Origin of the sequence: Saccharothrix syringae (assembly GCF_009498035.1) — a bacterium.
GTDB classification, from domain to species: domain Bacteria; phylum Actinomycetota; class Actinomycetes; order Mycobacteriales; family Pseudonocardiaceae; genus Actinosynnema; species Actinosynnema syringae.
Window position 1 is genome coordinate 10542842 of the sequence record NZ_CP034550.1, and the last position, 223992, is coordinate 10766833.

Here is a 223992-nt window from a genome sequence, read left to right on the forward strand (position 1 = left end):
GTAGTCCGGCGCCGCCGTCGGCATCCGCCCGACCGTCACCGACGCCTCCACGCAACTGCGCCCGCGCTGCTCCAGCGCCGCCGTCACCACCGTGGCCGTGCGCCCGGCCTTGCGCACGTCCGTCCTGATCAGCACCGGCCCGACCTCCGGCGCGCGCAGGAACTGGGCGCTCACCGCCAGCGGCGCGGGCTCGTCGGGCACGGCCGCCCGCGCGCTGTCCACCGCCGCCCGCGTCAGCAGGGCCAGCAGGAACCCGCCGTGCGGCTTGGGACCGACGGTCCACTCGGCGGGCAGCGACGCGGTGTACGTGCCGTCGCCCAACGGGCGGACCGCACTGGCAACCGAGAAGGACACGGGGCTCCTCACGACCGGCTGAACAGGGAGCGGCGTTCCGCCAAGCGGCGCGCCAGGTGGTCGTACCACTGCCCGCCGAACGGGACGTGCACCCGCACCACGTGCCCCTCGGCCGCGAGGTGCCGCTGCGCGGCCGGCCGGACGCCGTACCGCACCTGGTACTCGAAGCCGTCGACGGGCCGGTCGTACCAGCGGGCGCGTTCGGCGACGATGTCGACCAGCCTCGGGTCGTGGGTGGCGAACACCGGGTGCCCGCCCCCCGCGAGCAGCGCGTTCGCGCAGCGGACGTAGTTGAGGTCGGCCTCGTGCGGGTCGGTGAGGGCGACGGACCGGGGTGCGTCGTGCGGACCTCCGCACAGCCGGACGCGGGTGCCGGCGAGCGCGCGGCAGTCGTCGAGGGTGCGGCGCAGGCCCGCCTGGAGGGCCACGCCCGTCTCGGGCCAGGCGCGCCGCAGCTCGGCGAGCACGTGCAGGGCCTGGTCGACGGTCGCGTGGTCCGCGCCCAGGGTGACCGTGGTCCCGGCCTGCTCGGCGGCGGCGCAGACGCGGGAGGCGTTGGTCAGGGCCACGTTCTCCGCCTGCCCGAGGGCGGGCAGCCGGACGGCGACGTCGACGTCCCCGGCCAGGCCGACGGCGTGCAGCTCGTCGAGCAGCCGCAGGTAGGTGAGCACGGTCCGCTCGGCCGCGGCCCGGCCCGGGGCGTCCCCGCCCAGGAGTTCCAGCGTGACCCGCAGGTCGTCGCGCACCAGGTGACCCGCGACGTCGATCGCGTCGGCGGTGGTCTCACCGGCCACGAACCGGCGCACCACGTCGCGGCTGACGGGTGCGGTGGCCACGATGCGGCGCACCGCCTCGTTGCCCGCGGCGGCCATGATCAGCGTCCGCAACGGAGTCACGATCAAGACCCTAACCGCTGGGTGGTGCGGGCGGAGGCGCGAGTTCAGCCACACGGTCGATGCGCGCTCGGCTCACCGAAGGCGCCCCCGGGGGTCTGAACGTAGAACTCAAGGGGTCCGAACGTTCGACACGAGGGGTCTGAAGGTTCGACTCGCGCGGGTTGGGCGCATGACTCGCGCGGGTTAGGAGAGGTGGCGGCGGGCGAAGGTCAGGGATTCGGTCAGGAGGGCGGTGCGGGCGGCGGCGGTGCGGGCGCGGCGGGTGTTGACCTCCAGGACCACCTGGCCGGTGAAGTCGGTGCGGGTCAGGTGGGTCAGCAGTTCGGCGCACGGCTGGGTGCCCCGCCCGGGTACCAGGTGCTCGTCCTTGGGCAGGCCGGAGCCGTCGGCCAGGTGGACGTGGGTCAGGCCGTCGCCCATGCGCTTGGCCAGCTCCATCGCGTCCATGTGCGCGGCGGAGGCGTGCGACAGGTCCAGGGTGTAGTTGCGGTGGCCCACGTCGGTCGGGTCGATGGACGGCCGGAACGCGGTGACCTGCACCGACCGGCCGCGGCCGAGCGCCCGGCGGACCGGGAACATGTTCTCCACCGCGATCGCCACGCCGCTGGCCTCCTCCAGCGAGTCCACCAGCTCGGGGAACGCCTCGGCGTAGCGCCGCTGCCACAGGAACGGCGGGTGCAGCACCACCGTGCGCGCACCCAGCTCCAGCGCCGCCTCGACGCTGCGGCGCAGCCGCTCCACCGGGTCGGGCGACCACACCCGCTGGCTGATGAGCAGGCACGGCGCGTGCACCGCCAGCACCGGCACCCCGGTCCGCTGCGACAGCCGCCGCAACGCGGCCACGTCCTGGCTGACCGGGTCGGCCCACACCATGACCTCGACCCCGTCGTAGCCCAGCTCGGCCGCCGCCTCGAACGCGGCGCCGGCGGGCTGCGGCCACACCGCGGCCGTGGACAGGCCGACCGGGATCAAGACTTCACCAGCAGCATCGCCGCCGGTGAGACCGTCACGATCAACCCGACGAGCACGGCGAGCACGGTGGTCTGGAGGTCGTCGGCCCGGCGGATCTTGCGGACCAGCATCACCAGGCCGACGGTCACCACCAGCGCCACGACCAGGGCCGCGGGCGCCAGGGTCCGCCACAGGAAGTTGAAGCCGAGCCACAGCGCGGCGCCGCCGACCACGCCCACGGCGAGCTGGCCGATCATGACCAGCCACTCCTTGCCGGCCGACCGGTCGCCCGCGTCCTCGCCGTCGACGTCCTCGTCGTCGAGGTCGGCGAGCCCGGCGGGTTCCTCGTCGTCGTCGAAGCGGCGGCCCCGGGACGGCGGCGGGTAGTCGTCCTCGTCCTCCTCGTCGAGGTCGACGTACGGGTGGAACTGGGTGCTCTCCTGCTCGACCGGCTCCGCCCGGCCACCGGGACCGCGCTCGTCCCCGGCCTCGTCGCCGAACCAGTCCTCGGCGCTCTGGTCGGGCAGCGGTTCGGGCAGCCTCGGCGGCGCGGGCGGCACGATCAGCACCGACTCGGTGGGCAGCGACTCCAGCGGCACGTTCGGCGTCAGCTCGTCCGGGACGCGCGGCAGCACCTCGGTCACCGGCTCGCGCACCGGCGGGGGCGGACCGCCCGGCACGGGGCGGACCAGGCTGGTCCGGGCCGCCTCCGGGACCACCGGCGGCTTCGGGCGGACGGGCTCGGGCGCGACCGGCGGGCTCAGCCGGGTGGCCTCGGGCGACACCGGCGGGCTCAGGCGCGTCGCCTCGGCGGACCCGGGCGGGTTCAGGCGGGCGGCGTCCGGCGGGCTCAGGCGCGACACCTCGGGCGGGCTCAGCCTGGACATCTCGGGCGCGGCCGGCCGGGGCGGCTCGACGGCGAAGTCGTCCACGATCGGCGGCACGACGCGCGTCTCCTCGGCCGGGTCGACCTCCGGCGCGCGCCTGCGGCCACCGGACTCCGGTTTCCCGGGCGGTCGCGCGGCGGGCGGGTCCAGCCGGGGCGGCGCGGCGGCCGGCGGCACCGGCGGCTGGTAGGCCGTCCGGTCCGGCTCGGCCTCGGCCTTGCGCCGCCCGCGCCGCGGCCGCTGCGGCAGGGCGGACGGCCCGGGAGGCCCAGGCGGGACGGGCGGAGCGGGTGCCGGTTCCGGCTCGTCCCGCACCGGCAGCAACCGCCCGCTGTCCGAGTTGACCCGCTCGATGATCGCCTGCGGAGCGGTGTCCGAGGCGTCCTCGGCCCGGCGGCGACGCCGACGCGGCGCCACCTCACCGGAGCCGCCGCCGTACTGGGCCAGCAACTCCGCGACGGTGCGCTGGGTCCGCTCCGACTCGCTCTCTCGACTCATCAACTCCACCGTGCCCCGTGGCGGCCAGTCCGTCCAGTGACACCCGTCCGGCGGGTGCTGCCCGGCGGGGGGTCCTGGTCCGACCCATTAGTGTGGTCCAGCCGACGCAGGATGACACCTTCTCGCAGCGCCCAGGGGCATATCTCCAGCTCACCCAGTGACAGCGCGCGCATGGCGGCCTCGGCCACCAGGGCGCCGGCCACGAGCTGGTGCGCCCGGCTCGGGCTCACCCCTTCGAGCTCGGCCAGGTCCGCCGCCGACATCCGCGAGATGAACGCGATCAGCTGCCGCAGCCCCGAGTCGGTCAGCACGCGCCGCGCGCGCGGCCCGGCGGACGACGGCGCGGCGCCGGTGAGCCGGGCCAGCGTGCGGAACGTCTTCGAGGTGGCGACCACCCGGTCCGGCTCGCCCACCCGGCGGATCTCCTTCGCCACCGGCGCGAGCTGCTCGGTGAGCCAGTCGGCGGTCTCGCGCACCTCGGCCCGCGTCGGCGGGTCGTGCGCGAAGCGGGTCCGGGTGAGCCGCCCCGCGCCCAGCGGCACCGAGAACGCCTCCTCGGGCGCCTCGTCCACGCCGATCGCCAGCTCCAGCGACCCGCCGCCGATGTCCAGGCACAGCAGCCTGCCCGCCGACCACCCGTACCAGCGGCGGACCGCGAGGAAGGTGTAGCGGGCCTCGTCCTCGCCGGACAGCACCCGCAGGTCGACGCCGGTCTCGGCGCGCACCCGCTCCAGCACCTCGGCCGAGTTGCCCGCCTCGCGCACCGCCGAGGTGGCGAACGCCATCAGGTCCTCGCAGCCCAGCCGCTCCGCCGCCGCCCGCGAGGCGGCGACGGCGCGCACGAGCCGGTCGGCGCCACCGCGCGAGAGCATGCCGGAGCCGTCCAGCTGCTCCGCGAGGCGCAGCACGGACTTCTCCGAGCTCATCGGCGTCGGGTGGGCACCCCGATGAGCGTCCACCACCAGGAGGTGGACCGTGTTGGAACCGACGTCAAGCACCCCGAGGCGCACGCGGTGCACCGTACCTGGTCGGGGTGGTCACGACTCGAACTTGTAGCCCAGTCCGCGCACGGTCACCAGGTGGCGGGGGGTCGACGGGTCGGGCTCGATCTTCGACCGCAGCCGCTTGACGTGCACGTCCAGGGTCTTGGTGTCGCCCACGTAGTCCGCGCCCCAGACCCGGTCGATGAGCTGGCCGCGGGTCAGCACCCGGCCGACGTTGCGCAGCAGGTACTCCAGGAGGTCGAACTCCTTGAGCGGCAGGCTCACCTCGGCGCCGTCGACGGTCACCACGTGCCGCTCGACGTCCATGCGCACCGGGCCCGCCTCCAGGACCTGCGGCAACAGCTCCTCGGACTCGCCGCCGCGGCGCAGCACCGCGCGGATGCGGGCGATCAGCTCGCGCGCCGAGTACGGCTTGGTGACGTAGTCGTCCGCGCCCAGCTCCAGGCCGACGACCTTGTCGATCTCGCTGTCCCGCGCCGTGACCATGATCACCGGCACGGCGGAGCGGGCGCGCAGCTGCTTGCACACGTCGGTGCCGCTCATGCCGGGCAGCATGAGGTCCAGCAGCACGATGTCGGCGCCGTTGCGGTCGAACTCCTCCAGCGCCTCCTGGCCGGTGGCCGCGAGCGCCGCGGTGAAGCCCTCCTTGCGCAGCAGGAAGGCGAGCGGGTCGGCGAAGGACTCCTCGTCCTCAACGATGAGCACCCTGGTCACAGCTCTCCTCCGTGGTTGCCTGCCGCGCCGGACGGCACGGTCGTGGCCAGTTCCTGCCCGGCCGGTCCCCTGGTGGACAGGTCCTTGGTCGGCTCGTCCCGCGGGTCGGGGTGGGCCGGGATGCGCAGGGTGAACGTGGAGCCGGTGCCCGGCACGCTCCACAGCTTCACCTCGCCGCCGTGGTTGTTGGCGACGTGCTTGACGATCGCCAGGCCGAGGCCGGTGCCGCCGGTGGCGCGCGAGCGAGCCTTGTCGACCCGGTAGAAGCGCTCGAACACCCTGGTCTGCTGGTCCTCGGCGATGCCGATGCCGCGGTCGGTGACGGCGATCTCCACGTACCCGTCGACGAGCTTGCGGCTGACCGAGACGGGGCTGCCCGGCGGCGAGTAGGCGACGGCGTTCTCCAGCAGGTTGCTCAGCGCCGTGACCAGCAGCGTCCGGTCGCCCTCGACGGTCAGGCCGCTGGGGTCGTCGGTGGTGACGTCGATGCTCGCGGACTCGGCGGCGAGCTTGGTGCGGCTCATCGCCTCGCTGACCACCACGTCGACGTCGACCTCGCTGAGCTCCGGCAGCTTCTCCGCGCCCTGGAGCCGCGACAGCGCGATCAGCTCGGTGACCAGGGTGCCCAGCCGGGTGGCCTCCTGCATGATCTTGGCGCTGAACCGGCGGACCTCCTCCCGGTCGTCGGCCGCGTCGAGCACCGCTTCGGCCAGCAGGGCCAGCGCGCCCACGGGCGTCTTCAGCTCGTGGCTGACGTTGGCCACGAAGTCGCGCCGGGTCGCCTCCAGCCGCACGGCCTCGGACTCGTCCGATGCCTCGACCACCACGAACCCCTCGGTCAGCACCTTCACCGCCGCGTGCACGGCCGCGGGCTGGCGGCCCTTGATGACCTCCAGCGACGACAGGTCGACCGAGACCACGCCGCCGTCCCGGCGGGCCAGTTCGGCGGCGCGGCGGGCCCGGTCGTCCACCCGGTTGTTGCGCACCACGCCCAGCTCCTCGGCGCGGGCGTTGTGCAGCACGACGTCGCCGAAGGCGTTGAGGACCGCGATGCCGTCGTGGGAGGAGCGGACCACCATGGCCATCAGGTCGGCGACGGTGAGGCCCCTGGGGCGGGCCTCGCGGGTGCCCGCGGTGAGCCTGCCCGCGAGAAAGGCCGTGCCGCCGATCAGCAGAGCGCCGATCGACAGGACGAGGTAACCCGTTGCGGTCACGATCGCATCGTAAGCAGGTCAGGGCGGGTGCGGCCTAGTGCGCGCGGGGAGTTCGTGACCCCCGCGACACGTCTGGGCCCGAAGTTCTCCCGACGGACGACCTGAGTTCACCCAATCGTGTCCAATTGAGCCAGGTCCTGTTCGGACAGGTGCAACTCCGCCGACGCCAGGTTCTCCTCCAGGTGACGGATCGAGGACGTGCCGGGGATGAGGAGCACGTTCGGCGACCGGTGCAGCAGCCACGCCAGCGCCACCTGCCGGTCGGTCGCGCCGTGCCGGCCGGCGACCTCGACCAGCACGTCGTGCTGGAAGGGCGTGAACCCGCCGAGCGGGAAGAACGGCACGTAGGCGATGCCGTCGCGGGCGGTGCGGTCGACCATCTTCTCGTCGCCGCGGTCGACGACGTTGAACATGTTCTGCACGCACGCCACGGGCGCGATGGCCAGCGCCTGGTCCAGGTGGTGCTCGTGCGCGTTGCTCAGCCCCAGCTCGCCGATCAGGCCCTGCTCGCGCAGCTCGGCGAGCACGGTGAACGGCTCCTCGACCGAGGCCGGGTCGTCCGCGCCGCCGACGCGCAGGTTGACCACGTCCAGCCGCTCCACGCCCAGGTTGCGCAGGTTGTCGTGCACGGCGTCGCGCAGCTCCCGGGGCGAGCGGGCGGGGACCCAGCTGGTGTCGGGGGTGCGGCGGTAGCCGACCTTGGTGACGATCACCAGGTCCTCGGGGTAGGGGTGCAGGGCGGCCCGGATCAGCTCGTTGACCACGTGGGGGCCGTAGAAGTCGCTGGTGTCGAGGTGGTCGACGCCCAGCTCGACGGCGCGGCGCAGCACCGCCTTGGCGTTCTCGGGGTCGGCGGGCGGGCCGTAGACGTGGGGGCCGGCCAGCTGCATGGCGCCGTAGCCGACGCGGTTGAGGTTCAGGTTCAGCACACGTCAACGATCGCCCGCGACGGCGCCGGCCGCACGGATTGGCAGCTTGCTGCCATGCTGGTGGGGTGGATCGGGTGGCGGTGGTGCGGGGCGAGGCGGAGCTGTTCGAGCGGGCCGCGCACCTGTTCGCGGGTACCACGCGGGAGTTCGCCTGCGCGGCGAACACGCTGCGCACGTGGATGGTCACGCGCGCCCGCGCGCGGATCGCCGAGCAGGTGCCCGCCCCGCGGGTGCGCAAGCTGTTCCGGCTGAGCACCCTGCTGGACCCGCGGTGGGCCGAGCACGCGCGGGAGGCGGCCGGGCGCGGCGCGCAGGTGCGGGTCACCGCGCAGGACGTGAACGAGACGATCGTGCTCGACGACCGGGTGGCGATCCTGGCGGGCGACGAGTCGCACGGCGCGCGCAGCTACAGCGTCGTCACCGCGCCCGAGCTGGTGCACGGCATCTCGTCGCTGTTCGAGGCGGCCTGGCGGGGCGGCACGGAGCTGGCCGTGCACGAGGCGCGGATGGCCGAGCTGCGGGTGGTCGCGCCCGGCGTGCTCGACGCGCTGAACCGGGGCTGGACGGACGAGGCGGCGGCACGCGCGCTGGGGGTGTCCCTGCGCACGTACCGCCGCCGCGTGGCCGAGCTGATGAGCGCGCTGGGCGCGTCGTCCCGGTTCCAGGCCGGGGCCCGCGCCCGCGAGCTGGGCCTGGTCTAGCGGCCCTGGTTGGCCACGGCCTTGATCGCGTCGGCCGCCGCGTCCGGGTCCAGGTAGGTGCCGCCCGCGGTGACCGGCTTCAGGTCCTCGTCGAGGTCGTAGCGCAGCGGGATGCCGGTCGGCACGTTCAGGCCCGCGATCGCCTCGTCGGAGATGCCGTCGAGGTGCTTGATCAGGGCGCGCAGCGAGTTGCCGTGCGCGGCGACCAGGACGGTGCGGCCGGCGCGCAGGTCGGGGACGATCTCGGACTCCCAGTACGGGACCATCCGCTTGACCACGTCGAGCAGGCACTCGGTGAGCGGCAGGTCCGGGCCGAGGTCCGCGTAGCGCGGGTCGGCGTCCTGGCTGAACTCGGTGCCGGGCTCGATGGGCGGCGGCGGGGTGTCGTAGGAGCGGCGCCAGAGCATGAACTGCTCCTCGCCGAACTCCTCCAGGGTCTGCTTCTTGTTCTTGCCCTGCAGCGCGCCGTAGTGGCGCTCGTTGAGGCGCCAGTCCCGGCGCACCGGGATCCAGTGCCGGTCGGCCGCGTCGAGGGCGATGTTCGCGGTGGAGATCGCGCGCCGCAGGAGGGACGTGTGCACGACCTCCGGCAGCAGGTTCGCCTCGCGCATCAGCGCGCCGCCGCGCTTCGCCTCGGCGACGCCCTTCTCCGACAGGGGGACGTCCACCCAGCCGGTGAACAGGTTCTCCGCGTTCCAGACGCTCTCGCCGTGGCGGAGCAGCACCAGGGTTCCGACAGCCATGGGCGTCAGCCTGCCAGATGCGCCGGGCCTGCTCACGCCGGTGGTCGCTGTGACCTTTATCGGTGCAGTGGGCCGGTCGCTCCAGCCGGCCCACCGCACCGCGTCCGCGCGGTGTCAGCCGCCCACGTTGCCCAGGCCGCCGCCGCCCAGGTTGCCCAGCCCGCCACCGCTCACACCGGTGCCCAGGGCGCCGAGGACCTGGTTCACGAGCGACAGGCCCGGCAGGAACTTCGAGTCCGGGGTGCGCGGCGAGTCGACCTTCTGGGAGATCTCGGTCGGGGCGTCGGCGGCGTTCGCCATCGGGGCCGCGAGCAGGACAGCGGCTGTCGCGCCGGCCGCGACGACCAGCCTTCCAAGGGTGCGCATGCGTGAATCTCCGTAATGAGTCATCGAGGGGCGTGCGAATCGCACCGGGCCATGCTTGTGGTCCGCTCCCCGGTTCGGCAGTCCGGACACGCGACAAAAACACCATCGAGCGAACGACCCGCCACGGTCGGGGGACATGTCACCCATCAGCCCGACCGGCACCCCACCCGTCGACACCGCAGGTCGCCGCGCCGCGCCCCGGCGGCCCCGAGCGCACGACCGCGAATCCGCCCCGGCCGGGAACAACGCGCGGCGCACCCGCGACAAAGCCCCCGGCGGCCGAAACCGCCGGGGGCCCGAATTGCTTTCCCGCCGGGCGGCGGGACCCGTTCACCGCACCGGGATCAGGCGTTCTCCCGCGCCCTGAGGTCCTTTCGCAGGATCTTGCCCGCCGCCGACTTCGGGATCGCCTCGATGAACTCGACCACCCGCACCTTCTTGTGCGGCGCGACCTGCGAGGCCACGAACTCCATCACGCCCGCCTCGTCGAGCGCGGACCGCGGCTGGCGCACCACGAACGCCTTGGGCACCTCCTCGCCCTCGGCGTCGCGCACGCCGACCACGGCCGCGTCCGCGATCTCCGGGTGCGTCAGCAGCACGGCCTCCAGCTCGGCCGGCGGCACCTGGTAGCCCTTGTACTTGATCAGCTCCTTGACCCGGTCGACGATGGTGACCAGGCCGCGCTCGTCGATCACCGCCACGTCGCCGGTGTGCAGCCAGCCGTCGGCGTCCAGGGTGGCGGCGGTGGCCTCGGGGTTGTTCAGGTAGCCCTTCATCACGTTCGGGCCGCGGCACCACAGCTCGCCGCGCTCGCCGGCGCCGACGTCCTCGCCCGTGGCCGGGTCGACGATCCTGTTCTCCATGCTCGGCAGGATCAGGCCGACCGTGCCGACCGGGATGTCGTCGCGCTCGTCGGGGATGGCGTGGCTCACCGGGCTCATCTCGGTCATGCCGTAGCCCTGCGACACGCGGCAGTTCAGGCGCTTGGCGACGATGTCGGCCAGCTCCTCGTCCAGCGGCGCCGCGCCGGAGAAGATGCCGTCCAGCGCCGACAGGTCGTACTGGTCGACGATCGGGTGCTTGGCCAGCGCCACCGCGATGGGCGGCGCGATGTAGACCCGGTTGGTGCGGTGGTCCTGGATGACCCGCAGGAACTCCGGCAGGTCGAACCTCGGCATGGTCACCACGGTCGCGCCGACCTGCAGGCCGTTGTTCATCAGCACCTGCATGCCGTAGATGTGGAAGAACGGCAGCACGGCCAGCACCCGGGTCGACCCGTCCACGTGGAACATGGCGTTGCACTGGACGATGTTGGCCACCAGGTTGCGGTGGGTCAGCATCACGCCCTTGGCGCGGCCGGTCGTGCCCGAGGAGTACGGCAGCACGGCCACGTCCTCGGCCGGGTCGATCTCCACGGACGGCACCGGGTGGTCGTTCGCCAGCAGCTCGGCCAGGCTCGGGTACCCCTCGGCGCCGTCGAGCAGGACCACGTCCGACACGCCCGCCTTCGCCGCGCCGGGGGCGGCGTTGGGCAGCAGCGCGGACACCGTGAACAGCATCTTCGCGCCCGCGTCCGCCAGCTGGTGGGCGACCTCGTCGGCGGTGTAGAGGGCGTTGATCGTGGTGGCCGTGGCGCCGGCGCGCAGGATGCCGTGGAACACCACGGCGTAGTACGGGGTGTTGGGGCTGAGCAGGCCGACCACGTCGCCCTTGCCGATGCCGCGCGCGGCCAGCGCGGCGGCCAGCCGGTCGACGGCGCCGGCGAGCTGGGCGTAGGTCAGCGACGCCCCGGAGGTGCCGTCGACCAGGGCGACCCGGTCGGCCCGCTCGCCGAGGTCGGCGAACAGCAACCCGTGGAGCGAGACGTCCGGGACCTCGACATCGGGGTACGGACTGCGGAAGACCATGCGGCTGCCTCATTCTTCCGAGGGGGCGGTGATCCCGCCATCGTGTGTTACGGCTCACCCCCGGTCAAGGACGCCGGCCCAGGACTGGTGGTCTCACGGACATGAGCCAGCGTTACTTAACTCCGCTAAGAACACTCGAACGGAGTAGCGCAGGCCCTTGTGGTGATCACCGACCATCTGACAGGTTGACAGGGCCTCGCGGGTCGGTCCCCACGCACTCCGACGACCCGCCCGGCACCCACCGCGGCTTGCAATCCCCCCGTCGAGCCGCGGCCCGCTTGGACCGCCGGGCTCCCCCCGCCCGGGTCCACCGCAGCGGGGAACGACGCGGGGCGGCTTGAGCTCGCGACTCCCCCTCTCTCCCAAGCCGCCCCGCGCTCCCGCGCGATGACACCCTCAGTAGGACAAGCCCCCGAACGGGTCAAGCCCCCGCGGACGGGCTCGGTGCGACGGCCTCGACGGCCTCGACGGCCTCCCCGCGCCGGCGCCGCGACCACCACAGGTAGGCCGCCGCGGGCACGCCGAGCACCACCGCGAACGGCAGCACGGCGCCCACCACGACCAGCACCCAGCCCACGGTCGTGGTCAGCGCCCGCCAGCCGCCCGCCAGCGCGCCCAGGAAGCCCTGGTCGCCGTCCTCCTCCGCCGCGGCCGGCGGCGCGGGCCGCGACCCGACCGTCACGGTCAGGGTCGACAGGGAGACCTGCCCCTTGAGCGCCTCGTACCGGCGCTCCAGCGACTCCAGCTCGGACAGCCGCTTGGTCAGCTCCGCCTCGATGCCCGTGATCTCCGAGGTGGTGCCGGCCCGGTCGAGCAGCCCGCGCACCCGCGCCACGCTCGCCCGCTGGTTGGCCAGCCGCGCCTCGACGTCCACGACCTGCTCGGTCACGTCCTCGGTGCGCACCTCGCGCCGGACCACCTCGGCGTCGTCCAGCTCCTGCAGCGACGCCAGCACGCCGTCCAGCCGCTCACCCGGCACCCGCAGGGTCACCGAGGCCCGCTCCGGCGTGGCGTCCTCGCGCTCCGAGTAGCCGCCCTGCCCGGTGACCAGGTCCCGGACCCGGGTCAGCGTCCCGGTGACGTCCACCGCGCGCAGCTCCACCGCCGCGGTGCGCACGAGCTGCCGCTCCTGCCGCGCCGACGTGCCGCCCGCCTGCTGCTGCCCACCGGGCTGGCCCTCCTTGGCCACGCCCGGCTGCTCCAGCGGCGCCTGCGCGGGCGCCGCCTGGTCCGCCGCCATCCCCGCGCTCGAATCCGAGCTGCCCGCGCTGCACCCGGCCAGCGCCAGCACCGCGCACGCGGCCAGCGCCGCTCCCATCCGCCTGCCCATCAGGCTCCTCCCCTCGTCGGGGGTGGGACGGAGCGGCCGGCGGCCCCGGTTGCCCCGGCCGGGTCACGATCCGGTCGAGCCCCGGTCCGCGACCAGGTGCTCGAACGCGCGCAGGTTCGCCAGGGACTCGCCGCGCGAGACGCGCCAGTCCCACTCGCGCCGGATGGCGCCCGCGAACCCGATCTCCAGCAGGGTGTTGAAGTCGCCGTCGGCGGCCTCCACGACCTGCCCGAGCACGCGGTCCAGCTCGTCCGGCGTCACCGCGTGCAGCGCCACCCGGCCCACCAGGTAGACGTCGCCGGCCGTGTCGATCGTGTAGTGCACGCCGTAGAGCCTGGCGTTGCGGCGGAGCAGGAACCGGTACACCTCCTCGTGCGCCTCGTCCGGCCTGCGGCACACGAACGCCTCCACGACCAGCGCGTGCCTGCCCACCACGAGCCAGCAGTTGGTCTGGAGCTTCTTGGTGCCGGGCAGGGTCACGAAGTACCTGCCCGGACCCTTGCGGTCGTAGCGCAGCTCGCGGTCGTCGAGGGTGGACCGGATCACCCGGTCCAGGCGCGGCGCGTCCGGGCCGGCCTCCTCGGCCGGGCTCGCACCGGCGGCACCCGGCTGCCCGGGGCCCGACTCCTCGGGGCCGAATTCCTGGGGGCCGAATTCCTGGGGGCTCAAGCGAAAACCTCCTCGCGGAAGACCTTCCCGGCCTCCTGGTAGGCGGCCAGCAGCGACTCGGTCGTGCGGTCCCAGGAGAACCGGCGGGCGTGGCCGACCGCGTTGGTCGCCAGCTCCTCGCGGTGCGCGGGCCGCAGCGCCACGTCCGCCAGCGCCCGCGCCCAGCGGGCCGCCTCGTGGCCGTCGACCAGCGCGCCGGACACCCCGTCGCGCACGGCCACCGGCAGCCCGCCGACCGCCGCCGCCACCACCGGCGTGCCGCACGCCTGCGCCTCCAGCGCGACCAGCCCGAACGACTCGTTGTGGCTGGGCACCGCGACCACGTCGGCGGCCCGGTAGACCCGCGCCAGCGCCGCGCCGCCCTGCGGCGGCAGGAACCGCACCACGTCGGAGATGCCCAGCTCGGCGGCCAGCCGCACCAGCTCGTCCGGGGTCTTCAGGCCGGTCCCGGACGGGCCGCCGACCACCAGCACCACCAGCCGCGCGCGCAGGCCGGGGTCGCGGGCGACCATCTCGGCGGCGGCGCGCAGCAGCACGTCCGGCGCCTTCAGCGGCTGGATGCGGCCCACGAAGGCCAGCACCACCGCGTCGGGCGGCAGGTCCAGCGCGGCGCGGGCGGCGGCGGTGTCGCCGGGCGTGAACCGCTCCAGGTCCACCCCGGGCGGCACGACCAGCACCTTGCGCGGCTCGGCGTCGTAGAGCTCGACCAGCTCGCGCGCCTCGACCTCGGTGTTGGCCACCAGCCGGTCGGCCTCGGCGACCACCTGCTCCTCGCCGATCACCCGCATCCGCGGCTCGGGGGTGTCGTGCACGGCCAGCGCCAGGTTCTTCACCTTCGCCAGCGTGTGCGCGGTGTGCACCAGCGGCACCGCCCAGCGCTCCCGGGCCAGCCAGCCGACCTGCCCGGACAGCCAGTAGTGCGAGTGCACCACGTCGTAGTAGCCCGGCTCGTGCCGCGCCTCGGCGCGCAGCACGCCCGCGGTGAACGCGCACAGCTGGCCGGGCAGCTCCTCCTTGCCCAGGCCCTCGAACGGCCCGGCGATCACGTGCCGCACCTTCACGCCGGGCGCCAGCTCGGCCACCGGCGGCAGCTCCGAGGACGTGGCGCGGGTGAAGATCTCCACCTCGACGCCGCGCCGGGCCATCCGGGTGGCGGTCTGCACGATGTAGACGTTCATGCCGCCCGCGTCGCCCGTGCCGGGCTGCTCCAGCGGCGAGGTGTGCACGGACAGCACCGCGACCCGCCTCACCGGCCGACCTCCGCGACGAAGCCCGCGAGGTCGGCGGCGAAGCGCTCGGGCCGTTCCAGGAACGGCGCGTGCCCTGTCCGGTCGTAACGGCGCAATTCGGCTCCGGGGATGGTCGCCGCCGCGTGCTCACCGGCGGTCGGGTCGACCACCCCGTCGGCGGTGCCGTGCACCACCAGTGTCGGCTTGTCGACGCCCTTGAGCACCACGGAGCCGTCCACATCACGTCGGAACAGCTCGCGGCGCACCCGCGGCGGCACGCGCAGGGCCGTGCCGAGCAGCCGCTGCACCACCTCGCCGGGCAGGTCGGGCGCCTGGTCGCGGCAGAACTCCGCGAGCGCGGGCACGGCCACCGCCGGGTCCTCGGACAGCGCGCCCGGCAGCGCCCGGCGCATCACCGGCCCGGTGGCGCCGCCCGGCCGGTCCGGGCCGATCTCGGTGATCGCGCCGACCAGCACCAGGCCGCTCACCCGCGCCGTGCCGCGCTCGCGCAGGTAGTCGGTGATCACCAGGCCGCCGTAGGACCAGCCGACCAGCACCGCGGGCCTGCCGACGTGGTCGAGCACGGCGTCGAGGTCGGCGGCCCAGCTCGCCGGGTCGCGGTAGCCGCCCGCGGGCACCTCGGAGTCGCCGTGGCCGCGCAGGTCGAGCGCGCAGGAGCGCAGCGACGGGTGCGGTGCCCACACCTCCCCGGACTGGGCCCAGCCGTGCACCAGCACCACCGCCGGCGCGTCGACCGGGCCGGACTCGCGGACCGAGAGCCGCACGCCCTCGGCGGTGACGAGAGATGTCTGCACGACCCTCGTCAACGCGCCGGTCGTCCCATCACTTCCCGTACCGGCGGGTTTCGGCCGTCCGCCCGGTCGCGCTGGGACGACCGGGCGGACGGTTCACCGCGACCGGCTCACAGGGCCGACATGCTCTGCCACTGGCCCCACGGGATCTGCCAGTCGTACCAGTCGTACTGCGCGGGCAGCGTGGTGATCGAGTTGGTCACCTCGACCGGGTCGCCGACCAGCGCGCTGTCGTAGTACGCCTTCGCGTCGGCCTCCAGCAGGTTCGCGCAGCCGTGCGAGGTGTTGTTCTTGCCGATGTTGCCCGCGTTGTCGTTGTTCTCGTGGATGAACTCGCCGTGGTTGGAGATCCGGACCGCCCACTTCTTCAGCACGTTGGTGTAGCCGTAGCGCGGGTTGTCGAAACTGAACTGCTCGAACTTCTGCATCACCACGAACGTGCCGTTGGGGGTGGTCAGCTCCGGGTCGTCGTCCCGCCCGAAGGACGCCGGGTAGGTCGCCACGGTCTGCCCGTCGCGCTGCACCACGAGCTGGTGCGTCGGGTTGTCGATCTTCACGACCTGGTTGCGGCCGATGGTGAAGTCGCTGGTCACGTCGGCCTTGCCGACCGCGCCGCCGCCGTAGGGCACGCCGTAGAGCTTGGCCTCGACGTGGACCTGGGTGTTCGCGGGCCAGTACTGCTCCGGCCGGTAGTGCACCTCGCGGGAGTTCAGCCACGCCCAGCCGCCCTGCACGCCGGCCGAGTTGGTCACGGTCAGCGCCTTCTCCACGGTGGCCCGGTCGGCGACGTCGGCCTCGAACCGCACCATGATCGGGATGGCGACGCCCACGGTCTCGTTGTCGCCCGGGAACAGCGTGGCGCGCACCTGGCTGGCCGGGGTGAGCGTGGTGAACGAGCCCTTGAGCTCGACCGGCTTGCCGTCGGTGCCGGTGGCGCGGCCCGTGTAGGTGTAGGTCTTGCCGAAGCCCAGGGGCTCGCTGCTCGACCAGGACTTCCGGTCGTCGGCGAGCTTGCCCGCGACCGCCTGGCCCTCGGGGTTGGTCAGCGCGACCTCGTCGATGGTGCCCTCGGTCACGGTGACCTGCACCGGCGCGGTCACCGACGCGTCGGTCGCGCCGTCGGCGGGCGTGGTGGTGAACTTCGCCACCGGCGGGTTGTCACCGCCGATCGGCTTGGGCGTGCCCTGCTCGACGTTCGCGCCACAGCCCGCCAGCAGGGCCAGCGCGGCCAGCAGGGCGACCAATCTCCTGTGCACAAGGACCTCCTGGTCGAAGGACGCCCGACGCGGCTTCAGGTGCTGGTGAGCTGCCTCACACACCTAGGATCGCCTGCGTGAACCGTCCTATCGCAGTCGTGACCGGAGCCAGCGCGGGCATCGGTGAGGCCACCGCCCGCCGGCTCGCCGCCGAAGGGTTCCACGTGGTGCTGGGTGCCCGGCGGCTTGACCTCCTCAACACTATCGCGGACGAGATCGGTGGCACGGCGCTGGAACTGGACGTGACCTCCGCCGCGTCCGTGGAGGCGTTCCTGGCCGAGGTGCCCGCGGCGCGCGTGCTGGTCAACAACGCGGGCGGCGCGCGCGGCCTGGCCACCGTGGCCGAGGCGGACGAGGCGCACTGGCGGTGGATGTGGGAGACCAACGTCCTGGGCACGCTGCGGATCACCAAGGGCCTGCTGCCCCGGCTGATCGAGTCCGGGGACGGCCACGTGGTCACCGTCACGTCGGTCGCGGCCTTCGAGGCGTACGACAACGGCTCCGGCTACACCTCGGCCAAGCACGCCCAGTCGGCGCTGCACCGGACGCTGCGCGGCGAGCTGCTCGGGCAGCCCGTGCGGGTCACCGAGGTGCTGCCCGGCATGGTGGAGACCGACTTCTCGGTCAACCGCTTCGACGGCGACACCGAGCGGGCGGCCTCGGTCTACCAGGGCCTGACCCCGCTGACCGCGGCCGACGTGGCGGACGTGATCGCGTTCGCGGTCACCCGGCCGTCCCACGTCAACCTGGACCAGATCGTGCTCAAGCCCCGCGCGCAGGCGTCGGCGTCCCGCGTGCACCGGGGGTGAGCAGGTCCACGTCGAGCTGGTCCAGCACCGGCGCGATGGGGTTGGCGAACCCGCGGCACCGGCTGCCGCCCAGGTAGAGGCCGACCACGCGGTTGGCGTCGTCGAGCAGGACGGCGCCGGAGTCGCCGTGGTCGGCGAACCGGGGCGTCTCGATGCGGATCTGGTCGTGCAGCGTGCGCACGCCCAGGCCGACGCCGAAGTCCAGCGTGATCGCCGCGTCCGTGGACGCCACCACGCCCTCGGTGACGGCCGTGGTGCGCCCGCGCTTGCGCACCCGCTGGCCGACCGCCGCCGCGGCGTGCCCGAGCACCGGGCCGAGCCCCACCACCTCGGCCCGGTGGCGCGGCGTGGTGAGCATGATCGCGGCGGCGTCCACCCGGGACGACAGCGCGGCCCGCGCGAGCGCGCCGACCCGGTCGTGCACGGGGTGGCCGCCGTCCACCCGGGACGGGTGGACCATCGGGTCGCCGACCGCCCACGCGTCGTCCACGCAGGCCACGTGGAAGGCGGTCAGGCCCATCACCAGGCGCCGGCGGCGGGGCGTGACCAGCGCGCCGAGCGTGCCCGCGACCACGTAGTCGTCGGCCTCGGCCACGTCCGGCGGCACGAACCGGATCGCCCGGCTCGGCCCGATCCCGATGCCGCCCCGCATCTGGTCGTGCCGCTCCGCGCCGCCCACGCCCTCCGGCGAGGCGATGGTGTGGTGGGGCGAGAACGAGTCCTCCACCACGTCCGTGGGCACGCCCAGCACGTCCGGCGGGATGGCGAACTGGGCGGCCGGGCCCTTGCGCCGCACGAACACCACGATCGCCAGCCGGCCCGTGCGGTGGCCACCGGTGGTCTTCTCACCGAGGTCGACGCCCACCACGCCGGGACGGCTCAGGAAGTCGTCCTCGACCAGCTTCTTGATGGGCCTGACAGCCGTGCGCTCGTCATCCGGGTGGGGCATGACGACCTCCAACGAGTACCCCTGACCTCCATGAAACGCGCGGAGTGAGTATTCGTCACACGCAGTCACCCGTTCGGCCGGTCAGCCGTTCGACGTGCGGGCGGGATCGGCGGTCACCGTCCCGGTGGACCGGGCGCCGCCACTGGGCCGAACCACCGCGCCGGGCCGCCCGGCTCCCGCCTCACCCCAGGTCGCAGCCCACCAGCACCGGTTCGGGCCGCAGCTCCACCCCGAACGCCGCCCGCACCCCGTCGCGCACCTCGCGCGCCAGCTCCAGCAGGTCCTCGGTCGACGCGCCGCCGCGGTTGGTCAGGGCCAGGGTGTGCTTGCCGGACAGCGCCACCCGGCCGCCCGGCCCCCGGTGGCCCCGGGTGAAGCCGGCGCGCTCGATCAGCCAGGCCGCGGACAGCTTCGCGTGCCCCTCGCCCGCCGGGTAGGTGGGCACCTCGACGTGGCGGCCCAGGCGCTCGGCGATGCGGATCAGCACACCGGCCAGGGTGGACTCGTCCAGCAGCGGGTTGGTGAAGAACGAGCCCGCGCTCCACGTGTCGTGGTCGGTCGGGTCCAGCACCATGCCCTTGCCGCGCCGCAGGTCCAGCACCGCCTTGCGGGCCGCGTCCGCGGGCACCCGCTCGCCCTGCGCCACGCCCAGCACGCGCGCCAGCTCGGCGTACCGGATCGGCGCGGACTGGCCGCCCGCGGTCAGCGCGAACCGCGCCCGCAGCACGACCGCGTGGTCGGTGCCCTTGAGCACGCTGGTCCGGTAGGCCAGGCCCAGCGCCTCGGCGGGCACCTGGTGCACCCGGCCGGTGCGGCGGTCCAGCAGGTCGACCGAGGTCAGCACCTGCGCGACCTCCACGCCGTAGGCGCCGACGTTCTGCACCGGGGTCGCGCCGACCAGGCCGGGGATGCCCGACAGGCACTCCAGCCCGCCCAGGCCCTGCGCCACGGCCTCGGCCACCACGGAGTCCCAGTCCTCGCCCGCCTCGACGGTGAGCTGCACCAGCCCGTCGCCCAGCGGGTCGAGCCGGCGGCCGGACGTGCCGACCTGCACCGCGGTGCCCTCGAACCCGGCGTCGCCGACGACCAGGTTGGACCCGCCGCCGAGCAGCAGCACCGGTTCGCCGGACGCGTCCAGGTCGCGCACGGCCTCGACGAGCTCCGCGGCGGTGGTGGCGCGCGTGAACCGCGCGGCCGGGCCGCCGAGGCGCAGCGTGGTGCACTCGGCGAGCCGCACCCGGGCAGTGGACGACGGGGGGGTCACGGCCGTCAACGGTAGCCTCCGCGACATGGCACGCCGCATCGAGCACCGAACCGCGTCCCGCCGGCCCGCGCGGGACGTGTACGCAGCGCTGGTCGACGAGGGCCACCTGCGCGACCGCCTGGCCGTCCTGGGCGGCAAGGACGCCGAGCTGGTGACCTTCACCACCACCGGGCAGAGCACCACCTACCAGCTCAGGCAGGGCGTGGAGGCGGAGCACCTGCCCTCGTTCGCGCGCGGGCTGCTCGGCGGCGACCTGGTGATCACGCGCACCGAGACGTGGACCGAGGCGGGCCTCACCGGGACCATCGAGGGCGTGCTGAGCGGTGTGCCGGGGCGCATCGAGGGCACCGTCACGCTGGCCGACACCGCGGGCGGCAGCGAGCTGCACCTGCTGGGCCAGGTCAAGGTCGGCATCCCGCTGGTCGGCGGCAAGGTCGAGGCGCTGGTCGGCGAGCAGGTCGCCAAGTTGCTCGACAAGGAAACCGAGTTCACCTCCGAATGGCTCGAACGCCGCGCCTAGCCGCGGGCCGGGCGCGCGCGCTCGGCCTGCCCACGAGGGGCACGACCAACCCGAACCGCCTGCGCCGGGTCGACCGGTGGGTGGCGCACGCGCACCGCGACCTGCTCGCCGCGGGCGAGCCGCTGGTGGTGGACCTCGGGTACGGGTCGTCCCCGGTCACCACCGTCGAGCTGGCCGCCCGGCTGCGCGCGGTCAACCCGCGCGTGCGCGTGCTCGGCCTGGAGCTCGACCCGGAGCGGGTCGAGGCGGGCAGGGCCGTCGCCGACCCGCCGGGGCTGGACTTCCGGCGCGGCGGGTTCGAGCTGGCGGGCGCCCGGCCCGTGCTGCTGCGCGCGTTCAACGTGCTGCGGCAGTACACCGAGGAGCAGGCCGCCGAGGCGTGGACCACCATGGTCGGCCGGCTGGCGCCCGGCGGCGTGCTGGTCGAGGGCACCTGCGACGAGGTCGGCCGCCGGTGCTGCTGGGTGTCGCTGACCGCCGAGGGGCCGCGGACGTTCACGCTGTCCTGCCTGCCCGCCGACCTGGACACCCCGGGCGACCTGGCCGAGCGGCTGCCCAAGGCGCTGATCCACCACAACGTGCCCGGCGAGAAGGTCCACGCGCTGCTGGCCGAGCTGGACGCGTGCTGGGCGACCGCCGCGCCCTACGCCCCGTACGGGCCGCGCGCCCGCTGGGTGGAGTCGGTGCGGCTGCTGGCCGGGCGCGGGTGGCCGGTGCTCGACGACCGGAAGCGGTGGCGGTTGGGCGAGATCACGGTGCCCTGGGAGGTCGTGGGTCCCTAGGGTGTGACGAGTGGAACACGCCGATTTCGTCACCCACTTCAGGACCCAGGTCGACGCCCTGCACGCCGCCGCGGCGGCCGCCGGCCCGGACGCGCCCGTGCCCACCTGTCCGGGGTGGACGGTCAAGGACCTGGTGGACCACGTGGGGCGCGTGCACTCGTGGGTGCTCAACGCCCTGGACACGCCCCCGGACGACGCCACGCCGCGCCCCGACGAGCGGCCCGGTGCCTGGGAGGACCTGCTGCCCTGGTGGCTGACCAGGGCGCGTGAGCTGGCCGACGCGCTGGCCGGCACCACGTCGAACACGCCCGCGTGGACGTTCTCGCCGACCGAGCGCACCTACGGCTTCTGGGCCCGCAGGCAGGCGCACGAGACGGCGATCCACCGGCTGGACGCCGAGCACGCGCTGCACGGCGACGAGGTGCCGTCGCTGCTGTTCGACACCGACCTCGCCGCCGACGGCGTGGACGAGTTCCTGACGCTGATGCTGCCGCGGCAGTTGAGCCGCCGGCCGGTCGCGCGCGAGGGCCGGCTGGTGTTCCACGCCGCCGACGCGGGCCGCGCCTGGGAGCTGCGGCTCACGCCGGGGCAGCCGGCGGGGGTCGGGCCGATCCAGGACGCGGCGACCGACGCGGACGCCACCGTCGCGGGCACCGCGGACGCGCTGTACCGGGCGGTGTGGGCCCGGCCGAGCGGCGCCATCACGTCGGGTGACAGGTCGCTGCTGGACGGGCTGCCGCGACCGTAGATACTTCCGGGCGTGCCCTTGCCTGAGCGACGCTACGTGATCACCTTCGGCTGCCCGGACCGCACCGGCATCGTGGCCGGGATCTCCTCGTTCCTGGCCGAGCACGGCGGCTGGATCGTGGAGGCGGCCTACCACACCGACCCGGCCACGAACTGGTTCTTCACCCGCCAGGAGGTGCGGGCGGACTCGCTGCCGTTCGACGCGGACGGGCTGCGGGCCCGGTTCGCGGAGGTGGCCCGCGAGCTGGGCGCGCTGCCCGGCTCGTGGCGGGTCACCGACACCGGCGAGCGGCGGCGCGTGGTGATCCTGGTGTCCAAGGAGGGGCACTGCCTCTACGACCTGCTGGGCCGGGTGGCCTCGCGGGAGCTGGACGTGGACGTGGCGGCCGTGGTCGGCAACCACGCCGACCTGGCCGGGATCACCCGGGCGCACGGCATCCCGTTCCACCACGTGCCGTTCCCGGCCAACGACCCGGAGGGCAAGCAGGCGGCGTTCGCCCAGCTCCGGCAGCTGGTGGACGCGCACCAGCCGCACGCGGTGGTGCTGGCGCGGTTCATGCAGATCCTGCCCGCCGAGCTGTGCGCGGACTGGGCGGGCCGGGCGCTGAACATCCACCACAGCTTCCTGCCGTCCTTCATCGGCGCCCGCCCCTACCACCAGGCCCACGGCCGGGGCGTCAAGCTGGTCGGCGCGACCTGCCACTACGTGACCGCCGACCTGGACCAGGGCCCGATCGTCGAGCAGGACGTGATCCGCGTGGACCACACCGACTCGATCCCCGACATGGTCCGCAAGGGCCGCGACATCGAGAAGGTCGTCCTGGCCCGCGGCCTCCGCTGGCACCTGGAGGACCGCGTCCTGGTCCACGGCAACCGCACCGTCATCTTCTGACCCCGCGCGAGTCCTCCACCCCGACACCGCGAGTCCTCCACCCCGACACCACGTGTCCTCCACCCCGACACCGCGAGTCGAACACCCGGGACCGTCGTGTCGAACCTCCGGCACCCCCGAACTCCACACCCGACCCCGGCGTGTCCTGCGCTCAGGCCGCGCGAGTCATGCGCCCGGCACCCCCGAGTTCCGCATTCGGGCCCTCCGCGCGCGACCGGCACGTAGGCTGCGCCGGTGCGCAAGGAGTTCACCGACCTGGACGAGGTCCGCGCCGCGTCCGACCTGAGCCACGCCGTCCTCGTCGGCCTCGACCTGACCGGTGAGGACCTGCGCGCACCCGTGGACGGCGCGCTGTTCCTCGGCTGCGCGCTCTCCCCGACCGGCCAACGCCGCGCCGCCGCGGCCGGCGCGCTGGTCTTCCCCGCCATCCCGGACCTGCCCTACGACGTCTACCGGTCGCGCCTCTACACCCCGGCCGAGCTGTTCGAGGGCTTCGACCCCGCCGACCCCGGGTCCTACGCCGACACCCCCGACGCGCGGATCTACCGGCACAGCCGCGCCCGGGGCCACAACCCCGACCCCCTGCACGCCCTGGCCGAGCGCCTGCACGACCACGCCATCACCGAGGCCCTGGCCGACGCCCTCACCGGCACCCCGGTCGCGGTCATGGGCGGTCACGCGCTGGGCCGCGGCACCCCCGGCTACCGGCGCGCGGTCGGGCTGGGCGCGGCCCTCGGCGAGGCCGGTTTCACCGTGCTCACCGGCGGCGGGCCGGGCGTGATGGAGGCGGTGCCGCTGGGCGTGCGGGTCGGCGTGGACGAGGCCGTGCTCAAGGACCTGGCCGCGGTGCCCGACTTCGGCCACGACGCCGAGTCGATCGGCCGCTGGATCGCCGCCTGCCCCACCGACCTGCCGTCGTCCGAACGGCCGCGCACCATCGGCATCCCCACCTGGTTCTACGGCCACGAGCCGCCGAACCCGGCCTGCGAGCTGCACGCCAAGTACTTCGCCAACTCCGTCCGCGAGGACGGCCTGCTCACCATCGCCACCGGCGGCATCATCTACACGCCGGGCAGCGCGGGCACCGTGCAGGAGGTCTTCCAGGACTACTGCCAGAACCACTACGGCTCGGTCGGCCCGGCCGCGCCCATGGTGTTCCTGGGCAAGGACTTCTGGGTCGACGAGGTACCCGCCGCGCCGCTGGTCCGCCGGCTGGCCCGCGGTCGCGAGGCCGAGCGCTGGATCCTGGTCACCGACGACGTCGACGAGGCCGTCGAGTTCATGCGGGGCTACGCGCCCTAGCGGGCCAGTCCCTCGACCACCTCGGCACCGGGCAGCTTCGCCAGCACCTCGCCGGGCACGAGCAGCTTGCCGCCCCGCACCCCGCTGCCGATGACCAGCTCCGGCGCGGCCGCGACCTCGGGCGAGAGCAGCACCGGCCAGTCCGCGGGCAGCCCGACGGGGGTGATGCCGCCGTAGGCCATGCCGCTGAGCGACACCGCGTCGTCCATCGGCGCGAACGACGCCTTGCGCGCGTCCAACCGCCGCCGCACGACCCCGTTCACGTCCGCCCGCGTGGTGGCGAGCACCACGCACGCCGCGTACCGCACGGCGTCACCGCGCCTGCCCGCCACGACCACGCAGTTCGCCGACGCCTCCAGCGGCGAGCCGTAGTGGGCGCAGAACTCGGCGGTGTCGGCCAGCTCCGGGTCGATCTCGACGACGGCGACCCGCCCGGCGTCGGGCAGCGACCGCAGCGCCGCGGCCACCGGTTCGGCGACCAGGTCCAGCCGGTCGAGGGCGGGCACGGGCTTCAGGCTCCCTGCGATGGTCCACACACCCCACATCCTGCCGGCCCGCGCTTGACCTTGACGCTGCGTCAACTCCTAACGTGGTCGGGGCAGGAGGGAGGACGGCCATGGCCTGGTCGATCGCGCAGGTGGCGCGGATGTCGAAGGTGACCTCGCGGACGTTGCGGCACTACGACGCGATCGGCCTGCTCGCACCGGCGCGGGTCGGCGACAACGGCTACCGCTACTACGAGCGCGAGCAGCTGCTCCGGCTCCAGCAGATCCTGCTGCTGCGCGACCTGGGGCTCGGCCTCGACGCGATCGCGGCGGTGCTGGACGGGCGGCACAGCCCGGTCCACGTGCTGCGCAACCACGCGCGGTGGCTGGAGCTGGAGCGGGCGCGGCTGGCCCGGCTGGCCAGGACGGTCTCCAAGACGATCGAGGAACTGGAAGGGGGTTGTCGCGTGAAGATGGAAGAGCTGTTCGACGGTTTCGACGCCGAGCGCCAGAGCCGCTACGAGGCGGAGCTGGTGGAGCGCTACGGCGGGGGCGCGCAGGAGCACGTCGACGAGGGCAAGCGGCGGATGAAGAGCTGGACGAAGGCCGACGCCGACGCGTTCACGGCGGAGTGGAAGGGCATCTCCGACGCCTACGCCGCCCTGTTCGACGAGGGCGTGCCCGCCGACGCGCCGCGGGCGCTGGACGTGACCGACCGGCACCACACCTGGCTGTGCCGCAGCTGGACGCCGGACCGGGAGTCCTACACCGGCCTGGGGCGGCTGTACGTCGACTCGCCCGAGTTCAAGGCGCGGTTCGACGCGCACGCCGAGGGGTTCGCCGAGTACGTCCGCGACGCCATCGCGGCGTACGCGCGGGCCCGGCTGTAGATCCGGGAACGGCCACGGGGAGCTGCAGCTCCCCGTGGCCGTCGCACCGGGGTCAGACCTCGTGCAGCCCGAACGCCTTCAGCGCCTCGCGGTTGAACGCGGGCAGGTCGTCGGGCTTGCGGCTGGTGACCAGGGTCCACCCGTTGGCGGTGCACACCCGGACCTCCTCGTCGGCCCAGTCGCCGCCGGCGTTGCGGATGTCGGTGGCCAGGCTCGGCCACGAGGTCAGCGCCTTGCCGCGGACCACGTCGGCCTCGACCAGCAGCCACGGCCCGTGGCAGATCGACGCGATCGGCTTGCCCGCGGCCACGTGCTGCTGGACGAACCGCACGGCGTCGCGGTCCATCCGCAGGAAGTCCGAGTTGGCGACCCCGCCGGGGATCACCACGGCGTCGTAGTCGTTGGGGTCGGCGTGCGCGAACGGCACGTCGACGTCGAACTCGTCGGCGGGCGTCAGGTGGTTGAACGCCCGCACCCGGCCCAGCTTCGGCGCGAGCAGCCTCGGCAGCGCACCGGCCTTCTCCACGTGCTGCCACGGGTCGGTGAGCTCGGCCTGCTCGATGCCCTCCGAGTCGACCAGGAATGCGATCTTCTTCTGTTCGGCCATGCACTTCGGCTACCCGTGCAGGAAGTCGACCAACCACCGGCGCACGTCACCCCGGTGGGTCAACCAGGTGGGCACCAGCTCCAGCCTGCCGCGGGGGAACGCGGCGGCCACCTGCTTGGCCACGTCCTCCGGGTGCAGCGGGTCCCGGGTCGCGCCGACCACCAGCACCGGGGCCGTGACCCGCGCCAACGCCGCGCGGTCGGGCACCGCGGCCTGGCCGGGCAGCGCGCGCAGCGCGTCGTCCAGCCGGGCGAACGCGGCCCGGCGCCGCGCCAGGTAGTCGGGCGGCCCGCCCACCGCGGTGATGATCTCCTCGGGGGTCAGCGCGGGCCGCGGCTCGTCCAGCACGGCGGGCAGCAGCAGGACCACGCGCTCGAACGCGTCGGGCTCCCGCGCCAGCAGCGACAGCAGGGCGCCGGAGGTCAGGGACACGCCGATGGCGCGGGTCGCGCGGGTCTCGCGGGCGAGTTCCCGCAGGTCGGCGGCTATCCGCCGGTAGTCCCAGTACCCGGCCGGGGCGTCCGGGGCGTCCCCGTGCGACGGGAGGGTGACCACGACCTTCGTGCCCTTGAGGCCGGACGTGGGCAGGCGCGCCTCACCGAGGGTGGCGCCGAGGCCGTGGCCGACGAGGGTGACCGGGTCGCCGGAGCCGAAGCTCCGGTGCGTCACCACCGCGGGCCGCGCTGGACCTCGATCAGCCGCGGGCGCACGTCCACGACGTAGACGGTGACCGCGACCAGGCCGGCGAGCCAGAACATGGCACCCGGGGAGAAGGGGTGGAACAGCAGCAGCGCGAACGCACCGCCGCCGGTGATGCCGAGCCAGGCGGGCTTGGTCATGCGCTCGGCCGCCGTGAACGCGTCGGCGCGCTGCGAGAGCGCGTGCCCGAACGCGAACACACCCATGACCAGCGCGGCGTAGTACGCCACGAGCATGACCCAAGCGTCCAGGTACAGCGGGCTGAAGGGCGGGGGTAGGGGCAGCACGCACCCCAGACTACGTGCGCCGCGCACCCGGGGTACAGCGGGAACGGGGCGCCCCTGGTGGGACGCCCCGTTCCCGGTGGCTCACTCGCCGCCGTCGGCCGGCTTCGCCTCGCCGCCGTCGGCCGGCTTCGCCTCGCCGCCGTCGGCCGGCTTCGCCGCCGCGGCACGGGTGGTGCCGGTCTTCGCGGTGGTCTTGCGCGGCGCGGTGCGGGCCGCCGCCTTGCGGGTGGTGGCGCGCACCTCGTGGGCGACCTCGCCGCCCGCCTCGACGACCGCCTCGGCCAGCTTCTGGGTGGCCTCCTCGACGTCGCCGGCGGCCTTCTCGCCGGCCGCGCGGGTGCGGCGGGTGACCTTGCCGAGCACGTCGTCGGCCACCACGCGGGCGTCGGCGGCCGCGGCCTCGGTGCGCTTCTGGGCGGTCTCCACGGCCTCCTCGACCTGGTGGAGGGCCTTCTGGAGCTGCGGCGCGGTCTTCAGCTTCTCCAGCGCCTCCTCGCCGTGCTGGGCGAGGAACTGGTACAGGTTCAGCGCCGACTGCGTGTAGGCGTCCACGACCTTGCGCAGCTCGGCCGGGTCGAACCTGTCCTTGAGACCCGTGAAGTCGGTCGACCCGGCGGCCTGCTTGGCCGACTCGGCCCGCTCGCGGGCCTTGTTCAGCGCCTCGACGACGGCCTTGGCGGCCAGGTCGCCCGCGCCGAGCGCGGCCAGCAGCGGGGTCCGGGCGGCGGCGACCGCCTGCTCGCCGGCCTTGCGCAGCTCCTCGGTGGTGGGCAGGTTCGGCATGCCGATCACTCCTCCGGCTCGGTCTTAGGTGGCGGGCCCGGTGGCGGGCCCGGCCTGGTGGTTGGCGGCGTTCTCGCGCCGGAACGACTCGTAGACGTCGAGCAGCACCTGCTTCTGCCGCTCGGTCAGGTCGGGCGCGGTGACGATGGCGTCCGCGAGCGCACCGCCCTCGCGCTGCTCCAGGATCCCGGCCTCGACGTAGAGCGCCTCGGCCGAGATCCGCAGTCCCTTCGCGATCTGCTGCAGGATCTCCGCGCTCGGCTTGCGCAGGCCCCGCTCGATCTGGCTCAGGTACGGGTTGGAGACGCCGGCGAGCCTGGCCAGCTGCCGCAGCGAGATCTTCGCGGTGCTGCGCTGCTGGCGGATGTACTCGCCGATGTCGCGGCCGAGGTCGGCCACCGCCTTGTCGATGGGCTTGTCCAACTTTGCGGCACCTCCTCGATCCGTATTCGACGGTACGCCGGAGTGCTAGCTCCTGCAAGCGGACTGCTAGCAACGGGGGCGTGGCCTCGCTCACCGGGTTACGGTGGGCGGGTGGACCCTGCGGCGAGGCTGCGCGACGCGATGGTCGATTCGCTCACGGCCGCGGGCGTGCTGCGCGACCCGCGCTGGGTCGAGGCGTTTCGCGAGGTCCCGAGGCACGCGTTCCTGCCGGGCTTCTTCGTGCAGCGGCCGGACGGCACCTGGGATGCGGTCACCCGCGACCACCCGGACCACCTGGCGCTGGTCTACCGGAACCAGGTGTGCGTGACCCAGTTGAACGGCGACGACCGCGCGTGGGAGCAAGCACTCGCCGGTGGTCCGGTGGTCGGCGTGCCCACCAGCTCGTCGAGCATGCCCGCGATCATGGCGATCATGCTGGAGGCGCTGGACGCCCCGGCGGGCTCGCGGGTGCTGGAGATCGGCACCGGCACCGGCTACAACGCCGCGCTGCTCACCCACGTCCTGGGCGCGGACCGCGTGACGTCGATCGACGTGGACCCCGGCGTGCTGGCGCGGGCGCGCGACCGCCTGACCGCCGCCGGCTACTCCCCCACGTGCGTCGCGGGCGACGGCGAGCAGGGCCACCCGCCGCGGGCGCCCTACGACCGCGTCCTGGGCACGTGCGCCGTCTCCCGCGTCCCGCCCGCGTGGCTCGCCCAGACCGCGCCCGGCGGGCTCGTCGTCACCACGTTCAACCGGCCCATCGGCGCCGGCCTGGTCCGGCTGACCGTCCGCGACGGCGTGGCCACCGGCCCGGTGATGGCCGAGGACGGCCGCTTCATGCCGCTGCGCGCCCACCACGCCGGGTGGGCCGACGAGGCCCTGGGGCACGCCCTGACCGCCGAACCGGGCAGCTCGCGCGGCACGCCCCTGTCGGCGGCCATGGTGCTCGACCCGGCGCGCGGCTTCGAGTTCTTCGCGGGCCTGGCCCTGCCCGACGTCGTCACCGCGGGCGACCCGCCGCGCCTGGCCCACCCCGACGGCTCCTGGGTGCGCCACCGCGGCGCCACCGTCGACCAGGGCGGCCCCCGCCGCCTGTGGGACCTCGCCGAGGCGGCCTACGACCAGTGGCGCTCACTGGGCAGGCCCCGACGGCACCACTTCACCTTCACCGCCACCCCCACCACCCAGTACTTCGCCCTGCCCGACACCCCCCACACCTGGCCCCTCTAGCCCCGCGAGTCCTCCACTCGGACACCGCGTGTCCTCCGCTCCGGCACCGCGTGTCCTCCACCCGGGCACCGCGAGTCCGTCAGTCGAACAGCTCCTCCAGGAAGCTGCGCCGGCGGCGGTGCCCGTAGTACGGGTCGTGGTAGCCGGGGTGCGCGGGCGGCGGGGGCGGCGTTCCGGGTGGCGCCTGGTACGCGGGTGGGGGCTGGTAGGGCGGCGGTTGGTAGGGCGGCGGCGGACCCGCGGCCGGCGGTGCCACCGGCTGCACCACCGGTTGCCCGGCGGGCGCCTGGTCGCCGTCCTGCTCCGGGGCCCGCTCGACCACGGCCGTCACCGGTGCGCCCTCCGGCCGGTAGGGCGGCGCGTAGTGCGCCCGCTCGGCGGCGATGATCTGCTCCAGCTCACCGCCGTCGAGGAAGACGCCGTGGCAGTTCTCGCACTGCTCGATGTGCACGGAACCGCGGGTGATGGTCTGCATGAGGTCCTGGCATTTCGGGCAGATCACACGATCGAGGGTACGCACGACACAATGGTGATCACCTCACCACCTTAAGTCACCCTTAAGCGCTCGGTGAGCCATGATGCCGTCGTGTCCAGATTCCGCCAGCGGGCCGTGCTGACCGGGTGCGTGCTGGCCGCCGTGCTCACGACGGCGGGCCTTTTCGTCACCGACTACGGCATCGACCCCGACGTGTGGCTGATCGGTTTGGCCGTGGCCTTCCTCGTGCTGCTCGCCGCGCTGGACCCGTGGCTGCACCGCAGGCGCGCCGCCGGCCTGGCCACCGACGACAACCTCGACGCCGCCGCGAGCGCGCTCGCCAGGGCCCTGCACACCCAGTGGAACGAGGAGTGCCGCGCCCGCGGCCTGGAGGACCACCTCCTCGACCTGCACTGGAGCGCGCTGGAGGGCGAACCCGGCCACAGCGACGGCGTGCTCGGCGCGTTCCGGCGCAGCGGCGGGCGCATGGTGTTCCTCGGCGACCCGGGCGCGGGCAAGAGCACCACGGCGATGCTGCTCACCATCGGCCTGCTCGACCGGCGCGCCGGCGAGCCGGTGCCGTTCCTGCTCCCGCTGTCCACCTGGGACCCGGGCGTGGAGGACGTGCGCACCTGGATGACCCGCCGCCTCTACGAGGACCACCCGGCGCTGCGCAACACCGAGCTGTACGGCAGCTACGCGGGCGAGCTGCTGGTGGAGCAGCGGCGGGTGTTCCCGGTGCTCGACGGCCTCGACCAGGTGCCCGCCGCGCAGCGGGCCGACGCGCTCGACCGCGTCAACCGGGCGTTCCCGAGGTCCCAGCCGCTGGTGCTGACCTGCCGCACCGAGGAGTTCGCCGACGCGCGCACCCCGGTCGCCGGCGCCCACGTCGTGCAGCTCCAGCCGCTGGACCACGAGGAGATCGCGGGCTACCTGCGGTCGACCGCCGACCCGGTGACCGCGGCCCGCTGGGAGCCGATCTTCCTGCACCTGCGCGACGAGCCGGACGGCCGCCTGGCCGAGGCGCTGTGCACGCCGCTGGCGGTGTGGCTCGCGGGCGTGGTGTACGCCTACGGCGAGCCGAGCGAGCTGCTGGACCGCGCCCGCTTCCCCGACCGCCGCGCGATCGAGGACCACCTGGTGGACGCGCTGGTCGCGGGCTCGTTCGGCGACCGGGGCGTGGCCCACCAGGTCCGGGCGAGCCAGGTGTGGCCGCGGGAGCGGGCCCGGCGCTGGCTGGCGTTCCTGGCCACCCAGATGTGCGACCGCGGCGTGCGCGAGCTGGCCTGGTGGGACCTGCGGCGCTCGGTCCGCGGCCCGTGGCTGGCGGCGCTCGGCGCCCTGTCGCTGGGCCTGATCGGCGGGTTCGGCGTGGCGTGGCTGATGGCGTACGCGAGCACGCCGGAGCTGGCCCCGGTCACGGGCCTGGGCGCCGGCCTGGTCGTCGCGGTGGCCGCCCTGCACGCCTCGCGGCTGCGCTCGCCCAAGCCGCGGCTCGGCGTGTGGCGCAGCCTGGTCGTGGTCAGCGGCGTGCTAGGCACGGCCGTCGGTCTGGTGTTCTGGGCGCTGTACGGGCTGTCCGCGGGCCTGGTGGTCGGCCTGGGCATCGCGGTGGCGGCGGCGCTGCGGTTCGCGCTGGCCGACAACGCCGAGCTGACCCACCCGTCGAGCCCGAGGTGGACCATGGCGCGCGACCGCGTCGCGGTGTGGACCGGCTCGCTGGTGCTGGCCGTGGTGTTCGGCGCGGCGGCCGGCCTGGTGTTCGGGCCGTACCAGACCGGCATGGTGGGCCTGGGCCTGGCGTGCGGCCTGCTGCTCGGCTTCACGCTGTCCGTGCTGCACCTGCGCTGGTGGTGGTTCACCGTGGCGCGGATCTGGCTGGCGGTGCGCGGCAGGCTGCCGTGGGAGCTGACGCTGTTCCTGGAGGACGCCCGCAAGCTCGGCGTGCTGCGCCAGGCGGGCGCCGCCTACCAGTTCCGGCACGCGCTGGTGCAGGACCGGCTGGCGGGCGCCCGCGCGCGGGTCCGCTCAGGCGCCTAGCTTGCGCAGCCGGGCGATCGCCTCGTCGAGCACCTCGTCGCGCTTGCAGAACGCGAAGCGCACCAGGTGCCGCCACCGGTCCGGGTGGTCGGTGAACACCTGCACGGGCACGCCCGCGACGCCGATCCGCCCGGGCAGCTCCCGGCACAGCTGCCCACCGTCGTCGAAGCCGAGCGGGCGGACGTCCGCGGTGATGAAGTAGGTGCCCTCGCTGGGCCGCACCGCGAACCCGGCCTCGGCCAGCCCGGCGGCCAGGCGCGACCGCTTGTCCTCCAGGGACGCCCGCAGGTCCGCCACCCACGCCTGCTCGTGGCGCAGCGCGTGGGCCACGGCGGGCTGGAACGGCGCGCCGCCCACGAAGGTCAGGAACTGCTTGGCCGCGCGCACCGCCGCGACCAGCTCGGGCCGCGCGCACACCCAGCCGATCTTCCAGCCCGTGCAGTTGAACGACTTGCCCGCGCCGGAGATCGTCACGGTGCGCTCGGCCATGCCCGGGAACGTGGCCAGCGGCACGTGCTCGCGGTCGTCGAACACCAGGTGCTCGTACACCTCGTCGGTGATGGCCACCACGTCGTGCTCGACGCACAGCCGCGCGATCGCGGCCAGCTCGTCGCGGTTGAGCACGGTGCCGGTGGGGTTGTGCGGCGTGTTGACCAGCACCGCCCTGGTCCGCGGCCCGAACGCCGCCGCCAGCGCCGCCACGTCCAGGCCGAGGCGACCGGTGCCGGGCTCCTCGACCAGGCCGACGGTGCGCCGCGTCGCGCCCGCCAGCGCCACCGACGCCGCGTACGAGTCGTAGTAGGGCTCGATCAGCACGACCTCGTCACCGGGCTCGACCAGCGCGAGCAGCGAGGCGGCGATGGCCTCGGTGGCGCCGACCGTGACCAGGACCTCGGTGTCGGGGTCGTAGTGGGTGCCGTAGCGGGCCCGGTGCTCCGCGATCGCCTGCCGCAGCTCCGGCGTGCCGGGGCCCGGGGGGTACTGGTTGACGCCGCCGTCGATGGCGTCCTTGGCGACCCGGAGCATCCCGGCCGGGCCGTCGGTGTCCGGGAAGCCCTGCCCGAGGTTCACCGCCCCGGTGCGGTTCGCCAACGCGGTCATCTCCGCGAAGATCGTCGAGGTGAACGGCCGCAACCTGGGGACTAGCGCTGGTACCCGCACGACTGCGCATCTTCACGGACAATGGCGGTGTGGAGCAACTGACCGCCGCTGACCAGCTCAAGCGCCGTGGCCTGCGCCGGATGAAGCTCGTGGCCACCGGGTTCTTCGCCGCCGCGACGGTGGTCTTCGTCGTCGCGCTGCTGTTCGAGGAGGGCGGACCGGCCTGGGTGGGGTACGTGCGCGCGGCCGCCGAGGCGGGCATGGTCGGCGCGCTCGCCGACTGGTTCGCCGTGACGGCGCTGTTCCGCAGGCCGCTGGGGCTGCCGATCCCGCACACGGCGATCATCCCGACCCGCAAGGACGCCTTCGGCGACGCGCTGGGGTCGTTCGTCGGGCAGAACTTCCTGTCCGAGGCGGTGGTGCGGGACAAGCTGCGGCGGGTCGAGGTGGCGCGGCGGCTGGGCGAGTGGCTGGTCCGGCCCGAGAACGCCGAGCGGGTGACGTCCGAGCTGGCCAACGTGGTGCGCGGCGCGGTGACCGTGCTGCGCGACGAGGACGTGCAGGCCGTGGTCGAGCACGCGATCGCGCGGCGGCTGGTGGACCGGCCGTGGGGGCCGCCGCTGGGCAGGCTGCTCGGGCAGGTGCTGGCCGACGGGGCGCACCACAAGCTGGTGGACCTGGTGTGCGACCGCGCCTACGACTGGGTGCGGGACAACTACGACAAGGTCATGAGCGTGGTCACCCAGCGCGCGCCCACGTGGTCGCCGAAGTTCGTGGACTCGCTGCTCGGCGACAAGGTCTACACCGAGCTGCTGAACTTCGCGTGGGCGGTGAAGACCGACGTCAACCACCCGATGCGGCTCGCGGTGGACCAGTTCCTGATCGAGTTCGCCGAGGACCTGCGCACCGACCCGGCCACCATGCAGCGGGCCGACCAGGTCAAGCAGCAGGTCGTCGGGCACCCCGACGTGCAGCGGCTCATCGGCTCGGCGTGGGGCACGGCGAAGAAGATGCTGCTCGACGCGGCCGAGGACCCGTCCTCCGAGCTGCGGCGGCGCGTGCGCGAGGGCCTGCTGTCGTTCGGGCGCAGGCTGGTCGGGGACGAGTCGATGCGCGCGAAGGTCGACGGGTGGGTCGAGGGCGCGGCGGCGTACGTGGTGACGCACTACCGCGACGAGATCACCACGCTGATCACCGACACCGTCGAGCGCTGGGACGCCGAGGAGACCTCGCGCAAGATCGAGCTGCAGGTCGGTCGCGACCTGCAGTTCATCCGCATCAACGGCACGGTCGTGGGCGCCCTGGCGGGCCTGCTCATCTACACCGTCGGCCAGCTGGTCGTCTGAGACCCGCCGGCACCGAACGCACGCGTGTCATGCCTCCAGCTCCGGCGTGTCATGCGCTCAGCCCCGGCGTGTCATGCGCTCAGACCCCGCGAGTCGAACGCTCACGACCCTCGTGTCGAACGTTCACGACCCCCGGGTTCAACGCCCACGACCCCGCGCCGGACGTGCGGACGGCGGTCAGGTCACGCTCAGGGCGCGGCGTTCGCGCCAGTTGCGCGCCTTCTCCCGGTTCCCGCACGTCTGCATCGAGCACCAGGTGCGCGAGCGGTTGCGCGAGCGGTCGAAGAACGCCCACCGGCAGTCGTCCGCCTGGCAGATCTTGAACCGCTCCCACGAGCCCAGCACCGCCAGCCGCGCCGCCGCGCCGAGCACCGCGCCCAGGGCGTCGGTGCCGGACATGGTCGGCACGCCGCGGCTGAGGTCGACGCGGACCAGGCCCGCGGCGGGGGTGGGATCGGGTCCGTCGTGCCGTTCGCCCAGCGAGGCCCGCAGCGAGTTCCGGGCGGCACGGACCTCGGGCAGTTCGCCCGGCCGGCCGAGGCCGCGTTCGGTGACCCACGCGCGCCAGGCGGCGGCACTGTCCAGGACGTCCGTGCCGAGCTCTAGGTCTCGGGTGTTCAGGAAAGCGAGCAGCAGCTCCACATCGTGTTCCGCATCGCCGGCTCGACCCTGCGGGAAAGCCGCGTGGTCCCAGCCGGCCGCCAGACCAGTCACCCCTCCACTGTAGGCGCCGGAAGGTCCCGATGTGGCGAAGTAACCGTCAAATGGTTTTAGCCGGTTAGCCCTTCTGCCCTTTCGGGTGACACTCTCCTTTCGCCCGATCGGGTTATGAACCCTGTGTATACATCGTGTGTATAGTCGGTCCCATGTCAATCGGACACACCCTGCTGGGCCTGCTGGAGAAGGGTCCGCGGCACGGGTACGACCTGAAGAGGGCCTACGACGAGCGCTTCGGCCAGGACCGGCCGCTGCACTACGGGCAGGTCTACACGACGCTGTCGCGCCTGCTCCGCAACGGTCTCGTCGAGGAGGCCGGGGTCGAGGCGGGCGACGGTCCGGAGCGCAAGCGGTACGCGATCACGGGCGCGGGTGTGACCGACGTGGAGCGCTGGCTCGGCACCCCGGAGAAGCCGGAGCCCTACCTCCAGAACACCCTCTACACCAAGGTCGTGCTGGCCCTGCTCTCCGGCCGCAGCGCCGACGAGGTGCTCGACGTCCAGCGCACCGCGCACCTGGCCGCGATGCGCGAGCTGACCAGGCGGAAGGCCGACGGCGACCTGGCCGACCAGCTGATCTGCGACCACGCCCTGTTCCACCTCGAAGCCGACCTGCGCTGGCTGGAGCTGACCGCCGCGCGCCTCGGCCAGCTGAAGACGGCGGTGACCCGGTGAACGCCCTGCTCGAAGCGGTCGACCTGCACAAGTCGTTCGGGCCGACCCCGGCGCTCGACGGCGCGGGCCTGCGCGTGCACGCCGGCGAGGTCGTCGCCGTGATGGGCCCCTCGGGCTCGGGCAAGTCGACCCTGCTGCACTGCCTGGCGGGCATCCTCCAGCCCGATCGGGGCACGGTGCGCTACCGGGACGTGGAGCTGAGCGCGCTGGGTGACGGCCCGCGCAGCGAGCTGCGGCGCACCGACTTCGGCTTCGTGTTCCAGTTCGGGCAGCTGGTGCCGGAGCTGAGCTGCCTGGAGAACGTGGCCCTGCCGCTGCGCCTGGGCTCGGTGAAGCGGCGGGAGGCCGAGTCGCGCGCCCGGGAGTGGCTGGAGCGGCTGGAGGTCGCCGACGTGGCGGACAAGCGCCCCGGCGAGACCTCCGGCGGCCAGGGGCAGCGGGTGGCGGTGGCGCGGGCCCTGGTGACCGGTCCGCGGGTGGTGTTCGCCGACGAGCCGACGGGCGCGCTCGACTCCCTCAACGGCGAGCGCGTGATGCAGCTGCTGGTCACCGCCGCCAAGGAGACCGACGCGGCCGTGGTGCTGGTGACGCACGAGCCGCGCGTGGCGGCGTACTCCGACCGCGAGGTCGTGGTGCGCGACGGCCGGTCGCGCGAGATGGAGCCGGTCCGGTGAGGCGGTGGTGGTCCGACCTGGCGCTCGGCGTCCGGCTCGCCCTCGGCGGCGGCCGCACGTCGTGGGTCCGGCTCGTGCTGACCGGGGCGGGCATCGGCATCGGCGTCGCCGTGCTGCTGGCCGCCTCGTCGATGACGACCGTGCTGGCCGAGCGGGACGCCCGGGCGGCCGCGACCCAGGCGGTGCACCCGGAGCCGGGCCGGGACCTCGACCGCGACCGCGCGCTGTTCCAGGTCTCCTGGTTCACCGAGTACCGCGGCGAGTCGATCGCCGGCCGGTTCGTGAAGGCGGGCGGGCCGGGCGCGCCGGTGCCGCCGGGCCTGCCGCGGCTCCCCGGCGACGGCGAGGTCTTCCTCTCGCCCGCCCTGGCGGAGCTGCTGGCCTCGCCCGAGGGCGCGGTGCTGCGCGAGCGGTTCCCGCAGCGGGTGCTCGGCACGATCGACCGGGCCGGCCTGAACGCGCCGAACGACCTGCTGTTCTACGCGGGCGATCCGACCGTGCTCGAAGAGGAGGACAACGCGATCGTCGGGTTCGGCGGTGCGCTGCGGGAGCGCAGCCTGGACCCGGTCCTGTCGCTGATGATCCTGGTGGGCGTGGTCGCCCTGCTGTTCCCCGTGCTGGTGTTCGTGGGCATCAGCACCCGGCTCGCGGGCGCGGAGCGCGACCGCAGGCTCTCGGCGCTGCGGCTGGTCGGCGCGGGCGCGCGGCGCGTGCGGCGGATCGCGGCGGGCGAGGCGCTGCTCGGGGCGTTCATCGGGCTGGCGGTGGGTGCCGCGCTGTTCCTCTTCGGACGCCGGTTCGTGGAGGACGTCCGGCTGCTCGGCATCAGCGTGTTCGTCGAGGACCTGACCCCGTCGCCGCCGCTCGCGGCGCTGATCGCCGTGCTGGTGCCCGTGCTGGCCGTGACCACGGCGATCATCGCGATGCGCCGCACGGTGGTCGAGCCGCTGGGCGTGGTGCGCCACGCGAAGCCGGTGCGGCGGGTGCTGTGGTGGCGGGTGCTGCCGATCTTCCTGGGCTCGGCCGCGCTGTTGTCGCAGTCCGACGCGATGGGCGGCGAGCGGGGCAGGGCGTCGGAACCGGTCCTGATCGCCGGCATCGTGCTGCTCCTGCTGTCCATCCCGCTGATGCTGCCGTGGCTGGTCGAACGGGTGGTCGGCCGGCTGCGCGGTGGCGCGCCGTCGTGGCAGCTCGCCGTGCGCAGGCTCCAGTTGGAGAGCGGCACGGCCGCCCGCGTGGTCGGCGGCGTGGCCGTGGTGCTGGCCGGCGGCATCGCCCTGCAGTCGGTGATGGCGAGCGCCGAGAGCCGGCTCGTCGACGAGCCGGTCCCGGAGGTCGACCTGAGCCGGGTCGAGGTCCACCTGTCCAACGCGGTCCCGGGGCTGGCCGAGCAGACCGTGGCGGCGCTGGAGCGGTCGGTCGGCGTGGAGCGGGTGCACCCGACGCGGAGCGTGACGCTGCGCCGCGGCGCGGAGGACTACCAGGCGGTGACCATCGGCACGTGCGAGGTGCTGCGCGCCTACGCGGAGGTGCCGTCCTGCCGGGACGGTGACGCGTTCTTCGTGGACGGCGACCACACGGTCAACGGCACCTCCCCGGCCCCGCGGCCGGGCGCGGTGTACACCGTCGTGCGCGACGACCCCGAGGAGTCGGGTCCTGAGTGGACGGTGCCGCGGTACGTCGAGGCCAAGCCGAACAACACCGTCATGAGCAACCGCACCGGCCTGATGGTGACGCCGTCGGTGGCCGCGGACCTGCCGCAGGCCGACGCCCACGCCAGCGTGCTGGTGCTGGTCGACCCGGCGCAGCCGGACGTCGCCGAGCGGGTCCGCAACGCCCTGGCACCGCTGACGTGGCGCACCTACGCGTCGTACTTCGGCGACACGGGCGTCCCCCAGCGGGTGGAGGAGTTCCGCAGCATCCGGCAGGCCCTGCTGGCGGGCTCGCTGATCACCCTGCTCATGGCCGGCGCCAGCCTCCTGGTCCTGGGCCTGGAACAGGTCCGCGAGCGCAGGCGCCCCCTGGCGGTGCTGGCCGCCGGCGGCGTGCCGAGGAGCACCCTGGCGCGCTCGCTGCTGTGGCAGAACGCCGTGCCGCTGCTGCTCGCCCTGGTTGCCGGCGTCGTGGTGGGCGGCGGTCTGGGCATCCTGCTCCTGCGGGTGATCACCCAGCCGATCGTCCTGGACTGGGCGGGGATCGCGGTGCTCAGCGGCACGGCGGCGCTGATGGTGCTGGTCGTGACGCTGCTGTCGCTGCCGTCCCTGCACCGGGCGACGGGTGCCCTCGGCCTGCGCGCCGAGTGACCTCGTCCGAGGTGACCGGTCGGGGGTGGTCGCCGGCCCTGGCGACCACCCCCGACCGGAGCCGGCCACGGCTCCGCGACACGGGGGCACGTCCGAACCGGCGAACGCCCCACCAGCTCGGCCGAGCACCGCACCACCCAACCGAGCACCGCGCCACCCACCGGTCCCCGGCACCGCCGAGGTCGACGCCCGCGCCACCGCCCGCCCAGCCCTGTCCCGCCCAGCCCCGTCCCGCGCGCGGGCAGGCATCGACCCCGCCCACGAACCAATCCCCGGCAACAACCCCGCCCGAGGCCACGCGGCCGCATCGTGAAGCGTCTTTACCAGTGTGACGACTCTCGAAGACATCCCACGAGCGGTCCACCGGAGCGGGCGGGGTGCATCCCGATGACGAGGTGGGTCGCCGACCTGGCCCTGGGCGTCCGGCTGGCCGTCGGGGGCAGCCGGACGTCCTGGGCGAGGTTGGCGCTCACCGCGACCGGCGTCGGTTTGGGCGTGACCGTGCTGCTGCTGGCCGCCTCGGTCGGCCCCGCCCGGGAGGCCAAGTCGGAGCGGGTGCGGGCCGCGGCCGTCACCGCCACCGGTGACGGGCCGGCCGTGCTCAAGGTCCGCCGGGTCACCGTCCCGTGGCAGGGCCGCGGGATCAACGGCGTCGAGCTGGCCGCCACCACGCCCGACGCGCCCGCCCCACCCGGGGTCGGCCGCATCCCGGGCCCGGGTGAGCTGGTGGTCTCGCCCGAACTGCTCGACCTCATGCGCGCGGACGACGCCGTCCGCGCCCTGTTCCCGGAGAGCGTCATCGGCGTGATCGCCGACGCCGGCCTGCCCAGGCCGAAGTCGCTGCTCTTCTACGCGGGCCTGTCGCAGGTCCACCTGGACGACGCCGCCGACGCCACCGGCTTCGGCGGTGACCTGCCGCGGTACACGCTGCTGCCCGCGTACCGCCTGCTGATGCTCGCCGCGATCAGCGCCCTGCTGGTGCCGCTCGGGATCTTCGTCGTGGTCGCCACCCGCCTCGGCGCCACCGGCCGCGCGCGGCGCCTCGCCGCGATCCGCCTGGTCGGCGCGTCGCACCGGCAGCTGCGCCGGTTCGCGGCGGGCGAGACGCTGGCCGGGGCGGTGCTCGGCCTGTTCGTCGGCGTGGCGCTGTTCTTCGCCGCCCGGCCGCTGGCCCGGTTCGTCGAGGTCGAGGGCGTCGGCTTCTTCCCGACGGACCTGCTGCCCGACCCGCTGCTGGGCGCCCTGGTCGGGCTGGGCGTGCCGGTGGTCGCGGTCGGGTCCGCGCTGCTCGCCCTGCGCACCGAGGAACTGGGCCCGCTGGGCCTGGTCCGCGAGGTCCGCCCACCCGCCCGGCGGGCGTGGTGGCGGTTCGCGCTGCTCGGCGCCGGCACCGCCGTGCTGGTGGTGATCACGGTGGTCGGCGACTTCTGGGAGGCGATGACCGACTCGCGCGTGGCCGTGGGCCTCGGCCTGGGCATCGCGCTGGTCCTGGCGGGCACGGGCGCGGTGCTGCCGTGGCTGGTCGGGCAGGTCGCCCGCCGCCTCCAGCCGGACGGTGTCGCGCCGCTGCTGGCCCTGCGCGCGCTCCGCTTCGACACCGGCACGCCCCGCGTGCTGTCCGGTGTGGTGGTGGTCCTGACCGGTTCGCTGACGCTGCAGGTGCTGCTCGGCGTGGCCGCGCAGGTCAGCGCCGCGCCGCCGGTGGACGAGCCCGACCGGTGGGTGCTCGACCTGTCCCGGCACACCCCGCTGCGGTCGCTGGAGGAGTCGATCGCGCTGGTCGGCGGCGTGGGGCGGGTCAGCGAGGTGCGCCGGTACCGCACGGCGGGCGCGTCGCTGCTCAGCACCGACTGCGCCGAGCTCGCCGAGCGCCTGCGGGTCGACGACTGCGCGCCCGGCTCGGCCTACCTGGTCGGTGACGGCCCGGCGCCGGGCACCGAGGTGGTCGTCGAGGGGCAGCGGTGGGTCGTGCCCCGGCACCGGCCGGTCGAGGGCGCCGCCGGGCCGCCGGGCCTGTTCGTCGCGGGTGGCGCGGACCCCGTGCTGTCGGCCCTCCCGCCGGTCGAACTGGTCGTGCGCGGCGCGCCGGACGAGTCGTTCGGCGACCGCCTGCTGGCCGCGACCGGGCGCGTGGACCGGGCGGTGACGCTGCGCCGGCCGTTCGAGGCGGGGCAGGTCGAGCTGTTCACGTCCCTGCGCGGCGGCGTGATCGGCGGTTCGGCGCTGCTCACCCTGCTCGCCGTGGTGGGGCTCGCGGCGGCGGCCGCCGACCAGGTCCTGGAACGCTCCCGGCCCACGGCCGTGCTCGCCGCGAACGGCGTGCCGCACCGGGTGCTCGCGGTGTCCGCGCTGTGGCAGTCGGCCGTGCCCGCGGCGCTCGGCACCGGCCTGGCCGTCCCGATCGGCCTGGGCACGGCGTGGCTGGTCGCGCCCAGCGGCCGGTTCCGGGTCGAGTGGACCGAGGTCGCCACCACGGTCGGCTCGGCGGTGGTCATCGTGCTCGCGGTGTCGCTGTGCACGCTGCCGGCGCTGCGCTCGGCGATCCTCCCGACCGGCCTGCGAACCGAGTAGCGACGCACCGCGACGATCTTCGGTTCCCAGCACCACACCATCGTGCGGCAGCTGTATCCCCAGGTCAGACGGCTCGCTCTCAAGGAACGTGCAAGATCGAACCAACGCCGAACTGCTCACCCTCGCCCACGGCGGCGACGAGACCGCGTGGCAGGAGGTCGTCCGCAGGCACGTGCGCCTGGTCTGGGCGGTGCCCCGCTCGCACCGGCTGGGCCCGGAGGACGCGGCCGACGTCTGCCAGACCACGTGGCTCGCGCTGGCCGAGAACCTGACCCGCATCCGGCACCCGGACCGCCTGGGCGCCTGGCTGGTCACCACGGCCCGGCACGAGTCGCTGGCCGTACTGCGGCTGCGCGGCCGCGAAGCCCCCACCGACCTGTGGCAACCACCCGACCGCGCGCCGACGGGCAACACCGCGCCGGCCTTCGGGAACACCGCGCCGACCCCCGAGGACGCCCTGCTGACCGGCGAGGCCGACGCGCGGCTCTGGCGCGCCTACGCGACCCTGGGCGACCGGTGCCGCGAGATCCTGCGGCTGGCCGCGTTCGCGCCGGAGCTGTCGTTCACGCAGGTCGCCGAGGCGGTCGGCATCCCGGTCAACAGCCTCGGCCCCACGCGCGGCCGGTGCCTGGCGGTGCTGCGCCGCCGCATCGGCGTGGAGGTGGCCCGGTGACCCCCGACCGCCTGCTGCTCGACGCCCTCGCCCACCTGGTCGACCACCTCGACCCCGCCCCCGACGACCTGGCCGCGCGGGCCGCCGACGCCCTGGCCGAACGGGTGGACGCGGTCCCGCTGCGCCTGCTCACCGACTCCGCCCTGGTCACGCCACCCGGTACGCGTGGTCGGTGCGCCACCCGGACCCTGCGGTTCGCCGGCCTGGACCTCCAACTCGACCACGCCGACGGCGGCCTGCACGCCACCGGCCTCGCCCCCCGCCCCTGCGCGCTGGCCACGGCGCGGTGGCCGGGCGGCGAGGTCCGGGCGGCGGTCGACCGCACGGGCTGGTTCCACCTGGACGGCGTGCCGTTCGGCCCGGTCAGGTTCGTGCTGGACGGTCCGGCCGGTCGCCGCGCCACCCCGTGGTTCGTCGCATGACCCCCGAACGCACGCGAGCCCTGGTCGACCGCGCGGAAGCGCTCCTCAGCACCGGACTGGTGCGGGAAGCGAACGCCGTGCTCAGGGCCGCCGTCACGACGCGCGTGCCGGAAGCCCTGCTGCTCGCGGCGCGCTGCGCGTTGCGCGACGACGACCCCGTCACGGCACGCGCGCTGGCCGCGGAGGCGGAGGCGTCGTTCCGCGCCGCGAACCGGTCGTTCTGGGTGCCGGTCGCGCAGGCGATCGCCCTGCGGGCAGGCGCATCCGGCTCGACGCCCGCACCCGTTCCGACAAGCACTCCCGGCCGGGCGGGCACACCACCCCCGGCCAGTCCACCAACGCCGGCCGGTCCACCGACCCCGGTGGGCGCCCCCGGCCCGACGAACGTGCTCGACCCGACGAACACCCCCGCCCCTTCGAACACCCCCAGCCCTTCGAACACCTCTGGCCTGACGAACACCCCCACCCCAGCAGACGTGATCGCGGCGGCGAGCGCGGTCGCGGCCGCGTGCGACGAGCACGGCCACCACGACGACGCGGCCGAACTGCGCCTCGCCCTCCTCCCCGCGGAAGCCGCCGCCCGCAGGCACCGCGGCACCACTCGGTCCAGGGCCGCCGGCTGGCTCGCCCGGGCCCGCCTGGCCACCACACGCCGGGACGCGGTCGCCGCGTGCCGCGCGGGACTCGCCCTGCACGACACCACCACCAGCGGAGAACTCGTGGACATCGCCCTCGACCACGCCCTCGACAGCACCGACGCCCGAGCGGTCCTGCACTGGGGCGAACGCCGCCGCGCCGCGGCGCCCGCGCCGACGCCCGAGGTGGGCGAGGTGCGCGCGGAGCTGCGGCTGGCGCGCGTGCGGGGCGACCAGGACCGGGTCGCGTACCTGGAGCGGGAGGTCCGCAGGCTCTCGTTCGCGGCGGGGCCGGCCCGCGAACCGGTCGTGCCGCTGTCGGACGTGCTGGGCGCGCTGGGCGACCGGGCCCTGCTGATGTTCATCAGCCACCGGGGTCGGCTGGTGGCGGTGTCGGTCGCGGCCGGGCGGGTCAGGTTGCACGACTGCGGGGACGCCCGAACCGCGGCTCGACACGTTCGAGCGATTTCGCTGGCCACCGCATCACCCGCGGTGACCGGTTTTCCGGCGACCGCACCGCACGCCGTGGCCGAGTTGGACCGCCTGCTGCGCCCCGCCGGCGATCGCGGGCTGGTGGTCGTGCCCAGCCCGGAGCTGGCGCGGCTGCCGTGGGCGGCGCTGCCGTCGGCGCGTGGCCGGGCGGTGTCCGTGGCGCCGTCGGCGGGCTGCTGGTTCCGGGCCCACTCGCGACCGTTGGCGCTGGGCAGGCGGTTGTGGGTGGCCGGGCCGGACCTCCGGCACGCGCAGCGGGAGGTGGAGTCGTTGCGGCGGGCGCACGGCGGCGAGTTCCGCTCCACCGTGGACGGCGCGTTGTCGGGAATGGCGCAAGCCGATGTCGTGCACATCGCCGCGCACGGCGTGCGTCAAGACGAGCTTTTCTCCTATTTGCAACTTGAAGATGGCCCTTTGCACGGACACGACTTGGACAGCCTCGCCAAAGTTCCCCCGATAGTGGTGTTGTCCGCGTGCGAGTCGGGTTTGGCGCGCGTGTTGCTGCGGCGCGGGGCGCGCGTGGTCGTGGAGAGCGTGCGGTCCGTGCCCGACGACCGGGTCGTCGACCTCATGATCGACCTGCACGCCGACCTGGCCCGACCTGCGCAAGCGCTTGCGGACGCGCAGGCCCGCCACGGTGAGCTGGGCTTCGTCTGCGTGGGAGCGGGATGACGGCGCCAGCGCGGGAAGACGTCGGATGGGCCGGTCAAGCCAGCCCATCTTCACCCCAACGGCTTAAGCACTTCGTCGGTGCCGCGCATCATCCCTTGGTCGCCCCGGACGAGGAGACGGGCCCGCGCCGGTCGAGTTCAGGCAGTGGAACGCGCCCATATTCGTCCACTGTGGACCAGATCTTCACCATCCACAGGGGACTTGAGGAATTTTCACCCGATGCGGTATCGACGACGGACCGTGTTCACTCAGGGGTGCGACAACCCGGACAGCCGCACCGCACCGCCCTTCCGAGTGGGTTCGGCCGGAGAAAGTTCGAAAATGCGGTGACCAGTGCTAGACATAGCAAAACGTAGACCTCGAACGGTCCGTCCCGTTCGCCGTACCCGGAACGGTGGTGATCTCCAGTGGCAGTCTCCGACGCGGTGCGCCGCACCGGATCGCTGCTGCTCCGGGCGCTCGCCGTCAGCGGTCTGACGGCGGCGGCCTGGCTGGTGTGCGCCGGCGCGGCGTCGGCGGAGGACGAGGTGCTCACCGCCTCCAAGGCGGTGCACCTCGCGCACCAGGAGGCGTACGAGGAGCAGCGGGCGGAGGCCGCCGACCTGGTCGCGGACGCGGTGCCGTCACCGGGATCGCCGGGGTCGCTGGATTCGCCGGGGTCGCTGGATTCGGTGGGCTCGCTGGGCTCGCTGAATTCGGGGGGCTCGCTGGGTCCGGCGGGGTCGCTGGGATCGGCGAGTTCGCTGGGATCGCCGGGGGTGCTGGGGGTCGTCGAGTTCCCCGACTTCACGTTCGCCCGCGAACCCGCCGCCGAGCCCGCGGCCACCGTCTTCACCGACGAGCCGTTCTTCGCCGGCACCACCGAGGACGACGACCTGGCGTACCCGGCCGTCGACGACCTCGGTTACAGCAGCCGCACGGGTTCGGTGACCAACACCGTGCCCACCCCGGTGTACGAGGCGAAGGTGGCCGCGAAGGCGGCGGCCAGGGCAGCAGCCCTCGCGGCCGCCGAGGCCCCACCGCCCGCGTCGGCGCAACCGGCCGCACCCCCGGCCGCGCCGAAGCACGAACCGACACCGGCCGGCCACGCGCTCCCCGCGTCGACCGCACCGGTCGCGCACCAGCCCCAGGCCGCCACGCCCACCGCACTGGTGAGCTGGGAAGCACCCGAACCGGGCTCGCCCTCACCGGCCCCGAAGCACGCGCCCGCGCCCAGCGCGCCGACCGCGTCCTCCGGCAGCGCCGACAACGGCGGCGGCCACCGCGGTGGCGGCGTCACCGCCTCCCTCACCGGCCAGTCCGACGTGGAACCGCCGACCGCCTGGTCGGTGGAACGCCGCGACGACGGCCGGTCACCGGGCAGCGTGCCAGGGCTGCCCAGCACGTCACCCGACTGAGTTACGCGGGACCCGTGTGCCCTGAGCACACCGCAACCGCAGTCCCCGGCACAGGACGCAGCCAAGCGACTGTCCCCGGCCCGCACCGCAGGCCCTGACCACAGCCGCCGCCCGCCGACGCAGCCGACTCCGGCGCCGAGGCACACCCGAGCACGCCCAACACCCGAGCACGCCCGATACCCGAGCACGCCCAGAGGCTCCCGTTCCTGCCGACCGCGCCCCGGCAGGAACGGGCAATGGTCCCGTCGTCGCGCTGCCCCCGCAGCGATGGGATCACACGGAAACCTGCGGTGGGGGACGCCAATCCCTGGAGCGTTCCCCACCGCAGGTTCGCGAGACCACCGCCGGGCCCCGGCTCATCGAGGGGCTGCGCCGGAGCCCGGCGGAGGAGTTCGATCACACGATGGGGTGATCAACTCCAGAACATGTACGAAAACGGGGGGTTCGCGCATCGGTTGAACATGAGGAAACCCCGAGCGACCACCCCTCCGCCCACCACGGACCAGCCCACCCCGTGCCACTGACCACGGACCGGCCGCCCCGCCGAGCAGCAGCCCCACCCCACCCGAACGCCGACCGCCCCCACCCGAGCCGACCGACTCCACCAGAGCCCCACACCAGCCAGCGCCCGCGCCCGCCAACGCGCGCCAGCCAGCCCAACAACCGCAGCCGACCCGGCCGCGGCCAGTCCCACCAGCAGCCACGACCGACCCCAGCCAGCCGGGCTCCGGCCACGACCGGCAGCCGGCGGGCAAGAGGTACCCAGGGGTAGGCCACCCCGCCAGCGGCCGACAGTGGCCGCCGCAACGCGGTTCGTCACCCACGACCCGTTGCCGCCGACCACTTGCCGCCGCCGACCACCCGCCGAGCCCGTCGCTGCCGGCCCTCGTCGTCGCAGCTCAGGCCACCGGAATGGCGACGTCTTCCTCGGTCGCCGCCCCCGTGCCCGTGACCGACGCGGCCACCAGCCCGAGCCGCTGAACGGCGTCCCGCAGGACCTCCGGCGACTGGACGTACGGCAGCCGGAGCCAGCGCTCGAAGCCGCCGTGGGCGCCGAAGCGGGAGCCGGGGGCCAGGCGGAGGCCGTGGTTCTGGGCCACTACCGCTATGCGGGTGCTGACCGGGGCGTCCAGCTCGCACCACACGCTCAAACCGCCGGTCGGGCGGGTGAAGCGCCAGCTCGGGCAGTGCTCGCGCAGGCCGTCCATGAGGACGTCGCGCTGGGACGCCAGGCGGACGCGGCGGTCGCGCAGGGCCGGGTCGGGGTCGGCGAGCAGTTCGGCCAGCACCAGCTGGTCGACCACCGCCGAACCCAGGTCCAGTGCCGTCCGGGTGGAGACCAGGCGGTGGACGACCTCGGGTGACGCCCGGATCCAGCCGATCCGCAGGCCGCCCCAGTGGGACTTGCTGGCCGACCCCAGGGTGATCACCAGGTCTTCGGCGAACGCGGCCATCGGGGGCGGGCCGGCCAGGGGGTCCCCGTCCAGATCGAGTTCGGCGACGGTCTCGTCGACCACCAGCGGGGTCCTGGCGCGGCGGGCGATGTCGGCCAGTTCGGCGCGGCCGGCGGCGTCCAGGCGGTGGGCGGTGGGGTTGTGGAAGTCCAGCACCAGGTACGCCATCCGGGGCGCGGCCTGGCGGAGGGCGGCGGCGATGCCGGGGAGGTCCCAGCCGGTGTCGGTCATGGCCACCGGGACCGGGATGGCGGAGACGGCCTTGATCGCGTCCAGGGCGTTGGGGTAGCTCGGCTGCTCGACCAGCACCCGGTCGCCCGGTCCGGTGAGCAGCCGGAGGGTCATGGCCAGGGCGTGCTGGGCGCCGCTGGTGATCACGATCTGGTCGGGTGACGTGGGCAGGCCGCGGGCCGCGTAGCGGTCGGCCACGCGTTGGCGCAGGTCGGGGTGCCCGTGCTCGTAGTAGCCGTGGTCGGCGAGGTGCTCGGGCAGGCGGCGGCGGACGGTGTCGAAGGCTTCCAGCACGCCCGGCAGGGCCGGGGGTGCCGCGCGAGCGAAGTCGATCATGCTGTGGCCGACCAGCGGGGTGTCCGGGGTGATCCCGAGCGTCCCGGTCGGCAGGCTGATCCACGACCCGGCGCCGCGGCGGCTGGCGACCAGACCCTCGGACCTCAGCTGGTCCAGCGCCGCGGTGATCATGGTGCGGCTGACCGGCAGGGCCTCGGCCAGTTCGCGCTCGGCGGGCAGGCGCGTGCCGGCGGGCAGGCGGCCGTCCAGCACGAGCAGGCGGATGGCGGCGGCCAGGTCCGCCGAGCCCTGGCGCGCACCGCGGCGGCGCCACTCGCCGAGCAGGTGGGCCAGTCTGAAACCGGATATCCGTCCCCCAGGCACCGTCATGTGGCCAATTATTGTGCATTGGCTCTGGAATACAAGGCCAATGGCCACGAAGGATGGCCACATGCTCGCCGCCCTCACCCAGGTCCCCGTCCGCGTGTCGCCGCTGCGCCGCCTCCCCCAGCTCCTCGCCGGGCTGTGGCTCTACGGCGCGAGCATGGCCCTGCAGATCCGCGCGGCCCTGGGCCTGGACCCGTGGGACGTGCTGCACGAGGGCCTGACCAGGATCACCGGCCTGTCCTTCGGCACGGTCACCGCCGCGGTCGGCCTGCTGGTCCTGCTCTGCTGGATCCCCCTCGGGCAGCGCCCCGGCGTCGGCACGGTCGCGAACGTCGTCGTCATCGGCGTCGCGGTGGACGTGACCCTCGCCCTGCTGCCGTCCCCGGCCGACCTGCTCCCGCGCGCCCTGTTCCTGACCGCGGGCATCGTGCTGAACGGCCTGGCCGCCGCCGTCTACATCGGCGCCCGGCTGGGCCCCGGCCCGCGCGACGGCCTGACGACCGGGTTCTGCGCGCGGACCGGGACCTCGTTGCGCCTGGTGCGCACGGTCGTGGAGCTGGCCGTGCTGCTCGCGGGCTGGTCGCTGGGCGGCACGATCGGCGTGGGCACCGTCCTGTACGCCGTCGCCATCGGCCCGCTGACCCAGGCGTTCCTCCCCCTGGTCACGTGGACCGGCTCGCGACCCGCCTCCTGAGCTCGGTGTAGCTCACGCCGCGCGCCTCCAGCACCTCGGCCACCAGCCCGCGCTGGGCCAGCAGCGCCAGCAGCACGTGCTCCTGGCGCAGCTGGTTGTCGCCGAGGTCGCGCGCCTCGACCAGGCTGCGCTCCAGCGTCTTCTTCGCCGCCGCGGTGAACGGCAGGTGGTTGCCGAAGAACCTGCGCCTGCGCCGGGGTGCCGCGGCCAGGGCGCCCTCGCCGTGCGCGCGTTCGACCGACGCCACGATCTGGTCGACGTCGATGCCGAGCCGGCGCAGCGCGTCGGCGTCGGCCTCGCTGAGCCCGCCCTTGCGGCGGGCGGCGGCGAACGCCTCGACCACCTCGTCGCGCGGCAGGTCGAACCCGGCCAGCACGGGCGCGTCGAGCAGCGCCAGCGCCAGGTGCTCCGGCCCGATCTCGGGCGCGTCCAGGCGCTCGGCCTCCGCGACGGCGTCGTGCACCGCCTGCCGGGCCTCCCTGGTGAACCGTTCCGCGATCATCGTCCTCCCCCGTGCTTCTTGTGGACGGCCTGCCGGGTGACCCCCAGCTCGGCCGCGATCTCCTGCCACGACCACCCGCGGGCGCGGGCGTTGCGCACCTGGACCGCTTCGAGCGTCTCCAGCAGCCGGCGCAACGCGCTGACCGCGCGGAGCCCGACCCTGGGGTCCTGGTCGCCCGCCGCCGAGGCGAGTTCGGTTGCCTCCGTCATGCCGTCAACTTTGGTTGACAACCCGACTCTTGTCAACCCAGGTTGACGGCAGGGTCGACGACCCCGTCGTGGGCGTCGGGGATCGCGAAGAAAGGCGGGCGGCATTCACCCGGCCGGGAAGTGATTCAAATCTCACGAGGCGCCGAAAAGTCGGCGACCGATCGCGGTCGCGCAAAGGCGGGAAAAGAAGAAAGCCCCTCGCGGTCTCGCGAGGGGCTTTCTTCGAGCTGTGGTGGCCAGGGGCGGGGTCGAACCGCCGACCTACCGCTTTTCAGGCGGTCGCTCGTACCAACTGAGCTACCTGGCCAGGTAGGGCCCGGCCGTGCAGCCGAACTACCTTGCGACCCAGACGGGACTTGAACCCGCGACCTTCGCCGTGACAGGGCGACGCGCTAACCAACTGCGCCACTGGGCCTTGCTGTACTGCGTTGTTGCTCATCCTACTGTACTACGTGCCCCCAACGGGATTCGAACCCGCGCTACCGCCTTGAAAGGGCGGGGTCCTAGGCCGCTAGACGATGGGGACCAGTTCCTCCAGCAGCCCTTGGGCCACCTTCTTCCCAGGCCCTCCACGCTGTCCGGTGGAAGCATCGTAAGCATAGGGCACAGGTGCCCACACCTCCAAAACGGGGGTGGCACTTCTGTGTTGACCTGCGCGATCAGTCCGCGCGCCGCCGGGAAAAGGGGGCGCTCGGCGGTCCGGTCGGCACCCGCGGGCACCGACCGGACCGGACCACTAGCGCTGAACGGGCGGCGGACCCCCGTCCTCACCCGGTGACAGCCCGAGCATGTCGAGCAGCAACCGGCAGTCCTCGGCGCTGGTGGCACCCCGCGCGACCGACAGCCGCGCCCGGTGCACCTGGTCGTCCGAGATCCGCGATGGTTCACCGGTCCGCTGGGCGGGCACCCCACCGCCGCCCGGCCTGGACATGATGTCGTCCTGGTTCCACAGGAACTGACGTACTTCTAGGGACCCGCTCATGACGCCTCCCCGACTTGAGGTTGGCGCGAGGCTAAGCGAGCCCGTCGAACCGCCGCAGCCCCCCGCAGAGTGATTCGGGGGCGACGCAGCGTCACTTTCCGTGTAGGCCACTTGGTGTCAAGCGCCGCGTGATGTGCTTGACGCGAACGAGGAGGGTGGATCCCATGACCGAACCGGTACCGGAGCGGGCGTCGGCGGACGCAGCAGCCGGAGCACCACCGACCGCAGGCCCGCACGCGGCGGGACAGCGGGCGGCCGAACAGCCCAGCGCGCCTCCCGAGCCGGGAAGCGACGACCGGGCCGACACCGAGCGCGACGACCGGGGCGGCGCCGGGGCCGGCACCGAACCGCCGCCGGGCACGACCGGCGCCGCCCAGGCCGCCCCCGTCGAACAGCCGCCGACCGGTGGACGGCCGACCGGGGAACGGCAAGCCGGGGAACGGCCGGCCGGCGAACAGCCCGGGGAGCAGCCGACCGGGGAGCAGCCCGGGTTCGACTTCGCGGCGTTCGCCCAGGCCGCCGCCGCGGGCAACCCCCGGGACGCGGTCGGCAGCCTCTCCCTGGCTGCCATCGAGGCGGACATCGACCGCCTGATGACCGAGAAGATGAGCGAGCTGGACGGCATGCTCGCGGGCCTGGAGGAGCTGGTCGAGCGCCTGGAGGGGGAGATCACGCAGCTGGAGCCCCCGACCGACGACAACCCTACCCCCTAGGGGTATCCTCCCGATTCCACCCCGAGAGGGGTGAGAGGCCCGTGTCGTTCACCAGCACCCACTCCGTCACCGGCATGACCTGCGGCCACCGCGCCGGCTCCGCGACCGGGGAGCTGTCCCGCCACGAGGTGGGTGCCGCCGTCACCGAGGCGGGCCACCGACCGGCGTGAGCGCGGCGGGCCGGGCCCCCGGCCCGCACCACTAACACGTTCGTGGTGGCCGGCAGCCCGCGCCCGCGCGGCGCGAAGGCATCGGTTGGCTGAAATTTCGCTCCAACCCACTCCCCAGGTCCGGGTGCGCGTGCAACAATCCGATTTGCTGACACACCCCCGGTCAGCGCCTGTGGAGATCCCCTCCGGCCCCCGCGTTCCTCCCCCTGGCGCGGGGGCCTCTCCATGCACACATCTGTGACCCACGCCACACTTTGTCGCGGTCCGCAATCCAACCGTTATCGTGGCCCGGTGCCTCTTGGATCGCTTGGACGCTCGAAGTTGGGCCGGCATCGCCCGCCGCAGCGTGAACAGGAAGAACTCCTGCCCGACGAGGAGCTGGAGTCCTACCTCGCGGCGCTCGCACCGGAAACCGCGGACCCCGAGACCACCGGGTCCGGCGGCAGCTTCGGCAACGCGCAGGTCTACCAGCTCCGCCTCCAGCTGATGGCGAACGAGCAGCTGAAGGAGCTGGCCGCCGAGCGGCAGACCTCCCCGCAGGCGCTGGCCACCGAGTGGGTCATGCAGCGGCTGGAGTGGGAAGCCCGCCAGCGCGGCTTCTAGGGCGTACCCCCGAACACCACGCGGGCCCCCGACCGGAAACCGGTCGGGGGCCCGCGCCACGTCCGCGCCTACTTCAGAGCTTGCGCACGTTCTGGGCCTGCGGACCCTTCGTGCCCTGGCCGATCTCGAACTCGACCCGCTGGTTCTCCTCCAGGGTCCGGAAGCCCTGGCCCTGGATCTCCGAGTAGTGGACGAAGACGTCCGGACCGCCGTTCTCCTGGGCGATGAAGCCGAAGCCCTTCTCGGAGTTGAACCACTTGACAGTGCCCAGTGCCATGTACCTGCCTCCATCGCAGGGAAGCTTGGGGCTGCACCGTGCAACCCCGGCCGTACCGGGGCGCTTCCCCCCGCTACCTCAAGCGGGGACGGCACGCCCGCGCCTCGTTCCGCGAGCGTGAGACACGAACACAGAAACCACGGCCTGCACGGGCGAGCGTATCGGGTGGCGGCACCCCAGCACTACCACCGCGTGGTCATCGCTCCACCCCCGGTCTACTCCTCGGTCACCTCGGGCGGCTCGGGCAGCTCCAGCTCAGACTGGCCGATGTTGCGCTCCAGCGCGGCGCGCCACTCGCCGGTGTCGACCATCTTCCGGATGGCGGCGTTGACCGCCGCCCGGCCCTCGGCGTCGTCCTTGGCCAGGCCGATGCCGTACCGCTCGGTGGTGAACGGCTCGCCGACGAGCTTGAGCAGCTCGGGGTTCTCGGCGACGTAGCCCGCGAGGATCACCTCGTCGGTGGTGACCGCGTCCACGTTGCCCGCCAGCAGCGCGATGACGCAGTCGGAGTACTGGCCGTACTCGACCAGGTGCACGCCCTGCGCGAACTCGTCCTTGACCCGCTGCGCGGAGGTCGAGCCGCTGACCGAGCACAGCCGCCGGCCGTTGAGGGTCTCCGGGCCGGTGATGTCGGTGTCGCTGAAGCGGGCCAGGATGCCCTGCCCCGTCTGGAAGTACGGGCCGGCGAAGGAGACCTGCTCCTTGCGCTTGTCGGTGATCGAGTAGGTGGCGACGACGAAGTCGACCTGGCCCTCGGCGATCAGCCGCTCCCGGTCGGCGGAGCGGGCCTCCTTCCAGGTGATGCCGGACTCCTCGACGCCGAGCTGGGCGGCGACGTACTTGGCGACGTCGACGTCGAAGCCGACGAACTTGCCGTCGAGCCGGCGCTGGGCCATCCCCGGCTGGTCGAACCGGATGCCGACGGTGAGCGAGCCGTCGTCGGCCTTGCCCTTCAGGGTGTCCTCGGCCGCACCCCCGCAGGCGGCGGTGAGGAGCAGGGCCACCGCCAGCGCGGACGCGGGCAGCAGTCGTCGGAAAGGCATGAGCTGCGAACCTCTCGGGTGCTCGGGAACGCTCGGGGCCCCGGCGCGGGTCGACGCGCGGGCCGTTATTCATGCTAAGCAAACCGATTGAGACGTCTTATGCGACGAAGGTCGCAGCCAAGGTGCCACCTGGTCCTTTGACACCGGGTGGATGTGTGATCCCTATGACGGCAGCAGCGCGCGGCGGGGCGTGGCGGCGCGGCCGAGGCGGCGGACGGCGTCGTTGACGTGGCCCTCGGGCACGCTCCAGCGCACCGGCGCCGGTACCAGCAGGGCGGCGGCGCGGACGGCGCGCAGCAACGCCGTGGCGGCCGGCGCGGGGTACGGGCGGTGGCCGTGCAGCGCGATCGCCCACGGCGGCAGCAGCGCGTACGCCAGCCGGCCCACCAGCGGTTCGTAGACGCCGAGGCCGTGGCGCAGCGGGCCGGTCAGCGGCGGGCGGAGCAGGAACCGGCGCACCACCTCGGAGTCCGCGGTGCGCCGCAGCCCGGGGAGCACGCCGGCGAAGTAGTCGGCCACCTCCCGGGCGCTGCCGGGCACCTCGTCCTCGCGCAGGCCGACGAGGGCGGCGGTGCGGCGCTGCTCGTCGTAGTAGCGGTCGACCTGGGCGTCGGTCAGGGCGTAGCCGGCCCGGCGCACGACCGTGACGAAGGAGTGCACCTCGGCGACGTGCACCCACAGCAGCAGTTCCGGGTCGTCGACGCGGAACGCGCGGCCGGCGGCGTCCCTGGCGCGTAACGAGCGGTGCAAACCGCGCACGCGGGCCGCGGCGGCGTGCACCCGGTCGGTCGGGCCGTAGCTGGTCACGCCGACGAAGCTCGCGGTGCGGCGCAGGCGGCCCAGCGGGTCGCGCCGGAAGTCCGAGTTCTGCACCACGCCGGCGACCGCGCGGGGGTGCAGCGCCTGGAGGTGGAGGCCGGAGATGCCCGCGACCCACATCGCCGGGTCGGCGTGGAGCTGCCAGGTCACCGTGCCGGGGCCCAGGAGTCCGACGTCCACGCGCCCGATCGTGGCACGGGCGCCGGCGCGGGTCCATGATGGGGACCGTGGACCTCGACGCAGCCCGCGAGTTCATCCGCCGCAACCCCCGCGCCGTGCTGTCGGCGCGCCGGTCGGACGGGTCACCGCAGATGTCGCCCGTGCTCGCCACCGTGGACGACGAGGGGCGCGTGGTGATCAGCACCCGGGAGACCGCGTACAAGGTGCGGCAGGTCCGCCGCGACCCGCGCGTGGCCCTGTGCTTCTTCACCGAGGGCTTCTTCGGCGACTGGCTGCAGGTGGAGGGCACGGCGACCGTGCTGTCGCTGCCCGAGGCGATGGAACCGCTGGTCGACCTGTACCGGCGGATCTCCGGCGAGCACCGGGACTGGGACGAGTACCGGGCCGCCATGGTGGCCGAGAAGCGGGTGGTCCTGCGGGTCGTCCTGGAGCGCGCGGGCCCGGACGTCAGCGGCTGACCGGCACTCACCCGAACGGGCTGCGGCGTAACGGTTTCCGGCGCCGGAGCGATTCCACGTGACACCGTGGAGCGTGGGGTCGGGTGCAGGGATGAGCAGTGGCAGGGGGACCGCCTTCGCCGGCGCCGCGCTCGCGCTGGCGACCTGCGCGGTCGTGGCCGTGGTGCTGGCGGTCGACGAACCGCGGCCGGTCGACGTCCGCCGGGTCGACCTCAGCCCGGTCGAGCCGGGCGTGCTCAGCGCCACCTACACCACGACCGTGGCGGTGCAGCGGTCCACCACGCCGCTGGAGGTCCTGGCACCGCCGCCCCTGCGGCCCGCGCCCGCGCCGCCGGTCACGACCACCACCGGCACCACCACCACCGAGCCGCCGCCACCGCCGCCCACGACCGGGGTGACGACCACGACGCCCACCACCACGGCCGCGCGCCACCCCTGGAGCTGCCACCCCTCGTACGAGGCCGACGGCGCCTGCGTGCCCCTGCGCTTCCCCCGCCACGTCCGGCGGCACTGCGAGTGGCTGCGCGCCCTCGGCGTGACCGGGATCCGCGTGGTCGGCCCGGACCACCACCACCTGGACGCCGACCACGACGGCCGCGCCTGCGAATCCCGTCAGTAGAGGAGCAGGCCGGACACGCGGGTGAGCGGGTTGCCCGCGTAGCTGATCACGGCGCCGTCCTCGACCGGCATGGCGCGGATGCTCATGCCCGCGAACCCGGCGTCGGTGAAGAACCAGCCCCACGTGGTCACCCACGGCCGGTCGTCGCCGGGCACCACGTCCGTCGTGGGCCGCACGCGTTCCTGCACCACGTAAGGCTGCCCGGCGACGTCGTCGAGCAGGTCGGCCCACTCCCGGTCGGTGAGCAGCCAGCCCGGGTGGATGCCGGTGCCCGCGAACTCGCCCGCCGCCTTGACGATCAGGTCCTCCCGCTTGGCCCGGACCTCGTCGCGCGGCACGTCCCGGAGGTACCGGGTCCACGGCAGCAGCTTGTCGACCAGGGCCCGCTCGGCGTCGGTCAGCTCCGCGCGGCGCTCCGACAGCAGGGCGAGCGTGGACTTGTTGCCGTAGTAGTAGGAAGACAGCGGCGTGTACAGCTCGGTCTTGTGGCCCTTGGTGAGCAGGTCGGCGTACTTGACGGCCTGCTTGGCGGAGAAGTAGCGGATCACCGCGTCCAGCCTGGTGCCGCCGAGGTGGAGGTGGCCGTTGCGCTCGGTCACCTCGTGCAGCTCGCCGAGCAGGACGTCCACGCCCTGGCGCGCGCATGCCTCCCGGAAGCTGGCGAACCCCCTGGCGAAGCGGGTGAGCATGCCGCCCTCCTCCAGGAAGGCGATGGTGCGGTCCCGGCCGACGGCGTCGAGCAGCTTCTCGATCGGGTTGACGTGGCGCAGCCCGTGCGCGTCCGCGAACGGCTCGAACTCCGGGGTCTCCCGGATGACCCGGGCCAGCTCGCCCAGGTCCGGGCCGCCGAGCTGCGAACCGGCGTTGACCTCCAGCAGCCGGAAGCGGTCGCCGTCGCGGTAGATGTCCGCGCGGCCGTGCAGGGGTGGCCGGTCGGCGCTCATCAGCGCCGCCTCCTCCGGCGGCAGGCCCAGCGCGGCGGCGAAGTCCTTGAAGCTGCCGTTGAAGAACCGCCGCGGCAGGGTGAGCAGCAGCTCGAAGAACGCGAGCAGGTCGGCCGCGATCTCGTGCGCGACGGCTTCTTCGAGGAAGAACGGGCGGTTGACCAGCCGGTGCCCGTAGGCGGCTTCGAGGCACGGCGGCAGGTCCAGCCGCCCCATCACGCCGTGCAGGCTCTCGTCGGACAGGTACGCCTGCGTCACGCGATCGGTCAAGGCAGCTCCTCCGGTGGTGGTCGGGCCACATGATGTCGGAGCGGTCGGTCGCCGAGAATCCCCCGAAGTGCCGTGCGGATCACCTGTTCCTGGTGGAGATCGGGCCGGAAGTCGGTTCGCGGCCCGTCGACCGCGGCCCCGGGGGCGGCGGTCGGGTCCGGGCGGCCGGGGGCGGTGACCAGCGGCGGCGACCGCCTGCCGGGCCCGCTCGACGTGCCCGCGCCGCTCCGGCCGGTGGGCGACCTCCGGAGGCGGGGCGGGGGTGGCGGCCCGCTCCCCGACCGGTTCGGTGACGAGCCCCGCCCACGGCCCGGTTGTCGTTGCGGCTCAACGGGGTCGGCGCCCGCCTCCCCCGGTCGCCCGCCTCTCCGGTTCAGCGCGGCACGCGCGCCGACTTCTCCCCGCGCCGCGCGGACGGCGGCGGCACCACCGGCCCGATGTCGCCGTCCGGCGCCTCGTCCAGGTCCACGAACACCGGCGCGTGGTCGCTGGGCCCGGCGGTCTTCGGTTCGGCGGCCTTCGACCCGGCGCTCTTGCGCGCCTGCCGGTCCACCCAGGCGGCCTCGACCCGCGCCGCCACCGGCCCGGAGGCCAGGACCAGGTCGATGCGCATGCCGAGGTCGCGCTGGAACATGGCGGCGCGGTAGTCCCAGTAGGTGAAGACCCGCTCGGCGGGCCACCGGTCCCGCACCACGTCCCGCAGCCCGAGCGCGTGGAACTCCGCCAGCGCCGCCCGCTCCGCGTCGGTGACGTGCGTGTGCCCGGCGAAGGCTGCCGGGTCGAACACGTCGGCGTCCGCGGGGGCGATGTTGACGTCCCCGCACACCAGCACGTCCTCCGGCCCGGCGGCCACGACGTCCCGGAGCGCCTTCAACCACTCCAGCTTGTACCGGTAGTGGTCGGACCCCACCTCGCGCCCGTTGGGCACGTAGACGGAGTGCACCCGCACCCCGCCGCAGGTGGCGGCCACCGCACGGGCCTCCTGGTCGGGGAAGCCCGGCCCGTCCACGAGCCCCTTCTCGACGTCCGCCAGCCCGACCCGGGAGAGGATCGCCACCCCGTTCCACTGGGCCTGCCCGTGCACCGCGGCCTCGTAGCCCCTGGCGGCCAACTCCGCACCGAGCAGGGCCTCGAACGCCTCGTCGGTCACCTTGAGCTCCTGCAGGCACACCACGTCGGGCCGCCGCTCGTCCAACCACGGCAACAACCGGGGCACCCGCTGCTTGACCGAGTTCACGTTCCAGGTAGCCACGCGCACCGAACCACCGTAGTGCGGCGGGCCCCGTCGTGCCGGTCACGGGCCGCTGCCGGCGCGGCTCCGCGGACGTTCCGCCCGAGGGTCGCGACGAGGCCGGTCCGACCGCGCGGCGGATCGCCGACATCCTCGGTCGCTCCCGGCCGTCGATGACGCGGGACGGCTGCACGGGGCGGCGCTCGCCGGGGTGGATGCGCTCACGGCCGTGATCAGCGAAACAGCGCCCAATTCCGGGAGTAAAACGGGGCTTTGATCTTGAAATACTGAACCCCCAGGCCGCTGACCTGGGGGTTTGGTGGGCCGCCAGGGGCTCGAACCCTGAACCCGCGGATTAAAAGTCCGCTGCTCTGCCAGTTGAGCTAGCGGCCCGCGGTCAAGGCTAGTGGACGGTGGCGGGTTCGATCGACGGTGGTTGCGGCGTGGCGCACGCCACACCGGCGTCAAGGCGGCGACAGGATCGCGGACCCGCGCGTCAGGTCCGCGTCCCCGGCGGGGTCGGTCCGGGATCGCGGGGGTTGTGCTGGCGGCATGACGTTGAGCGAGCTGTTGCCCTCCCTGGGGGCGTCGTTGCCGGCCACGCCCGACCCGCGGCTGTGGCCCGCCGCCCTGTCCGACGAGGTGCTGGTCCGGATCGCCGCGACCTTCGGCACTCCCACCTACGTGTTGAGCGAGGACGACGTCCGCGCCCAGTGCCGCAGGTTCCGCGCCGCGCTGCCGGGGGTCGAGGTCGCCTACGCGAGCAAGGCCCTGACCTGCCGCGCCGTGTTGCGGTGGGTCCGGGAGGAGGGGCTGTCGCTGGACGTGTGCTCGGCCGGGGAGCTGGCCGTCGCGCGGGCCGCGGGGTTCCCGGCCGAGCGCGTCCTGTTCCACGGCAACGCCAAGACGCCCGAGGACTTCAAGGCAATCCGCTCGTGCGGGGTGGGGCGCGTGGTGGTGGACTCGCCCGACGAGCTGGACCACCTGACCGACCAGCGCGTCCTGCTCCGGGTGACGCCGGACGTCGCGGCCGACACCCACCCGGCCCTGGCCACCGGGGTGAGCGGGCAGAAGTTCGGCATGGACGAGGCCGACCTGGCCTCGGCGGTGCGCCGGCTGGCCGGACGGCCCGACCTCGCCTTCGCGGGGCTGCACTGCCACATCGGCTCGCAGGTCCGCCACGTCGCCACGTTCGAGCGGGCGGCGCGCCGGATGGTCGAGGTCGTCGCCCGCTGCCCGCTGCCGGTCGCGGAACTGGACCTCGGTGGCGGGTTCGGGGTCCCGTACACGCCCGAGGAGCCCGACTTCGACCTCACCGGCTACGCCGACCGCATCACCCGCGCCCTGCACTACGAGTGCGCGCGGCACCGCGTGCGGCCGCCCCGGGTGGTGGTCGAGCCCGGTCGGGCCATCGTCGCGCGGGCCGGGGTGACGGTCTACCGGGTCACGAGCGTGAAGCACTCGTTCGTGGCGGTTGACGGCGGCATGAGCGACAACGCCCGCCCCGCGCTCTACCAGGCCCGCTACGCGCCGCGCCTGCTGCGCCGCGGCGGGCGCACGCGCCGGGTGACCGTGGTCGGCAGGCACTGCGAGGCGGGTGACGTGCTCGCCCGGGACGTCCCGCTGCCCGGGGACGTCCACCCCGGCGACCTGCTGGCCGTCCCCGTCACCGGCGCCTACCACCACTCGCTGGCCTCGAACTACAACCAGGTGGGGCGCCCGGCGCTGGTCGGCGTGCGGGACGGCGCGACGTCCCTGCTGGTGCGCGCCGAGGCCGAGGACGACCTGCTGCGCCGGGACGTCGGCTGAAGACCACCGGAACGTGTGACGTCGCTGGAATGTCACCGCACCGCCGGTTAAGCAGGTCGCATGCACCTCGCCCTGGCCCTCGCCCTCGCGGGCGCGCTGCTGCCCGCGTCGTCCGGTGAGCTGATCAGCTACGACCCGCGCGTGCCGCAGGGCGCCCGCGCCACCGTGCTCTCCTCGTCGACCGCGGTCGGCACCCACGTGCTGCTGCACGTGACCGGCCTGCTGCCCAACCGCGACTACGGCGCCCACGCCCACGTGAACCCGTGCGGGCCCGCGCCCGCCGACGCCGGGCCGCACTACCAGCACGTGCCGGGCGGGGCGACCGACCCGGCGTCGGCCAACCCGCGCAACGAGATCTGGCTCGACTTCACCACCGACGCGCGGGGCCGGGGCGTGGCGCGCACGCTGGTGGACTGGCGGTTCGACGAGCGGCGCCCCGGCTCCGTGGTGCTGCACGAGGAGCACACCCACACCGGCCCCGGCGAGGCGGGCACCGCCGGCGCCCGGCTCGGCTGCCTCACCGTGGCCTTCTGACCTGCGCAGACCCGGAATTGTCGTACCCCGCCGGCATGGTGTCCCCATGATCGCGACCACCCGCACCGAGCCGTGGGCCGAGGGGGACCTCGAACTGCTGCGGCGGCTCAACGCACCGGAGATGACCGCGCACCTCGGCGGCCCCGAGACCGAGGACCGGCTCGTCGACCGGCACCGGCGCTACCTCGCGCCCGGCGCCGGCCGGATGTTCCGCGTGGAGGTCGACGGCGTGCCCGCGGGCAGCGTCGGGTACTGGGCGCGGTCGTGGCGGGGCGAGCCGGTGTGGGAGGTCGGGTGGGGCGTCCTGCCGGAGTTCCAGGGTCGCGGGGTGGCCACCGCGGCGGCGCGGGCGGCGGTGGGGTTCGCGCGGGCGGCGGGGGAGCGCCGGTGGGCGCGGGCGTTCCCGTCGGTCGACCACCCGGCGTCCAACGCGGTGTGCCGGCGGGCGGGGTTCACCTTCCTCGGCGAGGTGGACTTCGAGTACCCGCCCGGCTGCCCGATCCGGTGCAACGACTGGGGGGTGGAGCTGTGACCGCATGCTGAGCGGGCGGGGCCCGCGGTCCTGCGCGCCGTGGACGGGGCGGGGATCTTTGCGCTGTGGGTGAAGCAAGGGTCTCCGCGCCGTGGGCGGGGTGGGGGTCTTCACGTCGTGGGTGGGGCGGAGATCTTTGCGCCGTGGGTGAAGCGTGGTCGGCCGGCCGCGCGGCCGGTGCGACGATCGGCCGGTGGCGCGCTTCGTGACGGACGTCGAGGTCGTGCGCGGTGACATCACCGCGTCGCGGATGGACGCGGTGGTGACCGCCGCCAACGAGTCGCTGCTGGGCGGTGGCGGGGTGGACGGGGCGATCCACCGCGCGGCCGGGCCCCGGCCGGCGGAGGCCGGTGCGGCGATCGCGCCGTGCCTGCCCGGGGACGCCAAGGCGACGCCCGCGTTCGACCTGGCCCCGGTCCGGCACGTGATCCACGCGGTCGGCCCGGTCCGGGAGGGCGGCGGGTACGGCGAGGCCGAGGTCCTGGCCTCCTGCTACCGCCGGTGCCTGGAGGTGGCGGACGAGGTGGGTGCGCGCAGCGTCGCCTTCCCCGCGATCGCCACGGGCGTCTACGGCTTCCCGGCGGACCGGGCTGCTCGGATCGCGGTGGCGACGCTGCGGTCCACGCCGACGTCGGTGGAGCGGGTGGAGCTGGTGGCCTTCGACGAGGAGACCGCCACGCTGCTCGACCGCGCGCTGGCCGACCACGCGGCGAGTTGAGGCGGCTGGCCCGCGACCGCCGGCGGACTGGGCGGCTGGCGCGACCACTGCGGATCGGACGGTTGGCCCGCGACCACCGCGGACTGGGCGGCTGGCCGCGCGCACGGTTGGGCCCACGTGCCGGCGCTGTGGGCCGACGAGGGGGCCACCGGGCGTTCCTGCGCGACCGGCACAACGCGGTGGCGACGTCCGGCGCCGGCCGTGGGCGCCCGCGATGGCCGCATCAGGCACGTCAGGCGTGTTGGCCGCGTCAGGCGTGTTGGGTGTGGCTTCACGCGCCTGGCCGGCGCCGAAGCCGGCTTCACCGGCCTGACCGGGCACGTCCTGCCGCCGGAGCCCTCGCGGTGGGTGGCCGGAATCGGCTGATGTGGCACCCACCACTCCCGGCCCTGGGCGACAATGGAGGGCGATGTCCACCGCCCTGCACGCCACCAAGCCCCTGAAGATCGGCCGCCACCTGGTCGACCCCGCCGTCGTGCTCGCGCCGATGGCGGGCATCACCAACGTCGCGTTCCGGCAGCTGTGCCGGGAGTTCGGCAGCCCCACCTCGCTCTACGTGTGCGAGATGATCACCGCGCGGGCCGTTGTCGAGCGCGACTCCAAGACCATGCAGATGATCACCTTCGGCGAGCACGAGCGGCCGCGGTCGATGCAGCTCTACGGGGTCGACCCGACGTCGATGACCGAGGCCGTCAAGATCATCGTCGGTGAGGACCGCGCGGACCACGTCGACATGAACTTCGGCTGCCCGGTGCCGAAGGTCACGCGCAAGGGCGGTGGGGCGGCCCTGCCGTACAAGCGGCAGCTGTTCCGGCGGATCGTGCGCGCCGCGGTGCGGGCCGCCGAGCCCGCGGGGGTGCCGGTGACGGTCAAGTTCCGCATCGGCATCGACACCGACCACCTGACCTACCTGGACGCCGGCCGCATCGCCGAGGACGAGGGCGCGCGCGCCGTCGCCCTGCACGCGCGCACCGCGGCCCAGCGCTACTCCGGCCAGGCCGACTGGTCGGCCATCGCGCGGCTCAAGGAGGCCGTCACCAGCATCCCGGTGCTCGGCAACGGTGACATCTTCAGCGCGCGGGACGCCCTGCGCATGGTCGCCGAGACCGGCTGCGACGGCGTGGTCGTCGGGCGCGGCTGCCTGGGGCGGCCCTGGCTGTTCGGGGAGCTGCAGGCGGCGTTCCGGGGCGAGCCGCTGCCGCCGGGGCCGCGGCTGGGCGAGGTCGGCGCGGTGCTGCGCAGGCACGGCCGCCTGCTGGCGGACTTCCTCGGCGAGGACAAGGGCGTGCGCGACCTGCGCAAGCACGTGGCCTGGTACCTGAAGGGCTTCCCGGTGGGCGCGGAGCTGCGGCGGTCGCTCGCCATGGTGTCCACCCTCGCCGAGCTGGACGACCTGGTCGGCAGGCTCGACCCCGACCTGGAGTTCCCCGACAGCGCCGACGAGCCGCGCGGCCGCCAGGGCTCGCCCGCGAAGGTCGTGCTGCCCGAGGGCTGGCTCGACGACCCGGAGGACGCCACTGTGCCCGCCGGCGCGGACGAACTGCACTCGGGTGGCTGACGTGGTCGCGCGCGGCGCGGCGCTCGCGGCGTGCCTGCTCGCGCTGACCGGGTGCGGGTCGCGGGTCGCGGGCACGCCGCGACCCCTCCAGGTCACCGAGCTGGAGCGCGAGCTGGTCGCGGGCTACTTCACCGACCTCAACGACGCGGGCGCGCAGGGCGACGCCGAGCAGCGCGACCTGCTGCGCGACACCCAGCACCCGGACTTCGTCGACGAGGGGTGCGAGCTGCCGTCGGGCACCATCCGGGTGCAGCCGACGATGTCCACGCTGCGCCTGGACCCGACGTGGACGCCGCCCGGCGAGGACGAGCACCCGCGCGGCGTCGTGCTGGTGGTGGCGGTGACGCTGACCGTGCTCCAGGACGGGGCCGAGGTGGGCAGCCAGATCGGCTCGCAGCACGTCGTGCTGCTCAACGGCAAGGCATACGGCTTCGCGCCCTGCGTTAACTGAACCGGGCCCGCACAGGCCGGTGAACACGCTGAGCGAGCGATTCGCCGGTCAAATCACGCAATGTCACCGCTTCGGAGCAGTGCACGGTCAACCAGTAGAGGGAAATCCTTCTGTGACGCGTCCCGCCGGCTCAAGCGCCGCGTCGTATCAGACGACACCTTGGCAAGTAGGGAGGTGAGCACGATGACCGCACTGCGACCCGAAGTCGCCGAATTCGACCGCGACGGTCGCCCCGCGCCGGAAGCCGTCGCGACCGACGGCGAGGGGCCCGGCCTGGTGCAGCTGCACGAGTCCATCGCCACGCTGCTCGCCTCCCGCGGCCAGTGGCGGCAGGCGTACCAGCACCTGCGCTCCGCGTTCGACCTGGTCTACGCCGACCAGGACGACCAGCCCCAGGTCCCCGAGCAGCTGCGCCGGGAGGTCGACCGGCTGCGCCGGGAGCACGCCGAGGCGCGCGAGCAGAGCCTGCGCGACAGCCTCACCGACAGCTACAACCGCCGCTACCTCGACGAGCGCCTAGTGGACATCGTCGCCGAGCGCGGTTCCATGGCGGCCGGGCTCGCCATCGCGCTGATCGACCTCGACTGGTTCAAGCAGGTCAACGACAACTTCGGGCACCTGCTGGGCGACCGGGTCCTGCAACGCGTGGTCGAGCTGCTGCAGGAGGACCTGCCCGAGGGCGGCTTCTGCGCCCGCTACGGCGGCGAGGAGTTCGTCCTCGTGCTGCCGGACGTCACGGCCGCCGCGGCGGTGGAGGTCACCGAAGCCGCGCGCCTGCGTGTCGAGCGTCACGCCTGGGCTTCGCTGGCGCCGGGATTGCGCGTGACCGTCAGCATCGGGTTGGCTTACGAGCCGCCCGCCGGGGACTCGTCGACGCGTCCCCCGGTCGCCCCCGAGCAGCAGCTGCTGCGCGCGGACAGCCTGCTCTACACGGCCAAGCAGTCCGGACGCAACGCGGTCGCCTACCGGGAGAACGGCCGGGTCCGGCTGGCGGGAGCCGCTTCCGGGCGACGCGGGATAGCCGAACCACGGGTCGCCGGTTACTGACACCGAACGGTTACTCACCCTTTCGGGCGTAGTCTGCTGCGCGTAACCGAGTAGGTCCGACCCCTGTATCACGGGCAGTGGTCGTCAGGACTGGCGGTCATCCGTAGTATCGCCAAGGCAAGTGACACGCCGTTGGTGCAACCACTGTGTCCTTGCTGTCGTCAACTCGTGATGACGACCCGCTAATGACCGACGCTGAAGGGAGACCGGGTGCCCGACGAGCCCCGCCGCGGTGGCACCGGACCCGGAGGTGACCAGGCCCCCCAGGACGACCAGCCGACCGGCCGCCGACGCAGGTCGCTGGACGGTGGTGGGCTGAGCGTGTCCGACCTGCTGGAGCAGCACAGCCGCACGGACATCCCGCGGCCTGTGCCCCCGGCCGGCGGTCGCCGCGCCGCGACCGAGCCGGAATCGGAACCGGAGCAGCCGCGCGGACCGCTGGGCGCCCGGTCCGCGGAGCGCACCGGGCGGCGGGCCGCGCCGGAACCCCCGGGCAGGCCGGACTTCTTCGCCCCCGAGGACACCGGAACCCGACCCCCGCCGGCCAACGGCGCGCCACCCGCCGAGCGCAGGCGTGGTGCGACGCCCCCCACGAACGAGTACTTCGCCCCCGCCGAGGGCACCGGCACCCGCACGCCGCGACCGCACCCGGAGGAGACCGGGCGCCGCCGCCGTGCCGAGGACCGCGACTTCACCGAGGCCCCGCGACCGGCGAACGGGTACCCGGGCGGGCCCGAGCACCGGCACGACGCCGGTGCGGCGCGGCCGGGCGAGGTGGACGGCGAGCCGAGCAGGCGGTTCCCGGTGGCCGGGCGGAGCGCGGAGGGCACCGGTCGACGGGCCCGGCCCGAGGTGCCCGGTGGTCTGCCGGTGCGCGGGCCGGAGGGGATTGCCGACCCGGGCAGGCGGTTCGTCGAGGAACCGGGTGCCGGCAGGCGCGCGGCCGATGAAGTCGGCGGTGGTAGGCGCGCGGCCGAGGAGCCGGGTATTGGTAGGCGCGCGGTCGATGAACCCGGCACCGGCCGGCGTGCGATCGACGAACCCGGCACCGGCCGGCGCGCGGCCGAGGAGCCCGGGTCTGGCAGACGGGCGGCCGACCCGCCGATCCCCGGTCGTCCCGGCAGGCGAGCCGCCGACCAGCCCGCACCGGGCAACCGCTTTCCCGATGGTCCCCCACCGGCCCCCCAAGGCACGCGCTTCCCCGACGAGCCCGCGCTTCCCGGCCGCCGCCCGGCGGACGCCGTACCCGGCGGGCGCCCCGTGGACGAGCGCCCGGCCGCGGACCAGGGCAGGCGGTCGGCGGAGCCCCCGCGCCGCCCGGCCGACGGTCCGCCGCTGCCGATCGACCCGCGCGTCGCCAACCCCGGCGGTGTGCCGGGCCACCCCGCCGAGGCGACCGGTCGACGTCACGTGGACGCGCCGCGCCCCACCGAACAGCACACCGGGCAGCGCCCGCGCCCGAACGTGCCCGTCGACGGCCCGGCGGCCGAGGGGACGGGTCGACGGCCCTACCCCGCCGGCCCGGGTCCGCGCCCCGAGCACGTCGACGGCCCGCGCCACCCCGGTGAGGAAGCACCCCCCGGCGCCATCGGACGCAGGCTGGCCGACGGCAGCGGCCCGCGCCGCCTCGCGGACGGGTCCACGCCGGACGCGCCCGGTCGACGCCTCCCGGACGGCAGCGGCCCGCGCCGCTTCTCCGACGGCCCGGCCCCCGACGGCACCGGCCGACGCCCGCGCCCCGAACTCCCCGCCGACGGCCCGCGCCGCCTGGCGGACGGCCCGGCACCCGACGCACCACGTCGCCTGGCCGACGCGCCCGAGGGCACCGGCCGACGCCCGCGCCCCGAGATCCCCGCCGACGGCCCGCACCGCCCCGGACCTGACGCCACCGGTCGGCGCCCCGTCGACGGTCCGCGCCCCGAAGCGCCCGGCCTGCCCGGCGAGGACGGCCCCAACGGCCGCCGTCTGCCCGACGGCAGCGGCCCGCGACCGCGGCCCGAGGACCTCAACGGTCCCCGCCGCCTCGCCGACGGCCCCGCCCCCGACGGCAGTGGCCCTCGCCGTCCGGTCGACGGCCCCGCACCTGACGGCCCCCGCCGCCTGGCCGAAGGCCCGGCTCCCGACGGCACCGGCCGACGTCCGCGTCCCGAGGTCCCCGCCACCCCCAACGCCCCCCGCCGCCTGGCCGACGGCCCGGCACCCGACGGCCCCCCGCGCCCCCCGGGCGACGCACCCGGCCGCCGCTTCGCCGAGGACCCCGCGGAACCGCAGCCCCCGGCGGCCCCCATCGCCGACCGCCTCGGCACCGGCAACACCAGCACCGGCAACACCAGCACCGGCGGCCCGGAACCGCGGGACCAGATCGACCCGATGAGCCTCACCACGGAGATGGAGGCCATCAGCGACGACGTCAAGAAACGCCGCGAGGTCGACCACACCCTGGCCCGCTTCTCCGCCGTCCACGACGAGCTCGCCGAGCAGGAGCGGCTGCGCAAGGAGCGCCTGCAGAAGCTCCTGCCGTGGAAGTCCGACCAGGACGAGGACGCCACCGAGTACGCCTCCCCGGTGGACGACCCGGACGACGGCCGCCCGCGCCGCCGCGTCCGGTCGGCCAAGCACAGCCGAATCGTCAAGGCGGTCAAGGCCGTCGCGCTGACCGCGGCCTCGCTGGTGTTCGTGTCCACCGGCGTCGGGTGGGGCGCGATGCTCTACATCGACAGCAAGATCGTCGAGATCGAGGCGATCGGCTCCAACTCGGCCGCCGTGCACGAGGCGGAGAAGCAACTGGGCGACGAGAACTTCCTCATCGTCGGCTCGGACACCCGCGCGGGCGCCCGGCCGGAGGACGGCGTCGGCGACGCGGCCACGGAGAAGGGCGCGCGGTCGGACGTGCTGATGCTCGCCCACATCCCGGCCGACCGGAAGCGCATGGTCATCGTCTCCGTGCCGCGCGACGTCCAGGTCGAGCGGCCCGAGTGCGAGCAGTGGGACCCCTCCACCGGCCAGTACACCGGCGTCAAGCTGGACCGCGAGAGCGACGTGAAGGCCAACGAGCCGTACGCGGTGGGCGGGCCGCAGTGCGTGGTCAAGTTCATGACCGAACTGACCGGCCTGGAGATCAACCACTTCATCAGCGTCGACTTCAACGGGTTCAAGGGCATGGTCGACGCGGTCGGCGCGGTGACCGTGTGCTCGCGCAAGCCGATGATCGACGAAGAGCTGGGCGTCATCTTCGACAAGGCAGGCAAGTACGACATCAACGGCGACAAGGCGCTGGACTACGTGCGCGCCCGCAAGGTCGGCGGCGAGCTGTTCGGCGACTTCGACCGCATCGCGCGGCAGCAGCAGTTCCTGTCCGCCCTGCTGCGCAAGGCGCTGTCGTCGGAGATCCTGCTGAACCCGGGCAAGCTCAACGCCTTCCTCAACGCGTTCGCCGCGGCCACCGTGGGCGACAACATCGGCGTCAACGACATGCTCACGCTGGCGCAGTCGCTGCGCACCCTGGAGGCGGGCCGGGTCAGCTTCGTCACCGTCCCGCACACCACCCAGGAAGGCCCGACGCTGGACACCGGGGACAACATCGAGGTGCTGGACCTGCCGGGCACCAAGAGGCTGTTCCAGACCATCATCGACGGCACGCCGCTGCCCAACGAGGCGCCCGCGCCCGAGGACCCGGCCAAGACCTCGACCGCACCGGCCCCGAAGCAGGGCGCGGTGATCGACCCCAAGGGCCTGAAGATCCAGGTGCGCAACGGCGACCCGGACGCGGACGGCGCGGCGGGCACCGCGAGCGACGAGCTGACCGCGCTGGGCTTCGAGGTGGTGATCAGCGGCAACGGCACGCCCTCCGACAAGACGATCATCAAGTACCACGTGGGCGGCGAGGACATCGCGACGACGCTGCAGGCCGCGGTGCCCGGCGCGACGCTGGTGCCCACCCCGTCGATGGGCGGCGCGGTGGAGCTGCTGATCGGTTCGGACTGGGACGGCGTCATCCGCGCGCCCCAGGCGGGCGGCCAGCAGGCCCAGCCCGGTCAGGCCACCCCGCCGCCGGCGGACGTGGAGGTCGTCAACGCGGCGCAGGACCCCTGCGCGGGGTAGGGCGGACTGGACGTTTCGGGTTCACCGTCGGTTCACCCGGGTGGGTCGCTAGCGCGATGACCTGGCCGTAGGCTGTCGGCCATGCGCGAGGCTTACCACGACCAGCTCGGACAACTCGCCGCCGAACTCGCGGACATGTGCGCGATGGCGGGCGACGCCATGGAGCGCGCGACGAACGCGCTGCTGGGGGCGGACCTCGCCCTCGCCGAGCAGGTGATCGGCGACGACGCCAAGATCGACGACATGCGCGCCAACATCGAGGAGCAGGCGTACGCGCTCCTGGCGCTGCAGGCGCCGGTCGCGACCGACCTGCGCATCGTGCTGGCGGTGATCCACGCCTCGGAGAGCGTCGAGCGCATGGGCGACCTGGCGCTGCACGTGGCCAAGGCCGCGCGCCGCCGCCACCCCAACCACGTGCTCTCCGACACCGTCGAGCCGTACTTCGCCGAGATGGGCCGCATCGCGGTGCACCTGGCGCGGGAGGCGACCGGGATCATCCGCACCCAGGACGTGGCGCGGGCGCGGTCGCTGGAGGACGACGACGACGCCATGGACGACCTGCACCGCCACCTGTTCACGGTGATCATGGACAAGGAGTGGGCGCACGGCGTGCCGTCGGCGGTGGACACCACGCTGCTGGGCCGGTTCTACGAGCGGTTCGCCGACCACGCGGTGTCGGTGGCCAAGCGGACGGTGTTCGTGGTCACCGGCCGGATGCCCGGCTACGGCGGCAGCTCCGACGAGGTCTAGTTGAGCAGGCCGTTCAGCTCCTGGGCGAGCTGGGCGGCGATGCGCGCGTTGTCGGCGGGGGCGTGGGTGAGCCACTTCCGGCCGTCCTGCCCCTGCCGCGTCTGCGACATGTAGCGGCCCTGGTCGTTGTCGAACCACGCGACCTGGGGGGCGCGCTGCTCCCGGCCGTGCCGGCCGCGCACCGTGACGCCGAACTGGCCGGCGCGCAGCCGGGGGCGCTCGAACACCGCCTCCAGCGCGCGGACCTGCGTGCTCGCGGTGGAGCGCGGCGCCATGGCGCGGGTGAACGTGGCGTTGCCGAAGTCCTCGTCGCGGGGCCGCGGCGGTGGCGGCGCGGACGACGGCATCGGCACGGTGACCGACTGGCCCGGGCCCGGTCGGGTGTTCGGGACGAGGTCGACGAGCCCGCGCACCAGCCCGGCGGAGCGCAGCAGGTCGACCTTGATCTGCCGGTCGTCCATCACGGCGAGCGCGGCCCGCTCACCGGCCGCGCCGCCGCGGGCCAGCAGCTGGCGCTCGACGTTGCGGGGGTCCAGCGAGGCGACGGCGTTGACGCAGAAGTCGAAGCGCACCAGCAGGTTCAGGGCCTCCTCGACCTCGGGCGCGACCCGGCCGCGCCGGGCCAGGCCGCGCGACTCCAGGTCGCGGTAGACGGCGTCGCGGATGCCGCGCCGCTCGTCCAGGGTCTGCCCGAGGTAGGGGAAGTCGAACGGGTACGGGCGGCTGCCCAGCTTCAGGTCCTCCCACAGCATGTCGGCCGCCGCGTGGGACAGGGCGAACGAGAACACGGTCACCCGCCGATGACCGGCGGTGCGACCATGGTGCCGTCACCGAAGACGTCCTCGGTCTCGACCAGGTACGAGGCGGACTTGTGCTCCTTGTCCTCCTCGCCGCGACCGCCGCCACCGGCACCCGCGCCCATGCCGCCCATGCCCGCGCCGGCGCCGCCGCGACCACCGGCCGCGCCGGGACCGCCGAGCCCGCCGCTGCCGCCCGGCCCGAAGCCGGCGGCACCCGACCGGCCCGACTCGCCGAGCGCGCCGGAGCTGCCACCGGGCCCGAAACCGCCCAGCCCACCGGCACCGAGCCCACCACGACCACCGGCGGCCGCCAGGCCACCGGGACCGCCGAGGCCACCGCCACCGCGACCACCGCCCATGCCTGGGCCGCCACCGGGTCGGCCGCCGGGGCCGCCGGGACCGGTCGGGAGACCGGGGCGCGTGCCGCCGGGCCGGGTGCCGCCGGGCACGCCGGGGCGCTGCTGGCCGGGGCCCGTGCCGGGCGGGTAGGTGCCGGGCGGGTAGGTGCCCGGGGGGAGGCCGGGGGTGTTGGGCGGGTTCACGCCGCCACCACCACCGCCACCGCCGCCACCGGGGAGGGTGCCGGGACCGGTCCAGCTCGGGTTGGTGCTGCCGCCGCCGCTGCCGCCACCGCCGCCGGGCAGGTCGCCGAACCCGCTGCCCGACCCGGTGCCGTTGCCGCTCCCGACGCCACTGGGCACGGTGGGGCGACCGCTGATCTCGCCGGTGCCGGTGTTGCTGCTCTCGCCGTTGGCGCCGCCGCCGGACATGGCGGGGGGCGAGGTGAAAGCCGGGGTGTTGGACGCCGACTGCTGGTAGTTCGTCGACAGCTCCGTCATGACCTCGGCGGCTCGCTCGTGGGCCTGCTGCTTCTCCTCGAACTTCTGCTCGATCTTGTCGATCGTCTCCGCCCACTTGAACGGGTTCGGTTCGGAGAAGAACATCCGGTAGGCGTCGGCGGTGCTGAAGTCGACCGGCTCGGGCATCGCGTTCTTGGCCGTCTCGGCCGCGCTGCTCTGCGTGTAGACCCGGTTGCCCATGAGTTGCGCGCCCTGGGCCGTGTTGCCGGACCAGGCGGCGACGTTGGTGAAGTAGGTCTGCGCCGCCTCGGCGGCTTGGCCCCGCCACGCGCCCTTGCTGGCCTCGGTCGCCTTGGTGAGGTTGTCCTGCAGGCCGACGAGGGTGTTGCCGACCTTGTTCCACACCTCGCCCTGCTGGTTCACCATGACCGGGTCCATGTCCTCGCTGACCATGGACTTGAGGGCCTTGTGGTCGTACCCCATGTAGTACGGGCACGCCGAGGGCATCGGCGGCCGGTACTGCTCGACGTCCTGCTCCAGCTCCTGCTGCTGCCGGGCCTGGTACTGAGCGGTCTGCTGCCGGTACCGGAGGTAGTCGTCGAAACTCGTGATGAAACCGAAGACGCCGGGGTTCTCGTCACGCGCCCGTTCGTACTCGGCACGCAGCTCGGCCTCGGTCTGCCCGGCGTAGGTGGTCGTGGTCGCCTGGTTGTCCTGCGGCGAGTTCGGCGGTGTCACGGACCTGTCCCCCTTCGGCTACTTGGGCAAAGTCGGTTCGACGGCGTTGGCGAGTTCGGTCGCCGCGTCGCACGCCGCGTCGAGCGACGCGGGCGCCGAGGCGACGAAGTCGACCCGCGAGTCGCCGGTGACCTCGACGGACACCATGCAGGCGGTGCTGGAGGACGCCTTGCGCACCAGCTTCGCCTTGCGCGAGGCCACGGTGGTGTCCGTGATCTCCTCCTGGCCCGCACCCCTCGCCTCCGCGATGCCCTGCGTCGGCCAGGCGGTCACCCCGATGAGGATGCGGTCCGGGTTCTGAGCGGTGCACCGCTGCTCGCCCTTGTCCTCGATCTTCGTGAGGTTCAGCCGCGCGGCCACGCCTTCGAGTGCCCCGCAGGAGTCGAAAGCGGCCAGCGAGCCGCCCCCGGAACCGGGAGTCGTGGTGGGCGCCACCCGCGAAGTGCTCGACGTGGTCGCGCCCGTCTCCGGCGACGGCGTGCCATCCCGGGGCTCGTCGGTGCAGCCCGCCAGGACGAGTCCCAGCACGGCGAGCGGCAACACGACCCGAGTCGCCGAAATCCTCATCAACCGACCCTTCACGTCAGTAGCGCTGGTACGTGCCCGCGGCGGAGCCGTCGATCTCACGGTAGTTCTCGACGGCCTTCTGCATGGCGAGCCGGGCTTCTTCGAGCGCCGCCTTGAGGTCGTCGATGGCCTTGATGATCCCGGTGGTGCCGGCACCGCCGTTCACGTTCTCCAGGTTGTACTCGCTCAGGGACTTCCCGTCCGGGCTCGTGCCGAGCTTCGGCTTGTTCACCAGGTCCAGGATGTCGAGGTCCACCTCGGCGAGCTGCATCTGCGCGTCCTCGATGGCTTTGATGTACGCCTGGGCGCCGTCCTGGCTGATGGCGAACGAGCCGGACTCGGCGGCCTGCTTCAGACCGACCATGTTGGTCGTCATCGCCTGCATGGACTGTGCGCTCCACGCACCTTCCGACGCCACGACTACCCCCTGCGAGTCTGCCGATCCCAGCGGTCACCGTACCCCCGAAAGGGGTACGGTGTCCCGATTTTGACGACCGGCGTGCGTGGCCGGTTCCCCTGTCACCCGAAAGCGCACCGACTTCCGCTGCAGGTGAAGGGCCGCCGCGGCGACGAAGAAGGTCAACCGGTCCGCACGTGCCGCCCACCCGGGCGGCTGCGGCTCGACGGCGGCACCGCCGTCCCGCTCCGGATGGCGACTGCGCACGCGGTGCGGGGATCGGACCGCCCGGCCACCGACCGAAGCTCCTCGCACGAGTTGGAGGCCGCGGTCACGTCACCGGCAGGAGCGGACGTGGTAGCCGGTGCCACCCGCGGTGTGAACGACGCGGAACGGGCAACGCCCACCTCCGCCGATGAAGAGCTCACGGCGATCAAACCCGACAACGCCGACGCCGGAACAGCACGCGTCGACAGCCCTGCGCTCAACCGGCCCGGCCCTGTTCGACCTCTCCGTCCCCGAACGCGCGAAAAGCCCTCCCACCTGCGGCGGGAGGGCTTTTCGAAGCAAGCGCGAGATCAGCCGAAGCGGCCGGAGATGTAGTCTTCCGTGGCCTTCTGGCTGGGGTTGGAGAAGATCTTCTCGGTGTCGTCCACCTCGATCAGCCGCCCCGGCTGGCCCACGCCCAGCAGGTTGAAGAAGGCGGTCTGGTCGGAGACCCGGGCCGCCTGCTGCATGTTGTGCGTGACGATCACGATCGTGTAGTCCTTCTTCAACTCCGTGATCAGGTCCTCGATCGCCAGCGTCGAGATCGGGTCCAGCGCGGAGCACGGCTCGTCCATCAGCAGCACGTCCGGCTGGACCGCGATCGCCCGCGCGATGCACAACCGCTGCTGCTGGCCGCCCGACAGCCCACCGCCGGGGCGGTCGAGGCGGTCCTTGACCTCGTTCCACAGGTTGGCCCCGCGCAGCGAGCGCTCGGCCACCTCGTCGAGCTTCTTCTTGTTCTTCAGCCCGGCCAGCTTGAGCCCCGCCACGACGTTGTCGCGGATCGACATGGTGGGGAACGGGTTGGGCCGCTGGAACACCATGCCGATGGTCCGGCGCACCTGCACCGGGTCGACGGCGGAGGCGTAGATGTCCTCGCCGTCCAGCAGCACCTTGCCCTCCACGCGCGCGCCGGGCGCCACCTCGTGCATGCGGTTCAGCGACCGCAGCACCGTGGACTTCCCGCAGCCGGAGGGGCCGATGAACGCCGTCACGCTGCGCGGCGGCACGGCCAGGGAGACCCCGTCCACGGCGTGGAACTTGCCGTAGAAGAGGTTGAGGTCCTTCACGTCGATGCGCTTGGCCATGACCGCCCGCTCACTTCGTCTTCGGAGCCAGCCACCGCGAGACCACGGTCGCCAGCAGGTTGAACAGCGTGATGATGATGACCAGGGTGATCGCCGCACCCCAGATCCGCTCGAAGCCCGCCTGCGTGGGGTTGTTCCGCTCCGAGGTCATCAGCAGCGGCAGCGAGGCCATCGGGCCGTCGAACAGGTTGTAGTTGATGTACGGCGCGTACGCGGCCAGCACGAGCACCGGCGCGGTCTCGCCCATCACGCGGGCCAGGGCCAGCATGATGCCGGTGACGATGCCGGACAGCGCGGTCGGGATGACGATCTTCACGATCGTCTTCCACTTCGGCACGCCGAGCGCGTAGGACGCCTCGCGCAGCTCGTCCGGCACGATCTTGAGCATCTCCTCGGTGGTCCGCACGATCACCGGCACCATGAGCAGCACCAGCGCCAGGGACACCGCGAAACCGCTGCGGCCGAAGCCGAAGTAGGCGATCCACAGCGTGTAGATGAACAGCGCGGCCACGATGGACGGCACACCGGTGAGGATGTCGACCATGAACGTGGTGACGCGGGACAGCCTGCTGCGGCCGCCGTACTCCACCAGGTACACGCCGACGAACAGGCCGAGCGGCACGGACAGCACGCCGCACACCAGGCCCTGCGCCAGGGTGCCGTAGATCGCGTGGTACACGCCGCCGCCCTGCTGGCGGGACAGCAGGCCGGACAGCGACTTCTGCCACCAGTCCGGGTCCAGCACGACCGGGAGGCCGCGCTGGACGACCACCCACAGCACCCAGATCAGCGGCACGATGGCGACCAGGAACGCGCCCCACACCAGCGCGGTGGCGACGCCGTTCTTCAGCTTCCGGGTGCCGCTGATGCTCTGGAACGTCGGCGGCGTCGCCAGGCGGTTGAGGTCCGCCGTGTCGGTCGCTGTCATTCGTACTCCTTGTGACCTGCGACGATGGCCCGGGCGATGGCGTTGACGCCGAAGGTCAGCACGAACAGCACCAGACCGGCGGCGATGTAGGCGCCCGCGGTGCGCGGGTCGTTGAACTCCGGCGCGGCGAGCGCGATCTTGGACGCGAACGTGGCGCCGCCGTCGAACAGGCTGCCGGTGAACGCCGCGCCGGTGCCGCTGAGGATGATCGTCAGCGCGATCGTCTCGCCGAGCGCGCGGCCGAGGCCGAGCATGGAGGCGCTGACGTAGCCCGCCTTGCCGAACGGCAGCACGGTGGTGCGCACGACCTCCCACTTGGTCGCGCCGAGCGCGATGGCGCCCTCGACGTGGGTGACCGGGGTGCGGTCGAACACCTCGCGGCTGACCGCGGTGATGATCGGCAGGATCATGACGGCCAGCACGATGCCGGCGGTGAAGATGGTGCCGCCCAGCTCGATGCTGACGTTGCCCTCCTTGAACAGGAAGAACCAGCCGAGCTTGTCGGTCAGCCACTCGCCGATCGGGGTCAGCACCGGGCCGAGCACCAGCAGGCCCCACAGGCCGAAGATGATCGACGGCACGGCGGCCAGCAGGTCGATGACGTAGGCGAACGGCCGGGCCAGCCTGCGCGGCGCGTACTGCGTCAGGAACAGCGCGATGCCCATCGCGATCGGCATCGCGATGACCAGCGCGAACGCGGACGACACCACGGTGACCAGGAGCAGGTCGAGGATGCCGAACCGCATGTCGTTGACGTCGCCGGTCGACCACTCGCGGCTGGTGAGGAAGTTGACCTGGTCCAGTCCGAGGGACGGGATCGCCTGGAGCAGCAGGAAGATGCCGATCGCGGCGATCAGGACCACGATGAAGATGCCGGACCCCGTGGCGAGGCCCGCGAAGACCCGGTCGCCCGGGCGGACGTGGGTCTTCTTGTCGGCTTCCGCGGTCGGGGGAATCGGGGCCTCCGAGTCGGGTCGAGTGGTCGGAACGCCCTCGCGGGCACCGGTCGAACCGGTGCCCGCGGGGCGGTTGGCCACGGTGCGTTCGTTCATCGCGCCGGCGCTGTCCGGTGGTCTGCCGACCCGGTCAGGCGATCGCCTTGATGGCGGTCAGGAGCTTGTCCTGGAACGCCTTCGGGAGCGGAGCGTAGCCCGCGTCCGCCAGGCCCGCCTGGCCGTCGGTCGCCGCGACCGTGAGGAACGCCTTGACGGCCTTCGCGGTGTCGGCGTCGTAGCCCTTCGAGCAGACGATCTCGTAGGTGGCCAGCAGCAGCGGGTAGGCGCCCGCGGCGCTGGAGCCGTAGATCGAGTTCAGGTCGAGCACCAGGTCGTTGCCCGAGCCCTTGACGGTCGCGCCGTCGATGGCCTTGCCGACCGACTCGGCGTTCAGCTCGACCGCGCCCGCGCCGTTGTCGATCTTGGCGAGGGACAGCTTGTTGTCCTGCGCGAACGACAGCTCGACGTAGGTGATGGCGCCGTCGACCGAACCGGCGGCCTGCGCGACGCCGGCGGACTTCTCCTTGCCCTCGCCGACACCGCCCTTGAACTGCTTGCCGTCGCCCTGGGTCCACGCGCCCTTCGAGGCGGCGGTCAGGTACTTCTGGAAGTTGTCCGTGGTGCCGGACTCGTCCGAGCGGTAGACGACCTTGATGTCCTTGTCGGGCAGCGAGGCGCCGGAGTTGAGCGCGGCGACGGCCGGGTCGTTCCACTTCTTGACCGTGCCGTTGAAGATCTTGGCCGCGACCTCGCCGGTGAGGGTCAGGTCGGTCACGCCGTCGAGCTTGTAGCCGATGGCGACCGGGCCGAAGACCAGCGGGAGGTGCCACGCCGGGTTGCCCTGGCAGCGCTCGGCGGCACCGGCGACCTCGCCCTTGCTGTCGGACAGCGGCGAGTCCGAGCCGCCGAAGTCGACCTGGGCGGCGATGAACTGCTTGACGCCCGCGCCGGAGCCCGAGGCGTTGTACGCCAGGTCGGAGCCCGAGCAGCGCTGCTGGTAGGACTGGATGAACGTGTCGATCGCGTTCTTCTGCGCCGAAGAGCCCTCTGCGCTCAGCTTCGACTTGCCACCGCACTCGACGGGCGTCGACGACTCGCCGGCCGTCTGCGCCGCGCCGCCCGCGGGGGTGTTGTTGTCACTGCCGCACGCGGTGAGCAGAAGCGCACCGGCCGCGATCAGGCCGAGAACGGCACCGTGCCGCTTGGTCTTCACCTGGGTCCTCCAGCTACGGAAGCGGATTGCGGCGCGATCGTCCCGCCGCTCGGCACGGACGGTAGGCAGCGAGGGTGGACAAGCCACCAGGAGAAGATGAACGGAAGGTGAACACCACACGGGAGGTGACGGGTCACACCACCAATCGAGTGATCCCGTGACCTGCGCGTTTGCATGGCGTGACCGGTCTGTCACTACCGGGCGTACTGGACGTCCGAATCCCACCTCGTAAAGCCCAACCGCGTGTACACGGCCAGTGCCGGGGCGTTGTCGGCCTCGACGTAGAGCATCACCTCGGCCTGCCCGCCGGCCGCCAGGTGCCGCAGCCCGGCGAGGGTCAGGGCCCTGCCCAGGCCGCCGCCCTGCGCGTCCGGGTCGATGCCCACTACGTACACCTCGCCCAGCCCGCCGCCGTGGACCTTGGTCCAGTGGAAGCCCAGCAGCCGGTCGTCGGCGTCGACGGCGAGCAGGAACCCGGCCGGGTCGAACCAGGGCTCCGCCTCCTTGCGCCGCACGTCCTCCGCGCTCATGGCGCCCTGCTCGGGGTGCCAGGAGAAGGCGCGGCGGTTGACCTCGACCACGGCCGCCTCGTCCCGGCCGGGTTCGAACGCGCGCAGCCGCACGCCCGCGGGCAGCACCGGTTCGGGCAGGTCGGGGCCCAGCGGGCGGCGCAGCCGCAGCAGCTCGCGGACCGCCCGGAAGCCGGCCTTCGCGGCCAGGGCCCGCTGGGCGGGCGTGCCGCCGTGGGCCCACACGCGCAGCGGCTCGGCGCGGCCGGCGGCGGCTTCGAGCAGGGCCGTGCCGATGCCGCGGCGGCGGGAGTCGGGGTGGACGGCCAGCTCGGCGACCCGGTTGCCGTCGGCGTCGCCGAGGAGGTCCAGGTGCAGGTAGCCGACGAGCGCGCCGCCGTCGTGGACCAGCAGGTGGTCGCTGCCGCGCGCGCCGGGGCGCAGCCTCAGCAGGACGGCCTCGCCGACCGGCGCCACGCCGTCGGCCGCCTCGGCGGCCGCGAGCAGGGCCGTGACCTCACCGACCTGCGCCGGCACGAGTTCTTCGAACCACCCGGATTCCACGCCGTCGAACCTAACCGAAGCCTCGACGCGGTGCCGCACCCGAGACGCTCGGCGCACCCCGCCGCGAAACGCCCGCCCCGCCGCGAGGCCGCGTCGGTAGGTCGCGACTCGTTTCCCGGCGATCACGCTCTTCGATCGTCGGGAAACCAGTCGCGAACTGCCGACTTCCAGGCGGCCGAGCCGCCGCGCCGGAGGCGCGGCAATCAAGCGCGGAAGATCAGCTCCGCGTCGTCGATGCTCGTGTCCTGGGCGTCGATGTGCTCGACTCGGCGGGCGCTGCCCGGGCGCGGCGGGCGGACGAACTTGTAGCCCACGTTGCGCACGGTGCCGATCAGCGACTCGTGCTCGGGGCCGAGCTTGGCGCGCAGCCGCCGGACGTGGACGTCCACGGTGCGGGTGCCGCCGAAGAAGTCGTAGCCCCAGACCTCCTGGAGCAGCTGCGCGCGGGTGAACACCCGGCCTGCGTGCTGCGCCAGGTACTTCAGGAGCTCGAACTCCTTGTAGGTCAGGTCGAGCGGGCGGCCGCGCAGGCGCGCGGTGTAGGTGGCCTCGTCGATGACCAGCTCGCCGAGCTGGAGCGAGCCGTCGCCGCCGGTCTGCGCGGTGCCGCGCCGGGAGCGCACCAGGCGCAGCCGGGCGTCCACCTCGGCCGGGCCGGAGGTGGGCAGCAGGATCTCGTCGACGCTCCAGTCGGAGTTGACGGCGACCAGGCCGCCCTCGGTGACGATGGCCACCACGGGCACGTCCACGCCGCTGGAGTCGAGCAGCCGGCACAGGCTGCGCGCGGCGACCAGGTCGGCCCTGGCGTCGACCAGGACGATGTCGTGGGGGCCCGCTTCCAGCAGCGCCGAGACCTCCGGGCGCAGCGGGCGCACCTCGTGCGGGAGGAGCGACAGCGCGGGGAGGACCGCCTCTGGGTCGGAGTCGGTGGTCAGCAACAGCACGTCGATGCTCATCGCGGCGCCCTCTCGTTCGGCCGGTGCGCGGTCACCGACCCAGGCGAGCGAAGTACGGTGACCGGGGCCCCGTTGCCTGCGGATGACGGAGACAATACCGGTGCGCACGTCAAAAGACCCAGGTCAGCAGGTCGGGGTCACAGTTGTTTCCACAAGCGTCACGCCTGTTACATCCATGTCACACGACGCCGTTCCCCTGCACGGTGTGCACGTGAGGTGCGCACGTTCGGTGACGGAACTGGCCTTCGTGGTCGGTCACGGCTTCACCAACCACGTACGAAAGCCCTACGTGCACCGGGTGCTGCGGCGGTTCGCGCGGCACGGCGGGGTCGTCGCGCTGGACTTCCGGGGGCACGGCCGTTCCGGCGGTCGGTCCACGGTCGGCCGCGACGAGGTGCACGACCTGGCGGCCGGCGTTTCGCTCGCCCGCCTGCTGGGGTACCGACGCGTGGTGACCGTCGGGTTCTCCATGGGCGCGTCCGTCGCGCTGCGCCACGCGGCCCTGCACGGGGACCGGCCGGACGCCGTGGCGGCGGTCAGCGCGCCCTCGCGCTGGTGGGTGCGCGACACCCCGGCCATGCGCCGGGTGCACTGGCTGCTGGAGCAGCCGCACGGCAGGCTCGCCGCCCGCGCGCTGGGCGTGCGCCTGGGCCCGCCGTGGACCGCGGTGCCGGAGAGCCCGCTGGAGGTGGTGCACCGCATCGCGCCCACCCCGCTGCTCCTCGTGCACGGCGAGCACGACCACTACTTCGGCCCGGCCCACGCGGTCGCCCTGCACCGGGCCGCGGGCGGCGACGCGCGGCTGTGGCTGGAGCCGGGGGTGCGGCACGCCGAGTCGGCGATGACCCCGGCTCTGGTAGACCGGATCGCGACCTGGCTCGACCACAGCTCCCGGGGGAACGGCGACCGACCATGACCACCACCCAGACCAAGCGCCGCCCCACCCGCGGCCGCAAGCTGATCATCGCCGCCCTGGTGCTCGGCGCGCTGCTGGTCGCCGCGGACTTCGCGCTGGCCGCGGCGGGCGAGTACCAGGTCGCCCAGCGGATGCGCCAGCAGTTCCGGCTGGGCGAGGACCCGTCGGTCCGCATCAACGGCTTCCCGTTCACCACCCAGGCCCTGGCCGGCGACTACCGGGACGTGGAGATCAGCGCCAGCGGCGTGCCGGTCGGCGACCAGCTGCGCGACCTGGAGATCCGGGCGAACCTGCACCACGTGCGCATCGGCCTGTCCGACCTGCTGTCGGGCAACACCGCCAACGCCCGGATCGACCAGGTCCGGGGCAGCGTGAAGATCCAGGCCGCCGACCTGAACCGGCTGGTCAACCAGGTCACGCCGTTCAGCGACATGGCCATCGAGCCGGACAACCGGGTCGAGCCCGCGGCCGGGCGGCAGCCCGACCCGTCGACGGCGGCGGTGAAGCTGTCGGGCAACACCACGGTGGCCGGCCGCAAGATCCGCCTCGCCGCCTACGGCACGGTGTCCCTGGTCGACGGCCAGGTGGCGCTCGCGGTCGACGACGTGGAGCTGGACGAGACGTCGCTGGCCGGGCTGGACGCGGTGCTCGGCGCGGTGCGCCAGGCGCTGAGCGTGACCATCGACCCGGGCGTGCTGCCGTTCACCGTGACGCCGACGGCGGTCCGGGTGGAGAGCGGCGCCTTCACCGTGGAGGGCACCGTCAACGACATCCCGCTCGACCAGGGCAACGGCCGATGACCGGGGTGTGGGCGCTGCTCGGCGCGGTCGCGGTGGTGGCCGTCGTCGGCCTGGTGCTGCGGGCCCGCGAGGGCCGCGTCCGCCGCGCCGCGCCGCGCGCCGTGGCCGCCGACCTGCCCGGCCCGGTGCGCGACCTGCTCGACGCCCGCACGCCGGTGACCCTGGTGCAGCTGTCCACCGCGGTCTGCGCCAACTGCCGGCGGGCGCGGGAGGTGCTGGCCGACCTGGCCGACCGCACCGAGGGCGTGCGGCACGTCGAGCTGGACGTCACCGACCTGCCCGGGGTGGCCCGCGACCTCGGGGTGATGCGGGCGCCCACGACCATCGCGCTCGACCCGTCCGGCGGCGAGCTGCTGAGGGTGGGCGGCGTCCCCCGGCCGGACGCGCTCGCGGCCGCCCTGCGCCCGCACCTGCCTCATTCGAACGGGTGAACCTGGGATTTCCCACCAGATGGGCGGCACTCCCGACGACAGGGACGAGGGACTACCCTCGCTGCCATGACCACGCTGCTGACCAAGCGACTCGCGGTGGACCTGTGCCGCGTGCGCAGCAGCCTGTGTCGCGCGGCGCGCTGACCGGGCGGTCCCGGGGCCCCGCGCGTCCTTGACTCCAGGTGCGCGCCTGGCCTACCACCGCCTGATGACGGACTGCCCCGTCTAGTCCAACACCAGGAGGTCGCCGTGCCCAAAGATGCCCCCGTGGACCCGCGCGGACCGCGGTTCAGCGCCTGGATCACCTCCGCCATCCTCGCGGTCGTGCTGCTGACCGGGTCGTGGCGGCTGCTGGCCGCGCAGACCCTGCTGTTCGGCATGTGCGCGTTCATCTCGCTCAAGCTCAACCCGTGGGGCCACGTCTACCGGTACGCCCTCCAGCCGAGGCTCCGGCCGCGCACCGACCGCGAGGAGGCCGCCCCGCTGCGGTTCGCGCAGGGCGTCGGCTTCGTCTTCGCCCTGGTCGGCACGGTCGGCTACGCCTCGGGCCTGACCGCCCTCGGCGTGGTCGCGACCTCGGCCGCGCTGGTGGCCGCGCTGCTCAACGCCGCGTTCGGGCTGTGCCTGGGCTGCGAGGCGTTCCTGCTCCTGCGCCGCCACGTCCCGTCCCTCGCCCGTACCCAGTCGACACCGTCGCAGTAAGAACCGAGAAATGGGAGCAGCTCGATGAGCCGTGAAGACGTCCTGGTCTCCGCCGCGTGGGCCGAGGAGAACCTCGACACGCCCGGTGTGGTGTTCGTGGAGGTCGACGAGGACACGACCGCCTACGACGGGGGTCACATCCCGGGCGCGGTGAAGGTCGACTGGAGGACCGAGCTGCAGGACCCGGTGCGCCGCGACTTCGTCGACCGCGCCGGCTTCGAGGCGCTGCTGTCGGCCAAGGGCATCGCCAACGACGACACGGTCGTCCTCTACGGCGGCAACAACAACTGGTTCGCCGCGTACGCGTACTGGTACTTCAAGCTGTACGGCCACCAGGCGGTCAAGCTGCTCGACGGCGGCCGCAAGAAGTGGGAGCTCGACGGCCGCCCGCTGGACAAGGAGCCGGTCTCCCGCGAGGCCACCTCCTACCGGGCCCAGGAGCAGGACCTGTCGATCCGGGCGTTCCGCGACGAGGTCGTCGAGGCCATCGGCAACAAGAACCTGGTCGACGTGCGCTCGCCCGACGAGTTCTCCGGCAAGCTGCTCGCGCCCGCCCACCTGCCGCAGGAGCAGGCGCAGCGCGGCGGCCACATCCCGAGCGCGATCAACGTGCCGTGGAGCAAGGCCGCGAACGAGGACGGCACGTTCAAGTCGGACGAGGAGCTGGCCGCGATCTACGGCGAGGCCGGGTTCGACGGCTCGCGCCAGACGATCGCCTACTGCCGCATCGGCGAGCGCTCGTCGCACACCTGGTTCGCGCTGCACGAGCTGCTCGGCCACCAGGACGTGAAGAACTACGACGGTTCCTGGACCGAGTACGGCTCGCTGGTGGGCGTGCCGGTCGAGACCGGCGACGGCAAGGGGGCCTGACGGTGAGCCTGGACGGTTGCGGCGCGCCCCAGCAGGGCGTCGACGTCGCGGTGGGCCCGAACGAGGTCGTGCTCACCGGCAAGGTGAAGGCCGGCGGCGCGCCGGTCGGCGGCGCCTACGTGCGGCTGCTGGACTCCTCCGGCGAGTTCACCGCCGAGGTCGTGTCGTCCGCGGAGGGCGACTTCCGGTTCTACGCCGCGCCGGGCGAGTGGACGGTCCGCGCGCTGCACCGGTCCGGCAACGGGCAGGCGTCCGTCACCGCCGACGGGCCGGGTGTGCACCCGGTCGAGGTCGCGGTGGCCTGAGATCCCGCGGGGCGCACGGGTCCTCCCGGCGCCACCGCCCGCCGACCCCGGTGGCGTTCGCCACCGGGGTCGGCGCCTTTGCGGGTCCGGGGCCTAAACTGGGCCGGTGGAACACTTCTTCACCGGGCTGCTGGTACTCGTGTCCCTGCTCGTCGTGTGGTTCGCCGGGTACGTGGTGTACCGGCTGTTCTCCGACCAGCGGTGAGCGGCGGCGAGCCCGTTCCGGGCAGTGGTGACGCGGCCGTCCAGGCCGCCGCGGCACGCGCCGAGGTGACGCGCGCCCGCAACCTGCCGCAGTTCGACGACCTGCCGATCCCGGCGGACACGGCGAACCTGCGGGAGGGCCCCTCGCTGCACGACGCGTGCCTGTCGCTGCTGCCGCTGGTCGGCGTGTGGCGCGGCGAGGGCGAGGTCGTGTACCCGACGATCGAGGGGCCGTACCGGTTCGGCCAGCAGGTCACCTTCGCGCACGACGGCCGGCCGTTCCTGTACTACGAGGCGCGGTCCTGGCTGCTGGACGCGGAGGGGCGGGTGATCCGGCCCGCCGCGCGCGAGACCGGGTTCTGGCGCCCGCAGGCCGACGACACGATCGAGGTCCTGCTCACGCACAACACCGGGATCGTGGAGCTGTACTACGGCAAGCCGCGCAACCAGACGTCCTGGGAGTTCGGCACCGACGCGGTGGTCCGCACGGCGACCGCCAAGGACGTGGTCGGCGCGCAGCGGCTGTACGGCATCGTCAACAACGGCGACCTGGCCTACGTGGAGGAGCGGGCCATGGTCGGCCAGCCGCTCCAGCCGCACACCTCGGCCCACCTCAAGCGCGTCGTCGGCTGACCCGGGCGGGGTCTTCCCGCGCCCGGGTCGGCCGCCCCGGCGGGGTTGCCCACGCCCGGACCACCGCCCCCGGCAGGTCTCCGGCACCCGGCAGGTCTCCCGCACCCGACCTGCCGCCCCGGCAGGTCTTCTCGCGCCCCGACCGGCCGCCCCGGCCGGCCGGCCCCGGTCGGGCCGCGACGCCGCTCACCCTCGAACCGGATTGTTCAACAATCCATCAAGACCTACCCTGTACCCATGCGGCTGCGGCGTTGCGGCACCAACGCGGTGCTCGTCGAGGTGGACTCGCTCGACGAGGTGGAGGCGGTGCGCGCCGCCGTGGCGGCGGCCGGGCTGCCGGACGTGGTCGAGCTGGTCCCGGCCGCCCGGACGGTCCTGGTCGCCACCCGCCCCGGCGGCCTGCCCGCCGTCCGCCGGGTCCTGGCGGACGCCGACCTGGCCCACCGGTCCGCCACCGGCTCCGCCGAGGTGGTCATCCCGGTCACCTACGACGGCCCGGACCTGGACCTGGTCGCCGAGACCGCGGGCCTGACCCGCGCCGAGGTGGTCGAGCTGCACTCGGGCGCCGAGTACCAGGTGGCGTTCTGCGGTTTCGCCCCCGGCTTCGCCTACCTGGTCGGCCTGCCCGACCCGCTGCGCCAGCCGCGCCTGGACTCGCCCCGCACGAGGGTCCCGGCCGGCTCGGTCGGCGTGGCCGGCGAGTACACCGCCGCCTACCCGCGGGCCACCCCCGGCGGCTGGCGCCTGATCGGCCGCACCGACGCGCCCCTGTTCGACCCGCGCCGCCCCGCCCCGGCCCTGCTCGCCCCCGGCGACCGAGTCCGCTTCGAGGCCACCCGATGACCCCCCACCCCCCGCGTGTCCTCCACCCGGGCACCGCGTGTCCTCCACCCGGGCACCGCGAGTCGACCGCTCGGGACCCCCGAGTTCCCCGTTCGCGCACCCTGACCGTGCTGCGCACCGGTCCGCAGGCCCTGGTCCAGGACCTGGGCCGGCCCGGGAACGCGCACCTGGGCGTGCCGCCCTCCGGCGCCGTGGACGCCCCGTCGCTCCGGCTGGCCAACCGCCTGGTCGGCAACCCCGAGGACGCGGCGGGCCTGGAGGTCCTGCTGGGCGGCCTGGTGCTGCGCGCGAACGCCTCGTGCACGGTCGCGGTGACCGGCCCGCAGGTGTCCGCGCAGGTCAACGGCGTGCTGCGCGACCCGCCCTGCCACCTCGCCGAGGGCGACACACTCGCCCTGGGCACCCCGGCCACCGGCCTGCGCTGCTACGTCGCCGTCTCCGGCGGCGTCGCGGTCCCCGCCGAGCTGGGCAGCCGCGCCACCGACCTGCTCTCCGGCCTCGGCCCGGCCCCGCTCGCCCCCGGCGACGAGCTGCCCCTGGGCGTGCCCGCCGGCGTCCCGGTCGGCGTGGACGTGCTGCCCCCGCTCCGGGTGCCGGACGAGCTGGTCGTCCCGGTGCTGCCCGGCCCCCGCGACGACTGGTTCGCCGACCCCGCCGCGCAGCTGCGCGCGGGCCGCTGGGTGGTGTCGGACCGCAGCAACCGGGTCGGCCTCCGCCTCACCGGCACCGGGTTGGAGCGCGTGCCGGACCGGGTCGGGCGGGAGCTGCCCAGCGAGGGCCTGGTCACCGGGGCGGTGCAGGTCCCGGCCGACGGCAGGCCGGTGATCTTCCTGGCCGACCACCCGACGACCGGCGGCTACCCCGTGGTGGGCGTGGTGGCCGAGGACTCCCTGCCGCTGCTGGGCCAGGCCCGGCCGGGCACCCGGTTGCGGTTCGCGCCCCTGGCCTGAGCGGGCTCGGAGCGCCGGGCCGCCCCGCGGCACCGGGCGGCCACAGGTCCGAACGGACCCAATTGGTCTAGACCCATTGTCAAGTCGTGCCGGACGTCCTACGTTCGCAGCAGCGCAAGACCAGGCCGCCGTGGTTCTCGAGAGTTCCCTGCGATCGAGAGGCACACCTGATGCGCAGACTGGCAACGACGCTGGTGGTCGCCCTGGCCCTGGCGGTCCCGGCCGCACCGGCCACCGCCGCCGGCGGGCTGACCGCCGTGTTCACCAGGACCGGCACCACCGGCGGGTTCGTGGTCACCAACCCGACCGCGGCCGCGGTCTCCGGCTGGTCGATCAAGTTCGACCTGCCACCCGGCGTCACCGCGTCCGACCCGCGGCACGCCACCCTCACCCAGACCGGCACGCGGGTGACCCTCACGCCCGCCTTCTACATCTCCACGCTCCAACCGGGCCGCACCACCGACCCGTACAGCCCGGCGTTCACGCTCAGCCAGGCCGTCGACCCGACCTCCTGCACCGTCAACGGCGCGAACTGCGACGGCAGCGGCCCGCCGCCGCCACCGCCCGCGCCGACCACGGCCGACTTCACCCTGACCGGCACCACCGGCAAGTTCGTGGTCAACAACAACACCGACACCGCGCTGACCGACTGGTCGATCACCTTCACGCTGCCCGCGGGCGTCACCGCGTCCAACGCGCAGCACGGCACGATCAGCCAGACCGGCGGCACGGTCACGCTCACCCCGGTGCACTACAACCGCACCGTGGCGGCCCGCCGCTCCACCGAGCCCTACAGCCCGTCGTTCACCCTGAGCCGGGCCGCCGAACCGGTCACCTGCCGGGTGAACGACGCCAACTGCGACGGCACCCCGGACGTGCCGCCGTCACCGCCCGGCGCCCTGCACTCGCCGGTGCGGACCACCCGCACGGTGTCGCTGGCCTGGACCGCCTCGACCCCCGGCTCCCTGCCCGTCGCCGGCTACGAGGTCTACCGCGACTCCTCGCCGGTCGCGACCGTGACCGGCACCAGCGCCACGGTCACCGACCTCGCCCCGAACACCGCGTACGCCTTCACGGTCAAGGCGCGGGACGGCAAGGGGCTGCTGTCCGCGGCGTCCAACACCGTGGACGTCACCACGAACAACCCGGCCGACGACACCCAGCCGCCGTCCGCGCCGGCGAACCCGCGCGCCGCCGCCAAGGACGCCGGCAGCGTGACCCTGGCCTGGGACGCCTCGACCGACAACCGCGGCGTGGCCAACTACGACGTGCTCCAGGGCACCACCGTGCGGGCGACGGTCACCGGGACCTCGGCGCGGATCGACGGCCTGCGGCCGTCCACCCCGTACACCTTCACGGTCCGGGCCCGGGACCTCTACGACAACCTGTCCGCGCCCAGCGCGCCCGTCACCGCGTCCACCTCGGACCTCGTCGACGGCCACGCGCGGGTGGGCTACTTCGTCCAGTGGGGCATCTACGGCCGCCAGTACTTCGTGAAGAACCTCGACACCAGCGGCACCGCGGCCAGGCTCACCCACCTCAACTACGCGTTCGGCAACATCGACCCGGTCAACCTGACGTGCCTGCACGGCGTCACCAAGGGCACCTCCGCCAACCCGCAGGACCCCAACCAGGGCGACGGCGCCGGTGACGCGGAAGCCGACTACAGCAGGCCGTTCGGCGCGGCCCAGTCCGTGGACGGCGTCGGCGACACCGGCTGGGAGCCGCTGCGCGGCAACTACAACCAGCTGCGGAAGCTCAAGGCCAAGCACCCGCACCTCAAGGTGCTCATCTCGCTCGGCGGGTGGACCTACTCGAAGTACTTCTCCGACGTCGCGGCCACGGACGCGGCGCGCAAGAAGTTCGTCAAGTCCTGCCTGGACGTCTACCTCCGCGGCAACCTGCCGACCTACAACGCGGCGGGCGGCCCCGGCACGGCGGCGGGCATCTTCGACGGCATCGACCTCGACTGGGAGTGGCCGGGCGCCGAGGGCCACCCCGGCAACCACGTCTCGCCCGCCGACAAGCGCAACAACACGCTGCTGATCGAGGAGTTCCGGCGCCAGCTCGACGCGCTGGGCGCCGAGACCGGCAAGCGGTACCAGCTGACCGCGTTCACGCCCGCCGACCCGGCGAAGATCGAGGCGGGCTGGGAGCTGGCGCAGGTGGCGAAGTCGCTGGACGTGTTCAACGTGCAGGGCTACGACTTCCACGGCGCGGGCAGCGACAACTCGTGGGAGCCCGACCGCACCGGCCACCAGGGCAACCTGTACGCCGACGCGGACGACCCGTACCCGTTCCACTTCAGCGTCGAGAACGCGGTGAACGCCTACACCTCGGCCGGGGTGAACCCGCGCCAGATCACCGTCGGCCTGGCCTTCTACGGCCGCGGCTGGCAGGGCGTGAAGGCGGGCGGCGCCAACGGCGAGTGGCAGGCCGCGGGCGGTGCCGCGCCCGGCCAGTTCGCCGAGGAGGCGGGTACCCGCGGCTACGCCAACCTGCTGGCGTCCGTGCCCGGCTGCGCCGTGCACCACGACGAGGCGGCGGTCGCCACGTCCTGCTTCACCGGCGACGGCGGGCAGTGGTGGACCTTCGACGACGCGTGGGCGATCCAGCGCAAGACGGCCTGGCTGCGGCAGCGCGGCCTGCTCGGCGTGATGATCTGGGAGATGTCCGGCGACACCGCCGGTGGCACCCTGGTCAACGCCGTGGACGCGGGCCTGCGCTGACCTCGCGGGCGGCGGCCCCGGTCGTGAGGCCGGGGCCGCCGCCGGCGGTCAGTACTCCGACTCGTAGAGCGCGTCGAGCGCCGCGTGCAGCCCGGTCGAGTCCGGCAGCGCCTTGCCGTCGAGGGTGTGCACGCGGGTGATCTTGCGGACGCTGGACACCAGGAACACGCCGTCGGCCGAGTACAGGTCGTCCGCCGCGATCGGCGCGACCTCGGTGGTCCAGCCCTCCCGCTCGGCGGCCCGGAACAGCGCGGCCTGCGTGGTGCCGGGCAGGATGCCCAGGTCGGCGGGCGGGGTGGTGAGCACCCGGTCGCGGACCATGACCAGGGTGGACGTCGGGCCCTCCAGCACCGAGCCCGACGGGGTGGTGAACACGACCTCGGCGGCGCCCCGGCGCTCGGCCTCGCGCAGCGCGGCCATGTTCACCGCGTAGGACAGCGACTTGGCGCTGAGCAGCAGCCACGGCGCGCGCTGCATCAGGCCGGGTTCGACGCCCCGGTCCAGGGTCACCGCGGCGATGCCCTCGGCCCGCTGCCTGATCACCTTCGGCGAGATGTCCGCGCCGAGCGCGAACCCGGTGGGCGTGCCGTCACCGCCCTCGACGCCGCGCGTGTGGACGAGCTTGAGCGCGATCTCGCGGCCACCGGTCCAGTTGTCGAGCACCAGGCCGATCGCGCGCTCGAACGCCGCGCGGTCCGGTTCGGGCAGGTCCAGCATCGCCGCCGAGCGGGCCAGGCGGTCCAGGTGGGGTCCCTGCTCGCGGGGCGCGCCGTCGACGACCAGGATCGTCTCGAAGACGCCGTCACCGCGCACCAGGCCGAGGTCGTCGACCCGGATCAGGGGGGCTTCGGGGTCGGCCAGTGTTCCGTCCAGGAGTGCGAGCACGCGCATACCGTGAGACTACTCACGCTCTACCATCGGTTTCGTGGACACCGTCAGCGGCCCGAAAGCCCTGCGCAAGACGCTGCACGAGCGGGGCATGCGGATGACGCCCCAGCGCCAGCTCGTCCTGGACGCGGTGCGGGAGCTCGGCCACGCCACCCCGGAGCAGATCTGCCGGCACGTCCAGCGCACCGCGCCGACGGTCAACATCACCACGATCTACCGGACCCTCGACCTGCTGGACCGGCTCGGCCTGGTCCGGCACACCCACCTCGGGCACGGCGCGCCGAACTACTCGGTCGACCCGCACGAGCACGTGCACCTGGTGTGCCACCGCTGCGGGCGGGTCGAGGAGGTGCCGCGCGAGCTGCTGGACCCCCTGCGGGGAACACTCGCGGAGCGGCGGGGGTTCGAACTGGATGCCACCCACCTCGCGCTGTCCGGCACCTGCCGCGACTGCCTGAAGGAGCCCGAGTGAACTCACCGCTGCTGTCCGCGCCCGGAGCGGTCGCGCCGTTCGACGGCAACCCGGACCAGGGCGTGCCCTGGCACTTCGGCGACCCGTTCGCCGAGCAGCGGTCCGCCGCCCGGTCGGTCGCCGTGTTCGACCGCTCGCACCGGGCGGTGCTGGCCGTGCCCGGCGAGGACCGGCTGACCTGGCTGCACTCGCTGACCAGCCAGCACTTCACCGCGCTGGGCGAGGGCCGGGGCGCCGAGGCGCTGGTCCTGGACGTGCAGGGCCGGGTCGAGCACCACGTGGTGGCGGCGAACGTCGGCGGGGTCGTCTACCTGGACACCGAGGCCGACCGCGCGGCCGGGCTGCTGTCGTACCTGACCAGGATGGTGTTCTGGTCGAAGGTCGAGCCGCGCGACGCGTCGGCGGAGCTGGCCGTGCTGACCGCGGTCGGCCCGGAGCTGGCCGGGCTGTTCGGGCGGCTGGGCGTCCCGCTGCCGGACGACGTGGCCGCCCTCGACGGCGGCGGCTTCGCCCGGCGCATGCCGTGGCCCGGGCACGACGCGGTGGACCTGGTGGTCCCGCGCCCCGCCCTGGCCGACTGGTGGCGGCGGCTGACCGACGCGGGCGCGCGGCCGGCGGGCAGCTGGGCGTTCGAGGCGCTGCGCGTGGAGTCCCTGCGGCCGCGGCTGGGCGTGGACACCGACGAGAGGACCATCCCGCACGAGGTGAACTGGATCGGGCCGGCGGTGCACCTGGACAAGGGCTGCTACCGGGGGCAGGAGACGGTGGCCAAGGTGCACAACGTGGGCCGCCCGCCGCGGCGCATGCTGCTGCTGCACCTGGACGGGTCGCGCGAGGTGCAGCCGGAGACCGGTGACCCGGTGCTGGTGGGCGACCGCGTGGTGGGTCGGGTCGGCAGCGTGGCGCAGCACCACGAGCTGGGGCCCGTGGCGCTGGCGCTGGTGAAGCGGTCGGTGTCGCCGGAGACCGAGCTGGTGGTGGGTGCGGAGGACCGGCGGGTGCAGGCTTCGGTGGACCCCGACTCGGTGCCGCCGGACACGCCGGGGCTGGGCCGGGAGGCGGCCCGCAACCTGGGGCGTTGAGCGGGGGCGGGGCCCGCTCGGGCGGGGTGCGACACCCGCTCAGGTGAGTGGCGCGCTTGCTCGAACGAACAGCCGGACCGCTCGACGAATGGCGCACCGCCCGGACTGGTGCCGCACCTGCTCAAGCGAGTGCCGCACCCGCTCGGACGAATGGCGCGCCCGGGAATGCCGCGCAGGGGTCCTCCAGGGGACTCCTGCTTTTATTTTGCCGGCAGGCACCGACATTTCCGGACGGCCCGGACATCTTCGCCGGATCTCGAAAAGCCCACCCCGAACACCGGTGCGCCACCCCTCAAGACCCGGCCCGCCGGACGAAGTTGGCGTGCTTGCGCGCGGCGAACGCGTGCGCCTCGGCCAGCAGCGGGCGGACGGCCTCCAGCGTCGCCCCGCCCGGCGTCACCACGCACACCCAGTGCCGGTCGGCGTAGACGGGGTGCGGCGTCAGCCGGTCGCGCTCGGCGTGGTCGAAGCCGGTCTCCAGCACCCCGTCCTCGTCACGCCGCGTGGGCGGCGCACCGAACAACGACACGTACGTGGCCTTGGTGAGACCGATGTTGAGCCGGTACGCCCCGGGGTGGTCGAGGTCCGACACCCGGTCGTGGCGATCTCCGGTCACGATCGTGGCGAACGGGTGCTGCCGCTCGGGTGGCAGGTCGCCGTCCGGGTCGTAGAGGAAGTACGTGTCGCCGGCGTGCTCGACGACGTCGACCCCCTCGAAGGTCGAGCCGATGTACCGCGTCAACTCCTGCTCGCTCATGCTTCAAGCTTTTCATTGAACCGCTATGTGAAACTTGAACCGTAAACCCCCAGTTCACCTCCCGTAAACCTTCAACTCTCGCCGCGGGCCAGGCTCGCCCGCCGCCGCGTCCGGTCCGGAAAATCCCGTGGCCCCGCGACCTGCGGTTCGACCCTTTCGCGCCGTCGTCGCGGCGCGGCGCGGGCCCGTTCCTGTGCCAGGATCACGACATGTCCAGACCCGGATCCCACGGCACGCTGCTCACCGTCGCCCCGACCGGGGCCGAGCACGCCAAGGCCGACGTGCCGCAGCTGCCGGTCACCCTGGAGGAGCTGGTCTCCACCGCCGAGGCGTGCGAGCGGGTCGGCGCGGCCGTGGTGCACGTGCACATCCGCGGTGCGGACGCCCGGCCGACGCTCGACCTGGGCCTGCTCAAGGAGGCCGTCGCCGCGCTGCGGGAGCGGACGGACCTGGTCGTCCAGCTGTCCACCGGCGGCGCGGTGACCGACCCGGAGGCGGACCGGCTGCGGGTGCTGGACGCGCTGCCCGACTCGGCGTCCTGCACGATGGGCACGGTGAACTTCGGCGACGACGTGTTCATGAACCGGTGGGAGTTCGTCGTCGCGCTGCACAAGGGCATGCAGGAGCGGGGCATCGCCCCGGAGTACGAGATCTTCGACATCGGCCAGCTGGCCTCGCTCAACCGGCTGCTGGACCGGCACGGGCCGCCCGCGGGCGGGCGGGTGCACGTCGACCTGGTCATGGGCGTGCCGGGCGGCATGCCGGGCGACGCCGAGACGCTGACCTCGGCGCTGCGGCTGCTGCCGGAGGGCGCGTCGTTCTCGGCCACCGGCATCGGCCGCACCACGCTGCCGGTGATGCTGACCGCCCTGGCGGCGGGCGGCCACCTGCGAGTGGGCATGGAGGACACGCTCTCGTACGCCAAGGGCCAGCCGGTGCGGGACAACGCGCAGCTGGTCGCGCGGGCCGCGGGGCTGGCCCGGATCGCCCAGCGCCCGCCCCTCTCGCCGGCGGAGGCGCGCGAGCTGCTGGGCGTGCGCAGTCCGGTACAGGTTTGAGACAACTTTGGAAGCAGGTTTGTGTTGGCGGGTGGGCAGGAACTACCTCAGGATGAGTACGTGATCGAGGTGCGTCCCGGCGGGCGCCGCCGTATCGACCGGGTGCTCGCCCCCGACTACGCCGAGGGGGTCGAGCGGCTCCCGCTCGCCGCCGTGCGCGCCCTGCGCGACGAGGCGGCGCAGGAGGAGACCGACCTGTCCTACCTGCGGCGGCTGCTGCACGCGCGGATCGACATCGTGCGGGCCGAGCAGGAGCGGCGCACCTCGGGCGGTTCGGCGGTGGTGGACCAGCTGGCGACCATCCTCGCGTCGAACGCGGTGGGCCCGGCCACCGGCCTGGGGCGCTACCAGACGCAGGAGCCGTCGCGGGCCGAGGCGCACCGGCGGCACGTCGAGGCGCTGGTCTCCGACGTGGACCTGTCGGACGTGAGCGCGCTGACCGACGACAAGCTGGACTTGGCGCTGCGGGTGTTCGTGGCCGAGGAGGCGTCGGTGTCGGCGCGGCGGCGCGAGGTGCAGGCCGTGGTCGACCGGCTCAACGCCGAGATCGCGGACCGCTACCAGAGCGGCAGCGCGTCGGTGGACGAGCTGCTGGCGGCCGAGCGCGGGTGGCCGACCAACCCCGGTCGTTCCAAGGAATAGGATCACACTCCCGCCATCTGAACACCCGGCCTAGCGTCGCCCCTGATGACTCCAGAAGCGACGCGGTACCGCTGGGTGGTCCTGGCGATCGGCGCGGTGGCCCAGGGCACCAACGCCGCGGTGTTCCTCGGCCTGCCCGCGATCACGCCCCAGCTGCGCGACCACTTCGACCTGTCCCTGCCCCAGGTCGGGCTGCTGCTCGGCGCGGTCAACCTGGGCACGATGCTCACCCTCGTGCCCTGGGGCGCGGCGGCCGACCGGCGCGGCGAGCGGCTGGTCATGACCGTCGGCGGGGTCGGCGCGGCGCTGTGCCTGGCGCTGGCGGCGCTCGACGGGGCCGTGGTGGCCGGGCTGGCCCTGGTGGGCGTGGGCCTGTTCGGGGCGAGCGTGAACGCGGCGAGCGGCCGCGCGGTGCTCACCTGGTTCCCGCCCGACCGGCGCGGCCTGGCCATGGGCGTGCGGCAGACCGCCACCCCGCTGGGCGCGGCGCTGGCCGCGGTCGTGCTGCCGGTGCTCGCGCTGGGCGCCGGGGTGCCCGCGGCGTTCCTCGCGCTGGCCGGGTTCACCGGGTTCGTGGCGCTCGCCGTGGCCCTGTGGGTGCGGGAGCCGCCGTGGGCGGTGCGGGGCGCGCGGGGCGGTCACGGCGTGGTGCTCGGCGACCGGGCCCTGATCAGGCTCAGCGCGGCCAGCGGGCTGCTGGTCGTGCCCCAGTTCACCGCCGCCGCGCTGGTGGTGGAGCTGCTGCACGACCACCGGGGCGTCGCGGTGGGCGTCGCGGCCGGGCTGTTCGCCGCCGCGCAGGTCGCGGGCGGCCTGGGCCGGCTGGTGGTGGGGTTCTGGTCGGACCGGGTGACCGACCGGGTGCACCCGCTGAAGGTGATCAGCGTGCTGGTCGCGGTCGGGTTCGCGCTGTGCGCGGCGCTGGACCGGGCGCCGGTGTGGCTGCTGGCCGCCGCGCTGGTGCCGACCGCGGCGCTGGCGCTGTGCTGGAACGGCGTCGCCGTCACCGCGGCGGGCGAGCTGGCGCCGCCGGGCCGCACGGGCACCGCGCTGGGCATGCAGAACAGCGTCAACTACCTCGCCGCGACCGTCACGCCGCCGCTGGCGGGCTGGGTGGCCACCACGATCGGGTGGTTCGCCGCCCTGCTGCTGGCCGCGGCGGCGGCCGTGGCCGCGCGGCTGCTGCTAGCCGTGCCGCTCGCGCCGCGCGAGCTCGCCCCAGAACTCCCGTAGCCGCTCGTAGCGCAGCGCGACCTCCTCGGCGTCGCCCGCCTCCAGGGCGTCGACGATGGCGTTGACGTCCGCCGCCGAGGTGTCCTCCAGCAGGTCCTTGTCCTCGACGAGCTGCACCAGCCCGCCGTAGTCCAGCTCGACCGCCGAGCCGGGGGCGAAGTGGTCCAGCCAGCGCCCGGTGTCCGCCAGCACCTTGGCCGGCCCCTCCTCGCCCAGCGCGCGGGACACCACGCGGTGGGCCCGCGCCACCCGCGCCCGCGCGTCGGCCATCGACACCCGCCACGACACCTGCCGCTCCGGGTCGTCCCGCGGCGCCAGCACGATCCGCCGCGCGTCCGGGTCGACCAGCGCGAACCAGGGCAGCGGCACGGTCCAGGTGGTGGAGATGACGTGCACCGCGCCGCCGGTCAGCTCCGCCATCACCGCCGAGGCCCGCGCCTTGATCGCCTCCGGCTCCACGGCCACCGCCTCGTCCTGGAGGGGGCCCGTGGACGAGGCCAGGAAGCCCACCAGGGCGGCGGCCGAGCGGGCGCGCAGGTCCAGCGGGCAGACCAGCGGTCCCGGGCCGGTCTCACCGGGCACCTCGGCGGGGCTGATGGTCATCACGTCGAACGGCGCGTCGGGCGCGACGCCGCCGTCCGACCGCTCCCCCGGCAGGAGGCGACGCGGCCGGGCCAACTGTGATCGCAACCACAGCTCCCGCTCGCGCGCGCCGGCGTCCGCCCGGCTCAACACCCCGTTCTCCAGGGCTTTCCGCACCTGGTCGGCCAACGGTGCGTCAAGAGCCGACAGCGGTTCGTACACCCTGAGGTAGGCGACGAACGGTCGAGGCACCCGCGCATCCTCCCACGGTGAGATTTGGCGGCACGTGTCACGCCTACCGCGTCGCGAGGAACCCCTTCGACACGGTACGGTAGTTACCAGGAACTAGTTGTCGAGACGAGTGGGGCCGCCGTTCCCCCGGCCGCCCCCGTCCCTGTGCGAGGGGGTCGAGCCATGGGGCGCGGCCGAGCGAAGGCCAAGCAGACGAAGGTGGCGCGGGAGCTCAAGTACAGCTCCCACAACACCGACTTCGAGGCCTTGCAACGCGAGCTGTCCGGCGAGGGCGGTGGCGTTCGTCGGAGCGACGAGCGCCACGATGACCCGTTGGACGACGATTACGACGACTACCGTCGCTGACACGTCCACGCACCCGCTGGTCGAAGGTTGGGCTGCCGGTCCGAGCACCGGCAGCCCGACCTTCTGCCACGGGCCCTACTAGAACGCCCTGGCGTACTGCTTCGGCGGACTGACCTGCACACCCAGTTGCGCTGCCGCGTGCAGCGGCCAGTACGGGTCGCGCAGCAGCTCCCGCCCCAGCAGCACCAGGTCCGCCGAGCCGTCGGCGAGGACCTGCTCGGCCTGCCGGGCGTCGGTGATCATGCCGACCGCCCCGGTGGGGACGTCGGCCTTCAGCCGCACGGCCTCGGCGAACCGCACCTGGTAGCCGGGACCGACCGGGATGTCCGCCGCGGGCACGTTGCCGCCGGTGGACACGTCGACCAGGTCGGCGCCCAGCGCCACCAGGTCGCGGGCGAGCACCGCGCTGTCGTCCCCGGTCCAGCCGCCCTCGACCCAGTCGGTGGCGGAGATGCGCACGAGCACCGGGACCGCGTCGCCCACGGCGTCGCGCACGGCGGCGGTGACCTCGCGCGCGAGCCTGGTGCGGTTGTCCAGGCTGCCGCCGTAGCCGTCGGTGCGGTGGTTGCTCAGCGGCGAGAGGAACTGGTGCAGGAGGTAGCCGTGGGCCGCGTGCACCTCGACGAGCTGGAAGCCGGCCTCGACCGCGCGGCGCGCCGCGGCGGCGAAGTCGGCGACCACCCGCGCGATGCCGTCGGCGTCCAGCTCGACCGGGGTGCGGTAGCTCTCGTGGAACGCCTCCGCGCTCGGCGCCACCGGCGTCCAGCCGCCCTCGGCGTCGGGCACCCCGCCGCGCCCGACCGCGAACGGGGCGTAGGTGGACGCCTTGCGCCCGGCGTGGGCGAGCTGGACCCCCGCGACCGCGCCGTTGGCGCGGATGAAGTCCGCGATCGGGCGCCATGACGCGACGTGCGCGTCGTCCCACAGACCGGTGTCCTGGGGCGAGATCCGGCCCACCGCCTGGACGGCGGTGGCCTCGGTGATCACCAGCCCGGCCCCGCCCACGGCGCGCGACCCGAGGTGCACCAGGTGCCACTCGTCCGGGTGGCCGTCCCGTGCCGAGTACTGGCACATGGGGCTGACCGCGACGCGGTTGGGCAGGGTGACCGAGCGGAGGGTCAGGGGGCTGAACAGCAGGCTCACGGGCGACTCCCGGGGTTGCGAGGCCGGACGACGGGCCGTTCGGCGCGTCAACAGGTCCAAGGTCCCGGAACGGACGCGTTGTTCCCGCCCCGCCGTGCGTCCCACGTCACGGGAGCTGCGGAATTCCATTCCGATCGGTATTGCCCGTGCATTAGCACGTGATCTTCACCGGGGACCCGGCTCGCAAAACGCCGGAACAGAGGGGGCCAGTTACGCCCATTCGGGTGTACTGTCCGCATCACGTTCGGGGAGACCATCACTTGCCACCCGACGCAGGTCGGTCCTTATGGAAGTCCCGCCGGTCACGACAGTAACAGGATCCTCATGCTGCCCATGCCGACCCCCACGATGACACAGGATCCAGTGTGGCCCAGCAACAGCCTGCTGGGTCGCCTCCGAGAGAACACCCGACAAGAGCTGCTCAACATCGGGACGGTCGTGCGCTACACGGCCGACCGCGAGGTGATAGAGCAGGACGCGAAAGACACTCACGTCCTGTTGTTGCTCGACGGCGTCGTCAAGGTGCAGACCACGGACGAGACGGGCGACACCGCCCTGCTCGCCATCAGGGTCGCGGGCGACCTCGTCGGCGAGATGGCCGCGCTGGACCAGAAGCCCCGCTCGGCCACCGTGGTCACGTGCGGCGACGTGGTCGCCAAGCTGATCACCAGCGGGGAGCTGATGAGCTTCCTGCACCGGCGCAACGACGTGTTCGTGGAATTGATCGGGATGATCAACGACCGGCTGCGGTGGGCCAACCAGCGCCGGCGCGATTTCCTGTCCCACCCGGCCGCCGAACGGGTGGCCCGGGTGCTCGCCGAATTGGTGCAGACCTACGGCCGGGAAGAGCCGCACGGGTGGACGCTGGGAATTCCGCTGACCAAGGTCGAACTCGCCTCGATCGCCGGGATGAAGCCCAGGACCGCCGAGAAGGCGTTCTCCGATCTGCGGAAGGCGGGGGTGGTGGTCAGTCACCTGAGGCGCGACGTGCTCGTGCCCGACCTGGCCGGGCTGAGGAAATTCGCGGGCATCTGAGCGCCACTCCGCACTAGTGCGGTATTGACGCCGATGTCGTACTCCACAGTGACCGTACGCGCCCGTTACGGGTCGCTGTGACGTCGTCCGCGCCACGCGAAAGGCCGAAGCCCATGAGCATCCAGCGCAGTCTGCTGGTCTGTTGTGACCTGAGGAGCTACGGGTCGGCCGACGACCGGCTCCAGCGCGAGCTGCAGGAGCTGCTGGTGCGCAGCCTGGACCGGGCGGGGGAGGCCGCGGGCCTGGACCGCGCCGGGTGGGACCGGCAGCCCAAGGGCGACGAGGAGTGGGCGGTGCTGCCCCCGGGCACGCCGGACCAGGTCGTCGTCGACGCGTACGTGCGGGCGCTGGCCGCCGAGCTGGCCTCGGTCAACGCCTACCGGGTGCCGCACGCCCGCCTGCGGATGCGCATGGCCGTCCACTTCGGCACCACCGCGCAGGGCGCCAACGGCTACCCCGGGCAGGACGCGGTGCTGGTCAGCAGGCTGCTCAACGGCGAGCCCGCGCGGCAGGCGCTGGAGCAGACCGACGCCGACCTGGTGGTCGTGCTGTCCGACCTGGTCTACACCTCGGTGGTGGCGGCCGGGTTCACCACGCTGCGGCCCGAGGACTTCCGCCGGGTGCCCGTGCGGGTGAAGACCTTCACCGGGGAGGGCTGGCTGTGGATCCCCGGCGGCGACGCGCACGCCCTGGTCCTGGAGGAGCCCGCGGAGGGCTCCGCGGCCGCCCCGGACGCCCCGGTCACCCCGGTCGCCGACGCCGTGCCGGCCACCGCCGACCAGGGCCCGAGGTCGGTGAACCAGAACGCCACGGCCACCGGCGGCTCGACCGTCATCCAGGCCGGGCGGGACGCGTACGCGCCGACCCAGCACGCCGAGGTGATCCAGAACTTCGAGCGGAACGACCAGCGCGGCTCGCACTTCGGGCCGCTGTTCCGCCGCGGGAAGGACGAGAGGGAGTGATCGTGCGCGAGGAACCACTGCGGCTGCTCGCCGGTGCCGCCGCGGGCGCGCTGGCGGAGGCCGCGGACACCGAGCTGTGGCCGCGGCTGCGGGTGCGGATGGCGACGGTGCTGGCGCCGCAGTCGTCCGAGGTGGTCAGCGACCGGATGGACGAGGCGCGCCGCAGGCTGGTGGCCGTGCCGCGGGTGCGGATGGGGGTGGCGCGGGCCGAGTTCACCACGGAGTGGCGCGGGTCGATCCACACCATGCTGTGGCAGCGGCCCGAGGCCGCCGGGCCGCTGCGCGCGGTGCTGCACGAGGTCAGCCCGGGCCTCCCGCGCGCGGCGGCCGACGTGGCGGGCGGGGACCTCGCCAGCCGGTGAGCGAGGGCGTCGGCGGCACCGCGGGCGACCCGCACCTCGGGGTGTCGGCGGGCCTGCCGCCGGCGGAACCGGCCTCCACCGGCCGTGACGCGGACCCGGCGCGGCTCGGCGCTGTTCGGTGAGCGCCCGGTGCCGATCACGACCGTCGCCGGGCTCGCGGGCGTGGGCAACTTCGGCGGCCCGGCACTTCGCGGGCGGCGTGCTGTTCGTCGAGCCGCGGGGGTGCTCGGGCAGCCCGGTGCGGCCGGTGGCGTTCCCGCACGCGCGGGGCGAGCCGGGTGAGCACGTGCCCGCGGACTTGCGGCGGTCAGGCGGCAGCGGCGGTCAGGCGCTCCTGCCGGCTCCAGTCCGCGCCCGCCCACTTCTCCTGAGCCCGCCTGACCTGCACCCGCTCGCGTCCATTGCCGCGCTCAGCGCCCGCGCTGCCGACTCCCGTCCGCCTGCACCCGCGCCCTCCCTCCCCGCGCCCTCCCTCGGGCCCGCGCCCACTCCCCGGCGACCACTCACCCGTCCCCTGAGCCCGCTCTCCCCACCCTCTCCCTCACACGCTCGTGTGCTTTCCCATCTCCCTCTTTCGTGTCTTCCCCACGCCCGGCCTCAGAGGTAGCGGACCTGCCTGGCCTTCCCCGCGCGGGCCTCCTCGTGCGCCGCCGCGATCTCCGGGCGGTGCGCGACCTCGGGGACGCCGACCTCCCACCACGCACCCGCATCGGTCCAGCTCGCCGGGTGCGTGCGGATCACCACCACGGCCGGGCGGTGCTCGGTGCGGGCGACCTCCCGCGCCGCGCGGTAGGCGCGTTCGAGGTCCGCGATGCCCTCGGCCCGGAACGCCGCGCAGCCCATCGCGGCGGCGTGCGCGGCGAAGTCGGCGCGGGGCGGGTCGGCGTGCCGGCTGGCCACGTCGCCGTAGAGGTTGTTGAAGCCCGCGCCGCCGTGGTCGGTCTGGAGGCGGTGGATCACCGCGTAGCCGTCGTTGTCGCAGACGACCGCGACGAAGCCGTGGCCGGCGAAGGCCGCCGAGAACAGCTCCGAGTTGAGCATCAGGTAGGAGCCGTCACCCAGGAGGGTGGTCACCACGCCGTCCCGGCGGGCGATCGCCGCGCCCCAGGCGCCGGCCAGCTCGTACCCCATGCAGCTGAACCCGTACTCGACGTCCACGGTCGCCTCGCCGACCGCGCGCCAGCCGCCGATCAGCTCGCCGGGCAGGCCGCCGGACGCGGTCATCACGTAGTCGGTCGGCCCGGACAGGTCGTTGACCACGCCCACCACCTGCGCGTACGTCGGCGTGCCGCCGGGTGTGCGGAGCGTGTCGACGTACGCGTCCCATTTCCCGCGTTCGTGTGACGCACGCGCCGCCCACGCCTCGTCGGCCCGCCACTCCCCCAGCGCGTCGGTCAGCTCGCGGAGCCCTTCGTCGGCGTCGGCCACCAGCTCCAGGGCGCCGTGCTTGACCGCGTCGAAGCGGGCCGCGTTCAGGGACACCAGGCGGACGCCGGGCGCGAAGGCCGTCCACGAGGCGGTGGTGAAGTCCTGGAGGCGGGTGCCGACGGCCAGCACCACGTCCGCGTCGGCGGCCAGGGCGTTGGCCGAGGCGGAGCCGGTGATGCCCAGCGGGCCCGCGTGCAGGGGGTGGTCGTGCGGGACGCAGGTGCGGCCGGCGGTGGTCTCGACGACCGGGACGGCGTGCTGCTCGGCGAAGCGGACCGCGCGGCCGGCCGCGCGCGAGTAGCGGACGCCGCCGCCCAGGACCAGCAGCGGTCGGCGGGCGCGGCGCAGGGCGTCGGCGGCCTCGGCGAGCGCGCGGGTGTCGGGGCGCGGGCGGCGCGGGCGGTGCACGACCGGGGTGAAGAGGGCGTCCGGGAAGTCGAACGCCTCGGCCTGCACGTCCTGCGGGAGGGCGAGGGTGACCGGGCCGCAGTCGGCCGGGTCGGTGAGCACGCGGGCGACGTGCGGGAGGGTGTGGACCAGCTGCTCGGGGCGGGTGACGCGGTCGAACCAGCGGCTGACCGGGCGGAAGGCGTCGTTGACCGTGGTGCCCGGGTCGCCGAAGTGCTCGACCTGCTGGAGCACGGGGTCGGGCGCGCGGCTGGTGAAGGTGTCGCCGGGCAGGAGGAGGAGCGGCAGGCGGTTGGCGTGGGCGACGCCGGCGGCGGTGACCATGTTGAGGGCGCCGGGGCCGATGGAGGAGGTGGCGACGCCGACCTGGCGGCGGTGGGTGGCCTTGGCGATCCCCACGGCGGCGAGCGCCATGCCCTGCTCGTTGTGGCCGCGCCAGACCGGGAGGTCGGCTTCCTCCAGGGCGTTGCCGAGGCCGAGGACGTTGCCGTGGCCGAAGATCGCGAAGACGCCGGGGAAGAGCGGCGCGCTCCCGGCTCCACCCCCGATGCCGTCCTCGACGCCGTCCTCGACGCCGTTTCGGATGCCGTTTCGGATGCCGCCCAACTCGGTGCGCTGGGCGCGGAGCCAGCGGACGAGGGCCTGGGCGGTGGTCAGCCTCATCGGGGACCTCCGGTGGCGACCCGCCCGGCGGCGCTGGTGACGGGGCAGCGGGGGTCCTGGTCCTGCCGCGCCCACGTGCCCCGGACCCAGGTGTGCGCGGGGTCGTCGCAGAACGCCATGGAGCGCCGCGGGTTCGGCCCGGCCAACACGTTCAGGTAGTACATCGGGTAGCCGGGCGCGGCGACGCAGGGCCCGTGGTGGCCGCGCGGGACGAGGAAGACGTCCCCGTCGCGGACCAGCACCGCGTCGTCGACTTCCCCGTCGTCGGTGTAGGTCCGGTGAAACCCAAAACCTTCACGCGAAGGTGTCACCTGATCCCGCCCGGCGATGCGGAAGTAGTAGACCTCCTCGTTGACGACGTCACACGTCAGGTCGTGCTTGTGGGGCGGGTAGGACGACCAGTTGCCGCCGGGGGTGACCAGTTCGCAGGCCATCAGCCGGTCGGCGTGGTCCCAGGCGCCGGGAACGCCGAAGTTCGTGACCTGGCGGGTGGCGTTGCCCGAGCCCCGGACCTCCACCGGCACGTCCTCGGCGGCCCCGTGGCGAGGTGGGAGGCGGCGCTCGCACCGGGCCATGGGGACGGCGACCTCGACCCCGCCCTCGGTGCTCACACGAACCGACGAATCCCGGGGGACGTAGGCGAAGTCCGAGACCCGCGTGAAAACGGACTCCCGCCCCACCAACCCGAACCGCTCCCCATCGACATCGACCACACAACCACCCGAAAGAGGCAGAACAAACCCTTCAAATTCACCCATACGTAGAACAACGGACTCCCCTGGGTGCAACAGCAAGACCCGCAACCCGACCCGCTCCCACCCGGCAACCGCGGGAGTGAGCACAACCGCGTTCTCCCCGTCCGCCAAAGCCCCCAAAGGCCGATGCCAACCACTGCTGCTCATGCGGACACTCCCCTCACACGAACGCGGGAATTTCTGAACACGACCGCAGGAAAACCACTAATACCCGCCACTCCCCGCCACTCCTCCCTGCACCAGCCGCAGAACAGCCGCCACCCTCGTCCACGTTCGGGGGACATGAGCCACGTTCGAGGGGCAGAGAGAACACGTTCGAGGGAAAACGTGACACGGCCGAGGGATCTGCCACGTTCCCGAGCCGTGACGCGTTCGCAGGCCGGGACCGCCCGCAGCGCAAGTGGTCCCCAACAGACAACCGATCCGGTGACAGGACCATCCGGAAGTAGGACGCTCCAGACAAGGCAAGGCGGGGCGGCGCGAGGCGGGGCAAGGCGGGGCGGGGCGGGGCAAGGCGAAGCGGGGCCGGGCGTGGCCGAACGGGTGGAGCGGGACGGGGCGGATTCCGCGAAAGGTGGAGCCTTCCAGGGCCAGGCGCCCCAAGTCCCAGGCCAGGGCGTCCCCCGGGAGCCCACAAACAAAATGATCTTGAGGCGGGGCCGGGACCAAGCGCCGCAAGCGAGCTGGCGAGCGGTTCGGACGAGAGCCGCCAACAGCCGGGGCCGACCAGCCGGACAACCACTTGCCCCGCTCGCTCGGCTTGGCCCGCTCGACGGGCCTGCCCCGCTCGATCGGCCGCAACCCGTCGGCCTGCGACCAGTCACCTCGTGACGCGACAGCCGTGACCTGGCACCTGCGATCGGGCGACCCGGTGCCCATGATCGGCCGGTCGTGGTCGGTCGGCCGGTCGCAGCCGGCCTGGCGACTGTGGCCACCCTGGTGCTTGCGGCCGGTCGGGTGGCCGGCGGGGTGTTGCCCACCCGTTGCGTGTCACGCGCGGGGTGGTCGGCGGCCACCAGGAACAGCGTGTCCCGGTCGGACAGCAGCTGGTGGCGCCGCCGGCGGGCCTGGTAGGCCCTCCGGATCACGCCCGGGTCCACCGCCCTCGTGGCCGGCGACCTCCGCCACCGTCCGTCCTCGATCACCGGATGTCCCCGGGAGCCGGGGCGGTGGGTGTTGGACGTGGGTGGTGGTTGTCGGGCCTCGATTCTCTCAACCGATGTTCGGTAACGGTGTTTCCGTACATTTTCGGCCGATGATCACTCGATCGTGTGAACGAGTGGCCGGGGCTGAGGTGATCTTGCCACAGGACTGGGCTGCGTGCAGGAGGGAGGGGGGTGAGGGGAGGTGGAGGGGAGAGGGGAGGCGGAAGGGCTAGGCGAGGAGGTGGGGTGGAGCTGGGAGCGGGGGCAGAGGCGTGAACGAGTACGGAGGCGGGAACGGGGAGGGGGACTGGAGCGGGGACAGGAACGGAAACAGGGACGGAACCAGGTGCGGGGGCGCGGGTAGGCGTGGCGGAGAGCGGGGGTGTCGGGGTGACCCGCGTCGGGGCGCCCCACGGACTGGTCGTCACAGCAGGGCCTCCACCTCGGCAGCCGTGGGCATGGCGTCCGCGCAGGCCAGGCGGCTCGCCACCAGGGCACCGGCCGCGTTGGCGTAGCGGGCGATGCGGGGTGGCGCCCAGCCCGCCAGGAGGCCGTGGGCCAGTGCGCCGCCGAAGGCGTCGCCCGCCCCCAGCCCGCACACCACCCGCACCGGGTGCGGCGGCACGGTCCACGCCCCGTCGCCGTCGGCGATCAGGACGCCCTCCGCCCCCAGCTTGACCACCGCCAGCTCGACCCCCCGCGCCAGCAGCCGGGCAGCGGCTTCGGCGGGGTCCGCCGTCCCGACCGCCACCTCCACCTCCACCCGGTTCCCCACGGCGACCGTCACGTGGTCGAGCATCCAGCCGATCTCGCGCCCGGCCATCCCCGGATCGGGCCAGAACGCCGGCCGGTAGTCCAGGTCGAGCACCGTGTGCGCGCGCCGCCCCCGGTGCTCCAGCACCGCCCGCTGCGTGGACCGCCCCGGTTCCGCCGACACCCCCGTCCCCGTCACCCACAGCAGCGGCACGTCGGCCACCTCGTCCCACGGCACGTCGGCCGTCCCCAGGGTCAGGTCGGGTGCCAGCGGTTCGCGGTAGAACAGCAGCGGGGGGTCCTCGGGCGGGTCGAGGGCGCAGAAGACGACCGGGGTCCGCAGGGGCGCGGTGCCGACGTGCCCGACCCCCACCCCGAACCCCGTCAGCGCCGCCCGCACGTAGTCGCCGAACGCGTCGTCGCCCACCTTGGTCAGCACGGCCGCCCGCCGGCCCAGCCTGGCCGCCGCCACGGCGACGTTCGTGGCGGTCCCGCCCAGCGACTTGGCGAACGTCCGGACCTCCGCCAGCGGCACGCCGCCCTGCTCCGGGTACAGGTCCACCCCGACCCGCCCCACGGTCAGCACCTCGACCGTCACTCGGCGACCCCCCGCAGTTCGTGGGCCAGCGCCTCCAGTTCCGCCCCGCCCGCCATCTCCCGGGTCAGCCGCGCCGGGGTGACCTCGGACTTGGCGTGGTCCCCGATCACCCGGCCCCGGTTGAGCAGCAGGAACCGGTCGCCGACGGGGTAGGCGTGGTGCGGGTTGTGGGTGATGAGCACGACCCCGAGCCCCCGGTCGCGGGCCCGGGCCACGTTCCTCAGCACCACGCCGGCCTGTCTGACGCCGAGGGCGGCGGTGGGTTCGTCGAGGACGAGGACCCTGGCGCCGAAGTGGACGGCCCGGGCGATGGCCACGCACTGCCGCTCGCCGCCGGACAGGGTGCCGACCGGTTGTTCCACGTCCCGCAGGACCACGCCGAGGTCGGCCAGCGCGGCGCGCGCGACCTCGCGGCCGCGTCGCCGGTCCAGGAACGGTCCCCGGGTCGGTTCGGCGCCGAGGAAGAAGTTGCGCCACACGCTCATCAGCGGCACGAGGGCGAGGTCCTGGTGGACGGTGGCGATGCCGAGGGCGAGGGCCTCGCGCGGCGACGAGAACCGCACCGGCCGCCCGTCGACCAGGTACCGGCCGGTGTCGTGGCGGTGCACCCCGGCCAGCACCTTGATCAGGGTCGACTTGCCGGCGCCGTTGTCGCCGAGGACGCAGGTGACCTCGCCGGCGCGCACCACCGCCGACACGTCGTGCAGCGCGACCACGCTGCCGTAGGACTTGCCGATGCCGCGCACTTCCAGCAGGGGGTTCACGGCCGCACCCTTTCCGCCCGGCGCCGCAGGGCGTTGTTGACGAGGACGGCCGCCAGCAGCATCGCGCCGAGGAAGAGCTGGAACCAGTCGGAGTCCCAGTTGGCGTAGACGATGCCCTGCCGGGCCATGCCGAAGATGAGCGCGCCGAGGGCGGCGCCGACGGCGGAGCCGAACCCGCCGGTGAGCAGGCAGCCGCCGATGACGGCCGCGACGATGTACTGGAACTCCAGGCCGATGCCCTGGTTGGCCTGGACGCCGGCGAACCGCAGGACGTTGGTCGTCCCGACCAGCCAGGCGGCGAACGCGGTCGTGGTGAACAGCGCGACCTTGGTGCGCAGCACCGGCACGCCGACCGCGCGGGCCGCCGCCGCGGAGCCGCCGACGGCGAACACGCGGTTGCCGAACCCGGTGCGCAGCAGCACGACCGAGGCGACCGCGGTGGCCAGCAGCCACCACAGGATCGACACCGGGAACGCGGTGCCGCCCACGTCGACGGTGGAGGCGAACAGGTAGCCGGCGGAGGCGTAGCCGTCGGCGGAGCGCATGCCGGAGACCTGCACGGTGCCGGTGACCAGGCGCGTCACCCCGAGGTTGAGGCCCTGGAGGGCGAGGAACGTCCCGAGGGTCACGATGAAGCTGGGCAGGCCGGTGCGCACCACGAGCCACCCGTTGAGCACGCCGACCGCCAGCGCGAACACCAGCGACACCGGCAGCGCGGCCCACGTGTTCCAGCCGAGTTCGGTGGCCAGGACGGCGGTGACCAGGGCGGTGGAGGCGGTGAGGACGCCCGCGGACAGGTCGAACTCGCCGCCGACCATGAGCAGCGCCACGGCGACGGCCATGATGCCGAGCGTGGAGGCGTCGTCGAGCCACGTGGCCACGCCCGCGGTGCTGAGGAACCGCTCGGTCGTCACCGAGAAGAACGCGAACACCAGCAGCGCGCCGAGCAGGGCGCCGACCTCGGGCCGGGCGACCAGCCGGTCGAGCGCGGCGGTCCGGGTGCCGGTCGCGGCGCGCTTCACCGGGTGCCGCGCTCGGCGTACTCGGCGACGCGGTCCACGTTGGACCGGTCGACGAAGCCGGGTCCGGTGAGCACGGGCCGGCCGCCGCCGACGGTGTTGGCGTTGTCGTGGTGGAGCTTGAGCATGACGATCGGCAGGTAGCCCTGCTCGTACTGCTGCTGGTCCACGGCGAACAGCACGTCGCCGGCCTTGATGGCGTCGGTGACGTCGCCGTTGAGGTCGAAGGTGGCGACCGCGGCCCGCGAGGAGGCGCCCTTGACGGCGTTGACCGCGGACACCGCGACCTGCGGGTTGAGCGCGAGGACGGCGTCGACGGAGGTGTCGGTCTGGAGCGCGCCCTTGATGCGGGCCTCGACGTCGGTGGGGTTGTTGATGTCGACCTGGAGGGTGGTGGCGGTGCCGCCGAACCCGGTGCGGGCGCCGTCGCAGCGCTGGTCGAGGCCGATGTTGCCGGCCTCGTGGATGACGCACAGCAGCTTGCCCCTGCCTGCTTCGCGCAGCCTGCGGCCCGCCTGCTCGCCGGCCACGTCCTCCTCCTGGCCGACGTGGGCGAGCGCGCCGAACTCGGCCGAGCGCCCGGAGCCGGAGTTGATGGTGATGACGGGGATGCCGGCGCGGACCGCGTTCTGCACCGAGGTCTTGAGCGCGTCGGGGTTGGCCAGGGACACGACGATGCCGCCGACCCGCTGGGACACCGCGTTGTCGACCAGGGTGGCCTGGCGGGCGGGGTCGCCGTCGGAGTGGTAGTCCACCGCGACGCCGAGCTGCTCGCCGGCGGCGGTGGCGCCGTTCTTGACCACGTTCCAGAACGCGTCGCCCGCGGTGCCGTGGGAGATGACCGCGACGCGCAGCTCGCCGGCGGTGGGGGCCTGGGTGGCGGGGTCGTCGTCCCGGGACGCGGTGGGGCCGCTGCACGCGGCCAGCAGGGCGAGGCCGGCGAGGACCGGGCCGGCGAGGGCGAGGGCCGGTCGGGTGGACGTCATCGTCCCTCCTGGAGGTGGGTGAGGCTGCGGGCGGTGTCCCGCAGCGGGGTGTCGTCGCGGTCGTCGTCGAGCGCGGTGTCCTGCTCCAGGACGCACCAGCCGCGGTAACCGGTGTCCCGCAGGAGCGCGACCAGGGCGGCCACGTCGAGGTCGCCGTCGCCCAGCGGCGCGTACAGGCCCTCGCGCACGGCGGCCGCGTAGCCGAGCTCGCCGCGGCGCACGGCGGCGGCGAGGTCGGCGCGCACGTCCTTGAGGTGCACGTGGCCGATGCGCCCGGGGTGGCGGCGGGCCAGGTCGACCGGGTCGGTGCCGCCGATGAGCAGGTGCCCGGTGTCCAGGCACAGCGGCACGTCGGAGTCGGCCAGGAACCGCTCGACCTCGTCCGCGCGTTCCACGTGCGTGCCGACGTGCGGGTGCAGCGCGGTGCGCAGGCCGCGGGCGGCGGCCCGGTCGCGCACGGCGGCGGCGGTGTCGACCAGGGTGCGCCACTCGGCGTCGGTGAGCGCGGGGCGTTCGTCGTAGCCGTCGAGGCCGGTGGCGGCGGCCAGCACCAGGACCTCGGCGCCCGCGTCGGCGAGCAGCGCCGCGGTCGCGTCGGCGGCCGACGGGTCGCCGGCGTGCAGGGGCACGGCCAGGAAACCGCCCACCAGCGCCAGGCCGTGCCCGTCGAGCAGGGCTCTCAGGGCCGCCGGGTCGGTGGGCAGGTAGCCGGGCGGGCCGAGTTCGGTGGCGCGCAGGCCGAGCGAGGCCATCTGCGCCAGCACGGTCGCGGGGTCGGGCACGCGGCCCCAGCCGGGCACCTCGCACACACCCCACGAGATGGGCGCGCCGGCGGTCCTCACGCGGCCACCCCCGCGGTCGGGCGGACGGGGGCGCCGGTGCGGCGGGACCGCTCGCAGGCGTCGGCGAGTGCCAGGCTGACGAGGCTGTCGCGCACCGGCGACGGGTTGGCCGCCCGGCCCGCCACGACGCCCGCGAACACCGCCACCTCGTTGAGGTAGGCGCGGTGGAAGCGCTCGGGGAAGCCGGGGTAGGCGTCGGCGGCGGCCTTGGGCCCGTCGGGTTCGAGGGAGGTCAGCGGGGTGCGCGGGTCGAGGCCGACGGCCAGGCAGTCGCGGCTGCCGAGCACCTCGACGCGGTGGTCGTAGCCGACCGGGTCGTGCCTGCCGGCCGCGAGCACGGCGTGCGCGCCGCCCGCGAACCTCAGCACCACCACGGCGTTGTCCACGTCGTCGGCGGCGGCGAACGCGTCGTCCACCAGCACCGAGCCGGACGCGTACACCTCGACGACGGGTTCGCCGACCAGCCACGGCACCGCGTCCAGGTCGTGGACCAGCAGGTCGCGGAAGATGCCGCCGGAGCCGGGCAGGTAGGCGGGGTCGGGCGGCCGGGCGTCGAAGCCCTGCGCGCGCACCAGGTAGACCGCGCCGACGTGGCCCGCGCGCACGCGCCGGTGCAGCTCGACCACGGCCGGGTCGAAGCGGCGCTGGAACCCGACCAGCACCTCCACCCCGGATGCCTCCACGTCGGCCACCAGCGCGCGCATCTCCTCCAGCCGGCTCGCGATCGGCTTCTCGCACAGCGTCGGCACGCCGGCGGCGACGGTCTCCCGTAACAGCGCGGGGTGGGTGCCGGTGGGCGTGGCCAGCAGCACGCCGTCACAGAGGGTGAGGATGGTGGAGAGGTCGGCCACGGCCCGGGTGCCGGGCAGGGCGGCCGCCGTCCGCTGGGCGCGGCCGGGCAGCGGGTCGTGCAGCAGGACCTCGTCGACCTCGTCCAGGGTGGTCAGGTTCGCGGCGTGCATGGTGCCGATCCGGCCCACTCCGACAACTCCGATGCGCATCCGGGTGGTCTCCGTCCTGGTGGCGGTGGTCTACCGTTAGAGCGCTCTACTTCGTTGGAGCGCTCCAATGCTGTTACCTCCGTCACACGGGTGTCAAGGCTCGACGTTCGGGCCGAGCGGGAGGAACCGGTGGCCAGACCCACCATGGAGGACGTGGCCGCGCGCGCCGGGGTGTCCCGCGCGCTGGTGTCGCTGGTCATGCGCGGGTCACCGAGGGTGAGCGACCTGCGGCGCGCGGCCGTGCTGAAGGCGGCCGAGGAGCTGGGGTACTCGCCGCACGCCATGGCGCGGTCGCTGGCCAGCCGCACCTCGCACGTGCTCGGGGTGATGGTGTCCGACCTGCACAACGCGTTCTTCGCGGAGGTGGTGGACGGGTTGGACGAGGTGGCCCGCGAGCGGGGGTTCGACCTGATCGTCAACACCGGCGGGCGCAGGCCCGCGCGGGAGCGGCGGGCGCTGGCGAGCCTGCTGTCGTTCCGGCCGGCGGGGCTGGCGCTGCTGTCGCCGGTGGTGCCGTCGGCGGACATCGCGCGGGCGGCGGCCCAGGCGCCGGTGGTGCTGGTCGCCCGGTCGTCCCGGCTGTCCACCGTGGATACGGTGAACGACGACGGGGGGCTCGGCATCCGGTTGGCCGTGGACCACCTGGTGTCGTTGGGGCACCGGCGGATCGCCCACCTCGACGGTGGTGAGGGGGCGCGGCGGCGCGGTTACCTGGCGGCGGTGGACGCCCACGGCCTGGCGCCGCGCGTGGTGGGCAGCGAGTACACCGACGAGGCCGGTGCGCGGGCGGTTCGCGAGTTGTTGGCCGATCCGCCCACCGCGATCGTCTCGTGCAACGACTTCAACGCGTTCGGGGCGATCTCGGCGTTGGAGGAGGCGGGGTTGCGGGTGCCGCGGGACGTGTCGGTGGTTGGTTACGACAACACGTCGCTGGCCGCGCTGCGACACGTCTCGCTGACGACGGTCGACCAGCCGCGCAACGAGTTCGGACGGCTGGCGGCCGAGGCACTGCTGCAACGCGTGCGCGGCGAGCGGCAGGAACCCGTGCGGCACCTGTTGCGCCCTTCGCTGGTCGTCCGCGCCACCACGGCACCGCCTCGCGAATAAGGGGTCAACCGAAATTGTCGAATGTTGACATCACCCACATACGACACCGCCCCACAAGCGACACCGCCCCACAGGCGAGAAGTCCGCTTGAATTGTCGAATGTTGACATTGCCTCTGCGCGCGCCCCGCCGGCACACCCTCCTGCGCACACCGCTTGTGCACAGTCCCTCGCACGCGCCCTCTGCGCGACCTCCTGCACGCGACTCCCCGCGCGCCTCTCAGCGCATCTCTCCCAGCGCATCTCTCCCAGCGCATCTCTCCCAGTGCGTCTCTCCCAGTGCGTCTCTCCCAGCGCCCCCCTCTCATCATGCGATTCCCTGTACGCGATCCTCCCAGCATGCGGCTCCCCAGGTGCGACCTACATCGCACGATCCGGCCCTCTCGCACGGCACCGCCCTTGCGTGACCCCCTCGTGCGGCGCCGGCCTGTGGATGTAGAGCCGCCTGCATTGTCGAATGTTGACATTGCCTGGGCGGTGCCATCCCCCGAGTGAAGGGTCCGCCCGCCGGCAGGGGGAGGGCGGGCGGACCCGGTCCTAGGCGTTAGGCGTAGGCGTTGGGAATTAGGCGTCCGCCCGCGAACGCTCCGCCGGTGCCCGACGGACCAGGCGCCGGACCAGCGGCCACGCCAGCAGCAGCACGACCACGGCGTAGACGGCGACCGAGAACGGCGTGTTGACCAAACCGGTCAGCGAGCCGTCCGACAGCTGCAACGCGCGCCGCATCTGCTGTTCGGCCGCCGGGCCGAGGATGACGGCGATGATCGCGGGCAGCACCGGCAGCCCGTACCGCCGCATCACGAACCCCAGCAGGCCGATCACGAACATCAGCAGCAGGTCGAACACATCACCGTTGACCGCGTACGCGCCGACGCTGGCGAAGAACAGAATGCCCGCGTACAGGTAAGGCCGGGGAATGCGCAACAGCTTCGCCCACACCGGCGCCAACGGCAGGTTCAGCACCAGCAGCAGGCACAGGCCGACGAACAGCGACGCGATCAGCGCCCACACCAGCGCGGACTCCCGCTCGAACAGCAGCGGCCCGGGCTGGATCCCGTACTGCTGGAACGCCGCCAGCATCACCGCGGCCACCGCCGTGGTGGGCAGCCCCAGCGTCAGCATCGACACCAGCGTCCCCGCGGCGGACGCGCTGGACGTCGCCTCCGGCCCGGCCACGCCCTCGATCGCGCCCTTGCCGAACTGGTCGCGGTGCTTGGACAACCGCTTCTCGGTCACGTACGACAGGAACGTGGGGATCTCCGCCCCACCCGCGGGCACCGCGCCGAACGGGAACCCGATCAGCGGCCCGCGCAGCCACGGCTTCCACGAGCGCCTCCAGTCCTCGCGCCCCAGCCACGGGCGCCCCACCGGGATCGGCCGGTGCGGCTTGCGGCGCAGGTGCGCGGCCACCCACAGCGACTCGCCCACGGCGAACAGGGCGACCGCGACGACCACCACGTCCACGCCGTCGGCCAGGTGCAGCGACCCGAACGTGAGCCGCTGCTGCCCGGTCATCTCGTCCAGCCCCACCAACCCGACGGCCAGCCCGATGAGCAGGGACGCGAACCCCCGCACCCGGGACGCGCCGAGCACCGAGGTGACCGCGATGAACGCCAGCACCATGATCGCGAAGAAGTCGGGCGCGCCGATGTCCACGGCCAGCTTCGCCACGGTCGGCGCGAGCAGCACGAGCAGCACGGTGCCGATGATGCCGCCGACGAAGTGCCCGATCGCCGCCGCGGCAAGCGCTTGCGCACCGCGTCCGGCGCGGGCCATCGGGTTGCCGTCGATGGCCGCGACCACCGCCGCGCTCTCCCCCGGCGTGTTGAGCAGGATCGACGTGGTGGAGCCGCCGAACATGCCGCCGTAGTAGATGCCCGCGAACATGATGAACGCGCCGGTCGGCTCCAGGCCGTAGGTGACCGGCAGCAGCAGCGCCACCGCCATCGCCGGGCCGATGCCGGGCAGCACGCCGATCGCCGTGCCCAGCAGCACGCCCAGCGCCGCCAGCAGCAGGTGACCGGGCGTCAGCGCGGTGGCGAAGCCCCCCACCAGGTTGTCGATCGCGTCCACGGCTACAGCACCCCCACCAGCGGCCCGCCGGGCAGGGGAACGCCGAGCAGGTTGTTGAACAGCAGGTACGTGGCCACCGACAGCCCGGCGGCGATCAGCGGGTCGCGCGTGAAGTGGCGGCTGCCCAGCGCGTAGGCGGCGCCCCAGAACAGCACCGCGCCGGAGATCGGGAACCCGACCACGCCGATCAGCGCCGCGTTGGCCAGGAACGCACCGCACAGCAGCAGCACGGTGCGCCAGTCGGCGGGCGCGGCCAGGTCGACGTCCTCGCCGCCCTCGGCCTCGCCGCGGCCGCCGCGCAGCACGTCCCGCGCCAGCAGCACGGCCACCACCAGCAGGCCCGCGCCCACCACGACCGGCACCGCCTTCGGCCCAACCGGGCCGCGCTGCGCGAAGTCGGTGGGTATGCGCAGCGCGTCGACCAGGACCAGCACGCCCAGCGCCACCAGGACCGCGGACACGCCCAGCTCCGAGCGCTCCCGGAACCAGGCCCGGTCCACCTTCGGGTTCACCTCGACCTCCCTCATGCCAGCCCCAGGTCCTTCAGCACCGTCGCCACCCGCTCGTTCTCGCCGCGCAGGAACGCGCCGAACTCGTCGCCCGGCGCGAACGCGTCGGTCCAGCCGTTGCGCGCCACCGCGTCCCGCCACTGCGCCGTGCCGTGCAGGTCGGTGAACAGGTCCACCAGCCGCTGCCGGTCGGTGTCGGAGATCCCCGGCGGGGCGACCACGCCGCGCCAGTTGGTGAACTCGACGTCCACCCCCGCCTCCCGCAGGGTCGGCGCGTCCACCCCGGCCAGCCGGTCGCCGCCGGTCACCGCCAGCACCCGGATCTGCCCGGCCTCGATCTGGTCGCGGTACTCGCCCACGCCCGACACGCCGAACGCGACCTTGCCGCCCAGCACGGACGCCAGCAGCTCGCCGCCGCCGTCGAACGGCACGTAGTTGACCCGCCGCGGCTCCAGGCCCACGGCCTTGGCCACCAGCATCGGCGCCAGGTGGTCCGGCCCGCCCGGCGCCGACCCGCCGCCCACCGTCACCCCGCCCGGGTCCGCCCGCCACGCCGCGACCAGCTCGTCCAGCGACCGGTACGGCGAGTCCGCGCCGACCACCACGATGTCCGGCTCCTCGATCAGCTTCGCGATCGGCGTGGTGTCCAGCAGCGACGACGGCGACTTGTTGGTGTAGACGCTGCCCACCACGCCCAGGCCCATGGACATCACCAGCTTGCCGTTGCCGCGCTCGCTGACCGCGCGGCCCAGGCCGACCGTGCCGCCCGCGCCGGGCAGGTTGAACACCTCGATGTTGCGGATCAGCCCGGCGTCCTCCATGGCCTTGGCGGCGGTGCGCGCGGTGACGTCGTAGCCGCCGCCCGGCGAGTTCGGCACGAGCACGCGCAGGCCGCGCAGCGACGCCGTGCCGGTCTCGGCGCCGGACGTCAGCAGCGGCGGCACGAGGACGACGACCGCCAGGGCGCCGACGACCGCGAGCCAGTTCCCGATCCGCACTGTGATCCCCGCCTCTCTTCCGCGTGGTTCGACATGTTGCACTCGTGTAAACAGGGAAGTCCCGCTTCCGCCCCTAAGGGTTCTTTTGTTCTTTGTGGTCACGGAGGTGCCGATGGGAGGCCGCGGATCGCTCGCCCGCCAGCTGCTCGGGTGGCAGCTGGTCGTGGTGGTGGCGCTGCTGTGCGCGGTGGGCGTGCTGTCGGTCGTCCAGGCGGGCAACAACTTCCGCACCACCGAGGGGCGCCGGATGCTGTCGGTGGCCGAGGACGTGGCCGCCACCGCGGGCGTGCGGGCGTCGCTGGCCGACCCGCTGCGGCACTACGCGCTGGCGCCGTTCGCGGAGAGCGCCCGCAGCCTGTCCGGCGCCAGCTACGTGGTCGTCACCGACCCGGACCGGCGCATCCTCACCTCACCCGACCCCCGCCAGGTCGGCGAGCACCTCGACCTGGGCGGCAGCACCGCGCTCGCTGGCCGGGCGTGGGTCGGCGAGCTGGCCGGCGCGACGGCGGCCCACGTGCCGGTGATCGGCGACGGCGGCGAGGTGATCGGCCTGGTCGCCGCCGGGCGGCTCGCGCCCGGCTTCTGGGAGGGTGTGCTGGACTCGCCGGACAACGCGCTGCGGCTGCTCGGCGTCGCGCTGGTCATCGGCGTGGCCGGGTCGCTGCTGCTCGCCCGCCGGGTGAAGAACCAGACGCTCGGCCTGGAACCGCACGAGATCACCGCGCTGGTGGAGTACCGGGAGGCACTGCTGCACGGCATCAAGGAGGGCGTCGTCGCCCTCGACCCCCGGGACCGGATCACCCTGCTCAACGACCACGCGCGGGAGCTGCTGGAGCTGCCCGCGGACGCGGTCGGCCGGCGCGTGGCGGACCTGGACGTCGACGAGCGGCTGCGCGACGTGCTCACCGGGCGCGCCGTCGGCCCCGACCAGCTCGCCCTGGCCGGCGGCCGCGTGCTCACCCTCAACCGCATGCCGCTGGGCGTGCACGGCGCCGTGGTCACCCTGCGGGACCGCACCGAGCTGATGACGCTGCGCGACGAGCTGGACGCCAACCGGCACGCCACCGACACCCTGCGCGCGCAGGCGCACGAGTTCAGCAACCGCCTGCACACCATCGCCGGCCTGGTGGAGCTGGGCGAGTACGACGAGGTGCGCGGGTTCATCAGCCGCATCAGCACCGCGCAGGGCGCGTGGCGGGCCGAGGTCGCCTCGAAGGTCGCCGACCCGGCGGTCGCGGCGCTGCTGACCGCCAAGTCCAGCCTGGCCGCCGAGCGCGGCATCGGGCTGCGCATGCACCCCGGCAGCGCGCTCGGCGCGGTGGACGAGGCGCTGTCCACCGACCTGGTCACGGTGATCGGGAACCTCGTGGACAACGCCCTCGACGCGCTCGACGGCCGCGGGTGGGTCGAGGTGCTGGTGCGGTCCGGTCCCGACGAGGTGCTGGTGGTGGTGCGCGACTCCGGGCCGGGCGTCGCGCCGGAGCTGGCCGAGGAGGTGTTCCGGCACGGGTTCACCACCAAGGCCGCGGCGCAGGGGCGGCGCGGCCTCGGGCTGGCCCTGACCCGGCAGACGTGCCTGCGGCGCGGCGGTTCGGTGCAGGTGCGCAACGAGGACGGGGCGGTGTTCACCGCCCGGCTGCCCGCGGGGGTGCCGGTGTGATCAGGGTGCTGGTGGTCGACGACGACTTCATGGTCGCGAAGGTCCACGGCGGGTACGTGGCGCGCACGCCCGGCTTCGAGGTCGTCGGCGTCGCCCACACCGGCGCCGACGCCCTGCGGCTGGTGCGCGAGCTGCGGCCGGACCTGGTGCTGCTGGACGTGTACCTGCCGGACCTGGACGGGCTCGGCGTGCTGCGGGAGCTGCGCGGGCTCGGCGACGACGTGGACGTCATCCTGATCACCGCGGCGACCGACGTGGAGACGGTGCGGCGGGCGATGCGCGGCGGCGTGCTGCACTACCTGATCAAGCCGTTCGAGTACGCGGCGCTGCGCGACCAGCTCGCGCACTTCGCGGCCGTGCGCCGGCGGTTGGGGCAGTTGGCCTCGGCCGGGCAGGCCGACGTGGACGAGGTGTTCGGGTCGCGGCCGCGCAGCGCGCCCGTGCTGCCCAAGGGGTTGAGCGCGCAGACCGCGGAGCTGGTCGAGGGGGTGCTGCGGGAACGGGTCGGCGGGGTGTCGGCCGGGGAGTGCGCTTCGGCGACCGCGTTGGCGCGGGTGTCGGCGCGGCGCTACCTGGAGCACTTCGTGAGCACCGGCAGGGCGGAGGTGCGGTTGAAGTACGGGGGTGCGGGGCGGCCCGAGCGGCTTTACGTGTGGCGGGGGTGAGCCGCGCTCCGCGGTTGGGCCGCGTTCCGCGGTTGGGCCGCGTTCCGCAGTTGGGCGTGTGGCGGGGTTGGGTCGTGTGGCGGGGCTGGGCCGCGTGGCGGGGCTGGGTCGCGTGGTGGGGCTGGGTCGTCTCCCGCTCCTACGCGGGTTTGCGCACGACCAGGTAACCCTGCCGCGTCTTCTCCACCCCGACCGGCTCGCGGTCCAGGCGGGTGTGCGGCTCGAACCCGGCTTCACCCAGCTGGGCGAGCACCCGTTCGGGTTGGAGGCGGAAGGCGTCCAGCGCGATGTCGTGGCCGTAGGCGTGCTCCAGGCGGCGGACGGTGTCGCCGATGTGGAACGCGAGCAGCAGCAGGCCGCCCGGCGCCAGCACCCGGTGGAACTCGGCGAACACGGCCGGGTGCAGCTCCCACGGCACGTGGATCACCGAGTACCAGGCCAGCGCGCCGCCCAGCGAGGCGTCCGGCAGGTCCAGGTCGAGCATCGAGCCCACGTCGAACCGCAGGCCGGGGTGGTCGCGCCGGGCGACGGCCACCATCCGCGGCGACAGGTCGACGCCGAACACGTCCACGCCCAGGGCGCGCAGGTGGCCGGTGATCCGCCCGGGGCCGCAGCCGACGTCCGCCACCGGGCCGGTGACGAGGTCGGCGAACATGCGCAGGACCGCGCGGTCCGCCGCGCTGGTGGGTGCGGCGAGGTGGTCGCGCAGCAGGTCCGCGTAGTCGGCGGCGACGGTGTCGTAGGCGGTGCGGGCCATGGTCAGGAAGTCCGGCTCGGTCACGGGCGGTGAGCCTAGTGCTCGCCGGATTTCATGCGTTGGTGGAAAAGCCGGCGTTGTTGCGTGAGGGGCCACGGCGGTCGTCGGCCCTTCCGCGGTCGACCGGCACGTCGGGCACTGTTGCTCCGTTCGGCCCATGATGGGCGTTCGGTCGTCCCGGCGGGAGGTGCGAGCGTGTCGGTGGAGGACGAGGCGGATCGGCAGCCGGACGTGGCGCCGGCGTCGGTGCCCGTTTCGGCGGCGGCCCGGCGGTGGTCGGTCATCGCGGTCGCGGCCTTCGGCGCGGCAGCGGTGGTCTACGTGCTCGCCGTGTGGACGGAAGCGGGCCAGGCGCTGGAGAACGCCGCGTTGCGAGGGGCCGACCAGGTCGACGACGCCGAGGCCGGTCGGGCGTGGCGGGCGTTGGACGAGATCACCGTCTACTCGCTGGCGGTGGCCGTCGTGCTGATCGCGCTGGTCGGCGCGCTGCGGCGGCGGTGGGACCTCGCGGTCGCGGCGGTGGGCGTGATCGTGGTGGGGCAACTCGCCGTCCAGGGCCTCAAGCGGTTCGTGCTGGTCAGACCTCCGCTGGTCGAGGTGACGGGCGACTACGCGCACAACAGCCTGCCCAGCGGGCACACCGCGATCGCCATGACCGTGCTGTTCGCCGCCGTGATCGTGGCGCCCCACCGGTGGCGCGGGGTGGTGATGCTCGTGGTGCTGCCGTGGGCGGTCGGGATCGGGCAGTACACGCTCACCGCGAAGTGGCACCGGCTCAGCGACACCCTCGCCGCGGACGCGATCGCCCTGGCCCTGGCCGCGCTGGCGTCGTGGGGACTGGCACGGCGCGGCGCGGTGCACCGCTACGAGGGGCGCCGCCGGGTCGGCCGGGTCGTCATCGGGTCGCTCGCCGCGCTGTCCGCCGCGGCCGGCCTGGTCCTCGGCGGCATCCTGTGGGGCGTGCCACTCGCCCGCGCCGGCCTGGCCGAGTCGGCGCGGGACTACGAGTGGGTCGTCTACCTCGGGGCCGGGTCGTTCGCGTCCGCCGGGTCGATCATCGCGGCGCTGGTGTTCCTGGTCTCCTGGCGCCGGTTGGCGACCTGATGCCGCCGGATCAGGTTCTGGTGCGGCCGGTCCGCGACTTGGCGCGGCCGGTCCACGGCCTGGTGCCGCCGGCCCGCGACCTGGCGCGACACCGGCTTCCAGCGCCCGACCTGTGGATTCCGCCCCCTGGGTCCGCCGGTCGCCCTCGGAGTCCGGCCGTTCAGCCCAACCCCGGCTGCCCGATCCCAGCCGCCAAATTCAGCCGTTCGTGGCCAAAATGTTCTGGGGTCGACCGTCCGGGGCCAACCGTCCGGGGCCGGCCGTTCGAGACCGGTCATTGGGCCTGGCCGTCTAGTCCCAGCCTCCACCGCGGCGGCCCTGCTTCGTTTGCGACCGGCGCTTCTTCTCCGCGATGCGGCGTTCCTGCGAGCCCCTGGTGGGCTTGGTCGCGCGGCGCACCGGGGGTGGAGCGGCGGCCGCGTCGCGCAGGAGTCGGGCCATCCTTTCCCGTGCTGCGGCGCGGTTTTGGAGCTGGGTCCGGTGTTCGCTCGCCGCGATGGTGAGCACGCCGTCGGTCAGGCGGGTCCGGAGTCGGGCCAGCATCCTGGTGCGCAGCCACTCCGGCACGGACGGCGAGGCAGCCAGGTCGAACGAGAGCTCGACCCGGCTGTCCGCCGTGTTCACGCCCTGGCCGCCGGGGCCCGAGGAGCGCGAGAAGCGCTCGCCCAGCTCGGCCGCCGGTACCACCAGCGTCCGCGTTACGACCAAGTCCTCCGCCATGGTGACCAGGTTAAAGGGCCGGCGGGGGTGGGTCGTCCGGTTTACCGCCCCCGTCCCGACTCACCGCCCCGCCCCGTCCCACCGTCCCGTCCCGGCCACTACCCCGTTCCACCGACCCGTCCCGACCCATCGACCGGGCTGTCGTGACCGGCCGGGCTGTCGCGTCCGGGGTAGTGCCACCTCGTCGTGGGGTGGTGTGGTCGTGGGCGGGGGTTGCGGTCGGTCGGGTTCGGGTTGAGCCGGCTACCTCATGCTCTTCAACGGATGACGGTAACGGCGTTTCCGTACATTATCCGGTCGATTCTCACCCGATCGAGTTACTCCGAGTTTCGTCAGGAGACGTAATGGCTGGTGGGTCAGAACCTGGGGTGGTCGCCGGTCAGGGTGGCGGTGGGGGTTTCGCTCTCGGAGGAGACGATGTCGCCCAGCACCCAGGCCGGGACGTGGCGGGCGGTGAGGACGGCCAGCGCTCGGTCGACGTCCTCGGGGGCCACCACGGCGACCATGCCGATGCCCATGTTGAAGGTCTTCTCCATCTCCTCGCGCTCGACCCGGCCGCGCTGGGCGATCAGGGCGAACACGGGAGCGGGGGTCCAGGTGCCCCGGCTGAGGTCGGCGCGGACGCCCGGGGGGAGCACGCGCGCCAGGTTGGCGGTCAGGCCGCCGCCGGTGACGTGGGCGAAGGTGCGGACCTCCGCCTCCGCGGCGAGGGCCAGGCAGTCCTTGGCGTAGATGCGGGTCGGCTCCAGCAGTTCCTCGCCGAGGGTGCGGCCGAACTCCTCGACGTGGCCCTCCAGCGGCATGCGGGCGATGTCCAGCAGGACGTGGCGGGCCAGGGAGTAGCCGTTCGAGTGGAGGCCCGAAGAGCCCATGGCGATCACCACGTCGCCGGCTCGGACGCGGTCCGGGCCGAGCATGGCACCGGCCTCGACCACGCCGACGCCGGTGCCGGAGATGTCGTAGTCGTTCGCGCCCATCAGGCCCGGGTGCTCCGCCGTCTCGCCGCCCAGCAGGGCGCAGCCCGCCTGCACGCAGCCCTCGGAGATGCCCTTGACCAGGGCCGCGACCTTGTCCGGCACGACCTTGCCGATCGCGATGTAGTCCTGCATGAACAGCGGTTCCGCGCCGCACACCACCAGGTCGTCCACGACCATGGCGACGAGGTCGACGCCGACCGTGTCGTGCTTGTCCATCGCCTGCGCGACGGCGATCTTGGTGCCGACGCCGTCGGTGGAGGAGGCGAGCACCGGCTCCTTCCAGCGGTCCAGCTTGAGCTGGAACAGGCCCGCGAAGCCGCCGATGCCGCCGAGCACCTCGGGACGCTGCGCCTTCGCCGCCCACGGCTTGAGCTTCTCCACCGCCTCGTCGCCGGCTTCGATGCTTACCCCAGCTGCGGCGTAGGTCGCCTTGGCGCTGTCCGTCACGTCACTGTGCTCCATGGTCCGGGGCATCCGGTTTTCTCCGGGGCCCGTGCTCGTGCCCGTCGCCCCCGCCGGTCCCGCTCAGGGCCGCTGCAGGGCGTCCTCGGCACCGTACCCGTTCGGCAGGACCGGGGTGGCCGCCCCCGCGACGCCGCGGATGCCCTCCAGCAGGTGCTTGCCGATCAGGGCGTCCTCCGGCAGCGGGATCGGGTAGTCGCCGTCGAAGCACGCCGTGCACAGCCGGGTCTTCGGCTGCTCGGTGGCCGCGACCAGCTGCTCCAGCGACACGTAGCCCAGGGTGTCGGCGCCGACCGACCGGCGGATGCCGTCGTTGTCCAGGCCGTTGGCGATCAGCTCCGCCCGCGAGGCGAAGTCGATGCCGTAGAAGCACGGCCACTTCACCGGCGGCGACGCGATGCGGACGTGCACCTCGACCGCGCCCGCCTCGCGCAGCATCCGCACCAGCGCGCGCTGCGTGTTGCCGCGCACGATCGAGTCGTCCACGACGACCAGGCGCTTGCCGCGGATGACGTCGCGCAGCGGGTTCAGCTTCAGCCGGATGCCCAGCTGGCGGATCGTCTGCGACGGCTGGATGAACGTGCGGCCGACGTAGGCGTTCTTGACCAGGCCCGACCCGTACGGGATGCCGCTGGCCTGGGCGTAGCCGATGGCGGCGGGGGTGCCGGACTCGGGCACCGGGATGACCAGGTCGGCCTCCACCGGGTGCTCCACCGCCAGCCGCCGGCCGATCTCCACGCGGGCGGCGTGCACCGAGCGGCCGGCGATCGTGGTGTCCGGGCGCGCCAGGTAGACGTACTCGAAGATGCAGCCCTTGGGCTCGGGGTTGGCGAACCGGCTGGACCGCAGGCCGTTCTCGTCGATGGCGATCAGCTCGCCCGGCTCGACCTCGCGGACGAACGAGGCGCCGACGATGTCCAGGGCGGCGGTCTCGCTGGCCACGACCCAGCCGCGCTCCAGCCGGCCGAGCACCAGGGGGCGCACGCCGTGCGGGTCGCGGGCGGCGTAGAGGGTGGACTCGTCGGAGAACACCAGGCAGAACGCGCCGCGCAGGGTGGGCAGCAGCCGCATGGCCGCCTGCTCGATGCCGATGTCGGCGGCGTGCGCGGCGAGCAGGCCGCACACCAGGTCGGAGTCGGTGGTCGCGCCGTGACCGGTGTCGACGCCCGCCTCGCGGGCCCGCACCAGCAGGTCGGCGGTGTTGACCAGGTTGCCGTTGTGGCCCAGCGACAGGCCGGAGCCGGTCGCCGTGGTGCGGAACGTCGGCTGCGCGTTCTCCCACGTGGTGGAGCCCGTGGTGGAGTAGCGGCAGTGGCCGACCGCGACGTGGCCGCGCAGGCTGGAGAGCACCTGCTCGTCGAACACCTGGCTGACCAGGCCGAGGTCCTTGAAGACCACCACCTGGCCGCCGTCGCCGACGGAGATGCCCGCCGCCTCCTGGCCGCGGTGCTGGAGGGCGTAGAGGCCGTAGTAGGTCAGCTTGGCGACCTCTTCACCGGGAGCCCAGACGCCGAACACACCGCATTCTTCGCGGGGTTCCCGTTCTTCCTGTGCTTCGTGGTCGATGCGGCCGGTTGCGGACGGGTCGGAGACCACCGAGTGCTCCCTAGCGACGAGGGCGGGCTGCACCGTCGAGTGTAAGGCTGTCGGGTGGTGGTACCAGTGCCTGTCGACCCCCGTATCGTGACGAAACGCACCCTCAGTCGAGCTTCAGGGCGTACCAGACCTTCTCGTCGCCGGTGTGCTTGAGCGGCAGCCGGCCCCACAGGCCGTAGTGCACGAGCTGCGCCTCGCCCGTCACCCGGAGGTCGGTCTCCTCCCCCGGCCACGCCGCGCGCACCTCGGGCACCTGCCCCGGTGTGAACGCCACCACCCATGCCTCCGGCACGTCCGTGAGCTGGACGAGCGCGGTGCCCTCGGCGGTCGGCGGCACGTCGGTCGCGTACTTCGCGGCGAGCAGGGTGGTCAGCGCCTCGTCGATGCCGTCGACGGCGAAGTCGGCGTCACCGACCACCAGCTCCCGCAGCGCGGCCTGCGCGTCCCACCGGCGCAGGTCCAGCTCGTGGGCGATGCGGCGGTGCCACACCCAGGCCAGGTCGGGCGCCGCGGGCGAGAACGTCCAGGCGGCCCGGTTGCCCGGCACGGCCGGGAGTACCTCGGCGGCCCGGGCGAGCTGGGTGTCGAGGTAGTCCAGCGGCGCCGCGCCGGTGGGGGGCGGTGGCAGGCGGAGGCGGGTGGTGCTGCCGGTGCGCAGGTACTCCAGGGACGTTTCGAGGAACCGCCCGACGTGCAGGGTCAGTTCGGTGAAGCTCCAGCCCGGGCAGCTCGGCACGGGCGCCGCCGGGTCGGCCTTGCCGACCGCCGCGCGGAACATCGCCGCCTGCTCGGTGAAGACCTCGGTCCACCGCTGGGTGGTCCACCCTCCTGGCACGTGCAGCCTCCCCGCCGAGTTCGCAAGTAGCGGTCATCGTGCCGCACCTGCCCGGGGGTTGGAGCGGGAGGAGGCGCCGGCGGTTCCGGCGAACGGGGGTGGAGTGGGTGGGAAGGGGAACGGCGGGGCGAGGGAGGGCGGGAGGGGACCGGGCGAGAGCGGGACGGGACTGGGCGAGGGTGGGACCGGGCCGGGCGAGACCGAGACGGGACCAGGCGAGGGTGGGACGGGACCAGGCGAGAGCGAGACGAGAGCGGGCCGGGGCGGGACGGGACCGGATGCGTCGGGGAGCGGGGCCGGGCGCGGCAGACCCGGACCCGGCATGCCCGTTTGGGACACGAAGGGTCGGACCCGGGCCGAACGCGACACGGGTGGTCGAGGGTGGGGTTCGACTGGTTGGAATCCGGGCGGGTGGGAACCGGGCGGGTGGGAACCGGGCGCGTGGGGACCGCCGGGGTGGGGGCCTCCCGGGTGGAGATCGCCTGGGCGGAGATCGCCTGGGCGGAAGTCGCCTGGGCGGAAGTCGTCCGGACGACCTGCGCCCGGGCGGGGCGGCGGCCCCGTGGCGGACCGGGCGAGCCCCGCGGCAGGTGCGGCGGGCCGGACCAGCCTCACAGCGGGCACGGCGGGCCGGGTGAGCCCCGCGATGAACGCCCTCCACCGGCGCCACCTCAGCGCCGGGGCGGAAGGCGCGCGGTGCCGGGCGCGGGACGGCGCGGCGAGGCGGTCCAGCAGGTGGAGCAGCCGGAAAGGGAGGTACAGGAGTTCGAAGAGCCGGAGCAAGGGGATCATGTCTCCATGTTCGAACGGGTGTTCGATCACGGCAAGGTCACGATCGGGTGATCTTGGCAGGTGGGCGGGACCGGCGGTCCACCGGAACCTCCCGCGGCTCCCGAAGGACCGACCCCGCGCCCAGTCCGCGCTCGACCCCGCAGACCCCCTGCTCGCCCCCGCACCTCACCCGCGCCCGACCCGCATCCACCCCGTGCCCGACCGGGGGCCGAAGCGGGGTGGAACCGGAGAAGGTGACCGCGCGTCGCAATTCCCAGCGGCGGCGGCACGAAGGGTGGGGAACCGTGTTCGGTGTGCGACCAGAGGCGTTGCGCTCGGCGTCCGGGCAGTTCCACGAGGGCGCGGACGCGGCGGCGGACGGTGCCGAGCTGATCTCCCTGCTCCGGCTGGACGCGGACGCGCTGGGCCAGGTCCCCGCGGCTGCCGAGTTCGTGGATGCGCTGGCCAGGTGGTCCGGCGAGCAGTCCGACGACCTGCGGCGCGGCAGCGCCTGGTACCGCGACAGCGCGGACGGCCTGGAGGAGAACGCCGACGCCTACCAGCGCGTGGACGACGACTCCGACACCGCCTTCCGCGGCATCGGGGGCGGCATCGAGGGGGGTGCGGCGTGAGCTACACCGACCCCGAAGCCCTCTACGCCCGCCTCGCCACGGGTGACGCGGGCCGCGTCGCCGCCGCGGCCGACCCCATCACCGGCGCCCGCAGCGCGGTGGACCGCGCGGGCCGGTCGGTCGAGGCCGGCGGCTCGACCGCGGCCGCGTCCTGGCGGGGCGACGCCGCCACCGGCTTCCGGGCCCGCGCCGAGCTGTCCGCCAGGTCCGCGGCCGTCGCGGGCGAGCGGTTGACCGCGGGCGCGGAGATCGTCCGGGCCGCGTCCCGCGCCTACGCGCAGATGCGCGGCAGCGCCGACCAGCTGATCGACTTCTGGCGCGGCCGCTCGCCCGCCCTGGACGAGGCGCAGACCCGCGAGCTGGCCAACCGCGTCAACGAGCAGCTGGACCGGGTCAAGAACGGCTACGAGCAGGTCCTGCGCTCCTACGCCAACGCGCTCAAGGGCGTGCGCCCCGGCTTCGCCGAGACCGCGGCCGCCGACCCCGGCTGGAACGCCACCGCGACTGCCGTGCGCTCCACCGCCGCCGTGCCCGCGCCCGGCACCGACCCCCGCCAGGTCGCCGCCTGGTGGAAGTCGCTGCCCGAGGAACAGCAGGACGAGCTGCTGCGCACCCGGTTCCAGGAGCTGGGTCGGCTGCGCGGCCTGCCCTCCGGCGTCCTGGACCAGGCCAACCGGCTGCGCATCGACGACGACCTCCAGCGCTTCTCCGCCGAGCGCGACCGGCTCGACGCGCAACTGGCCGACCGGGCCCGCGAGCTGGGCCTGGACCCGGACGAGTCCGGCGACCTCACCCGCCTGCTCAACGACCCCCGGTACGCGCAACTGACCGAGCAGCGGCAGGAGGCCGCGACCAAGGCGGAGAACGCCGGGAAGGTCAAGGAGAGCATCGCCGACGCCGAGCGGATCGCGACCGACCACGGTTGGCTGAACGCCGCGGGCAGGCCCGACGTGCGCGTGCTGGCGTGGGACCCGTACGGCCCGCGCGGCGACGGTGCCACCGCCATCGCCTACGGCGACCCGGACACCGCGAGGAACCTGGCCGTGGCCGTCCCCGGCACCGGTTCGACGCTGGACGGCTTCTCCGTCGGCCAGGCCGGCAACCTGCGCGCGGCCATGGGCGCGGAGGGCAACGCCACGATCCAGTGGCTCGGCTACGACGCGCCGGGCTGGGCGATCGGCGAGGTGGACGACCCGGCCCAGGCCCGCGAGGGCGGCGCGAACCTGGTCGCCGACGTGAACGGCTACCGCGCCGCCGCCGAGGCCGCGGGCAACCGCCAGCACCTGACCGTGATCGGCCACTCCTACGGCTCCACCACGGTCGGCTACGCGGGCATGAACGGCCTGGCCGCCGACGACATCGCGTTCGTCGGCTCGCCCGGCGTGGGCGCGTCGCACGTCGGCCAGCTGTCGGTGGGCGCGGGCCACGTGTACGTGGGCGCGACCGAGCACGACCCGGTCGTGCAGGGCACCAGCTCCACCTGGTTCACCGAGGACGGCTCCTCGACCGGCCCGTACGACGACGCGTTCGGCGCGCGCGCGTTCGGCACCACCGACTCGACCATGATCCACGGTGCCCACTCCGAGTACTACACGCCGAACTCGGAGTCGCTGGGCAACCTGGCCCGGATCGCGACCGGCGACGGCGGTTCGGTGACCGGGCAGAAGTGGTACGACGCCCCGCTGGGCCCCTCGGGCCCGTACTCGCACGTCCCGGTGGTCGGTCCGGCGGTCGACCTCGTCACCGGCACCGCCGCGGGCGTGGCGGACCTGGGCATGGACGTCGGCACCGGCCTCTACGGCGCCGGCCGCGACGCGTGGAACGGCAACTGGTCCGACGCGGGCACCGGCCTGCTGAACACCGGCAAGGAGCTGGTGAGCGACGCCGCCGACGTGGTGGTCGGCGGGGTGGGCGACGTGGTCGAGTTCGGCCGCGACGTCGTGGAGGGCGTGGGCGAGGCGTGGGACCGGACCGTCGGGTCCTGGTTCTAGGCGCCCCCCGAACGGCCCGACGGCCGACGGCCTAGGCGGCCCGGCAGGGACCGACCCGGTACTCCGGGTCGACGCCGTCCAGGCCGTTCTCGTCGGTCTTGGTCACGGTGCACACCACGACGTCCCCGACGGCGACGCCCTCGGGCAGCCGGTCGAGGTCCGCGCCGTAGGTGCCGGTGTGGGGCGCGTCGGGCTGGTCGCCGTCGAGCTCCATGGCGACCCGCGTGGGGCTGCCGTTGTTCGGGTCGACGACCCGGACGACCTTGAGCCGCAGCTCCCCCGACCACTCGTCGCCGCAGCCGACGAGCAGGGCACCGGCCGCCAGCACGGCCGCGCACGCCTTGAGCGCCTTCACCCCGTCGAGCCTAGTTCAGAAGCGCAGCACCGGGAGCAGCGCCGACAGGTCCGCCCGGCTGCCGGACGCGGTGACCCGGCCCCCGGCCACCGCCGCGTCCCAGCCCAGCCGGCCCACGGCCAGCTCCAGCCAGGTGCGGGGGTCGGTCTCGACCACGTTGGGCGGGGTGCCGCGGGTGTGCCGGGGTCCCGCCACGCACTGCACGGCGGCGAACGGCGGCACCCGCACCTCCACGCTGCGGCCGGGCGCGACCTGCTCCAGCGTCCGCAGGCTCAGCCGGACCGCGGCGGCCAGCGCCGGGCGGGGCGGCTGCTCGGCCGCGCCCGCCAGCCAGGGCAGCACGGCCTCGACCGCGGCGCGGGCCTCGCGCGGGTCGACGGGTTTCGACGGCACCCGCCGAGGTTATCGCCCGACGTGCTGCCCGGCGGCGCGCAGGGCCTCGGCCAGCAGCTCCTCCACCTGGTGGGTGAGCCGCCGGGAGTCGGTGGGGGTGAACGTGCTCCACGGCTCCGCGCCGTTCGACGCGCGCCGCTGCTGGAGGTAGCGCCCGTCCTCGGTGTCGAAGAACGCCACCACCCGGTCGGGGCGCCACCGCTTGCCGTACTTGTCGCGGGCCGCCGCGCCGAAGTTCCCGGTGTGCACGAGCCCGGTGAACATCTTCACCAGCGTGGCCGCGTCCTCCTGGCGCACGCCGTGCCGCCGCAGCGAGTCCTCCAGCGACCGGGGCGAGCCGTCGGACTGCTTGACCGCCGCCTCCAGGTCGGCGCTGGGCATGGTGACCGAGTGGCCGGCGCCGGCGGGGTGCGCGGGCAGCACGCCCAGCACCGCCGACGGCAGGCCGCTGCCCGCCGCGCGGCGGAAGGTCAGCCGGTCGTCGGACAGGGTGGCCACCGCGCCGTCGTCGCCGTTGGCCACGGCCAGCACGCGCACGCTGCGGCCGACCCACACCCGGCCGTCGACCTCGCGCTCGGGCCGGGAGAACAGCCGCAGCAGGTGGTCCAGCTCCGGGTGCAGGCCGGTGGGGCCGCCGAGCCCGCGGGCACCGATGCCGTGCCACACGCGCCGCTCCAGCTCGGCCCGCTCCCGGTGCGTCCGGCCCGGCGAGGGCACCTTGACGACCAGCGGCATCTGCCCCAGGTCCAGGCGCTCCCACAGCACGTCGAACTCCTCGGCGGAGAGCGCGATGGGTTCCCGCTCCGCCTGCCCCCCGAAATAGGTCACCGCTCCAGGTCCCGTCCTCGAAGTCGGGCACGGGCCCGCGCCGCGGCGTGCGGCGCGGGCCCGTGCACGGTGCCGAAAAGGCTACTGCGGCAGTTCCCCGATCACGGGCGGCGCGACGAGCCGGTCGTCGCCGAACACGTCCTCCGCCTCGACCAGGTAGTCGGCCGCCTTGTGCTCCAGGTCCTCCTCGCCCTCGCCGCCGCGGCCGCCCGCCGCGCCACCGGCCGCGCCGGGACCGCCGGGGCGCCCCGCCGCACCGGGACCGCCCGCCGCGCCGGGGCCGAAGCCGCCGGGACCGCCGGGCAGGCCGCCGCGCGGGCCCACGCCCGCCGGGTTGGCACCGCCGGGGAGACCGCCGCCGGGCAGACCGTGGGCACCCGGGCCGCCGGGCATCCCCGGCAGGCCGCCGCGCGCACCGGGACCGCCGGGCAGGCCGGGCAGGCCGCCGCGCGGGCCGGGACCACCCGGGCCGCCGGGCAGGCGAGGCCCGGACGGCAGGCCGGGGCGGCCGTTGGGGCCACCGGGGCCGTTGGGGCCCTTGGGCGGCACCGGCACGCCGTTGCCCGGGGGCTTCGGCGGCGTCCACATCGGCGGCTGCACCGGCGTGGGCACCGGCTTGACGGTGACCGGCGGCGGCGTGGTCACGGGCGGCTGCGGCACCGGGGTGCCCGGCGGCTGCGCCCACGACGGGTTGGTGGTGCCGCCGCCGGGCTGGTGGCCCGGGATCTGGCCGGGCAGGGGCACCGACGGGCCGGTCGTCGGCGGCGCCCACGACGCGTGGGTGGTGCCGCTGTCGGCCGGCGGGGTCCACGCCTGGGTGGAGCGGTAGTTCGCGCTGGTGCTGTTGTACTCGCCGGCGCCGGCGGGCGGCGGGGTGTCGATGACGACCTTCGGCGGCGGCACGAACTGGCCCAGCGTGTTGCTGTTCCACTCGCTGTTGGACTGGTAGGTGTTCATCACCTCGACGGCCTTGGCCTCGGCGTTGTCCTGCGCCGCTTCCTGCCGCTCGTGGTCCTGCTGCTGCTGGATGACGTGCATCATCCCGGCCGGGCCGGCCAGCGCGCCGAGGATCTTGTCACCGGTGGACGGCGCCTCGGTGGTCACCGGGACGGGCTCGGGCATCTCCTTGCGCGCGTCGGCGATGTACTCGCCCTGCAGCTGCGCGGAGGACTTCATCACGTCCGACGCCTGCTGCGCGTCCGACGCCCACTGGCCCAGCGGGGACAGCGCCGCCTGCGCCTCCTGCGCGCTGGAGCCCTCCCACACCGCGCCGAGCTTCGCCAGGCCCTCGTGGATGGAGCCGTCGATCTCGGCGAGGGTGTCGGACAGCGCCTTCCACTTGTCCTCGATGGGCCGCGAGGCGGCCACGCCGGGACCCTCGTTGATCATGCGGTGCAGATCGGGGTGTGCGTAACCGCGCCAGCGGTGGTCACCCATGGTGCTCGCCCCCCTCGGGTGCGTTGGTCGTCACGTCAGTCGTTGTTGACGCGTCCCCAGGACGCGGTGTTGTCGCCCTCGGCCCGGCGGTAGTCCGCCTCGATCGCGGTCAGCTGGTCCACCACGCCCTGGAGCTGCTCGCGGTACGCCTCGATGGCGGTCAGCGCCGCCGCGTCGCCGGCCTCGAAGGTGTCCTGGTTGAACTTCTCCGCGGTCTCCTGGCTCACCGGGTCGCCCGCCCAGCGGCGCGCCCGCAGCGCGGCCTTGGCGTCGGCCAGCTGGTTGTCGAGTCGGTCGAGCGCGGCGGTGAAGACCTTCCGGGCCTCGGGGATCGCCGAGGGCTCGACGTGGAGCCGCTGCTGGGTCCCGCTGTAGTCGGGCCTCGTCTGCGTGGAGCCCCCACCACCACCGTCCGCAAGGAACACGACACACCCTCCTCAGTGCTGCACACACCCCACCGTGTGCATTCGGGATGACAATAGCTCTGATGCGTCACCCGGGTGAGCGGTTCCGCCACCGGATCGAGTAGTTCTACTTGTTCACGAGGGTGTCGACCACGGCGCCGGCGACCTGGGTGGCGATCCGGCACAGCTCGTCCTGCGGCACGCCTTCGAGGCTGGTGATCTGCACGTCGGCCATCTGCCCGTCGGAGACGTCCACGCCGAGGAAGCAGGTCTCCTGGTCGTCGGAGGCCCGGCCGAGCACCGCCGGGAAGCCGCCGACCTGGAGCTGCTGCGCCTCCACGTCGAAGCTGCCGTCGGTGTACCACTCGACGCCGGTGGTGGTCACGGTCGTCACGCGGACGCTGTTGCGCCGGTCCTCGCGGTTGAAGTCGCACGTCGGGGACCGGTAGACGGTGGACGTGCCCGGGGCGGGCGGCCGGTCGAGGCCGAACTGGGCGCGCTGCGCGTCGGTCAGCAGCGAGCACGGGTCGACGCCCTCGACGTCGATCGTCTTCGGCCGGTCGACGGGCGACTTCGTGGCGGAGCCGGAGGCGCTGGTGGTGGAGGCGGTGGCGGGGCCCGCGGAGCCGGTGGCGGACCCTCCCGTGGTCTCGGAGCAGCCCGCGAGCAGGACCAGGGCGGCGAGGAGCGGCACGGCACGACGCATGACCTCAACGTATCGGACGTTCGCCCGAACGGTGGCCCGAACGGGCGGGAGCGGGTCCTCAGCAGCGCTGCGCGTAGCGGCAGGCGACCACGGCGGGCCGCTCCACCGGCGCGCCCGCGTCGATCGACCACGCCAGCCGCACGTACTGGGCGTGCGTCCAGGCCAGCGGGGTCGCCGAGGTGGTGCCGCGGCCCTGCCAGACCTGCTCGGGCAGCATCCGCCCGGCGTTGGCGGTGGAGGCGACGTCGGCCAGGCGGCGGCGCGCGGCGGCCGGGTCGCCCGCCAGCAGCTCGTACTCGCCGCGCTCGCCGGCGAAGATCGGCCACAGCCTGCCGTAGGTGCGGCCGTGGCCGATGTTCCACGGGCCGCCGTCGGCGCGCTCGCCGTAGCCGTCGCCGTTGTAGCGGTGCCAGAACGGGCCGCGCTTGAGCTGGTCGTCGACCACCCGCACGGTGTTGCGCACGACCGGGTCGTCGTGGCGCCTGACGCCCAGGCGCACCAGTTCGAGGAAGCTCGGGTCCACGGCGGCGCGCTGGTCGATCGCGGTCGGGTAATTGTCGCCGGGGTTGTACGCGGTGCCGGCGTCCGGCCTGCCGTCCTTGGTCAGCCGCAGGTAGTAGGGCCGGTCGGAGAACGGGCCGGTGCGGGTGACCGTCCACTCCTCGACCCGGCGCTCCCAGCCGTCGGCGATGCCCAGGTAGCGGGCGGCGCGCGGGTCGCCGGCGCGCTGGAGCAGGTCGGCCAGGCACACCAGGCCGGCGATCTCGGCGGCGATGGTGCCCGGCGAGTACCCGCTCTGGTTCTCCCACCGCTCCTGCTGCGTGAACGGCGCGTCCGGCTGGGACACCATGAACTCGGCGGCGCGCGCCAGCCCGTCCAGGGTGGCCCGGTCGGTGCGGCCGAGCAGCCACGCCAGCAGCATCGGCGCGGCCTGCTCGTCCTGCTGGACGTTGGTCCAGTACGGCTCGCCGGTCACGCGCGTGTTCTGCGGCAGGTGCCCGTCGGGCTGCTGCTGGACACGGAGCATGAAGTCGAGCGCGCGGTGCGCGGCAGCGGTGTCGCCGGCCGCGATCATGGCGCTCGCCACGTGGTACTGGTCGCGCGGCCAGACCAGGGCGTAGGAGCCGAACTCGGGCGCGATCCCGCGGTCGAAGCCGAACGCCCACGGGAAGCCCGGCGAGGCGACGAACGCGCCGGGGTTGCGCTTGTCCTCGGTGGCGGCCAGGACCATCAGGGACGTCTCGTAGAGGGCGCGGTCGGCGCTGCGGGGCCGTTCGAGCCCCCTGAGGTAGTCGTCCCAGCCGCGGTCGTAGCGGTGGGCGTGCCGCTGGAAGCCCTCGGCCAGCGAGGTGCGCGCCGTGGTCAGGGCCTCCCCGGGCGTCGCGCCGAACCCCATGGCCAGGGTGGTGCGGCCGCGGTCCAGGCGCAGCGCGCCGGTCTGGACCACGTTGCCGGTGGTGGCCCCGACGGGCTCGATGCCGCCCGTGGCGACCAGGGCGCTCGCCGAGCGCGAGTCGCGGGCGACGAGCGCGTCGGGCTGGTCGACGGCGGTGTCGTCGTCGCCGTCGCGGGACAGGTTCGGGTCGAACACCACGCGCACGTCCGCCGGCCGGTCGGCGTCCAGGCGCAGGTCGGCCAGCACGGTCGCGCGGGACGGGTCGGTGGTGTAGGTGATCTCGGCCCGCCAGCCGGGGCCGCGGAACACCTGCCGGTAGCGCAGCCTGCCGACCGGTTCGGTGTGGGCGTGGTCGGCGGTCCGGCCGTCGACCACCAGCCGCAGGTCCCGGGTCGCCGGGGTGCTCAGGTCCGGGTAGAAGACCTCGTTCAGGCCGGTGCGGCCGAGGGTGAACCAGACCGGGCTGCTGCGCTGGTGGGCCGTGCCGAAGCCCTGCTTGTCCGCGGGCATGTAGGTGGCCGGTGGGCCGGGGACGGTCAACGCGCTCGCCAGCAGCACCGCGACTAACGGGGTCATGCCCTGGTGGGTGCGCCGCCGGGCGGGTGGTCAAACACGCGCGCTGCGGAGTCCAAAGTGGAGTTTTCGGCCCGGGTCGGGGAAGCTCGTGGCGTGGGTGGCGAACGGGTGAGGGCAGCCGAGGTCGTGCCGGGACGGCCCGACGCGAGCCGGGTGGTCGACCGCGAGGTCGCGGAGCGGCCGGGTGAGCTGCTGGTCGAGGGGCTGCTGGCGGGCGTGTGCGGCACGGACGTGGAGATCGTCCGCGACGGGTTCGGCACGGTGCCGCCGGGCCGCGACGCCATCGTGCCGTTCCACGAGTCCCTGGGGCGGGTGCTGAGCAGCCCGACGCCGGACTTCGCGCCGGGCGACCTGGTCGCGGGCGTGGTGCGCCGGCCGGACCCCGAGCCGTGCCCGGCGTGCGCGGTCGGCGCGTGGGACTTCTGCCGCAACGGCCGGTACACCGAGCGCGGCATCAAGGAGCTCGACGGGTACGGCCTGCAGCGCTGGACCGTGCCGCCCCGCTACGCCATCAGGCTGGACCCGGCGCTGGGCGACGCGGGCGTGCTCACCGAGCCGGCGTCCGTGGTGGCCAAGGCGTGGACCCGGGCGGCGGCCGAGGCCGGGCGCTCGCACGTGCCGGTGCGCACCGCCCTGGTCACCGGCGCCGGGCCGATCGGCCTGCTCGCGGCGCTGCTGGGCGTGCAGCGCGGCCTGTCCGTGCACGTGGTGGACCGGGTCGCCGACGGGCCCAAGCCGGACCTGGTGACGGCCCTGGGCGCGCGGTACCACACCGACCTCGACCGGGTGCCCGGCGACGTCGACGTGGCGATCGAGTGCACCGGCCACCCGCCGCTGGTCTGGGACTGCGTCCGCCGGGCGTCGGTGACCGTGCTCGCGGGCCTGTCGGGCGAGCACGACCCGGTGCCGCTGGACCCGTCGGTGTTCGACGGGATCGTCATGGGCAACAGGGTCGTCGTCGGCACGGTCAACGCGGGCCTGCCCGACTACCTGGAGGCGGCCGAGGCGCTGTCGCGGGCGAGCCGGCCGTGGCTGGACGGGCTGATCACGCGGCGCGTGCCGCTGGACCGGTTCGCCGAGGCGCTGGACCGGGAGCCCGACGACGTCAAGGTCGTCGTCGACCTGACCTGAGCGGGGTTCAGGGCCGGCGCAGCAGCTCGTCGATCTCCTCCGGCCGCATGGGCTTGGCGAAGAACCAGCCCTGGCCGGTGTCGCAGCCGATGCGGTGCAGGCGCTTGGCCTGCGCCGGCGTCTCCACGCCCTCCGCGGTCACGCCGAGCCGCAGCGCGTGCGCGAGCTGGACCAGGGTGGAGACGATCTGCGCGTCCACCGCGTCCTCCTCGTCGGCGGCCCGCAGCCCCTCCATGAACGAACCCGCGATCTTCAGCTCGTGCACGGGCAGGTGCTTGAGGTAGGCCAGGTTCGAGTAGCCCGTGCCGAAGTCGTCGATCGCGATCCGCACGCCCATCTCCGACAGCGCCCGCAACGCCTCCAGCGGCTCGTCGGCGGTGCCCATGATGGCGCTCTCGGTCAGCTCCAGCTGCAGGTGGTGCGGCGGCAGCCCGCTCTCGTCCAGGATCCGCTTCACGTCCCGCACCAGCTCCGGGTCCCGCGACTGCCGCACCGCCAGGTTCACCGACACGAACGGCGCGTTGTCGCCGAACTCGCCGAACCAGCGCCGGCCCTGCTCGCACGCCTTGCGCAGCACCCAGCGGCCCAGCGGGACGATCAGGCCCGTCTCCTCGGCCAGCTCGATGAACCGGTCCGGCGCCAGCCGCCCGAACTCCGGGTGCTGCCAGCGGACCAGGGCCTCCACGCCCACCACGGTGCTGTCCTCCAGCCGCACCAGCGGCTGGTAGTCCACGTAGAACTCGTCGCGCTCCAGCGCCGCGGGCATGGTCGCGGACAGGGTGAACCGGGCGACCTCCTTGGCGTTGCGCTCCGGGTCGTAGAGCGCCCAGCGCGACTTGCCGTCCGCCTTGGCCCAGTACAGCGTGATGTCCGCGTCCCGCATCAGGTCGGCCGCGGTGGTGCCGGACAGGGCGCGCTCGACGATGCCGATCGACGCCGACACGGTCAGCTCGTGCCCGCCGATGCGGATCGGGGACTCCAGCTCCCGCAGCACCCGGTCGGCCACCGCGACGATGTCCCGGGTGTCGCGCGAGCCCTCGACCAGGATCACGAACTCGTCGCCGCCCATGCGGGCCACCAGCTTGCCCTCGCCGGACACCGACAGGTCCAGCCGGCGCCCGACCTCGACCAGCAGCTGGTCGCCGATGTCGTGGCCGAGGCTGTCGTTGATCACCTTGAACCCGTCCAGGTCCAGGTAGCACAGGCCGGCGCGGCGGCTGTTGCGGTTGTTGAACACCCGGCCCAGCCGCTCCAGGAACAGCGCCCGGTTGGGCAGGCCGGTCAGCGGGTCGTGCAGCGCCTGGTAGCGCAGCCGGTTCTGCAGCAGGTGCCGGTCGGTGACGTCCTCGATCATCGCCACCTGGTACTGCGGCTCGCCGTGGTCGTCGCGCACCAGCGACAGGGTCAGGTGCGTCCACACCTGCTCGCCGTCGGCCCGGCGGAACCGCTTCTCCGCCCGGTAGTGGTCGCACTCGCCCGCGACGAGCTGGTCGTAGAGCCGCCAGACGCCGCCGCCGTCCTCCGGGTGCATCAGGTCGCGGATGTTGTACTGCCGCATCTCGTCGACGCTGAACCCCAGCATGTCCTGCAACGCCTGGTTCACGTCCAGGATGCGGCCCTCGATGTCGGCGATACCGATGCCGATCGCGGCCTCGGTGAACATCGCGCGGAACCGCGCCTCGGACGCGCGCAGCGCGGCCTCGGCCTGGTCGCGGGCGTCCAGCACGGCCGCGCGGATCGCCTCCTGCTCGGCCAGCGTCCGCTCCCGCAGCGCGCGGGCGTAGCCGGCGGCCAGCGCGCCCTGCAGCGCCGCCAGGCGCGAGCGCATCAGCTCGTCGGCCGGGATGCCCAGCTCGGTGAGCAGGTCGTCGCCGAGCAGCTGCACGGTCCGGCCGAGCGTGTCGGTGCCGGTGAAGTGCGCCTCCACCAGGCGCGCGCCGATCTCGTAGCCCGGCGCGGTGCGGAACGGGCCGGCGTGCAGCGCGTGCACCAGCACCTCGGTGAGCGCCTGCAGGTGCTCGGCCACCTCGGCCCGCGTCATGGGGACGTAGCTGCTGCCGATGACCGCGGTGGCCCAGGTCCGCGCGAAGGACTCCGCCCCGGCCTGTACGGCGGGGTCGAGGTTCGATCGGCCCGGTGCTGCCACCCGATGGTCAACCTGTTCCGTCATGTCCGCCGGCCTACCGCCACACCTCGAAGGATACGGGCGCGCCCCGCGCCCGGTCGACAGATCGGCCGACCGGGGTGCACCGCACGGGTCACGCGCCCCTCGCCCATCTACGGCTTCCGCCCCACCGCGCCGAACCCGAGGAACGTGGTGGCGTTCTCGTCCACGTCGTCCGGCGACTCCGGCCGCCACAGCGGCAGCCGCTCCACCCCCGGCTCGACCAGCTCGAACCCCTTCAGCAGGGCTTCCACGTCCTGCTTGCGGCGCCACACCATCGTGCTGACGCCCCGGTCGTACACGCCCTTGGCGTCGTCCCAGGCCGGGTCCCACTCGCCTTCCTCGTAGCCGGCGTGCGAGACGGCCAGGTGGCTGCCCGGCGGGAGGGCGTCCCGGTAGTCGGCCACCATGCCGTGCGGGTCCTCGGAGTCCGGGAAGAAGTGCAGCAGCGCGACCATCAGCACGCCGATCGGCCGGTCGAAGTCGAGCAGCCGGCGCGCCTCGGGCGAGCCCAGCACCGAGGCCGGGTCGCGCACGTCGGCCTGCAGCACGCCGACCAGCTCGTTCCCGGTCAGGATGGCCCGGCTGTGCGCGACCGCGACGGCGTCGATGTCCACGTACACCACGCGCGCGGAGGGGTCGTGGCCTGGGCGATCTCGTGCACGTTGCCCACGGTCGGGATGCCCGAGCCCAGGTCGAGGAACTGGCGGATGCCCCGGTCCAGCAGGTAGCGCACGGCGCGGCGCAGGAACGCCCGGTGGTTGAGCACGATGCCCTTGACCATCGGGACGTCGTTGAGGACCTTGTCCGCGACCGCGCGGTCGACGGCGAAGTTGTGCGCACCGCCCAGCCAGTAGTCGTAGACGCGCGCGATGCTCGGGCGGCTCAGGTCGATGTCGCCCGGCGCCCAGTTCGGCCGCTCCACGATGTCCACGCACTCTCCTCGCCAGGTACCCGGTGTCACACCGTCGCGGTGACCCACACATCATGGGCCAATCCGGTGAGTTAGCACACCGTCATCTTGTGCCGAACTTCCGAACGGGTCCCGCGATCCCGATCACCGGGAAGAATGACGCACTTGTGGGTTACCTGTGGATCGCGGGCGCGGTCGTCGTGGTGGTGGCCGCCTTGCTGCTGCTGTGGCAGCACCGGCGGCGCAAGAGCCTGCTCGGGCCGACGCTGATCGGGTCGATCGGGGCGTTCCTGCTGGTCGCCGGCTGGTTGTTCGCGGTGGACCCCGGTGCGCCCGAGCACGAGGCGATCAAGACCGGCGGCCTGGCCGGCGGGTCGGTCGTGGCCCTCTACGCGCTGTGGCTCAACGACCGCCGCCGGCAGGTCGACGACGCGCGGCACGTGCTGGAGGGCGCGCGGCAGGACCTGGAGACCGCGCGGGCCGAACACGACCGGTCGCGGGTCGCCGACGAGAGGTTCGCCCGATCGGTCGAACTGCTCGGGCACGACGCCGAGCAGGTGCGGGTGGGCGCGATGCACGCCCTGGCCGGCCTGGCGCGGTCCCGGGCCGAGTACACCCAGACCGTGCTCGACGTGCTGTGCGCCTACCTGCGGCGGCCGTTCCGGGTGGACGACGGCACCACGGCGGGGGCACGGGGGCCCGACGAGCGCGAGTTCGAGGTCCGGCTCACCGCCCAGCGGCTGATCGCCGACCTGCTGCCCCGCGACGACGCGCCCGGCGCGCCGCGCTACGACCTCGACCTGACCAGGGCCTACCTGGAGTACTTCGACATCTCCCACCGCCAGGTCAACGACCTCCTGCTGCGCGCCGCGCGCCTGCACCAGTCGAACTCGTTCCACCACACGACCGTGCACGGCGGCGCGTGGTTCACCGACGCGCGCAGCCCCGGGCGCCTCTACCTGCACGACATGACCTTCCACGACAAGGGCTGGTTCAGCCGGTTCACCGCCCGCGGCCGCACCGACCTGTCCCGCACCCGGTTCCTCGGGCCGAACAAGTTCGCCGAGGCCACCTTCACCGGGTTCACCACCTTCGAGGGAACCGAGTTCGCCCGACCGGTCGACTTCCGGCACGTCAGGTTCACCGGGGGTGTCGACCTGCGCCTGGCCGGGCCGCCCGACGCCCTGCTGACCGGCGCGCAGGTGTCGGTCGGGCACGGGAACCTGCTGCCCGACGGCTGGGTCGTCGACCCGAGGGGCCTGGTGCGCAACTGATGGGGCGCGGGCGGTGGCTGCTGGCGGCGAGCCTGGTCGTCGCGGTGCTGGTGACGGTGGCGACCACGGCGGTGCTGCTGCTGGTCGACCCCAGGCAGCCCAAGGCGGAGGCGGTCAGGACCGGCGGGCTGGCCGGTGGCGCGGTCGTCGCGCTGTACGCGTTGTGGCTCAACGACCGGCGGCGGCGGGTGGAGGAGGCGCGGCACGAGCTGGAGAGCGAGAAGACCGCCGACGAGCGGTTCGCCAAGGCCGTGGAGCTGCTGGGCAACGAGGCCGAGCAGGTGCGGGTGGGCGCGATGTACGTGCTGGCCAACCTGGCGGGCACGCACCGGCGGTACAAGCAGACCGTGCTGAACGTGCTGTGCGCCTACCTGCGGCGGCCCTTCGAGCACGCGGCGCTGGACGCGAAGCCCGAGGACCCGGACCAGGCGTACTTCGGCGTGGTCGTCGAGGAGGGCGTCGACTCCCCGGAGGAGGCAACCCGGAAGGTCACCCCGGAGGTCACCCCCGAGCAGGACCGGGAGATGACCGTGCGGATGACCGCGCAGCGGCTGATCACCGACCTGCTGCCGTGGGGCGAGGACCCGGACGAGACCCGCTACCAGGTCGACCTGACCGCGGCGAAGCTCGTGCACTTCCGGCTGGAGGGCCGCCGGTTCGGCCGGTTCGTGGCCCGGCGCGCCCGGTTCTACGGCATCACCAACTTCCGGGGGGTCGAGCTGGCCCAGCCCGCGCTGTTCTCCGGCGGCACGTTCCACGGACGGGCGGACTTCCGCGAGGGGAGGTTCCTCGGCGGCATCTCGTTCCAGGACGTCGCCTTCGCGCGGGAGCTGGACCTGTCCGACGCGACCGCCGGCACGTTCCTGCACTTCACCGCCGAACCGCCGGACCGGCTGGTCGGCGAGCTGGAGGTGCTGGGCGGCACGGCGTTCCGCAACGACCCCACCGGGTGGCCGCTGACCGGCGAGGGGAAGCCCGGGGACCACGCCCGGCGGGGCTGACGCGGTCGCCGGTTGGACGACTTGGTGCTCCCGGCCCAAGCTTGGAGGCGCACAAGACCAACACGGAGGTAGCCCAATGCTGACCCGCCGCATCGGTGGAGTCGAGGTGAGCGCCATCGGCCTGGGCGCCATGCCCATGTCGCTGGCCGGCCGACCTGCTCGCGACCAGGCGATCGAGACCATCCGCACCGCGGTCGAGCGGGGCGTGACCCTGATCGACACGGCCGACGCCTACTCCGCCGACGACAGCGACTTCGGGCACAACGAGGAGCTGATCGCCGAAGCGCTCAAGGGGGTGACCGGCGTCCTGGTCGCCACCAAGGGCGGCCACACCCGCACGCCCAGCGGCGGCTGGGCCGTCAACGGGCGCCCGGAGTACCTGAAGGCGGCCTGCGAGGGGTCGCTGCGCCGGCTCGGCGTGGACGCGATCGACCTCTACCAGTTCCACCGGCCCGACCCGGAGGTGCCGACCGCCGAGTCCGTCGGCGCGCTGGCCGAGCTGCTCGACGAGGGCAAGATCAGGCTCGCCGGCGTGTCCAACTTCAACCCGGCGCAGATCCGCGAGGCCAACGAGGTGCTGGGCGGGCGGCTGGCGAGCGTGCAGAACCAGTTCTCGCCCGCGTTCCGCTCCAGCGACCCGGAGCTGGAGCTGTGCGCGGAGCTCGACATCGCGTTCCTGCCGTGGAGCCCGCTGGGCGGCATCGCGTCGGCCGCGGACCTGGGCTCGCGGTTCGCCGCGTTCGCCGAGGTCGGCGCCGCGCACGGGGTGAGCCCGCAGCGGGTCTGCCTGGCGTGGATGCTCGCCAAGGCGCCGCAGGTGGTGCCGATCCCGGGCGCGTCGCGGCCCGCCAGCATCACCGACTCGGCGGCCGCGGCCGAGCTGGAGCTGTCCGCGGAGGAGCTGCGCCGGCTGGACGGGTGACCACCACCACCGGGTGATCGACACCCGGTCGTGGTGATCTTCGAATGGCGGGACCGGGCGAACGGGAAGACGATCGGTGCGTCGGCGGTCCGGGGTCGAGCGGCCCCGGACTGCTCCATTCGTGACCAATTCACGAAGACTATGGCCATCCGGTTAGGGCGTGCATCACACTGCCCAACGAGTCAACCCCCTGCACTGGCTCGAGGAGTTCCCATGAGAACCTTCGCCCGCTCCGCCGCGGCCCTGCTGGCCTGCGTGGGCCTGGTCCTGCCCGGACTACCGGCGCAGGCCGCGCCCGCCGAGGACCACGCGATGGGCTCGCAGATCCGCAAGCACGAGGGTGAGCCGCAGCGCGTCGTGATCAACGCGGACCCGAGCGCCCAGGCCGTCGTGTACGGCATCGACGTCAGCGGTCACCAGGGCAACGTCGACTGGTCCTACTGGTGGGGCCAGGGCAAGCGGTTCGCCTACGTCAAGGCGACCGAGAGCACCACCTACACCAACCCGTACTTCACCCAGCAGTACAACGGTTCCTACAACATCGGCATGATCCGCGGCGCGTACCACTTCGCGCTGCCCGACCGCTCCGGCGGCGCCGCCCAGGCCGACTTCTTCGTCGACCACGGCGGCGGCTGGTCCCGCGACGGCAGGACCCTGCCGGGCGCGCTGGACATGGAGTACAACCCGTACGGCTCGACCTGCTACGGCCTGTCCGCGTCGGGCATGACCGCGTGGATCAAGGCGTTCAGCGACCGCTACCAGGCGCGCACGGGCCGCTGGCCGGTCATCTACACCTCGACCAGCTGGTGGAGCCAGTGCGTGAACGGCGACTTCAGCTCCACCAACCCGCTGTGGGTGGCGCGCTACTCGTCGGCGGTCGGCACGCTGCCGTACGCGTGGCCGTTCCACACGTTCTGGCAGTACTCGTCGTCACCGATCGACCAGAACCTGTTCAACGGCGCCTACGACCGGCTGCAGGCGCTGTCCCTCGGCTGAGGGAGCGGTGGCCGGCCGGGTGCTCCGCGCACCCGGCCGACCACCGCCGCCCGATCAGTCGAACAGCGCCGGGAGGGTCCCCTCCCACGCCTCGCGCAGCTCGGCCAGCGGCAGGCTGCCCAGGTCCTGGACCTCCAGCGCCCCGGACTCCGGGTCCACCACGCCGACCTTGCGCCACGGCAGGCCGCGCGCGGTGCACATGTCGGTGAACCGCAGCTCCTCCGTGCGCGGCACGGCCACCAGCACGCGGGCGGTGGACTCGCTGAACAGCTCGGTGAACAGGTCGCCCTCCAGGAACACCCGGGCGCCCACCTCGCCGATCAGGCACGTCTCCACCAGCGCCTGCGCCAGCCCGCCGTCGGACAGGTCGTGCGCGGCCGACAGCATGCCGTCGCGCGAACCCGCCACCAGCACCTCGGCCAGCAGCTTCTCCCGCGCCAGGTCCACCTTCGGCGGCAGGCCGCCCAGGTGGCCGTGCACCACGTGCGCCCACTCCGACCCGCCGAACTCGTCGCGGGTCTCGCCGAGCAGCAGCAAGGTCTCGCCGGCCTCCGCGCCGATCCCGGTCGGGATGCGGCGGCGGACGTCGTCGATCACGCCCAGCACGCCCACCACCGGCGTCGGCAGGATCGCCGTGGCACCGGTCTGGTTGTAGAAGCTGACGTTGCCGCCGGTCACCGGGATGCCCAGCGCGACGCAGCCGTCGGCGAGGCCCTTCACGGCCTGCTCGAACTGCCACATCACCGCCGGGTCCTCCGGCGAGCCGAAGTTCAGGCAGTTGGTGACCGCGACCGGCGTGGCGCCCGAAGTGGCGACGTTGCGGTACGCCTCGGCCAGCGCCAGCTGCGCGCCCGCGTACGGGTCGAGCCGGGTGTAGCGGCCGTTGCAGTCGGTGGCCAGCGCCACGCCCCGGTGCGTCGACTCGTCGATGCGGATCATGCCCGAGTCGGACGGCTGGGCGAGCACCGTGCCGCCGCGCACGTACCGGTCGTACTGCTGGGTCACCCACCGCTTCGACGCCAGGTTCGGCGACGCGGCCATGGTCTTGACCAGCTCCAGCAGCTCCTCCCTCGCCGGCCGCGGCAGGCGGTCGGGGGTGTCGGCCTGGAGCTCGTCCTGGTCGGCGGGCCGCTCGACCGGCCGGTGGTAGACCGGGCCCTCGTGCGCGACCGTGCGCGGCGGGACGTCCACCACGACCTCGTCGTGCCAGGTGATGACCAGCCGGTCGCCCTCGGTGACCTCGCCGATCTCGGTGGCGATGACGTCCCACTTGCGGCAGACCGCCATGAACGCGTCCATGTCCTCCGGCCGCACGACCGCGCACATGCGCTCCTGCGACTCGCTGGACAGGATCTCCGCCGGGGTCATGCCGGACGCGCGCAGCGGCACCCGCTCCAGGTGCACGCGCATGCCCCCGTCACCGGCGCTGGCCAGCTCCGAGGTCGCGCACGCCAGGCCCGCGCCGCCCAGGTCCTGGATGCCGACCACCACGCGCTGCGCGAACAGCTCCAGGCAGCACTCGATCAGCACCTTCTCGGTGAACGGGTCGCCCACCTGCACGCTCGGCAGCTTCTTGCGCTTGCCCGCGGTGTCGTCGAACGTCTCGCTGGCCAGCACCGACACGCCGCCGATGCCGTCCAGGCCCGTGCGGGCGCCGAACAGCACGACCTTGTTGCCCGTGCCCGACGCGTGCGCCAGGTGCAGGTCCTCGACCCGCATCGCGCCCACGCACAGGGCGTTGACCAGCGGGTTGCCCGCGTAGGTCGCGTCGAACACGACCTCGCCGCCGATGTTGGGCAGGCCCAGGCAGTTGCCGTAGCCGCCGACGCCCGCGACGATCCCCGGCAGCACGCGGCGCGTGTCCGGCGCGTCGGCCGGGCCGAACCGCAGCGGGTCCATCACGGCCAGCGGGCGGGCGCCCATGGCCAGGATGTCGCGCACGATGCCGCCGACGCCCGTGGCCGCGCCCTGGTACGGCTCGACGTAGGACGGGTGGTTGTGGCTCTCGGCCTTGAACGTGACCGCCCAGCCGTCGCCGACGTCCACCACGCCCGCGTTCTCGCCGATGCCCGCGAGCATGTTCGCGCGCATCTCGTCGGTGGTGGTCTCGGAGAAGTACTTCAGGTGCACCTTGGACGACTTGTAGGAGCAGTGCTCGCTCCACATCACCGAGTACATGGCCAGCTCGGCGTCCGTGGGGCGGCGGCCCAGGATCTCCCTGATGCGGGCGTACTCGTCGTCCTTGAGGCCCAGCTCCTTGTAGGGCTGCTCCTGGTCGGGCGTGCTCTCGGCGTTCCCGACGGTGTCGACGCTCATGCGGTCACCACCGAGTCCACCAGGGACAGGAACATGCCGAGGCCGTCGTCGGTCGGGCCGGTGAGCGCGTCGATCGCGTGCTCCGGGTGCGGCATCAGGCCGACGACGCGGCCGTTGGCGCTGGTGATGCCCGCGATGTCGTTGCGCGAGCCGTTGGGGTTCTCGCCGACGTACCGGAACACCACGCGGCCCTCGCCCTCCAGCTCGTCGAGGGTCCGCCGGTCGGCCTGGTAGCCGCCCTCGCCGGACTTGAGCGGCACGAGGATCTCGGCGCCCCGGTCGTACCGGGTGGTCCAGGCGGTCCCGTTGTTCTCGACCCGGAGCCACTGGTCGCGGCACACGAAGTGCAGCTTGGAGTTGCGGACCAGCGCGCCGGGCAGCAGGTGGGCCTCGCAGAGGATCTGGAAGCCGTTGCAGATGCCCAGGACCGGCATGCCCTTCTTCGCCGCGTCCACGACCTCCTCCATCACCGGCGCGAACCGGGCGATGGCGCCGCAGCGCAGGTAGTCGCCGTAGGAGAAGCCACCGGGCACGATGACCGCGTCGACGCCCCTGAGGTCGCGCTCGGCGTGCCACAGGCCGACCGCCTCGGCGCCCGCGTACCGCACCGCGCGCGCGGCGTCGACGTCGTCCAGCGTGCCGGGGAAGGTGATGACCCCGACCCTCATGCCTCGACCCGCCTCACGACCCAGTCCTCGATCACGGGGTTGGCGAGGAACGTCTCGGCGATCTTGGCGAGCGTGGCGTCGTCGACGTCGTCGGCGACCTCCAGCTCGAAGTGCTTGCCCTGGCGGACACTGGTGATGCCATCGAACCCGAGGCGCGGCAGGGCGTTGGCCACCGCCTGTCCTTGGGGGTCGAGGATTTCGGGCTTCGGCATGACGTCGACGACGACTCGGGCCACGACAGGCTGCTCCAAGGTAGGAGGGCTGGCGGTACCCGGGAAGCCTACCTGACCTGGGTGTTCATCGAGTTCACACGTGGCGGGGGGCACAGGTTCACCGGAGTTCACCCGATCGTGAAGGGACAAGTTCGGACGAGCCCTGCTAGGGTCGATCTCGCCAAGGCCCCGTAGGCCGAGGAAGTGAGCGCGGCACCCGTCCGGACGGTCGGCGGCCGCGTTTCGCGCTTTCTACGGCCAGTCCAGCCGAACCACCGAGCCGATCAGGGGCAGCACCCGCCGCCCCCAGTCGCCACCGGCGCCGTGGCTCCACACGGCGAGGTCCGCGAGCCACAGCAGCGGATCGCCCGTGCTGTCGAAGTGCTCGTAGGACAAGCCGGACTCGCTCGGTCGCCTGCCCAGCACGTCGCGGATGGTCCGCACGTCGTGGTGGTCGCGACCGGTGCGGCTGTCGAGCACCAGCCGAGCGGCCCTCAGGTCGAGCAGGTCGTTGACCAGCCGCTCCAGGCAGGTGCGCCGGGCCCACTCCTCGCTCTTGCGGCAGTTCGCCCGGTAGACGTCCACCCGGACGCCGGAATCCACCAGCCGCGACAGGACCAGCCTGCGCCGTTGGGGCGTCTCCCGCTGGAAGTGCAACTCCCTCTGGCCGGGCAGCAGCAGACCGCGGAGCAGGGAGCGGAGGGGTACCAGCACACCGGGGTCCACCAGCGCGGCCCCCAGGTAGTACGTGTCGTTGCGACGGGACTCGTCGACGAAAGCGTGCACGGCCACGGCCGTGCATCGGCACCCGTCCGGTCGACCTGGAGCGGTTCCACCCGAACGTGCGTTCGCCTGTTCGCCCTCGGCGTACCCACCGATGGCCCGCCCGACCGGCCTTACTGTGGGGCCCATGCGCATCCTGGTGCTGGGCGGCACGGTCTTCCTCGGCAGGGCGACGGCGGCCGAGGCGGTGCGGCGCGGCCACGAGGTCGTGTGCGCGGCCCGCGGCCGGTCCGGCGCCGTGCCGGCCGGCGCGGCCCACGTGCCCGTCGACCGCAACACCGGCCTCGGCCCGCTGGTCGGCGAGCACTTCGACGCGGTGGTGGACGTGGCCACCATGTCGGTCACCTGGGTCCGGGACGCGCTGGCATCGGTCGGCGCCGACCACTGGACGTTCGTCTCCAGCTGCTCCGCCTACGCCGACCACGCCACGCCGGGCAGCACCCGCACGCTCGCCCCGCTGGAGGACGACCCGACCGCCCCCATGTCGCCCGACCGCTACGGCGCGATCAAGGTGGCCAGCGAGAACGCCGTGCGCGACGCCCGCGGCGACGACGCGTTCATCGTCCGCGCGGGCCTGATCACCGGCCCCGGCGACAAGAGCGACCGCTTCGGCTACTGGGCCAACCGGCTGTCCCGGGGCGGCCGGGTCGTCGTCCCGGACACCCCCGACCAGCCCGCGCAGCACGTCGACGTGCGCGACCTGGCCGCCTGGGTGGTGGACGCCGCCGAGCAGCGGGTCACCGGCACCTTCGACGCGGTCGGCCCGGCCAACCCGCTGGCGCTCGTGCTGGGCGAGGTCGCGGGCGCGGTCGCGCCGCCGGGCACCGAGCTGGTCCGCGTGCCCGAGCAGGTCCTCCAGCGGCACGAGGTCACGCCGTGGGCGGGGCCGCGCTCGCTGCCGCTGTGGCTGCCCGCCACCCACCGGGCGCTGATGTTCCGCGACGCGGGCCCCGCGCTCGCCGCCGGCCTGCGGCCCCGCCCGACCGCCGAGACCGCGCGCGACACCCTCGACCACGAGCGCGAGCTGGGCCTGGACCGCGCCCGCCGCGCGGGCCTGCCGCCGGAGGTCGAGCAGGAGCTGCTGCGCGCGGTGGGCTGAGCCGGGGTAGAACGGTGGGTCGAGAGGAGCACCCACCATGGAAATCGTCCATTTCGGACATTCATGCCTGCTCGTCGACACCGGCGGCGCACGCCTGCTGTTCGACCCGGGCACGTTCTCCAGCGGCTTCGAGCAGGTCGCCGGCCTCGACGCGATCCTGGTCACGCACGAGCACCCCGACCACCTCGACGCCGAGCGGCTGCCCGCGCTGCGCGAGGCCAACCCGGGGGCCCGGCTGTTCGCCCCCTTCGACCTCGACGGCGCCGACCGCGTCGAGCCCGGCGCCGTGCTGGAGGTCGCGGGTGCGACCGTCCACGTGCTCGACGCGCCGCACGAGGTCATCCACCCGAAGCTGCCGCTGCCCGCGAACGTGGGCTACCTGGTCGACCACGGCGCGTTCTACCACCCGGGCGACTCGCTGACCGTCCCGGAGCAGCGCGTGGACGTGCTGGCGCTGCCGACCGCCGCGCCGTGGCTGAAGGTCTCCGAGGCGGCCGACTTCCTGGCCGCGGTCTCGCCGCGCAAGGCCGTGCCCGTCCACGAGGCGGTCCTGGCCCGGACGGAGATCTTCTACCGCGTCCTGGCCGGCACCGCGCCGGAGGGCGTCGAGGTGGTCGTGCTGCCGCGCGGCGAGGGGATCGAGCTGTAGGTGACCGGCTCGGCGCCGCGGTGCAGGACCAGGTCGACGGCCTCCAGCAGCGCCGGGCCCACCCGGTCCAGTGACGCCGCGTCCGCGCCGAGCCGCACCAGGCCGCCGCGCCGGGCCGCCCGGCCGACGGCCGCCAGGTGGCTCCAGTGGTCGGTGGCCGTGCGCACCCGGCCCGCGACCACGGCGCCGGTGCGCAGGTCGCGCACGCCCGCCATGTCCGCGCACACCGCGAACCGGTGCCTGCGCAGCGCGACCAGCGTGCCGGGCGAGGCCAGCCAGCGCGGTGGCGCGAACAGGTCCGTGTGCAGGCCCAACCGGGCCAGCGCCGCCCGCGCGGCCACCAGCCGCAGGCCGGCCTCGTGCGCGGGCAGGGCGGCGAACTCGGCCCGCCGGCGCGGTGAACCGCCCCGGCACGCCGGGTCGGGCGCGTGGTCGAAGCCGTGCAGGAGCAGCGCGTCACCGGCGGCGACGCGGTCGCGGACCCAGGTCAGGGCCGGTCCGGGCGCCTTGCGCGGCGCCAGCAGCAGCGACAGCGGCACGTGCCGCCGGTCGAGCTCCCGGGCCAGTTCGGCGCACCGGTCGAGCGTGGCGGGTGCGATGCCGGACAGCGAGACCACCAGGTGGGCGCTCATGGCACCCAGTGCGCAGCACCGGCGTGTCGCCCGCTTGGCCGCGGGGTGACGGGCCGATGCGCATCCGGCGAACTGTGGCCGGGCCGCCCCCCGGCCGCTCGACCACCCCGGCCGCCGGCTCCCCGCCACCAACCCACCCGGCCGCCGATCCGGCGGCCGGGCCCGTGCCCGCTACTCGGGCGCCGGCCAGTCGGCGAACGACCGGCCGGTGATCCGCTCGTAAGCCTCGACGTAGCGGGCGCGGGTGGCGGCCACCACGTCGTCCGGCAGCGGGGGCGGCGGGGTGTCGGAGGCCCGGTCCCAGCCGGAGTCGGCCGAGGTCAGCCAGTCGCGGACGTACTGCTTGTCGAACGACGGCTGCACCCGCCCCGGCTCGTAGGAGTCGGCGGGCCAGTAGCGGGACGAGTCGGGCGTGAGCACCTCGTCGCCCAGCACCAGCGTGCCGGACGGGTCCAGGCCGAACTCGAACTTGGTGTCCGCCAGGACCACCCCGCGCGACCGCGCGAACTCCCGCGCCGCCCCGTACACCGCGAGCGTCGCGTCCCGCAGCCGCCCGGCCAGCTCGGCCCCGACCTGCGCCTCGACCTGCGCGAACGACACGTTCTCGTCGTGCTCGCCGACCGGGGCCTTGGTCGCCGGGGTGAAGATCGGCGGCACCAGCTCCGAAGCCTCGACCAGCCCGGCCGGCAGCTCGACCCCGCACACCGCGCCGCCCTGCCGGTACTCGGCCATGCCGGACCCGGTCAGGTAGCCGCGCGCCACGCACTCGACCTGCACCATCTCCAACTTGCGCACCAACAGCGCCCGGCCGCGCACCTCGCCCGGGATGCGCGGGTCGTCCCACGCCACCAGGTGGTTCGGCACCAGGTCCGCGAACCGCTCGAACCAGAACACGCTCATCGCGGTCAGCACGCGCCCCTTGTCGGGGATCTCGGTGCTGAGCACGTGGTCGAAGGCGGAGATCCGGTCGGACGCCACGAGCAGCAGCAGTTCGTCGTCCACCTCGTGGACGTGGCGGACCTTGCCTGCGGCGACCTGCCGGTAGTCAGCGAGCTTGGGCACGGCCGAAGCCTACTTGTCCCGCTCCGTGGGCACCCCTTCCCACCTGCGGCAAGATTTCCCCCATGCGTGCACCCGGACTGGTACTGGCCGTCACCACCGCCCTCGCGGTGGCGGTCGCCTGCGCACCCGCGGACGAGACCGCACCGCCCTCCAACCAGGTCGACGGCGTCGACTGCAAGAAGGAGAACCTGGCGACGCTCACGCCCGGCAAGATCACGTTCGGCACGGACCAGCCGGTCTACGAGCCGTGGTACGTCGACGACGACCCGACCAACGGCAAGGGCTTCGAGTCGGCGGTCGCCTACGCCCTGGCCGAGGAGCTGGGCTACGCGCGCGAGGACGTGGTGTGGACGCGGGTGCCGTTCAACGCCGCCATCCAGCCCGGCAAGAAGACCTACGACGCGAACCTCACCGAGTTCTCCATCACCGAGGAGCGCAAGCAGGCCGTCGACTTCTCCGCGCCGTACTACGACGTGGACCAGGCCGTGGTCACGCTGAAGTCGTCCAAGGCCGCGCCGGCGAAGACGCTCGCCGAGCTGAAGCGGGTCAAGATCGGCGCGCAGGTCGGCACCACCAGCCTGGACGCGGCCCAGCGGCTGCAGCCCGAGCAGGACGTGGCGGTCTACAACACCAACGACGACGCCAAGGCCGCGCTGCGCGCCGGGCAGATCGACGCGCTGGTGGTGGACCTGCCGACCGCGTTCTACATCACCTCCGCGGAGCTGGAGGACGGCGTGATCCTCGGCCAGGTCCCGCCCGGTGACGGCAAGCCCGAGCAGTTCGGCGTCGTGCTGGACAAGGGCAGCCCGCTGACCGCGTGCGTGTCCACCGCGGTGGGGAGCCTGCGCGCCGACGGCGCGCTGGCGAAGATCGAGCAGGAGTGGCTGTCCTCGGCGGGCGCGGCCCCCGAGCTGAAGTGATCAGCGAGCTGCAGCGGGAGCGCCTCGCCTACCGGCGTTCCCGCGCGCGGCGGTCCACCCTGGTCGCCCTGATCTCGACCGCGGTCTTCGCGGTGCTCGCCTGGGTGACCGTGACCGGGGCACCCGGCTGGCCGCGCGTGCGGCGGTCGTTCTTCGACCCCGAGATCGCCTGGCGCTCGCTGCCCGCGGTGCTGGAGGGCCTGTGGCTCAACCTCCGGGTGCTGGTGGTGTGCGGTGCGGCGATCCTGGTGCTGGCGCTGGGCGTGGCGGCGCTGCGCACGCTGCGCGGCCCGGTGTGGTTCCCGCTGCGGGCGCTGGCCACGGCGTACGTCGACCTGTTCCGCGGCCTGCCGCTGATCATCCTGCTGTACCTGGTCGGCTTCGGCCTGCCCGCGCTGCGGCTGACCGGCGTGCCCAACGACCCGGTGGTGCTGGGCGGGGTGGCGCTGGTGCTGGCCTACACCGCGTACGTGGCGGAGGTGTTCCGCGCCGGCATCGAGTCGGTGCACCCGTCGCAGGTGGCGGCGGCCCGGTCGCTGGGCCTGGGCCCGCGCAAGACCATGCGGCTGGTGGTGCTGCCGCAGGCGGTGCGGCGGGTCATGCCCGCGCTGCTCAACGACTTCGTGGCGCTGCAGAAGGACTGCGGGCTGATCTCCGTGCTGGGCGCGGTGGACGCGGTGCGGGCGGCGCAGATCGAGCAGGCGCGGTCGTTCAACTTCACCCCGTACGTGGTGGCGGGGCTGCTGTTCGTGCTGCTCGCGGTGCCCACGGCGCGGTGCGCGGACGCGCTCGGCAGGCGGGTCGACCGCCGGCGGGGCGGCCGATGAGGTGGGGGGTTCCATGACCGAGCCGGTGCTCTCGGTGCGCGGGCTGGTCAAGCGCTACGGGGGCCGCACGGTGCTCGACGGCGTCAGCCTGGACGTGCGCGAGCACGAGGTGGTGGCGCTGATCGGGTCGTCGGGGTCGGGCAAGTCGACCCTGCTGCGGTGCGTCAACCTGCTGGAGGAGCTGGACGACGGCCGGGTGCTGCTCGACGGCGTGGACGTGTCCGACCCGCGGGTGGACGCCGACGTGGCGCGGCGCGGCATGGGCATCGTGTTCCAGGCGTTCAACCTGTTCCCGCACATGACCGTGCTGGACAACATCACCCTGGCGCCGCGCGTGGTGCACGGGGTGCCGCGGGTCGAGGCCGAGCGGCGGGCGCTGGAGCTGCTGGGTCGGGTCGGGCTGGCCGACCGGGCGGGCGGCTACCCCGAGCAGCTGTCCGGCGGGCAGCAGCAGCGGGTCGCGATCGCGCGGGCGCTGGCGTACGTGCCGCGGCTGCTGCTGCTGGACGAGATCACCAGCGCCCTGGACCCGGAGCTGGTGGGCGAGGTGCTGTCGCTGGTCAGGGAGCTGGCGGGGCAGGGCCGGACCATCCTGATGGCGACCCACGAGATGGGCTTCGCCCGGCAGGTGGCCGACCGGGTGGTGTTCCTCGACGGCGGCCGGCTCGTCGAGTCCGGACCGCCCGAGCAGGTGCTGGGCGAGCCGGAGCACCCGCGCACCCGGCAGTTCCTGCGCCGGATCATCGACGCCGGCAGGCTCTGAGCCCCGGCGGATCACCGCCGCCGGCGGGCCGGGCACCCTCGTGGACCACTCAGGGTGTGCGTCGTTGGGCCGCCGGCACGAGGCCACTTGGGCTACCGGCCGGGAGCCCCCTACGCTGCTTGGCGTGGTGCACCGGAAGGCGTTGAGCGTCCCAGCCGCGGCGACCGGCCTGGCCGCCCTGCTGCTCACGGGCGCGTGCGGCAAGCCGTCGGCCGCGCCGGAGCCGGTCGTCGTGCCGACGATCTCCAGCTCCGCGCCCGTGACCTCGGTACCGGCGGTCGCGAACATCTCGGTCCAGCCCAGGCCCACCACCCCGACCACCGAGGTGGTCACGACGACCGAGCCCCCACCCCCGCCGCCGCCGCCCGCACCGGTCCAGCCCGCCCCGCCACCGCCGCAGCCGACCGAGGTGACCACCACGGAGCCGCCGCGGATCGACCAGGTCGCGTTCGAGGGCTTCCCCTGCGACGAGCGCGGTGACCAGGCCGTCGACCCGGCCGGCCGCCGACTGGTGTGCGAACCGGGCGGCCGCCGCGAACGCCTCCGCTGGGTCCGAACCGGCTGACCCCGCCCCGATCCCACCGGGTCCGAACGTCCGGCTCACCGGCGTCTGCACGAAAGCGCACGAACCGGTCGAAATTTCAACCGGTCGACAATGTTACAGACATGCTCGAACTACACTCTTCCGCCAGAGCAGGAATACACTTCCGGACGCATCGGCAAGTTAAATCTTCACCCAAGCCGATCTCCGACGGGTGAACCACGCCATCATCTTCACCCGAACATATCAACAATGAGACATCGGCATCCCCGGGCAGCACTGCCATACTTCTTCAGAATTTCTCATGCACCGATGCCCCCACCGACCACCCGTCAAGATCCGCGAATGCCGCTTTTCTTCAGCAACCACAACGGGGAAAAAATTGTCAGCAGAACTGGTGCCGAACATCGAGTCGGCCCTGAAGGAAGTTTACCCCGGTCTGACCGACGACGACTGTCGACAAGTCGCCGCCATGGTTTATCGCCAAGTCGTCCAAGGTTTAGCACAGGGAAAACTGGTCGCCTTAGTGGAGAACAGCCCCAACGGCAGATACCTCGTACGTGCACTACAGATCGAGAAGTACGTCGAAGAGCACCGGCGCAGGAGGGCATGACCATGTCCCTCTTCGACTTCGTGCTGAGGTTACGCGGAGTGGACCGGCGAGTTGTCGGTCGAATTGGCGAAGATCACGCCCTGGTTGAGTACACCTTCGAGATCGACGGTGAACAAACTCAACTTCAAGGCGACTCGGAGGAACCGCCCCGCGCCGCACCGGGAGTGACCGGACACGTCAAGCCACTCGAGATCAACCCGCAAGACAAGAAGTAGCCGAGTGCGATCAGAAGTGCAGCAACCAGGCAGTCAGGGCCACCAGGCAGACCGTTCCACGATTGACGGTACACCGATCCCACCCGAAGGCTCCGACACGGCCTACTTCAGCCCTCTTGTCTCCATACCCGAACTTCACCTCGAAGGCTACGAGATTGGCGATCGGATCGGAGACACGCGGGCGAGGACCAGACTCGCGCTGGCAGTCGCCCTGGTCGCCTTGTGCGGCGGCTTGTTCATCTACCACCAGCATGAGCGCTTCGGGTTGGAGCGCACACCTGCGACTTGGACGGGTTTTTCGCTGGTTGCCCTGTCACTGCTATTCCCCTTCATCATCTCGTACCGGGCAACCGCACACCGGGGCAGACCACAAGCGTCGACCAATAAATCCGAGGAGGGAGAGGACCTCTCCCGCTACGAGGGAATTGTCAACAGCAACCAGAGGCTGATAATCCAGTATCACGCCATGACGACCCGGCAAGCGGCAAGCGCGTACCGCAACACCCAGTTCGCGATGGCCGCCTGCTTAGCCGTCCTGCTGTTCGGCGGAGTCATGATCGTACAGTTGCAGGACGGCATCACTCGCATCGTCGTGGGCGCACTCGCCGCACTGGGAACCGGACTGTCCGCCTATCTCGGCGCGACGTTCATATCCACCTACAACCGCACACTGAACCAGCTCAACTTCTTTTTCGGTCAACCACTGGTCAACAGCTACCTGCTGGCCGCCGAACGACTCTCGGGGAAGTTGAGCGCGGAGGCGCACGACCGGGCAGTCAGCAAGATAGTCGACCAACTCCTCAAGAACGCGGCAACGAATTCCGACATCTTACTCGGCCTTGGCGGACGCACCACTGCCCGCAAGAAACGGGCCCAAGCGCCCGCCACGGTCGACAAGGCGGTGTAGGACGCAAGTCGATCCCGGTAACGGACCGACATTGTTCGGACGGGGTCAGAGGATCGGTTCGGGGGCGTAGCCGGCGGCGGCCGGGTAGTCGGCCAGCACTTCCTCCACCTGCCGGACCACGGCGGCGACCTGCTCCTCCGCCACGCCGGTGAAGGACAGGCGGTCGGCCAGCAGGGCGTCGAGGGCCGCCCGGTCCAGCGGCAGGCGCGGGTCGGCGGCGAAGCGGTCCAGCAGGTCGTTGCCCGCCTGCCCCTCCTCGCGCATGGCCAGCGCCACGGCGACCGCGTGCTCCTTGATCACCTCGTGCGCCGTCTCCCGCCCGACGCCCGCCCGCACCGCCGCCATCAGCACCTTCGTGGTGGCCAGGAACGGCAGGTAGCGGTCCAGCTCGCGGGCCACCACCGCCGGGTACGCGCCGAACTCGTCCAGCACGGTCAGGAACGTCTCCAGCAGCCCGTCCAGGGCGAAGAACGCGTCCGGCAGCGCGACCCGCCGCACCACCGAGCACGACACGTCGCCCTCGTTCCACTGGTCGCCCGCCAGCTCGCCGACCATCGACAGGTGGCCGCGCAGGATGACCGCGAAGCCGTTGACCCGCTCGCACGACCGGGTGTTCATCTTGTGCGGCATCGCGCTGGAGCCCACCTGGCCGGGCTTGAAGCCCTCGGTCACCAGCTCGTGGCCGGCCATCAGCCGGATGGTCCTGGCCAGCGACGAGGGCGCCGCCGCCAGCTGCACCAGGCACGAGACCACGTCGAAGTCGAGCGAGCGCGGGTAGACCTGGCCGACGCTGGTCAGCACCCGCTCGAACCCCAGGTGCCCGGCCACGGCGCGCTCCAGCGCGACCAGCCTGTCGCGGTCGCCGCCGAGCAGGTCGAGCATGTCCTGGGCGGTGCCGACCGGGCCCTTGACGCCGCGCAGCGGGTAGCGCGCGATCAGCTCGTCGAGCCGCCGGAACGCGACCAGCAGCTCGTCGGCGGCGGTGGCGAAGCGCTTGCCCAGCGTGGTGGCCTGGGCGGCGACGTTGTGCGAGCGGCCCGCCATGACGAGGTCGGCGTGCTCGGCGGCGCGGCGCGCGAGCCGGGCCAGGACGGCGGCGGTCTTGGCGCGCACGTGCTCCAGGGACCGCAGGACCTGGAGCTGCTCGACGTTCTCGGTGAGGTCGCGCGAGGTCATGCCCTTGTGCACGTGCTCGTGGCCGGCGAGGGCGTTGAACTCCTCGATGCGCGCCTTCACGTCGTGCCGGGTGACGCGCTCGCGCTCGGCGATGGAGGCCAGGTCGACCTGGTCGACGACCCGCTCGTAGTCGGCCACGGCCCGCTCGGGCACGTCGATGCCCAGCTCGGCCTGCGCCCGCAGCACCGCGAGCCACAGCTGCCGCTCCAGCACGACCTTGTGCTCCGCGGACCACAGCGTGGCCAGCTCGGTGGAGGCGTAGCGACCGGCGAGGACGTTGGAGATGCGGGGCTTGACCGTCACGTGACCAGCATATTTCGCCGGTGCCCGGCCCCGGCCGGCGGGGACGTCACCCCGCGGTGAGCCCCGGGTCGGTGGCCAGCGCCACCAGCTCGTCGTCGGTGAGCGACACGGTGTCGCGCGTGGGCGTGGGGCCCTGCGCGGGGTCGTAGTTGTAGCAGCTGATCCGCACCGCGGAGCCGTCGGTGCGGAAGTGCGCGGCCGAGTGCACGACCGTCCCGTCGCGCCCCGCGGAGTCCGTGGTGAACTCCACGGTGCTGCCGTCGGCCAGCCGGCGCGGCGCGGCGCACCCGGCGTCCCGGCAGAACTCGTCGCGGGTGAACAGCCTCGGCGGGGTGCTGATCTCCACGCTCGCCCCGGTCGGGCCCTCGGCGTCGATGAACACCAGGTAGCCGGCGAGGTACTGCGTCCGGCTCCCCATGCCGCTGGCGTCGGTGAACTCGGCGCCGACGACCTTCACGTCCGGCACGACCGCCCCGAACCTGCCCTCCAGGTAGTAGGCCAGGAGCTTCGTGTCGACGGGGGTCGGCGGGGTCGCGGGCGTGACCGTCGTGAGCACGGCCGCCGACGGCTCGGTGGTCAGCACCGGGCCCACCGCCACCTCGACCACCGGCCGCGGGGCCAGCAGGCCGGGCAGGGACAGCACCGTGCCGGTGGCGGCCAGGGTGACCGCGGCCACCGCCACCAGCGCGCGCCGCCGCTTGCGCTCGCGGCGGCCGCGGCGGATCAGCTCCTCCGGGTCGAAGCGCAGCGGCGGCTCGTCCCCGACGGCGGCCTTCAGGCCCTCGCGCAGCTCGGCCTCGCTCACGACGCCACCACCGCCCCCCGCTCCAGCTCCTCCACGGCCGTGCGCAGCGCCACGAGCCCGCGCGCCGTCTGGCTCTTCACCGTGCCCTCGGTGCAGCCCATCGCCACCGCGACCTCGCTGACCGACAGGTCCTCGAAGTACCGCAGCACGAGCGCGGCCCGCTGCCGCGGCGGCACCCGCAGCAGGGCCGCGTGCACCAGGTCGCGCGCCCACAGCTGCTCGCCCGCCCGCTCCGGGTCGGCCCGCGCGTCCGCCACGTCGGGCACCTCGCCGTCGCGCTGCTCCACCCTCCGCCACGGCCTGCGCTTCTCGTCCAGCCACGTGCGCAGCAGCACCTTGCGCGCGTACCCGGACGCGGTGTCGCGCCACTGGATCCGGTGCCACGCCTGGTAGAGCTTGAGCAGGCTGGCCTGCATCAGGTCCTCGGCCATGTGCCAGTCGCCGCAGAACAGGTACGCGGTGCGCCGCAACGACGCCGCGTGCTCGACCGCGAACTCACGGAAGCCCTGCTCGTCGGCTTCGCGCATGCCATCCCCTCTCGCGCCCCCACCCTTCTAACGCGGTGGGGGGTCAGCGGGGTTGCATCGCCTTGGCGAGCATGCGCCGGGCCACCGCCCGCGGGTCCGGGCTGACCTCGATGAGGGCGTTCACCACGGCACCGTCGACCAGCGCGATCAGCTCCTCGACGCGCTCCCGGCCGACCGGCTGCCCGGCCCTGGTGAAGATGTCGAGCAGCAGGGCGTGCAGCTCGCCGGACAGCCTGCGCATCAGCGGCCGCAGGTAGGGCCGCCGGCCGGTGGCGACCAGGCGCTCGTAGCGCAGCACCACGGCCTCCGCGTCGCCCTCGCCGACGGGCCCGAGCAGCAGGTCCAGCACCAGCTCGACGAACGCGTCGCCGCCGCACTCGCGGGGGTCCAGCTCCTCCAGCCTGGCCTTGCCGTAGGCCAGCTCGGCGTCGCCGTGGAACTCCAGCGCCGCGGCGACCAGCTCGTCCAGGGAGTCGAAGTAGTAGGTGGTGGACGCCAGCGGCAGGCCCGCGCGCTCGGCCACGGCGCGGTGCCGGACCGCGTCGAAGCCACCCTCCACCAGCAGGGCGGCGGCGGCTTCGACCAGCGCCTGGCGCCGGCGTTCACCCTTCGGCGTTGCGGCTGTCATTGCAGGGAAGGTACTAGTTCCGGCGGGGTCAGAAGCGCTCGGCGAGGCGCTGCGCCAGCGAGGGCAGCTCGCCGGCGAACGGCACCTCCCCCGCACCCGCCGCGGGCGTGGCGAGCACGTGCAGCTCCCGGCCGCCGGACGCGGCGGCCGTCTCGGACAGGGTGCCCTCGTCGAACGACGGCGGCAGCGCGCCCGCCGGGGTGAGCACGACCGACACCGTGCCGGTCACGGCGCCGTCGCGCAGCAGGAAGCTCGCGCCGCGGGCGCCGGCCGGGCACCGCGCGGCGGCGGGCGCGGGGATGAGGTCGCGGGCGACCGGGAGCTCGCTGGCGAGGGCGTCGGCGAGCTCCCGGTCCACCTCGACGCACCCCGGTGGGGTGCTGCCGGTCGTCGACCGACCGGCACTCCCCGAAGGCTCGCCCCCCTGCGTAGGCGTGTCCTCGGGAAGGCTCTTGGGCGGCGGACCGCCGGTGCGGCCCGGTGCCGCGTCCTCCGGCGCGACGTCCGCTGCTTCCGGTGTACCGAATGGGGTGACGTTAGGGGACGACCCGCCCTCAGCGGAACCCGCCGCGGCCGTGTCGCTCGCGGTGTCGGGCGCCAGCGTGGCCGCGACACCCCCGCCGACCAGCAGCACGGCCGCGAGGGTGGCGCCGAGCGCGATCGTCGACCGCCGCCGCGCGTCCGCCCGGGCGGACGCCGAGCGCACGCCCGCGACGTCGAAGGACGCGGGCGGCGCGTCGCGCGCGGCGTCGCGGAACAGCTCCGCCAGCTTCTGCTCGTCCACCTACCTCCACCTCCTGCTCACGACGCGGGCCTCAGGTCTTCGATCGTGTCGCCGAGCGCTTCGCGCAAGGCCGCCAGCCCCCGGGAGGTCTGGCTCTTCACGGTGCCCTCCGAGCACCCGAGCGCCGCCGCCGCGGCGGCCACGTCCAGGCCCTCCAGGAACCTGAGCACGAGTACCGCGCGCTGCCGCGGCGGCACCCGCTTCAAGCCGGCGACCAGGGCCTCGCGCGTGGCCACCGAGTCCGCCACCTCGCCGCCCGCGGGCGTCTCCGGGACCTGGTCCACGAAGCGCTCGCGACGCCACGGCCGGCGCGACTCGTCGATCACCGCGCGCACCAGGCTCCGGCGGACGTAGGCGTCCAGGGCGCCCTTGTCCCGGACCTTCCGCCACCTGCGGTGCAACGCGACGAACGCGGTCTGCGCGAGGTCGTCCGCCCGGTGCCAGTCACCGCACAGCAGGAACGCCGTTCGGCGCACGGCCTCCCGGCGAGCTGCGAAGTACTCCGCGAACTCCTGCTCGTCGCGCTGATCCACGCGGACTCTCTCCGCTCGTCGTGCTTGCACCTACCGGACGGAGCCGGTGCCGACAAAGGTTGCACGCCGGTTCACAGAGACGTGCGTCACCCCCTGATCGTGGTACCGCCGACACGGCTGGGTCAGCGCCCGGCGGGTGTGATGTGATCCATTCGTGACCGAGTACGCACCCCTGGACTTCCGATCCGACACCGTCACCCGCCCGGACGAGACCATGAGACTGGCCATGGCGGGCGCCGAGGTGGCCGACGACGTGCTCGACCACGACCCCACGATGCGCCTGCTGGAGGAGCGGGTCGCGGAGCTGCTGGGCGTGGAGGCGGCGCTGTGGGTGCCCTCGGGCTCGATGGGCAACCTGATCGCGCTGACGCTGCACCTGCGGCCGGGCGACCGGTTCCTGGCGCCGCGCGGCGCGCACGTGCTGGACAGCGAACTGGGCACGGCCGCGTGGATCGCCGGCGGCATGCCGCACCCGCTGGAGTGCGACGCCGGGCCCGGCCAGGTGTCGGCGGAGGCGGTGCGCGCGGCGGCCGGCGCGGCGGGGCCGTACTACACGCTGCGCACCGCGCTGCTGTGCCTGGAGAACACGCACAACTCGGCCGGTGGCGCGGTGACCCAGCCCGACCGGCACGCGCTGCTGGTGTCGGCGGCGAAGGAGACGGGGCTGCGGGTCCACCTGGACGGCGCGCGGCTGTGGAACGCGGCCGTGGCGCTCGGGCTGCCGCCGGCGGCGCTGGCGGTCGGCGTGGACACGGTGCAGGTGTGCCTGTCCAAGGGGCTGGGCGCGCCGGTCGGGTCGGTGGTGGCCGGGTCGGCGGCGTTCGCGACCGAGGCGCGGCGGGTGCGCAAGATGCTCGGCGGCGGGGTCCGGCAGGGCGGGGTGCTGGCCGCGGCGGGCCTGGTCGCGCTCGGCCGGGTCGACGACCTGGCGGTCGACCACGCCAACGCCCGCGCGCTGGCCCGGGGGCTGACCGAGCTGGGCTGGCAGGTCGACGAGCCGGAGACCAACATCGTGCTGGCCTCCGTGCCGGACCTGGAGGTCACCCTCACCGGGCTGCGGCACCTGGGCGTGTTCGCCGGGCCGATGGCGGGCAGGGTGCGGTTCGTGCTGCACCGCGACGTGGGCGGGGACGACGTGGCCGAGGCGCTGCGGCGGATCGGGTCGGTGAGCTGATGCGCTGGGTGGTGTTCGACTACGGCGAGGTGATCTCGCGGCCGCACGGGGAGCTGGCGGTGCTGGCGGACCTGCTCGGCGTGGCGGAGGCGGACTTCGCGCGGGCGTACTGGGCCGGGCGCCACGACTACGACCGCGGGCTGTCCGACCCGGAGTACTGGCGGGGTGTCGGCGCGGCGCTGGGCGTGGAGGTGGGCGACGCGCTGGCCGCGCGGCTGACGGAGGTGGACCACGCGGCGTGGCTGCACCCCGACCCCGGCACGGTGGAGCTGGTCGAGGAGCTGGCCGGTGCGGACGTGCCGCTGGCGCTGCTGTCCAACGCGCCCGCGTCGTTCGCGCGGGTCGCCGAGCGGGAGCCGTGGGCCCGGCACTTCCGGCACCTGGTGTTCTCCGCCGACCTCGGCGTGGCCAAGCCGGACCCGCGGATCTTCGCGGCGCTGACCGAGCGGCTCGGGGCGGCGCCGGGCGACTGCGTGTTCTTCGACGACCGGCAGGACAACGTGGACGGGGCGAACGGGGCGGGGCTGCGCGGCGTGCTGTGGCGCGGCAGCTCACACGCCCGGGCGGTGCTGTAGCCCGGCCCGCTCCTCCTTGAGCCGCGGCTCCCCCCGCAGCGGGGCCGGTTCCGCCCCGCGCCGCAGCTCCTCCCGCAGCGCGGCCAGCTCCGCCCTGACCTGGCGGAGCTCGGCCAGCGCGGCCTGCTCGGCCTCGGCGACCGACCCCTCGACCCCGCTCAGCCGCTCGACCAGCCAGGACGCGATGGTGCCGGTGATCACGCCGATCAGCGCGATGCCGCCGACCATGAGCAGCGCGGCGACCAGGCGACCCTCCCAGGTGACGGGGTAGCGGTCGCCGTAGCCGACGGTGGTGATCGTGGTGAGGGTCCACCAGGCGGCGTCCCCGAACGTGGTGATGGTGGCGCCGGGGTGGTGGCGCTCCGCGTCCAGCACGGCCAGCGAGGCGCAGGCGCCGACCAGGACGGTGACCCCGGCGACGTGCACGCCGACGCGCCGCCGGACCCGGTCGGAGAACCGGTTGCTGATCGCCTTCAGCACGGTGACCAGGCGCAGCACCCGGAGCTGGCGGACCATCGGCAGCAGGACCGCGAGCAGGTCGAACAGGTGGCCGGTGACGAACCGGCGCTTGTCGACGGCCAGCGTGAAGCGGACCGCGTAGTCCAGCGCGAACAGCAGCCACACCAGCCGGAGGACGGCCTCCAGCGCGCCGTGCAGGCCGGGGGTGGCGCGGTCGTCGAGGACCTGCCAGGCGTAGACGGCCAGGAACAGCGTGGCGAGCGTGGTCAGCGGCCACTCGACGCGTCGCTCCCAGTCGGTGAGGCGGCGTTCCTCGGTTTCGAGCACCGCACCATGGTGGGCCGCGGCCCGCGGAATTCCCAGGGCCGGTGGAATTCCCCGCCCCTCAGGGGGACGCTAGGGCTTGGGCCCCTTGATGCCCTTGGGTCGCTTGTTGGTCTTGACGGCGCCGTACGCGGCGATGCCGAGGAACAGCGTGCCGCCGACCACCAGCACCCAGAACAGGCCCTTGATGATCGAGCCGACCACGGCGAGCAGGACCCAGGCGGCCACCAGCCACAGGATTATTCGAGCCATGCCACCACGATGTCACCTGATCGGGCGGTCCCGCCCCCGATCCCTGTTCTTCCCCGGAATTCAGGGGTAGAAACGTCATCATGGTGACGACAACCAAGCCCCCATCCGCCGCAGCGCCTCCTCGATGTCGTGGGCGGCCCCGGCGAAGGACATGCGGATGAACTCGTGCCCGTGCACGGGGTCGAAGTCGATGCCGGGCACGATCGCGACCCCCGTGTCGTCGAGCAGGCGGCGGCAGAAGCCCATCGAGTCGTCGGTGAGGTGCGAGACGTCGGCGTAGGCGTAGAAGGCGCCGTCGGCGGGGGCCACCCGGTCGATGCCCAGGTCGGCGAGGCCCTTGAGCAGGACGTCGCGGTTGAGGCGGTACCCCTCGACCAGCCGTTCGGTCTGCGCGTACGACTCGGGCTCGAACGCGGCCACGGCCGCGTGCTGGGCCAGGGCGGGCGGGCAGAGCGTGAAGTTGCCGGTCAGCCGGTCCACCGCCCGGCGCAGGTCCGGCGGCAGCAGCATCCAGCCCAGCCGCCAACCGGTCATGGCGAACGCCTTGGAGAAGGAGTTGACGACGATGGTGTCCCGTGAGGTCTCCCACGCGCTGGCGAGGGGGGTGCCGTAGCTGATGCCGTGGTAGATCTCGTCGCTGACCAGCCGCACGCCGCGGGAGCCGCACCACTCGACGAGCCCGGCCAGCTCGGCGGGGGCGAGCACCGTGCCGGTGGGGTTGGCGGGGCTGGCCACCACGAGCCCGCTCAGCGGTCCGGCGGCCTCCAGCACGTCGACGGTGGGCTGGAAGCGGGTCTCGGGGCCGCAGGGCAGTTCGACGACCTCGCACCCCAGCGCCCGCAGGATGTTGCGGTAGGCCGGGTAACCGGGCCGGGCCAGCGCGACGCGGTCACCGGCCTCGAAGGAGGCGAGGAAGGCCAGCAGGAACGCCCCGGACGACCCGGTGGTCACCACCACGTCGTCGGCCGAGACGTCCAGGCCGTACTGCCTGTCGTAGTGGCCGGCCAGGGCCTCGCGCAGCTCCACGATGCCCAGCTGCTCGGTGTACCCGAGGGGCTGTTCGCGCAGCGCGCGCTGCGCGGCCTCCAGCACGGGCGTGGGCGCCGGACTGGACGGCTGGCCCGCCGCCAGCGACACGACGTCCCCCCGAACCCGCTGCCGCCTGGCGGCGGCCGACAGGACTTCCATGACGTGGAAAGGAGGCACATCGGCACGAGCGGCGACACCCAACATGCCGGTCAGGCTAATCGCAGGGAGGGCGAACGCCGAACCACCGAACCAGCCCGACCACGGCCCGACCACAGCCCAGGCAGCTCACCCCGAGCCCTCATCCAACCGCAGCCAAGCCACCCGGCCACGGTCACCCGGCCACGGCCGCCACCAAGCCACCAGCCAGCCGACCACAGCCCATCACCCGGCCACCGCCGCCCGGCCACGGCAGCCTGACCACGGCCGCCAACTGGTCGCGGCCGCCGCGGTGGCCACCCACCGTGGTCGCCCTGCCGCCTGCCCAGCCGCGGCCACGGGTGTGGCTACCGCCGGAAGCCGTCCGGGAGGGTTGCCGGGAGGGTTGCCGGGAGGGCTGTCAGAAGCCGTCCAGGAGGGCGTTGAGGCGGGCGCGCAGCGTGGCGGCGTCGACGAACCCGTGCAGCTCGACCACGTCCACCGCGCGCCTCCGCCGACCGGTGTGGTCGATCACGGCGGCGCCGAACTGACCGCGCAGGTCTGGTCCGCCGACCCTGCCGTCCGGCATGGCGGGCAGCAGGTCGACCAGGGCGGTGGCGAGGTCGACCTCCAGCTCGCGCACGGTGATCCGGTCCCCCGTCAGCACGGCCAGCAGCGAGCCGTTGCCCGCGGAGGCGGCCAGCGCCCGCACCGACGACCGGCCGATGCCGAGCCGCAGGTCGAGCGAGCGGGGTGGGTGGGCGAGCAGCTTGAAGGCCGCGCCTATCCACGGGTCCAGCTCGCCGCCGCGGGCCAGTCCCTGTGCGGTCAGCCGGCTCCACGGGGCGGGTGGCTCCTGGACGTGCAGGACGATCGGCATCGCCCCGAGGTCCAGGTGCTCCCACGCCGCGCGGAACGACGTTGCGCTGAGCGTCGCGTTGGTCACGTGACGTCACTCCCGAATGACAGCAGGCATCGCTCCGGTCCCCCAGTCCCGCAGGCAACCCCGACGCGACCGGTGACGCCGGGGTTTCAGCCGCTTGCTCAGACTTCCTGCAACAGCTCCCAGACGCAGCCCGCCAAACGGGCGTTGTCTATCGGGGTGACCGTGCTCCAGCTCCGCCCGTCCGAGCTCGGCCGCACCTGGTGCAGGTAGCGACCGGACGGGGTGTCGTGCCAGGCCACCACGCGACCGGCCCGCACGGGCGGCCCGCCGGGCCGGGCGCGCTCGGCGCCGAACTGGCCGCGGGTGCCCATGCCGTCGCACATGCCGGCCAGCTCCTGCGCCTCGTGCAGGGGCAGGCCGTGCCGCTCCAGCGCCAGCACCAGCTTCTCCGCGTCCTGCCCGGCCTCGTCCGAGGCCGCGCGCAGCACGTCGTTGGGCAGGCTGATGGACCGCCCGTACCCGGCGGGCACCTCGCCGGCCACGGACACCGCCGACTCGGCCAGCGCGCTGGCCCGCGAGTCGATCAGCCACACCTCGTCGCCGTCGACGACCGCGAGCACCGCCTCGTCCCCGGCGGCCGCGGCGAGGCCCTTGATCTTGCGGCGGTCGACCCAGATCCAGATGTCGACCGACACCTGCGGGTTGGCCAGCAGGGCGAACGCGTCGGCCACCTCGGGTGCCAGCCGCCCGTTCGCCGCCACCCCGCGCTCGGCCATCGACCGCCACGCCTGCTCGACCAGCAGGGCCCGCTCGGTGTGCGTGATCCCCGGGCTCGGCACGTCGAGCGCGACGTTGCGCCTGGTCAGCCGCTCACCCTCCCAGGCGACGTCGAACTCCAGGGTGGACAGGACGACCGGGCTCACGTCACTTCCGCTCGGGCTCGTCGCCGATGACCGACTGCACGACCATCCGCTCGTCACCGAACACGTCGTCGGAGTCCACGCCGTACTTGCGCACGTGCTCGTCGTCCTCCTCGCCCTTGCCGCCCCTCGGCGACGCGGCGGGCTGCATCATCGACCCGGAACCGGCCTTGCCGCCCGCACCGGCCGCGCCACCGCGCGCCGGCACCCGCTCGTCGGGGTCGATGGCGCCGATCGTCGCCGACACGCCGGACTTCCCGGTCAGCACCCCGGGCGCCCCGGCCTTGCCGGTACCGCCGCCGCCCTTGCCGGTCGGCCCCTCGGGCACCTTGCCACCGGGCGGCACCGCGGCACCGCCGGGCGCGTTGCGCACGACCCGCCCGCCACGGGCACTGGCCGCCAGCGCGCCCAGCGCCGCGCCACCGGCGAGCCCCAGCCCGAGCCCCAGCCCGAGGTTCGACCCGCCGACCTTGCCCAGCCCGGCCGCGGAGGGAGGCGTGACCGCCCCGCCGACCCCCGGCGGCACGGGCCCGATCCCGGTCGTGCCGCCACCGGGCAGCTGTCCGGGCAGCTGACCGGGCAACTGCCCGCCACCCGGCAGTTGGCCGGGCAGACCGGGCACCACGCCGCCACCGGGCAGGTGCCCCGTCCCACCGCCGGGCAGCCCACCGGGCACCCCGCCGGCCAGACCGGGCACGCCACCACCGGGCTGCGCCACCGCCGCGACGGGCGTGCCCACGCTGGACGCGGTGGTCACGTCGAACTGCGGCGGCCGGTTCATCCCCTGGTACTGGTTGAGCGCGTCCCGACTGGCCTCGGTGTACTGCTCCAGCCCCCGGATGGTCTGCTCCCGGGCCGCCTGGGTGGCCTTGACCTCCTTGGCGTGGTCGGTCTCGTACCCGAAGAACCCGCCGACCCCGTCCCAGAAGCTCGTCTCGGTGTCCCCCCGCAACGCCTGCGGCTCGGGCATCCCGTTGCGGGTCTGGCTGTAGTTCGCCCCCTGCACGGCGGTCGCCTTGGAGTTCTGCTGGGCCGCCTCGGTCCCCGAAGTAGCGACGTCGGCCGACACGGTGACCGCCTGCCCGGCGTTGTCACCGGCCGCGCCCTGCCAGTCGATGCCCAGCTTCTCCAGTTCCTTGCGGAGCACCTCGTCGGTGTCCTTGAGCGTGCTCGCGAGCTTGCGCAGCGCGTGGGATGCCTCGGTGAAGCGCTGGGCCGCGTCGCTGCCGGTGAACTGCTGCACCAGCTCCGCCAGAGCGGGGTTGCTGTAGCCCTGGAAGCGGTGGTCGGAGATCTGCCGGAAGCCGCTCATGCCTCCCCCTTACTTCAAGGTCTTCAGGGTCTGCAGTGCCATTTCCGCGCCCTTGGTCGCGTTCTGGCACATCTGGTCCTGGGTGAAGTCGTCACCGATCGGCAGGAAGGAGACGAACAGCTGCTGCCCGTCCGCCACGTCGACGGCGAACGCGCAGTCGCCGCGGGTCGTGCCGGCCAAGGTGACCTTGTAGGCACCGAACCCGCCGACGGTCGTCTGCACGACGTCGAGGTTGCCGCCGCCCTGCCAGTAGTCGACGCCCTGGTCGGCGATCAGCGTGACCTCGTAGCTGTACAGCGGCGCGGAGTTGGACTGGAAGCTGCAACCGGGCGAGTCCTTGCCGTGGATCACGTCCTGCAATTCGCTCTTCGCCTCGTCGATACCCAACTCCCGCTGCTGATCCGGCGTCAGCGCCCGGCAGCCGTCGGTGATGCCACCGAGATCGATGTCCACTGGGCGCGGCGGGAACTCGACGGTGGGCTCGGACGAGCCGGAGGTCGCCGACGTGCCGGTGGACTTGGTCTGCGGGGTGGCGTCGCCGGGTTCCTCCGAGGTGCAACCGGCCGCCGCGAGGGCGACCAGCGCGGTCGTGATCAGAGCCTTAGTCCCGCGATGCACCCGCTGCCCCCATAGCCGCCTGGATGTCCTCGTCCGTGTGCCCGTACTGCTTCGCCGCCGCGCGGAGCTGGTCCACGAGGCCGCCCAGGCTCTTGATGTACCGCTCGACGTTGTTGGCGTACGAATCGTCGTTCTCGACCAGGCGGTCGTTCCACGCCTCGGCGATCTCCCGGTTCAGGTCGTCGAGCCCCCTGGGGTCGACGCGGAGGTCGCGGAAGGCACCCCGGTATGCCTCGCGCAGCTCGGCCACCTGGTTGTTGATCAGCTTGCCGGCCTGCAGCACGGTCTCCTTGGTGACCTTGAACTGCTGGCTGGAGGCGGGCCCGCCCGCCATGGTCCCGCCGAGCTGCTTCTCCGCCGCGAAGACCTCGCCGACCGCCTTGCCGATCGCTCCCCCCACGGCGGCGACGGCTCCCAGCAGGCCGTTCTCCTGTGCCATGACGTCCTACCCCCGTACGGTCGGCAACGGCTTGGTCCCGCGGTCCGAGGCTACCAACGCCCGCGTGAGCCGGGTCTGAGGTTGGACGAAGAGAACGGCCCGCCGGTTCCCCGCTAGGACGGCACCTCGATCTCGCCGTTCGCGGCGCGCAGGGCGATGTCGGTCCGGTGGTGGGAGCCCGTCAGGTGGACGCCGACCACCCGCCGGTAGGTGTCCTCGCGCGCGGCGGCCAGGGTGGGGCCCGTGCCGACCACCGAGAGGACCCGGCCGCCGACCGAGACGACGGCACCGTCCTCGCGGCGGCGGGTGCCCGCGTGCAGCACGCCCTCCGCCTCGCCGCCGCCGACGACGTCGCCGGTGCGGGGGCGGCCGGGGTAGCCCTCGGCGGCGACGACGACCGTCACCGCGTAGCCGTCCGCCCACTCCAGCGCCGGCGCGGAGGCCAGGTCGCCGGTGGCGGCGGCGTGGAACAGGCCGGCCAGGGGGGTGCGCAGCAGGGCCAGCACGGCCTGCGTCTCCGGGTCGCCGAAGCGGCAGTTGAACTCGATCACCTGGGGGCCCGCGGTGGTCAGGGCCAGGCCCGCGTACAGCAGGCCGGTGAACGGGGTGCCGCGGCGCGCCAGCTCGTCGACCACCGGCTGCACGCAGGTTGACACGATCGTGTCGACCAGGCCCTCGGGGGCCCAGGGCAGCGGGGAGTAGGCGCCCATGCCGCCGGTGTTCGGGCCCGAGTCGCCGTCGCCCACGCGCTTGAAGTCCTGCGCGGGCAGCAGGGGCACCACGGTGGCGCCGTCGACCAGGCAGAACAGCGAGACCTCGGGCCCGTCGAGGAAGGACTCCAGCAGCACCGGGTGGCCGTTGTCCAGCAGCGTCATCGCGTGCGCCCGCGCCACCGCGCGGTCGGCCGTCACGACCACGCCCTTGCCCGCGGCGAGCCCGTCGTCCTTCACCACCCAGGTGGGGCCGAAGTGGGTGAGGGCCGCGTCGAGCCGCGCGGGGTTGTCGACGACCTCGGACGTCGCCGTGGGCACGCCCGCGGCCGCCATGACGTCCTTGGCGAACGCCTTCGAGCCCTCGATCCTCGCCGCCGCGGCCGACGGGCCGAAGCAGGGGATGCCGGCCGCGCGCACGGCGTCCGCCGCGCCCGCCACCAGGGGCTGCTCCGGCCCGACCACGACCAGGTCGGCGTTCCACTCCTTGGCCAGCGCGGCGACCGCGCCGGCGTCGGTGACGTCGACCCCGTAGGTCTCCGCGACGCCGGCGATGCCGGCGTTGCCGGGCGCGCACGCCAGCGCGATCACCGAGGGGTCCCGCGACAGGGCGAGGACTAGGGCATGTTCACGGGCGCCGGACCCGATGACCAGGACACGCACGGTCGGTCAGCCTAGTTGACCCGGCCCGTCAGCCGCCCAGGGCGTCCCGGGACCCGGGGTGCAGGGGCACCGGACCGGTCTCGTCGGCGGTGTCCCGGGCGATGCCCCTGGCCGCCGGGTGCACCGCCTCCAGGTCGCCCTTGCGCTCGAACAGCAGCTTGGTGACCGCGCACGCGTCGCCGCGCGGGAAGTCCGACCGCACGAGCAGCAGGTTGGGCACCACGACGGTCGGCACGTCGGCCGGCTGCCCGTAGGTGGCGGCCGGGATGACGCCCCGGTCGTAGACCTCGTTGACCCCGCGCAGGGCGTCGAGCTGCGGCGTGACGTCGAGGAACCGCACGTCGTCGCCGAGCGACGTGGTGATGTCGGTGATCTGCGCGGTGGGCAGGCCGCCGCTCCACACCAGGCCGTCGAGGCTGCCGTCCTTCATCCCGTCGGCGGTCTTGGCCAGGTCGAGCCGCTGCGCTTGGACGTCGGTCTCCGGGTTCAGCCCGGCCGCGGTGAGCAGGCGGTTCGCGATGACCTCGGTGCCGGACTTGGGCGACCCGGTGGAGATCCGCTTGCCGCGCATGTCGGCGATCGAGTCGATGCCGGAGTCCGCGCGCACGAGCACCTGCGTGTAGTTGGAGTAGAGCCGGGCCAGCGCCTGCACGTCCTGCGGCTTGCCCTCGAACGCGCCCTTGCCCGCCACGGCGTCGGCCGCCGTGTCGGCCAGCGAGAACGCCACGTCGTAGTCGCCGGCGACGAGCTGCTGGACGTTCTGCACGGATGCGCCGGTCTCCGCGGCGGTGGCCTTGAGCCTGGTGTTGTCGCTGATCAGCTTGGCCAGCCCGCCGCCGACGACGTAGTACACGCCGCCGGAGTTGCCGGTGGCGATGGTGATCCGGCCGTCGGCCGCCTCGCAGGCGGCCTCGCCCTGGGGCGACGACGCGTCGGGGGTCCGCTTCCCCCCGCACCCGGCGGCGAGCATCCCCAGCGCGAGCGCGCCCGCGGCGGCCTTGTACGCCCAGCTATGCATGCTGTTCCCTCCTCCGTAGGACGACGTGCACGGCCACCGCGGCCGCCAGGAGCCCCAGGCCGACGGCGATGGTGGCCGGTTGCAGGTAGAGCAGGGCCGCGGCGGCGAGCGCGCACAGCGCGCGCTCGGGCCACCGGGCCCGGCCGAGCAGCCACCCGCCCGTGACCACGGCCAGCGCGGCCACGCCGAGGGCGGACACCGCGAACACCCACGCGGCGTCGACGAGCGGGGTGCGCAGCAGCAGCCCGGCGCCGTTGTCGGTGAGCACGAACGCCAGCGGCACCAGGAACGCGGGCAGCGTGTACTTGCACGTCCGCCACATCGTCTTCATCGCGTCGCCGCCGGTGATCGCGGCGGCGGCGACCGCGGCCAGCGCGGTCGGCGGCGTCACCTCGGACAGCACCGAGTAGTAGAAGATGAACATGGCGGTCTCCTCGCGCGCCACGCCCAGCTCGACCAGGGCGGGCCCGATGGACACCCAGGCGATGATGAACGACGCGGTGACCGGCACGGCGAGCCCGAGCACGTTCACCGCGACCGCCGCGAGCACGGCGGTGACCAGCAGCACCGCGGTCGGGTCGGACGCGACCGCCGCGGCCGCGTCCACCAGCATCGAGGCCAGCTCCTGGCCCAGGCCGGTCTTGGTGATCGTCGAGGTGATCACGCCCGCGGCGGCGCACACCGCGATCACGGGCAGCGCCGAGCGCACGCCGGTGGACAGCGAGTCGACCATCGCCCACGCCCACCCGCGCACGTCACCCCGCCGGGCGACCAGGGCGAACAGGGCGGCCACGCCGGTGGCGTAGACGACGGCCGAGTACACCGGCACGTCCAGCGCGAGGAACACCACGATCACCGCGAGCGACAGGAAGTGGTACCCGCCGCGCTTGAGCAGCGCCCACGGGCTCGGCGCGTCCACGTCCACGGGTTTCGCGCCGAACCGCCGCGCGTCGACCTCCACGGCCAGCGCGATGCCCAGGTAGTACAGCAGCGTCGGCAGGGTGGCCCAGAGCAGCACCTGGAGGTAGGAGGTCTCCAGGTACTCGGCGATGATGAACGCCGCCGCGCCCAGGGTGGGCGGCGACAGGATCGCCCCGATGCCGGAGGCGGCGAGCAGGCCGCCCGCGTTCTCCCGGGGGTAGCCGGCCTTCTTCAGCATCGGCCACGTCACCGCGCCCAGCGACACGGTGGTCGCGGTACCGGAGCCGGACACGGTGCCGAGCAGGAACCCGGCGGTGGCGGCGGTGCGGCCGGGCGCGGTGCGGGAGCGGCGGAACGCGGCGAAGCTGATGTCCACGAAGAACCCGCCCGCGCCGGAGGCGTTGAGCACCGCGCCGTAGATGGTGAACAGCACGATGTAGGTGGCGGCGACGTCCAGCGGCGTCCCGTAGAAGCCGGTGGCGTCGTTGTAGAAGCCGTTGATGATCTGGCCGAAGTCCACGCCGGCGTGCGAGATCGCCCAGTCGGGCGGCAGGTACCCGCCGTAGTAGGCGAACGCGACGAACGCCAGGCAGATGACCGGCAGCACCAGCCCGGTGGTGCGCCGGCACGCCTCCAGGACGAGCAGGAGCAGCACGGTCCCGGCGAGCACGTCCACCGGGGTCAGCTGGCCCTGCCGGTCCAGGAACGCGTCGAACCCGCCGAACAGCGGGTAGGCGCCCGCGGCGAGCGCGGCGACGGCGAGCACCACGTCCGGCACGCCCGGGTCGTCGCGGTCGCCGCGGCGCCCGCGCGGCCGGTAGCAGAGGAAGACCAGCGGCAGGGTCACCGCCAGGAAGATCACCAGGTAGTACTGGCCGCCTTTGGCGAACGGCCAGAACACCTGCTTGAGCACCAGCAGCGAGACGGCGAGGCCGGCCGCCCACACACCCCGCTCCCACCTGCGGGACAGGGTGCGGGACGGGCGTTCCTCGTCGTACTCGGCGAGCAGTTCGTCGACGTCGGCGGCTTGCGAGGTCTGCGGTTCGGTCGACACGCGCACTCCTTCGTGTCGCGCTTGATCATGCGCTCACGAAGCTACTTGTGTCGTCGGTCACAGCCATAGGCCGATCGGCTAAAGGGACTGTAAAGACCGGCCCGGAGGGGCCGGCTCAGACGATCCGGTTGTCGACGTAGCACCACCGCCAGTCCTCGCCCGGCTCGAACGAGCGCATGACGGGGTGCCCGTCGGCGTGGGCGTGGGCGGTGGCGTGCCGGCGCGGGCTGGAGTCGCAGCACGCCACGTGCCCGCAGGACAGGCACATGCGCAGGTGGGCCCAGTTGTGCTCGCCGGCGGCCAGGCAGTCGGCGCACCCGTCGGGGTTGTCCGGTTCCACCGACGCGGGCAGCTCTTCGACGTGGGGGCAGGTCATGTCGACCATCATCACGCGAAGCAAGCAAGATTGCGCCATGCACGGACCGGAACTGCTGCTGTTGCTCGTGGGCTCGCTGCTGGTGACCGCCGGCGCCAGGCGGGTCGGCTGGTCGGCCCCGCTGGTGCTGGTGGGCGTCGGCCTGGCGGTGTCGTTCATCCCCGGCCTGCCCGAGTTCGCCCTGGAACCGGAGCTGGTCCTGGTCCTGGTGCTGCCGCCGCTGCTGTACTCGGCGGCGCTGGACAGCTCGTACCACAACATCCGGGCCAACCTGCGGCCGATCGGGCTGCTGGCGGTGGGGCTGGTGCTGGCCACCACCGTCGCGGTCGGCTGGGTGGCGCACCTGGCGCTGCCCGACCTGTCGCTGTGGTCGGCGCTGGTGCTGGGCGCGGTGGTGGCGCCGCCGGACGCGGTGGCGGCGGTGGCGATCGGGCGGCGGCTCAACCTGCCGCGCCGCACGATGACGCTGCTCACCGGCGAGAGCCTGATCAACGACGCGACCGCGCTGACCGCCTACAAGGTGGCCGTGACGGCCGCGACGGGTGCCGCGGCGACCTGGGTGGACGGCACGACCACGTTCGCGGTCAGCGCGGGCGGCGGCGTGGTGGTCGGCCTGGTGATCGGCGTGGCCGTGCGGTGGCTGCGGGACCGGCTCGACGACGGCGTGCTGGAGAGCTCGCTGGGGATGCTGGTGCCGTTCGGCGCGTACGTGCTCGCCGAGGAGCTGCACGCCTCCGGCGTGCTGGCGGTGGTGGTGGCCGGGCTCTACATCGGGCACTACGCGCCGCGCAGCTCGTACTACACGCGCCTGCAGGACACCGCGGTGTGGCGGTCGGTGGACGTGCTGCTGGAGTCGTTCGTGTTCGCCCTGATCGGGTTGCAGCTCAAGACGGTCGTCGACGACGTCGAGGTCACCGCGGGGCTGCTGTGGGCGGCGGGCGCGGTGCTGCTGGCGACGATCCTGGTGCGCTTCGTGTGGATGTACCCGGCGGCGTACCTGCCCCGGTGGCTGTCGCGGCGGGTGCGCGAGCGGGAGAAGGCGCCGGGCTGGCGGGGCGTCACGGTCATCTCGTGGGCCGGGATGCGGGGCGTGGTGTCGCTGGCCGCCGCGGCGGCGCTGCCGCTGGACGTGCCGGGCCGGGACGTGATCCTGTTCTGCGCGTTCGTGGTCACCGTGGGCACCCTGCTGCTCCAGGGCATGACACTGCCGTGGGTCATCCGGAAGTTGGACCACCGCGGCGACGAGGAGCGCACCGACGCGCTGGCCGAGGCGCAGGTGCAGCACGCCGCCGCGCAGGCCGCGGTGGAGCGGCTGGACGAGGTGGTGGACTCCGGCGACGAGGCGCCCGACCACGTCGTGCAGCGGCTGCGCGTGCTGGCCGAGCACCGCGGCAACGCGGCGTGGGAGCGGTTGGGGCGGCAGGAGGACGAGAGCCCGGCCGCGGCGTTCCGGCGGTTGCGGCGCACCATGCTCGACGCCGAGCGGGAGGTGTTCGTCGAGGCCCGGGACGAGGGGCGCATCGACGACGAGGTGCTGGTGCGGGTGCTGCGCGAGCTGGACCTGGAGGAAGCTGCCATCACCAGGGAGTGACGTTCGTTCACCGGTTCGTGGCCTCGGCTTCGCCCGGCGGTGGTCCGGACGTCGCGACGCGCGGCAAGGCTGCCGCGGGTCAGGACTTCGAGGAGGTCGGCGGATGGTGCGCACGAAGATCGTCGGGGCCGCGCTGGCGGCACTGGCCGTGGCCGGGTTGGCGGTGGCGGTGCCGTGGGGCGTGGCGAGCGGTGACGACCGCGCGGCGCAGGCCCGCAGGGGCCCGCTGGTGATCGGCCACCGCGGCGCGTCCGGCTACCGGCCGGAGCACACCCTGGCGTCGTACGAGCTGGCCGCGCGGATGGGCGCGGACTACGTCGAGCCCGACCTGGTCGCCACCAAGGACGGCAGGCTCGTCGCCCGGCACGAGAACGAGATCGGCACCACCACGGACGTGGCGTCGCGGCCGGAGTTCGCCGGTCGCAGGACCACCAAGGTCGTCGACGGGGTGTCGCTGACCGGCTGGTTCACCGAGGACTTCACGCTGGCCGAGCTGAAGACGCTGCGCGCGGTCGAGCGCATCCCCGACGTCCGGGCCCGCAACACCCTCTACAACGGCCGGTTCGAGGTGCCGACGCTGGAGGAGGTCGTCGACCTGTCCCGGCGGCTGTCCCGCGAGCTGGGCCGCGAGATCGGGATCTACCCGGAGACCAAGCACCCCACGTACTTCCAGGAGATCGGCCTCCCCCTGGAGCCCCGGCTGGTCGACGTGCTGGACCGCAAGGGCCTCAACCGCCACGGCGCCAAGGTGTACGTGCAGTCGTTCGAGGTGGCCAACCTGAAGTGGCTCAAGTCCCGGGTGCGCGTGCCGCTGGTGCAGCTGGTCGGCGCGACGGGCGCGCCGTACGACTTCGTCAAGGCCGGTGACAAGCGCACCTACCGCGACCTGGTCACCCCGGCGGGCCTCGCGGAGGTCCGCACCTACGCGGCGGGCGTCGGCGCGGAGAAGTCGCTGATCATCCCGAGGGACGCGGCCGGTTACCTCCAGCAGCCGACCACGCTGGTGCGCGACGCCCACACGCGTGGCCTGGTGGTGCACTCGTGGACGTTCCGCAACGAGAACACCTTCCAGCCGGCCGACTTCCGCACCTCCACCGACCCGACCGCGTACGGGCGGGCGTTCGAGGAGTACGCGAGGTTCTACGCCACCGGCCTGGACGGCGTGTTCGCCGACAACCCGGACACGGCGGTGGAGGCCCGCAAGGGCTGATCGCTCGCGAAGGGGCCCGGTCGGGCCCCTTCGCTTCGGCTCCGGAGGGCTTCGCGCAACTCGCGGGGTGCGGGGCGGGCGCGCCACGGTCGGAGGGTGTGCCCCCCTTTTCGAGGACCTTCAGGGTGCGCCGCGAGTGCACGGCCTTGGCGGTACCGATCGACCTGAGCCCCAGCGCTGCCGCCTCGTCCGGTTCCCCGCCCTGCGCCAGTCGTAGATCTCGGCGGCCCGGACCGGTCGGCCCGTCTCGGCGTAGCACTTGGCGTCGTGCAGCCGTCGCGTGTCCTCGTTGCAGACGGCGCCCAGGAGGCCGTACTGCTGCTCGCCGGCGGCCGCGTCGAAGATCCGATGGGCCTGGTCGAGCCGGCGCTCGATGTCGCGCAGCGGCTCGCCGCACATGGCCATGCCGAGGGCTTCCTGCGCCCACTCCATGCCCCGGTCCAGCCAGAACGCCACCAAAGCCGGTTCATGCAGTTCCCGGTACAGCCCCCTTGCGCGCCGATCGACAGCAACGCATCCCGAAACTCGAGCTCGGCGTCCCGGGCACAGCGTTCGGCAGCCCCGACCAAGCCCAGCATGACCGGCGTCGTCTTCTTGGCACCGACCACACGATCGTGTGCCATCACCGCACTGATCTGCCGACTGAAGTACTCCACGACGTTGCCGTCGAGGTAGCGACGGGCATCGGCCAGCGCCTTGGCGAAGTGCGTGGTCTCCTCCGGATCGAGGGCGGGGACGGCGAGGGCGATCCCCCGGCTGAACAGGGAACGACGGCTGAGCGGACTCATGGCACCCCGACCCGAAGTCATGGTCGAACCCGAACTCGGCGTCCGGAACCACAGTAGGTCCGCCGGTACGCCCAGCACATGGGCCCAACGTGTGCGCCGGTTGAGGTTGGCGATCTGCTCGCCATTCTCGATCCGGCTCAACCCGGTCTGCGTCCGGAAGGCCCGGATCACCGCGCCCATGTCGCAGGTGACCAGCGCCTCCCGCATCTCGGGGGTCCGCCAGAACTCCGGCGGCACGCGCGGCGGTTCGGCCAGGTGGTCACGCGCGGCCTTGGCGCAGGCGTGGCACAGGGGCCCCCGGTTGTCGCGGGCCGGTCGCGTGCCGCAGTGACAGCGGCGCACCTGCTCCTGCGTGGCCATCCGACAGGGCGGAACGCTTCGCCTCCATGAACACCAGCACTGCCGAGCAGGACGGCCCGCAGCCACCACAGGTCCGCACGGCGCTCACCCCGGCGCCCCGCCGACCGGTTCGGCTGGTCGGTCCCCAAGGTCACCAAGCTGGAGCGCGGCACCCGCGGCACCACCGAATGGGACGGCACGGCGACGCCGCACCCGACGAGCCGGCCGGGATCGCCGTGCACGAACGGCCGGCGGTGCGACTGGAGTGCTCCGAGCCGATGCGCGTCCCGCCGCTCCTCCAGACCGCCGGGTACGCGCGGGCGCGGGGGGCCGCCGTCGACGCCCGCACCGCGCGGCAGAAGTCCCTGACCGCCTTCACCGACGACGAGGCCGCCGTCCGCGCCTACCGGGACGAGTTCGCGGTGCTGGACGGCCTCGCCCTGGACGCCCGCCGGTCGCGCCGGCTGATCGCCCAACGCGCCTCGACCTGCCTGAACCGCCTGGCCGAGGAAGCCGAGGGCGACTCCTGAGCGGGGCGCGGGGTCGGCCCCGCGCCCCCCGATCTCACGACCCCTCGACCGCCACCGCCCCGCGCGCCACCGGCACCTCCGCCTCACCGAGAGCCGGGCCCAGCAACCCGCGCGCCGCCAGGATCGGCCGGACGCCCTCGCCGAACCAGTACGCCTCCTCCAGGTGCGGGTAGCCGGACAGCACGAACTCCTCCACGCCCAGCGAGTGGTACTCCTCGACCAGGTCGGCCACCTCCTCGTGGCTGCCGACCAGCGCCGTGCCGGCACCGCCGCGCACCAGGCCCACGCCCGCCCACAGGCCGGGGTGCACCTCCAGCCCGCGCACGCCCTTCGACAGGTCGCCGCCGTGCAGGGCGACCATGCGCTGCTGCCCCACCGACTGCGACGCGCCCAGCTGCTCCTGCGCCCGCGCCACCTGCGCCGGGTCCAGGGCCTCCAGCAGCTTCTCCGCCTCCCGCCACGCCTCGGCGGAGGTGTCGCGGCTGATGGTGTGCAGCCGGATGCCGAAGCGGATCGGGCGGTCGCCGGCCAGGTCGCGGACGCGGGCGATCTTCTCCGCCACCTGCGCCGGGGGTTCGCCCCACGTCAGGTAGACGTCCGCGCGGCGGGCCGCGACGGGCAGGGCCGCGTCCGACGAGCCGCCGAAGTAGATCGGGGGCACGGGGTCCGGGGCGGCCAGCAGGGTGGCGCCTTCCACCCGGTAGTGGGAACCCGCGAAGTCGACCGGGTGACCCGACCACACGGCGCGCACGACGTGCAGGAACTCGTCGGTGCGCGCGTAGCGCTGGTCGTGGTCGAGCCAGTCGCCGAAGCGGCGCTGCTCGACCTCGTCGCCGCCGGTGACCACGTTGAGCAGCAGCCTGCCGCGCGAGATCCGCTGGTAGGTGGCCGCCATCTGGGCGGCCAGGGTCGGCGAGATCACTCCGGGGCGGAAGGCGACCAGGAACTTCAGCGTCCGCGTCCGGGCGATCAGGGCGGCGGTGGTCAGCCAGGCGTCCTCGCACCACGTGCCGGTGGGGGTGAGCACGCCGGTGAAGCCGTTGCGCTCGGCCGCCTGGGCGACCTCGGCCAGGTAGTCGACGTCCGGGTCGCGCTGCGCGGCCGCGCCGAGCGAGCGGTTGGCGTGGAAGCGCTCGACGATCGTGCGACCGTCGCCGGAGGTGGGCAGGAACCAGTGCAGGACGACGCTCACGACAGATCTCCCTGGAAACGGGTGTCCACGAACTGCTGGAACTCGACGCGGCCGGGCAGGGTGCCGTCGTCGGTGAACGCGTCGGCCAGCTCCTGCTCGGAGGCGACCACCGCGTCGTCGAGCGGCACGGGCAGGTCGCCGCCGCGCTCGACGGACTTGCGCGCCACCTCGACCTTCAGGCCGGTCTCGTCCGCCCACGCCCGCGCCCACTCCTCGCGGTGGGTGTCGGCCCACCGCTGGGCCTGCGCGTACCGCTTGACGAACTCCCGGATCGCGGCCTCCTTGCCCGGGTCGCCCAGGGCGGCGCGGCCGGCGACCTGGAAGGTGTAGCCGTTGGACTTGCCGCGCCCGTCGGTGAGCACGCGCGCACCGGCCTCCAGCTCCGCCTGCGAGGTGTAGGGGTCCCAGACCGCCCAGGCGTCGACGCGCTTCTGGGTGAACGCCGAGTACGCGTCGGCCGGCTGGAGGAAGTTCAGCGTCACGTCCTTGCTGGTCAGGCCCTCCTGGCCCAGGGTGAGCAGGACCTGGCCGTGCGCGGAGCTGCCCTTGGCGACCGCGATGGACCTGCCCTTCAGGTCGGCGACCGTCTTCAGCGGCGAGTCGGCGGGCACCAGCAGGGCGTCACTCTCGACGTTGCCCTTCGCCACGTACACCGCGGCGATCTTGGCGTTGGCGGCGGCGGCGAAGATCGGCGGCGTGTTGCCGACCCCGCCGACGTCGATCGCGCCCGCGGACGCGGCCTCCAGCAGCGGCGGGCCGGACGTGAAGGTCGACCACTCGATCCGGTACGGGAAGTCGTCGAGCAGGCCGGCGGCGGTGAGCAGCGACTTGGCGTTGCCCTTCTGGTCGCCGACCCTGAGCACGACCTCGCCGCCCGACGACGTGTCGGAGGAGCCGCACCCGGTCAGCACCAGGACCGCGGCGGCCAGGGCGCTAAGCAGCTTCGACATCGTCCACTCCCAGGTCTGAAAGAACACGTCCGCGCAGGTCCGCGAAGGACGCGCGGTGCCGCGGCCGCGGCAGGTCGACGCGGTGTTCGGCCACGATCCGGCCGCCGTCGAGCACGAGGACGCGGTCCGCCAGCAGCAGGGCCTCGTCCACGTCGTGGGTCACGAACAGCACGGCGGGCCGGTGCTCCCGCCACAGCTGCTCCACCAGGCGGTGCATGGCCGAGCGGGTCAGCGCGTCCAGCGCCCCGAACGGCTCGTCGAGCAGCAGCAGGTCCGGTTCGCGCACCAGCGCCCGCGCCAGGGACACGCGCTGCGCCTCGCCGCCGGACAGGGTCAGCGGCCACGCGTCGGCGTGGTCGGCCAGCCGCACCTCGGCCAGCGCCTTCTCCGCCACGGCCCGCCCGTCGACGTCCCGCAGGCCGAGCGAGACGTTGCGCCACACCCTCCGCCACGGCAGCAGCCGCGGCTGCTGGAACGCCACGGACACCTTGTCCGGCACCGAGAACGCCCCGCCGACCTCGGCGTCCAGGCCCGCCAGGACCCGCAGCAGGGTCGACTTGCCGCACCCGCTGCGCCCCAGCAGCGCCACGAACTCGCCGGGCGCCACCTCCAGGTCCAGCCCGTCCAGCACCCGCCGGGGCCCGAAGTCCTTGACCAGGCCCCGGACGCTCACCGCACCCGCCACCGCAGCACCCTCTTCTCCAGCGCGCGCACCAGCGCGTCCGTGGTCAGCCCGAGCAGCGCGTAGACCAGCAGCCCCACCACCACGACGTCGGTGCGCAGGAACTCCCGGGCGTTGTTGATCAGGTAGCCGATGCCCGCGTCGGCGTTGACCTGCTCGCCGACGATCAGCGACAGCCACGCCGCGCCCAGCGCGATGCGCAGGCCGACCAGGGTCTGCGGCACGGCCGAGGGCAGCACCACGTGCGTGATCCGCTCGAACCGGGTGTAGCCGAGCACCCGGGCGGCCTCCAGCAGCGCCGGGTCGGCCTGCCGGATGCCCGCGTGCAGGTTCAGGTACAGCGGGAACGCCACGCCGGCCGCGACCAGCGCGAGCTTGGGCTCCTCGCCGATGCCGAACCACAGGATGAACAGCGGGACCAGGCCCAGGTGCGGCAGCGTGCGCAGCATCTGCACCGGCGGGTCCACGACCCGCTCGCCCCACCGGGACAGGCCGGCCGCCAGGCCGAGCGCGGCGCCGACGACCCCGCCGACGAGGAAGCCGAGCGCGACCCGGCCCAGCGAGACCAGGAACGCGTCCACCAGCTGCCCGTCGAGCACCAGCTCCCAACCGGACTCGAACACGGTCAGCGGCGGGGCGAGCTTGTCCTCGGGCAGCACGCCGGTGCTGCCCGCCACCTGCCACAGCAGCAGCAGGGCCAGCGGGCTCAGCCACCGGCGCAGGTCCGGCGCTTTTCGTTTTTTCGCGGTGGGCGCACGCCCCGGTGACAATGAATCCGGGCGCGCGACAACACCCGCGGTGGAAATCGACACGGATTTCTCCCCGACGGAACCTTCGAACTCGGACTGCGGCGCTGACCAGCGAAGTCGAGTTTTGTTCGGTCCCAGGGACAAGTCAACGCGTCCCGAATTGTGAAAGTGCCTCCGACCCCGATTGACTCGGGACCGGAGGCACTTTAGCCGGATTTCAGAGCGGTCAGCCGCCGAGCATGTCGTGCCGGACGATGGTCTGGTCGCGGCCCGGCCCGACGCCGATCGCGGACATCCGGGCACCGGAGATCTGCTCCAGGTGCTCGACGTACGCGCGCGCGTTGGCGGGCAGCTCCTCGAACGTGCGGCAGTGGCTGATGTCCTCGAACCAGCCCGGCAGCTCCTCGTACACCGGCACGGCGTGGTGCACGTCGGTCTGCGTCATCGGCATCTCGTCGACCCGCGTGCCGTCGATGGTGTAGCCCACGCACACCGGCACCTTCTCCAGGCCGGACAGCACGTCGAGCTTGGTGAGGAAGTAGTCGGTGATGCCGTTGACCCGCGCCGCGTAGCGGGCGATCACCGCGTCGAACCAGCCGGTGCGCCGGGAGCGGCCCGTGGTCACGCCGAACTCGCCGCCGGTCTTGCGCAGGTGCTCGCCCATGTCGTCGTTCAGCTCGGTCGGGAACGGGCCGGAGCCCACGCGCGTGGTGTACGCCTTGAGGATGCCGATCACGGTGGTGATCCGGGTCGGCCCGATGCCCGAGCCCGCCGAGGCGCCGCCCGAGGTCGGGTTCGACGAGGTCACGAACGGGTAGGTGCCGTGGTCCACGTCGAGCAGCGTGCCCTGCGAGCCCTCCAGCAGCACGGTCTCGCCGCGCTCCAGCGCCTGGTTGAGCAGCAGCCGGGTGTCGGCGATCCGGTCGGTGAACCGGGAACCGTGCTCCAGCACGCTGTCCACGACCTGCTCGGGGTCGAGCGCCTTGCGGTTGTAGACCTTGACCAGCACCTGGTTCTTGAAGTCCAGCGCGGCCTCGACCTTCTGCCGCAGGATCTTCTCGTCGAGCAGGTCCTGGGCGCGCACGCCGACGCGGGCGATCTTGTCCTGGTAGCAGGGGCCGATGCCGCGGCCGGTGGTGCCGATCTTGGCCTTGCCCAGGTAGCGCTCGGTGACCTTATCGATGGCCACGTGGTAGGGCATGATCAGGTGCGCGTCGGCGGAGATGATCAGCCGGCTGGTGTCCACGCCCTGCTCGTCGAGGCCGGCCAGCTCCTCCAGCAGCACGCCGGGGTCGACCACGACGCCGTTGCCGATGACGCTCGTCACGCCGGGCGTGAGGATGCCGGAGGGGATGAGGTGCAGGGCGAACTTCTGCCCGTCGGGCAGGACCACGGTGTGCCCGGCGTTGTTGCCGCCCTGGTAGCGGACCACCCACTGGACGCGATCACCGAGCAGGTCGGTCGCCTTGCCCTTGCCCTCATCGCCCCACTGGGCGCCGATCAGCACTACGGCCGGCATGTGAAACTCCAAGCGGTCGGACGGACGGTGTTGGCAAGAGCGAATGCCGGTGGTCGAGCGTAGCCCAGGAGATGAAGGTGCGCGGAATCGTGTTGGCCTGCGGAAACACGCAGTCGCCACTGATCACGGACGGTGACCGGTTCGAGGTGCGCCGGGTGGCGGCCCGGCCGGGGAAGGACGAGGTGGACCCGGTCGTGGCCGACCTGGGCGACCGGCGACTGGTGGTGCACGGCACGGACGCCGACCTCAACGCCGTGGCGCTGCGGCTGATGCGCGCCGAGCGGCTGGCCGACGTGCCGGTGGGGTACGTGCCGGTGGACCGCGACTCGGCGGTGGCGGAGCTGTGGGGCCTGCCGACCGACCCGGGGCGCGCCCTCGACCTCGCCCTGTCCGGTGACCCCGACCGGGTGTCGCTGGTACGTAACGACGTGGGCGGCGTGCTGGTCGGCCGCGGTTCGCTGGGCCCGGTGCGCGGCGTCGGCTACGGCGACGACACCGTGGTGCTGCGCGGCCAGGCGAGCCGGATCGAGGTCACCCCCGACCCCGAGCGCGGCCCGGGCCTGCTGGTGCACGTCATCCAGAAGCGGCTGTTCACGCGCAGCGTCAAGACCACGGCGGCACGCGCCTTCCAGCTCGGCTGCCTGCCGGTGGAGGTCACCTCGGACGGGGTGCCGCACCCGCGCCCGATGGGCAAGTGGACCTGGTACCGCCACACGGAGGACCTGAGGCTGGTCCGCGGGGTGCGGTGACGCGGGAATTTCCCGTTCCGCCACCGGAGTGTCACCCGGAAGCGTTGTGGGGGAAGGAGAATTCCAGCAGGGTCGGTTCCGACAGCTTCCAACTAGGAAGGTCGGAATTATGTCAACGGTTAACAACACCGCTCGACTGTCGATCTCATCCCTGCTCCTGGCTGGTGCGCTGACCCTGGCCCTCGCCACCCCCGCCCTGGCGACCCCGCCCGGCATCCCGGGCACGAGCACCGCCCAGGCGGAGCTCAACGCCCTGGCGGTGGCCGGCGAGGGGTCGTCCACCGGGTACTCGCGGGACAAGTTCCCGCACTGGAGCACCGTCTCGGGCACCTGCAACACCCGGGAGCAGGTGCTCAAGCGCGACGGCACCAACGTGGTCACCGACTCGTCCTGCGCGGCCACCTCCGGCCGCTGGTACAGCCCGTACGACGGCGCGACCTGGGGCGCCGCGTCCGACGTGGACATCGACCACGTGGTGCCGCTGGCCGAGGCGTGGCGGTCCGGCGCGTCGTCCTGGACCACGGCGCGGCGCGAGCAGTTCGCCAACGACCTGGCCGGCCCGCAGCTCATCGCGGTCACCGACAACGTCAACCAGGCCAAGGGCGACCAGGACCCGGCCCTGTGGAAGCCGCCGCTGACCTCCTACTGGTGCACCTACGCCAAGATGTGGACGCACACCAAGTACCGCTGGGGTTTGACGGTGGACCCCGCGGAGAAGTCCGCTCTGCAGGGCATGCTCGGAAGGTGCTGATGACCGATGGCTGACCGCTCCTCCCCCTTCGTGGCCGGACCCGGCGGCGTGATGACCGACGAGGTCGGCGTGGTGACCGGCGACCTGGAGCTGCGCACCACGCTGGACGACAAGGGCCGCCTCCGCGCCCTGGTGCGCTACGAGGGCGCGGAGGAGTGGTACGCCGTCACCGGCGCGACGTGCCGGCTGGCCGACCCGCGCGACCACGACGCCGTGCACCGGGTGCTGCTCGGCGTGCTGAACCGCCCGGAGGGCTGAGGCGTCAGCGGCCGCCGCCGCGGTCCACGGGCGGCAGCGACTCCGCCGCCTCCGCGCGCGACAGCCCGGTGGCCTGGAGCAGGTCGACCGCCACCGACCGCACCTGCGCCAGCACCACCTTGGTGGACAGGCCGCCGCCGCCGAGGCGGCCCTCCGTCGTGCACCGGGCCGCCTCGCACACCGCGGCCCGCGCCCGCGTCGGCTCCTCGCCGCGCGCCAGCTCGGTGCGCAGCAGGTCCACCGCCTCCGCGTACCGCCGCAGCACGTCGGGCAGCACCTCGGGCACGTCCTCGCCGTCCCGCAGGGCCGCCAGCGCCCGCCGCGCCAGCACGCGCGCGTTGCGCAGCGCGTAGTCCAGCGGCGCGGCGGCCGTCTCGTAGCGGCCCAGGTCGTGCCGGCTGCGCCACCGGATCGGCGCGATGGTCGCGATCTCGCCGCCGGTCCTGAGCGCGGACCGGAACTCGTCCACCGCGGCCTGGCTGTCGCGCAGCCGCGCCAGCACCGCGGCCGCCCGCACCGCGTCCCGCCCGGCCACCGCCGCGGCCACCCCGCGCAGCGCGGTGGCCAGCTCGCCGAACACCACCTTCGCCTCGCGGTGCGCCACGGTCAGCGGGTTCGCGGGCAGCAGCGCGGCCACCGCGAGCCCGACCAGGCCGCCGACCAGCGCGTCGACCATCCGGTCCAGGCCGCCGCCCGCGCTGGGCGGCAGCAGGGTGGCCACCAGCACCGCCGACGACCCGGCCTGCAGCGCGATCACCGCGCCGCCGTCGAGCAGCACCGCCGACGACATGGCCAGCGCCACCACCAGCGCGATCTGCCACGGCCCGGAGCCGATGAGCGAGATCAGCACGTCGCCGACGCCGACCCCGAGCGAGACGCCGACGACCAGCTCCACCACCCGCCGCAGCCGCTGCCCCAGCGACACGCCGAGGCAGACGACGGCGGCGATCGGCGCGAAGAACGGGTGCGCGTGCCCGACCACGTCGGTCGCGACCAGCCACGACAACCCGGCGGCGAGCGCGGCCTGCGCGATCGGCAGGGCCGTGCTCCGCCACCGCCGCAGCCGGCGCGCGACCTCGGTGCGCACCTCGACCACGCGGTCAGCCCAGGCCGAGGGCGGCGGGCGCCGCGGGGTCGCTGTCGGCGAGGAACTTGCGGCAGCGCTCGTGCTCGTCGGTCTCGCCGATCTCGTCGGCGGCCCGGGCCAGCGCGGCCAGCGCGCGCAGGAAGCCGTGGTTGGGGCGGTGCGACCACGGCACCGGGCCGTGCCCGCGCCAGCCCGCCCGGCGGAGCTGGTCCAGCCCGCGGTGGTAGCCCGTGCGGGCGTAGGCGTAGGCCGCGACCGGGTCGCCGGTCTGCAACGCGCGCTCGGCGAGCAGCGCCCACGCCTCGCTGAAGTCGGGGTAGGCGCGCACGATCTTGGCCGGGTCGGTGCCCGCGTCGGCCGCGGCCTGCGCCTCGGGCCGGTCGGGCAGCAACGTGGGTTCGGGACCACCGAGCAGGTTCTCCATGGGCTTCAGGATAGGAAGAGCCGCGAGGCCGCAGCGACCAACGTCAGCAGCAGCGCGGAGACGATGACGCCGGCCACGACCTTCTTGCCCATTTCGGTACTCCCTAGGGGGATTCTCGGCGGACTCTCGGACGGCACCCTGCCCGGTGTGGGCCGCCCGGAGCAACGCGCGTCACCCGTTGGGGCGAGCACCGCGCGGAACCGCCTGGTCACGACCCGTCCCCTAAGGGGTGCCCGGGGAGAAGACCGGGGGCCACCACCCTTCCGGCGCCGGGGGCCGGGCCGCATCATGGGCGGGTGAAAACGGGGGTTGGCAACCGGGTCGCGCGCTTCCGCGACCTCTACTGGGAGCGGGGCGAACCGGGTCGGGCGACGCCGGCGGACCTCGCCGCGGGCCTGTACCGGCTGTGGCTGGTCGGCCTGCTGCTCAAGCTGCTCGGCTCGTCGTGGGACGTGGCCTGGCACTTCAAGTGGCTGCGCGACGAGCTGGCGCCGCCGCACATGATCAACACGATCGGCACGGTGATCGTGGTCGGGCTCACGCTCTTCCACACCTACACCGGCTACGGCGCGGACCGGCGCGCCCTGCGCCTGATGCAGTGGGGCACCGGCGTGTTCCTGGTGGCCCTGCCCATCGACCTGATCAACCACCGGATCAACGGCCTGGACATCACCTCGTGGAGCGGGTCGCACGCCCTGCTCTACCTGGGCACGGCGATCATGCTGGCGGGCGCGATCAGGGGCTGGCGGCAGCATTACCCGGCCGGCCGGTGGCACGTGCCGGGCCTGGCCGCCCTGTGGTTCTTCTTCCTGGAGAACACCTGGTTCCCCAACCAGCACCAGGAGTACGGGGTGCTGGAGATCGCCTCGTGGGACCGGGGCGACCCGTACGCCGAGCCGATCCTGCTGAAGTTCGCCGCCGACCAGATCGGCCGGCCGGTCGACCGCGAGGCGGTGGTGGGCTTCTCGCTGCCCATCCCCGACTGGGTGTACCCGGTCTGGGGCCTGGTGGCGGCCGGGCTGGTGCTCGTGGTCGCGCGCCGCTCGATCGGCACGCGCTGGGCCGCCACCGCCGTGGCCGGCGGCTACGTGGCCTACCGCTGCCTGGTGTGGCCGCTGCTGGCGGGCGCCGACTTCCCGCTGTCGGCCGTGCCGCTGTTCCTGCTGCTCGTCGGCCTGGCCGTGGACGCGGCGCACCTCGGGCGGGTGCCCGCCCCGGTGGCCGCTGTCGTGGGCGCCGCCGCCGTCACCGGCCTCGGCTACGGCGGCGTGTGGGCGCAGCAGGCGTTCGACGCCGCCCCGCCGATCGGCTACCCGTCGGCCGCCGCGACGTTCCTCGTGCTCACCGCCCTGTGGCTGGTCGCCGACCGCCTGAAGGTGGGGGTGGCACCAGGGCGACCACTGGTGACCGCCTGATTCCGACCGACCCCGCGGCCCCCTGAGGATCGACCCAGTCGATCCTCAGGGGGTTCTCCTTGTCCAGCACCACACGACGCACCGCCACCGCGGCCCTCACCGCCGCCGCCGTGGCCGCCGCGCTCGTCACCGCGCCCGCCGCCCGGGCCGCCCCGTCCCGCCTCCACGACGCGGTCCACCGGGCCGTCGACGCCGCGGGCGTGCCGGGCGTCGCGGTCCGCGTGGACGACGGCGGGCGGGTCGTCGAGACCGCCCACCAGGCCCGCTGGACCCTCGCCGACCACCGCCTGCGCGCGGGCGACCGGTTCAAGATGGCCTCCAACACCAAGACGGTCACCGCGACCGTCGCCCTCCAGCTCGACGCCGAGGGCGCGCTCGACCTGGACGACCCGGTGGAGCGCTGGCTGCCGGGCACCGTCCCGGACGGCGGCGCGATCACCGTGCGGATGCTGCTCAACCAGACCAGCGGCCTGTTCGACTACCTGGACGACCCGCGCCTGCTCGGCCTGCTGACCGGCCGGGCGCCGCGGCCGTGGCCGCCCGCCGAGCTGGTCGCGGTGGCCGTGTCCCACCCGCCGCTGTTCGCGCCGGGCGAGCGCTGGGACTACAGCAACACCAACTACACCCTGGCCGGCATGGTCGTCGAGCGCGCCGCCGGCCGCCCCTACGCCGACCTGGTCCGGCAGCGGATCACCGGCCCGCTCGGCCTGCGGGACACCCACCTGTCCACCGAAGCGGCCTTCCGGGGCGCCCACGGCTACGAGCCGGACGCCGGGCACCTGGCCCCGCTGCTGCCGCCGGGCACCCCGGTCGGCGACGGCTTCGCCGGTCCCGAGCGGCACGACCACGTGGACACCACCGGCATCGACCTCGGCCCCGCGTGGGCGGCGGGCGGGCTGGTCTCCACCGCGCGCGACTGGCAGCGGTTCCTCACCGCCCTGCTCTCCGGCCGCCTGCTGCCCGCCGCGCAGCTCGCCGAGCTGCTCGACACCGTGCCCCAGGGCACCGGCGACGGCTACGGCCTGGGCGTGATGGAGGTGCGCACGCCGTGCGGCGCGGTGTGGGGCCACTCGGGCGGGTTCCCCGGCTACCGCAGCCACAACTACGCCGACCGCGCGGGCCGGCGCGCGGTCACCGTCCTGCTCACCACGACCTTCGGCCTGCGCGCGCCGGAGGCGGCCGCCGCCGAGCGGGAGCTGGTGGAGGCGGCCGTGTGCCGGATGTACGGCAGGTAGGCGAAGGCCCCCTCCGGGAACTCCCGGAGGGGGCCGTCACCAGCGAGAAGAGGTCAGCCGGCGATCATGCGGCCGGACGACTTCAGGTGCTCGCACGCCTGGGCGATGCGGGCGGCCATGCCCTGCTCGGCGGCCTTGAGGTAGGACCGCGGGTCGTACGCCTTCTTGTTGCCCACCTCGCCGTCGACCTTCAGCACGCCGTCGTAGTTCGCGAACATGTGGCCCACGATCGGGCGGGTGAACGCGTACTGCGTGTCCGTGTCGATGTTCATCTTGATCACGCCGTAGGACACGGCCTCGTGGATCTCCTCCAGCAGCGAGCCGGAGCCGCCGTGGAAGACCAGGTCGAACGGCTTGGAGCCGGCCGGCAGGCCCAGCTTCTCGGCCACCACGTCCTGGCCCTGCTTCAGGATCTCCGGGCGCAGCTTCACGTTGCCCGGCTTGTAGACGCCGTGCACGTTGCCGAAGGTCGCCGCCACCAGGTAGCGGCCCTTCTCGCCGGCGCCCAGCGCCTCCACCGTCTTCAGGTAGTCCTCGGGCGAGGTGTAGAGCTTCTCGTTGATCTCGTGCGCGACGCCGTCCTCCTCGCCGCCCACGACGCCGACCTCGATCTCCAGGATGATCTTCGCCTTGGCGGTGAGGTCGAGCAGGTCCGCGGCGATCTTCAGGTTCTCGTCCAGCGGCACGGCCGAGCCGTCCCACATGTGCGACTGGAACAGCGGGTTCAGGCCACGGTCCACCCGCTCCTGGCTGATCGCGACCAGCGGGCGGACGTAGCCGTCCAGCTTGTCCTTGGGGCAGTGGTCGGTGTGCAGCGCGATGTTCACCGGGTACTTCTCGGCGACCACGTGCGCGAACTCGGCGAGCGCGACCGCGCCGGTCACCATGTCCTTGACCTTGGTGCCGGAGGCGAACTCCGCACCACCGGTCGAGACCTGGATGATCCCGTCGCTCTCTGCCTCCGCGAAGCCGCGCAGCGCCGCGTTGAGGGTCTCGGACGAGGTGACGTTGATCGCGGGGTAGGCGAACTCGTTCGCCTTGGCGCGGTCAAGCATCTCGGCGTAGACCTCGGGGGTTGCGATGGGCATCGGTGGTCCTCCTCGGGTGCCCGGAACGCGGTGTCGGCAGCATCCTACGGGCACGGCCCTGCGCGATAAGTTGATCACCGGCATAGTGGGTGCCATGGCGATCGCACGGTGGAACGGCGAGGTCATCGCCGAGAGCGAGAAGACCGAAATCGTGGAGGGGAACCACTACTTCCCCGTCGAGTCCGTACACGAGCAGTTCCTCAGGCCGTCGGAGACGACGTCGGTCTGCCCGTGGAAGGGCACGGCGAACTACTACACCCTGAGCGTCAACGGGCAGGAGAACCCCGACGCCGCGTGGTACTACGCGGAACCGAAGGAGGCGGCGGCCAACATCAGGGGCCACGTCGCCTTCTGGCGCGGCGTCGAGGTCTCCGACTAGGCCAGGGCGGACGCCAGCTCGCGGTACGCGGCCTGGGTGTCCCCGGTGCCGGCCACCTGCACCGCCACGTGGTCGGCACCGGCCTCGTGGTGCTCGCGCAACCGCTTCGCGACCCGGTCGAGCGAACCCCACGCCACCAGCGCGTCGACCAGCCGGTCGCTGCCGCCGCCGGCGAGGTCGTCCTCGGTGAACCCGTGCCGCAGCCAGTTGCGGGTGTAGTTCGGCAGGCCCAGGTAGAACTCCAGCGCCTGCCGGCCCAGCTCGCGGGCCCGCGCCGGGTCCTCCTCCAGCACCACGTGCTGCTCGGGCGCCAGCACCACCCCGGCGCCCACCAGCTCGCGCGCCTTCGCGGTGTAGTCGGGCGTCACCAGGTAGGGGTGGGCGACGCTGGTGCGCGCCGCGGCCAGCCGCAGCACCCGCGGCCCCAGCGCGGCCAGCGCCAGCCGGTCCCGGGGCACGTCCAGCTCGTCCAGGTAGTGCACCAGCTTCTGGTAGGGGCTGTGGTAGACCTCGCCGACCACCGACCGGTGGCTGGCCCCGATGCCGACCAGGAACCGGTCGGTCCAGGCCAGCGCCCGGTAGCCGTCGTTCACCTCGCCCGCGGGCGTGGTCCACACGTTCAGGATGCCGGTCGCCACGGTGATCTTCTGCGTCGCCTCCAGCAGCGCGCCCACGGTGCCGATCACGGACCCGTCCGGCGACGCGCCCAGCCACAGCGCCCCGTAACCCAGCTCCTCCAGCTCGGCGGCGTCCTCGCCGCGGCCGTCCCAGCCCGCAGCCAGGGCCCATACGCCGTACCGACCCAGTTCCACAGCCATTTCGTCTCCCCACGAACCGAACGTGATCAGGACAACCCCCCACACCCACGTTTTAGTCCTGACTGCTCCGATCGGCGCGGGCGGCACCCCGAAGCTACGTTTCGCCGCATGACGAAACTGGGCACCAGCGACCTCGACGTCTCCCGCCTCTGCCTGGGCGGCAACGTGTTCGGCTGGACCGCGGACGAGGAGACCTCGTACGCGATCCTGGACGGCTTCACCGAGGCGGGCGGCAACTTCGTCGACACGGCCGACGCCTACTCGATGTGGGCCGAGGGCCACACCGGCGGCGAGTCCGAGACGATCATCGGCAGGTGGCTCAAGACCCGCCGCAACCGCGACAGCGTGGTCATCGCCACCAAGGTCGGCTCGCTGACCGGCCTGGACGACCTCAGGGCGGACACCATCGAGCGCGCCGCCGAGGACTCCCTGCGCCGCCTGGGCGTCGACCACATCGACCTGTACTACGCGCACAAGGACGACCCGGGCACCGACCAGGCCGAGACCCTGGCCGCGTTCGACGCCCTGGTCCGCAAGGGCAAGGTCCGCCACATCGCCGCCTCGAACTACACCCCCGAACGCCTGGCGACGGCACTGGAGACCTCCGAGCGCGAGAACCTGGCCGGGTTCGTCGCCCTCCAGCAGCCCTACAACCTCGTCGACCGCTCCTACGAGGGCGACCTGCGCGAGACCGTCGAGGCCCACAACCTCTCCACGGCCCCCTACTGGGGCCTGGCCAAGGGCTTCCTGACCGGCAAGTACCGCGAGGGCGTCACCGTGGACAGCGTCCGCGCCGCGGCCGCCTCCCGCTACCTCGACGAACGCGGCCTGCGCCTCCTCAAGGCCCTGGACCGGATCGCCGAGGCCCACGGCACCACCCAGGCGGCCGTGGCCCTGGCCTGGCTCGCGGCACAGCCGACCGTGGCCTCCCCCATCGCCAGCGCCCGCACCGCGGAACAGCTCCAGGCCCTGCTCCCCGCGCTGACCCTGACCCTCCCGCGGGCCGACCTCGACACCCTCGGCTCAATTTAACCGACCAGTAGCTTACTACCGGTAAGTTGCGTTACGGTGACCTCCCCAGCTCCTGAGGAGGTCACCGTGGACGTCGCGGGCAAGGTTGTCCTGATCACCGGCGCGGCCAGGGGCATCGGCGCCGAAGTAGCCACCCGCCTGGCCCGGGAGGGCGCCAGGGTGGCCCTCGTCGGCCTCGAAGCCGACCAGCTCCACCAGGTCGCCGAAGCCTGCGGGGGAAGGGCGTGGGAGGCCGACGTCACCGACTGGCAGGCCCTCGAAACCGCCGTCGCGAACGTCGTCGACCACTACGGCGGCATCGACGTGGTGGTCGCCAACGCCGGCGTCGCCGCCACGGGCTTCATCCGCTCGATGGACACAAAAGCATTCGAACGGGTCATCGAAGTCAACCTGCTGGGCGTCTGGCGCACGGTGCGCGCGTGCCTGCCGCACCTGATCGCCAGCCGCGGCTACTGCCTGGTCGTCTCGTCCCTGGCGGCCATCGTGCACATCCCGGGCAACGCCGCCTACTCGGCCGCCAAGGCGGGCTGCGAGGCGTTCGCCGACAGCCTCCGCGCCGAGGTCCGCCACCTGGGCGTGGACGTGGGCACCGCCTACTTCTCCTGGATCGCCACCGACATGGTGAACAGCGCCGACGAACACCCCGTCTTCGGCCCCCTGCGCACCGGCATGCCCGGCCTGGCCGCCAAGAAGTACCCGGTGGCGGCCGTGGGAAAGGCCGTGGTCAAGGGCATCACCAGGCGAGCCAGGGCCGTCCACGTCCCCGGCTGGGTGGGCGCGCTCAAACTGGTCCGCGCCCTGACCCCCCGCATCGTCGAACGACAGGCCGCCACACTGGTCCCCACCGCCGACCGGGAAATGGCCGCCAACGACCTCTCCGGCCTGGTGGGCCCGGGCGGCACCGCCGCCCGCAAGGACTAGGACGGCAACCAGGCCCCCAGCACCGTCTGCCACTCGTGCACGCGCGTCTCCACCACCACCCCGGCGGGCGTGTACGGGTCGGCGGCGAGCACCGAGCGCAACTCGTCCTCGTCCGCCACCTCGTAGACCAGCAACGCCCCCGTCTGGTCCTCCCACGGCCCGGACAGCAGCAACACCCCCCGCTCGACCAACCCGGCCAGGTACTCCCGGTGCGCCGGCCGAGCCGCCAACCGCCCCTCCTGGTCCTCCGAGAACACCAGCTCCACCGCGAACCGGGCCACGACCCACCTCCACATCTCCGACCACATCCACGACGCCGCGCCGAAGTTACCCCCCGACGGGGTAACGTCTCCTCCGTGGTGGGTCCGGACCAGAACAGCGGCATCGCACGCGTGCAGGACACGCTGACGAACCTGCGCATCCAGGACAGCAAGCCCCCGGCCCCGAGCGGCCCGCTGACCCTGGAAGACCTCTACCGCCAGCACCGCATGCGCCTGGTCCGCCTGGCCCTGCTCCTGGTGGACGAACCGGCGACCGCCGAGGACGTGGTCCAGGAGGCGTTCACCGGCCTGCACCGCCACTGGTCCAACCTGCGGGACGCCCAAGCCGCCGTCGGCTACCTGCGCACCGCCGTGGTCAACGGCTCCCGCAGCGTCCTGCGCCGCCGCAAGACCGCCCGCGACTACACCCCGCCCCACGTGGCCAACGCCAGGTCGGCCGAGAGCCTGGCCATGCTCACCGCGGAGCACCAGGCCGTGGTGGCCGCCCTCTCCCAGCTCCCCCCGCGCCAACGCGAGGTCCTGGTCCTCCGCTACTACGGCGACCTCTCGGAAGCCGAGATCGCCGAGGCCACCGGCATCTCCAAGGGCACCGTGAAGAGCACGGCCAGCCGAGCCCTGGACGCCCTGCAAAAGATCATGGCCTCCCGCTAGACCACACCCCGCAGCCGCCACCCACCCACGGCCGCCACCCACCCACGGCCGCCACCCACCCACGGCCGCCGCGCAACCGCGCGCAACCCGCCCCCTCGCCCGCCCGTCCCCTCTCCCGGCGGCCTGCCCGGCGGCGAGCGCCGCCCGTGAACCACCGGCCGGCAGGTCAACCCCACCCCGAACCGTCTCGCCAACACACCCGATCGACCCCAATCCGACACTTGGTATAGACCAATGGCGGTCACATGCCGCAGTATCGGTCCTCGTGGCGCGCACCAGACACGTGATCGCGGTAGACGTAGGCGGTACCGAGACCAAGGCTGCCCTGATCACAGGCACCCCCTCCCACCTGGACCGACGAGCCCAACGACGCCGCCCCACCCGCCCCACGGGCGACGCCGTGGTCGAGGACGTCACCGCCCTGGTCGACGACCTGCGCGCCGAATCCCCCGCCCCCGTGGACGCGATCGGCCTGGTGGTCCCCGGCATGGTCGACGAACGAACCGGCACCGGCCTCTACTCCGCGAACCTGGACTGGCGCGACTACCCCTTCACCGAGCGCCTCGAAGCAGCCACCCGCACCAGGACCGCCTTCGGCCACGACGTGAGAGCGGGCGGCCTGGCCGAACTGCGCCTGGGCAACGCCCAGGACCTCCGCAACGCCGTGATCATGCCCATCGGCACCGGCATAGCCGCCGCCCTGGTGATCGACAACAGGGTCACCGACGCCCCCGGCGAGATCGGCCACGTCGACGTGGGCCACCCCGACCCCTGCGGCTGCGGCCAAACGGGCTGCGTGGAAGCGCGGGCCGGCAGCGCCGCCATCGCCCGCCGCTACGCCCAGCGCACGAACACCGAGGTCAAAGGCGCCGCCGAAGTGGCCCAGAGGCTCCGCGCGGGCGACCCCGATGCGTCGATCGTGTGGCAGGAGGCGGTCGACGCCCTCGCACGGGGCATCCTGCTGGTGGCATCCCTCCTGGGCCCGGAGGCGGTGGTGCTGGGCGGCGGCCTGGCCCTGGCGGGCCCACTGCTGACCGACCCGCTGGGCCGGCGACTGGACGAGCTGGTCACGTTCCAGCGGCGTCCGGAACTGCGGCTGGCGGCGTTGGGCGACGAGGCCGGGTGCCTCGGTGCCGCGCTGCTGGCCATCGACATGGTGGAGGAAACATGAGCACGTGGGGTGGACCCGTGGACGTGACCCTGACCGGCGGTCGGGTCGTCACGCCCGAGGGGGTGCTCGACCGGGGCTGGATCGCGGTGCGCGACGGCCTGATCGCGGCCGTCGGCGACGGGGCGCCACCGGACGGCCCGACGACCGACGTGAACGGCGGCTGGCTGGTCCCGGGCTTCGTGGACGTCCACTGCCACGGCGGCGGCGGCGAGGCGTTCACCAGCGCCGACCCCGCCCGGGTGATCAAGGCGGCCAACGCGCACCGCAGGCACGGCACGACCACGCTGGTCGCCAGCCTGGTCTCCCGCCCGATCCCGGAGCTGTCCGACCAGGTCAGGGCGCTGACCGACCTCGTCTCCGACGGCGTGCTGGCGGGCATCCACCTGGAGGGCCCCTTCCTCTCGGCCGCCCGCTGCGGCGCGCACGACCCCGCCATCCTCTGCCCGCCGGACCGCGCCTCCCTCGACCGGCTCCTCACCGCCGGCGACGGCGCGGTCAAGATGATCACCATCGCGCCGGAGCTGGACCACGGCGTGGACGCCGTCCGCCACCTGGTCGACAACGGCGTCCTGGCGGCCATCGGCCACACGGACGCCACCGAGGCCCAGATCCGCCCGGCCGTGGAGGCGGGCGCGACCGTCGCCACGCACCTGTTCAACGGCATGCGCCCGCTGCACCACCGCGAGCCGGGCCCGATCGGCGCCCTGCTGGACGACGAGCGCGTCACCGTCGAGCTGATCTGCGACCTGGTCCACCTGCACCCCACCGCCGTCCGCCTGGCCGCGCGGCACGCCGGCACGGGCCGCACCGTGCTGGTCACCGACGCCATCGCCGCCGCGGGCGTCGGCGACGGCATCTACGACGTGGGCGGCCTGGAGGTCCGCGTGGTGGACGGCGTGCCCACCCTCGCCGGCGGCGCGTCCCTGGCCGGCAGCACCCTCACCATGGACGCGGCCTTCCGCAACGCCGTCACCTCCTGCGGCCTGACCGTCGAGGAGGCCGTGCACGCCACCGCCACCCGCCCGGCCCGGCTGCTGGGCCTGGACGTCGGTCGCCTGGCGCCGGGCCTGAGCGCCGACATCGTCGTCCTCGACGGCGACTTCAAGCCCCGCGACGTCATGAGCCGGGGGGCGTGGGTGAAGGACTGAGCGAAGGACCGCCCCCCACCGCACCCCCGCGGTGGAACACTGACCACGTGCCCGAGGACCACGAGAAGCTGGTGGCCGACGCCCTCCGCGCCCAGGCCACCAGCTCCGGGGCGCACCCGCCGGTGACTCCCCCCGACCGCCCCGCCACCCCCCTCCCGGCGGGGTGGGTGCTGCTCCTGGCCGCCCTCCTGGGCCTGGCAGCCGGCACCGTCGTGGCCGTCATCACACTTCGGTGAGCCTGTACCGTGGTGGCCGTGACGGTCGCGCTCACCTCCACGGTTGCCCTCGGTCCGGACTGGCTCGACCCGCAGGTCCTCCTCGCGGGGCTGGGGCCGTACATGCTGGTCGGCCTGTGCTTCATCATCTTCGCCGAGTGCGGCCTGCTGGTGGGCTTCTTCCTCCCCGGCGACTCCCTCCTCTTCACCGCGGGCATGTTCGTCGCGACCGGCCTGCTGGACTACCCGCTGTGGCTGGTCTGCCTGCTGCTCACGGTGTGCGCGATGCTCGGCAACGTGGTGGGCTACTGGATCGGCTACCGCGCCGGCCCGGCCCTGTTCAGCAAGCCCGACTCGAAGATCTTCAAGAAGGAGTACGTCGACAAGACGGAGGAGTTCTTCGACAAGTACGGCGCCCGCGCGATCGTCCTGGCCCGCTTCGTGCCCATCGTGCGCACCTTCATCACCGCCATGGCCGGCGTGGGCCGCATGGACCGGCGCAAGTACTTCACCTACTCCTTCATCGGCGGCATCGCCTGGGCCGCCGGCATCACGGTCCTCGGCTACTTCCTCGGTCAGATCCCGTTCGTGCGGGACAACATCGAGATGATGCTCATCCTGATCGTGCTGATCTCCGTCATCCCGATCGTCATCGAGGTCGTCAAGGCCAAGCGCGAGAAGAAGTCGCTGCTGGCCCAGGAGGTCTCCGACATCACCGAGGTCATCGACCGCGTGGACCTGGACGCCACCCAGCAGATCAAGCGCGTCGACTGACCGACCGGCGGCTCACAGCTCGAACATCGACCCGGGGTTGAACAGGTTCCCCGGGTCCAGCGCCCGCTTGATCTCCCGGTGCACCCGCAACCCCACCGGCCCGATCTCGCGGGCCAGCCACTCCCGCTTGACCTTCCCCACGCCGTGCTCCCCGGTCACCGTGCCGCCCAGCGCGAGCCCCAACCCCAGGATCTCGTCGAACGCCCGCCGGGCCCGCACGAACTCGTCCTCCGACGAGGGGTCGTAAACGATCGTCGGGTGCATGTTGCCGTCCCCGGCGTGCCCCACCACCGCGACCCGCAACCCGACCTCGTCCCCGATCCGCTCGCACCCGGCGATCAGGTCCGCGATCCGGGTCCGGGGCACGCACACGTCATCGGTCAACCAAGCCCCGTACACCTCCAGCGCCGGCAGCACGGCCCGCCGGGCCGCCAGCAGATCGCGCCCCTCCCCCAGGTCGTCGGTCGCGTAGACCAGCACCGCCCCGGCCGACTCGCACGCCTGCCCGATGGCGGCCAGCTCCCGCCGGGCGGCCTCACCCCCGGCATCCGACTGGCACAGCAGCAACGCCCCGTCGGCACCCAGATCGGTCTTGAGGAACCGCTCGACCGCCCGGATGGAAGTGCGGTCCATGATCTCCATCAGCGAGGGCACCACCCCCTCCGCCACCACCCGGCTGACCGCCGCCCCCGCGGCCGCCGTGCCGTCGAACGCGGCCACCAGCGTGGCGGGGGCCTGCGGCAGCGGGCGCAGCGCCAGGGTCGCCCGGGTGATCACCCCGAGCGTGCCCTCGCTGCCCACGAACAGCCGCGTCAGGTCGTACCCGGCCACCCCCTTGACCGTCCGGCGACCGGTCCGCAGCAGCTCCCCGTCGGCGAGCACCACGTCCAGCCCGAGCACCGAGTCCGTGGTGACGCCGTACTTCACGCAGCACAGCCCGCCCGCGTTGGTGGAGAGGTTCCCGCCGATCGTGCACCAGTCGTAGCTGGACGGGTCGGGCGGGTAGAACAGCCCGTGCTTCTCCACCGCGCCGCGCAGGTCGAGGTTGACCACCCCGGGTTCGACCACGGCCAGCCGGTTGTCCGGGTCGACCTCCAGGATCGCGTTCATCCGCACCGTCGCCAGGACGACGCACCCGTCCACGGCGTTCGCCGCGCCCGACAGCCCGCTGCCCGCGCCGCGCGGCACGATGGGCGTCCGGTGCCGGGCGCACGCCCGCACCACCGCCCGCACCTGCTCCGCCGAGGCGGGCAGCACCACGGCCAGCGGCTGCCCGTACGGGGCGAGCGGCATCATGTCCCGCCGGTAGGCCGCGGTGACGTCGGCATCGGTCAGCACGCCGTCGGCGCCGACGGCGTCGTGGAGCTCGGCCAGCAACGACCCCATCCGCCCACGCTAGCCCGCACCCCCGCGCCGACTCCAGCACGTGGCCGGACAACCACGCCCCGTGCTCCACCACACCACCGACCCCGAACCGACGCCAACCTTTCGGCGAGGCGTTGGGCCGGAGTTGTCCAGTCGACCCGCCGAAGCCACGTAGGCTGCACTCGTGGTGTTGTCCGCAACGTCCGAAGCTGTCGCGTTCGGCTCACTTGAGTCCGCAGGTCCCACGGCCGTGTGGCTCATCACGCTGAGCTTCATCTTCTTCGAGTGCGCGTTCGTCTTCGGCCTCTTCCTGCCCGGCGACTCGCTGCTGTTCGCCGCCGGGGTGGTGCTCGCCTCGCACGACAGCGAGGTGTCCGCCTGGCTGCTGTCGCTGGTCGCCCTGGTCGTCGCCGTCGTCGGCAACCAGATCGGCTACTACATCGGCAGGCACACCGGCACGCGCCTGCTCGCCCGCCGCGGCGGCAAGGTGCTGAACAAGGAGAACCTGGCCCGGGCCAGGGACTTCCTGGACCGGCGCGGCTTCTGGGCGATCGTGCTGGCCCGGTGGATCCCGTGGGTGCGCACGCTGGCCCCGATGATCGCGGGCGCGGCGCGCATGGACCCGAAGCGGTTCATGCTGGCCACGACCATCGGCGCGGTCGCGTGGGTGCCGACCCTGGTGCTCGCCGGCTACTACGGCGCCGGCCTGCTGGCCTCCGTGCCGTGGCTGGAGACCGTCGCGGTCGTGGTGAGCATCGCCTTCTTCGTCGGCGGCACGGCGTACGGCCTGGTCCGCTACCGGCAGGAGATGCGCAAGCCGGTCGAAGAGGAGATCGGCACCCCCAACTGACCAGCCGGCCCACCACACCCCCCGGCTCACCACGCCCGGCTCACCGCACCCGGCTCACAGCACCTCCGTGATCAGCAGGTCGGCCGCCGACTTCGAGGCGTTCACCATCAGCGCGTTGACGTGGTCGGTGCCGTGCAGCACGCGTTCCCGCGCCTCCTCCACCGACCGCCCGTACCGGACGTGCCGGTCGATCAGCCGCGCCACCCGCAGGTCCTCGTCGATCATCAGGAACCACGCCTCGTCGAGCACGACCCGCACGCGCTTCCACTTGTCGTACTGCATGAGCAGGTAGTTGCCCTCGGTCACGACCAGCGGCACGGCCGGGTCGACCGGCACCGCGCACGCGATCGGCTCCTCGATCTCGCGGCGGAACTCCGGCGCGTACACCACGTCCGGCCCGCGCGCCTTGAGCCGGCCCAGCAGGTCGACGTAGCCGGGGATGTCGAACGTGTCCGGCGCGCCCTTGCGCCCGGCGATGCCCAGGCGCTCCAGCTCGCGCTGGGCGAGGTGGAAGCCGTCCATCCCGACCAGCGCCGCGTCGGACCCCAGGGCGTCCACCAGCCGGCGCGCCAGCGTCGACTTGCCCGACCCGGGCGCCCCGCCGATGCCGAGCAGCCTGCGCTCCCCGGTGTCCGCCAGCAGCCGCGCCCGGTCGACCAGCTCGTCGAACTTCACCGCCTGTCCCGCCACCGTCCCAGCTCCTCCACCCAGTCCCACGCGTTGTGGCGCACGCGCACCGCGGCGACCTCGTTCGCCCACGCGACGGCGTCGGCCACGTCGTCACCGCGGGCGACCGCGACCGCCAGCGCGCCGTGCCAAGCGTCACCCGCGCCGTTGGTGTCGCGCACCTCGACAACAGGTACCGGTTGCGAGCCGACGGCACCACCGCGCGACCAGGTGACGGGCCGCGGGCCGTGCGTGCGGACCACCAGCGGCACGCCGCGGTCGTGCACCTCGCGCTCGGACAGCTCGAAGCCCTCCGCGCACGCGGCGACGTCCACCAGGGGCAGCAGGTCGTCGAGCACGGGTTTCCAGCTCCCCGCGTCCAGCACCACGGGGACGCCGCGCCGCCGCGCCCGGCGGGCCGCCTCCAGCGCCAGCCGCCCGTGGTGACCGTCCACCAGCACCACGTCGGCCGCCTCCACCAGCCCGGCGGGCACCTCGCCCGCGGCACCGGCACCCGCGGCGTTGCGCGAGACCACGGTCCGCTCGCCGTCGCGCTCCCGCACCACCACCATGCTCAGCGCCGGCCCGCCCGCGCCGACCGAGTGGACCTCCACCGGGCGCAGCCGCTCGCGGGCGAAGCCGCCCAGCTCACCGTCCACGGCGGTCAGCAGCACCGCCCGGTGCCCCAGCGCGGCCACCGCGCGCGCCGCGTTCGCCGCCGGGCCGCCCGGCGCCAGGTGCACGCCGAGCGACTGGACCTTCTGCCCGGGCGCGGGGAACTCGGCCACCACCTGGCTGACGTCCACGGTGGTCAGCCCGACGCAGAGCACCGAAACCACGGTCTGGCCTCCTGGCGGGTAAAGTCGCCACGCAATCGCTTGCGCAGCTCGAACGGGGACGAGCCCATGGTCACCATGCGGGAGGTCGCCGGTCTCGCCGGCGTCTCCATCACCACGGTCTCACACGTGATCAACAACACCAGGCCGGTGGCGGAGGCCACCCGGGAACGGGTGCTGAAGGCCGTCGAGGAGACCGGTTACACCGGCGACGCCATCGCGCGCTCGCTGGTCACCGGCGGCACGAAGTCGCTGGGCCTGGCGGTGTCGCTGGTGTCCCACCCGTACTTCGCCGAGCTGATCGCGGCGATCGAGAGCGAGGCGACCGGGGCCGGCTACACGCTCGTGCTGATCGACACGCAGGGCGAGGCCGAGACCGAGCAGGCGGCGGTGCGGATGCTGCGGTCGCGCCGGGTGGACGGGGTGCTGCTCACCCCCACGTCGGGTTCGGCGGCGCTGCCCGAGCTGCGCCGGCTGGGCGTGCCGACGGTGCTGGTGGACCGGCTGACCGTGGCGCAGGACACCGACCAGGTCGGGCCGGAGAACGTGCAGGCCACCTCCGCGCTGGTCCGGCACCTGGCGGAGCTGGGGCACCGGCGGATCGGCATGGTGTGCGGCACGCCCGGCCTGGCCACCACCGACGAGCGCGTGCTCGGCTACCGGCTGGGGCTGGGCCGCGCCGGGCTGGCGTGGGACGAGGCGCTGGTGCGGCCGTCGCTGGAGCCGCTGCTCGGCCGGGTGACGGGTGTGGTGGTCGGTGGCCACCAGGTGCTGGTGGACGTGCTGCGCACGGCCCGCGCGCGCGGCGTGCGGGTCGGGTCGGACCTGGCGCTGGTGACCTACGACGACGTGGAGTGGGCGGAGCTGGTCGACCCGCCGCTGACCACGATGGCGCAGCCGGTGGAGGAGATCGGCCGGACCGCCGTGCGGCTGCTGCTGGCGCGCATCGAGGACCCGGACCGCTCGCCCGAGACGATCCGGCTGCCGCCCACCCTGCGCCACCGCCGGTCGTGCGGGTGCCACGGGTAGCAGGGCAGCGCCCTCACCGGACAGCCCCCTCACCGCCCCGGCCCTCACCGCCCCGGCCCTCCTCCCTCCCGGCCCTTTCACCCCGGCTGCCCTCACCCGAGCCCCTCGCGCTCCAGCAGGGCCGCGGCCTCCAGCGCCATCCACCCGCCCAGCTGCACGGACAGGTCCCGCTCCGGCCGGTCGCCCGCGGCCTCCCCGGTCGGCCGCCCCCACTCCGGCCCGAACAGCGGCCCGCTGACCACCGCCGCCCGGTTCGCCCACACCGCCTCGGCGGAGGCGAGCACCAGCGCGGCCGCCCGCCCCGCCTGCGGCCGCTCCAGCCGCAGCGCGGCCTGCGCGAGGTACCGGGCGAGGATCCCGGCGAACAGCCCGGCGTCCCCGCCGCCCGCCCCGCGCAGCACGTCGTCGGCCGCCAGGTGGTCGGCCACGGCGTCCACGACCCGCGCGCCCACGTCCCGGTAGGCGCCGCCCAGCTCCACGCACGCGCCGAGCACCACGCCCTGGCAGTAGGTGTAGAGGTTCTTCTCGACCTCGCGCACCGACCCGTCGGGGTGGACGTGCAGCCCGTCCCACAGCAGCCCGGTGGACTCGTCGCGCAGGCACCCCTCGACCCAGTCCACGATGGACCGCGCCCGCCCGAGGTCGGCGCGCGTGCCGAGGCGGGCGAACAGGATCGCGGCGGGCCCGTTGGCGGGCACGTTCTTGAAGTCGTCGTGGCGCTTCCACCAGATGCCGCCGCCGCCGTGGTCGGTCCAGCCGTCCCGCAGCCGCTGCGCGATCGCGGCGACCGCGCCGGGCCGCGAGACCCCCACCTCCCGCTCGGCGCGCAGCAGCGCCAGCCCGAGCCACGCGACGTCGTCGTAGTAGTCGTTGGTCCACCGGCCCAGGTTCCGCACGCGCACGCCGCGCACGAGCCGCCGCACCAGCGCCACGCGGGCCGCGCGGGGTGACCGGAGCTGGGCGTCGAGCACGCAGTCCAGCAGGTGGGCCTGCCACCAGTAGTTGAACTTCCCGTGCACGCGGTCGCGCGGCCGGGGCGGCCACGACGCGGCGCCCAGCGCGGTGCCCGGCAGCCCCCAGACGCGGCGCAGGTGCCTGGACTCGACGGCGCGCTCGGCGACCCCGGCGCGCGCGCCGAGCAGCTTCGGTGTGGTCACCCGCACAGGGTGCCAACTGAACCGGTCAAGACGCCTGTCGGAACAGCTCCCAGTGGTACAGGGCCATGGCGACGCTGGTGGTGAGGTTGTAGCTGGACACCTTCGGCCGCATCGGCAGCGACACGACCAGGTCGGCCCGCGCGCGCACCGCGTCCGACAGCCCGTGGCGCTCGGACCCGAAGGCCAGCACGGCGTCGTCGGGGATCTCAAGGCCCCGCAGCCCCACGCCGCCCGCGTCGAACGCGACGACCCGCCCGGTCACCTCGTCCAGGCCGGCCAACCGCCGCACCGGCAGCGCGAAGTGGAGCCCGGCGCTGCCGCGCAGCACGTTCGGGTGCCACGGGTCGACGTCGCCCAGCGACACCACCCCACCGGCCCCCAGCCCGGCGGCGACCCGGATCACCGCGCCGAAGTTGCCCAGGTTGCGCGGGTTGTCGAGCAGCACCAGCGGCGCCCGCCGCGCCTCACCCCCGCCCGCGGGCCGCTCGGCGAACCCCGCGACCCCCGTGGGGTGCGACCGCCCGACCCGCTCCACGAACTCCCCGGCGCCCACCACCTCGGCGCGCCGCTCGAACTCCCCGACCAGGTCGGGCGCGTGCGTGCGGGCGAACCCGAGCGCCGCGTCGCGGTCGAGCACCAGGACGGACCGGACCTCCGCCCCGAAGCGGAGGGCGTGCTTGACCGCGTGAAAACCTTCCAGGACCACCACACCGCGATGATGGCGCATCCCGCGCCCGGGGTCCTGCTCCCCCGACTTGAGCAGGACCGGTCGACCAACGGGAACGGGAACGTATCGTTACTTCTTGTCGGTGTCACCGCCGCTGGTGGTCTCCCCGCCAACAACGAGAGAGAAATTCACAAAAATGCGCACGGAACCGGCCTTCGCGGCAGCGGTGTTCTTGATCACCGGCGCATCGTAGCGCACGGTAGCCGGCTCTTATGCCAACTCAACCATCATGCCAAGTCAACTCGCACGCCGACCTTGCGGTAAGCCCCGATGTCGCGCATGACCAGGTCCGTCTCCGGCCTCCCCGAGGCATTCACACCATGATTGAGCGAGCAATCATCCCGCCCCGTCAGCCCCAGTTTGTCAACCCTTACCGAGAAGCCCGGCGGATAGGTTATGACGTAACGAGCGTACTCGATCGTCTCGCTGAACGAGACCAGGAACTCGTCCGCCTCGTACCCGCGCATCAGCGGCGCGCACTTGGCCGGCCAGAACACCTCCACCAGGAAGTTCACCTCGCTCCCGCGCGGCGCCGGTTCGTTGAGGTGCATCATGACCTTCAGCCGGTTGGTGTTGTCGATCCACGCCGTGGTGAACCCGAACCGCGTGCCGCCCTCGCCGCCCACCTCGACGCTGCGCACCTTCACCTTGACGCGGCGCTTGTACCGATCGGGCCAGTCCCAGCACGCCCGATCGGCGAAGCTGCAGAAGTGCAGCAGGTCGCAAAGCACGACCACGGTGAACGAAATGCGCTGCCGAACGTCCCCGTTGGCCTCGATGTCGACCTCTTGGAGCCAGTTCTTCACCGCCCACGACTGACCGTGCCGGTTTTCCAGGATGTCGCAGTACCGGAGCAGGAGCTGCCGCTCCGACTCGTCACGCCGCCGCCACTCGACCCGGTTCACCCAGAGCAGCGCCACGAGCGCGGTCACACCCAGTCCCAGCAGCGCGAACCCGGCCGTCCGGTAATGACCGGCACCCACCGCGACAACGGCGGCGCCACCCATCCCCAGCAGGACCGACAACATTTCCGCGGGCCCCAGCACCGCCGAGTAGACCACGTAGTCCCGCAATCGCTGGCGCAACGCCGAAATCGGCGGTTTGCGCCTTCCCCGGCGCACCGGTCCTCTCACGGCGAGATCTGTTCTGACCACCGCCACGACCGCTCCCCTCCCCCTGCCCGTAGCCGAAGGGTAGGGCACCGCGACAGCCCCGGAATTGAGGTTGGTACGGACGGGGAAGGCGATTGCTCCGGTCCAGCGATCCCGTTTTCGGGAATTATCGCCGACCGGTGACCCCGACCGGTCCGCCGCTGCGCTCGTTGCGTCGCCTGAGGTAGTAGCCGACCCACGAGACGACGACCACGAGTGCCACCAGCACCTGCACCGGGCGCGCCGCCGACTCCGGGTAGAGGACGCCGTCGATGTAGGTGTCGATGAACCCCCCGGGCAGCGGCGGCTGCCCGGCCGCGTCGCGGAAGGCGTTCTCCAGCCACGTCAGCGGGCAGGCGATCGGGAACACGACGACCAGCAACCCCCAGGCGGCCATGGCCACGTGGAAGTACAGGACCCGGGGCCTGAGCCAGGCGAGGAACCCGCCCACCACCAGGAACACCAGGACCCCGTAGTGCACCACCATGACCAGCTCGGCCAACGCCCGCGCGACCATAGGGACCTCCTCCCTGCCCTCAGGGTAGGCCCGATGACGATCACGCGTAGGGGGTTTTCCGTTCCCGGCTGCGGGGTGGGGTCAGCCGCGGGGCAGGGCCTGCCAGGGCACGTTGCCCGCCACGTCCAGCAGCAGGTCCGCCAGGTGGCCCAGCGGGGCCTGGAGCAGCGGCCCCGGCACGGCGGCGGCGAGGTTGTGCTCGTCGAAGGCGATGGCCACCCCGTTCGCCCGCGGGTCCTGGAGCAGGGCCTGCGCCAGGCCGGAGCCGAGCAGCGCGCCGGCGAACGCGGGGTTCTTGCGGCGCACCTCGTAGCGCCCGTCGAACACCGGGTCGCCGGTGGGCGTGAACTGGTCGAACAGCCCCCACACGCGGTCCGTGCGCGGGCTGATCAGCACCCACGGCCCCGGCATGGGCCGCGGCACGACCACCACCGAGTACGCCCGGTACTCGGAGGTGACGGTGTTGTCGGTGCGCAGCACCACCTCGACCGCCAGCACGGGCACCCCGCGCCAGTGCCCGACCAGCTGGAACTTCACCCGGGTCCGGTCGGCCTCCAGCATCCGCCCGATCTGCGGCACGCGCTCCTGGAAGCCCTGGTCCTCGGCGACGAACCGCCACCCCAGGGACGCCTCCAGCGCGCGCATCCGCTGTTCCCAGTCGTTCACGAACCGCTGGTCGGTGAACGGGTTCCGCTTCCGGCGCGACAAGCCCACGGCGACCCCCACCCCGAGGATCGCCACGATCACCAGGAGCAGGACGAGCGCGCTCCCCATGTCACGCCAGCCCCAGGTCGGCGAGGTCGAGCAGGTACCGGTAGGGCAGGCCGGCGGCCTCGATCGCCTCGCGCGCGCCCGTGCCGCGGTCCACCACGGTCGCCACGCCGACGACGGTCGCGCCGTTGGCGCGCAACGCCTCCACCGCGGTCAGCACGCTGCCGCCGGTGGTGGAGGTGTCCTCGACCGCGAGCACGCGCTGCCCGGTGACGTCGAAGCCCTCGACCTGCCGCTGCATGCCGTGCTGCTTGGCGGACTTGCGCACGACGAACGCGTCGAGCACCTCGCCGGAGGCCGCGGCGGCGTGCATCATCGCGCAGGCCACGGGGTCGGCGCCGAGGGTGAGCCCACCGGCCGCCGCGAAGTCCCAGTCGGCGGTGAGCTGCCGCAGCAGCCGCCCGATCAGCGGGGCGGCGGCGTGGTGGAGCGTCGCCCGGCGCAGGTCGACGTAGTAGTCGGCCTCGGCGCCCGAGGACAGCGTGACCCTGCCGCGCACGACGGCCAACTCGCCCACCAACCGCGCCAGCTCGGCCTTGGCGTCGGGATCTGGCACCACTTCGGTTCGCACGGCTGCCAAGACTGTCATACCGGGCCGCGCGCCGGCACACCGTGACCCCGGTCGTCGGGCGACCCGGGCCCGGGGAGCGTCAGGTGCGCCCCCGCGCGCCCGCGACGCGCGAGGCGATCCGGCGCACCAGGGCCCGCGGCGCGAGCCGGGCGAACAGCGTGATGGTCTTGTACTGGGCGCCCGGGACGGACAGCGGCTTGCCCGCCCGCAGGTCGGCCAGGCAGTCGTGCACCACGTGGTCCGCGTCCAGGTACATCATCTCCGGCGTCCTGGACATGTCGATGCCGGCGCGCTGGTGGAACTCGGTGCGCACGAACCCCGGGCACAGCGCCATCACCCGCACGCCGCTGCCCGCGGTGGCCATGGCCATGCCCTCGGAGAACGAGATCACCCACGCCTTGTCCGCGCTGTAGGTGCTGCCGCGGCCGGGCAGCATGCCCGCGACGCTGGCCACGTTCACCACCGCGCCGCGGCCGCGCGCGACCATGCCGGGCAGCGCCGCGCGGGTCAGCCGCAGCACGCTGATGACGTTGACGTCCGTCTGCGACTCCAGCGCCGCCGGGTCGGCGGTGGCGAAGTCGCCGGCCAGGGCGAAGCCCGCGTTGTTGACCAGCAGGTCCACCTCCCGCCCGGCCAGCAGGTCGGCGACGGCCTCCCGGCCCGCCGCGGTGGCCAGGTCGGCGGGCAGCACCTCGGCGGTGATGCCGTGCGCGTTGCGCAGCCGGGCCGCCAGCTCCTCCAGCCGGTCCGCCGCGCGGGCGACCAGCACCAGGTCGTGCCCCTCCGCCGCGAGCCGGCGGGCGAACGCGGCCCCGATGCCGGAAGACGCGCCGGTGACCAGGGCGGTCGGCGGCGTCACTGCTTGCGCCCGAACTGCGGCCGGTGGACCTCGCCACCGGTGTCGGACTCGTCGTCGGCGTCGAACGGGTCGACGACGTCGGCCAGCTCGCCCAGGTCGCGCAGCAGCCGCTCCAGGCGGGCCGGCGTCGACCCGGGCGGCGCGGCGGCCAGCACCCAGTCGTTCTCCAGCCACACGACGGTGACGTCCGCGCCGATCTCCTCGGCGGCGTCCACCAGGTCGGGGTTGATGAGCTTGCGCGCGGCGGGCAGCTCGCTGACGAACGCGTAGCGGGAGCCGACCGGGCCGAGCAGGTCGGGCATCTGGTCGCGCTGGAACGGCACGCTGGGCAGCCACAGCTCCACGACCACCGGCAGCGCGCGGCGGCAGCGCACGCCCACCAGCACGGAGTTGACCTTGCCGCCGGTCTCGTGGTCGAGCACGTAGACCTGCCGGCGGCCGTCCGCGGTGAACGTCGAGCCCGCCACCACGTCCTTGGCCACGCCGGCGCCGTAGTAGGCGATCGCGCCGCTCTCCCAGCGGGTGGGCAGCACGTGGTCGGTCTCCTCGAACTGCCAGCCGCGCAGCGCCGCCCAGCGGCGGCGTTCGCGGTTTCGTGCGGTTCGTTGCGCCCGGTCGGTGGCGAGCAGGGCGAACCCCGCGACGCCCGCGACCGCGGCGACGGTGAACCAGACCCACGCCGGTATGCCCACGGTGCGAGAGTAGCGGGCCGGGCTGCACAATCGAAGATCACCGGCGGCGCGGTTCGCGCATTCGGATCAAGCTGTTACTCGAAGGCCCGGGTCGCGGGGTCGGGTCGACACGATCGGTCACGCGGGGGCGTCGGGGTGGGGGCCGATCGGTGGGGCGCGCGGCCTTGTGGGTGATCGGCGTGGGTGATCGGCACCCGGGCCGCGCCGGCAGTCGGTCACCGGGCCCGGGCGACGAACAGCACCGGCCTCGACCGGCGATCGATGTCGTACCCGCCGGCAGGCGGGGCGCGTTGCTGGTGCGGACGCGGGAGCGGTCTTCGTCGCAGGCGGCGTCGCGGACCCGGTGCAGGCGGTTTTCGACGTCCCGGTGGCCGCGCACGAGCGTGGTGACGCGGGCGGGGTGGGCGGCACGGCCGTGGGTGCCGGCCGGCGACTTGCCGTCCACCGCCGCCGCGGCCACCACCAGCACCGGCACCAACGAATGTCGAACACCGCGCGCCTTGCGCGGATCGGGCACCCCGGCCGGAAAAACCCGCGGGTCACCGACCCGCTCGGCGGCCGGTGCCGACCACTCGACCGGCACCGCGGCCATCAGGCACGACAACGAGGCGGGCACGACACCCCCCGGTCATGCGACTTCGACAATCACATGATCACCACGGGGTGCCGTGCCCGCCTCACCACCAGCACAAAAGACTTTGCCGACCCCCTGCCCTTGGCGGGGACCCCCGCGCAGCGAGCCCGACCCACCAGCGGTCGTCCAGGCCCGGCCCACCGGGCCGTCCAGCCGGCGTCGGCCCTGATCAGCCGGCGCCGACCGGCCGTCGGCGCCGACCGGCCGTCAGGACCGCCCGACGATCAGCCCGGACTGGTCGTCGACCACGTCCACCTTCACCGTGTCACCGTCGCGGACCTCGCCCGCGAGCAGTTCCTTGGCCAGCTGGTCGCCGATGGCCGACTGCACCAGCCGGCGCAGCGGCCGGGCGCCGTAGACCGGGTCGAAGCCGTTGAGGGCGAGCCAGTCGCGGGCGGCCGGGGTGACCTCCAGGGTCAGCCGCCGCTGGGCCAGGCGCCGGGCCAGGCGGTCGACCTGGATGTCCACGATCGCGGTCAGCTCCTCGGTGGCCAGCGCGCGGAACACCACCACGTCGTCGAGCCGGTTGAGGAACTCCGGCTTGAAGTGGGCGCGGACCACGGTCAGGACCGCGTCCTGGCGCTGCCGGTCGTCCAGCGTGGCGTCCGCGATGACCTGCGAGCCGAGGTTCGAGGTCAGCACCAGGATGGTGTTGCGGAAGTCCACCGTGCGGCCCTGGCCGTCGGTGAGCCGGCCGTCGTCGAGGACCTGGAGCAGCACGTCGAACACGTCCGGGTGGGCCTTCTCCACCTCGTCCAGCAGCACCACGCTGTACGGGCGGCGGCGGACGGACTCGGTGAGCTGCCCGCCCTGGTCGTAGCCGACGTAGCCGGGGGGCGCGCCGACGAGGCGGGCCACCGAGTGCTTCTCGGAGTACTCGCTCATGTCGATGCGGATCATCGCCCGCTCGTCGTCGAACAGGAACTCCGCCAGCGCCTTGGCCAGCTCGGTCTTGCCCACGCCGGTGGGGCCGAGGAACAGGAACGAGCCGGTGGGCCGGTCCGGGTCGGCGACACCCGCGCGGGTGCGCCGGACCGCGTCCGACACCACGCGCACGGCCTCGGACTGGCCGACCACGCGCCTGGCCAGCTCGTCCTCCATGCGCAGCAGCTTCGCGGTCTCGCCCTCCAGCAGGCGGCCCGCCGGGATGCCGGTCCAGGCGGAGACCACGTCGGCCACGTCGTCCGGGCCGACCTCCTCCTTGAGCATCACCGCGGCGTCCTGCGTGGTGCGGGTGGCCTCCTCCAGCTCCTTCTCCAGGGCCGGGATGCGGCCGTAGCGCAGCTCGGCGGCACGGCCCAGGTCGCCGTCGCGCTCGGCGCGCTCCGACTCGCCGCGCAGCTGCTCCAGCTGCTCCTTGAGGTCGCGGACCTTCTCGATGGCGGTCTTCTCGTTCTGCCAGCGGGCGGTGAGCGCGGACAGCTCCTCGCGCTTCTCGGCCAGCTCGGCGCGCAGCGCGGCCAGCCGGTCGACCGAGGCCGGGTCCGACTCCTTGGCCAGCGCCATCTCCTCGATCTCCAGCCGCCGCACGGCGCGCTCGACCTCGTCGATCTCGACCGGGCGGGAGTCGATCTCCATGCGCAGGCGGGACGCGGACTCGTCGACCAGGTCGATCGCCTTGTCCGGCAGGAAGCGGGCGGTGATGTAGCGGTCGGACAGGGTGGCGGCGGCGACCAGGGCGGCGTCGGTGATGCGCACGCCGTGGTGCACCTCGTAGCGCTCCTTGAGGCCGCGCAGGATGCCGATGGTGTCCTCGACGGACGGCTCGCCGACCAGGACCTGCTGGAAGCGGCGCTCCAGGGCGGGGTCCTTCTCGATGCGCTCGCGGTACTCGTCCAGGGTGGTCGCGCCGACCATGCGCAGCTCGCCGCGCGCCAGCATCGGCTTGATCATGTTGCCGGCGTCCATGGCGGAGTCGCCGCCCGCACCGGCGCCCACGATCGTGTGAAGTTCGTCGATGAAGGTGATGACCTGGCCGGCGGAGTCGGTGATCTCCTTGAGCACGGCCTTCAGGCGTTCCTCGAACTCGCCGCGGTACTTGGCGCCGGCGACCATCGCGCCGAGGTCGAGCGCGACCACGCGCTTGCCCTTGAGCGACTCCGGCACGTCGCCGGCGACCACGCGCTGGGCCAGGCCCTCGACGATGGCGGTCTTGCCGACGCCGGGCTCGCCGATCAGCACGGGGTTGTTCTTGGTGCGGCGGGACAGCACCTGCACGACGCGGCGGATCTCGGTGTCGCGGCCGATGACCGGGTCCAGCTCGCCCTTGCGGGCGCGTTCGGTCAGGTCGACGCCGTACTTCTCCAGGGCCTGGTAGGTGCCCTCGGGGTCGGGGCTGGTGACCCGGGCGGAGCCGCGGACCCGGCCGAACGCGTCCCGCAGGGCCTCGGGGGTGGCGCCGTGGCGCTTGAGCAGGTCGGTGACCTGGCCGCCGTGCTGGGCGAGGCCGACGAGCAGGTGCTCGGTGGAGACGTACTCGTCGCCCATCTCGGTGGCGAGTTCCTGCGCGCGGGACAGCACGCGGACCGCGTCGCGGGAGAACTGGGGTGCGGACACGGACGAGCCGGTGGCCGCGGGCAGGGCGCGGGAGAGCTGCTCCAGCTCCTTGTGGACCTGCTTGGGGTCCGCGCCGACGGCGCCGAGCAGGGGGGCGGCCAGGCCGTCGCCCTGGGCCAGGAGCGCGCCGAGGAGGTGGATGGAGGTGACGTCCGGGTTGCCCGCGATGGTCGCCGCCTGGACGGCGGCGGACACGGCCTGCTGGGTCTTCGTGGTCGGGTTGAAAGCGTCCATTCCTCACCTCGGTCGGCGATTCGTGCAGGGGCCAGCGTTCCGCACCGGCCGTCACCCTGCTCAACGTCAGGAAAGTTGAGCCTGTTCCGCTCAACCTGTGCCAGTGGTGTGTCTTGGGTCACTGGGAGGGCCGGTAAAGCCGGTGCGGTGGGGCGGCGAACGCATGAAGATCTGCGCATGACCTCTCTGCTGCACAACATCACGTTCGACTGCCGGGACGCTTACGAGCTGGGCCGGTTCTGGAGCCAGGTCCTCGGGCGGCCGCTGGCGGACGACGACAACCCAGGCGACCCGGAGGCGTACATCGGGCTGCCCGGCGGGCACGGGCTGCTGTTCATCCAGGTGCCGGAGGGGAAGACGGTCAAGAACCGGGTGCACCTGGACCTCCGGGCCGAGACGACGCGCGACGAGGAGGTCGAGCGGTTGCTGGGGGTCGGGGCGACGCTGGTGGACGACCAGCGGCGGGCGGACGGGAGCGGGTGGGTCGTGCTGGCCGACCCCGAGGGGAACGAGTTCTGCATCGAGCGGAGCGCGGCCGAGCGGGCGGCGCAGGTCTGAGGCGAGGGGGAGGTTCGGGTTGGCGCTCGGCCTGGGGTTCGACTTGGGGTTCGGCTTGGGTTCGGCCCGACGTTCGGCCTGGGGTTCGACCCGACGTTCGGCTTGACATTCGGACCCATGGCCCGGCAAGGCGCTTGCCCTGGGGCGCGGTCTCGGCACCGAGCATCGCGGGGACAGCCGGACAGCGGTGGTCGAGCGGCGGCGCGAGACAGCAGTCCGCCGCCCTCGGCCTCCCCCTCGCCCTTCCCCCTCGCCCCTCTCCCTCGCCCTTCCCCCTCGCCCCTCGCACATCACCTCACCTGCGGCGTCGCGTGCAGGTTGCTGAGTGCAACTTGCTCTCCGGCCGACCCTCGCCCCAGGCCGTTACCCACAGTTTCGACCAGGTCACCCACATGTCGTAGCCGGTTGTCCACAGCCAGTCGCAAGTTGTCCACAATCCCCAGGTGCGCATCCACAGGCGCATATGCCTCTCCGCAGTAGTGCGGAAAAGGGCACGATCGGTATCCACAGCCTCACCGGATCCGCTCACCGGCTCCCCGGACCACCAGCGTGCGCCCACCCCGAGGCGGCGGCAACCGGACGTCGCCGGGCGCCTGAAGCCGGCGTTGAGCGGGCCTCGAGGGCCAGGCCCTCGTACTCCCCCATACCCATCGGTACGTCTGGGGGTGGGCCACAAGCCTCGGTTTCGGTATACCTATAAGGGAATGTCCACCCGTTGGCCGGAGCGACTTGCGACCGTCCGTGACCGGACAGCACTCGAAGGTGGCATCAAGGAGTCAACCAGGCAGTTGACGGGTTAATGTCCCTCCGTCGGGGATGGAAGCTTGACGAGGACGTAGCGCCTTGCTGGCGCCGCCAGAAACGTGGAGACTGCGCCCGGACCATGACTGCGAACGCTGTGTTGAGCCCCATCCCGAGCCCTCCGCGCCGAGAGCCGCCCCCGGGGGTCACCGCCATGGTGCGGATGATCCGGGAGAGCTTCGCGGTGGTGGAGCCGCGCTCCGATGAGGTCGCGAAGTTCTTCTACGGCATGCTCTTCAGCCTGGCACCGGCGACCCGCGAGATGTTCCCGGTGAACATGGAGGTCCAGCGCAGCCGGCTGCTCCGCGCGCTGGTGCACGTCGTGCAGATGGTCGACCGCCCGGACGACCTGATCCCGTTCCTGCGGCAGCTCGGGCGCGACCACCGCAAGTTCGGCGTGGTCAACGTGCACTACGAGTCGGTCGGCACGGCGCTGCTCGCGTCGATCAAGAAGTACGCGGGCCCCGCGTGGACGCCGCAGGTCGAGATGGCGTGGGCCGAGGCGTACACGATCATGGCCCGCTCCATGCAGGAGGCCGCCGCGGCGGACGAGGGTCCGGCGTACTGGCACGCGACCGTGCTGGAGCACCAGCGGGTCAGCTGGGACCTGGCCGTCGTGCGGCTCCAGCCGGATCACCCGGTCGGGTACCGCGCGGGGCAGTACGTGAGCGTCGAGACGCCCCAGCGCGCGCGCCTGTGGCGGTACTACTCGCCCGCCAACGCCCCGCGCGAGGACGGCATCATCGAGTTCCACATCCGCTCGGTCGAGGGCGGCTGGGTCAGCCGGTCGATCGTCGGCCACACCCAGGCGGGTGACGTCTGGCGGATCGGCCCCCCGATGGGGCGGCTGGGCGTGGACCGCAAGTCCGGGCGCGACGTGCTCATGGTCGCCGGCGGCACCGGCGTGGCGCCGATGCACGCGATCGTGGACGAGATGGCGCAGTGGGGCGAGAACCCCCGCGTTCACCTGTTCGTGGGCGGCCGAACCCGCGACGACCTGTACGACCTGGACAACCTCCAGCGGTTCGCGACGACGAACCCCTGGCTGACCGTCGTGCCGGTGCTGGAGTCGGACCCGGGCGCCCGCGGCGTCGAGCAGGGCACCCTCGCCGACGTCGTCACCCGCTACGGGGCGTGGGAGGACCGCGACGTGCTGGTCTGCGGCTCGCCGTCGATGATCCGGGCCACGGTGTCGCGCATGCTCGTGGCGGGCACCCCGCTGGACCGGATCAAGTACGACCCCTTCACGCTGGACTGACCTGGGCAAACGCACCAAGCGGGCGGTCCGCGCGCCAGACCGACCAGCCCAGCGCGGCCAGATCGACGCCCAGCGCGACCAGATCGACCAGATCAACCAGCCCAGCGTGGCCGGGTCGGTCCGCCACCGCGCGGCCGGATCGCCCCTGCAACCGCCTGGGGACGCCCGCCCTGCGCTGAGCGGAATGCCCTGCGCTGAGCGAGGATGCACCGCGCCGATACTCGCCACGGCCTGCTCGCCCCGCGTCAGGACCGACTCACCCAGCCCTGCGATCAGCTTCCGCGCGCTTCACCCCATGCCCTCGCACCGACCCGTGCCCGATCCACCCCTCACCAATCCACACCTGTCCTGACTTGCGGCTGAGCGGTGCGGTTCGCAACCCGGCCCACCGGTCCACAGCCGATCAGTCCCGACCACCTCCATCCTCGACCGCTCGCGTGCGGCACGCCACCTCCGAGGCTGGACCTGTGGACAACTCGGGCCGAGCCCGAGCTGGGCCTGATCCGGGAGCGCGGTCGGGGAGTCCGGGGCGAGCCGTCGGCGGGGTGGGGATCCGTGGGTGATGGGTGGCGGGTGGGCCTGGCCGGTCGAAGGCTGGCCGGTCGGTAGTGGTGGCGTCGTCGGGTCGGGGGCGGTGGCGGGGTGGTGTGGCGGGGTGGTGTGGGGTGGTCGCGGGGTTCCTCATGTGCAACCGATGATCGGTAACACCGTTTCCGTACATCGACCACCCCATCGAGTGATCGGAAGTTTCAGCGCTTCGGCTTCGGCTTCCACACCACCAACGCGGTCTCGTGCCGCACCGGCACCAGTTCACGCCGGTACGAGGCGTGCACCGACGCCGCCGCCTGCTCGGCCGCCGCCAGGGCGGAGGCCAGTTCCTCGGTCAGCTCCTGCACCCTGGCGCGCAGCGCGCCGACCTCGTTCTCCAGCTCGATGATCCGCTTGATCCCCGCGAGGTTGACGCCTTCCTCCTGCGACAACCGCTGCACCTCGCGCAGCAGCACGATGTCGCGCATCGAGTACCGGCGCCCACCACCGGTCGTGCGCCCCGGCGACACCAGCCCCATCCGGTCGTAGGACCGCAGCGTCTGCGCGTGCAGACCGGAGAGCTGCGCCGCCACGGAGATCACGAAGAACGGGGTGTCCTCGTCGGTTCCGGGCGGGAACGGGAAGCTCACACCGACCTCTTCTCCACCATCGCGTTGAGCTCGGCCCGCGGATCGTGCCGGGCCGTTGCCGACGCGTACTGCTCCAACGCCTCTCGTGCCGCGGCGTCCATGTTGTTGGGCACCGCCACCTGCAGCGTGATCAGCAGGTCGCCGACCTGGCCGTCGCGCCTGGTGATGCCCTTGCCCTTGGCTCGCAGCACCCTTCCGCTCGCGGTGCCCGGGGGCACCCTCAACGTCACCTTGCCGTCGAGCGTGGGCACGGTCAACGTGGTGCCGAGGGCGAGTTCCGGGAAGGTGACCGGCACGGTGAGGGTCAGGTCGTTGCCGGTCCTGCCGAACACGGGGTGCGGGTTGACGTGCACGCGCACGTACAGGTCGCCCGCGGGGCCGTTGTTGCGGCCCGGTTCGCCCTGGCCGGCGAGTCGGATCTTCTGCCCGTCGTCGACGCCCGCCGGGATGCGGATGGTGAGCGTGCGGGTCTTGGTGCTGACGCCGTCGCCGCCGCACTCGGGGCAGGGGTCGTCGACGATCCGGCCGGTGCCCCGGCAGTCGGCGCACGGTTCGGAGAACGCGAACGCGCCCTGGCTGCGGGTGACCAGTCCGGCTCCGCCGCAGGTGGGGCAGGTGCGCGGGGTGGTGCCGGGTCGTGCGCCGGAGCCGGCGCACGTGCCGCAGCTCGCCGGGCTGGACAGCCGGAGGGGCACGGTGGCCCCGCGGACGGCCTCGGTGAAGTCGATCCGGACGTCGGTCTCGACGTCGTCGCCGCGCCTCGGGCGGGTGGCGGAGGCGGACGTGCCCCCCCGGCGGTTGAACAGCCCGCCGAGGAGGTCGCCGAGGCCGCCCATGCCGCCGGGTTGGGCGCCGGTGCGGCCGAACAGGTCGCCCACGTCGAAGCCGCTGTTGCCGGCGCCGAACCCGCCGGGGAAGCCGCCGCCGCCCGCGAACAGCCGACGGGCCTCGTCGTACTGCTTGCGCTTGGCGGCGTCCGACAGCACGCCGTATGCCTCGGACACGGCTTTGAACCGCGCTTCGGCCTTGGCGTCGCCCGGGTTGGCGTCGGGGTGCAGCTCCCGCGCCAGCTTGCGGTACGCCCGCTTGATCTCGTCCGCCGAGGCGTCGGAGGAGACGCCCAGTTCGCGGTAGAAGTCCTTCTCGATCCAGTCCCTAGCACTCACCGGACATCACCCCCCTTTCTTTCAGTTCTCTTCGGTCTGGTCCTGGGCGGGCGCCCCGGGCTCGTGGTCGGTGACGGCGACGAGCGCGGGCCGCAGGACCCGCTCGCCGTACCGGTAGCCGCGGCGGAGCACGGCGGTGACGGTGGGTCCGCTGACGTCCGGGGACGTGCTGTGCTGCACGGCCTCGTGGACGGCCGGGTCGAACTCCTCGCCCTCGTGCCCGAAGGGTTCCAGGCCGATGCCGTGCAGGGAGCCGACCAGCTTGTCGGCCACCGCCTTGAACGCGCCGACGAGGTCGCCGTGGGCGCCGGCGCGCTCGATGTCGTCGAGCACGCCGAGCAGTTCGCCCGCGACCTGCGACTTGGCCGTGGCGATCACCAGTTCCCGGTCGCGCTCGACGCGCTTGCGGTAGTTGGCGTACTCCGCGGTGAGCCGCTGGAGGTCGGCGGTCCGCTCGTCGAGCTGGGCCTTCAGCGCGACGGTCGGGTCGTCGGCGACGGGGGTGTCGTCGTCGGGCAGGTCGGGGGCGGCGTGCCTGCCGCCCTCGGCCTGCTCCGGCTGCTCGTCCTGCCCGTCCTGCTCCGGGGCCTCGACGGGGGTGTCCTCGCCTTCGGGGGCGGTGCGGACCTCCCCCGTCTCGGGGTCGATGCGCCTGCGGTCGCGCACCACCACGTGGGGCTGCTCTTCGGGCCGGGTCACTTCTTGTCGTCCTCGTCCACGATCTCGGCGTCGACCACGTCGTCGGCCTTGGGCGCGTCACCGGTGGTGGTGCCGCCCGCGGCGTCGGGGGTCGGCGCGGCGTTGGCGTACAGGGACTGGCCGATGGCCTGGGACTCGGTGGCCAGCTTCTCCACCGCGGTCCGGACCTTGGCGATGTCGGTGCCCTTGAGGGCCTCGTTGGTCTCCTCGATGGCGGCCTTGACCTTGTCCTTGACCTCGGCCGGGATCTTGTCGTCGTTCTCCTTGACGACCTTCTCCGTCTGGTAGACCAGCGTCTCGGCCTGGTTGCGGACCTCGGCCTCCTCGCGGCGGCGCTTGTCCTCCTCGGCGTGCGCCTCGGCGTCCTTGATCATGCGGTCGATGTCGTCCTTCGGCAGCGCCGAGCCGCCGGTGATGGTCATCGACTGCTCCTTGCCGGTGCCCATGTCCTTGGCGGAGACGTGCACGATGCCGTTGGCGTCGATGTCGAAGGTGACCTCGATCTGCGGGACGCCGCGCGGGGCCGGCGGGAGGCCGGTCAGCTCGAACATGCCGAGCTTCTTGTTGTCGCGGGCGAACTCGCGCTCGCCCTGGAAGACCTGGATCTGCACGGACGGCTGGTTGTCGTCGGCGGTGGTGAAGATCTCGGAGCGCTTGGTCGGGATCGTGGTGTTGCGCTCGATGAGCTTGGTCATCACGCCGCCCTTGGTCTCGATGCCCAGGGACAGCGGGGTGACGTCGAGCAGCAGGACGTCCTTGACCTCGCCCTTGAGGACGCCGGCCTGCAGGGCGGCGCCGACCGCGACGACCTCGTCCGGGTTCACGCCCTTGTTGGGCTCGCGGCCGCCGGTCAGCTCCTTGACCAGCTCGGCCACGGCGGGCATGCGGGTCGAGCCGCCGACGAGCACCACGTGGTCGATGTCGCCGACGCTGATGCCGGCGTCCTTGATCACGTTGTTGAACGGGGCGCGGGTGCGCTCCAGCAGGTCGTTGGTGATGCGCTGGAACTCGGCGCGGGACAGCGTCTCGTCGAGGAACAGCGGGTTCTTGTCCGCGTCGACGGTGATGTAGGGCAGGTTGATGTTGGCCTGCATCGAGCTGGACAGCTCGATCTTGGCCTTCTCGGCGGCCTCGCGGATGCGCTGCAGCGCCATCTTGTCCTTGGTCAGGTCGATGCCGTTGCTCTGCTTGAACCGGTCGACCAGCCAGTCGACGATGCGCTGGTCCCAGTCGTCGCCGCCGAGGTGGTTGTCGCCGCTGGTGGCGCGGACCTCGACCACGCCGTCGCCCAGCTCCAGCAGCGAGACGTCGAAGGTGCCGCCACCGAGGTCGAAGACCAGGATGGTCTGCTCCTTCTCGCCCTTGTCCAGGCCGTAGGCCAGGGCGGCGGAGGTGGGCTCGTTGACGATGCGCAGCACGTTGAGGCCCGCGATCTGGCCGGCCTCCTTGGTGGCCTGGCGCTGCGCGTCCTCGAAGTAGGCGGGCACGGTGATCACGGCGTCGGTGATCTCCTCGCCCAGGTACGCCTCGGCGTCGCGCTTGAGCTTCATGAGCACGCGCGCGCTGATCTCCTGCGGCGTGTACTGCTTGCCGTCGATCTCGGTGGTCCACCCGGTGCCGATGTGCCGCTTGACCGACCGGATCGTCCGGTCGACGTTGGTCACCGCCTGGTTCTTGGCGGGCTGCCCGGTGAGCACCTCGCCGTTCTTGGCGAAGGCCACGATGGACGGGGTCGTGCGCGAACCCTCGGAGTTGGCGATCACCGTCGGCTCGCCACCCTCGAGAACCGCGACGACGGAGTTGGTCGTCCCCAGGTCGATGCCGACCGCTCGCGCCATTGGATTCCTCCTGGTAGTGCGTTTGTGAGAGCCCCGCGTTGAGCGGTGTCGGCTCAAGTTTGCCAGGGAGGCCGGACTTGAGTCCACTGGGCTCAACCTTTCTGCTCCGTCCAACGACGGGGGCGGGGCGGGTGTTCCCGGATCGACGTGATCCGGGCCACTCCGAGGTGGCCGCGAGGACTGCTTCGCCGCGTGGGCGCACCGGCCGCACGCTGGGGGAACGGGTGGAGCTGGCGGGGTGGGCACGGCTGTGCGGCGCGCAGGGCGGGTGATCGCCTGCGCGCCGCTGTCGGGCGAGAACGACGGTCAGGGGGCCGGCTGGGCGACGCGGACCGCCACGTCACCGCTGCTCGTGCGCAGGAACAGCTCGGAGGCGGCGTCGGGGTCGTTGGCGACGGCGACGTCCTGGTCGCCGCTGCCCGTGCCCACGTCCACCCGGTAGGACGCGGGCTGCAGGTGCACGGTGACGTTGCCGCTGCCCGTCTCGGCGCGGACCGAGGTCGCCGCGGCCATCCGGACGTCCACGTCGCCGGAACGGCTTTCGAGCGTGACCGCGCCGCGCATGCCGGACAGGGAGATGTTGCCCGAACCGGTCCGGGCGACGAGGTCGCCGGTGACGTCCGCGGCCTCCAGGTCGCCCGAGTCGTTGTCCAGGCGCACCGGGCCGGAGACCTGCTTGAGCGCCACGTCGCCCGACCCGAGGTCCACCTCGACCGCGGCCACGGCCTCGAAGCGCACGTCGCCGGAGCCGTTCCCGCCGGTGACGCGGACGTCGGTGGAGGGCAGGACGACGTCGTAGTCGACGTAGCAGCGGTTGCCGCAGCCGCCGAGGACCAGCGTGGTGCCCTCGACCCGGTGGAACAGGCCCTCGGGCTTGGCGCCGCCCTTGGGGTAGCCGACGAAGCGGCGGACGTCGGTGGAGGTGGCGGTGCCGTCGGCGCGGCCGCGCACCGTGACGTCGCCGGAGCCGTTGTCCACCCGGACCTCGGTGATCCGGTCGCCCACGGTGTGCTGGTCCCGGAAGCCGTGCTCGACCAGCCGGACGCAGGACGTCAGCGCCACCGCCGCGATCACCGCCACGACAGCCGCCAACCCGATCCGCTTGACCACCACAACGCCCCCTCGGCCTCAAGTCGCTGCGTCCAAGCTAGGCGGCCGGGGCACCGCGGCCCATCGGGAAGACCCCCGACCCGCCCCTGGGGTTGTCCCTACCCCCGCGTGTCCCCCACTCCGGCACCGCGAGTCCTCCACTCCGGTTCGCGGCGCCGGTGTCCGGGTGGAGGACTCGCGGTGCCTGAACGGAGGACACGCGGTGTCCGGGTGGAGGACACGCGCGGGAGGGGGTGGGGTCAGGCGAGGGTTTCCACGGTGGCGCGGAGGGCGGGCGCGGAGAGGGTCGGGTCGCTGAGGAAGCGCTGGGAGGCGATCACGTGCGAGTCGGTCATGCGCTCCCAGACCAGGCCCTGCACCGGCACCTCGGTGATCACCAGGCGGAACGGGCGGACGTAGCGGCCCAGCCGGTGCTCGACGCCGCGCACCACCTCGCCGACCGGCAGGGCGTTGCGGGTGGCGGCGTTGCGGTGGTCGTACTCGGCGGCGGGCCGGCTCAGGGCCAGGACGGCGGCGCGCAGCGCGGGCCGCAGGCGCAGCGACGGGCCCGCCGGGTCGTCCGGGGAGCCCGACGGCATCTCGGTGCGGGCGTGGTCGAGCACGTCGGCCCACCAGCCCAGCCACTCCTCGGCCGCCGCCGCGCGGTCGACGCCCGCCGGGACCACCACGGGGACCGACGGGTCCAGCCCGGGCAGCTCGGGCACGGTGTCGACCGAGAGCGCCAGCGTGTCGCGGACGAACAGGGCCGTGTTGACCGCCTGATTCGTCCCGTGCGACACCTGCCACGACTCACGCCCGGCGAACCTCATGCGACCAGTGTCCCGCGCGAAGGTCATCCACCGGGCATCAGAAGGGACACGACCCGTTCGAGGTCCTCCACCACCGGCGGGGAATCGGCGATCAGCGCCTGGACCAGCAGCCCGTCCAGCGCCGCGAGCAGCGCCCGCAGCGCCACCGGGTCCCGCGGCCCGACCAGGCCCGCCACCAGGTCGGACCACCGCCGGGCCGCCGCCCGCAGCTCCGGTCGGCGCGCGGCCAGCAGGTACAGCTCGTACCCGGCGAGGGTCCGCTCCCGGTGCGCGCCCGCCGCGTCGGCGACGAACCGCGCCACGGCCGCGGGCGTCGGGGCGACGCTGCGGAAACTCGAAGCCGTCCGCTCCGCCGACCAGGTGAGCGCGGCGACGAGCAGGTCGTCCAGGGTCGCGTAGTAGTAGGTGGCCGACGTCGGCGGCACGCCCGCCTCGCGCGCCACCGACCGGTGGCTCACCCCGGCCACGCCGTCGCGCGCCACGACCCGCAGCGTCGCCTCCAGCAGCTCCCCGCGCCGCCGCTCGCCGCGCGCCCGCCGGCCGTCGGGGCGCGGCGGGGCGTCAGGACGAGGGGCCATTGCCGCCCAGCTCGATGGTGACCACGCCGGCGATCACCAGCAGCATCCCGACCACCACCGTCGCGTTCAGCGGCTCCTTGAACAGCACCGCGCCGATGCCCGCGACCGCCGCGACGCCGAACGCGCACCAGATCGCGTAGGCCACGCCGATGGGCATGCCCAGCTGGAGCACCTTGGCCAGCGCGGTGAACGCGGTCACATACCCCACGACGACCACGATCGAGGGAATCGGCCTGCTGAACCCCTCGGACAGCTTCAGCGACACGGTGGCGGTCACCTCACCGATGATCGCGACGGCAAGCACCAGGTAGACGAGCACGAGAGCCGACCCCCAAGAAGTTGAACACCTGTTCAACAACGGTACCGGCCACTATGCGATCCGCCACGCCCAAGTGGTTACTGATCAGTAATCGGGCGTAGGCTGCCCAGCCAGGAGCACGGACGAGAAAGGCCGCCACCACAATGGGAGCCCTCCAGCTCACCCTCGGCGCCATCGGCGTCGCCGTCAGCGTGTTCGCCTGGGGTCTGTTCGTCGCCGGTGTCGTGCGGATGATCCGGATCATCCGGCTCGGCCAACCCGACCCGACGCGCAGCGGCCCGTTCTGGCCGCGCCTGAAAACCCTGGTCGTCGAGTTCGTCGCGCACACCCGGATGGCCAAGTTCCGCAAGGTCGCCCCGTGGCACTGGATGGTCATGTGGGGCTTCCTGATCGGCTCCCTCGTGCTGTTCGAGGCATACGGCGAGGTGTTCTACCCGGGCTTCCACTGGCCGGTGATCGGCACCTGGTCGGTGTGGGCGCTGCTGGTCGAGCTGCTGGGCCTGGGCACCGTCGTCGGCGGCGTCGCGCTCGCGGTCATCCGCCAGCTCAACCACCCCCGCCGCGCCGACCGGCTGTCCCGGTTCGCGGGCTCCAGCTTCAAGTCCGCCTACTTCGTCGAGGCCGTCGTCGTCATCGAGGGCCTCGGCATCCTCGGCGTGAAGGCGTTCAAGCAGGCCGCCGGCCTGGAGGACCCGCCGCTGTGGTCGTCCTTCGTCACCGCGCCGCTGTCGAACGTCCTGCCCGCCAGCCCCGACTGGGTGTCGGTGATGGCCGCGGTCAAGCTGCTGTCGGCGATGGTGTGGCTGGTCGTGGTCGGCAAGAACCTGACCATGGGCATCGCGTGGCACCGGTTCAGCGCGTTCTTCAACATCTACTTCAAGCGCGAGGACGACGGCGGCGTCGCCCTCGGCGCGCTCAAGCCCATGATGAGCGGCGGCAAGGTCCTCGACCTGGAGGAGGCCGACCCCGACACGGACACCTTCGGCGTCGGCAGGGTCGAGGACTTCACCTGGAAGGGCTGGCTGGACTTCAGCACCTGCACCGAGTGCGGCCGCTGCCAGTCCCAGTGCCCGGCGTGGAACACCGGCAAGCCGCTCTCGCCCAAGCTGGTGATCACCCAGCTGCGCGACCACGCGTTCGCCAAGGCCCCCTACCTGCTGGCGGGCGGCCGCCGCGACATGGCCGGCGACGAGGTCGGCCTGGTCGAGGACAAGTACGAGGACTACAAGAAGCGCCTGGAGTCCGTCGACGTGCTGGCGATGGCCGAGTCCGAGCGCCCGCTGGTCGGCGGCCCGGACGAGCTGGGCGTCATCGACCCCGAGGTGCTGTGGTCCTGCACCACCTGCGGCGCGTGCGTCGAGCAGTGCCCGGTGGACATCGAGCACGTCGACCACATCGTCGACATGCGCCGCTACCAGGTGCTGATCGAGTCGAACTTCCCGTCCGAGCTGGGCGGCATGTTCAAGAACCTGGAGAACAAGGGCAACCCGTGGGGCCAGAACTCCCGCGACCGCCTGGCCTGGGCCGAGGGCCTGGACTTCGAGGTGCCCGTGTTCGACGGCGACCTGGGTGACACCGAGTACCTGTTCTGGGTCGGCTGCGCCGGCGCGTTCGAGGACCGGGCGAAGAAGACCACGCGGGCCGTCGCCGAGCTGCTGCACACCGCGGGCGTGAAGTACACCGTGCTCGGCCCGGAGGAGTCCTGCTCCGGCGACCCGGCGCGGCGCGCGGGCAACGAGTTCCTGTTCCAGATGCTGGCGCAGCAGAACGTCGAGGTGCTCAACACCGTCTTCGACGGGCGCCCCCCCGGCCAGCGCAAGATCGTCGTGACCTGCGCGCACTGCTTCAACACCCTGGCCAACGAGTACCCGCAGGTCGGCGGGCAGTACGAGGTCGTGCACCACACCCAGCTGCTCAACCGGCTGGTGCGGGAGCGGCGGCTCGTGCCGGTGGCCGAGGTCGCCGAGGACGTCACCTACCACGACCCGTGCTACCTGGGCCGGCACAACAAGGTCTACGAGGCGCCGCGCGAGCTGGTCGGCGCGTCCGGCGCGAAGCTGCGCGAGATGCCCCGCCACGCGGACCGCTCCATGTGCTGCGGCGCCGGCGGCGCCCGCATGTGGATGGAGGAGCGGATCGGCAAGCGCATCAACGTCGACCGCGTGGACGAGGCGCTGGGCACCGCGCCGTCGAAGATCGCGACGGGCTGCCCGTTCTGCCGCGTGATGCTGACCGACGGCGTGACCGCGCGGCAGAACGAGGGCGCGGCGGGCCCGCACGTCGAGGTCGTGGACGTGGCGCAGCTCCTGCTGACCGCCGTGCGGCGCGGCAGGGAGCGGGAGGCGCAGGACGTGCCGACCGACGCCACGCCCACCGGCACCCCGCTGCCGGACGAGGACAAGGCGTCCTCGGCGAACTGATCCCCTCCACCGCGGAGCCCCCTCGGCCGACCGAGGGGGCTCCGCCGCGTCAGTCGCGGTCGGCCACCCGGTCGTAGGCGAGGTTCAGCGCCCAGCCGACCAGCGCCACGATGATCGCGCCGAAGAACGCCGCCCAGAAGCCGCCCACCCGGAACGGCAGCCCCAGCTCGCCGGCCAGCCACCCGGTCAGCCAGAACAGCAGCCCGTTGACCACCAGGCCGATCAGGCCCAGCGTGACGACGTAGAACAGGCAGCCGAAGAACTTCACCAGCGGCTTGACCACCGCGTTGACCAGGCCGAACAGCAGCGCGACACCGATCAGCGTGCCGATCTTGGCGGGCGTGGACGCCCCCTGGTCCAGGTCGATGCCCGGGACGAGCGTGGCGACCCAGAGCGCCACCGCCGTCAGCAGCACGTGCACGAGAATGCCCATGCGGTCGCAGACTAGCGGTGGCGCTCGCCCGAACGGGTCAGGCGCGGCGGCGCCTGCGCGCCACCAGCAGGGTGAACGCGCCGCCGCCGAGCAGGACCAGGCCCAGCGCGGCCAGGCCCAGCGGCGCCGCGCCCGTGCCCGCCAGGCCGCTGCCGGCCGACGCCGCGGCCGCCGCGGTGGTGGTCGTGGTGGTGGGCGGCACCGATGAGGACGAAGACGGCGCGCTGCTCGTGGTCGACCCGGTCGTCGGCGTCGTGGAGGGCTCGTCGTCGCCGACCCGCACCCGGACGCCCACGACGTTGTTGGAGAAGTCGGCGTCCCGCAGCTCGTTCACGGCGCGGGCGCTGACGTTGACGTCGGTGAACCGGGCCTTGATGCGCACCTTGACGCGCACCTCGGTCGTCGCGCCGGGCAGCAGGCGGTCCTTGAGCAGGTACACGTTGCTGCCGGGGGCGTCGGTGGTGGCGTTGTCGCTGATCGACAGCCGCTCCACCTTGTCGTGGGGCTCGCCGATCACGAACGTGGCGCGCTCGGGCGCCGTGCCCCTGTTGGTGACGGGGACGACGATCTCGATCTCGTCGCCGATCTCGTACCGCTCCCGCGCGGGTTCGACGCGCACCCCCACGGCGATGTCGCCGGTGGCCGGGGCGTAGCCCGCCTCGACCCACGGCTCGGCCTCCCCGGGCACGACGCTGATCTTCTTCGCGTAGGTGGTCCAGTCGACGAGGTTCGGGTTCGTGCCGCCGACCAGGGCCAGGCCGTCCTTGAACAGCGGCGCGGCGGTCACCTCGTACTCGCCCGCCGGCACGTCCTGGAAGAACAGGTCGCCGTGCTCGGTGGGCGCGTCGACCGGCCGGTCGACGCCGGGGCCGCCGGTGATCCGCAGCGGGCACCCGCCGGGCGGCGCCGGCTCCCCGTTGAAGGCGCCGTCGCCGTCGTCGAGCCAGCAGTTGACGGGCAGCCAGGCGCCCCGGATGCCGAAGTCGAACGTGCCGCCGCCGCCCTTGGTGTGGAACGACGACTGGGAGGTGGCCTGGTAGAGGTCGGTGTTGTGGTTGTAGATCGCCAGCGGCGTGTCCGGCAGCTCGACCCGGTACCGGCCGTCGGCGTCGGTGCCGTACTCGCCGATGAACTCCTTCGTGGCGCCGTTGAACACCCGCACCCCGCGGGCGTTGGCCAGCGGCCGCTCACCGGGGTCCGGCAGGCCGTTGGTGTTGCGGTCGAAGTAGACCAGGCCCTCGATGGTGATCGTGCCGCTCTCCCGCGCACCGGCCACGCCGCCCGGCGCGAGCACCGCGACGACGGCTGCCACCGCGGCCGCCCTGATCAACTTCCCCACGCCGTGTCCCCCAAAAGTGTCTGGATGTCCACCTCGTCGTCGCAACGCGGGCACGGAACGTTTCGAGATCCCGGTCACACCTCGCGACGCGCGGATCGCGGCGGACCGGCCTAACGTCGTCGTCATGCCTCAGGGATCTGCGAAGAGCGGTGGCGGGGAGAGCACGCTGACCGTGCTGCTCGCCCTCGCGGTGAACCTGGCCATCGCGATCATGAAGGCGATCGCGGGCGTGATCACCGGGTCGGCGGCGATGATGTCGGAGGCCGCGCACTCGGTCGCCGACACGTTCACCGAGGCCCTGCTGCTCACCGCGCTGCGCCGGTCCGAGCGGCCCGCCGACCGCAGGCACCCGTTCGGGTACGGCAAGGAGCGGTACTTCTGGTCGCTGCTCGCCGCCGTGTCGATCTTCGTGTCGGGTGCGGTGTTCGCGTTCTACGAGGGCTTCCGGACCGTGCTGGGCGAACCGGAGGAGCAGGCGA

Annotated in this window: 232 protein-coding genes, 4 tRNA genes and 1 pseudogene (2 of these 237 only partly in view); 100 read left to right on the forward strand and 137 right to left on the reverse strand. The window is 73.5% G+C overall.

Annotation, left to right across the window (positions count from 1 at the left end):
- From EKG83_RS44795 to EKG83_RS44830, 8 genes are all read right to left on the reverse strand, one after another.
- A protein-coding gene (locus tag EKG83_RS44795) for a thioesterase family protein (protein WP_084716038.1) crosses the window boundary here: on the reverse strand, positions 1-354 show its 5' end (the start). The gene continues 453 nt to the left of window position 1, outside the view; the window shows 354 of its 807 coding nt (coding positions 1-354); it begins with the start codon at positions 352-354; its stop codon lies beyond the left edge, outside the window.
- An 8-nt stretch (positions 355-362) separates the two neighbouring features.
- The gene (locus EKG83_RS44800; RefSeq protein WP_033428756.1) at positions 363-1250 is read right to left on the reverse strand and encodes a proline dehydrogenase family protein; all 888 of its coding nucleotides are present in this window, start codon (positions 1248-1250) and stop codon (positions 363-365) included.
- Positions 1251-1433: 183 nt separating this feature from the next.
- Entirely contained in the window at positions 1434-2222 is a 789-nt protein-coding gene (locus tag EKG83_RS44805) for a sugar phosphate isomerase/epimerase family protein (protein WP_033428475.1), read from the reverse strand.
- A complete protein-coding gene (locus tag EKG83_RS44810; RefSeq protein WP_051764645.1) occupies positions 2219-3586 on the reverse strand; it encodes a hypothetical protein in 1368 nt (455 codons plus the stop codon). Before EKG83_RS44810 ends, EKG83_RS44805 begins: the two co-directional genes overlap by 4 nt.
- A complete protein-coding gene (locus EKG83_RS44815) occupies positions 3586-4596 on the reverse strand; it encodes a Ppx/GppA phosphatase family protein (protein ID WP_033428754.1) in 1011 nt (336 codons plus the stop codon). The genes EKG83_RS44810 and EKG83_RS44815 overlap by 1 nt, the downstream gene beginning before the upstream one ends.
- A gap of 27 nt (positions 4597-4623) precedes the next feature.
- Entirely contained in the window at positions 4624-5304 is a 681-nt protein-coding gene (locus tag EKG83_RS44820) for a response regulator transcription factor (RefSeq protein WP_033428474.1), read from the reverse strand.
- Positions 5301-6518, reverse strand: a complete 1218-nt coding sequence (locus EKG83_RS44825; protein ID WP_033428473.1) for a sensor histidine kinase — start codon at positions 6516-6518, stop codon at positions 5301-5303. Before EKG83_RS44825 ends, EKG83_RS44820 begins: the two co-directional genes overlap by 4 nt.
- A gap of 107 nt (positions 6519-6625) precedes the next feature.
- Entirely contained in the window at positions 6626-7408 is a 783-nt protein-coding gene (locus EKG83_RS44830) for an oxidoreductase (protein WP_084716081.1), read from the reverse strand.
- Positions 7409-7512: 104 nt separating this feature from the next.
- Between EKG83_RS44830 and EKG83_RS44835 the strand changes: the two genes are divergently transcribed.
- Positions 7513-8148 carry a helix-turn-helix domain-containing protein gene (locus tag EKG83_RS44835; protein ID WP_084716037.1) on the forward strand — a complete coding sequence of 212 codons (636 nt, stop codon included), beginning with the start codon at positions 7513-7515 and terminating at the stop codon, positions 8146-8148.
- Here the strand turns inward: EKG83_RS44835 and EKG83_RS44840 are convergent.
- From EKG83_RS44840 to EKG83_RS44875, 8 genes are all read right to left on the reverse strand, one after another.
- Positions 8145-8891: a phosphoglyceromutase gene (locus tag EKG83_RS44840; protein WP_033428470.1), complete on the reverse strand. Its 747-nt coding sequence runs from the start codon at positions 8889-8891 to the stop codon at positions 8145-8147. The two genes, EKG83_RS44835 and EKG83_RS44840, sit on opposite strands and share 4 nt — an antisense overlap.
- A gap of 114 nt (positions 8892-9005) precedes the next feature.
- Positions 9006-9257, reverse strand: coding sequence for a hypothetical protein (locus EKG83_RS44845; protein ID WP_033428469.1), 252 nt, complete (start codon positions 9255-9257; stop codon positions 9006-9008).
- 344 nt (positions 9258-9601) lie between these two features.
- A complete protein-coding gene (locus EKG83_RS44850; protein ID WP_033428468.1) occupies positions 9602-11164 on the reverse strand; it encodes a 4-coumarate--CoA ligase family protein in 1563 nt (520 codons plus the stop codon).
- Positions 11165-11585: 421 nt separating this feature from the next.
- The gene (locus EKG83_RS44855) at positions 11586-12494 is read right to left on the reverse strand and encodes a DUF4349 domain-containing protein (RefSeq protein WP_033428467.1); all 909 of its coding nucleotides are present in this window, start codon (positions 12492-12494) and stop codon (positions 11586-11588) included.
- Positions 12495-12557: 63 nt separating this feature from the next.
- A complete protein-coding gene (locus EKG83_RS44860; RefSeq protein WP_033428753.1) occupies positions 12558-13049 on the reverse strand; it encodes a type III secretion system chaperone family protein in 492 nt (163 codons plus the stop codon).
- Positions 13050-13159: 110 nt separating this feature from the next.
- Complete coding sequence (mshA, locus tag EKG83_RS44865; RefSeq protein ID WP_033428466.1) at positions 13160-14413, reverse strand: D-inositol-3-phosphate glycosyltransferase; 1254 nt, start codon at positions 14411-14413, stop codon at positions 13160-13162.
- On the reverse strand, positions 14410-15207 hold the full coding sequence (locus EKG83_RS44870) for an alpha/beta fold hydrolase (RefSeq protein ID WP_033428465.1): 798 nt from the start codon (positions 15205-15207) through the stop codon (positions 14410-14412). The genes mshA and EKG83_RS44870 overlap by 4 nt, the downstream gene beginning before the upstream one ends.
- A gap of 107 nt (positions 15208-15314) precedes the next feature.
- A complete protein-coding gene (locus EKG83_RS44875) occupies positions 15315-16460 on the reverse strand; it encodes a L,D-transpeptidase (protein ID WP_033428464.1) in 1146 nt (381 codons plus the stop codon).
- A 77-nt stretch (positions 16461-16537) separates the two neighbouring features.
- Here EKG83_RS44875 and EKG83_RS44880 point away from each other — a divergent pair, with 77 nt between their 5' ends.
- Positions 16538-17269, forward strand: coding sequence for an SDR family NAD(P)-dependent oxidoreductase (locus EKG83_RS44880; protein WP_033428463.1), 732 nt, complete (start codon positions 16538-16540; stop codon positions 17267-17269).
- Here the strand turns inward: EKG83_RS44880 and EKG83_RS44885 are convergent.
- Positions 17223-18218, reverse strand: a complete 996-nt coding sequence (locus EKG83_RS44885) for a chymotrypsin family serine protease (protein WP_033428752.1) — start codon at positions 18216-18218, stop codon at positions 17223-17225. The genes EKG83_RS44880 and EKG83_RS44885 overlap by 47 nt on opposite strands.
- Positions 18219-18399: 181 nt before the next feature.
- Positions 18400-19509 (reverse strand): UDP-N-acetylmuramate dehydrogenase, encoded by a 1110-nt coding sequence (locus EKG83_RS44890; protein ID WP_051764644.1) that lies wholly within the window; start codon positions 19507-19509, stop codon positions 18400-18402.
- Here EKG83_RS44890 and EKG83_RS44895 point away from each other — a divergent pair.
- The 5 genes from EKG83_RS44895 to EKG83_RS44915 all read left to right on the forward strand — a co-directional run bounded on the left by EKG83_RS44895 (position 19508) and on the right by EKG83_RS44915 (position 23725).
- On the forward strand, positions 19508-20002 hold the full coding sequence (locus EKG83_RS44895; protein ID WP_033428751.1) for a DUF2505 domain-containing protein: 495 nt from the start codon (positions 19508-19510) through the stop codon (positions 20000-20002). The genes EKG83_RS44890 and EKG83_RS44895 overlap by 2 nt on opposite strands.
- Positions 19981-20784 carry a class I SAM-dependent methyltransferase gene (locus EKG83_RS44900; RefSeq protein ID WP_033428461.1) on the forward strand — a complete coding sequence of 268 codons (804 nt, stop codon included), beginning with the start codon at positions 19981-19983 and terminating at the stop codon, positions 20782-20784. Before EKG83_RS44895 ends, EKG83_RS44900 begins: the two co-directional genes overlap by 22 nt.
- A 10-nt stretch (positions 20785-20794) precedes the next feature.
- Positions 20795-21532, forward strand: coding sequence for a maleylpyruvate isomerase family mycothiol-dependent enzyme (locus EKG83_RS44905; protein WP_033428460.1), 738 nt, complete (start codon positions 20795-20797; stop codon positions 21530-21532).
- A 12-nt stretch (positions 21533-21544) separates the two neighbouring features.
- Complete coding sequence (purU, locus tag EKG83_RS44910) at positions 21545-22423, forward strand: formyltetrahydrofolate deformylase (protein WP_033428459.1); 879 nt, start codon at positions 21545-21547, stop codon at positions 22421-22423.
- A 234-nt stretch (positions 22424-22657) separates the two neighbouring features.
- Positions 22658-23725, forward strand: coding sequence for an LOG family protein (locus tag EKG83_RS44915; protein WP_051764642.1), 1068 nt, complete (start codon positions 22658-22660; stop codon positions 23723-23725).
- On the opposite strand, the gene EKG83_RS44920 is transcribed toward EKG83_RS44915, so the two are convergent.
- Positions 23722-24270: a YbaK/EbsC family protein gene (locus EKG83_RS44920; RefSeq protein WP_033428458.1), complete on the reverse strand. Its 549-nt coding sequence runs from the start codon at positions 24268-24270 to the stop codon at positions 23722-23724. The genes EKG83_RS44915 and EKG83_RS44920 overlap by 4 nt on opposite strands.
- Positions 24271-24341: 71 nt before the next feature.
- On the opposite strand from EKG83_RS44920, the gene EKG83_RS44925 reads away from it, so the two are divergent.
- Positions 24342-25100: a MerR family transcriptional regulator gene (locus EKG83_RS44925; protein ID WP_033428457.1), complete on the forward strand. Its 759-nt coding sequence runs from the start codon at positions 24342-24344 to the stop codon at positions 25098-25100.
- Between the two features lie 52 nt (positions 25101-25152).
- On the opposite strand, the gene EKG83_RS44930 is transcribed toward EKG83_RS44925, so the two are convergent.
- The 5 genes from EKG83_RS44930 to EKG83_RS44950 all read right to left on the reverse strand — a co-directional run bounded on the left by EKG83_RS44930 (position 25153) and on the right by EKG83_RS44950 (position 27899).
- Positions 25153-25707 carry a type 1 glutamine amidotransferase domain-containing protein gene (locus tag EKG83_RS44930; protein WP_033428456.1) on the reverse strand — a complete coding sequence of 185 codons (555 nt, stop codon included), beginning with the start codon at positions 25705-25707 and terminating at the stop codon, positions 25153-25155.
- Between the two features lie 9 nt (positions 25708-25716).
- A complete protein-coding gene (locus EKG83_RS44935; protein ID WP_084716079.1) occupies positions 25717-26376 on the reverse strand; it encodes an alpha/beta fold hydrolase in 660 nt (219 codons plus the stop codon).
- Positions 26373-26663, reverse strand: coding sequence for a DUF2516 family protein (locus EKG83_RS44940; RefSeq protein ID WP_407690808.1), 291 nt, complete (start codon positions 26661-26663; stop codon positions 26373-26375). The genes EKG83_RS44935 and EKG83_RS44940 overlap by 4 nt, the downstream gene beginning before the upstream one ends.
- Positions 26664-26774: 111 nt before the next feature.
- Positions 26775-27476, reverse strand: a complete 702-nt coding sequence (locus EKG83_RS44945) for a hypothetical protein (protein ID WP_051764640.1) — start codon at positions 27474-27476, stop codon at positions 26775-26777.
- Between the two features lie 24 nt (positions 27477-27500).
- Positions 27501-27899: a helix-turn-helix domain-containing protein gene (locus EKG83_RS44950; RefSeq protein WP_033428453.1), complete on the reverse strand. Its 399-nt coding sequence runs from the start codon at positions 27897-27899 to the stop codon at positions 27501-27503.
- 111 nt (positions 27900-28010) lie between these two features.
- Here EKG83_RS44950 and tgmC point away from each other — a divergent pair, with 111 nt between their 5' ends.
- Entirely contained in the window at positions 28011-29132 is a 1122-nt protein-coding gene (gene tgmC, locus EKG83_RS44955; protein WP_153278817.1) for an ATP-grasp peptide maturase system methyltransferase, read from the forward strand.
- Between the two features lie 79 nt (positions 29133-29211).
- On the opposite strand, the gene EKG83_RS44960 is transcribed toward tgmC, so the two are convergent.
- Entirely contained in the window at positions 29212-29634 is a 423-nt protein-coding gene (locus EKG83_RS44960) for a TFIIB-type zinc ribbon-containing protein (protein ID WP_084716035.1), read from the reverse strand.
- An 84-nt stretch (positions 29635-29718) separates the two neighbouring features.
- On the opposite strand from EKG83_RS44960, the gene EKG83_RS44965 reads away from it, so the two are divergent.
- Positions 29719-31647 (forward strand): NACHT domain-containing protein, encoded by a 1929-nt coding sequence (locus EKG83_RS44965; RefSeq protein ID WP_228122434.1) that lies wholly within the window; start codon positions 29719-29721, stop codon positions 31645-31647.
- On the opposite strand, the gene EKG83_RS44970 is transcribed toward EKG83_RS44965, so the two are convergent.
- Positions 31636-32808 carry a pyridoxal phosphate-dependent aminotransferase gene (locus EKG83_RS44970; protein WP_033428449.1) on the reverse strand — a complete coding sequence of 391 codons (1173 nt, stop codon included), beginning with the start codon at positions 32806-32808 and terminating at the stop codon, positions 31636-31638. The genes EKG83_RS44965 and EKG83_RS44970 overlap by 12 nt on opposite strands.
- 29 nt (positions 32809-32837) lie before the next feature.
- On the opposite strand from EKG83_RS44970, the gene EKG83_RS44975 reads away from it, so the two are divergent.
- Positions 32838-34094 (forward strand): DUF445 domain-containing protein, encoded by a 1257-nt coding sequence (locus EKG83_RS44975; RefSeq protein WP_033428448.1) that lies wholly within the window; start codon positions 32838-32840, stop codon positions 34092-34094.
- Positions 34095-34271: 177 nt separating this feature from the next.
- Here EKG83_RS44975 and EKG83_RS44980 read toward each other — a convergent pair whose 3' ends face one another.
- On the reverse strand, positions 34272-34808 hold the full coding sequence (locus EKG83_RS44980; protein WP_084716034.1) for a CGNR zinc finger domain-containing protein: 537 nt from the start codon (positions 34806-34808) through the stop codon (positions 34272-34274).
- A gap of 152 nt (positions 34809-34960) precedes the next feature.
- Between EKG83_RS44980 and EKG83_RS44985 the strand changes: the two genes are divergently transcribed.
- From EKG83_RS44985 to EKG83_RS45020, 8 genes are all read left to right on the forward strand, one after another.
- The gene (locus tag EKG83_RS44985) at positions 34961-35485 is read left to right on the forward strand and encodes a PadR family transcriptional regulator (RefSeq protein ID WP_033428446.1); all 525 of its coding nucleotides are present in this window, start codon (positions 34961-34963) and stop codon (positions 35483-35485) included.
- Positions 35482-36159 (forward strand): ABC transporter ATP-binding protein, encoded by a 678-nt coding sequence (locus EKG83_RS44990; RefSeq protein WP_033428445.1) that lies wholly within the window; start codon positions 35482-35484, stop codon positions 36157-36159. Before EKG83_RS44985 ends, EKG83_RS44990 begins: the two co-directional genes overlap by 4 nt.
- Positions 36156-38462, forward strand: coding sequence for an FtsX-like permease family protein (locus EKG83_RS44995; protein ID WP_033428444.1), 2307 nt, complete (start codon positions 36156-36158; stop codon positions 38460-38462). The genes EKG83_RS44990 and EKG83_RS44995 overlap by 4 nt, the downstream gene beginning before the upstream one ends.
- 387 nt (positions 38463-38849) lie before the next feature.
- Complete coding sequence (locus EKG83_RS45000) at positions 38850-41033, forward strand: FtsX-like permease family protein (RefSeq protein WP_033428443.1); 2184 nt, start codon at positions 38850-38852, stop codon at positions 41031-41033.
- An 88-nt stretch (positions 41034-41121) separates the two neighbouring features.
- Entirely contained in the window at positions 41122-41706 is a 585-nt protein-coding gene (locus tag EKG83_RS45005; RefSeq protein ID WP_033428442.1) for an RNA polymerase sigma factor, read from the forward strand.
- Positions 41703-42128, forward strand: coding sequence for a hypothetical protein (locus EKG83_RS45010; protein ID WP_033428441.1), 426 nt, complete (start codon positions 41703-41705; stop codon positions 42126-42128). Before EKG83_RS45005 ends, EKG83_RS45010 begins: the two co-directional genes overlap by 4 nt.
- Entirely contained in the window at positions 42125-43927 is a 1803-nt protein-coding gene (locus EKG83_RS45015) for a CHAT domain-containing protein (RefSeq protein ID WP_051764639.1), read from the forward strand. Before EKG83_RS45010 ends, EKG83_RS45015 begins: the two co-directional genes overlap by 4 nt.
- 407 nt (positions 43928-44334) lie before the next feature.
- Entirely contained in the window at positions 44335-45324 is a 990-nt protein-coding gene (locus tag EKG83_RS45020) for a hypothetical protein (protein WP_033428440.1), read from the forward strand.
- Positions 45325-46223: 899 nt separating this feature from the next.
- On the opposite strand, the gene yczR is transcribed toward EKG83_RS45020, so the two are convergent.
- Entirely contained in the window at positions 46224-47675 is a 1452-nt protein-coding gene (gene yczR / locus EKG83_RS45025; protein WP_051764638.1) for a MocR-like transcription factor YczR, read from the reverse strand.
- 61 nt (positions 47676-47736) lie between these two features.
- On the opposite strand from yczR, the gene yczE reads away from it, so the two are divergent.
- The gene (yczE, locus tag EKG83_RS45030; RefSeq protein WP_033428439.1) at positions 47737-48366 is read left to right on the forward strand and encodes a membrane protein YczE; all 630 of its coding nucleotides are present in this window, start codon (positions 47737-47739) and stop codon (positions 48364-48366) included.
- Here yczE and EKG83_RS45035 read toward each other — a convergent pair.
- From EKG83_RS45035 to EKG83_RS45060, 6 genes are all read right to left on the reverse strand, one after another.
- Positions 48335-48868 carry a Clp protease N-terminal domain-containing protein gene (locus EKG83_RS45035; protein ID WP_051764637.1) on the reverse strand — a complete coding sequence of 178 codons (534 nt, stop codon included), beginning with the start codon at positions 48866-48868 and terminating at the stop codon, positions 48335-48337. The genes yczE and EKG83_RS45035 overlap by 32 nt on opposite strands.
- Entirely contained in the window at positions 48865-49077 is a 213-nt protein-coding gene (locus EKG83_RS45040) for a hypothetical protein (RefSeq protein WP_033428438.1), read from the reverse strand. Before EKG83_RS45040 ends, EKG83_RS45035 begins: the two co-directional genes overlap by 4 nt.
- Before the next feature lie 230 nt (positions 49078-49307).
- Positions 49308-49384, reverse strand: a tRNA-Phe gene (locus EKG83_RS45045).
- Positions 49385-49418: 34 nt separating this feature from the next.
- A tRNA-Asp gene (locus tag EKG83_RS45050) sits at positions 49419-49492 on the reverse strand.
- A 38-nt stretch (positions 49493-49530) separates the two neighbouring features.
- Positions 49531-49603 (reverse strand) — tRNA-Glu (locus tag EKG83_RS45055).
- A gap of 210 nt (positions 49604-49813) precedes the next feature.
- Positions 49814-50059 carry a hypothetical protein gene (locus tag EKG83_RS45060; protein WP_033428437.1) on the reverse strand — a complete coding sequence of 82 codons (246 nt, stop codon included), beginning with the start codon at positions 50057-50059 and terminating at the stop codon, positions 49814-49816.
- A 164-nt stretch (positions 50060-50223) separates the two neighbouring features.
- Here EKG83_RS45060 and EKG83_RS45065 point away from each other — a divergent pair, with 164 nt between their 5' ends.
- From EKG83_RS45065 to EKG83_RS45070, 3 genes are all read left to right on the forward strand, one after another.
- Entirely contained in the window at positions 50224-50772 is a 549-nt protein-coding gene (locus tag EKG83_RS45065) for a hypothetical protein (RefSeq protein ID WP_051764635.1), read from the forward strand.
- A 41-nt stretch (positions 50773-50813) separates the two neighbouring features.
- Positions 50814-50942: a hypothetical protein gene (locus EKG83_RS49355; protein WP_265590310.1), complete on the forward strand. Its 129-nt coding sequence runs from the start codon at positions 50814-50816 to the stop codon at positions 50940-50942.
- A gap of 321 nt (positions 50943-51263) precedes the next feature.
- Positions 51264-51545, forward strand: a complete 282-nt coding sequence (locus tag EKG83_RS45070) for a hypothetical protein (protein WP_228122435.1) — start codon at positions 51264-51266, stop codon at positions 51543-51545.
- A 73-nt stretch (positions 51546-51618) separates the two neighbouring features.
- Here EKG83_RS45070 and EKG83_RS45075 read toward each other — a convergent pair whose 3' ends face one another.
- The 3 genes from EKG83_RS45075 to EKG83_RS45085 all read right to left on the reverse strand — a co-directional run bounded on the left by EKG83_RS45075 (position 51619) and on the right by EKG83_RS45085 (position 53864).
- On the reverse strand, positions 51619-51822 hold the full coding sequence (locus EKG83_RS45075; RefSeq protein WP_033428435.1) for a cold-shock protein: 204 nt from the start codon (positions 51820-51822) through the stop codon (positions 51619-51621).
- A 215-nt stretch (positions 51823-52037) separates the two neighbouring features.
- Positions 52038-52865: a glutamate ABC transporter substrate-binding protein gene (locus tag EKG83_RS45080; protein WP_033428434.1), complete on the reverse strand. Its 828-nt coding sequence runs from the start codon at positions 52863-52865 to the stop codon at positions 52038-52040.
- Between the two features lie 162 nt (positions 52866-53027).
- Positions 53028-53864, reverse strand: coding sequence for an oxygenase MpaB family protein (locus tag EKG83_RS45085; protein ID WP_033428433.1), 837 nt, complete (start codon positions 53862-53864; stop codon positions 53028-53030).
- Between the two features lie 38 nt (positions 53865-53902).
- Here EKG83_RS45085 and EKG83_RS45090 point away from each other — a divergent pair, with 38 nt between their 5' ends.
- Both EKG83_RS45090 and EKG83_RS45095 read left to right on the forward strand, forming a co-directional pair.
- Positions 53903-54322 carry a PPOX class F420-dependent oxidoreductase gene (locus tag EKG83_RS45090; protein ID WP_211268997.1) on the forward strand — a complete coding sequence of 140 codons (420 nt, stop codon included), beginning with the start codon at positions 53903-53905 and terminating at the stop codon, positions 54320-54322.
- Between the two features lie 91 nt (positions 54323-54413).
- A complete protein-coding gene (locus tag EKG83_RS45095) occupies positions 54414-54941 on the forward strand; it encodes a hypothetical protein (protein ID WP_033428431.1) in 528 nt (175 codons plus the stop codon).
- Here EKG83_RS45095 and EKG83_RS45100 read toward each other — a convergent pair.
- The 3 genes from EKG83_RS45100 to EKG83_RS45110 all read right to left on the reverse strand — a co-directional run bounded on the left by EKG83_RS45100 (position 54935) and on the right by EKG83_RS45110 (position 57779).
- The gene (locus EKG83_RS45100) at positions 54935-56155 is read right to left on the reverse strand and encodes a hypothetical protein (RefSeq protein ID WP_153278818.1); all 1221 of its coding nucleotides are present in this window, start codon (positions 56153-56155) and stop codon (positions 54935-54937) included. The two genes, EKG83_RS45095 and EKG83_RS45100, sit on opposite strands and share 7 nt — an antisense overlap.
- 373 nt (positions 56156-56528) lie before the next feature.
- Positions 56529-57413 (reverse strand): exodeoxyribonuclease III, encoded by an 885-nt coding sequence (locus tag EKG83_RS45105; RefSeq protein ID WP_033428429.1) that lies wholly within the window; start codon positions 57411-57413, stop codon positions 56529-56531.
- A gap of 290 nt (positions 57414-57703) precedes the next feature.
- Positions 57704-57779 (reverse strand) — tRNA-Lys (locus tag EKG83_RS45110).
- Positions 57780-57938: 159 nt separating this feature from the next.
- On the opposite strand from EKG83_RS45110, the gene lysA reads away from it, so the two are divergent.
- The 9 genes from lysA (at position 57939) to phoU (ending at position 68886) form a co-directional block, all read left to right on the forward strand.
- Positions 57939-59195, forward strand: a complete 1257-nt coding sequence (lysA, locus tag EKG83_RS45115) for a diaminopimelate decarboxylase (RefSeq protein WP_033428428.1) — start codon at positions 57939-57941, stop codon at positions 59193-59195.
- 60 nt (positions 59196-59255) lie between these two features.
- Complete coding sequence (locus EKG83_RS45120; protein ID WP_033428427.1) at positions 59256-59729, forward strand: superoxide dismutase; 474 nt, start codon at positions 59256-59258, stop codon at positions 59727-59729.
- Positions 59730-59775: 46 nt separating this feature from the next.
- The gene (locus EKG83_RS45125) at positions 59776-60261 is read left to right on the forward strand and encodes a GNAT family N-acetyltransferase (protein ID WP_033428426.1); all 486 of its coding nucleotides are present in this window, start codon (positions 59776-59778) and stop codon (positions 60259-60261) included.
- Positions 60262-60454: 193 nt separating this feature from the next.
- The gene (locus EKG83_RS45130; protein ID WP_228122436.1) at positions 60455-60979 is read left to right on the forward strand and encodes a macro domain-containing protein; all 525 of its coding nucleotides are present in this window, start codon (positions 60455-60457) and stop codon (positions 60977-60979) included.
- Between the two features lie 409 nt (positions 60980-61388).
- Positions 61389-62537, forward strand: a complete 1149-nt coding sequence (dusB, locus tag EKG83_RS45135) for a tRNA dihydrouridine synthase DusB (protein ID WP_033428425.1) — start codon at positions 61389-61391, stop codon at positions 62535-62537.
- Positions 62530-62988, forward strand: coding sequence for a hypothetical protein (locus EKG83_RS45140; RefSeq protein WP_051764634.1), 459 nt, complete (start codon positions 62530-62532; stop codon positions 62986-62988). Before dusB ends, EKG83_RS45140 begins: the two co-directional genes overlap by 8 nt.
- Before the next feature lie 183 nt (positions 62989-63171).
- Positions 63172-64035 (forward strand): GGDEF domain-containing protein, encoded by an 864-nt coding sequence (locus tag EKG83_RS45145; RefSeq protein WP_033428423.1) that lies wholly within the window; start codon positions 63172-63174, stop codon positions 64033-64035.
- Positions 64036-65295: 1260 nt separating this feature from the next.
- A complete protein-coding gene (locus tag EKG83_RS45150; RefSeq protein ID WP_153278819.1) occupies positions 65296-68136 on the forward strand; it encodes an LCP family protein in 2841 nt (946 codons plus the stop codon).
- 81 nt (positions 68137-68217) lie between these two features.
- Positions 68218-68886 carry a phosphate signaling complex protein PhoU gene (gene phoU / locus EKG83_RS45155; RefSeq protein WP_033428422.1) on the forward strand — a complete coding sequence of 223 codons (669 nt, stop codon included), beginning with the start codon at positions 68218-68220 and terminating at the stop codon, positions 68884-68886.
- Here phoU and EKG83_RS45160 read toward each other — a convergent pair.
- The 10 genes from EKG83_RS45160 to EKG83_RS45205 all read right to left on the reverse strand — a co-directional run bounded on the left by EKG83_RS45160 (position 68883) and on the right by EKG83_RS45205 (position 78708).
- Positions 68883-69680, reverse strand: coding sequence for an ESX secretion-associated protein EspG (locus EKG83_RS45160; protein ID WP_033428421.1), 798 nt, complete (start codon positions 69678-69680; stop codon positions 68883-68885). The genes phoU and EKG83_RS45160 overlap by 4 nt on opposite strands.
- The gene (locus EKG83_RS45165) at positions 69677-71224 is read right to left on the reverse strand and encodes a hypothetical protein (RefSeq protein ID WP_153278820.1); all 1548 of its coding nucleotides are present in this window, start codon (positions 71222-71224) and stop codon (positions 69677-69679) included. The genes EKG83_RS45160 and EKG83_RS45165 overlap by 4 nt, the downstream gene beginning before the upstream one ends.
- An 18-nt stretch (positions 71225-71242) precedes the next feature.
- Entirely contained in the window at positions 71243-71791 is a 549-nt protein-coding gene (locus EKG83_RS45170; protein ID WP_084716031.1) for a DUF3558 family protein, read from the reverse strand.
- 16 nt (positions 71792-71807) lie between these two features.
- Positions 71808-72167, reverse strand: a complete 360-nt coding sequence (locus tag EKG83_RS45175; protein WP_228122437.1) for a hypothetical protein — start codon at positions 72165-72167, stop codon at positions 71808-71810.
- Positions 72168-72766: 599 nt separating this feature from the next.
- On the reverse strand, positions 72767-73543 hold the full coding sequence (pstB, locus tag EKG83_RS45180) for a phosphate ABC transporter ATP-binding protein PstB (RefSeq protein WP_033428418.1): 777 nt from the start codon (positions 73541-73543) through the stop codon (positions 72767-72769).
- A 10-nt stretch (positions 73544-73553) separates the two neighbouring features.
- On the reverse strand, positions 73554-74471 hold the full coding sequence (gene pstA / locus EKG83_RS45185) for a phosphate ABC transporter permease PstA (RefSeq protein ID WP_033428417.1): 918 nt from the start codon (positions 74469-74471) through the stop codon (positions 73554-73556).
- Positions 74468-75523, reverse strand: coding sequence for a phosphate ABC transporter permease subunit PstC (gene pstC / locus EKG83_RS45190; protein ID WP_033428416.1), 1056 nt, complete (start codon positions 75521-75523; stop codon positions 74468-74470). Before pstC ends, pstA begins: the two co-directional genes overlap by 4 nt.
- A gap of 34 nt (positions 75524-75557) precedes the next feature.
- Positions 75558-76679, reverse strand: a complete 1122-nt coding sequence (gene pstS, locus EKG83_RS45195) for a phosphate ABC transporter substrate-binding protein PstS (protein ID WP_033428415.1) — start codon at positions 76677-76679, stop codon at positions 75558-75560.
- 194 nt (positions 76680-76873) lie between these two features.
- Positions 76874-77752: a mycothiol synthase gene (mshD, locus tag EKG83_RS45200; protein ID WP_084716029.1), complete on the reverse strand. Its 879-nt coding sequence runs from the start codon at positions 77750-77752 to the stop codon at positions 76874-76876.
- Between the two features lie 203 nt (positions 77753-77955).
- Positions 77956-78708 carry a response regulator transcription factor gene (locus tag EKG83_RS45205; RefSeq protein WP_033428414.1) on the reverse strand — a complete coding sequence of 251 codons (753 nt, stop codon included), beginning with the start codon at positions 78706-78708 and terminating at the stop codon, positions 77956-77958.
- Positions 78709-78937: 229 nt separating this feature from the next.
- Between EKG83_RS45205 and EKG83_RS45210 the strand changes: the two genes are divergently transcribed.
- The 11 genes from EKG83_RS45210 (at position 78938) to EKG83_RS45255 (ending at position 88091) form a co-directional block, all read left to right on the forward strand.
- Positions 78938-79624 carry an alpha/beta hydrolase family protein gene (locus EKG83_RS45210; protein WP_228122438.1) on the forward strand — a complete coding sequence of 229 codons (687 nt, stop codon included), beginning with the start codon at positions 78938-78940 and terminating at the stop codon, positions 79622-79624.
- Entirely contained in the window at positions 79621-80424 is an 804-nt protein-coding gene (locus tag EKG83_RS45215; RefSeq protein WP_033428412.1) for an LmeA family phospholipid-binding protein, read from the forward strand. The genes EKG83_RS45210 and EKG83_RS45215 overlap by 4 nt, the downstream gene beginning before the upstream one ends.
- Positions 80421-80855 (forward strand): TlpA family protein disulfide reductase, encoded by a 435-nt coding sequence (locus EKG83_RS45220; protein ID WP_033428411.1) that lies wholly within the window; start codon positions 80421-80423, stop codon positions 80853-80855. Before EKG83_RS45215 ends, EKG83_RS45220 begins: the two co-directional genes overlap by 4 nt.
- Positions 80856-80921: 66 nt before the next feature.
- Positions 80922-80999: a putative leader peptide gene (locus tag EKG83_RS49950; RefSeq protein ID WP_360462167.1), complete on the forward strand. Its 78-nt coding sequence runs from the start codon at positions 80922-80924 to the stop codon at positions 80997-80999.
- A gap of 105 nt (positions 81000-81104) precedes the next feature.
- On the forward strand, positions 81105-81557 hold the full coding sequence (locus tag EKG83_RS45225; protein WP_033428410.1) for a DUF4395 domain-containing protein: 453 nt from the start codon (positions 81105-81107) through the stop codon (positions 81555-81557).
- Between the two features lie 24 nt (positions 81558-81581).
- On the forward strand, positions 81582-82427 hold the full coding sequence (locus EKG83_RS45230; RefSeq protein WP_033428409.1) for a sulfurtransferase: 846 nt from the start codon (positions 81582-81584) through the stop codon (positions 82425-82427).
- 2 nt (positions 82428-82429) lie between these two features.
- Positions 82430-82732 (forward strand): DUF1416 domain-containing protein, encoded by a 303-nt coding sequence (locus tag EKG83_RS45235; RefSeq protein WP_033428408.1) that lies wholly within the window; start codon positions 82430-82432, stop codon positions 82730-82732.
- Between the two features lie 201 nt (positions 82733-82933).
- A complete protein-coding gene (locus EKG83_RS45240) occupies positions 82934-83569 on the forward strand; it encodes an FABP family protein (protein WP_033428407.1) in 636 nt (211 codons plus the stop codon).
- Between the two features lie 237 nt (positions 83570-83806).
- Positions 83807-84412: a 5-oxoprolinase subunit PxpB gene (pxpB, locus tag EKG83_RS45245; protein WP_033428406.1), complete on the forward strand. Its 606-nt coding sequence runs from the start codon at positions 83807-83809 to the stop codon at positions 84410-84412.
- Between the two features lie 107 nt (positions 84413-84519).
- A complete protein-coding gene (locus tag EKG83_RS45250) occupies positions 84520-85362 on the forward strand; it encodes a 5-oxoprolinase subunit C family protein (protein ID WP_033428405.1) in 843 nt (280 codons plus the stop codon).
- 170 nt (positions 85363-85532) lie between these two features.
- A complete protein-coding gene (locus EKG83_RS45255) occupies positions 85533-88091 on the forward strand; it encodes a glycosyl hydrolase family 18 protein (protein WP_033428404.1) in 2559 nt (852 codons plus the stop codon).
- A gap of 48 nt (positions 88092-88139) precedes the next feature.
- Here EKG83_RS45255 and EKG83_RS45260 read toward each other — a convergent pair whose 3' ends face one another.
- A complete protein-coding gene (locus EKG83_RS45260) occupies positions 88140-88982 on the reverse strand; it encodes an aminodeoxychorismate lyase (protein ID WP_033428403.1) in 843 nt (280 codons plus the stop codon).
- 34 nt (positions 88983-89016) lie between these two features.
- On the opposite strand from EKG83_RS45260, the gene EKG83_RS45265 reads away from it, so the two are divergent.
- Together EKG83_RS45265 and ygfZ are read left to right on the forward strand one after the other, a co-directional pair.
- Positions 89017-89451: a Fur family transcriptional regulator gene (locus tag EKG83_RS45265; RefSeq protein WP_248782342.1), complete on the forward strand. Its 435-nt coding sequence runs from the start codon at positions 89017-89019 to the stop codon at positions 89449-89451.
- Positions 89448-90533 carry a CAF17-like 4Fe-4S cluster assembly/insertion protein YgfZ gene (gene ygfZ, locus EKG83_RS45270; RefSeq protein WP_033428402.1) on the forward strand — a complete coding sequence of 362 codons (1086 nt, stop codon included), beginning with the start codon at positions 89448-89450 and terminating at the stop codon, positions 90531-90533. Before EKG83_RS45265 ends, ygfZ begins: the two co-directional genes overlap by 4 nt.
- A gap of 292 nt (positions 90534-90825) precedes the next feature.
- On the opposite strand, the gene EKG83_RS45275 is transcribed toward ygfZ, so the two are convergent.
- Positions 90826-91290 carry a DUF6194 family protein gene (locus EKG83_RS45275; RefSeq protein WP_033428401.1) on the reverse strand — a complete coding sequence of 155 codons (465 nt, stop codon included), beginning with the start codon at positions 91288-91290 and terminating at the stop codon, positions 90826-90828.
- Between the two features lie 209 nt (positions 91291-91499).
- Between EKG83_RS45275 and EKG83_RS45280 the strand changes: the two genes are divergently transcribed.
- Genes EKG83_RS45280 through EKG83_RS45290 form a run of 3 tightly spaced genes read left to right on the forward strand, consistent with a single transcriptional unit; the run spans position 91500 to position 94223 of the window.
- Complete coding sequence (locus EKG83_RS45280) at positions 91500-92348, forward strand: BKACE family enzyme (protein ID WP_033428400.1); 849 nt, start codon at positions 91500-91502, stop codon at positions 92346-92348.
- A 60-nt stretch (positions 92349-92408) separates the two neighbouring features.
- Complete coding sequence (locus EKG83_RS45285) at positions 92409-92990, forward strand: RsiG family protein (RefSeq protein WP_033428399.1); 582 nt, start codon at positions 92409-92411, stop codon at positions 92988-92990.
- A gap of 45 nt (positions 92991-93035) precedes the next feature.
- Positions 93036-94223, forward strand: coding sequence for an MFS transporter (locus EKG83_RS45290; RefSeq protein WP_228122439.1), 1188 nt, complete (start codon positions 93036-93038; stop codon positions 94221-94223).
- Here the strand turns inward: EKG83_RS45290 and EKG83_RS45295 are convergent.
- Complete coding sequence (locus EKG83_RS45295; RefSeq protein WP_033428397.1) at positions 94176-95057, reverse strand: hypothetical protein; 882 nt, start codon at positions 95055-95057, stop codon at positions 94176-94178. The two genes, EKG83_RS45290 and EKG83_RS45295, sit on opposite strands and share 48 nt — an antisense overlap.
- Positions 95058-95219: 162 nt before the next feature.
- Here EKG83_RS45295 and EKG83_RS45300 point away from each other — a divergent pair, with 162 nt between their 5' ends.
- On the forward strand, positions 95220-95402 hold the full coding sequence (locus EKG83_RS45300; protein ID WP_033428396.1) for a DUF3073 domain-containing protein: 183 nt from the start codon (positions 95220-95222) through the stop codon (positions 95400-95402).
- A 78-nt stretch (positions 95403-95480) separates the two neighbouring features.
- On the opposite strand, the gene EKG83_RS45305 is transcribed toward EKG83_RS45300, so the two are convergent.
- The gene (locus EKG83_RS45305; RefSeq protein WP_033428395.1) at positions 95481-96545 is read right to left on the reverse strand and encodes an NADH:flavin oxidoreductase/NADH oxidase; all 1065 of its coding nucleotides are present in this window, start codon (positions 96543-96545) and stop codon (positions 95481-95483) included.
- Positions 96546-96893: 348 nt separating this feature from the next.
- Here EKG83_RS45305 and EKG83_RS45310 point away from each other — a divergent pair, with 348 nt between their 5' ends.
- From EKG83_RS45310 to EKG83_RS49360, 4 genes are all read left to right on the forward strand, one after another.
- Positions 96894-97580 (forward strand): Crp/Fnr family transcriptional regulator, encoded by a 687-nt coding sequence (locus tag EKG83_RS45310; protein WP_228122440.1) that lies wholly within the window; start codon positions 96894-96896, stop codon positions 97578-97580.
- A 113-nt stretch (positions 97581-97693) separates the two neighbouring features.
- Positions 97694-98542, forward strand: coding sequence for a hypothetical protein (locus EKG83_RS45315; RefSeq protein WP_051764627.1), 849 nt, complete (start codon positions 97694-97696; stop codon positions 98540-98542).
- Positions 98543-98544: 2 nt separating this feature from the next.
- Positions 98545-98904, forward strand: a complete 360-nt coding sequence (locus tag EKG83_RS45320) for a hypothetical protein (protein ID WP_153278822.1) — start codon at positions 98545-98547, stop codon at positions 98902-98904.
- On the forward strand, positions 98901-99026 hold the full coding sequence (locus EKG83_RS49360) for a hypothetical protein (RefSeq protein ID WP_265590311.1): 126 nt from the start codon (positions 98901-98903) through the stop codon (positions 99024-99026). Before EKG83_RS45320 ends, EKG83_RS49360 begins: the two co-directional genes overlap by 4 nt.
- A 475-nt stretch (positions 99027-99501) precedes the next feature.
- On the opposite strand, the gene iolD is transcribed toward EKG83_RS49360, so the two are convergent.
- From iolD to EKG83_RS45360, 8 genes are all read right to left on the reverse strand, one after another.
- On the reverse strand, positions 99502-101403 hold the full coding sequence (gene iolD, locus EKG83_RS45325; RefSeq protein ID WP_033428392.1) for a 3D-(3,5/4)-trihydroxycyclohexane-1,2-dione acylhydrolase (decyclizing): 1902 nt from the start codon (positions 101401-101403) through the stop codon (positions 99502-99504).
- The gene (iolB, locus tag EKG83_RS45330; protein WP_033428391.1) at positions 101400-102305 is read right to left on the reverse strand and encodes a 5-deoxy-glucuronate isomerase; all 906 of its coding nucleotides are present in this window, start codon (positions 102303-102305) and stop codon (positions 101400-101402) included. Before iolB ends, iolD begins: the two co-directional genes overlap by 4 nt.
- Before the next feature lie 1422 nt (positions 102306-103727).
- On the reverse strand, positions 103728-104654 hold the full coding sequence (gene iolC / locus EKG83_RS45335) for a 5-dehydro-2-deoxygluconokinase (protein WP_033428390.1): 927 nt from the start codon (positions 104652-104654) through the stop codon (positions 103728-103730).
- The gene (locus tag EKG83_RS45340) at positions 104651-105418 is read right to left on the reverse strand and encodes an ATP-binding cassette domain-containing protein (RefSeq protein WP_033428389.1); all 768 of its coding nucleotides are present in this window, start codon (positions 105416-105418) and stop codon (positions 104651-104653) included. Before EKG83_RS45340 ends, iolC begins: the two co-directional genes overlap by 4 nt.
- Positions 105415-106440, reverse strand: coding sequence for an ABC transporter permease (locus EKG83_RS45345; protein WP_051764625.1), 1026 nt, complete (start codon positions 106438-106440; stop codon positions 105415-105417). Before EKG83_RS45345 ends, EKG83_RS45340 begins: the two co-directional genes overlap by 4 nt.
- On the reverse strand, positions 106437-107423 hold the full coding sequence (locus EKG83_RS45350; RefSeq protein ID WP_033428388.1) for a sugar ABC transporter substrate-binding protein: 987 nt from the start codon (positions 107421-107423) through the stop codon (positions 106437-106439). Before EKG83_RS45350 ends, EKG83_RS45345 begins: the two co-directional genes overlap by 4 nt.
- Positions 107420-108265: a TIM barrel protein gene (locus EKG83_RS45355; RefSeq protein ID WP_033428387.1), complete on the reverse strand. Its 846-nt coding sequence runs from the start codon at positions 108263-108265 to the stop codon at positions 107420-107422. The genes EKG83_RS45350 and EKG83_RS45355 overlap by 4 nt, the downstream gene beginning before the upstream one ends.
- The gene (locus tag EKG83_RS45360) at positions 108262-109266 is read right to left on the reverse strand and encodes a Gfo/Idh/MocA family protein (protein ID WP_033428386.1); all 1005 of its coding nucleotides are present in this window, start codon (positions 109264-109266) and stop codon (positions 108262-108264) included. The genes EKG83_RS45355 and EKG83_RS45360 overlap by 4 nt, the downstream gene beginning before the upstream one ends.
- Before the next feature lie 129 nt (positions 109267-109395).
- Between EKG83_RS45360 and EKG83_RS45365 the strand changes: the two genes are divergently transcribed.
- A complete protein-coding gene (locus EKG83_RS45365; protein WP_033428385.1) occupies positions 109396-110373 on the forward strand; it encodes a LacI family DNA-binding transcriptional regulator in 978 nt (325 codons plus the stop codon).
- 562 nt (positions 110374-110935) lie between these two features.
- Here the strand turns inward: EKG83_RS45365 and EKG83_RS45370 are convergent.
- The 3 genes from EKG83_RS45370 to EKG83_RS45380 are packed head-to-tail and all read right to left on the reverse strand — an operon-like array spanning position 110936 to position 113951.
- The gene (locus tag EKG83_RS45370; RefSeq protein WP_033428384.1) at positions 110936-112444 is read right to left on the reverse strand and encodes a tripartite tricarboxylate transporter permease; all 1509 of its coding nucleotides are present in this window, start codon (positions 112442-112444) and stop codon (positions 110936-110938) included.
- A 2-nt stretch (positions 112445-112446) separates the two neighbouring features.
- Entirely contained in the window at positions 112447-112971 is a 525-nt protein-coding gene (locus EKG83_RS45375) for a tripartite tricarboxylate transporter TctB family protein (protein ID WP_033428383.1), read from the reverse strand.
- Positions 112968-113951 carry a Bug family tripartite tricarboxylate transporter substrate binding protein gene (locus EKG83_RS45380; protein ID WP_033428382.1) on the reverse strand — a complete coding sequence of 328 codons (984 nt, stop codon included), beginning with the start codon at positions 113949-113951 and terminating at the stop codon, positions 112968-112970. Before EKG83_RS45380 ends, EKG83_RS45375 begins: the two co-directional genes overlap by 4 nt.
- Before the next feature lie 112 nt (positions 113952-114063).
- Here EKG83_RS45380 and EKG83_RS45385 point away from each other — a divergent pair, with 112 nt between their 5' ends.
- Both EKG83_RS45385 and EKG83_RS45390 read left to right on the forward strand, forming a co-directional pair.
- Positions 114064-115611: a sensor histidine kinase gene (locus EKG83_RS45385; RefSeq protein WP_033428737.1), complete on the forward strand. Its 1548-nt coding sequence runs from the start codon at positions 114064-114066 to the stop codon at positions 115609-115611.
- The gene (locus tag EKG83_RS45390; RefSeq protein WP_033428381.1) at positions 115608-116276 is read left to right on the forward strand and encodes a response regulator; all 669 of its coding nucleotides are present in this window, start codon (positions 115608-115610) and stop codon (positions 116274-116276) included. Before EKG83_RS45385 ends, EKG83_RS45390 begins: the two co-directional genes overlap by 4 nt.
- 139 nt (positions 116277-116415) lie before the next feature.
- On the opposite strand, the gene EKG83_RS45395 is transcribed toward EKG83_RS45390, so the two are convergent.
- Entirely contained in the window at positions 116416-117033 is a 618-nt protein-coding gene (locus EKG83_RS45395; RefSeq protein WP_033428736.1) for a class I SAM-dependent methyltransferase, read from the reverse strand.
- Positions 117034-117228: 195 nt separating this feature from the next.
- Here EKG83_RS45395 and EKG83_RS45400 point away from each other — a divergent pair, with 195 nt between their 5' ends.
- Positions 117229-118137, forward strand: coding sequence for a phosphatase PAP2 family protein (locus EKG83_RS45400; RefSeq protein ID WP_228122442.1), 909 nt, complete (start codon positions 117229-117231; stop codon positions 118135-118137).
- A gap of 291 nt (positions 118138-118428) precedes the next feature.
- Here the strand turns inward: EKG83_RS45400 and arfB are convergent, their stop codons facing one another.
- From arfB to EKG83_RS45420, 4 genes are all read right to left on the reverse strand, one after another.
- On the reverse strand, positions 118429-118857 hold the full coding sequence (gene arfB / locus EKG83_RS45405) for an alternative ribosome rescue aminoacyl-tRNA hydrolase ArfB (protein WP_033428380.1): 429 nt from the start codon (positions 118855-118857) through the stop codon (positions 118429-118431).
- Between the two features lie 356 nt (positions 118858-119213).
- On the reverse strand, positions 119214-120296 hold the full coding sequence (gene purM, locus EKG83_RS45410) for a phosphoribosylformylglycinamidine cyclo-ligase (protein WP_407690751.1): 1083 nt from the start codon (positions 120294-120296) through the stop codon (positions 119214-119216).
- Positions 120297-120359: 63 nt separating this feature from the next.
- Positions 120360-121892 (reverse strand): amidophosphoribosyltransferase, encoded by a 1533-nt coding sequence (gene purF, locus EKG83_RS45415; protein WP_051764623.1) that lies wholly within the window; start codon positions 121890-121892, stop codon positions 120360-120362.
- A 103-nt stretch (positions 121893-121995) separates the two neighbouring features.
- Positions 121996-122727, reverse strand: coding sequence for a maleylpyruvate isomerase N-terminal domain-containing protein (locus EKG83_RS45420; protein WP_033428379.1), 732 nt, complete (start codon positions 122725-122727; stop codon positions 121996-121998).
- A 696-nt stretch (positions 122728-123423) separates the two neighbouring features.
- On the opposite strand from EKG83_RS45420, the gene EKG83_RS45425 reads away from it, so the two are divergent.
- The 3 genes from EKG83_RS45425 (at position 123424) to EKG83_RS45435 (ending at position 126121) form a co-directional block, all read left to right on the forward strand.
- Positions 123424-123570: a hypothetical protein gene (locus tag EKG83_RS45425; protein WP_153278823.1), complete on the forward strand. Its 147-nt coding sequence runs from the start codon at positions 123424-123426 to the stop codon at positions 123568-123570.
- Positions 123571-123803: 233 nt separating this feature from the next.
- Positions 123804-124130, forward strand: a complete 327-nt coding sequence (locus tag EKG83_RS45430) for a hypothetical protein (RefSeq protein ID WP_033428378.1) — start codon at positions 123804-123806, stop codon at positions 124128-124130.
- Positions 124127-126121: an alpha/beta hydrolase gene (locus EKG83_RS45435; protein ID WP_033428377.1), complete on the forward strand. Its 1995-nt coding sequence runs from the start codon at positions 124127-124129 to the stop codon at positions 126119-126121. Before EKG83_RS45430 ends, EKG83_RS45435 begins: the two co-directional genes overlap by 4 nt.
- Positions 126122-126152: 31 nt before the next feature.
- Here the strand turns inward: EKG83_RS45435 and EKG83_RS45440 are convergent, their stop codons facing one another.
- The 7 genes from EKG83_RS45440 to EKG83_RS45470 form a co-directional block, all read right to left on the reverse strand.
- Positions 126153-126476 carry a hypothetical protein gene (locus tag EKG83_RS45440; RefSeq protein WP_033428376.1) on the reverse strand — a complete coding sequence of 108 codons (324 nt, stop codon included), beginning with the start codon at positions 126474-126476 and terminating at the stop codon, positions 126153-126155.
- Between the two features lie 15 nt (positions 126477-126491).
- The gene (locus tag EKG83_RS45445; protein WP_033428375.1) at positions 126492-126869 is read right to left on the reverse strand and encodes a sterol carrier family protein; all 378 of its coding nucleotides are present in this window, start codon (positions 126867-126869) and stop codon (positions 126492-126494) included.
- A 9-nt stretch (positions 126870-126878) separates the two neighbouring features.
- Positions 126879-127697 carry an ESX secretion-associated protein EspG gene (locus EKG83_RS45450; protein WP_033428374.1) on the reverse strand — a complete coding sequence of 273 codons (819 nt, stop codon included), beginning with the start codon at positions 127695-127697 and terminating at the stop codon, positions 126879-126881.
- A gap of 81 nt (positions 127698-127778) precedes the next feature.
- Entirely contained in the window at positions 127779-129086 is a 1308-nt protein-coding gene (locus EKG83_RS45455; protein WP_170191765.1) for a PPE domain-containing protein, read from the reverse strand.
- An 83-nt stretch (positions 129087-129169) separates the two neighbouring features.
- On the reverse strand, positions 129170-129559 hold the full coding sequence (locus EKG83_RS45460; RefSeq protein WP_051764620.1) for a hypothetical protein: 390 nt from the start codon (positions 129557-129559) through the stop codon (positions 129170-129172).
- Positions 129560-129665: 106 nt separating this feature from the next.
- Positions 129666-130244 (reverse strand): DUF3558 domain-containing protein, encoded by a 579-nt coding sequence (locus EKG83_RS45465; protein WP_084716026.1) that lies wholly within the window; start codon positions 130242-130244, stop codon positions 129666-129668.
- A gap of 58 nt (positions 130245-130302) precedes the next feature.
- Positions 130303-132216: a glycoside hydrolase family 15 protein gene (locus EKG83_RS45470; RefSeq protein WP_051764616.1), complete on the reverse strand. Its 1914-nt coding sequence runs from the start codon at positions 132214-132216 to the stop codon at positions 130303-130305.
- Positions 132217-132324: 108 nt separating this feature from the next.
- Here EKG83_RS45470 and EKG83_RS45475 point away from each other — a divergent pair, with 108 nt between their 5' ends.
- Complete coding sequence (locus EKG83_RS45475) at positions 132325-133347, forward strand: glucose 1-dehydrogenase (protein WP_033428728.1); 1023 nt, start codon at positions 132325-132327, stop codon at positions 133345-133347.
- Positions 133348-133354: 7 nt separating this feature from the next.
- Here EKG83_RS45475 and EKG83_RS45480 read toward each other — a convergent pair whose 3' ends face one another.
- Complete coding sequence (locus tag EKG83_RS45480; protein ID WP_194282978.1) at positions 133355-135517, reverse strand: putative bifunctional diguanylate cyclase/phosphodiesterase; 2163 nt, start codon at positions 135515-135517, stop codon at positions 133355-133357.
- 107 nt (positions 135518-135624) lie between these two features.
- Positions 135625-136493 (reverse strand): annotated as a pseudogene (locus tag EKG83_RS49955) (SAM-dependent methyltransferase).
- A gap of 98 nt (positions 136494-136591) precedes the next feature.
- On the opposite strand from EKG83_RS49955, the gene EKG83_RS45490 reads away from it, so the two are divergent.
- The 4 genes from EKG83_RS45490 to EKG83_RS45505 all read left to right on the forward strand — a co-directional run bounded on the left by EKG83_RS45490 (position 136592) and on the right by EKG83_RS45505 (position 140617).
- Positions 136592-137698, forward strand: a complete 1107-nt coding sequence (locus EKG83_RS45490) for a pentapeptide repeat-containing protein (protein WP_228122443.1) — start codon at positions 136592-136594, stop codon at positions 137696-137698.
- Complete coding sequence (locus EKG83_RS45495; RefSeq protein ID WP_051764611.1) at positions 137698-138699, forward strand: pentapeptide repeat-containing protein; 1002 nt, start codon at positions 137698-137700, stop codon at positions 138697-138699. The genes EKG83_RS45490 and EKG83_RS45495 overlap by 1 nt, the downstream gene beginning before the upstream one ends.
- 106 nt (positions 138700-138805) lie before the next feature.
- Positions 138806-139621 carry an aldo/keto reductase gene (locus EKG83_RS45500; RefSeq protein WP_228122444.1) on the forward strand — a complete coding sequence of 272 codons (816 nt, stop codon included), beginning with the start codon at positions 138806-138808 and terminating at the stop codon, positions 139619-139621.
- Positions 139622-139834: 213 nt separating this feature from the next.
- The gene (locus tag EKG83_RS45505) at positions 139835-140617 is read left to right on the forward strand and encodes a lysozyme (RefSeq protein WP_033428371.1); all 783 of its coding nucleotides are present in this window, start codon (positions 139835-139837) and stop codon (positions 140615-140617) included.
- 54 nt (positions 140618-140671) lie between these two features.
- Here the strand turns inward: EKG83_RS45505 and purL are convergent, their stop codons facing one another.
- From purL to EKG83_RS45525, 4 genes are all read right to left on the reverse strand, one after another.
- Positions 140672-142933 (reverse strand): phosphoribosylformylglycinamidine synthase subunit PurL, encoded by a 2262-nt coding sequence (gene purL / locus EKG83_RS45510; protein WP_033428370.1) that lies wholly within the window; start codon positions 142931-142933, stop codon positions 140672-140674.
- Entirely contained in the window at positions 142930-143601 is a 672-nt protein-coding gene (purQ, locus tag EKG83_RS45515) for a phosphoribosylformylglycinamidine synthase subunit PurQ (protein ID WP_033428369.1), read from the reverse strand. Before purQ ends, purL begins: the two co-directional genes overlap by 4 nt.
- Positions 143598-143837: a phosphoribosylformylglycinamidine synthase subunit PurS gene (purS, locus tag EKG83_RS45520; RefSeq protein ID WP_033428368.1), complete on the reverse strand. Its 240-nt coding sequence runs from the start codon at positions 143835-143837 to the stop codon at positions 143598-143600. The genes purQ and purS overlap by 4 nt, the downstream gene beginning before the upstream one ends.
- Positions 143838-144065: 228 nt before the next feature.
- A complete protein-coding gene (locus tag EKG83_RS45525) occupies positions 144066-144599 on the reverse strand; it encodes a hypothetical protein (RefSeq protein ID WP_228122445.1) in 534 nt (177 codons plus the stop codon).
- A 124-nt stretch (positions 144600-144723) separates the two neighbouring features.
- Here EKG83_RS45525 and EKG83_RS45530 point away from each other — a divergent pair, with 124 nt between their 5' ends.
- Entirely contained in the window at positions 144724-145695 is a 972-nt protein-coding gene (locus EKG83_RS45530) for an NAD-dependent epimerase/dehydratase family protein (protein WP_033428366.1), read from the forward strand.
- A gap of 37 nt (positions 145696-145732) precedes the next feature.
- Complete coding sequence (locus EKG83_RS45535) at positions 145733-146344, forward strand: MBL fold metallo-hydrolase (protein ID WP_033428365.1); 612 nt, start codon at positions 145733-145735, stop codon at positions 146342-146344.
- On the opposite strand, the gene EKG83_RS45540 is transcribed toward EKG83_RS45535, so the two are convergent.
- Together EKG83_RS45540 and EKG83_RS45545 are read right to left on the reverse strand one after the other, a co-directional pair.
- Complete coding sequence (locus EKG83_RS45540) at positions 146266-146976, reverse strand: DUF2334 domain-containing protein (RefSeq protein ID WP_051764610.1); 711 nt, start codon at positions 146974-146976, stop codon at positions 146266-146268. The genes EKG83_RS45535 and EKG83_RS45540 overlap by 79 nt on opposite strands.
- Before the next feature lie 171 nt (positions 146977-147147).
- The gene (locus tag EKG83_RS45545; protein WP_033428364.1) at positions 147148-148038 is read right to left on the reverse strand and encodes a phosphoribosylaminoimidazolesuccinocarboxamide synthase; all 891 of its coding nucleotides are present in this window, start codon (positions 148036-148038) and stop codon (positions 147148-147150) included.
- Positions 148039-148100: 62 nt separating this feature from the next.
- Between EKG83_RS45545 and EKG83_RS45550 the strand changes: the two genes are divergently transcribed.
- From EKG83_RS45550 to EKG83_RS45580, 7 genes are all read left to right on the forward strand, one after another.
- A complete protein-coding gene (locus EKG83_RS45550; protein ID WP_051764609.1) occupies positions 148101-148958 on the forward strand; it encodes an ABC transporter substrate-binding protein in 858 nt (285 codons plus the stop codon).
- Positions 148955-149785 carry an amino acid ABC transporter permease gene (locus EKG83_RS45555; protein WP_228122446.1) on the forward strand — a complete coding sequence of 277 codons (831 nt, stop codon included), beginning with the start codon at positions 148955-148957 and terminating at the stop codon, positions 149783-149785. The genes EKG83_RS45550 and EKG83_RS45555 overlap by 4 nt, the downstream gene beginning before the upstream one ends.
- Positions 149786-149798: 13 nt before the next feature.
- Entirely contained in the window at positions 149799-150548 is a 750-nt protein-coding gene (locus tag EKG83_RS45560) for an amino acid ABC transporter ATP-binding protein (protein ID WP_033428361.1), read from the forward strand.
- Between the two features lie 124 nt (positions 150549-150672).
- The gene (locus EKG83_RS45565; protein WP_033428360.1) at positions 150673-151113 is read left to right on the forward strand and encodes a hypothetical protein; all 441 of its coding nucleotides are present in this window, start codon (positions 150673-150675) and stop codon (positions 151111-151113) included.
- 373 nt (positions 151114-151486) lie between these two features.
- Entirely contained in the window at positions 151487-151702 is a 216-nt protein-coding gene (locus EKG83_RS45570) for a hypothetical protein (RefSeq protein WP_153278824.1), read from the forward strand.
- Positions 151699-151917 (forward strand): hypothetical protein, encoded by a 219-nt coding sequence (locus EKG83_RS45575; RefSeq protein ID WP_153278825.1) that lies wholly within the window; start codon positions 151699-151701, stop codon positions 151915-151917. Before EKG83_RS45570 ends, EKG83_RS45575 begins: the two co-directional genes overlap by 4 nt.
- Positions 151918-151921: 4 nt before the next feature.
- Entirely contained in the window at positions 151922-152824 is a 903-nt protein-coding gene (locus EKG83_RS45580; protein WP_153278826.1) for a TRADD-N-associated membrane domain-containing protein, read from the forward strand.
- 45 nt (positions 152825-152869) lie between these two features.
- On the opposite strand, the gene purB is transcribed toward EKG83_RS45580, so the two are convergent.
- The 6 genes from purB to EKG83_RS45610 are packed head-to-tail and all read right to left on the reverse strand — an operon-like array spanning position 152870 to position 157580.
- Positions 152870-154303 carry an adenylosuccinate lyase gene (gene purB, locus EKG83_RS45585; protein WP_033428358.1) on the reverse strand — a complete coding sequence of 478 codons (1434 nt, stop codon included), beginning with the start codon at positions 154301-154303 and terminating at the stop codon, positions 152870-152872.
- A gap of 46 nt (positions 154304-154349) precedes the next feature.
- Positions 154350-155108: a hypothetical protein gene (locus EKG83_RS45590; protein ID WP_033428357.1), complete on the reverse strand. Its 759-nt coding sequence runs from the start codon at positions 155106-155108 to the stop codon at positions 154350-154352.
- A complete protein-coding gene (locus EKG83_RS45595) occupies positions 155105-155635 on the reverse strand; it encodes an RNA polymerase sigma factor (RefSeq protein ID WP_033428356.1) in 531 nt (176 codons plus the stop codon). Before EKG83_RS45595 ends, EKG83_RS45590 begins: the two co-directional genes overlap by 4 nt.
- Positions 155636-155678: 43 nt before the next feature.
- Complete coding sequence (locus tag EKG83_RS45600) at positions 155679-156263, reverse strand: TetR/AcrR family transcriptional regulator (RefSeq protein WP_033428355.1); 585 nt, start codon at positions 156261-156263, stop codon at positions 155679-155681.
- A gap of 28 nt (positions 156264-156291) precedes the next feature.
- Complete coding sequence (locus tag EKG83_RS45605; RefSeq protein ID WP_051764608.1) at positions 156292-157047, reverse strand: hypothetical protein; 756 nt, start codon at positions 157045-157047, stop codon at positions 156292-156294.
- A 17-nt stretch (positions 157048-157064) separates the two neighbouring features.
- Positions 157065-157580: a SigE family RNA polymerase sigma factor gene (locus tag EKG83_RS45610; protein ID WP_033428354.1), complete on the reverse strand. Its 516-nt coding sequence runs from the start codon at positions 157578-157580 to the stop codon at positions 157065-157067.
- 154 nt (positions 157581-157734) lie between these two features.
- Here EKG83_RS45610 and EKG83_RS45615 point away from each other — a divergent pair, with 154 nt between their 5' ends.
- A complete protein-coding gene (locus tag EKG83_RS45615; protein ID WP_033428353.1) occupies positions 157735-158754 on the forward strand; it encodes a threonine aldolase family protein in 1020 nt (339 codons plus the stop codon).
- A complete protein-coding gene (locus EKG83_RS45620; RefSeq protein ID WP_033428352.1) occupies positions 158754-159329 on the forward strand; it encodes an HAD family hydrolase in 576 nt (191 codons plus the stop codon). The genes EKG83_RS45615 and EKG83_RS45620 overlap by 1 nt, the downstream gene beginning before the upstream one ends.
- Here the strand turns inward: EKG83_RS45620 and EKG83_RS45625 are convergent.
- From EKG83_RS45625 to EKG83_RS45675, 12 genes are all read right to left on the reverse strand, one after another.
- Positions 159306-160115: a potassium channel family protein gene (locus EKG83_RS45625; protein WP_051764606.1), complete on the reverse strand. Its 810-nt coding sequence runs from the start codon at positions 160113-160115 to the stop codon at positions 159306-159308. The genes EKG83_RS45620 and EKG83_RS45625 overlap by 24 nt on opposite strands.
- Positions 160116-160184: 69 nt before the next feature.
- On the reverse strand, positions 160185-160364 hold the full coding sequence (locus tag EKG83_RS45630) for a hypothetical protein (protein WP_033428351.1): 180 nt from the start codon (positions 160362-160364) through the stop codon (positions 160185-160187).
- Positions 160365-160442: 78 nt separating this feature from the next.
- Positions 160443-161597, reverse strand: a complete 1155-nt coding sequence (locus tag EKG83_RS45635; protein ID WP_033428350.1) for a pyridoxal phosphate-dependent aminotransferase — start codon at positions 161595-161597, stop codon at positions 160443-160445.
- Between the two features lie 352 nt (positions 161598-161949).
- Positions 161950-162474, reverse strand: a complete 525-nt coding sequence (locus tag EKG83_RS45640) for an ESX secretion-associated protein EspG (protein ID WP_033428348.1) — start codon at positions 162472-162474, stop codon at positions 161950-161952.
- 98 nt (positions 162475-162572) lie between these two features.
- Positions 162573-163337 (reverse strand): ESX secretion-associated protein EspG, encoded by a 765-nt coding sequence (locus tag EKG83_RS45645; RefSeq protein ID WP_033428347.1) that lies wholly within the window; start codon positions 163335-163337, stop codon positions 162573-162575.
- Position 163338: 1 nt separating this feature from the next.
- Entirely contained in the window at positions 163339-164646 is a 1308-nt protein-coding gene (locus EKG83_RS45650) for a PPE domain-containing protein (protein WP_033428346.1), read from the reverse strand.
- 9 nt (positions 164647-164655) lie between these two features.
- Positions 164656-165264: a DUF3558 domain-containing protein gene (locus tag EKG83_RS45655; protein WP_033428345.1), complete on the reverse strand. Its 609-nt coding sequence runs from the start codon at positions 165262-165264 to the stop codon at positions 164656-164658.
- Positions 165248-165703, reverse strand: a complete 456-nt coding sequence (locus EKG83_RS47325) for a hypothetical protein (protein ID WP_033428344.1) — start codon at positions 165701-165703, stop codon at positions 165248-165250. The genes EKG83_RS45655 and EKG83_RS47325 overlap by 17 nt, the downstream gene beginning before the upstream one ends.
- A 113-nt stretch (positions 165704-165816) precedes the next feature.
- Positions 165817-167076: a phosphoribosylamine--glycine ligase gene (gene purD, locus EKG83_RS45660; protein ID WP_033428343.1), complete on the reverse strand. Its 1260-nt coding sequence runs from the start codon at positions 167074-167076 to the stop codon at positions 165817-165819.
- A gap of 28 nt (positions 167077-167104) precedes the next feature.
- Entirely contained in the window at positions 167105-168094 is a 990-nt protein-coding gene (locus EKG83_RS45665) for a TAXI family TRAP transporter solute-binding subunit (RefSeq protein ID WP_033428342.1), read from the reverse strand.
- Positions 168087-170069, reverse strand: a complete 1983-nt coding sequence (locus EKG83_RS45670) for a TRAP transporter permease (RefSeq protein WP_084716073.1) — start codon at positions 170067-170069, stop codon at positions 168087-168089. The genes EKG83_RS45665 and EKG83_RS45670 overlap by 8 nt, the downstream gene beginning before the upstream one ends.
- A gap of 115 nt (positions 170070-170184) precedes the next feature.
- On the reverse strand, positions 170185-170445 hold the full coding sequence (locus EKG83_RS45675) for a UBP-type zinc finger domain-containing protein (RefSeq protein WP_033428340.1): 261 nt from the start codon (positions 170443-170445) through the stop codon (positions 170185-170187).
- Between the two features lie 37 nt (positions 170446-170482).
- Here EKG83_RS45675 and EKG83_RS45680 point away from each other — a divergent pair, with 37 nt between their 5' ends.
- On the forward strand, positions 170483-172036 hold the full coding sequence (locus EKG83_RS45680) for a Na+/H+ antiporter (protein ID WP_033428339.1): 1554 nt from the start codon (positions 170483-170485) through the stop codon (positions 172034-172036).
- 103 nt (positions 172037-172139) lie between these two features.
- On the forward strand, positions 172140-173246 hold the full coding sequence (locus tag EKG83_RS45685; protein ID WP_033428338.1) for a glycerophosphodiester phosphodiesterase: 1107 nt from the start codon (positions 172140-172142) through the stop codon (positions 173244-173246).
- A gap of 120 nt (positions 173247-173366) precedes the next feature.
- Here EKG83_RS45685 and EKG83_RS47330 read toward each other — a convergent pair whose 3' ends face one another.
- On the reverse strand, positions 173367-173702 hold the full coding sequence (locus EKG83_RS47330; protein WP_194282979.1) for a hypothetical protein: 336 nt from the start codon (positions 173700-173702) through the stop codon (positions 173367-173369).
- A gap of 859 nt (positions 173703-174561) precedes the next feature.
- Between EKG83_RS47330 and EKG83_RS45695 the strand changes: the two genes are divergently transcribed.
- On the forward strand, positions 174562-174903 hold the full coding sequence (locus tag EKG83_RS45695) for a hypothetical protein (protein WP_033428335.1): 342 nt from the start codon (positions 174562-174564) through the stop codon (positions 174901-174903).
- 34 nt (positions 174904-174937) lie between these two features.
- Here the strand turns inward: EKG83_RS45695 and EKG83_RS45700 are convergent, their stop codons facing one another.
- The 5 genes from EKG83_RS45700 to EKG83_RS45720 all read right to left on the reverse strand — a co-directional run bounded on the left by EKG83_RS45700 (position 174938) and on the right by EKG83_RS45720 (position 179995).
- Positions 174938-176095: an LLM class flavin-dependent oxidoreductase gene (locus EKG83_RS45700; RefSeq protein WP_033428334.1), complete on the reverse strand. Its 1158-nt coding sequence runs from the start codon at positions 176093-176095 to the stop codon at positions 174938-174940.
- A complete protein-coding gene (locus EKG83_RS45705) occupies positions 176092-177045 on the reverse strand; it encodes an ABC transporter substrate-binding protein (RefSeq protein ID WP_033428333.1) in 954 nt (317 codons plus the stop codon). The genes EKG83_RS45700 and EKG83_RS45705 overlap by 4 nt, the downstream gene beginning before the upstream one ends.
- A complete protein-coding gene (locus EKG83_RS45710; protein WP_033428332.1) occupies positions 177029-177730 on the reverse strand; it encodes an ABC transporter ATP-binding protein in 702 nt (233 codons plus the stop codon). Before EKG83_RS45710 ends, EKG83_RS45705 begins: the two co-directional genes overlap by 17 nt.
- Entirely contained in the window at positions 177715-178539 is an 825-nt protein-coding gene (locus tag EKG83_RS45715; protein ID WP_033428331.1) for an ABC transporter permease, read from the reverse strand. Before EKG83_RS45715 ends, EKG83_RS45710 begins: the two co-directional genes overlap by 16 nt.
- 163 nt (positions 178540-178702) lie before the next feature.
- Entirely contained in the window at positions 178703-179995 is a 1293-nt protein-coding gene (locus EKG83_RS45720; RefSeq protein ID WP_033428330.1) for an adenylosuccinate synthase, read from the reverse strand.
- Between the two features lie 71 nt (positions 179996-180066).
- On the opposite strand from EKG83_RS45720, the gene EKG83_RS45725 reads away from it, so the two are divergent.
- The 3 genes from EKG83_RS45725 to EKG83_RS45735 all read left to right on the forward strand — a co-directional run bounded on the left by EKG83_RS45725 (position 180067) and on the right by EKG83_RS45735 (position 181753).
- Positions 180067-180744 (forward strand): hypothetical protein, encoded by a 678-nt coding sequence (locus EKG83_RS45725; protein WP_407690752.1) that lies wholly within the window; start codon positions 180067-180069, stop codon positions 180742-180744.
- 109 nt (positions 180745-180853) lie between these two features.
- Positions 180854-181495, forward strand: a complete 642-nt coding sequence (locus tag EKG83_RS45730) for an HNH endonuclease family protein (RefSeq protein WP_033428329.1) — start codon at positions 180854-180856, stop codon at positions 181493-181495.
- A 6-nt stretch (positions 181496-181501) separates the two neighbouring features.
- Positions 181502-181753 (forward strand): hypothetical protein, encoded by a 252-nt coding sequence (locus tag EKG83_RS45735; RefSeq protein WP_033428328.1) that lies wholly within the window; start codon positions 181502-181504, stop codon positions 181751-181753.
- Positions 181754-181757: 4 nt separating this feature from the next.
- Here EKG83_RS45735 and EKG83_RS45740 read toward each other — a convergent pair whose 3' ends face one another.
- Together EKG83_RS45740 and EKG83_RS45745 are read right to left on the reverse strand one after the other, a co-directional pair.
- Positions 181758-182849, reverse strand: coding sequence for an FUSC family protein (locus EKG83_RS45740; RefSeq protein ID WP_153278827.1), 1092 nt, complete (start codon positions 182847-182849; stop codon positions 181758-181760).
- A 4-nt stretch (positions 182850-182853) separates the two neighbouring features.
- The gene (locus tag EKG83_RS45745) at positions 182854-183264 is read right to left on the reverse strand and encodes a DUF3151 domain-containing protein (protein WP_033428327.1); all 411 of its coding nucleotides are present in this window, start codon (positions 183262-183264) and stop codon (positions 182854-182856) included.
- Between the two features lie 296 nt (positions 183265-183560).
- Between EKG83_RS45745 and EKG83_RS45750 the strand changes: the two genes are divergently transcribed.
- Both EKG83_RS45750 and EKG83_RS45755 read left to right on the forward strand, forming a co-directional pair.
- A complete protein-coding gene (locus EKG83_RS45750) occupies positions 183561-184679 on the forward strand; it encodes a hypothetical protein (protein WP_051764598.1) in 1119 nt (372 codons plus the stop codon).
- 59 nt (positions 184680-184738) lie between these two features.
- Complete coding sequence (locus EKG83_RS45755) at positions 184739-185914, forward strand: serine hydrolase domain-containing protein (RefSeq protein WP_153278828.1); 1176 nt, start codon at positions 184739-184741, stop codon at positions 185912-185914.
- A 53-nt stretch (positions 185915-185967) separates the two neighbouring features.
- Here the strand turns inward: EKG83_RS45755 and fbaA are convergent, their stop codons facing one another.
- Entirely contained in the window at positions 185968-187002 is a 1035-nt protein-coding gene (gene fbaA, locus EKG83_RS45760) for a class II fructose-bisphosphate aldolase (RefSeq protein WP_033428325.1), read from the reverse strand.
- A 94-nt stretch (positions 187003-187096) separates the two neighbouring features.
- Here fbaA and EKG83_RS45765 point away from each other — a divergent pair, with 94 nt between their 5' ends.
- Positions 187097-187381, forward strand: a complete 285-nt coding sequence (locus tag EKG83_RS45765) for a DUF427 domain-containing protein (RefSeq protein WP_033428324.1) — start codon at positions 187097-187099, stop codon at positions 187379-187381.
- On the opposite strand, the gene EKG83_RS45770 is transcribed toward EKG83_RS45765, so the two are convergent.
- Positions 187378-188199, reverse strand: coding sequence for an LLM class F420-dependent oxidoreductase (locus tag EKG83_RS45770; protein ID WP_033428323.1), 822 nt, complete (start codon positions 188197-188199; stop codon positions 187378-187380). The genes EKG83_RS45765 and EKG83_RS45770 overlap by 4 nt on opposite strands.
- Positions 188200-188307: 108 nt before the next feature.
- Here EKG83_RS45770 and EKG83_RS45775 point away from each other — a divergent pair, with 108 nt between their 5' ends.
- Together EKG83_RS45775 and EKG83_RS45780 are read left to right on the forward strand one after the other, a co-directional pair.
- Complete coding sequence (locus EKG83_RS45775; protein WP_033428322.1) at positions 188308-189231, forward strand: aldo/keto reductase; 924 nt, start codon at positions 188308-188310, stop codon at positions 189229-189231.
- A 36-nt stretch (positions 189232-189267) separates the two neighbouring features.
- Entirely contained in the window at positions 189268-190152 is an 885-nt protein-coding gene (locus tag EKG83_RS45780; RefSeq protein ID WP_033428321.1) for a short-chain dehydrogenase/reductase, read from the forward strand.
- On the opposite strand, the gene EKG83_RS45785 is transcribed toward EKG83_RS45780, so the two are convergent.
- Positions 190149-190433, reverse strand: a complete 285-nt coding sequence (locus EKG83_RS45785; RefSeq protein WP_033428718.1) for a YciI family protein — start codon at positions 190431-190433, stop codon at positions 190149-190151. The genes EKG83_RS45780 and EKG83_RS45785 overlap by 4 nt on opposite strands.
- 75 nt (positions 190434-190508) lie before the next feature.
- On the opposite strand from EKG83_RS45785, the gene EKG83_RS45790 reads away from it, so the two are divergent.
- The 5 genes from EKG83_RS45790 (at position 190509) to EKG83_RS45810 (ending at position 194392) form a co-directional block, all read left to right on the forward strand.
- A complete protein-coding gene (locus EKG83_RS45790) occupies positions 190509-191084 on the forward strand; it encodes a SigE family RNA polymerase sigma factor (protein WP_051764596.1) in 576 nt (191 codons plus the stop codon).
- Between the two features lie 283 nt (positions 191085-191367).
- On the forward strand, positions 191368-192255 hold the full coding sequence (locus EKG83_RS45795; protein WP_084716022.1) for an ROK family protein: 888 nt from the start codon (positions 191368-191370) through the stop codon (positions 192253-192255).
- Positions 192252-193403, forward strand: coding sequence for an N-acetylglucosamine-6-phosphate deacetylase (gene nagA / locus EKG83_RS45800; protein WP_033428319.1), 1152 nt, complete (start codon positions 192252-192254; stop codon positions 193401-193403). The genes EKG83_RS45795 and nagA overlap by 4 nt, the downstream gene beginning before the upstream one ends.
- Positions 193404-193450: 47 nt before the next feature.
- A complete protein-coding gene (locus tag EKG83_RS45805; protein ID WP_033428318.1) occupies positions 193451-193639 on the forward strand; it encodes a hypothetical protein in 189 nt (62 codons plus the stop codon).
- A gap of 9 nt (positions 193640-193648) precedes the next feature.
- The gene (locus EKG83_RS45810) at positions 193649-194392 is read left to right on the forward strand and encodes a DedA family protein (RefSeq protein ID WP_033428317.1); all 744 of its coding nucleotides are present in this window, start codon (positions 193649-193651) and stop codon (positions 194390-194392) included.
- Positions 194393-194404: 12 nt separating this feature from the next.
- On the opposite strand, the gene EKG83_RS45815 is transcribed toward EKG83_RS45810, so the two are convergent.
- Entirely contained in the window at positions 194405-195778 is a 1374-nt protein-coding gene (locus EKG83_RS45815) for an FAD-binding oxidoreductase (RefSeq protein WP_033428316.1), read from the reverse strand.
- A 163-nt stretch (positions 195779-195941) separates the two neighbouring features.
- Between EKG83_RS45815 and EKG83_RS45820 the strand changes: the two genes are divergently transcribed.
- Positions 195942-196607 (forward strand): DedA family protein, encoded by a 666-nt coding sequence (locus EKG83_RS45820; RefSeq protein WP_033428315.1) that lies wholly within the window; start codon positions 195942-195944, stop codon positions 196605-196607.
- 54 nt (positions 196608-196661) lie between these two features.
- Here the strand turns inward: EKG83_RS45820 and EKG83_RS45825 are convergent, their stop codons facing one another.
- A complete protein-coding gene (locus tag EKG83_RS45825) occupies positions 196662-197297 on the reverse strand; it encodes a nucleoside/nucleotide kinase family protein (RefSeq protein ID WP_228122447.1) in 636 nt (211 codons plus the stop codon).
- Positions 197279-198103: a carbohydrate kinase family protein gene (locus EKG83_RS45830; RefSeq protein ID WP_033428715.1), complete on the reverse strand. Its 825-nt coding sequence runs from the start codon at positions 198101-198103 to the stop codon at positions 197279-197281. The genes EKG83_RS45825 and EKG83_RS45830 overlap by 19 nt, the downstream gene beginning before the upstream one ends.
- A 75-nt stretch (positions 198104-198178) precedes the next feature.
- On the opposite strand from EKG83_RS45830, the gene EKG83_RS45835 reads away from it, so the two are divergent.
- Complete coding sequence (locus EKG83_RS45835; protein WP_033428314.1) at positions 198179-199138, forward strand: LacI family DNA-binding transcriptional regulator; 960 nt, start codon at positions 198179-198181, stop codon at positions 199136-199138.
- Between the two features lie 92 nt (positions 199139-199230).
- On the opposite strand, the gene EKG83_RS45840 is transcribed toward EKG83_RS45835, so the two are convergent.
- The 10 genes from EKG83_RS45840 to clpB form a co-directional block, all read right to left on the reverse strand.
- Positions 199231-200295, reverse strand: coding sequence for a glycoside hydrolase family 76 protein (locus EKG83_RS45840; RefSeq protein WP_084716072.1), 1065 nt, complete (start codon positions 200293-200295; stop codon positions 199231-199233).
- A gap of 25 nt (positions 200296-200320) precedes the next feature.
- Positions 200321-201004 (reverse strand): TrmH family RNA methyltransferase, encoded by a 684-nt coding sequence (locus EKG83_RS45845; protein WP_228122448.1) that lies wholly within the window; start codon positions 201002-201004, stop codon positions 200321-200323.
- 245 nt (positions 201005-201249) lie between these two features.
- Positions 201250-202182 carry a hypothetical protein gene (locus tag EKG83_RS45850; RefSeq protein ID WP_153278830.1) on the reverse strand — a complete coding sequence of 311 codons (933 nt, stop codon included), beginning with the start codon at positions 202180-202182 and terminating at the stop codon, positions 201250-201252.
- Between the two features lie 118 nt (positions 202183-202300).
- Positions 202301-202690, reverse strand: coding sequence for a DUF2784 domain-containing protein (locus EKG83_RS45855; protein ID WP_033428311.1), 390 nt, complete (start codon positions 202688-202690; stop codon positions 202301-202303).
- An 81-nt stretch (positions 202691-202771) separates the two neighbouring features.
- Positions 202772-203464, reverse strand: a complete 693-nt coding sequence (locus tag EKG83_RS45860; RefSeq protein ID WP_033428310.1) for a hypothetical protein — start codon at positions 203462-203464, stop codon at positions 202772-202774.
- Between the two features lies 1 nt (position 203465).
- Complete coding sequence (gene pyrE, locus EKG83_RS45865) at positions 203466-204020, reverse strand: orotate phosphoribosyltransferase (protein WP_153279026.1); 555 nt, start codon at positions 204018-204020, stop codon at positions 203466-203468.
- A gap of 91 nt (positions 204021-204111) precedes the next feature.
- Positions 204112-204891, reverse strand: a complete 780-nt coding sequence (locus EKG83_RS45870; protein ID WP_033428308.1) for an SDR family NAD(P)-dependent oxidoreductase — start codon at positions 204889-204891, stop codon at positions 204112-204114.
- Positions 204888-205583, reverse strand: a complete 696-nt coding sequence (locus EKG83_RS45875; protein WP_033428307.1) for a type III secretion system chaperone family protein — start codon at positions 205581-205583, stop codon at positions 204888-204890. The genes EKG83_RS45870 and EKG83_RS45875 overlap by 4 nt, the downstream gene beginning before the upstream one ends.
- 37 nt (positions 205584-205620) lie before the next feature.
- Positions 205621-206199 carry a hypothetical protein gene (locus tag EKG83_RS45880; protein ID WP_153278831.1) on the reverse strand — a complete coding sequence of 193 codons (579 nt, stop codon included), beginning with the start codon at positions 206197-206199 and terminating at the stop codon, positions 205621-205623.
- Positions 206200-206424: 225 nt separating this feature from the next.
- A complete protein-coding gene (gene clpB, locus EKG83_RS45885; protein ID WP_033428306.1) occupies positions 206425-209007 on the reverse strand; it encodes an ATP-dependent chaperone ClpB in 2583 nt (860 codons plus the stop codon).
- 177 nt (positions 209008-209184) lie between these two features.
- Between clpB and EKG83_RS45890 the strand changes: the two genes are divergently transcribed.
- A complete protein-coding gene (locus EKG83_RS45890; protein WP_033428305.1) occupies positions 209185-209565 on the forward strand; it encodes a VOC family protein in 381 nt (126 codons plus the stop codon).
- Between the two features lie 955 nt (positions 209566-210520).
- Complete coding sequence (locus EKG83_RS45895; RefSeq protein ID WP_033428304.1) at positions 210521-211624, forward strand: FAD-binding oxidoreductase; 1104 nt, start codon at positions 210521-210523, stop codon at positions 211622-211624.
- Positions 211625-212373: 749 nt separating this feature from the next.
- Here EKG83_RS45895 and EKG83_RS45900 read toward each other — a convergent pair.
- From EKG83_RS45900 to EKG83_RS45935, 8 genes are all read right to left on the reverse strand, one after another.
- Complete coding sequence (locus EKG83_RS45900) at positions 212374-212802, reverse strand: heat shock protein transcriptional repressor HspR (RefSeq protein WP_033428303.1); 429 nt, start codon at positions 212800-212802, stop codon at positions 212374-212376.
- A complete protein-coding gene (gene dnaJ, locus EKG83_RS45905) occupies positions 212799-213968 on the reverse strand; it encodes a molecular chaperone DnaJ (RefSeq protein ID WP_033428302.1) in 1170 nt (389 codons plus the stop codon). Before dnaJ ends, EKG83_RS45900 begins: the two co-directional genes overlap by 4 nt.
- A gap of 21 nt (positions 213969-213989) precedes the next feature.
- Positions 213990-214667 carry a nucleotide exchange factor GrpE gene (gene grpE / locus EKG83_RS45910; protein WP_033428301.1) on the reverse strand — a complete coding sequence of 226 codons (678 nt, stop codon included), beginning with the start codon at positions 214665-214667 and terminating at the stop codon, positions 213990-213992.
- Positions 214664-216505 (reverse strand): molecular chaperone DnaK, encoded by a 1842-nt coding sequence (dnaK, locus tag EKG83_RS45915; RefSeq protein ID WP_033428300.1) that lies wholly within the window; start codon positions 216503-216505, stop codon positions 214664-214666. The genes grpE and dnaK overlap by 4 nt, the downstream gene beginning before the upstream one ends.
- Positions 216506-216811: 306 nt before the next feature.
- Positions 216812-217618, reverse strand: coding sequence for a DUF4097 family beta strand repeat-containing protein (locus EKG83_RS45920; protein WP_033428299.1), 807 nt, complete (start codon positions 217616-217618; stop codon positions 216812-216814).
- Positions 217619-217854: 236 nt separating this feature from the next.
- Complete coding sequence (locus tag EKG83_RS45925) at positions 217855-218424, reverse strand: hypothetical protein (protein ID WP_033428298.1); 570 nt, start codon at positions 218422-218424, stop codon at positions 217855-217857.
- 23 nt (positions 218425-218447) lie between these two features.
- Positions 218448-219002 carry a TetR/AcrR family transcriptional regulator gene (locus EKG83_RS45930; protein WP_033428297.1) on the reverse strand — a complete coding sequence of 185 codons (555 nt, stop codon included), beginning with the start codon at positions 219000-219002 and terminating at the stop codon, positions 218448-218450.
- Positions 218986-219321 (reverse strand): DMT family transporter, encoded by a 336-nt coding sequence (locus EKG83_RS45935; RefSeq protein WP_033428296.1) that lies wholly within the window; start codon positions 219319-219321, stop codon positions 218986-218988. Before EKG83_RS45935 ends, EKG83_RS45930 begins: the two co-directional genes overlap by 17 nt.
- 143 nt (positions 219322-219464) lie before the next feature.
- On the opposite strand from EKG83_RS45935, the gene EKG83_RS45940 reads away from it, so the two are divergent.
- The gene (locus EKG83_RS45940) at positions 219465-221741 is read left to right on the forward strand and encodes a (Fe-S)-binding protein (protein WP_033428295.1); all 2277 of its coding nucleotides are present in this window, start codon (positions 219465-219467) and stop codon (positions 221739-221741) included.
- Between the two features lie 49 nt (positions 221742-221790).
- On the opposite strand, the gene EKG83_RS45945 is transcribed toward EKG83_RS45940, so the two are convergent.
- Both EKG83_RS45945 and EKG83_RS45950 read right to left on the reverse strand, forming a co-directional pair.
- A complete protein-coding gene (locus EKG83_RS45945; RefSeq protein WP_033428294.1) occupies positions 221791-222174 on the reverse strand; it encodes a phage holin family protein in 384 nt (127 codons plus the stop codon).
- A 37-nt stretch (positions 222175-222211) separates the two neighbouring features.
- On the reverse strand, positions 222212-223513 hold the full coding sequence (locus EKG83_RS45950) for a hypothetical protein (RefSeq protein ID WP_033428293.1): 1302 nt from the start codon (positions 223511-223513) through the stop codon (positions 222212-222214).
- 124 nt (positions 223514-223637) lie between these two features.
- On the opposite strand from EKG83_RS45950, the gene EKG83_RS45955 reads away from it, so the two are divergent.
- A protein-coding gene (locus EKG83_RS45955; RefSeq protein WP_033428292.1) for a cation diffusion facilitator family transporter crosses the window boundary here: on the forward strand, positions 223638-223992 show its 5' portion. Its footprint extends 635 nt past the window's final position; only the first 355 of its 990 coding nucleotides appear in the window; it begins with the start codon at positions 223638-223640; its stop codon lies off the right edge, out of view.

Excerpts from the sequence above, each read along its gene's own strand:
- EKG83_RS45530 (WP_033428366.1), top strand. The coding sequence starts at position 144,724 with ATGCGCATCCTGGTGCTGGGCGGCACGGTCTTCCTCGGCAGGGCGACG.
- EKG83_RS45170 (WP_084716031.1), bottom strand. The coding sequence starts at position 71,791 with ATGAGGATTTCGGCGACTCGGGTCGTGTTGCCGCTCGCCGTGCTGGGA.
- pstB (WP_033428418.1), bottom strand. The coding sequence starts at position 73,543 with ATGGCCAAGCGCATCGACGTGAAGGACCTCAACCTCTTCTACGGCAAG.
- EKG83_RS47325 (WP_033428344.1), bottom strand. The coding sequence starts at position 165,703 with ATGGCACAGGAGAACGGCCTGCTGGGAGCCGTCGCCGCCGTGGGGGGA.
- EKG83_RS44900 (WP_033428461.1), top strand. The coding sequence starts at position 19,981 with ATGGCTCGAACGCCGCGCCTAGCCGCGGGCCGGGCGCGCGCGCTCGGC.
- iolB (WP_033428391.1), bottom strand. The coding sequence starts at position 102,305 with ATGAGCAGCAGTGGTTGGCATCGGCCTTTGGGGGCTTTGGCGGACGGG.
- EKG83_RS45675 (WP_033428340.1), bottom strand. The coding sequence starts at position 170,445 with ATGACCTGCCCCCACGTCGAAGAGCTGCCCGCGTCGGTGGAACCGGAC.
- EKG83_RS45855 (WP_033428311.1), bottom strand. The coding sequence starts at position 202,690 with ATGGTCGCGCGGGCGTTGGCCGAGCTGGTCATGGTGGTGCACTACGGG.
- yczE (WP_033428439.1), top strand. The coding sequence starts at position 47,737 with ATGCTCGCCGCCCTCACCCAGGTCCCCGTCCGCGTGTCGCCGCTGCGC.
- EKG83_RS45620 (WP_033428352.1), top strand. The coding sequence starts at position 158,754 with ATGCGCTGGGTGGTGTTCGACTACGGCGAGGTGATCTCGCGGCCGCAC.
- EKG83_RS45120 (WP_033428427.1), top strand. The coding sequence starts at position 59,256 with ATGCACCTCGCCCTGGCCCTCGCCCTCGCGGGCGCGCTGCTGCCCGCG.
- EKG83_RS45595 (WP_033428356.1), bottom strand. The coding sequence starts at position 155,635 with ATGCGCGAAGCCGACGAGCAGGGCTTCCGTGAGTTCGCGGTCGAGCAC.
- EKG83_RS45680 (WP_033428339.1), top strand. The coding sequence starts at position 170,483 with ATGCACGGACCGGAACTGCTGCTGTTGCTCGTGGGCTCGCTGCTGGTG.
- EKG83_RS45015 (WP_051764639.1), top strand. The coding sequence starts at position 42,125 with ATGACCCCCGAACGCACGCGAGCCCTGGTCGACCGCGCGGAAGCGCTC.
- EKG83_RS45650 (WP_033428346.1), bottom strand. The coding sequence starts at position 164,646 with ATGAGCGGCTTCCGGCAGATCTCCGACCACCGCTTCCAGGGCTACAGC.
- EKG83_RS45360 (WP_033428386.1), bottom strand. The coding sequence starts at position 109,266 with ATGCGCATCGGAGTTGTCGGAGTGGGCCGGATCGGCACCATGCACGCC.
- dusB (WP_033428425.1), top strand. The coding sequence starts at position 61,389 with ATGTCCACCGCCCTGCACGCCACCAAGCCCCTGAAGATCGGCCGCCAC.
- EKG83_RS45465 (WP_084716026.1), bottom strand. The coding sequence starts at position 130,244 with ATGCGTCGTGCCGTGCCGCTCCTCGCCGCCCTGGTCCTGCTCGCGGGC.
- EKG83_RS45890 (WP_033428305.1), top strand. The coding sequence starts at position 209,185 with ATGACCTCTCTGCTGCACAACATCACGTTCGACTGCCGGGACGCTTAC.
- EKG83_RS45060 (WP_033428437.1), bottom strand. The coding sequence starts at position 50,059 with ATGAGCGGGTCCCTAGAAGTACGTCAGTTCCTGTGGAACCAGGACGAC.
- EKG83_RS45730 (WP_033428329.1), top strand. The coding sequence starts at position 180,854 with ATGTCAACGGTTAACAACACCGCTCGACTGTCGATCTCATCCCTGCTC.
- clpB (WP_033428306.1), bottom strand. The coding sequence starts at position 209,007 with ATGGACGCTTTCAACCCGACCACGAAGACCCAGCAGGCCGTGTCCGCC.
- EKG83_RS45575 (WP_153278825.1), top strand. The coding sequence starts at position 151,699 with ATGACCATGTCCCTCTTCGACTTCGTGCTGAGGTTACGCGGAGTGGAC.
- EKG83_RS44845 (WP_033428469.1), bottom strand. The coding sequence starts at position 9,257 with ATGCGCACCCTTGGAAGGCTGGTCGTCGCGGCCGGCGCGACAGCCGCT.
- EKG83_RS45635 (WP_033428350.1), bottom strand. The coding sequence starts at position 161,597 with ATGTTGGGTGTCGCCGCTCGTGCCGATGTGCCTCCTTTCCACGTCATG.
- EKG83_RS45705 (WP_033428333.1), bottom strand. The coding sequence starts at position 177,045 with ATGTCGAAGCTGCTTAGCGCCCTGGCCGCCGCGGTCCTGGTGCTGACC.
- EKG83_RS45035 (WP_051764637.1), bottom strand. The coding sequence starts at position 48,868 with ATGATCGCGGAACGGTTCACCAGGGAGGCCCGGCAGGCGGTGCACGAC.
- EKG83_RS45940 (WP_033428295.1), top strand. The coding sequence starts at position 219,465 with ATGGGAGCCCTCCAGCTCACCCTCGGCGCCATCGGCGTCGCCGTCAGC.
- EKG83_RS45765 (WP_033428324.1), top strand. The coding sequence starts at position 187,097 with ATGGCGATCGCACGGTGGAACGGCGAGGTCATCGCCGAGAGCGAGAAG.
- EKG83_RS44855 (WP_033428467.1), bottom strand. The coding sequence starts at position 12,494 with ATGGGCAGGCGGATGGGAGCGGCGCTGGCCGCGTGCGCGGTGCTGGCG.
- EKG83_RS44930 (WP_033428456.1), bottom strand. The coding sequence starts at position 25,707 with ATGGCCGAACAGAAGAAGATCGCATTCCTGGTCGACTCGGAGGGCATC.
- EKG83_RS44945 (WP_051764640.1), bottom strand. The coding sequence starts at position 27,476 with ATGCCGAACCTGCCCACCACCGAGGAGCTGCGCAAGGCCGGCGAGCAG.
- EKG83_RS45860 (WP_033428310.1), bottom strand. The coding sequence starts at position 203,464 with ATGGGGAGCGCGCTCGTCCTGCTCCTGGTGATCGTGGCGATCCTCGGG.
- EKG83_RS45275 (WP_033428401.1), bottom strand. The coding sequence starts at position 91,290 with ATGAGCGAGCAGGAGTTGACGCGGTACATCGGCTCGACCTTCGAGGGG.
- yczR (WP_051764638.1), bottom strand. The coding sequence starts at position 47,675 with ATGACGGTGCCTGGGGGACGGATATCCGGTTTCAGACTGGCCCACCTG.
- EKG83_RS45925 (WP_033428298.1), bottom strand. The coding sequence starts at position 218,424 with ATGAGGTTCGCCGGGCGTGAGTCGTGGCAGGTGTCGCACGGGACGAAT.
- purM (WP_407690751.1), bottom strand. The coding sequence starts at position 120,296 with ATGGAGCACAGTGACGTGACGGACAGCGCCAAGGCGACCTACGCCGCA.
- EKG83_RS45215 (WP_033428412.1), top strand. The coding sequence starts at position 79,621 with ATGACCACCACCCAGACCAAGCGCCGCCCCACCCGCGGCCGCAAGCTG.
- EKG83_RS44810 (WP_051764645.1), bottom strand. The coding sequence starts at position 3,586 with ATGAGTCGAGAGAGCGAGTCGGAGCGGACCCAGCGCACCGTCGCGGAG.
- EKG83_RS45725 (WP_407690752.1), top strand. The coding sequence starts at position 180,067 with ATGAAGGTGCGCGGAATCGTGTTGGCCTGCGGAAACACGCAGTCGCCA.
- EKG83_RS44895 (WP_033428751.1), top strand. The coding sequence starts at position 19,508 with ATGGCACGCCGCATCGAGCACCGAACCGCGTCCCGCCGGCCCGCGCGG.
- EKG83_RS45735 (WP_033428328.1), top strand. The coding sequence starts at position 181,502 with ATGGCTGACCGCTCCTCCCCCTTCGTGGCCGGACCCGGCGGCGTGATG.
- EKG83_RS45385 (WP_033428737.1), top strand. The coding sequence starts at position 114,064 with ATGGGAGGCCGCGGATCGCTCGCCCGCCAGCTGCTCGGGTGGCAGCTG.
- EKG83_RS45075 (WP_033428435.1), bottom strand. The coding sequence starts at position 51,822 with ATGGCACTGGGCACTGTCAAGTGGTTCAACTCCGAGAAGGGCTTCGGC.
- EKG83_RS44850 (WP_033428468.1), bottom strand. The coding sequence starts at position 11,164 with ATGGTCTTCCGCAGTCCGTACCCCGATGTCGAGGTCCCGGACGTCTCG.
- EKG83_RS45125 (WP_033428426.1), top strand. The coding sequence starts at position 59,776 with ATGATCGCGACCACCCGCACCGAGCCGTGGGCCGAGGGGGACCTCGAA.
- EKG83_RS45395 (WP_033428736.1), bottom strand. The coding sequence starts at position 117,033 with ATGGCCCGCACCGCCTACGACACCGTCGCCGCCGACTACGCGGACCTG.
- EKG83_RS45550 (WP_051764609.1), top strand. The coding sequence starts at position 148,101 with ATGCGTGCACCCGGACTGGTACTGGCCGTCACCACCGCCCTCGCGGTG.
- purL (WP_033428370.1), bottom strand. The coding sequence starts at position 142,933 with ATGAGCGTCGACACCGTCGGGAACGCCGAGAGCACGCCCGACCAGGAG.
- EKG83_RS45470 (WP_051764616.1), bottom strand. The coding sequence starts at position 132,216 with ATGACCCCGTTAGTCGCGGTGCTGCTGGCGAGCGCGTTGACCGTCCCC.
- EKG83_RS44920 (WP_033428458.1), bottom strand. The coding sequence starts at position 24,270 with ATGTGGGGTGTGTGGACCATCGCAGGGAGCCTGAAGCCCGTGCCCGCC.
- EKG83_RS44985 (WP_033428446.1), top strand. The coding sequence starts at position 34,961 with ATGTCAATCGGACACACCCTGCTGGGCCTGCTGGAGAAGGGTCCGCGG.
- EKG83_RS45630 (WP_033428351.1), bottom strand. The coding sequence starts at position 160,364 with ATGGCTCGAATAATCCTGTGGCTGGTGGCCGCCTGGGTCCTGCTCGCC.
- EKG83_RS45540 (WP_051764610.1), bottom strand. The coding sequence starts at position 146,976 with ATGAGCGCCCACCTGGTGGTCTCGCTGTCCGGCATCGCACCCGCCACG.
- EKG83_RS45175 (WP_228122437.1), bottom strand. The coding sequence starts at position 72,167 with ATGACGACCAACATGGTCGGTCTGAAGCAGGCCGCCGAGTCCGGCTCG.
- EKG83_RS45375 (WP_033428383.1), bottom strand. The coding sequence starts at position 112,971 with ATGAGGGAGGTCGAGGTGAACCCGAAGGTGGACCGGGCCTGGTTCCGG.
- EKG83_RS45535 (WP_033428365.1), top strand. The coding sequence starts at position 145,733 with ATGGAAATCGTCCATTTCGGACATTCATGCCTGCTCGTCGACACCGGC.
- EKG83_RS45315 (WP_051764627.1), top strand. The coding sequence starts at position 97,694 with ATGAGCATCCAGCGCAGTCTGCTGGTCTGTTGTGACCTGAGGAGCTAC.
- EKG83_RS45255 (WP_033428404.1), top strand. The coding sequence starts at position 85,533 with ATGCGCAGACTGGCAACGACGCTGGTGGTCGCCCTGGCCCTGGCGGTC.
- EKG83_RS45665 (WP_033428342.1), bottom strand. The coding sequence starts at position 168,094 with ATGCATAGCTGGGCGTACAAGGCCGCCGCGGGCGCGCTCGCGCTGGGG.
- EKG83_RS45505 (WP_033428371.1), top strand. The coding sequence starts at position 139,835 with ATGAGAACCTTCGCCCGCTCCGCCGCGGCCCTGCTGGCCTGCGTGGGC.
- EKG83_RS44890 (WP_051764644.1), bottom strand. The coding sequence starts at position 19,509 with ATGTCGCGGAGGCTACCGTTGACGGCCGTGACCCCCCCGTCGTCCACT.
- EKG83_RS45280 (WP_033428400.1), top strand. The coding sequence starts at position 91,500 with ATGTCCAGACCCGGATCCCACGGCACGCTGCTCACCGTCGCCCCGACC.
- EKG83_RS44830 (WP_084716081.1), bottom strand. The coding sequence starts at position 7,408 with ATGCAGCTGGCCGGCCCCCACGTCTACGGCCCGCCCGCCGACCCCGAG.
- EKG83_RS45350 (WP_033428388.1), bottom strand. The coding sequence starts at position 107,423 with ATGACGTCCACCCGACCGGCCCTCGCCCTCGCCGGCCCGGTCCTCGCC.
- EKG83_RS45745 (WP_033428327.1), bottom strand. The coding sequence starts at position 183,264 with ATGGAGAACCTGCTCGGTGGTCCCGAACCCACGTTGCTGCCCGACCGG.
- fbaA (WP_033428325.1), bottom strand. The coding sequence starts at position 187,002 with ATGCCCATCGCAACCCCCGAGGTCTACGCCGAGATGCTTGACCGCGCC.
- EKG83_RS45775 (WP_033428322.1), top strand. The coding sequence starts at position 188,308 with ATGACGAAACTGGGCACCAGCGACCTCGACGTCTCCCGCCTCTGCCTG.
- EKG83_RS45065 (WP_051764635.1), top strand. The coding sequence starts at position 50,224 with ATGACCGAACCGGTACCGGAGCGGGCGTCGGCGGACGCAGCAGCCGGA.
- EKG83_RS45720 (WP_033428330.1), bottom strand. The coding sequence starts at position 179,995 with ATGCCGGCCGTAGTGCTGATCGGCGCCCAGTGGGGCGATGAGGGCAAG.
- purQ (WP_033428369.1), bottom strand. The coding sequence starts at position 143,601 with ATGAGGGTCGGGGTCATCACCTTCCCCGGCACGCTGGACGACGTCGAC.
- EKG83_RS45945 (WP_033428294.1), bottom strand. The coding sequence starts at position 222,174 with ATGGGCATTCTCGTGCACGTGCTGCTGACGGCGGTGGCGCTCTGGGTC.
- EKG83_RS45040 (WP_033428438.1), bottom strand. The coding sequence starts at position 49,077 with ATGACGGAGGCAACCGAACTCGCCTCGGCGGCGGGCGACCAGGACCCC.
- EKG83_RS45695 (WP_033428335.1), top strand. The coding sequence starts at position 174,562 with ATGGGACGGCACGGCGACGCCGCACCCGACGAGCCGGCCGGGATCGCC.
- EKG83_RS45600 (WP_033428355.1), bottom strand. The coding sequence starts at position 156,263 with ATGACAGCCGCAACGCCGAAGGGTGAACGCCGGCGCCAGGCGCTGGTC.
- EKG83_RS45080 (WP_033428434.1), bottom strand. The coding sequence starts at position 52,865 with ATGCCTTTCCGACGACTGCTGCCCGCGTCCGCGCTGGCGGTGGCCCTG.
- EKG83_RS44885 (WP_033428752.1), bottom strand. The coding sequence starts at position 18,218 with ATGCCCCACCCGGATGACGAGCGCACGGCTGTCAGGCCCATCAAGAAG.
- EKG83_RS45480 (WP_194282978.1), bottom strand. The coding sequence starts at position 135,517 with ATGACGGAACAGGTTGACCATCGGGTGGCAGCACCGGGCCGATCGAAC.
- EKG83_RS45000 (WP_033428443.1), top strand. The coding sequence starts at position 38,850 with ATGACGAGGTGGGTCGCCGACCTGGCCCTGGGCGTCCGGCTGGCCGTC.
- EKG83_RS45895 (WP_033428304.1), top strand. The coding sequence starts at position 210,521 with ATGGTGCGGATGATCCGGGAGAGCTTCGCGGTGGTGGAGCCGCGCTCC.
- EKG83_RS45455 (WP_170191765.1), bottom strand. The coding sequence starts at position 129,086 with ATGATCAACGAGGGTCCCGGCGTGGCCGCCTCGCGGCCCATCGAGGAC.
- EKG83_RS45230 (WP_033428409.1), top strand. The coding sequence starts at position 81,582 with ATGAGCCGTGAAGACGTCCTGGTCTCCGCCGCGTGGGCCGAGGAGAAC.
- EKG83_RS45300 (WP_033428396.1), top strand. The coding sequence starts at position 95,220 with ATGGGGCGCGGCCGAGCGAAGGCCAAGCAGACGAAGGTGGCGCGGGAG.
- pxpB (WP_033428406.1), top strand. The coding sequence starts at position 83,807 with ATGCGGCTGCGGCGTTGCGGCACCAACGCGGTGCTCGTCGAGGTGGAC.
- nagA (WP_033428319.1), top strand. The coding sequence starts at position 192,252 with ATGAGCACGTGGGGTGGACCCGTGGACGTGACCCTGACCGGCGGTCGG.
- EKG83_RS45685 (WP_033428338.1), top strand. The coding sequence starts at position 172,140 with ATGGTGCGCACGAAGATCGTCGGGGCCGCGCTGGCGGCACTGGCCGTG.
- iolD (WP_033428392.1), bottom strand. The coding sequence starts at position 101,403 with ATGAGGCTGACCACCGCCCAGGCCCTCGTCCGCTGGCTCCGCGCCCAG.
- EKG83_RS45090 (WP_211268997.1), top strand. The coding sequence starts at position 53,903 with ATGGGGACCGTGGACCTCGACGCAGCCCGCGAGTTCATCCGCCGCAAC.
- EKG83_RS44925 (WP_033428457.1), top strand. The coding sequence starts at position 24,342 with ATGGCCTGGTCGATCGCGCAGGTGGCGCGGATGTCGAAGGTGACCTCG.
- EKG83_RS45290 (WP_228122439.1), top strand. The coding sequence starts at position 93,036 with ATGACTCCAGAAGCGACGCGGTACCGCTGGGTGGTCCTGGCGATCGGC.
- EKG83_RS45495 (WP_051764611.1), top strand. The coding sequence starts at position 137,698 with ATGGGGCGCGGGCGGTGGCTGCTGGCGGCGAGCCTGGTCGTCGCGGTG.
- EKG83_RS45930 (WP_033428297.1), bottom strand. The coding sequence starts at position 219,002 with ATGGCCCCTCGTCCTGACGCCCCGCCGCGCCCCGACGGCCGGCGGGCG.
- pstC (WP_033428416.1), bottom strand. The coding sequence starts at position 75,523 with ATGAACGAACGCACCGTGGCCAACCGCCCCGCGGGCACCGGTTCGACC.
- EKG83_RS45770 (WP_033428323.1), bottom strand. The coding sequence starts at position 188,199 with ATGGCTGTGGAACTGGGTCGGTACGGCGTATGGGCCCTGGCTGCGGGC.
- EKG83_RS45205 (WP_033428414.1), bottom strand. The coding sequence starts at position 78,708 with ATGAGCATCGACGTGCTGTTGCTGACCACCGACTCCGACCCAGAGGCG.
- EKG83_RS45220 (WP_033428411.1), top strand. The coding sequence starts at position 80,421 with ATGACCGGGGTGTGGGCGCTGCTCGGCGCGGTCGCGGTGGTGGCCGTC.
- dnaK (WP_033428300.1), bottom strand. The coding sequence starts at position 216,505 with ATGGCGCGAGCGGTCGGCATCGACCTGGGGACGACCAACTCCGTCGTC.
- EKG83_RS45260 (WP_033428403.1), bottom strand. The coding sequence starts at position 88,982 with ATGCGCGTGCTCGCACTCCTGGACGGAACACTGGCCGACCCCGAAGCC.
- EKG83_RS45560 (WP_033428361.1), top strand. The coding sequence starts at position 149,799 with ATGACCGAGCCGGTGCTCTCGGTGCGCGGGCTGGTCAAGCGCTACGGG.
- EKG83_RS45310 (WP_228122440.1), top strand. The coding sequence starts at position 96,894 with ATGACACAGGATCCAGTGTGGCCCAGCAACAGCCTGCTGGGTCGCCTC.
- EKG83_RS44840 (WP_033428470.1), bottom strand. The coding sequence starts at position 8,891 with ATGGCTGTCGGAACCCTGGTGCTGCTCCGCCACGGCGAGAGCGTCTGG.
- phoU (WP_033428422.1), top strand. The coding sequence starts at position 68,218 with ATGCGCGAGGCTTACCACGACCAGCTCGGACAACTCGCCGCCGAACTC.
- EKG83_RS45145 (WP_033428423.1), top strand. The coding sequence starts at position 63,172 with ATGACCGCACTGCGACCCGAAGTCGCCGAATTCGACCGCGACGGTCGC.
- EKG83_RS45095 (WP_033428431.1), top strand. The coding sequence starts at position 54,414 with ATGAGCAGTGGCAGGGGGACCGCCTTCGCCGGCGCCGCGCTCGCGCTG.
- lysA (WP_033428428.1), top strand. The coding sequence starts at position 57,939 with ATGACGTTGAGCGAGCTGTTGCCCTCCCTGGGGGCGTCGTTGCCGGCC.
- arfB (WP_033428380.1), bottom strand. The coding sequence starts at position 118,857 with ATGGCGGAGGACTTGGTCGTAACGCGGACGCTGGTGGTACCGGCGGCC.
- EKG83_RS45815 (WP_033428316.1), bottom strand. The coding sequence starts at position 195,778 with ATGGGGTCGTTGCTGGCCGAGCTCCACGACGCCGTCGGCGCCGACGGC.
- EKG83_RS45835 (WP_033428314.1), top strand. The coding sequence starts at position 198,179 with ATGGTCACCATGCGGGAGGTCGCCGGTCTCGCCGGCGTCTCCATCACC.
- pstA (WP_033428417.1), bottom strand. The coding sequence starts at position 74,471 with ATGACAGCGACCGACACGGCGGACCTCAACCGCCTGGCGACGCCGCCG.
- EKG83_RS49950 (WP_360462167.1), top strand. The coding sequence starts at position 80,922 with ATGACCACGCTGCTGACCAAGCGACTCGCGGTGGACCTGTGCCGCGTG.